At 63.0% G+C, this 199,295-nt stretch carries 189 protein-coding genes, 2 tRNA genes, 1 other RNA gene and 8 pseudogenes; 124 read left to right on the forward strand and 76 right to left on the reverse strand.

What is annotated here, in order from left to right; genetic code table 11:
• The 3 genes from exbB to X735_RS149135 form a co-directional block, all read left to right on the forward strand.
• Positions 1 to 483, forward strand: a 483-nt coding sequence (gene exbB / locus X735_RS149145) for a tonB-system energizer ExbB (protein ID WP_023811694.1), incomplete at its 5' end; no start/stop codon positions are given.
• Between the two features lie 4 nt (positions 484 to 487).
• Complete coding sequence (gene exbD / locus X735_RS149140) at positions 488 to 955, forward strand: TonB system transport protein ExbD (protein WP_023811695.1); 468 nt, start codon at positions 488 to 490, stop codon at positions 953 to 955.
• Positions 952 to 1,896: an energy transducer TonB gene (locus X735_RS149135; RefSeq protein WP_023811696.1), complete on the forward strand. Its 945-nt coding sequence runs from the start codon at positions 952 to 954 to the stop codon at positions 1,894 to 1,896. Before exbD ends, X735_RS149135 begins: the two co-directional genes overlap by 4 nt.
• Positions 1,897 to 2,046: 150 nt before the next feature.
• On the opposite strand, the gene X735_RS149130 is transcribed toward X735_RS149135, so the two are convergent.
• The 6 genes from X735_RS149130 to X735_RS149105 all read right to left on the reverse strand — a co-directional run bounded on the left by X735_RS149130 (position 2,047) and on the right by X735_RS149105 (position 5,716).
• Positions 2,047 to 2,367 carry a hypothetical protein gene (locus X735_RS149130; protein WP_031213427.1) on the reverse strand — a complete coding sequence of 107 codons (321 nt, stop codon included), beginning with the start codon at positions 2,365 to 2,367 and terminating at the stop codon, positions 2,047 to 2,049.
• A 121-nt stretch (positions 2,368 to 2,488) separates the two neighbouring features.
• Positions 2,489 to 2,746, reverse strand: coding sequence for a hypothetical protein (locus X735_RS149125; RefSeq protein WP_081734866.1), 258 nt, complete (start codon positions 2,744 to 2,746; stop codon positions 2,489 to 2,491).
• Between the two features lie 4 nt (positions 2,747 to 2,750).
• Positions 2,751 to 3,005 carry a hypothetical protein gene (locus tag X735_RS149120; protein WP_023811699.1) on the reverse strand — a complete coding sequence of 85 codons (255 nt, stop codon included), beginning with the start codon at positions 3,003 to 3,005 and terminating at the stop codon, positions 2,751 to 2,753.
• Positions 3,006 to 3,072: 67 nt separating this feature from the next.
• A complete protein-coding gene (locus X735_RS149115) occupies positions 3,073 to 4,137 on the reverse strand; it encodes a SagB/ThcOx family dehydrogenase (protein ID WP_023811700.1) in 1,065 nt (354 codons plus the stop codon).
• Between the two features lie 427 nt (positions 4,138 to 4,564).
• Positions 4,565 to 5,314: a helix-turn-helix transcriptional regulator gene (locus X735_RS149110; protein ID WP_023811702.1), complete on the reverse strand. Its 750-nt coding sequence runs from the start codon at positions 5,312 to 5,314 to the stop codon at positions 4,565 to 4,567.
• 326 nt (positions 5,315 to 5,640) lie between these two features.
• Positions 5,641 to 5,716 (reverse strand) — tRNA-Ala (locus X735_RS149105).
• Positions 5,717 to 5,975: 259 nt separating this feature from the next.
• Between X735_RS149105 and X735_RS149100 the strand changes: the two genes are divergently transcribed.
• On the forward strand, positions 5,976 to 6,266 hold the full coding sequence (locus tag X735_RS149100) for a YggT family protein (RefSeq protein WP_023811703.1): 291 nt from the start codon (positions 5,976 to 5,978) through the stop codon (positions 6,264 to 6,266).
• A 13-nt stretch (positions 6,267 to 6,279) separates the two neighbouring features.
• Positions 6,280 to 6,597 carry a DUF167 family protein gene (locus X735_RS149095; protein ID WP_023811704.1) on the forward strand — a complete coding sequence of 106 codons (318 nt, stop codon included), beginning with the start codon at positions 6,280 to 6,282 and terminating at the stop codon, positions 6,595 to 6,597.
• 17 nt (positions 6,598 to 6,614) lie between these two features.
• Here the strand turns inward: X735_RS149095 and X735_RS149090 are convergent, their stop codons facing one another.
• From X735_RS149090 to X735_RS149080, 3 genes are read right to left on the reverse strand one after another with little or no spacing between them, the layout of a single operon-like run.
• Positions 6,615 to 7,496: a MurR/RpiR family transcriptional regulator gene (locus tag X735_RS149090; protein WP_013528979.1), complete on the reverse strand. Its 882-nt coding sequence runs from the start codon at positions 7,494 to 7,496 to the stop codon at positions 6,615 to 6,617.
• A 10-nt stretch (positions 7,497 to 7,506) separates the two neighbouring features.
• The gene (ugpC, locus tag X735_RS149085) at positions 7,507 to 8,574 is read right to left on the reverse strand and encodes a sn-glycerol-3-phosphate ABC transporter ATP-binding protein UgpC (protein ID WP_023811705.1); all 1,068 of its coding nucleotides are present in this window, start codon (positions 8,572 to 8,574) and stop codon (positions 7,507 to 7,509) included.
• Between the two features lie 2 nt (positions 8,575 to 8,576).
• Complete coding sequence (locus tag X735_RS149080; RefSeq protein WP_032909304.1) at positions 8,577 to 9,311, reverse strand: SDR family oxidoreductase; 735 nt, start codon at positions 9,309 to 9,311, stop codon at positions 8,577 to 8,579.
• Positions 9,312 to 9,582: 271 nt separating this feature from the next.
• On the opposite strand from X735_RS149080, the gene X735_RS149075 reads away from it, so the two are divergent.
• The 4 genes from X735_RS149075 to X735_RS149060 all read left to right on the forward strand — a co-directional run bounded on the left by X735_RS149075 (position 9,583) and on the right by X735_RS149060 (position 14,149).
• A complete protein-coding gene (locus X735_RS149075) occupies positions 9,583 to 10,815 on the forward strand; it encodes a sugar ABC transporter substrate-binding protein (protein ID WP_023811707.1) in 1,233 nt (410 codons plus the stop codon).
• A gap of 137 nt (positions 10,816 to 10,952) precedes the next feature.
• Positions 10,953 to 11,822 carry a sugar ABC transporter permease gene (locus X735_RS149070; RefSeq protein ID WP_023811708.1) on the forward strand — a complete coding sequence of 290 codons (870 nt, stop codon included), beginning with the start codon at positions 10,953 to 10,955 and terminating at the stop codon, positions 11,820 to 11,822.
• Complete coding sequence (locus X735_RS149065; RefSeq protein WP_013528984.1) at positions 11,819 to 12,643, forward strand: carbohydrate ABC transporter permease; 825 nt, start codon at positions 11,819 to 11,821, stop codon at positions 12,641 to 12,643. The genes X735_RS149070 and X735_RS149065 overlap by 4 nt, the downstream gene beginning before the upstream one ends.
• A gap of 24 nt (positions 12,644 to 12,667) precedes the next feature.
• Complete coding sequence (locus X735_RS149060) at positions 12,668 to 14,149, forward strand: M81 family metallopeptidase (RefSeq protein WP_023811709.1); 1,482 nt, start codon at positions 12,668 to 12,670, stop codon at positions 14,147 to 14,149.
• 114 nt (positions 14,150 to 14,263) lie between these two features.
• Here the strand turns inward: X735_RS149060 and X735_RS149055 are convergent, their stop codons facing one another.
• The 6 genes from X735_RS149055 to X735_RS149030 form a co-directional block, all read right to left on the reverse strand.
• Entirely contained in the window at positions 14,264 to 16,318 is a 2,055-nt protein-coding gene (locus X735_RS149055) for a M3 family metallopeptidase (protein ID WP_023811710.1), read from the reverse strand.
• Positions 16,319 to 16,415: 97 nt separating this feature from the next.
• Positions 16,416 to 16,850, reverse strand: a complete 435-nt coding sequence (locus tag X735_RS149050) for a hypothetical protein (RefSeq protein ID WP_023811711.1) — start codon at positions 16,848 to 16,850, stop codon at positions 16,416 to 16,418.
• The gene (locus X735_RS149045) at positions 16,847 to 17,491 is read right to left on the reverse strand and encodes a carbonic anhydrase (protein ID WP_023811712.1); all 645 of its coding nucleotides are present in this window, start codon (positions 17,489 to 17,491) and stop codon (positions 16,847 to 16,849) included. The genes X735_RS149050 and X735_RS149045 overlap by 4 nt, the downstream gene beginning before the upstream one ends.
• A 148-nt stretch (positions 17,492 to 17,639) precedes the next feature.
• The gene (locus tag X735_RS149040) at positions 17,640 to 18,410 is read right to left on the reverse strand and encodes a DUF429 domain-containing protein (RefSeq protein ID WP_023811713.1); all 771 of its coding nucleotides are present in this window, start codon (positions 18,408 to 18,410) and stop codon (positions 17,640 to 17,642) included.
• A complete protein-coding gene (pdxY, locus tag X735_RS149035; RefSeq protein ID WP_023811714.1) occupies positions 18,407 to 19,291 on the reverse strand; it encodes a pyridoxal kinase PdxY in 885 nt (294 codons plus the stop codon). The genes X735_RS149040 and pdxY overlap by 4 nt, the downstream gene beginning before the upstream one ends.
• A gap of 13 nt (positions 19,292 to 19,304) precedes the next feature.
• Positions 19,305 to 19,556, reverse strand: coding sequence for a hypothetical protein (locus tag X735_RS149030; protein WP_023811715.1), 252 nt, complete (start codon positions 19,554 to 19,556; stop codon positions 19,305 to 19,307).
• 162 nt (positions 19,557 to 19,718) lie between these two features.
• Between X735_RS149030 and X735_RS149025 the strand changes: the two genes are divergently transcribed.
• The 6 genes from X735_RS149025 to ppa all read left to right on the forward strand — a co-directional run bounded on the left by X735_RS149025 (position 19,719) and on the right by ppa (position 24,177).
• Positions 19,719 to 20,357, forward strand: a complete 639-nt coding sequence (locus X735_RS149025; RefSeq protein ID WP_023811716.1) for a LemA family protein — start codon at positions 19,719 to 19,721, stop codon at positions 20,355 to 20,357.
• Between the two features lie 200 nt (positions 20,358 to 20,557).
• The gene (locus X735_RS149020; RefSeq protein ID WP_031213429.1) at positions 20,558 to 21,373 is read left to right on the forward strand and encodes a YgcG family protein; all 816 of its coding nucleotides are present in this window, start codon (positions 20,558 to 20,560) and stop codon (positions 21,371 to 21,373) included.
• A gap of 4 nt (positions 21,374 to 21,377) precedes the next feature.
• Complete coding sequence (locus X735_RS149015; protein ID WP_023811718.1) at positions 21,378 to 22,259, forward strand: YgcG family protein; 882 nt, start codon at positions 21,378 to 21,380, stop codon at positions 22,257 to 22,259.
• A gap of 8 nt (positions 22,260 to 22,267) precedes the next feature.
• On the forward strand, positions 22,268 to 22,906 hold the full coding sequence (locus X735_RS149010; protein WP_023811719.1) for a TPM domain-containing protein: 639 nt from the start codon (positions 22,268 to 22,270) through the stop codon (positions 22,904 to 22,906).
• A gap of 117 nt (positions 22,907 to 23,023) precedes the next feature.
• Complete coding sequence (locus X735_RS149005; RefSeq protein ID WP_023811720.1) at positions 23,024 to 23,530, forward strand: GNAT family N-acetyltransferase; 507 nt, start codon at positions 23,024 to 23,026, stop codon at positions 23,528 to 23,530.
• A 113-nt stretch (positions 23,531 to 23,643) separates the two neighbouring features.
• A complete protein-coding gene (ppa, locus tag X735_RS149000; protein WP_013528997.1) occupies positions 23,644 to 24,177 on the forward strand; it encodes an inorganic diphosphatase in 534 nt (177 codons plus the stop codon).
• Positions 24,178 to 24,497: 320 nt separating this feature from the next.
• Here ppa and X735_RS148995 read toward each other — a convergent pair whose 3' ends face one another.
• Together X735_RS148995 and X735_RS148990 are read right to left on the reverse strand one after the other, a co-directional pair.
• On the reverse strand, positions 24,498 to 25,091 hold the full coding sequence (locus X735_RS148995; protein WP_023811721.1) for a hypothetical protein: 594 nt from the start codon (positions 25,089 to 25,091) through the stop codon (positions 24,498 to 24,500).
• 45 nt (positions 25,092 to 25,136) lie between these two features.
• Entirely contained in the window at positions 25,137 to 25,754 is a 618-nt protein-coding gene (locus tag X735_RS148990; protein WP_023811722.1) for a TetR/AcrR family transcriptional regulator, read from the reverse strand.
• Positions 25,755 to 25,826: 72 nt separating this feature from the next.
• On the opposite strand from X735_RS148990, the gene X735_RS148985 reads away from it, so the two are divergent.
• Both X735_RS148985 and X735_RS148980 read left to right on the forward strand, forming a co-directional pair.
• A complete protein-coding gene (locus X735_RS148985) occupies positions 25,827 to 27,110 on the forward strand; it encodes an MFS transporter (RefSeq protein WP_031213431.1) in 1,284 nt (427 codons plus the stop codon).
• A 270-nt stretch (positions 27,111 to 27,380) separates the two neighbouring features.
• Positions 27,381 to 28,955, forward strand: a complete 1,575-nt coding sequence (locus X735_RS148980; RefSeq protein ID WP_023811724.1) for an alkaline phosphatase — start codon at positions 27,381 to 27,383, stop codon at positions 28,953 to 28,955.
• 91 nt (positions 28,956 to 29,046) lie between these two features.
• Here the strand turns inward: X735_RS148980 and X735_RS148975 are convergent, their stop codons facing one another.
• Positions 29,047 to 29,328 (reverse strand): hypothetical protein, encoded by a 282-nt coding sequence (locus X735_RS148975; RefSeq protein ID WP_245273231.1) that lies wholly within the window; start codon positions 29,326 to 29,328, stop codon positions 29,047 to 29,049.
• 197 nt (positions 29,329 to 29,525) lie between these two features.
• Here X735_RS148975 and typA point away from each other — a divergent pair, with 197 nt between their 5' ends.
• Positions 29,526 to 31,355 carry a translational GTPase TypA gene (typA, locus tag X735_RS148970; protein ID WP_023811726.1) on the forward strand — a complete coding sequence of 610 codons (1,830 nt, stop codon included), beginning with the start codon at positions 29,526 to 29,528 and terminating at the stop codon, positions 31,353 to 31,355.
• A 59-nt stretch (positions 31,356 to 31,414) separates the two neighbouring features.
• Here typA and X735_RS148965 read toward each other — a convergent pair whose 3' ends face one another.
• On the reverse strand, positions 31,415 to 32,041 hold the full coding sequence (locus X735_RS148965; RefSeq protein ID WP_023811727.1) for a DUF1062 domain-containing protein: 627 nt from the start codon (positions 32,039 to 32,041) through the stop codon (positions 31,415 to 31,417).
• 678 nt (positions 32,042 to 32,719) lie between these two features.
• On the opposite strand from X735_RS148965, the gene X735_RS148960 reads away from it, so the two are divergent.
• The gene (locus tag X735_RS148960) at positions 32,720 to 33,334 is read left to right on the forward strand and encodes a LysE family translocator (RefSeq protein WP_023811728.1); all 615 of its coding nucleotides are present in this window, start codon (positions 32,720 to 32,722) and stop codon (positions 33,332 to 33,334) included.
• Between the two features lie 4 nt (positions 33,335 to 33,338).
• Here the strand turns inward: X735_RS148960 and X735_RS148955 are convergent, their stop codons facing one another.
• Positions 33,339 to 33,662 carry a YciI family protein gene (locus X735_RS148955; RefSeq protein WP_023811729.1) on the reverse strand — a complete coding sequence of 108 codons (324 nt, stop codon included), beginning with the start codon at positions 33,660 to 33,662 and terminating at the stop codon, positions 33,339 to 33,341.
• Between the two features lie 136 nt (positions 33,663 to 33,798).
• A complete protein-coding gene (locus X735_RS148950; RefSeq protein WP_023811730.1) occupies positions 33,799 to 34,362 on the reverse strand; it encodes a peroxidase-related enzyme in 564 nt (187 codons plus the stop codon).
• A 136-nt stretch (positions 34,363 to 34,498) separates the two neighbouring features.
• Between X735_RS148950 and X735_RS1000000169815 the strand changes: the two are divergent.
• Positions 34,499 to 37,276: pseudogene (locus X735_RS1000000169815) on the forward strand (NAD-glutamate dehydrogenase domain-containing protein); the annotation flags it as partial.
• On the forward strand, positions 37,197 to 39,443 hold the full coding sequence (locus X735_RS0134325) for an NAD-glutamate dehydrogenase domain-containing protein (RefSeq protein ID WP_031213435.1): 2,247 nt from the start codon (positions 37,197 to 37,199) through the stop codon (positions 39,441 to 39,443). The pseudogene X735_RS1000000169815 and the gene X735_RS0134325, both read left to right, overlap by 80 nt.
• An 84-nt stretch (positions 39,444 to 39,527) precedes the next feature.
• Here the strand turns inward: X735_RS0134325 and X735_RS148945 are convergent, their stop codons facing one another.
• The gene (locus tag X735_RS148945) at positions 39,528 to 41,672 is read right to left on the reverse strand and encodes a TonB-dependent siderophore receptor (RefSeq protein WP_023811731.1); all 2,145 of its coding nucleotides are present in this window, start codon (positions 41,670 to 41,672) and stop codon (positions 39,528 to 39,530) included.
• A 354-nt stretch (positions 41,673 to 42,026) separates the two neighbouring features.
• Here X735_RS148945 and X735_RS148940 point away from each other — a divergent pair, with 354 nt between their 5' ends.
• Positions 42,027 to 43,403, forward strand: coding sequence for an MFS transporter (locus X735_RS148940; protein ID WP_023811732.1), 1,377 nt, complete (start codon positions 42,027 to 42,029; stop codon positions 43,401 to 43,403).
• A 255-nt stretch (positions 43,404 to 43,658) separates the two neighbouring features.
• Here the strand turns inward: X735_RS148940 and purH are convergent, their stop codons facing one another.
• The 4 genes and pseudogenes from purH to X735_RS01000000165920 all read right to left on the reverse strand — a co-directional run bounded on the left by purH (position 43,659) and on the right by X735_RS01000000165920 (position 49,825).
• On the reverse strand, positions 43,659 to 45,275 hold the full coding sequence (gene purH, locus X735_RS148935; protein WP_023811733.1) for a bifunctional phosphoribosylaminoimidazolecarboxamide formyltransferase/IMP cyclohydrolase: 1,617 nt from the start codon (positions 45,273 to 45,275) through the stop codon (positions 43,659 to 43,661).
• Positions 45,276 to 45,625: 350 nt separating this feature from the next.
• Positions 45,626 to 47,350 carry a heparinase II/III family protein gene (locus X735_RS148930; RefSeq protein WP_023811734.1) on the reverse strand — a complete coding sequence of 575 codons (1,725 nt, stop codon included), beginning with the start codon at positions 47,348 to 47,350 and terminating at the stop codon, positions 45,626 to 45,628.
• 147 nt (positions 47,351 to 47,497) lie between these two features.
• Positions 47,498 to 48,880, reverse strand: a complete 1,383-nt coding sequence (locus X735_RS148925) for an RsmB/NOP family class I SAM-dependent RNA methyltransferase (protein WP_050592702.1) — start codon at positions 48,878 to 48,880, stop codon at positions 47,498 to 47,500.
• A pseudogene (locus tag X735_RS01000000165920) lies at positions 48,877 to 49,825 on the reverse strand (zinc metalloprotease HtpX). The gene X735_RS148925 and the pseudogene X735_RS01000000165920 overlap by 4 nt, the downstream one beginning before the upstream one ends.
• A gap of 137 nt (positions 49,826 to 49,962) precedes the next feature.
• On the opposite strand from X735_RS01000000165920, the gene X735_RS148920 reads away from it, so the two are divergent.
• Positions 49,963 to 50,184, forward strand: coding sequence for a DUF1674 domain-containing protein (locus X735_RS148920; protein ID WP_023811736.1), 222 nt, complete (start codon positions 49,963 to 49,965; stop codon positions 50,182 to 50,184).
• Positions 50,185 to 50,192: 8 nt separating this feature from the next.
• Here the strand turns inward: X735_RS148920 and X735_RS148915 are convergent, their stop codons facing one another.
• Complete coding sequence (locus tag X735_RS148915) at positions 50,193 to 50,858, reverse strand: HAD-IA family hydrolase (RefSeq protein WP_023811737.1); 666 nt, start codon at positions 50,856 to 50,858, stop codon at positions 50,193 to 50,195.
• Positions 50,859 to 51,026: 168 nt separating this feature from the next.
• Between X735_RS148915 and X735_RS148910 the strand changes: the two genes are divergently transcribed.
• The 3 genes from X735_RS148910 (at position 51,027) to X735_RS148900 (ending at position 55,375) form a co-directional block, all read left to right on the forward strand.
• Entirely contained in the window at positions 51,027 to 51,896 is an 870-nt protein-coding gene (locus tag X735_RS148910; protein WP_023811738.1) for a transglutaminase family protein, read from the forward strand.
• Positions 51,897 to 52,243: 347 nt separating this feature from the next.
• Positions 52,244 to 53,719, forward strand: coding sequence for a pilus assembly protein (locus tag X735_RS148905; RefSeq protein ID WP_023811739.1), 1,476 nt, complete (start codon positions 52,244 to 52,246; stop codon positions 53,717 to 53,719).
• 387 nt (positions 53,720 to 54,106) lie between these two features.
• The gene (locus X735_RS148900; RefSeq protein ID WP_023811740.1) at positions 54,107 to 55,375 is read left to right on the forward strand and encodes a cyclopropane-fatty-acyl-phospholipid synthase family protein; all 1,269 of its coding nucleotides are present in this window, start codon (positions 54,107 to 54,109) and stop codon (positions 55,373 to 55,375) included.
• A gap of 1 nt (position 55,376) precedes the next feature.
• Here the strand turns inward: X735_RS148900 and X735_RS148895 are convergent, their stop codons facing one another.
• On the reverse strand, positions 55,377 to 56,123 hold the full coding sequence (locus X735_RS148895; RefSeq protein ID WP_023811741.1) for an MOSC domain-containing protein: 747 nt from the start codon (positions 56,121 to 56,123) through the stop codon (positions 55,377 to 55,379).
• The gene (gene acs / locus X735_RS148890; protein ID WP_023811742.1) at positions 56,123 to 58,078 is read right to left on the reverse strand and encodes an acetate--CoA ligase; all 1,956 of its coding nucleotides are present in this window, start codon (positions 58,076 to 58,078) and stop codon (positions 56,123 to 56,125) included. Before acs ends, X735_RS148895 begins: the two co-directional genes overlap by 1 nt.
• A 302-nt stretch (positions 58,079 to 58,380) precedes the next feature.
• Between acs and X735_RS148885 the strand changes: the two genes are divergently transcribed.
• A complete protein-coding gene (locus tag X735_RS148885) occupies positions 58,381 to 58,653 on the forward strand; it encodes an usg protein (RefSeq protein WP_013529022.1) in 273 nt (90 codons plus the stop codon).
• Between the two features lie 123 nt (positions 58,654 to 58,776).
• On the opposite strand, the gene X735_RS148880 is transcribed toward X735_RS148885, so the two are convergent.
• Together X735_RS148880 and X735_RS148875 are read right to left on the reverse strand one after the other, a co-directional pair.
• A complete protein-coding gene (locus tag X735_RS148880) occupies positions 58,777 to 59,811 on the reverse strand; it encodes an aldo/keto reductase (RefSeq protein WP_023811743.1) in 1,035 nt (344 codons plus the stop codon).
• Positions 59,812 to 59,863: 52 nt separating this feature from the next.
• Positions 59,864 to 61,012 carry an MFS transporter gene (locus X735_RS148875; protein ID WP_023811744.1) on the reverse strand — a complete coding sequence of 383 codons (1,149 nt, stop codon included), beginning with the start codon at positions 61,010 to 61,012 and terminating at the stop codon, positions 59,864 to 59,866.
• Positions 61,013 to 61,131: 119 nt separating this feature from the next.
• On the opposite strand from X735_RS148875, the gene X735_RS148870 reads away from it, so the two are divergent.
• Positions 61,132 to 62,040, forward strand: a complete 909-nt coding sequence (locus X735_RS148870; RefSeq protein ID WP_023811745.1) for a LysR substrate-binding domain-containing protein — start codon at positions 61,132 to 61,134, stop codon at positions 62,038 to 62,040.
• A gap of 44 nt (positions 62,041 to 62,084) precedes the next feature.
• On the opposite strand, the gene X735_RS148865 is transcribed toward X735_RS148870, so the two are convergent.
• The 3 genes and pseudogenes from X735_RS148865 to X735_RS01000000165925 all read right to left on the reverse strand — a co-directional run bounded on the left by X735_RS148865 (position 62,085) and on the right by X735_RS01000000165925 (position 64,665).
• Complete coding sequence (locus X735_RS148865) at positions 62,085 to 63,134, reverse strand: aldo/keto reductase (protein ID WP_023811746.1); 1,050 nt, start codon at positions 63,132 to 63,134, stop codon at positions 62,085 to 62,087.
• A 176-nt stretch (positions 63,135 to 63,310) separates the two neighbouring features.
• On the reverse strand, positions 63,311 to 63,565 hold the full coding sequence (locus X735_RS148860; RefSeq protein ID WP_023811747.1) for a type II toxin-antitoxin system Phd/YefM family antitoxin: 255 nt from the start codon (positions 63,563 to 63,565) through the stop codon (positions 63,311 to 63,313).
• Positions 63,566 to 63,998: 433 nt separating this feature from the next.
• Positions 63,999 to 64,665, reverse strand: a pseudogene (locus X735_RS01000000165925) (YggS family pyridoxal phosphate-dependent enzyme).
• Between the two features lie 155 nt (positions 64,666 to 64,820).
• Here X735_RS01000000165925 and leuS point away from each other — a divergent pair.
• The 3 genes from leuS (at position 64,821) to X735_RS148845 (ending at position 70,984) form a co-directional block, all read left to right on the forward strand.
• Complete coding sequence (leuS, locus tag X735_RS148855) at positions 64,821 to 67,445, forward strand: leucine--tRNA ligase (protein WP_023811748.1); 2,625 nt, start codon at positions 64,821 to 64,823, stop codon at positions 67,443 to 67,445.
• Positions 67,432 to 68,010: an LPS assembly lipoprotein LptE gene (lptE, locus tag X735_RS148850; RefSeq protein WP_023811749.1), complete on the forward strand. Its 579-nt coding sequence runs from the start codon at positions 67,432 to 67,434 to the stop codon at positions 68,008 to 68,010. Before leuS ends, lptE begins: the two co-directional genes overlap by 14 nt.
• 289 nt (positions 68,011 to 68,299) lie before the next feature.
• Positions 68,300 to 70,984 carry a DNA translocase FtsK gene (locus X735_RS148845; protein WP_023811750.1) on the forward strand — a complete coding sequence of 895 codons (2,685 nt, stop codon included), beginning with the start codon at positions 68,300 to 68,302 and terminating at the stop codon, positions 70,982 to 70,984.
• Between the two features lie 87 nt (positions 70,985 to 71,071).
• On the opposite strand, the gene fsa is transcribed toward X735_RS148845, so the two are convergent.
• Positions 71,072 to 71,728 carry a fructose-6-phosphate aldolase gene (gene fsa, locus X735_RS148840; protein WP_023811751.1) on the reverse strand — a complete coding sequence of 219 codons (657 nt, stop codon included), beginning with the start codon at positions 71,726 to 71,728 and terminating at the stop codon, positions 71,072 to 71,074.
• Positions 71,729 to 71,818: 90 nt separating this feature from the next.
• On the opposite strand from fsa, the gene X735_RS148835 reads away from it, so the two are divergent.
• Positions 71,819 to 74,002 (forward strand): primosomal protein N', encoded by a 2,184-nt coding sequence (locus X735_RS148835; protein ID WP_023811752.1) that lies wholly within the window; start codon positions 71,819 to 71,821, stop codon positions 74,000 to 74,002.
• A 48-nt stretch (positions 74,003 to 74,050) separates the two neighbouring features.
• Here X735_RS148835 and X735_RS148830 read toward each other — a convergent pair whose 3' ends face one another.
• Entirely contained in the window at positions 74,051 to 74,296 is a 246-nt protein-coding gene (locus X735_RS148830; protein ID WP_023811753.1) for a type II toxin-antitoxin system Phd/YefM family antitoxin, read from the reverse strand.
• A 66-nt stretch (positions 74,297 to 74,362) separates the two neighbouring features.
• Here X735_RS148830 and X735_RS148825 point away from each other — a divergent pair, with 66 nt between their 5' ends.
• The 7 genes from X735_RS148825 to X735_RS148795 all read left to right on the forward strand — a co-directional run bounded on the left by X735_RS148825 (position 74,363) and on the right by X735_RS148795 (position 80,999).
• Positions 74,363 to 75,058, forward strand: a complete 696-nt coding sequence (locus tag X735_RS148825) for an aspartate/glutamate racemase family protein (RefSeq protein WP_023811754.1) — start codon at positions 74,363 to 74,365, stop codon at positions 75,056 to 75,058.
• A 94-nt stretch (positions 75,059 to 75,152) separates the two neighbouring features.
• Positions 75,153 to 75,548 (forward strand): DUF4345 family protein, encoded by a 396-nt coding sequence (locus tag X735_RS148820; protein WP_013529034.1) that lies wholly within the window; start codon positions 75,153 to 75,155, stop codon positions 75,546 to 75,548.
• 246 nt (positions 75,549 to 75,794) lie between these two features.
• Positions 75,795 to 76,355 carry a F0F1 ATP synthase subunit delta gene (locus tag X735_RS148815; protein ID WP_023811755.1) on the forward strand — a complete coding sequence of 187 codons (561 nt, stop codon included), beginning with the start codon at positions 75,795 to 75,797 and terminating at the stop codon, positions 76,353 to 76,355.
• Entirely contained in the window at positions 76,355 to 77,884 is a 1,530-nt protein-coding gene (gene atpA / locus X735_RS148810; protein WP_023811756.1) for a F0F1 ATP synthase subunit alpha, read from the forward strand. The genes X735_RS148815 and atpA overlap by 1 nt, the downstream gene beginning before the upstream one ends.
• Before the next feature lie 31 nt (positions 77,885 to 77,915).
• The gene (locus X735_RS148805; RefSeq protein WP_023811757.1) at positions 77,916 to 78,800 is read left to right on the forward strand and encodes a F0F1 ATP synthase subunit gamma; all 885 of its coding nucleotides are present in this window, start codon (positions 77,916 to 77,918) and stop codon (positions 78,798 to 78,800) included.
• Positions 78,801 to 78,870: 70 nt separating this feature from the next.
• Positions 78,871 to 80,478 carry a F0F1 ATP synthase subunit beta gene (atpD, locus tag X735_RS148800; protein ID WP_023811758.1) on the forward strand — a complete coding sequence of 536 codons (1,608 nt, stop codon included), beginning with the start codon at positions 78,871 to 78,873 and terminating at the stop codon, positions 80,476 to 80,478.
• A 113-nt stretch (positions 80,479 to 80,591) separates the two neighbouring features.
• The gene (locus tag X735_RS148795) at positions 80,592 to 80,999 is read left to right on the forward strand and encodes a F0F1 ATP synthase subunit epsilon (protein WP_023811759.1); all 408 of its coding nucleotides are present in this window, start codon (positions 80,592 to 80,594) and stop codon (positions 80,997 to 80,999) included.
• 118 nt (positions 81,000 to 81,117) lie between these two features.
• Here the strand turns inward: X735_RS148795 and X735_RS148790 are convergent, their stop codons facing one another.
• Positions 81,118 to 82,653, reverse strand: a complete 1,536-nt coding sequence (locus X735_RS148790; RefSeq protein WP_023811760.1) for a mannitol dehydrogenase family protein — start codon at positions 82,651 to 82,653, stop codon at positions 81,118 to 81,120.
• A gap of 143 nt (positions 82,654 to 82,796) precedes the next feature.
• Here X735_RS148790 and uxaC point away from each other — a divergent pair, with 143 nt between their 5' ends.
• From uxaC to X735_RS148750, 8 genes are all read left to right on the forward strand, one after another.
• Positions 82,797 to 84,209 carry a glucuronate isomerase gene (gene uxaC, locus X735_RS148785; RefSeq protein WP_031213440.1) on the forward strand — a complete coding sequence of 471 codons (1,413 nt, stop codon included), beginning with the start codon at positions 82,797 to 82,799 and terminating at the stop codon, positions 84,207 to 84,209.
• Between the two features lie 36 nt (positions 84,210 to 84,245).
• A complete protein-coding gene (locus X735_RS148780) occupies positions 84,246 to 85,223 on the forward strand; it encodes a TRAP transporter substrate-binding protein (protein ID WP_023811762.1) in 978 nt (325 codons plus the stop codon).
• Positions 85,224 to 85,324: 101 nt separating this feature from the next.
• Positions 85,325 to 85,855 carry a TRAP transporter small permease gene (locus tag X735_RS148775; RefSeq protein WP_031213442.1) on the forward strand — a complete coding sequence of 177 codons (531 nt, stop codon included), beginning with the start codon at positions 85,325 to 85,327 and terminating at the stop codon, positions 85,853 to 85,855.
• Positions 85,856 to 85,859: 4 nt separating this feature from the next.
• On the forward strand, positions 85,860 to 87,140 hold the full coding sequence (locus X735_RS148770) for a TRAP transporter large permease (protein WP_023811764.1): 1,281 nt from the start codon (positions 85,860 to 85,862) through the stop codon (positions 87,138 to 87,140).
• A gap of 8 nt (positions 87,141 to 87,148) precedes the next feature.
• A complete protein-coding gene (locus tag X735_RS148765; RefSeq protein ID WP_023811765.1) occupies positions 87,149 to 87,925 on the forward strand; it encodes a FadR/GntR family transcriptional regulator in 777 nt (258 codons plus the stop codon).
• A 23-nt stretch (positions 87,926 to 87,948) separates the two neighbouring features.
• Positions 87,949 to 88,800 (forward strand): 5-dehydro-4-deoxy-D-glucuronate isomerase, encoded by an 852-nt coding sequence (gene kduI, locus X735_RS148760; RefSeq protein WP_023811766.1) that lies wholly within the window; start codon positions 87,949 to 87,951, stop codon positions 88,798 to 88,800.
• Complete coding sequence (kduD, locus tag X735_RS148755) at positions 88,797 to 89,555, forward strand: 2-dehydro-3-deoxy-D-gluconate 5-dehydrogenase KduD (protein ID WP_023811767.1); 759 nt, start codon at positions 88,797 to 88,799, stop codon at positions 89,553 to 89,555. The genes kduI and kduD overlap by 4 nt, the downstream gene beginning before the upstream one ends.
• A gap of 10 nt (positions 89,556 to 89,565) precedes the next feature.
• Positions 89,566 to 89,901 carry a cupin domain-containing protein gene (locus X735_RS148750; RefSeq protein WP_023811768.1) on the forward strand — a complete coding sequence of 112 codons (336 nt, stop codon included), beginning with the start codon at positions 89,566 to 89,568 and terminating at the stop codon, positions 89,899 to 89,901.
• A 160-nt stretch (positions 89,902 to 90,061) separates the two neighbouring features.
• Here the strand turns inward: X735_RS148750 and X735_RS148745 are convergent, their stop codons facing one another.
• On the reverse strand, positions 90,062 to 91,483 hold the full coding sequence (locus X735_RS148745; protein WP_023811769.1) for a coniferyl aldehyde dehydrogenase: 1,422 nt from the start codon (positions 91,481 to 91,483) through the stop codon (positions 90,062 to 90,064).
• 380 nt (positions 91,484 to 91,863) lie between these two features.
• Here X735_RS148745 and X735_RS148740 point away from each other — a divergent pair, with 380 nt between their 5' ends.
• Together X735_RS148740 and recQ are read left to right on the forward strand one after the other, a co-directional pair.
• Positions 91,864 to 92,625, forward strand: coding sequence for a sulfotransferase (locus X735_RS148740; protein ID WP_023811770.1), 762 nt, complete (start codon positions 91,864 to 91,866; stop codon positions 92,623 to 92,625).
• The gene (gene recQ, locus X735_RS148735) at positions 92,625 to 94,472 is read left to right on the forward strand and encodes a DNA helicase RecQ (protein WP_023811771.1); all 1,848 of its coding nucleotides are present in this window, start codon (positions 92,625 to 92,627) and stop codon (positions 94,470 to 94,472) included. The genes X735_RS148740 and recQ overlap by 1 nt, the downstream gene beginning before the upstream one ends.
• 7 nt (positions 94,473 to 94,479) lie before the next feature.
• Here recQ and X735_RS01000000165930 read toward each other — a convergent pair whose 3' ends face one another.
• The 4 genes from X735_RS01000000165930 to X735_RS148720 all read right to left on the reverse strand — a co-directional run bounded on the left by X735_RS01000000165930 (position 94,480) and on the right by X735_RS148720 (position 98,600).
• Positions 94,480 to 96,174: an ADP-ribosylglycohydrolase family protein gene (locus X735_RS01000000165930; protein ID WP_023811772.1), complete on the reverse strand. Its 1,695-nt coding sequence runs from the start codon at positions 96,172 to 96,174 to the stop codon at positions 94,480 to 94,482.
• A gap of 2 nt (positions 96,175 to 96,176) precedes the next feature.
• The gene (locus X735_RS148730; protein ID WP_023811773.1) at positions 96,177 to 96,851 is read right to left on the reverse strand and encodes a DarT ssDNA thymidine ADP-ribosyltransferase family protein; all 675 of its coding nucleotides are present in this window, start codon (positions 96,849 to 96,851) and stop codon (positions 96,177 to 96,179) included.
• Positions 96,848 to 98,248, reverse strand: coding sequence for a 3'-5' exonuclease (locus X735_RS148725; RefSeq protein WP_023811774.1), 1,401 nt, complete (start codon positions 98,246 to 98,248; stop codon positions 96,848 to 96,850). The genes X735_RS148730 and X735_RS148725 overlap by 4 nt, the downstream gene beginning before the upstream one ends.
• Positions 98,249 to 98,510: 262 nt before the next feature.
• A tRNA-Ser gene (locus X735_RS148720) sits at positions 98,511 to 98,600 on the reverse strand.
• A gap of 408 nt (positions 98,601 to 99,008) precedes the next feature.
• On the opposite strand from X735_RS148720, the gene X735_RS148715 reads away from it, so the two are divergent.
• The 4 genes from X735_RS148715 to X735_RS148700 all read left to right on the forward strand — a co-directional run bounded on the left by X735_RS148715 (position 99,009) and on the right by X735_RS148700 (position 101,301).
• Complete coding sequence (locus X735_RS148715) at positions 99,009 to 99,674, forward strand: 50S ribosomal protein L21 (RefSeq protein ID WP_023811775.1); 666 nt, start codon at positions 99,009 to 99,011, stop codon at positions 99,672 to 99,674.
• A gap of 97 nt (positions 99,675 to 99,771) precedes the next feature.
• Positions 99,772 to 100,041 (forward strand): 50S ribosomal protein L27, encoded by a 270-nt coding sequence (rpmA, locus tag X735_RS148710; protein ID WP_013529063.1) that lies wholly within the window; start codon positions 99,772 to 99,774, stop codon positions 100,039 to 100,041.
• A gap of 120 nt (positions 100,042 to 100,161) precedes the next feature.
• Positions 100,162 to 100,749 carry a GNAT family protein gene (locus tag X735_RS148705; RefSeq protein ID WP_023811776.1) on the forward strand — a complete coding sequence of 196 codons (588 nt, stop codon included), beginning with the start codon at positions 100,162 to 100,164 and terminating at the stop codon, positions 100,747 to 100,749.
• Positions 100,750 to 100,770: 21 nt separating this feature from the next.
• Entirely contained in the window at positions 100,771 to 101,301 is a 531-nt protein-coding gene (locus tag X735_RS148700) for a GNAT family protein (RefSeq protein WP_023811777.1), read from the forward strand.
• Positions 101,302 to 101,308: 7 nt separating this feature from the next.
• Here X735_RS148700 and X735_RS148695 read toward each other — a convergent pair whose 3' ends face one another.
• A complete protein-coding gene (locus tag X735_RS148695) occupies positions 101,309 to 102,178 on the reverse strand; it encodes an endonuclease/exonuclease/phosphatase family protein (protein ID WP_023811778.1) in 870 nt (289 codons plus the stop codon).
• A 134-nt stretch (positions 102,179 to 102,312) separates the two neighbouring features.
• Between X735_RS148695 and obgE the strand changes: the two genes are divergently transcribed.
• The 5 genes and pseudogenes from obgE (at position 102,313) to X735_RS148675 (ending at position 108,005) form a co-directional block, all read left to right on the forward strand.
• A complete protein-coding gene (obgE, locus tag X735_RS148690) occupies positions 102,313 to 103,344 on the forward strand; it encodes a GTPase ObgE (RefSeq protein WP_023811779.1) in 1,032 nt (343 codons plus the stop codon).
• A 3-nt stretch (positions 103,345 to 103,347) separates the two neighbouring features.
• A complete protein-coding gene (gene proB, locus X735_RS148685) occupies positions 103,348 to 104,520 on the forward strand; it encodes a glutamate 5-kinase (protein ID WP_023811780.1) in 1,173 nt (390 codons plus the stop codon).
• A gap of 2 nt (positions 104,521 to 104,522) precedes the next feature.
• A pseudogene (locus X735_RS01000000165935) lies at positions 104,523 to 105,816 on the forward strand (glutamate-5-semialdehyde dehydrogenase).
• A 204-nt stretch (positions 105,817 to 106,020) separates the two neighbouring features.
• On the forward strand, positions 106,021 to 106,653 hold the full coding sequence (locus tag X735_RS148680; protein ID WP_023811781.1) for a nicotinate-nucleotide adenylyltransferase: 633 nt from the start codon (positions 106,021 to 106,023) through the stop codon (positions 106,651 to 106,653).
• Positions 106,654 to 106,721: 68 nt separating this feature from the next.
• Positions 106,722 to 108,005, forward strand: coding sequence for an MFS transporter (locus X735_RS148675; RefSeq protein WP_023811782.1), 1,284 nt, complete (start codon positions 106,722 to 106,724; stop codon positions 108,003 to 108,005).
• A 9-nt stretch (positions 108,006 to 108,014) separates the two neighbouring features.
• Here the strand turns inward: X735_RS148675 and X735_RS148670 are convergent, their stop codons facing one another.
• Positions 108,015 to 108,866: a mechanosensitive ion channel domain-containing protein gene (locus tag X735_RS148670; protein WP_023811783.1), complete on the reverse strand. Its 852-nt coding sequence runs from the start codon at positions 108,864 to 108,866 to the stop codon at positions 108,015 to 108,017.
• A gap of 242 nt (positions 108,867 to 109,108) precedes the next feature.
• Here X735_RS148670 and rsfS point away from each other — a divergent pair, with 242 nt between their 5' ends.
• The 10 genes and pseudogenes from rsfS (at position 109,109) to X735_RS148625 (ending at position 118,760) form a co-directional block, all read left to right on the forward strand.
• Positions 109,109 to 109,486 carry a ribosome silencing factor gene (rsfS, locus tag X735_RS148665; RefSeq protein ID WP_013529073.1) on the forward strand — a complete coding sequence of 126 codons (378 nt, stop codon included), beginning with the start codon at positions 109,109 to 109,111 and terminating at the stop codon, positions 109,484 to 109,486.
• Between the two features lie 27 nt (positions 109,487 to 109,513).
• On the forward strand, positions 109,514 to 109,996 hold the full coding sequence (gene rlmH, locus X735_RS148660) for a 23S rRNA (pseudouridine(1915)-N(3))-methyltransferase RlmH (RefSeq protein WP_023811784.1): 483 nt from the start codon (positions 109,514 to 109,516) through the stop codon (positions 109,994 to 109,996).
• A gap of 124 nt (positions 109,997 to 110,120) precedes the next feature.
• Entirely contained in the window at positions 110,121 to 111,458 is a 1,338-nt protein-coding gene (locus tag X735_RS148655) for a murein hydrolase activator EnvC (protein ID WP_023811785.1), read from the forward strand.
• Positions 111,459 to 112,790, forward strand: a complete 1,332-nt coding sequence (locus X735_RS148650; protein ID WP_023811786.1) for a S41 family peptidase — start codon at positions 111,459 to 111,461, stop codon at positions 112,788 to 112,790.
• Positions 112,791 to 113,002: 212 nt separating this feature from the next.
• Positions 113,003 to 114,181, forward strand: a complete 1,179-nt coding sequence (locus X735_RS148645; RefSeq protein WP_023811787.1) for a divergent polysaccharide deacetylase family protein — start codon at positions 113,003 to 113,005, stop codon at positions 114,179 to 114,181.
• Between the two features lie 156 nt (positions 114,182 to 114,337).
• Positions 114,338 to 114,853: an RNA pyrophosphohydrolase gene (locus X735_RS148640; protein ID WP_023811788.1), complete on the forward strand. Its 516-nt coding sequence runs from the start codon at positions 114,338 to 114,340 to the stop codon at positions 114,851 to 114,853.
• Positions 114,854 to 114,929: 76 nt separating this feature from the next.
• A pseudogene (gene alr / locus X735_RS01000000165940) lies at positions 114,930 to 116,133 on the forward strand (alanine racemase).
• A gap of 273 nt (positions 116,134 to 116,406) precedes the next feature.
• On the forward strand, positions 116,407 to 116,823 hold the full coding sequence (gene rnk, locus X735_RS148635; RefSeq protein ID WP_023811790.1) for a nucleoside diphosphate kinase regulator: 417 nt from the start codon (positions 116,407 to 116,409) through the stop codon (positions 116,821 to 116,823).
• 2 nt (positions 116,824 to 116,825) lie between these two features.
• Positions 116,826 to 117,380, forward strand: a complete 555-nt coding sequence (locus X735_RS148630; RefSeq protein WP_081734873.1) for a nucleoside-diphosphate kinase — start codon at positions 116,826 to 116,828, stop codon at positions 117,378 to 117,380.
• 123 nt (positions 117,381 to 117,503) lie between these two features.
• On the forward strand, positions 117,504 to 118,760 hold the full coding sequence (locus X735_RS148625) for a D-amino acid dehydrogenase (RefSeq protein WP_023811792.1): 1,257 nt from the start codon (positions 117,504 to 117,506) through the stop codon (positions 118,758 to 118,760).
• A gap of 4 nt (positions 118,761 to 118,764) precedes the next feature.
• Here X735_RS148625 and X735_RS148620 read toward each other — a convergent pair whose 3' ends face one another.
• The 3 genes from X735_RS148620 to X735_RS148610 form a co-directional block, all read right to left on the reverse strand.
• The gene (locus tag X735_RS148620; protein ID WP_023811793.1) at positions 118,765 to 120,924 is read right to left on the reverse strand and encodes a phospholipase D-like domain-containing protein; all 2,160 of its coding nucleotides are present in this window, start codon (positions 120,922 to 120,924) and stop codon (positions 118,765 to 118,767) included.
• A complete protein-coding gene (locus X735_RS148615; protein ID WP_023811794.1) occupies positions 120,921 to 121,364 on the reverse strand; it encodes a hypothetical protein in 444 nt (147 codons plus the stop codon). Before X735_RS148615 ends, X735_RS148620 begins: the two co-directional genes overlap by 4 nt.
• Positions 121,365 to 121,562: 198 nt before the next feature.
• Positions 121,563 to 122,444, reverse strand: coding sequence for a LysR family transcriptional regulator (locus X735_RS148610; RefSeq protein ID WP_023811795.1), 882 nt, complete (start codon positions 122,442 to 122,444; stop codon positions 121,563 to 121,565).
• 375 nt (positions 122,445 to 122,819) lie between these two features.
• Between X735_RS148610 and X735_RS148605 the strand changes: the two genes are divergently transcribed.
• Together X735_RS148605 and X735_RS148600 are read left to right on the forward strand one after the other, a co-directional pair.
• On the forward strand, positions 122,820 to 124,316 hold the full coding sequence (locus X735_RS148605) for a CoA-acylating methylmalonate-semialdehyde dehydrogenase (RefSeq protein WP_023811796.1): 1,497 nt from the start codon (positions 122,820 to 122,822) through the stop codon (positions 124,314 to 124,316).
• A 315-nt stretch (positions 124,317 to 124,631) separates the two neighbouring features.
• Positions 124,632 to 124,931 (forward strand): hypothetical protein, encoded by a 300-nt coding sequence (locus X735_RS148600; protein ID WP_023811797.1) that lies wholly within the window; start codon positions 124,632 to 124,634, stop codon positions 124,929 to 124,931.
• A gap of 54 nt (positions 124,932 to 124,985) precedes the next feature.
• Here the strand turns inward: X735_RS148600 and X735_RS148595 are convergent, their stop codons facing one another.
• Complete coding sequence (locus X735_RS148595) at positions 124,986 to 125,678, reverse strand: GntR family transcriptional regulator (RefSeq protein ID WP_050592699.1); 693 nt, start codon at positions 125,676 to 125,678, stop codon at positions 124,986 to 124,988.
• Positions 125,679 to 125,747: 69 nt separating this feature from the next.
• Between X735_RS148595 and X735_RS148590 the strand changes: the two genes are divergently transcribed.
• From X735_RS148590 to X735_RS148530, 13 genes are all read left to right on the forward strand, one after another.
• Positions 125,748 to 126,641 carry a dihydrodipicolinate synthase family protein gene (locus X735_RS148590; protein WP_023811799.1) on the forward strand — a complete coding sequence of 298 codons (894 nt, stop codon included), beginning with the start codon at positions 125,748 to 125,750 and terminating at the stop codon, positions 126,639 to 126,641.
• Between the two features lie 59 nt (positions 126,642 to 126,700).
• A complete protein-coding gene (locus X735_RS148585) occupies positions 126,701 to 127,951 on the forward strand; it encodes an FAD-binding oxidoreductase (RefSeq protein WP_023811800.1) in 1,251 nt (416 codons plus the stop codon).
• 31 nt (positions 127,952 to 127,982) lie between these two features.
• Positions 127,983 to 128,984 (forward strand): 4-hydroxyproline epimerase, encoded by a 1,002-nt coding sequence (locus tag X735_RS148580; protein ID WP_023811801.1) that lies wholly within the window; start codon positions 127,983 to 127,985, stop codon positions 128,982 to 128,984.
• Between the two features lie 334 nt (positions 128,985 to 129,318).
• Entirely contained in the window at positions 129,319 to 130,221 is a 903-nt protein-coding gene (locus X735_RS148575) for a branched-chain amino acid ABC transporter permease (protein ID WP_013529092.1), read from the forward strand.
• A gap of 4 nt (positions 130,222 to 130,225) precedes the next feature.
• A complete protein-coding gene (livM, locus tag X735_RS148570) occupies positions 130,226 to 131,821 on the forward strand; it encodes a high-affinity branched-chain amino acid ABC transporter permease LivM (RefSeq protein WP_023811802.1) in 1,596 nt (531 codons plus the stop codon).
• Complete coding sequence (locus tag X735_RS148565) at positions 131,821 to 133,389, forward strand: ATP-binding cassette domain-containing protein (protein ID WP_023811803.1); 1,569 nt, start codon at positions 131,821 to 131,823, stop codon at positions 133,387 to 133,389. The genes livM and X735_RS148565 overlap by 1 nt, the downstream gene beginning before the upstream one ends.
• Positions 133,389 to 134,117, forward strand: coding sequence for an ABC transporter ATP-binding protein (locus X735_RS148560; protein WP_013529095.1), 729 nt, complete (start codon positions 133,389 to 133,391; stop codon positions 134,115 to 134,117). The genes X735_RS148565 and X735_RS148560 overlap by 1 nt, the downstream gene beginning before the upstream one ends.
• Before the next feature lie 111 nt (positions 134,118 to 134,228).
• Positions 134,229 to 134,576, forward strand: coding sequence for a DUF6867 family protein (locus tag X735_RS148555; RefSeq protein ID WP_023811804.1), 348 nt, complete (start codon positions 134,229 to 134,231; stop codon positions 134,574 to 134,576).
• 137 nt (positions 134,577 to 134,713) lie between these two features.
• Positions 134,714 to 135,832: a branched-chain amino acid ABC transporter substrate-binding protein gene (locus tag X735_RS148550; RefSeq protein ID WP_023811805.1), complete on the forward strand. Its 1,119-nt coding sequence runs from the start codon at positions 134,714 to 134,716 to the stop codon at positions 135,830 to 135,832.
• A gap of 285 nt (positions 135,833 to 136,117) precedes the next feature.
• Positions 136,118 to 139,576, forward strand: a complete 3,459-nt coding sequence (pyc, locus tag X735_RS148545; RefSeq protein ID WP_023811806.1) for a pyruvate carboxylase — start codon at positions 136,118 to 136,120, stop codon at positions 139,574 to 139,576.
• Positions 139,577 to 139,731: 155 nt separating this feature from the next.
• Positions 139,732 to 139,992, forward strand: a complete 261-nt coding sequence (locus X735_RS148540; RefSeq protein ID WP_013529099.1) for a DUF2312 domain-containing protein — start codon at positions 139,732 to 139,734, stop codon at positions 139,990 to 139,992.
• Between the two features lie 50 nt (positions 139,993 to 140,042).
• A complete protein-coding gene (locus tag X735_RS148535; protein WP_023811807.1) occupies positions 140,043 to 140,483 on the forward strand; it encodes a hypothetical protein in 441 nt (146 codons plus the stop codon).
• A 7-nt stretch (positions 140,484 to 140,490) separates the two neighbouring features.
• Complete coding sequence (locus tag X735_RS148530) at positions 140,491 to 140,802, forward strand: hypothetical protein (protein ID WP_031213448.1); 312 nt, start codon at positions 140,491 to 140,493, stop codon at positions 140,800 to 140,802.
• Between the two features lie 82 nt (positions 140,803 to 140,884).
• Here X735_RS148530 and msrB read toward each other — a convergent pair whose 3' ends face one another.
• The 5 genes from msrB to X735_RS148505 form a co-directional block, all read right to left on the reverse strand.
• On the reverse strand, positions 140,885 to 141,307 hold the full coding sequence (msrB, locus tag X735_RS148525; RefSeq protein WP_023811809.1) for a peptide-methionine (R)-S-oxide reductase MsrB: 423 nt from the start codon (positions 141,305 to 141,307) through the stop codon (positions 140,885 to 140,887).
• 197 nt (positions 141,308 to 141,504) lie between these two features.
• Complete coding sequence (locus X735_RS148520) at positions 141,505 to 142,302, reverse strand: hypothetical protein (RefSeq protein ID WP_023811810.1); 798 nt, start codon at positions 142,300 to 142,302, stop codon at positions 141,505 to 141,507.
• Positions 142,303 to 142,321: 19 nt separating this feature from the next.
• On the reverse strand, positions 142,322 to 143,512 hold the full coding sequence (locus X735_RS148515) for a VWA domain-containing protein (RefSeq protein ID WP_023811811.1): 1,191 nt from the start codon (positions 143,510 to 143,512) through the stop codon (positions 142,322 to 142,324).
• A 7-nt stretch (positions 143,513 to 143,519) separates the two neighbouring features.
• Positions 143,520 to 143,966 (reverse strand): GNAT family N-acetyltransferase, encoded by a 447-nt coding sequence (locus X735_RS148510; protein WP_023811812.1) that lies wholly within the window; start codon positions 143,964 to 143,966, stop codon positions 143,520 to 143,522.
• Positions 143,967 to 144,052: 86 nt separating this feature from the next.
• A complete protein-coding gene (locus tag X735_RS148505) occupies positions 144,053 to 144,892 on the reverse strand; it encodes a MoxR family ATPase (protein ID WP_023811813.1) in 840 nt (279 codons plus the stop codon).
• A 148-nt stretch (positions 144,893 to 145,040) separates the two neighbouring features.
• Here X735_RS148505 and ssrS point away from each other — a divergent pair.
• From ssrS to X735_RS148485, 6 genes are all read left to right on the forward strand, one after another.
• Positions 145,041 to 145,196: non-coding RNA, 6S RNA (ssrS, locus tag X735_RS1000000167615), on the forward strand.
• Between the two features lie 96 nt (positions 145,197 to 145,292).
• A complete protein-coding gene (locus tag X735_RS148500) occupies positions 145,293 to 145,880 on the forward strand; it encodes a 5-formyltetrahydrofolate cyclo-ligase (RefSeq protein ID WP_023811814.1) in 588 nt (195 codons plus the stop codon).
• 69 nt (positions 145,881 to 145,949) lie between these two features.
• A complete protein-coding gene (locus X735_RS148495) occupies positions 145,950 to 146,774 on the forward strand; it encodes a YmdB family metallophosphoesterase (protein WP_023811815.1) in 825 nt (274 codons plus the stop codon).
• Between the two features lie 74 nt (positions 146,775 to 146,848).
• Positions 146,849 to 147,616 (forward strand): TerC family protein, encoded by a 768-nt coding sequence (locus tag X735_RS148490; protein ID WP_031213449.1) that lies wholly within the window; start codon positions 146,849 to 146,851, stop codon positions 147,614 to 147,616.
• Positions 147,617 to 147,695: 79 nt separating this feature from the next.
• On the forward strand, positions 147,696 to 147,983 hold the full coding sequence (locus X735_RS1000000167620; RefSeq protein WP_081734874.1) for a BrnT family toxin: 288 nt from the start codon (positions 147,696 to 147,698) through the stop codon (positions 147,981 to 147,983).
• Positions 147,964 to 148,251, forward strand: coding sequence for a BrnA antitoxin family protein (locus X735_RS148485; RefSeq protein ID WP_023811818.1), 288 nt, complete (start codon positions 147,964 to 147,966; stop codon positions 148,249 to 148,251). Before X735_RS1000000167620 ends, X735_RS148485 begins: the two co-directional genes overlap by 20 nt.
• A 6-nt stretch (positions 148,252 to 148,257) precedes the next feature.
• Here X735_RS148485 and X735_RS148480 read toward each other — a convergent pair whose 3' ends face one another.
• The 4 genes from X735_RS148480 to X735_RS148465 are packed head-to-tail and all read right to left on the reverse strand — an operon-like array spanning position 148,258 to position 150,088.
• Entirely contained in the window at positions 148,258 to 148,725 is a 468-nt protein-coding gene (locus X735_RS148480) for an SRPBCC family protein (protein WP_023811819.1), read from the reverse strand.
• A gap of 26 nt (positions 148,726 to 148,751) precedes the next feature.
• Positions 148,752 to 149,114, reverse strand: coding sequence for a glyoxalase/bleomycin resistance/dioxygenase family protein (locus tag X735_RS148475; RefSeq protein WP_023811820.1), 363 nt, complete (start codon positions 149,112 to 149,114; stop codon positions 148,752 to 148,754).
• Positions 149,115 to 149,167: 53 nt separating this feature from the next.
• On the reverse strand, positions 149,168 to 149,560 hold the full coding sequence (locus X735_RS148470; RefSeq protein WP_023811821.1) for a VOC family protein: 393 nt from the start codon (positions 149,558 to 149,560) through the stop codon (positions 149,168 to 149,170).
• Positions 149,561 to 149,605: 45 nt separating this feature from the next.
• Positions 149,606 to 150,088: an SRPBCC domain-containing protein gene (locus tag X735_RS148465; RefSeq protein WP_023811822.1), complete on the reverse strand. Its 483-nt coding sequence runs from the start codon at positions 150,086 to 150,088 to the stop codon at positions 149,606 to 149,608.
• Positions 150,089 to 150,140: 52 nt separating this feature from the next.
• On the opposite strand from X735_RS148465, the gene X735_RS148460 reads away from it, so the two are divergent.
• From X735_RS148460 to X735_RS148445, 4 genes are all read left to right on the forward strand, one after another.
• Entirely contained in the window at positions 150,141 to 150,464 is a 324-nt protein-coding gene (locus X735_RS148460; RefSeq protein ID WP_023811823.1) for a helix-turn-helix domain-containing protein, read from the forward strand.
• A gap of 207 nt (positions 150,465 to 150,671) precedes the next feature.
• Entirely contained in the window at positions 150,672 to 151,421 is a 750-nt protein-coding gene (locus X735_RS148455; protein ID WP_023811824.1) for a YebC/PmpR family DNA-binding transcriptional regulator, read from the forward strand.
• A 104-nt stretch (positions 151,422 to 151,525) separates the two neighbouring features.
• Positions 151,526 to 152,311, forward strand: a complete 786-nt coding sequence (locus X735_RS148450) for an RDD family protein (RefSeq protein WP_031213452.1) — start codon at positions 151,526 to 151,528, stop codon at positions 152,309 to 152,311.
• A complete protein-coding gene (locus tag X735_RS148445) occupies positions 152,308 to 152,604 on the forward strand; it encodes a SelT/SelW/SelH family protein (protein ID WP_023811826.1) in 297 nt (98 codons plus the stop codon). The genes X735_RS148450 and X735_RS148445 overlap by 4 nt, the downstream gene beginning before the upstream one ends.
• 18 nt (positions 152,605 to 152,622) lie before the next feature.
• Here the strand turns inward: X735_RS148445 and X735_RS1000000167625 are convergent, their stop codons facing one another.
• Together X735_RS1000000167625 and X735_RS148440 are read right to left on the reverse strand one after the other, a co-directional pair.
• On the reverse strand, positions 152,623 to 152,772 hold the full coding sequence (locus tag X735_RS1000000167625; protein ID WP_023811827.1) for a hypothetical protein: 150 nt from the start codon (positions 152,770 to 152,772) through the stop codon (positions 152,623 to 152,625).
• A 21-nt stretch (positions 152,773 to 152,793) separates the two neighbouring features.
• Positions 152,794 to 153,273 carry an anthrone oxygenase family protein gene (locus X735_RS148440; protein WP_023811828.1) on the reverse strand — a complete coding sequence of 160 codons (480 nt, stop codon included), beginning with the start codon at positions 153,271 to 153,273 and terminating at the stop codon, positions 152,794 to 152,796.
• Between the two features lie 129 nt (positions 153,274 to 153,402).
• On the opposite strand from X735_RS148440, the gene X735_RS148435 reads away from it, so the two are divergent.
• Positions 153,403 to 154,044: a TetR/AcrR family transcriptional regulator gene (locus X735_RS148435; protein ID WP_023811829.1), complete on the forward strand. Its 642-nt coding sequence runs from the start codon at positions 153,403 to 153,405 to the stop codon at positions 154,042 to 154,044.
• 65 nt (positions 154,045 to 154,109) lie between these two features.
• Here the strand turns inward: X735_RS148435 and rpmE are convergent, their stop codons facing one another.
• Positions 154,110 to 154,331 carry a 50S ribosomal protein L31 gene (gene rpmE / locus X735_RS148430; protein ID WP_023811830.1) on the reverse strand — a complete coding sequence of 74 codons (222 nt, stop codon included), beginning with the start codon at positions 154,329 to 154,331 and terminating at the stop codon, positions 154,110 to 154,112.
• 206 nt (positions 154,332 to 154,537) lie between these two features.
• Between rpmE and X735_RS148425 the strand changes: the two genes are divergently transcribed.
• Positions 154,538 to 156,337 carry an ABC transporter transmembrane domain-containing protein gene (locus X735_RS148425; protein WP_023811831.1) on the forward strand — a complete coding sequence of 600 codons (1,800 nt, stop codon included), beginning with the start codon at positions 154,538 to 154,540 and terminating at the stop codon, positions 156,335 to 156,337.
• Between the two features lie 31 nt (positions 156,338 to 156,368).
• Here X735_RS148425 and X735_RS01000000165945 read toward each other — a convergent pair.
• Positions 156,369 to 157,924 (reverse strand): annotated as a pseudogene (locus X735_RS01000000165945) (carboxypeptidase M32).
• A gap of 140 nt (positions 157,925 to 158,064) precedes the next feature.
• On the opposite strand from X735_RS01000000165945, the gene X735_RS148420 reads away from it, so the two are divergent.
• The gene (locus tag X735_RS148420; RefSeq protein ID WP_023811832.1) at positions 158,065 to 158,418 is read left to right on the forward strand and encodes a DUF1304 domain-containing protein; all 354 of its coding nucleotides are present in this window, start codon (positions 158,065 to 158,067) and stop codon (positions 158,416 to 158,418) included.
• An 80-nt stretch (positions 158,419 to 158,498) separates the two neighbouring features.
• Here X735_RS148420 and X735_RS148415 read toward each other — a convergent pair whose 3' ends face one another.
• From X735_RS148415 to X735_RS148375, 9 genes are all read right to left on the reverse strand, one after another.
• Positions 158,499 to 158,927, reverse strand: a complete 429-nt coding sequence (locus tag X735_RS148415; protein WP_023811833.1) for a hypothetical protein — start codon at positions 158,925 to 158,927, stop codon at positions 158,499 to 158,501.
• Between the two features lie 249 nt (positions 158,928 to 159,176).
• Positions 159,177 to 160,208, reverse strand: coding sequence for a peptidoglycan -binding protein (locus X735_RS148410; RefSeq protein WP_023811834.1), 1,032 nt, complete (start codon positions 160,206 to 160,208; stop codon positions 159,177 to 159,179).
• Between the two features lies 1 nt (position 160,209).
• The gene (locus X735_RS148405) at positions 160,210 to 161,235 is read right to left on the reverse strand and encodes a MotA/TolQ/ExbB proton channel family protein (protein WP_013529124.1); all 1,026 of its coding nucleotides are present in this window, start codon (positions 161,233 to 161,235) and stop codon (positions 160,210 to 160,212) included.
• 104 nt (positions 161,236 to 161,339) lie between these two features.
• On the reverse strand, positions 161,340 to 162,026 hold the full coding sequence (locus X735_RS148400) for a hemolysin III family protein (protein WP_031213453.1): 687 nt from the start codon (positions 162,024 to 162,026) through the stop codon (positions 161,340 to 161,342).
• A gap of 106 nt (positions 162,027 to 162,132) precedes the next feature.
• Positions 162,133 to 162,933, reverse strand: a complete 801-nt coding sequence (locus X735_RS148395) for an inositol monophosphatase family protein (RefSeq protein WP_023811836.1) — start codon at positions 162,931 to 162,933, stop codon at positions 162,133 to 162,135.
• Positions 162,934 to 163,019: 86 nt separating this feature from the next.
• The gene (gene efp / locus X735_RS148390; RefSeq protein ID WP_013529127.1) at positions 163,020 to 163,586 is read right to left on the reverse strand and encodes an elongation factor P; all 567 of its coding nucleotides are present in this window, start codon (positions 163,584 to 163,586) and stop codon (positions 163,020 to 163,022) included.
• Between the two features lie 174 nt (positions 163,587 to 163,760).
• Complete coding sequence (locus X735_RS148385; RefSeq protein WP_023811837.1) at positions 163,761 to 164,801, reverse strand: tetratricopeptide repeat protein; 1,041 nt, start codon at positions 164,799 to 164,801, stop codon at positions 163,761 to 163,763.
• Between the two features lies 1 nt (position 164,802).
• Complete coding sequence (locus tag X735_RS148380; RefSeq protein ID WP_023811838.1) at positions 164,803 to 165,450, reverse strand: thiamine phosphate synthase; 648 nt, start codon at positions 165,448 to 165,450, stop codon at positions 164,803 to 164,805.
• Between the two features lie 132 nt (positions 165,451 to 165,582).
• Positions 165,583 to 166,488: a DMT family transporter gene (locus X735_RS148375; protein WP_023811839.1), complete on the reverse strand. Its 906-nt coding sequence runs from the start codon at positions 166,486 to 166,488 to the stop codon at positions 165,583 to 165,585.
• A gap of 132 nt (positions 166,489 to 166,620) precedes the next feature.
• Here X735_RS148375 and X735_RS148370 point away from each other — a divergent pair, with 132 nt between their 5' ends.
• From X735_RS148370 to X735_RS148365, 3 genes and pseudogenes are all read left to right on the forward strand, one after another.
• Positions 166,621 to 167,100 carry an Lrp/AsnC family transcriptional regulator gene (locus X735_RS148370; protein ID WP_023811840.1) on the forward strand — a complete coding sequence of 160 codons (480 nt, stop codon included), beginning with the start codon at positions 166,621 to 166,623 and terminating at the stop codon, positions 167,098 to 167,100.
• A gap of 99 nt (positions 167,101 to 167,199) precedes the next feature.
• Positions 167,200 to 167,927: pseudogene (locus X735_RS01000000165950) on the forward strand (class I SAM-dependent methyltransferase).
• 118 nt (positions 167,928 to 168,045) lie between these two features.
• Positions 168,046 to 168,816, forward strand: a complete 771-nt coding sequence (locus X735_RS148365) for a sulfite exporter TauE/SafE family protein (protein ID WP_023811841.1) — start codon at positions 168,046 to 168,048, stop codon at positions 168,814 to 168,816.
• A 33-nt stretch (positions 168,817 to 168,849) separates the two neighbouring features.
• On the opposite strand, the gene X735_RS148360 is transcribed toward X735_RS148365, so the two are convergent.
• Entirely contained in the window at positions 168,850 to 169,401 is a 552-nt protein-coding gene (locus X735_RS148360) for a DUF2269 family protein (RefSeq protein WP_023811842.1), read from the reverse strand.
• Positions 169,402 to 169,733: 332 nt separating this feature from the next.
• Between X735_RS148360 and X735_RS148355 the strand changes: the two genes are divergently transcribed.
• The 9 genes from X735_RS148355 (at position 169,734) to ruvB (ending at position 174,791) form a co-directional block, all read left to right on the forward strand.
• Positions 169,734 to 170,114 carry a hypothetical protein gene (locus X735_RS148355; RefSeq protein ID WP_023811843.1) on the forward strand — a complete coding sequence of 127 codons (381 nt, stop codon included), beginning with the start codon at positions 169,734 to 169,736 and terminating at the stop codon, positions 170,112 to 170,114.
• Between the two features lie 398 nt (positions 170,115 to 170,512).
• A complete protein-coding gene (locus X735_RS148350; RefSeq protein ID WP_023811844.1) occupies positions 170,513 to 171,046 on the forward strand; it encodes a DUF1465 family protein in 534 nt (177 codons plus the stop codon).
• Between the two features lie 76 nt (positions 171,047 to 171,122).
• On the forward strand, positions 171,123 to 171,632 hold the full coding sequence (gene ruvC / locus X735_RS148345) for a crossover junction endodeoxyribonuclease RuvC (RefSeq protein ID WP_023811845.1): 510 nt from the start codon (positions 171,123 to 171,125) through the stop codon (positions 171,630 to 171,632).
• A 56-nt stretch (positions 171,633 to 171,688) separates the two neighbouring features.
• Positions 171,689 to 171,958 carry an AbrB/MazE/SpoVT family DNA-binding domain-containing protein gene (locus X735_RS148340; RefSeq protein WP_023811846.1) on the forward strand — a complete coding sequence of 90 codons (270 nt, stop codon included), beginning with the start codon at positions 171,689 to 171,691 and terminating at the stop codon, positions 171,956 to 171,958.
• A complete protein-coding gene (locus X735_RS148335) occupies positions 171,936 to 172,355 on the forward strand; it encodes a type II toxin-antitoxin system VapC family toxin (RefSeq protein WP_023811847.1) in 420 nt (139 codons plus the stop codon). The genes X735_RS148340 and X735_RS148335 overlap by 23 nt, the downstream gene beginning before the upstream one ends.
• A gap of 27 nt (positions 172,356 to 172,382) precedes the next feature.
• A complete protein-coding gene (ruvA, locus tag X735_RS148330; protein ID WP_023811848.1) occupies positions 172,383 to 173,003 on the forward strand; it encodes a Holliday junction branch migration protein RuvA in 621 nt (206 codons plus the stop codon).
• Between the two features lie 68 nt (positions 173,004 to 173,071).
• The gene (locus X735_RS148325; protein ID WP_023811849.1) at positions 173,072 to 173,356 is read left to right on the forward strand and encodes an AbrB/MazE/SpoVT family DNA-binding domain-containing protein; all 285 of its coding nucleotides are present in this window, start codon (positions 173,072 to 173,074) and stop codon (positions 173,354 to 173,356) included.
• A complete protein-coding gene (locus X735_RS148320) occupies positions 173,353 to 173,757 on the forward strand; it encodes a type II toxin-antitoxin system VapC family toxin (protein WP_155930581.1) in 405 nt (134 codons plus the stop codon). Before X735_RS148325 ends, X735_RS148320 begins: the two co-directional genes overlap by 4 nt.
• Entirely contained in the window at positions 173,754 to 174,791 is a 1,038-nt protein-coding gene (gene ruvB, locus X735_RS148315; RefSeq protein ID WP_023811851.1) for a Holliday junction branch migration DNA helicase RuvB, read from the forward strand. The genes X735_RS148320 and ruvB overlap by 4 nt, the downstream gene beginning before the upstream one ends.
• Positions 174,792 to 174,817: 26 nt before the next feature.
• Here the strand turns inward: ruvB and X735_RS148310 are convergent, their stop codons facing one another.
• Positions 174,818 to 176,068 carry a cellulase family glycosylhydrolase gene (locus X735_RS148310; RefSeq protein WP_023811852.1) on the reverse strand — a complete coding sequence of 417 codons (1,251 nt, stop codon included), beginning with the start codon at positions 176,066 to 176,068 and terminating at the stop codon, positions 174,818 to 174,820.
• A 57-nt stretch (positions 176,069 to 176,125) separates the two neighbouring features.
• Here X735_RS148310 and ybgC point away from each other — a divergent pair, with 57 nt between their 5' ends.
• From ybgC to ftsH, 9 genes are all read left to right on the forward strand, one after another.
• Positions 176,126 to 176,596, forward strand: coding sequence for a tol-pal system-associated acyl-CoA thioesterase (ybgC, locus tag X735_RS148305; protein ID WP_023811853.1), 471 nt, complete (start codon positions 176,126 to 176,128; stop codon positions 176,594 to 176,596).
• 397 nt (positions 176,597 to 176,993) lie between these two features.
• Complete coding sequence (tolQ, locus tag X735_RS148300; protein WP_023811854.1) at positions 176,994 to 177,704, forward strand: protein TolQ; 711 nt, start codon at positions 176,994 to 176,996, stop codon at positions 177,702 to 177,704.
• Between the two features lie 10 nt (positions 177,705 to 177,714).
• Complete coding sequence (tolR, locus tag X735_RS148295; RefSeq protein WP_023811855.1) at positions 177,715 to 178,167, forward strand: protein TolR; 453 nt, start codon at positions 177,715 to 177,717, stop codon at positions 178,165 to 178,167.
• A 968-nt stretch (positions 178,168 to 179,135) separates the two neighbouring features.
• Entirely contained in the window at positions 179,136 to 179,420 is a 285-nt protein-coding gene (locus tag X735_RS1000000169820; protein ID WP_245273232.1) for an energy transducer TonB, read from the forward strand.
• Between the two features lie 43 nt (positions 179,421 to 179,463).
• Entirely contained in the window at positions 179,464 to 180,774 is a 1,311-nt protein-coding gene (gene tolB / locus X735_RS148290; protein ID WP_013529148.1) for a Tol-Pal system beta propeller repeat protein TolB, read from the forward strand.
• A 247-nt stretch (positions 180,775 to 181,021) separates the two neighbouring features.
• The gene (gene pal / locus X735_RS148285) at positions 181,022 to 181,528 is read left to right on the forward strand and encodes a peptidoglycan-associated lipoprotein Pal (protein ID WP_023811856.1); all 507 of its coding nucleotides are present in this window, start codon (positions 181,022 to 181,024) and stop codon (positions 181,526 to 181,528) included.
• A 327-nt stretch (positions 181,529 to 181,855) separates the two neighbouring features.
• Positions 181,856 to 182,965 carry a tol-pal system protein YbgF gene (gene ybgF / locus X735_RS148280; RefSeq protein ID WP_023811857.1) on the forward strand — a complete coding sequence of 370 codons (1,110 nt, stop codon included), beginning with the start codon at positions 181,856 to 181,858 and terminating at the stop codon, positions 182,963 to 182,965.
• Positions 182,966 to 183,022: 57 nt separating this feature from the next.
• Positions 183,023 to 184,417, forward strand: a complete 1,395-nt coding sequence (tilS, locus tag X735_RS148275; protein WP_023811858.1) for a tRNA lysidine(34) synthetase TilS — start codon at positions 183,023 to 183,025, stop codon at positions 184,415 to 184,417.
• A 125-nt stretch (positions 184,418 to 184,542) separates the two neighbouring features.
• Positions 184,543 to 186,471 carry an ATP-dependent zinc metalloprotease FtsH gene (gene ftsH / locus X735_RS148270; protein WP_023811859.1) on the forward strand — a complete coding sequence of 643 codons (1,929 nt, stop codon included), beginning with the start codon at positions 184,543 to 184,545 and terminating at the stop codon, positions 186,469 to 186,471.
• A gap of 248 nt (positions 186,472 to 186,719) precedes the next feature.
• Here the strand turns inward: ftsH and X735_RS148265 are convergent, their stop codons facing one another.
• Together X735_RS148265 and X735_RS148255 are read right to left on the reverse strand one after the other, a co-directional pair.
• Positions 186,720 to 187,172: a hypothetical protein gene (locus X735_RS148265; RefSeq protein ID WP_023811860.1), complete on the reverse strand. Its 453-nt coding sequence runs from the start codon at positions 187,170 to 187,172 to the stop codon at positions 186,720 to 186,722.
• Positions 187,173 to 187,413: 241 nt separating this feature from the next.
• Complete coding sequence (locus tag X735_RS148255) at positions 187,414 to 188,250, reverse strand: hypothetical protein (protein ID WP_023811862.1); 837 nt, start codon at positions 188,248 to 188,250, stop codon at positions 187,414 to 187,416.
• A 367-nt stretch (positions 188,251 to 188,617) separates the two neighbouring features.
• Here X735_RS148255 and glmM point away from each other — a divergent pair, with 367 nt between their 5' ends.
• From glmM to serA, 5 genes are all read left to right on the forward strand, one after another.
• On the forward strand, positions 188,618 to 189,970 hold the full coding sequence (glmM, locus tag X735_RS148250) for a phosphoglucosamine mutase (RefSeq protein WP_023811863.1): 1,353 nt from the start codon (positions 188,618 to 188,620) through the stop codon (positions 189,968 to 189,970).
• Between the two features lie 270 nt (positions 189,971 to 190,240).
• Positions 190,241 to 191,077, forward strand: coding sequence for an outer membrane protein (locus X735_RS148245; RefSeq protein ID WP_023811864.1), 837 nt, complete (start codon positions 190,241 to 190,243; stop codon positions 191,075 to 191,077).
• Between the two features lie 210 nt (positions 191,078 to 191,287).
• On the forward strand, positions 191,288 to 192,061 hold the full coding sequence (locus X735_RS148240) for an outer membrane protein (protein ID WP_023811865.1): 774 nt from the start codon (positions 191,288 to 191,290) through the stop codon (positions 192,059 to 192,061).
• 201 nt (positions 192,062 to 192,262) lie between these two features.
• Complete coding sequence (locus X735_RS148235; RefSeq protein ID WP_023811866.1) at positions 192,263 to 193,438, forward strand: phosphoserine transaminase; 1,176 nt, start codon at positions 192,263 to 192,265, stop codon at positions 193,436 to 193,438.
• Between the two features lie 67 nt (positions 193,439 to 193,505).
• A complete protein-coding gene (serA, locus tag X735_RS148230; RefSeq protein ID WP_023811867.1) occupies positions 193,506 to 195,107 on the forward strand; it encodes a phosphoglycerate dehydrogenase in 1,602 nt (533 codons plus the stop codon).
• A gap of 49 nt (positions 195,108 to 195,156) precedes the next feature.
• Here the strand turns inward: serA and X735_RS148225 are convergent, their stop codons facing one another.
• Positions 195,157 to 195,621, reverse strand: a complete 465-nt coding sequence (locus X735_RS148225; RefSeq protein WP_023811868.1) for a DUF2231 domain-containing protein — start codon at positions 195,619 to 195,621, stop codon at positions 195,157 to 195,159.
• Between the two features lie 152 nt (positions 195,622 to 195,773).
• Complete coding sequence (locus X735_RS148220) at positions 195,774 to 196,679, reverse strand: DMT family transporter (RefSeq protein WP_023811869.1); 906 nt, start codon at positions 196,677 to 196,679, stop codon at positions 195,774 to 195,776.
• 208 nt (positions 196,680 to 196,887) lie between these two features.
• On the opposite strand from X735_RS148220, the gene X735_RS148215 reads away from it, so the two are divergent.
• Complete coding sequence (locus X735_RS148215; RefSeq protein WP_023811870.1) at positions 196,888 to 198,186, forward strand: adenylosuccinate synthase; 1,299 nt, start codon at positions 196,888 to 196,890, stop codon at positions 198,184 to 198,186.
• A gap of 798 nt (positions 198,187 to 198,984) precedes the next feature.
• Positions 198,985 to 199,295: pseudogene (locus X735_RS1000000169825) on the forward strand (hypothetical protein); the annotation flags it as partial.

Here is a 199,295-nt window from a genome sequence, read left to right on the forward strand (position 1 = left end):
GGCCCCGGCGCGCTGCTGGTGCGGGCGGCCGAGGAGGAGACCGCACTCTCGGCCGGCGCGCTCGATCATGTCTCGGGCGACGGCCTCAAGGAACGGGTCACGTCGCGCCTGTCGCGCATCGAGGCGGCGGCGGCGCGGCGCATGTCGCGCGGCACTGGCGTGCTGGCGACGATCGGCTCGACAGCGCCCTTCGTCGGCCTGTTCGGTACGGTCTGGGGCATCATGAACGCCTTCATCGGCATCTCGCAGGCGCAGACCACCAATCTCGCAGTGGTCGCGCCGGGCATCGCCGAGGCGCTGCTGGCCACCGCGATGGGTTTGGTCGCGGCAATACCGGCCGTCGTCATCTACAACGTCTTTGCCCGCTCGATAGCCGGCTATCGGCAGGTCCTCGCCGATGCCTCGGCCGGGGTCGAACGGCTGGTCAGCCGCGACCTCGACTTCCGTACCGTCGCGCCGGCAACGCCACTGGCGGCGGAGTAGCGCCATGGGAAGCAGAATCCGACAGACCATGGATGACGATCTCGAGGAAAGCCACGAGATCAACGTCACCCCGTTCATCGATGTCATCCTGGTGCTGTTGATCATCTTCATGGTCGCGGCACCGCTGGCCACGGTGGATGTCAATGTCGACCTGCCTGGTTCGACCGCAACGCCCGCGCCGAGGCCCGAGACACCGCTGTTCCTGACGCTGAAGGACGATCTGACGCTGGCGATCGGTAATGACAGCGTGCCGCGCCCGGCTTTCGCCACGACGCTGGACGCCAAGACCAAGGGCGACAAGCAGACACGCATCTTCCTGCGCGCCGACAAGGCGGTCGCCTATGGCGACCTGATGGAGGCGATGAACCTATTGCGCGGCGCCGGTTATCTGAAGATCGCGCTGGTCGGCCTGGAGACGGCTCCCGCGTCCAATTCTCCGGCGCCCGCAGCCACGGGTGCGCCGACGCCATGACGCAGGCGGTCGCTGTGCCCTCGGTCCAGTTGTCGCGCTTCGGTTGGCGCGACCTTGGCTTGTGGGCCGGTGCTGCCGCGCTGGTCCTTGGAGCCCATGTCGCGGTCGCCTATGCAGTGCAGAACCTCACAATGGTCACCGAAGCGGATGGCGGTCCCCCCCCCGCGCAGATGATCGAGATGGCACCGATGGTGGTGATGCCGGCCGTGGAAGAACAGGTCGCCGCGCTGGATGCGGTGACGCCAGATCAGACCGAACCGACACCGACGACCGAGCCGACACCTGAAGAACCGGTCGAAAAGGCGGAGCCGGTTGTCGAGCCGCCGGAAGCGGTCGCGCCAGACGAGACCCAACCCACCCAGACCGAAACGGCTGAAGAGGTCGATCAGCCGCCGCCGGACGAGGTCGTCCCGGATGTTGTCGAGGCTGTCACGCCAGACGTCGTCATTCCCTTGCCGCAGCCGAAACCGGTCGAAGCTGTCAAAGACAAGAAACCGGTCGCGGCCAAGGCGAAAAAGCCTGTCGAGAAGCCCAAGCCGCGGCCTAAGAAGGAGAAGGCGCCCCCGCCGAAGACGGCAACCGCCGCCAGCGCCGACGCACGGCCTGCGGCCAGGACCGCCGCGCCGAAGTCGGCGGAATCGACGTCTCGCTCCGGCGACTCCAGCAAATGGGACTCCCGTCTGGGCGCCTGGATCAAGCGGCACACGCGCTATCCCAGCTCTGCCAAGGCCCGACGCGTCGAAGGCAGGCCGTATGTCGCCTTCACGGTCGACTCGTCCGGCCGGGTCCTGTCCGCCAGGCTCTCTCGTTCCTCGGGGGATGCGGATCTGGACCGTGCGGCGCTCGCCGTGCTGCAAGGCGCCACGGTGCCGGCACCGCCACCGGAACTTGGTTCGCGTCTGAGCCGTACAGCGCCGTTCGTGTTCAGCCTGCGCAACTAGAGCATTCACCGTTTCACGGAAACGGCGAGCTGCTCTAACTCTTTGTTTTGACGCAATTCTCTACGGAAAGCGCTACGCGCTTTTCCCGGGAAAACCGCTTCACACTTTTCCTAGAATTGCTCTAGAGCCGAACTTGATCGGGCCGGCCTGTCAATAGGCCAGTGACAGGCTCAGGGCCTCGACCTGTTCGAGATAGAATCGGCATTTCGTGCGCAAGGGCCCGAGGCCCGGGTCATCGGCGCCGTTGATCTCGACGGTCTGCATCATGAAGTCGAAATGGGCGTGGAAAGCGTCCACTGTACCCCAGAGACTGTCGGCCTGGCAGCTGTCGGCAATCGCCATCGAGACGAGTTGGCGGGCCTCGACCCGCGCGGCGTCAGGCGACGGCGGCCGCCTGGCGATCAAGACGTCGAGCCGGCTGAAAATGCTTTCCCTGGCATCGACGCTTCTGATGTTGGCTATCATGTTCATGTGCAGGTCCCCCTTGGCATTCCAGACGCGCAATAGGTTCCGGTCCGAAATTGAAAAACTGGTGATCAGAGCATTTTCAGCGGCGCCAATGAACGCGTCGCGTTTGGGCGGGCGACATGCATCAAGCTTGAGCGACCGACCGCCGGTCCTGCGGGCAGGATGCAATCAGGGCCGGGATGGCGGTTGCATCGGAGGGGTGGCCCCTGATGATGTTGGCGACCTCGGCATCGGCCTGCTCGAACCAGTAGACCATGTCGGCGCGGCGCAGGTCCGTCGCGGCCTTCTTCAGCAAGGGCAGCAGGCTTTGCAACGCGCACAGTGTCTCCCACCGGTTTGGGGAGGTCGAGCCGGCCACCGCGCATGCGGCTGACGATTGCATGTCGCTACGCTCTCCGTGGCTGGACGGCCCGAGTGTCTTTTGCCTGCGCCTTGGGGTGCAGCGGGTTGCCGCTGAGCTGCGCATGCCTGGCCGGCCGTGCGCCGCGAAGAACGTCGAAGGCCTCTGCATAGGCCATGCCGAGCAGATAGGAGATCATCGGAAAACGGCTGGCTTCGGCCATTTGCACGAGCTCATTGGTCATCGACGAAATATATTGAAGACTATCGATTTCCGACTGGCGTAAGGATTGATTTGGCACGTGCTGCTCCTGTCTCTGGTTATACCTAGGGAACGCGTTACTGGCCGCGATGCACATAGTTGGTCGACTAATTGATGGATTGGCCCGCCGTCGAGGGATCTCTTTCCGGGGTCGAGAGGGTCAAGGCATAGATCGGTGCGTCGGTGAAACTGTCGAGACCAAGCAGCCGCTTGATCGCGGAATGACTGAGCGCGGCTGTCGGACACGCCGACAGGCCATGGTTGGTCGCCGCCAGCATGATGTTCTGGCCGATATGGCCGGCCTCGATCAGCACGACACGATAGGCGTTGGCGTCCTCATATTTCCACATCGTGCGATCGAGCCTGGCGCAAAGCAGGACCAGGCACGGCATGGCGTCGGCCCACTCCTGTCCGCCGACCAGTTCGGAGATCTTCGGCAGATGGTTTGCAGAAATCCTGCCAAGGTCGTGATCCGCGGCGGAATAGTGATAGACACCGGGTTCGAGGCCATCGACGCCGAGCGCGACCACATAGGCCTCATAGGGATTTCGCGCGCCGCCTGAAGGGGTCATGCCGAGCGGCAGGGTGCCAACGCAATTGGCGGTCTCGCCGATGATGCCGAGCCCTGCGAACAGGCAATCGGAAAGCTGTTTGGCCGTGATGGTGGGCTGAGCCGCCGTGCGGTTGGTGCGGCGCCGCGCCATCAAGCTGAGAAGTTCATTGTCTTCCAGTGCATTCGGCAGCTGGATGGCGCCCGCGGAATTCTTGAGCATGAGGTTCGGCTGCGGCGTATGGCCGGCGCGTTCTATCTGCCGCTCTTCCGCTTGCTCGATGGTCATGTATTCGCTGTCCTGGACGCAGAAATGCATCAGCGCCGTCGGAAGCCCCCAACTCCATTGTCCTGAAAACTGTTCCTCCTGCTCGGCGAGAGGCGATCCGGCTGTGACCAGCGCGGAGAAATCGAGCAACTGGGGAACGACAGCCTTCAACTCGGACTTCGACCATCCATGGGCGCGGGCAATGTCCGCCGTCGATGCCCATTTGTCCCACGATGCGAGAAGGCCGACCATCTCGGGGCTGCATTCAAACACGCTTCTGGTCAGGAAGTTGCATGCCGTGACCTTGTTCGGTCCGGGGTAGAAAACAAGCGTTTTCGAAGAGCGCATTTTCATGAAGCTGGTTGCCATCTGCGGAGCCGAGGCGCCGACAAGCAAGACGCTCGTCGGCGCAGAACGGCTTCAGCGCTTGTTGTAGTGCATGCCCTGCGAAAAGAAGACGGTCTGCGTGCCGGCGGCAATCGTCAGCTTCGGAGCATTGGTCACTTTCTTGGCCATTTTCATCCCTTTCCTGACCCCGATTGGGATCCGTTGAAAGACCCCCAGAACGGGATCCGCGTGAAGAAAGGTAAGGTCGGAAGAGTTAATGGTTTGTTAAAATTATAGTAAAACCACGAGCCTAAGACGGACCCGTGGATTATCTTTCCTGGCATTAAAGTGTAAAATATCGATTTTATTCAGATACAGAGTAGACAATCGTTGGCATACGCTTTATCGGCGTACGCTTATTCTTATTCGGCGTAAGACACGGCGATCCGAGGGGTTAGCCCAACCCATCCCGGGTGAGGCTGACAACCAGTTGATCGACGCCCGGATCGTCGAGATTGATGACATGCGCCATGCTGATGGCATCCCTTGGGTGGATGTTGGCGATGTCGCGCCGCATGATGACGGACACGAATGCCGGGCCGGCCTCCGTCAGTAGCATGGCCTTGCCCATCAGCACCGGTTCGGAGATGGGAGCCCATTGCACGGAGATCAGCGACGGCTCTCCGGTCTGGCGGCGATTGATGCCGCTGAAATAAATCCAGTTCAGCCGCGAGATCGCCACGCCATAGTGATTGCCGCGCGCCCGTGCCCAGGTCGATCCCCGGCGCTCCGACCATCCGGTGACCCTTCGGAAGGTGACCAGTTCGGCTTCGCGCCTCACGAAGGTCACCGAGCGCATCAGGAGGTCGAGGCGGCCTGGGATCGAGAAATAGGTGAAATAGGTGCCGCCCGCGATCGAAGGACTGGGAGGGCGGATCATCTGGTTGAACAGGCTCTCGGAAACCGGCGGCAGGCCACGCATCGCTGGCTCGGGTGCGCCGGGATCCTGGTACAGTTCGGCCTCGTCGATCCGAAAGTAATCGCATATCAGCTTGGCGGTGGCCTTGTTGGGAACGGTCTGCCCTTGCAGGTAGCGTTCGAACTGCGTGCGGTTGATGTGCAGCTCACGGCACACCGCACTTACGGAGGCATGTTCCTTGCATAGCCGTCTAAGGTTTACAGCGAGATTCTCGCGAATTGACACGTCTTTGCTTCCGCAGGCGGATTTTTCATTTCGACTCGAAATCGATATAGCGCCTCCGGTCGCCCCCGCCGAAACGCCCTGGTCACAACGCACAGAAAAACTGATTTGGTAACGTCAATTTAGTGGGGTGGTTTCCAAAAAAAACGGAAACAATCGGTGAGCGCTTCCGCCATAAGTCCAATTGACAAAAATTTTGCCGGATATTGCGAAATAGGCGATGTAGCGCGGCCTTTTAAGGTGCGCTGGGCATAGCAATGCTAACGCGGGGCAAGCCGGGACGAGCGTCGCGGACCGCATCTGGCGCGGAGAGTGGAGAATTATTCCACTGGTGGAGCTGAGGAGGATCGAACTCCTGACCTCGTCATTGCGAACGACGCGCTCTCCCAGCTGAGCTACAGCCCCGTCCAGCGGATGGGCGCATTTATCGGGCGCCGCGGTTTCCTGTCAAGGCGGAGGTTTGCCGAAATCCAGTGCCGTCAAGCGTCGAGCTGGCGCCGGCGGAAAGCGGCCCTTGCCGGTTTTGTGTAGTCGTGCCTTCGTTGGGGTGTCGCGACATGCAGCCCTACAGGTCCGACCGAGCCGGCATTGGCGCCCCACAGAAAGGCGGCCCTTGCCGGTTTCGCGTGCAATGGCTACATGTCGGCAACAATTGGAGACCGGCATGCTCGCCCTCATTCAAACAATCGTCATGGCGCTTGACCTCTACTGGTGGATCATCATCGCCTCGGCGATCTTTTCCTGGCTCTACGCCTTCAACGTCGTCAATTCGAAGAACCAGTTCGTCGGCAGCATCGGGAACATGCTCTACCGGCTGACCGAGCCGGCGTTGCGGCCGATCCGCCGCTTCATGCCGGACCTTGGCGGCATCGACATCTCGCCGATCATCCTGCTTCTGATCCTGTTCTTCCTGCGGCAGTTTCTGCTCACCACGGTGGCGCCTCTGATCCTGTGAGCAGGATGACCTTATGAGCACGCCGTTTCGCCTGCGCGAAAACGGCGCCGAGCTGTTTGTCCGGCTGACGCCAAAAGCTGCGCTGGACAGGCTCGAAGGCTTCGAGGCCACGGCGGACGGGCGAAGCCATCTGAAAGCGCGCGTCCGCGCCGTACCGGAAAACGGCAACGCCAATCATGCGCTCGAAAAGCTGCTGGCCAAGGCTCTGGGCGTGCCCGGGTCCGCTGTCTCGGTTGTCGCTGGCGGCACCGCGCGGCTGAAGACCGTGCGCATTGAAGGCGATCCGGCGACGTTGGCGAATAGCATCGAGGCGCTCGGCCATCAGTCCTGATGTCCTTGTCGGAGGGTTCAATCGCCCAATGGCAAACGCGGATCGTCGACTTTCAACGTGTTCACGCTCTGCTTGATGCGGCGCAGATTCTCCAGAACCCTTGGTCCGCGCGTCTCGGCGACCGAGGTGACGATCATGTCGACGATCGACAGCAGCGCATAGCGCGACGATGTCGGCTTGTAGATATTGCCGTCCTCGAGCGACTGGAAATGGATGACCGTGTCGGCGACCTTGGCGAGTGCGGAGTCCGGCGGGGTGATGGCGATCGTGGTGGCGCCATATTGCTGGGCGACCTGCACCGCATCGATGACCGATCGCGCATAGCCGGAGACAGAGAAGGCGATCAGCGTGGTGTCAGGGGTGGCGACGGCGGCGTACATGCGTTGCAACTGTCCGTCGATCTGCGCCAGCACCGACACGCCAAGCCTGAACAGCCGGTTCTGCATTTCGGTCGCCATCATGGACGAAATGCCACCGGAGCCGATGCACAGCACATTACCGGAAACAGCGATGCGTGCGGCGACGGCGACCAGCGTCGTCATGTCGAGGTTTTCGCTGGCGCGCTGGATGGCCGATATCGCCGCTTCGGTGATGGCGGAAGCGATGCGCTGTTCGCGGGCATCGCGGCTCAACGGTTCCGGCGACAGATACTGGCCGCCGATGGCGATGGCCTGCGCCAGATAGAACTTGAAGTCGCGCAGGCCCTCGCAGCCGAGATTGCGGCAGAACCGCGTCACCGTTGGCTCACTGACGCCGACGCGGGCGGCAATTTCCGAGATCGCTGCCTTGGAGACGAAATCGAGGTCTGCCAAGACGAAGCCGGCCAGCTTGCGATCCGACTTCGTTCCGTCCTGCGACATCAGCTGCAGGCGCGTGATGATGTCGGCCGGCGTCTTCATGCTGCTATTTTCATAGAGGCAGCCCCGTCGCCTTGTCGAACAGATGGATGTTGCCGGGATCGACCGAGACCGGGAGCAGGTCTCCCGGCCTGACCGGCACCCTGTCACGGAACACGGCACGTACCGTATCAGCACCGATAGCGCCGTAGACATGGGTTTCGGAGCCGGTGGGCTCGACGACATCCACCCTGATCGCCATCGCGTCGACAGCCTCGCCGATGACAAAATGCTCGGGCCGGATGCCAGCCTCCACCGCGCTGTCCGCCGGCACCTGTTTGCCGGCAAGCGCAAGCCGCCCGCCACCGGCCGATTCGAACCAGGTTTTCTGAGCTGCCGCCTTGAGCGAACCGGACACAAAGCTCATCGACGGGGAGCCGAGGAAACTAGCCACGAACTTGTTGGCCGGCCTGTCATAGAGCTCCAGCGGCGCCCCCACCTGCTGGATCCTGCCGCGGTCCATCACGACGATGCGGTCGGCCATCGTCATGGCCTCGATCTGGTCGTGGGTGACGTAGACGATCGTCGATTTCAGCCGCTGGTGCAGCGCCTTGATCTCGACGCGCATCTGCACGCGCAATTGTGCGTCGAGGTTGGACAGCGGCTCGTCGAACAGGAACACAGACGGTTCGCGTACGATGGCGCGGCCCATGGCGACGCGCTGGCGCTGGCCGCCCGACAGCTGGCGGGGATAGCGGTCGAGATAGGAGAAGAGATTAAGGACGCCGGACGCCTTCTTGACCTTCTCGTCGACCACCGTGCGCGTCTCACCGCGTATCTTCGGGCCAAAGCCGATATTGTCAGATGCCTTCAGATGCGGAAACAGTGCATAGGACTGGAACACCATGGCGATGTTGCGCTGCTGCGGCGGCAGCGCGTTGGCGCGCACGCCGCCGATCAACAGGTCGCCGGAGGTGATCGTCTCTAGGCCGGCCAGCATGCGCAGCAAGGTCGACTTGCCGCAGCCGGACGGGCCGACCAGCACGACGAACTCGCCGCTCTTGATATCGAGGCTGATGTTCTCGAGGATATTGTGCTGCCCGAAGGATTTCGACAGGTCGCGAAATTCGACGTCGGTCATGGTCACGCTCCCAGAATGTCGTCGATGAATGGCAGGCAACCGGCGGTCAGCCCCGCGTCCACGGGCATCACCACGCCTGTTATTCCAGATGCACGATCGGACGCAAGGAAAGCGACGGCTTCCGCGACTTCCGAAGCGTTGACGATGCGGCCGAGCGGATAGAGCCGCTGCAGCTTGCCGAGGATTTCGGGATCCTTGGCAAGGCGGTGGTCCCAGGCGGCGGTGCGGATCGATCCGGGGCAGACGACATTGGCGCGCAGGCCGCTGCGGCCGAGTTCGACGGCGATCGCCTTGGCGTAAGCGTTGATGCCGGCCTTGGCCGCGGCATAGGCGGGATTGCCGAAATGCGCGATGGCATTGACCGACGAGATGAAGACGACACTGCCGGAGCCGCGGCCGGCCATCGCCTTGACCAGCGGGTCGGCGAAGTTCATCACGCCGGTCAGGTTGAGGTCGAGTTCCTGCTCTATTCTGTCGGGATCGAGCGCCGAAATCGTCTCTGCGCGTGTCCAGCCGGCATTGTTGACGAGAATGTCGGGCACGCCATCGCGGTCGAGGATCGCAGCGATCGCCGTGGTTATCGACGCCTTGTCGAGAAGATCGAAGACGTGGCGGGAGGCAAAATGCGGGCTCTTCAACGCCTCGCTCGACTGGTCGCAGCCTATGACCCTGGCGCCCCTTTGCGCCATCAGCGCCACGATCGCCGTGCCGAGGCCGCCGCCAGCACCCGTCACCACGACAGTCTTGCCCTCGAACTCGGTCCTGCCTTCGAACTTGGCCCTGCCTTCGAACTCGGCCCTGCCTTCGAACTCGGATTGCGAAACCACCGTGCGTCATCCTCCGGGAGTTCTGACAGATCGTGCAAGGCCTAGGCCCGTAAATGTAATTAAGCAACAAAATAATCCGCTTGCAAGCCTTCAAATCATCGATAATGTAGGAAAGTCACATAATCTTCTGCTCCGGCAACGAAGAGGCGCGCAGGCGCAAAATCAAAATGGGAGAGATCAAATGAGCCTTGCAAAATGGACTGTCGGCCTGATGGCCGGAATGAGCACGCTGGCAATTGCGGCGCAGGCGGATGCGGGCGAGGTGCGGGTCACCGTGGCCGAGTACAGCGCCAAGACTGCTCCCTATTTCGCCGACGTCAAGAAGGAATTCGAGGCGGCGAACCCCGGCATCACCGTCAAGTTCGAAGTGGTGCCGTGGGATGTGCTGCTGCAGAAGCTGACCACCGACATCACCGCCGGCACCAATGCCGATCTGTCGATCATCGGCACGCGCTGGCTGATCGACTTCGTCCAGCAGGATGTCGCCGAGCCGCTCGACGGCTACATCAAACCCGACTTCAAGGACCGCTTCATCGATACCTTCCTGTCGCCCTCGATCATGGACGGCAAGACCTACGGCCTGCCGATCGCGGCCTCGGCGCGCGCCATGTACTACAACAAGGAGCTGTTCGAGAAAGCCGACATCGCCAAGCCGCCGGCAACCTGGACCGAGCTGCAGGACGATGCGCGCAAGATCAAGGCGTTGGGGTCCGGCACGTTCGGCTTCGGCCTGCAGGGCAAGGAGATCGAGACCGACGTCTATTACTATTATGCGATGTGGTCGCAGGGTACCGAAATCCTCAACAAGGACGGCACTTCGGGCCTGAGCACGCCAGGTGCGCTTGAGGCCGCCAAGCTCTATAAGTCGATGATCGACGAAGGCCTGACCGAACCCGGCGTCACCTCCAACAACCGCGAGGATGTGCAGAACCTGTTCAAGCAGGGCAAGGTCGGCATGATGATCACCGCACCCTTCCTGTCCAACCAGATCAAGGACGAGGCGCCCAACCTGAAATACGGCGTGGCGGCCATTCCGGCTGGTCCGACCGGCGCGCGCGGTACCTATGGCGTCACCGATTCCATCATCATGTTCAAGAACTCCAAGAACAAGGACGAGGCCTGGAAGCTGCTCGACTTCCTGTTCACCACGGAGCAGCGCGCCAAGTTCACACAGGGCGAAGGCTTCCTGCCGGTGAACAAGGAAGAAGCCAAGATGGACTATTACGTCAACAATGCCGATCTGGCGGCGTTCACCGCGCTCTTGCCCGACGCCCGCTTCGCGCCGGTCATTCCGGGCTGGGAAGAAGTCGCCCAGATCACGTCGGACGCCATGCAGAAGATCTATCTCGGCGGCGACCCCGAGGCAGGATTGAAAGACGCAGCAGCCAAGGCCAATGCAGTGCTGAAGAAGTAGGGCGTATCTCCCTGCGCCCGTGGCGCGCTCCACTCAGGCGGGGCGCGCCACCCCTTGGTTCCCGGCCCGGTGCGGCGGATCCGAAATTCGCATAAGCAGACCTTCTGATCCAGCGCACCGAGGTTGCAGGCCAGCAGATGCAAAATCGTTTCTTGCCCTATCTCCTGACCTTGCCCAGCCTGTTTCTGGCGGCGGTGGTCATCTTCTGGCCGGTCTGGGACCTGATCCAGATCTCGACGCATGAGGTCAGCCGCTTCGGCCAGCTTCGCGACTTCAACGACTTCGCCAATTTCGCGGCACTCGCTGCCGATCCCGATTTCACGGCCGCGCTCTGGCGCACCGGCCAATGGACGGTGATGGTGGTCGGCGGTGCGCTTCTCTTGTCGATCCCGGTGGCGATGATCCTCAACACCGATTTCTATGGCCGCGGCATCGCCCGCGTCATCATCATGCTGCCCTGGGCGGTGTCGCTGACCATGACCGCGGTGGTCTGGCGCTGGGCGCTGAGCGGCGAAAGCGGCATGCTCAATTCGGCGCTGATCGGCCTCGGGCTCATCGATCACAACATCCAATGGCTGGCGAGCGCCGAGACCGCTTTCCCGATGCAGGTGCTGATCGGTATCCTGGTGACGGTGCCGTTCACGACCACGATCTTTCTCGGCGGGCTGTCGTCGATTCCGGACGATCTCTACGAGGCGGCGGCGCTCGAAGGGGCGACGCCGCTGCAGCAGTTCCGCGAAATCACCTTTCCGCTCCTGAAACCGTTCATCAACATCGCCATCGTGCTCAACACCATCTACGTCTTCAATTCCTTCCCGATCATCTGGGTGATGACGCAGGGCGGCCCGGCCAACTCGACCGATATCCTGGTCACCCATCTCTACAAGCTGGCCTTCCGCATCGGCAAGCTGGGCGAAGCGTCGGCGGTGTCGCTGGTGATGTTCGCCATATTGCTGGTCTTCACCATGATCTATGTGCGGCTGGCGATGCGGGAGCAACGCACATGACGAGCAAGCTGAAGCGCTCCATCATCGCCTGGCTGCTGCTGGCGCCGCTGATCGTGGTGACGCTCTTTCCCTTCGCGGTGATGTTCCTGACCGCGGTCAAGCCGAGGCAGGAAGTGCTGTCGCCGACCTGGTGGCCGAGCGAATTCCGCTGGTCGAATTTTTCCGACATGTGGGTGGCGACCGGCTTCGGCCAGGCGCTGCTCAATTCGCTCTACGTGTCTGTGATCGCCACAGTCGGCGCCATCCTGATCTCGGTTCCGGCGGCCTATGCGATGTCGCGCTTCCGCTTTGCCGGCTACGGCGCCTTGCGCCAGTTCCTGCTGATTTCGCAGATGATCTCGCCGATCGTGCTGGTGCTTGGCCTGTTCCGGCTGATGGCGGCCTGGGGCCTGGTCGAGAGCACGACGGCGCTCGGCTTCATCTACATGGCCTTCAACGTCGCCTTCACGGTGTGGATGCTGCAGAGCTATTTCGACACCATTCCGCGCGATCTCGAGGAGGCGGCCTGGATGGAAGGCGCCGGCCGCTGGCTGACCTTGCGCAAGGTGTTCCTGCCGCTCTGCCTGCCGGCGATCGCGGTGACGGCGATCTTCACCTTCATCAATGCCTGGAACGAATTCGTCGTGGCGCTCACCATGTTGCGCAGCCAGGAAAGCTACACGCTGCCGATCCAGGTGTTCTCGCTGGTCGCCGGCCGCTACACCATCGAATGGCATCACGTCATGGCCGCCACGCTGCTGGCGACCTTGCCGGTGGCCATCCTGTTCATCTGGCTACAGCGTTATCTCGTTCGCGGGCTGGCGCTCGGAGCGGTCAAGTAGCCGCTATCTTTCTACGGAGCTTTCATGCGCATCTTCACCGCCTCGCTGGCGACGGAAACCAACACCTTCTCGCCGGTGCCGACCGATAGGGCCTCGTTCGAGATGGCCTTCTATGCCGGGCCCGGCAAACATCCGGACACGCCGACGCTGTGCTCCTCGCCGATGGTGGCGCTGCGCCGGCGGGCAGCGGCCGAAGGCCTCGATGTCATCGAGGGCACCGCAACCTGGGCGGAGCCGGGCGGCCTGGTGCAGCGGCAGACCTATGAGGTTCTGCGCGACGAGATCCTTGGCCAGCTCGAGGCCGCGCTGCCGGTCGATGCTGTCATCCTCGGCCTGCATGGCGCCATGGTGGCGCAAGGCTATGACGACTGCGAAGGCGACCTGCTCGAACGGGTTCGCGCAATGGTCGGGCCGGAGGTGGTGATCGCAGTGGAACTCGATCCGCACAGCCATCTGACACCGAAGCGCGTGGCGGCCTCCGACATCCTCGCCTACTTCCTCGAATTTCCGCACACCGATTTCTACGAGCGCGGCGAACACGTCGTCGAGCTTGGGCTTGCGGCGGCGAGGGGCGAGATCAAGCCGGTCATTTCGACCTTCGATTGCCGCATGATCCAGGTCCTGCCGACCAGCCGCGAGCCGATGCGCTCTTTCGTCGACCGGATCAAGGCGCTGCACGGCAAGGACGGCGTGCTGTCGGTCTCCGTCATCCACGGCTTCATGGCGGCCGACGTGGCCGAGATGGGCACGCGCATCCTGGCCGTCACCGACAATGACAAGGCCAAGGGCGACGCGCTGGCGGAACGGCTCGGGCGGGAACTCTACGCGCTGCGCGAAAAGACGGCGATGACGATGCTGAGCGCCGCCGACGGCATCGATCGGGCGCTGGCCGTGCGCGCCGAGAATCCGGGCAAGCCGGTGGTCATCGCCGATATCTGGGACAATCCCGGCGGCGGTGTGCCCGGCGACGGCACCTTCGTGCTGCGCCAGATGCTGGCGCGTAGCCTGGACAAATTCGCCGTGGCGACGATCTGGGATCCGATCGCCGTCACCTTCTGCCTGGCGGCCGGCGAGGGCGCGGTCATCAACCTGCGCTTCGGCGGCAAGGCCGGGCCGCAGGCCGGCGAGCCGATCGATGCGCGCGTGCGCGTGCTGAAGGCGGTTCCGGAGGGTTGGCAGAGTTTCGGGCCAAGCCGGGTGACGCTCGGGCCGACGGCGCTGGTCCGCCTCGAAGGCACCGAGGTAGACATCATCCTCAACACCAATCGCACGCAGACCTTCGAGCCGGATATCTTTTCCAACATCGGCGTCGATCCGCTGGCCAAGGACGTGCTGCTGATCAAGTCGACCAACCATTTCTACGCCGGCTTCGAGCCGATCGCCGCCGAGATCATCTATGTCTCGGCGCCAAGTTCATATCCCAGCAATCCGGCGGTGACCGATTACAAGAAGCTGACGCGGCCGGTGTGGCCAAGGATTGCGGATCCGTGGAAGGTGGCTGGGTAATCTCCCCCCTTGCGGGGGAGATGTCGCCGAAGGCGACAGAGGGGGTCGTCGCGCGTGAAGCGCCAACCTTCTTCTGCCGCAGCAGGTCGAGTCCGGTCGAACCGACCCCCAGCGCTACACCAGCCCGCGCTTCACCATCATTGCTTCCGGCGACGGCATCTTGCCGCGAAATGCCGTATAGAGCTCTTCCGGGTCCTTCGAGCCGCCAGCGGCATAGATGTGCTTCCTCAGCCGTTCGGCCAGCGCCGGGTTGAAGGGGTCGCCGGTCTCCTCGAAGGCGGCGAAGGCGTCGGCATCGAGCACCTCCGACCACATGTAGGAGTAATAGCCGGCCGAATAGCCGTCACCGGAAAACACATGGCCGAAATGCGGGGTGCGGTGGCGCATGGCGATGGTGTCAGGCATGTGCAGCTTCGCAAGCGTTTCGGCCTCGAAACGAAGTGGCTCCTGCGGGGCATCAGGCCGTGCATGGTAGGCCATGTCCATCAAGGCGGAGGCGGTGAATTCTACCGTTGCGAAGCCGGCGCCAAACGTGCGCGCGGCCAGCATCTTGTCGAGCAGCGCCTTGGGCATCGGCTTGCCGGTCTTCACATGCAGCGCGTGCTTTTCCAGCACCGCCGGCACGGTCAGCCAATGTTCGTAGAGCTGCGAGGGCAGTTCGACGAAATCGCGGCTGACGGAGGTGCCCGAAACCGAGGGCCAGGTGACGTCGGTCAGCATGCCGTGCAGAGCATGACCGAATTCGTGGAACAGCGTTTTCGCCTCGTCCACCGACAGCAGCGCCGGCTCGCCGGCCGGCGGCTTGGCGAAGTTCATGATGTTGTAGATGACCGGGCTCGCACCGTGGCCGAGCCTGTAGCCGGATTGCAACGCGCTCATCCAGGCGCCAGAGCGCTTTGACGGCCGGGCGAAATAGTCGGCCAGGAACAGGCCGTGCTCGCTGCCATCGGCATTCTTCACCACGAAGACGCGGGCATCCGGATGCCAGGCCGCGATGCCCTTTTTCTCTTCGAAGGTGATGCCGAACAACCGTGTCGCCACATCGAAGCAAGCGTCGATGATGCGGTCGAGCTGCAAATAGGGCTTCAGTTCCGCCTCGTCGAAGGCGAATTTTTCCGCGCGCAGTTTCTCCTGGTAGAAACGCCAGTCCCAGGCAGCGAATTTTTCGTTGCTGCCGGCCTCCGTCGCCAACCGTTGCAATTCGATCTGGTCGCTTGCTGCCTTCTCCAGCGCCTTCTCCCACACCGGATCGAGCAGCGCGTGTACCGCCTTCGGCGTCTTGGCCATGGTGTCATCGAGCTTCAGCGCGGCGAAGGAGGCATAGCCGAGCAGCTTTGCCTTTTCGGCCCGCAGGCGCAGCATGTCGCGCACCACGTTCGTGTTGTCGGTGGTGTCGCCATTCTGCCCGCGCATGGTGAAGGCGCGGAAGGCGATCTCGCGCAGGTCGCGGCGTTCGGAGAAGGTCGAGAACGGCTCATAAATCGAGCGCGACAGAGTGACGGCATAGCGGCCCTTCTGGCCACGCATTTCGGCGGCCTCGGCCATGGAGCTTTTCACGAAATCCGGCAGGCCGGCAAGGTCGGCGTCATCGAGGAACAGCGCCCAGTCGCGCTCGTCGGCCAGCACATTCTGGCCGAAAGCCGTGCCGAGCGAGGACAATTCCTCGCTGATGCGTGCCAACCGTTTCTTGCCGTCGGCGTCGAGCTTGGCGCCGGAACGGACGAAGCCCTTCCAGGTCTTTTCCAGCACCCGCAGGGTCTCTGCGTCGAGCTTCAGGCTCTCGCGGCGCTGGTAGAGATCGTCGATGCGGGCAAACAGCCGCTCATTCATCGAAATCGCCGAGAAATGCCTGGACATTTTCGGCGAGATGTCGCGCTCCAGCGCCTGGATCGTCTCGTTGGTGTAGGCGCCGGCGCGGCACCAGAAGATCGACGAGACGCGGTCGAGCGCTTCGCCGCCGAGTTCCAGCGCGGCAAGCGTGTTCTCGATGGTCGGCGCATCCTTGCAGCCGGCGATCGCCTCGATCTCGGCCTCGTGCGCCTTCAGCGCCGCGTCGAAGACCGGGGAGAAGTCGCCGTCACCAATGCGCGTGAAATCGGGCAGGCCGAGCGGCCCTTGCCACGCGGTCAGCGGATGGGCGGCGAGGTCGACGGCTTTCGTGGAAGGCATGGACAGTCTTTCGCTGGTGAGGGCAGGCAGGTGGATGGTACCCGATGTAGGGCGCGGCTGGCGGACCCGCAATATGCGGATTTGGCCGATATCGGCCTCAGAAGCCGTCGCAGTTCTCGGCGATCGTGGCTTGCGAACTGGCGGTGATGCGGTTGTCGCTTACCGCGAAGGTTTCGTGCATCAGCATGTCGTTGTTGGGGAAATCGTAGCAGGCGACCACCGTGGTGACGCCGCCTTCGCTTTTCTCGACCCTGTGCCGGATTGCCGCACCGGCAACCGCACCTTTCCACTCGTCGATCGAAGCGATGAATTCCTGCTTGCTTTGCACGATGCCGAGGTCGTCCAGCTTGATGCGGACATCGTCGGCGAGCAGGTCGGACAGTTCGGTGCGGTCGGCGACCAGCAGCGCCGAATACCAGCGGCTGATGAGGGCACGATCATCGGCGCGGGCGGCAATAATCGCTACCAGCAGCGCGGCCGCCGTCAAAACGATCGACCTGATGTTCACCACCTTGCGCGCCGCTGTGTTCATCCCAGCTCCGGCCGTTCGAAATCGCCGGTCTCCTTGTTCATCGTCCAGAGTTCGCCGGTCGAGATGTCGAACCAGGCCCCATGCAGCGACAGTCGCCCCTTGCCCTCGAGAATCGAGACGCAGGGAAAGGTTCTGAGGTTGGCGATGGAATAGCGGATCGAGATGCGCTCCAGCGCGGTCTGGCGCTCCGACGCGGTCATGAAGGTGCTGGAGGAGACGGTTTCGGCCGCCGGCGCGATCAGGCTCATCCACTTGCCGATGAAGTCGCCCGGCGACAGCGGCGCGGAGTTGGTGTCGAGCGCTGCACGGATGCCGCCGCAGCGGCCATGGCCCATGACGACGATGTTCTTGACCTTGAGGCTCTGCACGGCGAATTCAAGCGCCGCCGAGGTCGAATGGAACTCGCCGTCGGGAGCATAGGGCGGCACCAGATTGCCGACATTGCGCAGCACGAAGAGTTCGCCGGGCCCGGCGTCGAAGATCGCCTCGGGCGCCGAACGCGAATCGCAGCACGCGACGATCATCGTCTCCGGCGCCTGGCCTTCCCGAGCGAGATCGCGATAGCGCCCGCTCTCTGTGAGATAGCGGCCATTCATGAAATTGCGGTAGCCGGCGAGAAGATGTTCAGGGAGATGGGACATGGGCGGCGTCTGGAGCCTTTCCGGGTTGGATGCGGCAGCTCGTTGCGGTCTAGAGAGGCTCTAGCGGCAAAAGCCGGTCGCGAGCAATGCAGAATTATGAGGGCTGGCTAGAAATGCCATGCATCGAGCGCAACCTTGGCCAACAGCGTTACGCCCAGATGGCGACAGGAATGCCAAAGCTGTCGCGGCCCGGCGGGTCGGGCAGCGGCCGTGCCTCACCGCTGGCGATGCGACCGGCGATCAGCATCATTGCGGCCGCGTCGAGGAAATCATCGGCTGCTGCGCCGCGCGGTGGCGGCTGGTCGAGAAAGCCCGTCTCATAGCCATGCCGGCAAAGCAGAGCCTTGCGTTCCGCCATGCCGGCCGGATTGATGCTGCCCTTGATCTTCTTCGGCAGTTGCATGGCCTGATCGCCGTTCAAGCGGCAGAAAGCGACTTCCGGATGCGATTCGTAGACGCGGCCGCGCAGATCGGGTCGCGCGATCAGCAGGGCGTCGATCTCGCGAATCTTGGCAAAAATGCCGAAGGCCTGGATCGAGACGCCACGCGGCGGGTCGGATGTGGTCATGGCCACTTCGCTTGCGCGGATGTGAGCGGCATACCAGGCTTCAATGGTGGTGAAGTCGCCGGTATCGGCATAGAGCGCGGCGCGGGAGGGGATCGAGAAGACGCTGGATTGGCGTGCCCCGAGCAGCGGCCGCACCAGCGCTTCGGGGCCGCGACCGCCCTTGCCCGACAACTCGGGCAGGCCGATCGGCATGTCGACAGCGATGACAGTATCTGTGGGAAGCGATGCGAGCAGGGCAGTGAAGGTTGCAAAGACACCGACCGACGGTGCCATGCCAGAAGCGCGCCGGACGGCGATCCAGCCGGCCTTGCAGCCGTCGACGCCGACAAGCACGGCCTCAGTCGACGTCACGCCCGGCGGCCCCGCCCCGGATGCGTGAGGTGGCGAAGCTGGACCATCGCCATCGGATGCGACAGGCTCTGCGCATCGGTTTCGAGCTGCAGTTCGTCGCCGCCGCGCTTGGCGGTGCGCGCCAGGATCTCGTAGACCGCCGCCGTCGTCGATTGCAGCGCCTTGATCGGCGGCTGGCCGGACAGGATGCGTGCCAGATAGACGGCCGCCGTCAGGTCGCCCAGGCCATTCGGCGGCTTGTCGATCAGGCGATGTTCGGCGAGCAGCGCCTGGCTGCTATCGAGCAGCAGATTGCCGGTGCCGCCCATCATCATCGACGGCGCCGAGGTGACCAGCATGGTCGATGGTCCGGCGTGGAGCGCTGCCGCGATCGCCGATTTCAGGTCGGGCAACGCGGCGCCGGCCATCCATTCCAGTTCGTAGCGGTTGGGGGTGGCTATGTCGGCGATCGGCATCAGCCGGTCGCGCATGGCGATGGCGGTGGGCTCGGGCACGTAGAGGCCGCCCGAATCACCCATCACCGGATCGCAGATATAGACGGCGCCGGGCGTCCTTGCTTTCACCGCGGCGACCAGCGAGGCGACGGCCTCGGCCTGGCCGGCCTCGCCGAGATAGCCGGACAACACGGCGCCGACCTCACCCAGCCATGGTGCCCGCTCGAGATCGGCCATCAGCGCCTTGAACTGGTCGAGCGGCGGCACGATGCGCGTTGCCCGTCCATGGCCGGGATGCCAGGGCAGGATGACGGTCGGCACCGCCCAGACAGGGAAACCCAGGGTCTCCAGCGCAAAGACGGCGGCACGGTTGCCGACCGAGCCGCGCGCGACATGGCTGGAAATGACGATGACCGCACGCGGCGCGTCGGTTTGTTCGGCGCTCATTGTCGTTTGATTCCTAACTGCCCCGGATGACGTAAAGCACGAGCCAGACCATCAGGCCCAGCGCCAGCAGCAGGCCGAGCGTGCGGCCAAAGCGGGTGCCCCAGACCTCGATCGGATCGGCACGATCGGCATCGGCCGCCGTGACGTGATCGTGCATGCCTTTCGCGGCCCGCGATACAAACGAGTTGCCGGCCGGATCCGTCTCGTGCGCAATGCGCTCGAGGATACGGCGCGATTCCTTCTCGCTGTCCTGGCGCTCCGCCATGATGATGTCCCGTTTTGCAGGACCTTATCGCGTTCGTACGGCCAATCACAGAGCCTTGCAGCGGCATTGGGCATGCCAGGCGAGGGCTGCCGGCCCGGGCGGTTTTCTTGCGCGCTGATTGTGGTAATGCTTCGCGTGCAACTTCTACCGAGGGACCCCATCATGTTTGCCCAGCGCCTTGCCTCGCCGTCCACGTTCCGCACGCTGCCCGCCTTCCTGATGATGGCGATCGTGCTGCCGCTGCTTGCCGGCTGCGGCTACAACACCATCCCCACAGCGGAAGAAAACGCCAGGGCGGCATGGAGCGAGGTGCTGAACCAGTATCAGCGCCGCGCCGACCTCATCCCCAACCTGGTCGAGACGGTGAAGGGTTATGCCTCGCACGAAAAGGATACGCTCGACGCGGTGGTCGAGGCACGCGCCAAGGCAACGCAGATCACGGTAACACCGGAAACGCTGAAGGATCCCGAAGCCCTCAAGAAGTTTCAGGATGCCCAGGCGGGGCTGACCAGCGCGCTGTCGCGGCTGATCGCGGTCTCGGAGGCCTATCCCGACCTCAAGGCCAATCAGAATTTCCTGGCGCTGCAAGCCCAGCTCGAAGGCACCGAGAACCGCATCGCGGTGTCGCGGCGCGACTACATCCAGGCGGTCAGGGACTACAATCTGACGCTGAGGACCTTTCCCTCGGTGCTGTGGGCGACCTTCTGGTTCCGCGGCAACGAGCCCTTTGCCAATTTCACCGTCGCCGAAGACAAGATGCAGCCGCCGAAGGTCGATTTCGGCACGAAGCAGGGCGGGTGAAGGACGCATGGTGAGCTTGGTCATTGTCGACCTTGTGTTCCTTCACACCCCCCTCTGTCCTGCCGGACATCTCCCCCGCAAGGGGGGAGATCGGCTGCTTTGGCGGATTGGCCAATTTTCAACATCACAGGAAAAGAGCCGTCAGTGAAGACAGCCAATCTCCCCCCTTGCGGGGGAGATGTCCGGCAGGACAGAGGGGGGTGCCAAGAAACGCCAGCCTGACATTCTTGGCTGTCATTCTCAGCTTCCTCTTCCTGCCACTCGCCATCGCCGCCGATCTCCCCGTCCTGACCGGCCGTGTCGTCGACAATGCCGGCATCCTCGATGCCGCGACCAAGGCGGCGCTGACGCGGAAGCTCGCCGACTTCGAGACAAAAGGCTCCGACCAGATCGTCGTCGCGACGATCCCGAGCCTCGACGGCGAGGAGATCGAGCCTTACGCCAACCGGCTGTTCCGCTTCTGGAAGCTCGGCCAGGCGAAGGAAAACAACGGCGTGCTGCTGCTGGTGGCCCCGAACGACCGCAAGATGCGCATCGAAGTCGGTTATGGGCTGGAAGGTACGCTGACCGACCTGCATACCAAGCTGATCATCGAAAACGACATGGTGCCGGCCTTCCGCGCCGGCGATTTCTCCGGCGGTATCAGCAAGGCCGTCGATGATATGGTTATGGTGCTGGAAGGCAATCCGGAGGAGTTGGAGGCGCGCGGCGAACGCAACCAGCAGGCGCCTTTCGAGTCCGACGACCTGTTCTTCGCCGTCTTCATCAGCATCTGGGCGATCATCTTCTTCGGCAGCATCGCGGTTTCCGTGCTGCCGCCGATCTTCGGCCAGAAGCTCGGTCCCGGCCGCTACCGCTGGCTCGGCATGACCTTCGAGCCAAGCCGGCGATCCTCCCGTGGTGGCTGGTCGTCGGGAAGTTCCAGCGGCGGCTGGTCTTCGGGGTCAAGCAGCGGTGGAGGCTTTTCCGGCGGCGGCGGTTCGTCCGGCGGCGGCGGCTCGTCGGGAAGCTGGTGATGGCATGACGATACCCAGCATCGGCCTGTCGAAACGCGACCGCCTCGCCTCGGCCGTCCTGATTGCCGCGGTCGTGCTGTTCTCCTGTGTCATGGCCCACGCGGCCGACCTGCCGGCGCTGACCGGCCGTGTCGTCGACAATGCCGGCATCATCGATGCCGCGACCAAGGCGGCGCTGACGCGGAAGCTTGCCGACTTCGAGACAAAAGGTTCCGATCAGATCGTCGTCGCGACGATCCCCAGCCTCGATGGCGAGGAGATCGAGCCCTACGCCAACCGCCTGTTCCGCTTCTGGAAACTTGGCCAGGCGGGCGAGAACAATGGCGTGCTCCTGCTGGTTGCCCCGAACGACCGCAAGATGCGCATCGAGGTCGGTTATGGGCTGGAAGGTACGCTGACCGACCTGCACACCAAGCTGATCATCGAAAACGACATGGTGCCGGCCTTCCGCGCCGGGGACTTCTCCGGCGGCATCAGCAAAGCCGTCGATGACATGGTCATGGTACTGGAGGGCAATCCCGAAGAACTGGAAGCGCGAGGCAAGCGCAATCCCGCCGATGGCGGCACGCCCATCGATCCGATCGTTGCCGTGTTCCTGATCCTGTGGGCAACGATGTTTTTCGGCGGGTTGGCGATGGCGTTCCTGCCGCCGATGTTCGGCACGAAGCTGTCGCCGGGCGTGTACAGATGGCTGGGCATGACGTTTCGTTACGGCCGTGGGCCGAGCGGGTACTCGGGCAGCAGCGGCTGGACAACGGGTTCGTCTTCGGGCGGCTGGTCGTCGGGCAGCTCCGGTGGTGGTTGGTCTTCGGGATCAAGCGGCGGTGGCGGGTTTTCCGGTGGCGGCGGCTCATCGGGTGGTGGCGGTTCTTCAGGAAGCTGGTGAGACATATCATGGCAACACGACCAATCAGCCCGCAGGATCATGAGCGCATCGCAACCGCGATCCGCGGCGCCGAGGAGGAAACCGACGGCGAGATCTACTGCGTCGTGGCCCATGCCAGCGACGGCTATTTCTTCCCGGCCGCCTTCATGGCGACCGTGTGCATGCTGATCGTCAGCCTGGCGGTCGGCTACGGTCTGGAGGCCTGGTGGCTGTCGATCCGGCTGCCGCATTTCGTCCTCGCCCAGCTCCTGGCGCTTGCCTGCGTGCTGGCCTTGTTGTGGGCGCTGCCCGGCCTGCGCATCCATCTGGTGCCGAGGCGGCTGCGCTACCAGGCGGCGCACGCCAACGCGGTCAAGCAGTTCCTTGCCCGCAACGTCCACCGCACCACGGCGCGCACCGGCGTGCTGGTCTTCGTCTCGATCGCCGAGCGCTATGCCGAAGTGGTCGCCGATTCGGGCATCGACGCCAAGGTCGGCCAGCATGTCTGGGACGGTGTCGTGCGCGACTTGACCGCGCATGCCGGCGACGACCGGCTTGCCGACGGCTTCGTCAAGGCGATCGAGCAGGTGGGTGCGGTACTGGCCGAGCATTTCCCGGTCACAGTGGGCGACAGCAACGAACTCGACGACCATTTGGTCGAAATCTGAGTCCTTCCAGTGAAGCTTCGAGGGCCCTGTCTTAGGTGGTGACCGCCTGTGAGAAAGCAGCCGGCGGGCCGCCGGGACTCTTGCAATCGGGCGATGCGGGTTTATGGTTAACAAATCATGAATACGCTGACGATCGACATCCGGAAAGCCGACCCGCGCGATGCCAGTGCCATCGCCGAGGTGCATCTGGAGGCCTGGCGCGGCGCCTATTCCGGCATCATTCCGCACCGTACCCTGACATCGATGATCAACCGCCGCGGCACCGACTGGTGGGCGAATGCGATTCGCCGCGCCGCCACCGTCCTGGTGGTCGAGATCGGCGGCAAGATCGCCGGCTATGCGACGATCGGCAAGAACCGCGCCCGCGAATTGCGCCAGCAAGGCGAAATCTACGAATTGTACCTGCGCCCGGAATATCAGGGCATCGGGCTCGGCAGCCGCCTGTTCGCGGCAGCCAGGGCGCGTCTGGCCGATCACGGGTTGAAAGGCATGGTGGTGTGGGCGCTGGAGGACAACCAGAACGCGCTTGCCTTCTATGCCGGCGCCGGCGGCCGCGACGTTGCGGAAGGCGTCGAGATATTCGAGCAGAAGGCGCTCAAGAAGGTCGCTTTCGTCTGGGAATGACAGCCCGGCTTTTCGGCCGCCCGCCTCTTCCGATCGCACCCAGCACCATTCGCCGCATTGCACCATGGCGCGCCGCCCGCTATCGATCGTCCATCGAGAGAGGGATTTAAGCCATGCGCATCGAAGCCATAGCCAGCGGAAAGAACCCGCCTGAGGACGTCAACGTCATCATCGAGGTGCCGATCGGCGGCGAGCCGATCAAGTATGAGATGGACAAGGAAGCCGGCACGCTGTTCGTCGACCGCTTCCTGCACACCTCGATGCGCTACCCCGGCAATTACGGCTTCGTGCCGCACACGCTGTCGGGCGACGGCGATCCGATCGACGTGCTGGTCTGCAACACGCGCGCCCTGGTGCCGGGCTGCGTCATCAACGTCAGGCCTATCGGCGTGCTGATCATGGAAGACAATGCCGGCCAGGATGAGAAGATCATCGCCGTGCCGTCGCCGAAACTGACGCTGCGCTACGAGAACGTTACCGAATACACCCAGCTGCCCGACATCACGCGCCAGCAGGTGCAGCACTTCTTCGAGCACTACAAGGATCTCGAGCCCGGCAAATGGGTCAAGATCGAAGGCTGGCACGATTCCAAATATGCCAAGAAGATGATCGTCGACGCGATCGAGCGGGCCAAGGCGAGCAAGTAGCTGGGCTTAGGCTCTGCGGAGCATCAACCTCGCAGGGCCTAGGCCTCGCGAGGCCCCGCGACTTCGTCATACCAGGGCGGAGCAGCCGCGAAGCGGCGTCGCGGAGACCCTGGTATCCATGCCGTGACGCTCGGTGACGTGAGCGGCGGGACAAAATTCTGCGCCGCTGCGGCGGTGTTGATGTCGCGGCATGGACCCTCGGGTCTGCGCTGCGTCGCTACGCTCCTTGCTGCGCCCGTGGATGACGAAGTCAAAGGCGTTCGGTCAATCCCAACGTGTGCGACCTGCATGTGGCAGAAGTTCCGTGCTAAGCAACTGATCTAGTTATCCACCCGGCCGAAAGCCGGCACGTTGCCGATGACAGTGCGCCTGTCCTTGCCACAGGCGAAGGTCCGTGCCTTGCCGTCGGCAAGCTTGCGCGCCTGATCGTTGGCGGTGGGATTGCCCGTGGCCAGCACCAGGCCGACGGTGCAGCCGTCGCGGGCGTCCATCTGGCCGACCTTGGCGACGAGCAGCACCTCGGTCGGCTTTTTCTCGTCCTCGGGATTGCTGATCGAGCGGCGATGGATGGCGGCATAGGGCACTGCCGTGTCGCCCTTGGTTTCGATGCGCCATTCGATCTTGGCTCCGGACGAATTGAAGCCGGAAAAGCTTTCCCAGACCGTCGTCATGTCGCCGCCGGGCGGAAAGCCGTAGAACAGCGATTCACGCGCGTCGTCATAGGCGATCAGTACGGGATAGCCGCGATAGCCCGAACAGGCAAGTTCGGCCCAGTCGCCGTCGCCTTCTTCTGCCTGCGCGTAGGTCACGCAGTCCGTTTTCGAATCCAGATCGGTGTAGGCGCTGGAAATGCCGTCGGCTTGCGCCGCCTGACCGAGACCGACCAGAACAAGCGGGATCAGAATGGCACGCATGGCGGTCAATCTCCGTTGCAAGCCGCTGCAGCGTAGCGTCAAACGCTATTTCTTCAAGCTCGCTTCAATCAGCAGGTCGGCATTGCGGGCAACCGCCTGGGCCGGGCCGCCGAGCCCGAACAGCTGGCCGCTGATATAGGCGCCCTCGATCAGCAGCAGCAGGCCGTCGCCGAGCGTGTCAGGGTCTTGCGCGCCCATCGCGGCCGCCATGGCGCGCAGCCGGCGGCGCAGTTCCTGCTTGTTGGCCTCGCTGACCACGCGGGCCGGATGGCTGTGGTCGGGATATTCGACCGCCGCATTGGTCATGCCGCAGCCGCGATAATCCGCCACTTGCGTGCGCTTGCCGATGCGGGTCAGAAAAGCCTTGATCTGTGCGCGCGGCTCGCCGGGATGAGCGGCGACCGCCTCGTCGAAACGCTCCCAATATTCAAGATCGTACTGCCTGAGATAGGAGGCGGCCAGTTCATCCTTGGACGGAAAGCTGCGATAGAGGCTGGGCTTGGTGACGCCGGCACGTTTGACGATCTCGTCGACGCCTATCGCCCTGATGCCGCGCCGGTAGAACAGGTCATAGGCCACATCGAGGATCTTCTTGGCTGCTTTCGGCGGCGCCGACGCATGACCGTCGCTGATGGTCAGATCAATATTTTTGTCCGTTGGCATCGTGTGGCTCGATTGACAATGTTACCGATCGGTACGTATACATACTCCACCTGCAACGTACCGGTCAGTAACATGATAGCTCAATCCCGCCCATTTGGCCAGCGCTACGCTTTCGTCGTGGTCGGCGTCATCTTCCTTAGCCTGCTGGTCGCGGCCGGTCTGCGGTCCGCTCCCTCTGTCATGATGCTGCCGCTGGAGACCAGTTTCGGCTGGCGGCGCGACATCATCTCGCTGGCCGCAGGTGTCGGCATCCTGCTTTACGGCCTGACGGGGCCATTTGCTGCGGCCCTGATGGAGCGCATCGGGCTGCGCCGCACATTGCTGGCCTCGCTGGTGGTGATGTCGGGCTCCACGGCGCTCAGCTTGCTGATGACCAAGCCGTGGCATTTGTTCATCACTTGGGGCGTGTTCTCGGGCATTGGTTCCGGCGCTGTCGCCAGCGTGCTCGGCGCGACCATCGTCAACCGCTGGTTCAAGACCAATCGCGGCCTTGTCATGGGATTGATGTCGGCTTCCAGCGCCTCGGGCATGCTGGTGTTCCTGCCGCTGATCGCCGCTCTGGCGCAGTCGGGCGGCTGGCAGCCGGTTGTCATCGCGGTCGCGATCGCGACCGCTGCCCTGATACCGCTGGTCTGGCTGCTGGTGCCGGAGCGGCCGGCATCGATCGGCATGGTGCGCTACGGCGCCGAGGCTGACGACGTGCCGCCCACTCCGCCTGCGTCACAGGGCAATTTTCTGGCGCACACGCTGAACACCCTGCGCCGCGCCGCCGGCACCCGCGTCTTCTGGTATCTGTTCGCCACCTTCTTCGTCTGCGGCTTCACCACCAACGGGCTGGTCGGCACGCATCTGATCGCGTTCTGTGGCGACATGGGCATCGGCGAGGTGCAGGCCGCCGGCCTGCTGTCGATGATGGGTATCTTCGACCTGATCGGCACGACACTGTCCGGCTGGCTCACCGACCGCTACGACCCGCGCAAGCTGCTCGGCGTCTATTACGGCATTCGCGGCCTGTCGCTGATCTACCTGCCCTATTCCGGCTTCTCGGCGACCAGCCTGATCATCTTCGCCGTGCTCTACGGCCTCGACTGGATCGCCACCGTGCCGCCGACGCTGCGGCTCGCCAATGAGGCGTTCGGCGACCGCAGCGGGCCGATCGTGTTCGGCTGGATCGTCGCCGGACACCAGATCGGTGCGGCGACAGCCGCCGCCTTCGGCGGCACCATGCGCGAGTTGCAGGGCAATTACGAACTGGCGTTCCTGATCGCCGGCATGACGGCAATCGCCGCCGCCTGTATCTCGCTGCTGATCAACACCAGCAAGCCAGCTTTCGAGCCAGAGCCGCAGGCGGCTTGAAGCTCGGCGACGGAGCAAATCTCCCCCTCGAGGGGAGATGGCCGCGAAGCGGCCAGAGGGGGCGGTCCGACCGGGCTCGGCCTCCTGGTGCAGATGGAGGCTGGCGCTCCATGCGCGGCGACCCCCTCTGTCGCCTTCGGCGACATCTCCCCCTCGAGGGGGGAGATCACCCGCCTGTTGATCGTCAGAAAAACTTCATCATTTCGAGATGTCCCTGAAACATTGACGCTGGATTTTGGTGGCACCGTTCAAGCCATCCAGGAGACAGCCGTGAACAAGCTTTCGATGACCCGCCGCGCTTTCGTCACTTCCGCCGGCGCCGTTGGCCTGGCCGGCGTTTCGGGTCTGGCGCTGCCCTACTATTCGCGCGCCAATCAGCGGCCGGCCTTCACCCATGGCGTCCAGTCCGGCGATGTCGACGCAATCAGCGGCATGGTGTGGACGCGCACCGATCGCCCGTCGCGCGTCATGTTCGAGGTGTCGTCGACGGAAAGTTTCGCCAATGCGACCCGCCTGGCGCCGCTCGATACGTCGCCGGCCAGCGATTACACGGTCAAGCGGCTGCTCACCGACCTCGCTTCCGATCAGGATATCTTCTACCGCATGACATCGGCCGACCTCGCCGACATCAACGCCGTTTCGGAGCCGATCACCGGCCGTTTCAGGACGGCGCCAGCCTCGAAGCGCGACATCCGCTTTGCCTGGTCCGGCGACACCGCCGGCCAGGGCTGGGGCATCGATGAGACCGGCATGAAGACCTACGCCACGATCGGCAAGCACACGCCCGACTTCTTCCTGCATTCGGGCGACACCATCTATGCCGACGGCGCCATGAAGGACGAGGTCGACCTGCCCGGCGGCGGCAAGTGGAAGAACGTCGTGCTGATCGACGGCAAGCGCAAGGTCGCCGAGACGCTGGAAGAATACCGGGACCAGTGGAAATACAACATGATGGACAGGAACGTGCTCGGCCTGAGCGCCATCTGCCCGACTTTCTACCAGTGGGACGACCATGAAGTGCTGAACAACTGGTCGGATTCCAAGGATCTCAGCGCCGACAACCGCTACACGGAAAAATCCATCCACGTGCTGGCGGCCCGCGCGGCGCGGGCTTTCCACGAGATGACGACGATCCGCCACGAACCGTCCGAGCCCGGCCGCGTCTATCGCAAGATCGCTTATGGGCCGCTGCTCGACGTGTTCTTCCTCGACATGCGCTCCTATCGCGGCCCCAATGGTCCGGACATGCAAGATGAGATGACGCCGCAATCACGCATGCTGGGCGAACAGCAGACGAAATGGCTGAAGCGCGAACTGGCGAATTCGAAGGCCACCTGGAAAATCATCGCCGCCGACATGCCGCTCGGCCTCGTCGTCTGGGACGACGGCACCAACAAGGTTGGCGCCGAAGCGGTCAGCAATGGCGACAATGGCTTGCCAAAAGGGCGCGAGCTCGAGATCGCCGACCTGCTGCGCTTCATAAAGAATGCCGGCATCAGCAACACCGTCTGGCTGACCGCCGACGTGCATTACACGGCCGCGCATTATTACAACCCGGACAAGGCACAGTTCCAGGAGTTCAATCCGTTCTGGGAATTCGTCTCGGGTCCGATCCATGCCGGCACGTTCGGTCCCAACGATTTCGACATGACGTTCGGTCCGGAGTTGAAGTTCATCAAGGCGCCGACCGCCGAACAGGGACAGAACCTGCCGCCCTCGGCCGGTCTGCAATTCTTCGGGCTGGTCGATATTTCAGGCGCCAGCGAGCAGATGACGGTGCGGCTGATGGATCGCGACGACAACGAGCTCTACAAGGTGACGCTCGACCCGGTGCGGTCGGCGTAAGCGCGCTTTCTACCCTCCCCCTTGTGGGGAGGGTCGGCGCGGCGGCTTCGCAAAGCGAAGCTGGCGAGACGGGGCGGGGGTGAAGCGCTGACTAGTCCGGGTAGCAGACCATGGGGATATTCGGCCAGACGGCACTGTCGCAGTTGGCGGCGTCCTGGCGCTGCTTGAAGGCGGCGCTCACCGGGCCGGTCACCATCGGGTCGACGCCGTCGGGCGCGTCGGCGAAAATCTGCTCGGCCGACTGTGCCTCTGATGGCAAGGCAGGCCGTGATTCCTTCATCGTGGCGGCCGACTGCGCGGCGTTGGCCGCCAGCAGGATGGCGAAGGCAACTGAGGCGATGAGCGGCCAAAATCGGTTGAGTTTATCGGTCATGACGTTCGAACTGTCTGGGCCCCGAAGGGTTCCCGCCTTGGTTAACAAAATCATCTCACACGCAGATGCTTAAGATTTGATGAGTATTTGGTGACGCGCCTCCTCTTTCGCAACTGCGAAAAACCCTGTATGAGCCGCGCAACCGAAAGAGGCAGCGCCTTTTGGCCTGCTGCCTGCAACGCTTCCGAGACCAGAACATGAAAATCCGTAATATCGCGATCATCGCGCACGTCGACCATGGAAAGACCACCCTGGTCGACCAGCTTTTGAAGCAGTCCGGCTCCTTCCGAGATAATCAGCGCGTCGCCGAGCGCGCCATGGATTCCAACGACCTCGAAAAGGAACGCGGCATCACCATCCTGGCCAAGGCGACTTCGGTCGACTGGAAGGATACCCGCATCAACATCGTCGACACCCCCGGCCACGCCGATTTTGGCGGCGAGGTCGAACGCATCCTGTCGATGGTGGACTCAGCCATCGTGCTGGTCGACGCAGCCGAAGGACCGATGCCGCAAACCAAGTTCGTCGTCGGCAAGGCGCTCAAGGTCGGCCTGAAGCCGATCGTCGTCATCAACAAGATCGACCGTCCGGACGCCCGTCATGTCGAGGTGGTCAACGAGGTGTTCGACCTTTTCGCGGCGCTCGACGCAACCGACGAGCAGCTCGACTTCCCGATTCTGTACGGTTCAGGCCGCGATGGCTGGGTTTCGGAAAATCCGGAAGGGCCCAAGGACCAGCAGCTGGGGCCGCTGTTCGACCTCGTCATCAAGCATGTGCCGGAGCCGACCGTTCATCCCGGCCCGTTCCGCATGATCGGCACCATCCTGGAAGCCAATCCGTTCCTCGGCCGCATCATCACCGGCCGCATCGAGAGCGGCACGCTGAAGGCCAACCAGCCGGTCAAGGTGCTGCACCATGACGGCACCCAGATCGAAACCGGCCGTATTTCGAAGATACTGGCCTTCCGCGGCCTTGAGCGCCAGCCGATCGAAGAAGCGCAGGCGGGCGACATCGTCGCCATTGCCGGCCTGTCGAAGGGCACCGTCGCCGACACGTTCTGCGACCCGAGCGTGAGCGAACCGCTGCATGCGCAGCCGATCGATCCGCCGACCGTGACGATGTCGTTTCTGGTGAACGACAGTCCGCTGGCCGGCACCGAAGGCGACAAGGTGACCAGCCGCGTCATCCGCGACCGCCTGCTGCGCGAAGCCGAAGGCAATGTCGCGCTGAAGATCGAGGAATCGCCTGACAAGGATTCGTTCTTCGTCTCCGGCCGCGGCGAATTGCAGCTGGCCGTGCTGATCGAGACGATGCGCCGCGAAGGCTTTGAAATCGCCGTGTCGCGTCCGCGCGTCGTCATGCAGAAGGGCGAGAACGGCGAATTGCTGGAGCCGGTCGAAGAAGTCGTCATCGACGTCGATGAGGAGCATGCCGGCGTCGTCGTGCAGAAGATGTCCGAGCGCAAGGCCGAGATGGTCGAACTGCGCCCATCCGGCGGTAACCGCCAGCGCATCGTCTTCCACGCTCCGACCCGCGGCCTGATCGGCTACCAGTCGGAGCTTTTGACCGACACGCGCGGCACCGCCGTGATGAACCGGCTTTTCCATGCCTATGAGCCCTACAAGGGCGAGCTGCCGGGCCGCACCAATGGCGTGCTGATTTCCAACGAACAGGGCGAATCGGTCGCCTACGCCATGTGGAACCTGGAAGATCGCGGCCCGATGGTCATCGATCCGGGCGTCAAGGTGTATCAGGGCATGATCATCGGCATCCATAGCCGCGACAATGATCTTGAAGTGAACGTGCTCAAGGGCAAGAAGCTGACCAACATCCGTGCCGCCGGCAAGGACGAGGCGGTCAAGCTGACCCCGCCGATCCGCATGACGCTGGAACGCGCCCTGGCTTGGATTCAGGACGACGAATTGGTCGAAGTGACGCCGAAGACCATTCGGCTGCGCAAGCTCTATCTCGATCCGAACGAGCGCAAGCGGTTTGAAAAGTCGTCCAAGGTGGTCGGCGCAGCGTAAGCTCTCTATTTTCCAACAACCGAGAGGGGCGGAGCAACCAGTGTTCCGCCCTTTTTCGTTCATCCACCGGCAGCCGAGATGATGGCCTGCCGATCGGTCTCGCCGGCCAGATCGATGCGGATCGTGATGCCCGCGCGGGCCGGCTTGCGCAGGGCCTTTGCTCCATCCGGGTCAACGATGAGCAGCCGCTTCTCCTCCAGCGCCTGAAGCCGTGATCGCGAGATGCCGAGTTCGCCGGCGAGCAGCCGATCGAGTCGCAGCGATGTCGGCATTTCGAGCCCAAGCTGGAGTTCCAGAGCGGTCGCGGCTTCCCTGGTGTCGCCGAGCCTGCGCTTGTGAACGCTGACATCGGGGAACTCCTCGACGCGCCCGATCCGGTTGCGCAACGCGATTACATCGAAGGCATGACGATGAGCGAGTGCAGGATCGTTGCTTTCGAGTGCCGCCAGCAGCGCCGGGTCGATGTCGCGGCGGTTGCAGCGCTCGAAAATGCCGAAATTCCAGGAGTTGTCGCAGTCGATGCAGCGATAGATCAGCCACACGTCGATGCGTTTGCCATTGGCGTTGACGCGGAATTTCCCGCTGCTGCAATAGGCCTTCACAGTGCCGCAGCGATTGCAGTTGATGAGCGGCCGAGGTGCGGTCTTGGGCGCGATCACCCAGTGGATACGCAGAAGTCCAGACATGCCGATAAGCCCTTCCCGTCGGGAAGTTCATCAGGTCGGCAATGTCGAGATGCCCATGCGGGCACGGCGTGGCGGTAGCTTGTTATGATCGGAAATCAGATGTCACGGGCGGCAGCGCGCGACAACGGTTCAGCAGTGCCAAACCGGTCTCGAACCGCCGCCCAGAAGAACACATGGAAATGAAAACAGACACCGCGAATGCGGCGCCATGCAGTGTGTCGGGGGAGTTGACGAGACCGGCGGTTACGTAGGCAAAGTGAAGCTCAAAATTGTTTCGCGGTGGCCTTTCTAGCCGCGAGATGCTGGAGGTGCAAGGGACCTCGCAAGCCTTGGGTTCCTCGCTCCCGCGGGAGTGGGGAGAGGTGGCTCGGCGAAGCCGAGACGGAGAGGGGGCAGGCTCGGCGTTCCAAGCATTCGGAGCAAACTCACCAGCGCCGCAGGCCCCCTCTCCGACCGCTTCGCGGCCACCTCTCCCCCGCTTTGCGGGGGCGAGGAACCCAAGCCTTGGTATGTCANGGCCTCTCTCCGACCGCTTCGCGGCCACCTCTCCCCCGCTTTGCGGGGGCGAGGAACCCAAGCCTTGGTATGTCAGCGCAAGGCCCGTATCGGGTTGCCTTTGCCAGAGCCGCAGCTGTCGAGTATTTGTGGTTGATCGAGCCCCAACCAGGGACCCTGGCCATGCACCTCACCTCGCTGCTCATCTTCGCCGCCGCTTTGTTCGTTGCCGCCGGCTCGCCCGGGCCATCGATCGCGGCGCTTGTCGCGCGCGTCATCTCGAAGGGCTTTCGCGACGTGTTCCCGTTCCTGCTCGCCATGTGGATCGGCGAGGGCATCTGGCTGTCGCTGGCGGTGTTCGGGCTGGCTGTCGTGGCGCAGACCTTCCATTTCGCCTTCGTCGTGGTGAAGTGGGCCGGCGTTGCCTATCTCGCTTATCTCGCCTGGAAGATGTGGACCGCCCCTGTCGACGCGAAAGAGGGCGAGATGCCGCGCGAGGATTCTCCGGCAAAGCTGTTCTTTGCCGGCATGGCGGTGACGCTCGGCAATCCCAAGATCATGATGTTCTACCTGGCGCTGCTGCCGACCATCATCGACCTCGCTTCGGTCAGCATCGTCGGCTGGGTCGAACTGACGGCGACCATGGCCGTGGTGCTGGTCGCCATCGATCTCGCCTGGGTGCTCGCCGCTTCGCAGGCGCGCAAGCTTTTGAAGAGCAAGCGCGCCATGAAGATCGCCAACCGTGTCAGCGCGACGACGATGGCCGGCGCGGCGGCCGCGATCGCGGCGCGGTCCTAACCCGTCACATCATTTCAATGATCGGCGCGATTTCGACGCTGAAACCCGGATCCATCAGGATCGGGCAATCCTTGGCCTTGGCGACGGCTTCGTCGATGTCTTTCGCTTCGACGATCGTGTAGCCCGCGGTCGGATTGCTGCCGCCATTGTTCTCGACCTTGCCGCCGGGCAGCACCATCTTCGACATGCCGACCGGATTGCCGCCGTCGACCACGGCCGAGCCGAGCTTGCCGTACCAGCCGTTCCAGGCGTCCATTGCGGCTTTCCGCTCGGCCTCGTCGGTCGGCATCTTGCCCGAGCCATGATAGACGTAGAGATACTTCGCCATGTTCTCCTCCCTTGGTGAGCGGCATCGAACCGGCATGCGGTCATGCCGCCTGCCGATCATCGGACCAAACCGGCAAACAAGCAACGAGAATGCGAAACTGCTAATATAACGCTCGACCTGGCCCAGCTGCCGCGCCTCACCGCGCCATGGCGTGGTATTCGTCGTTCGGCCGCATATCGATTGCCGCGGCCACCCGGTTCGACATGTTGAAGAAGGCTGATGTCGAGGCGATGTCCCAGATGTCACGGTCGGTGAAGCCGGCCTTGCGAAGGGTGGCCCGATCGGCCTCGACGATCTTAGCCGGTTCTTCCGTCAGCTTGACGGCGAATTCGAGCATTGCGGTCTGCTTGGGCGAAAGATCGGCGGCGCGGAAATTCATCACCATCATTTCGCCGAGCGCCGGGTCGCCGGACAGCTGACGTACCGCCGCGCCATGCGCGGTCAGGCAATAGTAGCAATGATTGATCGAGGAGACGACGACCGCGATCATCTCGCGCTCCAGCTTCGAGAGGCCGGAATCACCCAGCATCAAATCGTTGTACATGTCGGTGAAAGCGCGCAGCTTCTTGTCGTCGAAGGCGTAGGCCTTGAGCACGTTGGGGACGAGGCCGAGCTTCTCCTCGCATTTGGCGAAATAGGCTTTTGTCGCGTCGCTCAGCTCTGCCTGGCCAAGGTCAAGCGCGGTGATTTTGCCGGTCATGGGTCATTTCTCCTCGTTGCGCGGCATCTTGTCGCCAAATTCCGATAATTCTTGGCAAGCCGTCAAACCTTTGTCGCCAAACAGCGGTCATCTGCTACCATAGTCGTAAAAGCATTCGACGGGAGGGACGTGCGTCATGGCCAGCGTGAAATCCGCGAGCAAGCCGAAGAAAAAAGCCACGGCAGCGACAAAAGCGGAGGAAAGGCCAGCCAGGCTTGCCGACTATCTGCTCGCCCGCGCGCCGGCTGAAGACATCGCCACCTATGAGGTGGCCGACCTCGAACGCGCTGCCGATCTCGCCGGCCAGGCAGTCGCCACTCACAGGAAAGGCGAGTGCGTCGTCGCCGTCGATGCCGATTCGGGTGTTGTGCGAGACGGCCGCCCGATGACGGTTGTCACAGTCGTCAACGACAACATGCCGTTCCTGTTCGATTCCATCCTCGGCGAGATCACCGAGACATCGGGCGAACCGACCCTGGTCACTCATCCGGTTATCGTCGTGCGCCACGGCAAGGGCGGCGTGGAAGAAATCCTCGGCGACGGCAATTTCGCCAAGGACGATGGCAGCCACGACAGGCTGAGCGTCATCCATGTCCACATCCCACGGCTGACATCCGAGCAGGCGAGCGGATTGAGCGAGCGGCTGCGCAAGATCCTTGGCCAGGTTCATGCCGCCGTTCACGACTGGAGGCCAATGCTGGCCCGCCTCGATCAGGCGATCTCGGAATTCCGCTATACGGCCGTGCCGCTCGACAAGAAGAGCGTTGCCGAGGCCCTCGCCTTCCTGGAGTGGCTGCGCGACGACAATTTCACCTTCCTTGGCATGCGCGAGTTCAAATACACCGGCGGCGAGGAAAGCGGCACGCTGGAGCGCGCCGAAAAGCCCGGCCTCGGCATCCTGTCCGACCCCGACGTGCTGGTGCTCAGGCGCGGCACCGAAGCGGTGACGACGACGCCGGAGATCCGCGCCTTCCTGCATGGGCCGGAGCCCCTGATCGTCACCAAGGCCAATGCCAAGTCTTCCGTGCACCGCCGCATCTATCTCGACTATATCGGCGTCAAGACCTACACCGCCAAGGGCACGCTCGCGGGCGAATTGCGCATCGTCGGCCTGTTCACCTCGACCGCCTACACGCGCTCGGTGATGAAGATCCCATATCTCAGGTCCAAGGCCGAAACCATCATCGCCAAGTCCGGCTTCGACCGGCACGATCATTCCGGCAAGGCGCTGATCAATGTCCTGGAAAGCTATCCGCGCGACGAACTGTTCCAGGTGCCGGTGCCGGTGCTGAGGAAGCATGCAGCGGCCATTCTCGGCCTGGTCGAGCGGCCGCGGGTGCGGGCGCTGGTGCGCGCCGACCAGTTCGACCGTTTCGTCTCGATCCTCGTCTTCGTGCCGCGCGACCGTTACGACAGCGTCGTGCGCGAGAAGATCGGCTCGTATCTGAAGACCGTATTCGAAGGCCGGCTGTCGGCGTACTACCCGGCCTTCCCCGAGGGCGGGCTGGCGCGCGTGCACTTCATCATCGGCCGCTCCGGCGGCAAGACGCCGAAGGTCGAGCAAGCGACGATCGAGGCGGCGATCCGCGACATCGTGCGCACCTGGGAAGATGCGCTTTCCGATGCGGCGGAGGCCAATGGCGCCGACCAGGCGTTGAAGAGCATCGCCGCGCGGCTGCCGGAAAGCTACCGCGATTCGTTCAGCGCGGCGGTGGCGCTGGCCGACGCCGGGCGTATCGCCAGGATCAGCGCCGGCAATCCGATCGCCATCGACTATTATCGCCACGCCGAGCAGAAGCCGCACCAGGCGGCGCTGAAGATCTATCACCACGGCAGTCCTGTGGCGCTGTCGCGCCGGGTGCCGGTGCTGGAAAACATCGGCTTCCGCGTCATCAGCGAGCGCACTTTCGAGGTTGGCGATGACCAGTCCAGCCTGGTCTTCATCCACGACATGGAGCTTGAGAACAGCTACGGCAAGCCGATCGATCTGACCGATGGCGGCGCGCTGTTCGAGGACGCATTCCTCTCCGTCTGGCGCGGCGACGTCGACAATGACGGCTATAACGGCCTCGCCCAGACCGCCGGCCTGTGGTCTGGCGAGATCACCATCCTGCGCGCCTATGGCCGCTATCTGCAGCAGGTGGGTATTCCGCAAAGCCAGGATTTCATCGCCGCCGCGCTCAACCGCTATCCCGACATCGCGCGCGGCCTGCATGCGCTGTTCATCGCCCGGCTTGGCCCGACAGCCGAGGCCGAAGGCATGGTGGCGGCAAAGCACCTCAAGGCCAAGATCAAGGATGCGCTGGAAGACGTTCCCAACATCGACGACGACACCATCATTCGGCGCTATCTCAATCTGATCGAAGCCTCGCTGCGCACCAATCATTTCGTTGCCGATACGAAAGAAAAGGGCCAGTCGCTGGCGATCAAGCTCGATTCGCACGCGGTCGAGGGCTTGCCGGCGCCGCGACCGTGGCGGGAGATCTTCGTCTACGGTTCCGAGGTCGAAGGCCTGCATCTGCGCTTCGGTCCGGTGGCGCGCGGCGGTCTGCGCTGGTCGGACCGCGCCCAGGACTATCGCACCGAGGTGCTTGGCCTGGTCAAGGCACAGCAGGTCAAGAATGCCGTCATCGTGCCGGTCGGCGCCAAGGGCGGCTTTTATCCGAAGAAGCTCCCGATGAGCGCCGGCCGCGACGCGATCTTCGAGGCCGGCACCTCGGCCTACAAGAACTTCGTCTCCAGCCTGCTGTCGATCACCGACAATATCGGCCTCGACGGTGTCATCCCGCCGGCCGGCGTTATCAGGCGCGACCCGGACGATCCGTATTTCGTCGTTGCCGCCGACAAGGGCACGGCGACCTTCTCCGACACCGCCAACGCGATCTCGGAGAAGCACGGCTTCTGGCTCGACGACNAATATCGGCCTCAATGGCGTCATACCCCCAGCCGGCGTCGTCAGGCGCGATCCTGACGACCCCTACTTTGTCGTCGCCGCCGACAAGGGCACGGCAACCTTCTCCGACACCGCCAATGCCATTTCGGAGAAACACGGTTTCTGGCTCGACGATGCCTTCGCCAGCGGCGGCTCGGCCGGTTACGACCACAAGAAGATGGGCATCACCGCCAAGGGAGCCTGGGAAGCGGTCAAGCGGCATTTTCGCGAGATCAACCGCGACATCCAGACCTCGTCCTTCAGCGTCGTCGGTGTCGGCGACATGTCGGGCGATGTGTTCGGCAACGGCATGCTGTTGTCACCGAAGACCAGGCTGATCGCCGCCTTCGACCATCGCGACATCTTCATCGACCCCGATCCCGATATGGCAGCCTCGATGGCCGAGCGCGAGCGCATGTTCGCGCTGCCGCGTTCGAGCTGGCAGGACTATGACAAGACGAAACTGTCGGAAGGCGGCATCATCGTCTCGCGCAACCAGAAGTCGATCACCTTGCCGTCGGCGGCGGCGGCGGCGATCGGCCTGGCCAAGATCACCGCCACGCCGGTCGAGATCATGACCGCCATCCTCAAGGCGCCGGTCGATCTTCTGTGGTTCGGCGGCATCGGCACCTATTTGCGGGCATCGACCGAGACCAATGCCGAGGTCGGCGACCGCGCCAACGATGCCATTCGCATCACCGCGCTCGACGTGCGCGCCAAGGTGATCGGCGAGGGCGCCAATCTCGGCGTCACGCAGCGGGCGCGCATCGAGTTCGGCCTAAATGGCGGCCGCTGCAATTCCGACGCCATCGACAATTCGGGCGGCGTCAACTGTTCCGATGTCGAGGTCAACATCAAGATCGCGCTGGCGTCCGCCATGCGCAAGGGGTCGTTGACGCGCCCGGCACGCAACAAGCTGCTGGCCGAGATGACCGACGAGGTGGGTTCGCTGGTGCTGTCCAACAACTACCAGCAGACGCTGGCGCTTTCGATCGCCCGCAAGCGCGGCCTCGCCGATATCGCGCATCAGAGCCGTTTCATGACGGCGCTGGAGGCGCGCGGCCTGCTTGACCGCACTGTGGAGACGCTGCCGTCGCCGGCATCGCTTGCCGAGCGCGAGGCGCGTGGCGAACCGCTGACCAGGGCCGAACTTGGCGTGCTGCTCGCCTATGCCAAGATCGTGCTGTTTTCCGACATCGTCGCCAGCGACGTGCCTGATGACGCGCATTTCGATCGCGACCTGATGGGCTACTTCCCGGACCGGATGGCGAAGAAATACGCCACTGAGATCCATGGCCACCGGCTGCGCCGCGAGATCATCACGCGCGTCGTCGCCAACGATCTGGTCAATCGCGGCGGCCCATCCTTCGTCAACCGGCTGCAGGAAGCCACGGGGCGCACCGCCGCCGACGTGGTGCGGACCTTCGCCTTGGTGCGCGACGGTTTTGCGCTGCCGGCGCTCTATCGCGAGATCGATGCGCTCGACAACCAGATCGACGGCCAGGTGCAGCTCGATCTCTATCAGATGGTCAGCCGGCTGATCTATGTGACCAGCGGCTGGTATCTGAAGAACGATGCCGGCACGGCACCCCTCAGCCAGCGCATCGCCGAGCTGCAGGAAGCACGCAAGGCGCTGGAACCCAAGCTCGTTTCGCTGCTGCCGGCTTTCTCGCGCGAGCGCATCGAGGAGAAGCGGCACGGGCTGTTCAAGAGCGGCGTGCCGGAAGGGCTGGCCGGGCAACTGGCGCTCAGCGAGGTGGCGGAACTTATCCCCGACATCGCGCTGACGGCGCGCACCGCCGGCGCCGATATCGTCGCCGCGGCCAAGGCGTTCTTCGCCGTCAGCGATGCCTTCCGCATCCCGCGTGTCGAGGACGCCGCACGCTCGATCACGCCTTCGGACTACTATGATCAACTGGCGCTGTCGCGCGCCACCGACACGATCGGCGCGGCACGGCGCGGCATCGCGGTGGCGGCACTCACCGGCCACGCCAAGACGGCCGATCCGGTGGTTGCCTGGCTGGACGCCGGCGGCGAGCGGGTGGCGCGCATCCGCGAGCGGCTGCAGGCACTGACCGAGGGCGGCGACATCACCGTGTCGCGGCTGTCGGTGGCGTCGGGGCTGATGAGCGATCTGACGGGGATGTGAACCGTCGACGATCACCACACGCATCACCGGATGCGTGTGGCTCTTTTCGAATGCCATCCGCTTCGAAACTAGCGTTCAAAAAGCTCACCAGGAATGTTTGAGCGTGCCGACGATTTTCAGCCGGTCGCCGTAGAATTCGGTTCCGTAATAGCTGGTTGTCAAATACTTCCGGTCGAACAGGTTCGTTGCGTTCAGGGCCAATGTCACGTCCTTGGTCATCTTGTAGCTGATCGCCGCATCCACCAGTGCGTAGCCGCCAATCGAAGTCGTGTTCGCGTCATCCCCGTAGGTTTGCCCGATATAGCGCACGCCTCCGCCGATGGTCAGGTCGCCACGCCGTCCTTCCTCGGGAAGCGTATAATCAACCCAGGCCGAAGCCAGGTGGCGAGGGACACGTTGCGGCCGATTGCCGGCATTTCCGCCAATGCCGTCTTCCAGGATCTCGGCATCCCAGTAGGAATAGGCAAGTGTCAGGTTCAGGTTTTCCGCAATGGCGGCCTTGCCCTCGAGTTCGATGCCGCGGACGCCGACCTTGCCGATCTGCTGCTGGACAACAGGCGTGACATAGGTCGGAACATTGGTTTGGGTAAGGTCGAAGACCGCGGCCGTGAACAGGCCGTCGAAGCCGTCGGGCTTGTACTTGATGCCTGCCTCATACTGCTTGCCCTCTTGAGGCTTCAGCGAACCCGAGACCGCATATCCGTTGGCACTTGGCGCCACGAGCGGCTGGAAGCTTTCCGAATAGTTGGCGTAGACCGCGAGGTTCGGGGTGAATTTGTAGGTCAGGCCGGCGCGCTTGGTGAAGGCGGATGCCGTGTCATCGTCCTGCGTTCCCGAGTCGAGATAGTCCGCCGTCGTATGCACGCGGTCCCAGCGCCCGCCCAGGGTGACGATCCAGCGGTCGTCAAACGTCAATTGCTCCTGGGCATAGACACCGACCGCCTGTTGCTTGACCCGCCAGTTCACGTAGGGGCCGAGATTGATGCAGGACAGACCGCAATAGGTCGGATTGTTGATGTCGATGGGGCCGGCGGTGCCGAAGAGGATGTTTTCGCGGGTGTTGTCGTTGGCGTAGTCGACGCCGACAAGCGTCTTGCTGTCGATCCCGTTCCAGCCCGTATCGTATTGCAACTGATTGTCGAAGGCATAGCGGTTGGACACGCCATCGACGGAAAATGCCGTGCGGTCGGCCGTGGGGTCAAGCGACGCGCCGTAGACCTCGGCGTAGTCGAGGCTCAAATGCGTGTAGCGGGCATTGGAGCGGAGGGTGAGGTTCTCGTTGAACTCGTGCTCGAACTGGTAGCCGATATCGACCTGCTCCGTGTTGAAGCGGTTGAAATCCGGCTCGCCCAGGAATGTGCCGATGTCGATATTGCCGCCAGCCGGGGTGCCGCGTGCGCCTGTCCCATCTCGCTTGTAATAGTCAGTCAGGATGGTGAGCGACGTTCCTTCCTCGGGCTTGATGGTCAACGCGGGCGCGATGTAAAGCCGATCGTCGTTGGAATAATCCCATCCTTGATCGCCATCCTTGGCCAGCCCGGTGAGCCGATAGGTCCACACGCCATCGGGGTCGATCGGTCCGCCAAAATCAACGCCAACCTCCTTGGTACCGTCGCCATGGGACGTGTAAATCTCCCCCTGCTTCTGGTCCAGCGGCCGCTTGGTGATGGCATTGACCAGTCCGCCAGGGCCGTTGAGACCAAAAAGCGTCGATGTCGATCCCTTCAGGACCTCCACGCGCTGAAGTCCGTAAGGCTCGAGACGGCTGGCCGTGAACCAAGCGGGGATGCGCGCCGTGAGACCATCGCGATAAGTACCGAGCGATGTCTGGTCGAAACCGCGGATACGAATATAGTCGTATCGGTCATCATTGCCGAACTCGTCGGTGAGGACGCTGGATGTGTAGGCCACGGCCTGCTGGAGGCTTTCGACATGGCGTGCCTCCAGCTCCTTCTGGGTTACAACTGAAACCGAGGCGGGGACGTCGACGATGGGCGTATCGGTCTTCGTGCCGGTCGCCGTATCCTCGGCGACGATCGTTTGATCGGGCCCGACAACGCGGTCCGACTTGCCGGTGACGACGATCGTTTCCAGTTGGGTTGCATCGTCCGGCGAAACGTCCTGGGCCCGGCCGGCTCCCATCGCTCCAAAAGATGCCGCTATCAAGGCACTGCTCGCAATCAATCGCCTTGCCTGAGTGCGCAACAACGCCTGTCGACCAATCGTCATCTCTTATTCCCTGTCAGACCAATATCGAGCCGTTCGACCGGTGACTTTCCGGCCCTGCGCGAGCGCAATTAGTCAAACCGGACAAAAAGAGTCAACTTAATAATCAAGAAATTCGCGCCGGCGGCAATCGCTGCGAAGCAGGGGGTGGAGGACGGTGCCGGACCTTCGGGCCGACTTCCCCCACGAGAAAAAATAAGGGCTTGGCCCGCGCCGCGGACGAAAGCCAATTGCTGGGTTTTCGAACAATGAACCCCCGGCAGGGGCAAGGGACGGCGCCAAGCTTCGTTCATTGCATGAGCGCATGAAACATGCAGACATGGCGCCCGACACGGAACCGGTGCCGGGGGGATCATCATGACGGTAGAGACAGTGCAGCGTGCGTCCGGGCGCGGCATCTGGGGATGGATGTTGTTCGACTGGGCGGCGCAGCCGTTCTTCACCGTCGTCACCACCTTCATCTTCGGGCCTTATTTCGTGTCGCGGATGGCGAGCGACCCGGAAACCGGGCAGGCGGCCTGGGGCTATGGCATCGCCGCGGCAGGTCTTGTCATCGCCGTGCTGTCGCCCATCCTCGGCTCGATCGCCGACCAGACCGGACCGCGCAAGCCTTGGATCGCATTCTTTGCCGCGGTCAAGGTCACCTGCCTTTGCATGCTTTGGTTCGCGGCCCCCGGTTCGAACCTTTTCCTGGTCGTGCTGTTCTTTTCGCTGGCGTCGGTGGCGGCGGAGTTTTCGACCGTGTTCAACGATTCGATGATGCCGCGCCTGGTGCCGAAGAGCGAGATCGGCAGGATCTCCAACATGGCCTGGGGGCTTGGCTATCTCGGCGGCATGATCGCGCTGATCTTTGTCGTCGCTTGCCTGGCCGGTTCGCCGGAGACCGGCAAGACGATCATCGGCATCGACCCGCTGTTCGGGCTCGACCCGAAGCTCGGCGAGGACGCGCGCGCAACCGGGCCTTTGTCAGCCGGCTGGTACTTCCTGTTCATCCTGCCGATGTTCTTTTTCACCCCCGACGCCATCAAGGGCCTGCCGATCGGTCCGGCTGTCCGAGAGGGGTTGGCGGAGCTGAAAGTGACATTGGGCGAGGTGCGTAAGCGCAGCGGTATCTTCCGCTTTCTGGTCGCCCGCATGATCTATCAGGACGGCGTCAACGCGCTGCTGGCGTTGGGTGGCACTTTCGCCGCTGCGATGTTCCACTGGTCGATCACCGAAATTGGTATTTTCGGCATCATTCTCAATGTCGTCGCCATCTTCGGCTGTCTGGTTGCAGCCCGTCTCGACACGGCGCTTGGCTCAAAAACCATCGTCATGATCTCGCTGGTCCTGCTCAGCATCGCCACGATCGGCATCGTCTCGACCGGGCCGGGCTATACTTTGTTCGGCCTCTGGATGATGCCTGGACCGGACAGCGGCGGCCTGTTCGGCACGGCAGCGGAAAAGGCCTACATCTTCTTCGGCCTGTTGATCGGTGTGGCTTTCGGGCCGGTGCAGGCGTCGTCGCGGTCCTATATGGCGCGCAGCGTCACGGCGGCAGAATCCGGCCGCTATTTCGGCATTTATGCGCTGGCCGGGCGGGCGACCAGTTTCCTGGCGCCGTTCATGGTCGCGTCGGTCACCCTGGCCAGCGGCTCGGCGCGGCTCGGCATGGCGGTGATCGTGCTGTTCCTGGGCATCGGCATGGCGATCCTGGTCAAGACGCCCTATCCGGCGGACCGGCCGGTGGATTGACTTTACCCTCCCCCTTGTGGGGGTGAGCAGCCGGTTCGCGAAGCGAATTCATCGTGCCAGTGGCACGATGAAAGGCCGGTGAACGCCGGGACGCTGCGAAGCAGCGGGGACCCGGCCCGGCGACTGGTCATTCAGAATTCAGCCCCGAGCCCTTCGCAGGCTTAGGGCGTTCGAAGCTCGAAAAGCCAAGCAATTGGCTTTTCGTTCGCTGCGCGAACCGCTTCTCACCCCCACAAAGGGGGAGGGTAAAAGCAGCTAATGGCGGAAATGCCTGACGCCCGTAAACACCATGGCGATGCCGTGCTCGTCGGCGGCGGCGATGACGTCCCTGTCGTTCATCGAGCCACCCGGCTGGATGACGGCGGTGGCGCCGGCGGCGATTGCCGACAGTAAGCCATCGGCGAAGGGGAAGAAGGCGTCGGAGGCGACCACCGAGCCCTTGGTCAGCGGTTCGGCGAGGCCGGCGGCCTCGGCGGCGTCGAGTGCCTTGCGGGCGGCGATGCGTGAGGAATCGACCCGGCTCATCTGGCCGGCGCCGATGCCGACGGTGGCGCCGTCCCTGACGTAGACGATGGCGTTCGACTTGACATGCTTGGCGATGCGGAAAGCGAATTTGAGGTCGGCCATTTCGGCCGCTGTCGGCGCGCGCTTCGTCACCACCTTCAGCTCGAGGTCGTCGACCACGGCATTGTCCCGGCCCTGGATGAGCAAGCCCCCGGCGACGGATTTGACCGTTGTGCCAGGCGTGCGCGGATCCGGCAGGCCGCCGGTGACCAGCAGGCGCAGGTTCTTCTTTGCCGCAACGATTGCCGCGGCCTCGCCGGTCGCGCCGGGTGCGATGATCACTTCGGTGAAGGTCTTGACGATCTCTTCCGCCGCCTCGGCGTCGAGGGTGCGGTTGACGGCGATGATGCCGCCGAAGGCCGAGACCGGGTCGCAGGCCAGCGCCTTGGCGTAGGCGGCTTTCAGCGAGGCGCCTTCGGCAACGCCGCACGGATTGGCGTGCTTGATGATGGCGACGGCGGCGGAAAGGTCGGGGTCGAACTCGCCGACCAATTCGAAAGCGGCGTCGGTGTCGTTGATGTTGTTGTAGGATAGCTGCTTGCCCTGCAGCTGGCGCGCCGTGGCGACGCCCGGGCGCTTGTCGCCGTCGACGTAGAAGCCGGCGCTCTGATGCGGGTTCTCGCCATAGCGCATCACCTCGACCAGCCTGCCGCCAAAGGCGCGCCATGTCGGATGTTCGATCTCGAGCGCCTCGGCGAACCAGCCGGAGATCGCCGCGTCATAGCTGGCGGTGCGGGCAAAGGCCTTGGCCGCCAGCTTCTTGCGGAAATCCAGCGACAGCGAGCCGATGTTCATCTCCAGCGCATTCAGCACCGAAGCGTAATCGCCGGGATCGGTGACGATGGCGACATAGGCGTGGTTCTTGGCCGAGGCGCGGATCATCGCCGGGCCGCCAATGTCGATGTTTTCGACGATCGACGCGTAATCGGCGCCGGAGCGGCGGACCTCCTCGAACGGATAGAGATTGGAGACGACGAGATCGATCGGCTCGATGCCGTATTTGCGCATTGCCGCGGAATGCTCCGGATCGTCGCGCACGCCAAGCAGCGCGCCATGCACGCCGGGATGCAAGGTCTTGACGCGGCCGTCCATGATCTCGGGGAAACCGGTGAGCTCGGAGACGTCGCGCACCGCCAGGCCCGCCTCGGTGATCGCTTTTGCCGTGCCGCCGGTCGAGACCAGTTCGACACCGGCCGCTGCCAGCGCTTTGGCGAAATCGATGAGGCCCGTCTTGTCGAAAACGGAGAGCAGGGCGCGACGCACGGGAACAAGGTCTGGTGCGGGAATGTTCTTGGCGGCGACGGCCATGGGCTGGCGGCCTTTCACGACTGGTGTGGTGGATGCCCGCGCCCGTAGCACATGCCGCCCGGAAATCAAACCGGCGGTCAGGTGGAGCAAGGCAACGAATCCGTGTTAACGGGTTTCTTCGGAGACTTCGCAGGCGCGTTGGCTGACGGAGCACCAACGAAAAAATCCGCCTATGCGGCGGGCCACTGGCGCAAACCGGCACCATAGGCAAAAATGTACCATAGCTGAGGGCACGGAGTCAAGAAAAAATTCCTATCTTGGGAAAGCTGCCGGCACAAAAGCTACCGATGCCCCGAGCTGGTTGTCGTCAGGCCTTTTGTTAACCTGAGTTTGAAGCCCTGTCAGGAGGATCAGTTGTTTTCCGGGTGGCCGGCGATGCTGGTGCGGGTCAGCTGCCAGTGGACTTCGGCGATTTCCGAAGCCTTGAAGGCAAGCACGATCTGGCGGCTGCGGCGCGGGCCGCCAAGGCCGGCGAAATAGATCGATTCCTCGACCTCCGGCACCACTTCGGCTGCTGTGAACACCCAGGTGTCGGCCTGATCGGCGGCCAGCACCAGGCGGTCATGCTCGTCCTGCAAAAGGTTGACGTCGGGATGAACGTGGAAGCGGACGGTGACGAAGTCGCGCCCATTGTTGCGGATCGCCGTATTGCCGGGGCGCTGGAAGCGGTCGCGGCCAGCCAGCACATTGCCGTTCGACGACAGTTTCAGCTCGCGCTCATGCAGGAAGCCGAAGCGCGGGACATAGCCGTCATGGCGGGCGATGAAGCCCTGAACGCCCTTCTGGTCGGTGCGCTTGCACTGCACATGCTGCGGGCCGCCGATCAGCGGCGAACCGAGCAGGTCGTTGACGCGCAACGAATGGCTGAAGCGCGCCGACGAGGTGTCGTTGATGGTGGCGGTCGAGTGCGCGGCGGTGGCGCGCGCCAGCGGCCGGAATTCAGCCGCGCCATAGGTGTCAATGCCGGCATTGACGATGTAGTGCTGGCGGCCGGACGACAGTTCGAAGGCGAGGCAGCTGGCGTGTGCGGCGTTGGACACATCGACCGGCGGCGGCGGGCCGGTGTCGGCGATGACCGTGGTGCCGCCCATCGACAGGCGCTCATAGCCGGAATGCGGCGCATGCAGCAGCGGCGCGCCAGCGGTGTCGTCGTGGCGCAGAATGGTGGCGATGCGGTCGTGGATGGTGGCGCCCATGCCGTTGAAGCGGGCGAGGCTGCCATCCTGATGGCGAAAGAAGCGCAGCGCCGGCAGCATGCGGTCGATGGCGCCGATCAGCGCCTGCGGCGGCGTTTCCGCCTGGTTGGCATAAGTCTGGCGCAGCGGCAGAAGGTCGGCGAGGATTTCCAGGACGACCATCGGATTGCGCGAAATGTGCCCGCCATCGGCGAGGATCTGGCGGTCGAGTTCCTCGGCAAGATTGCGGGTCGCGCCCCGCAGGGCCGATGCCGGTGCCGGCAGGGACAAGGCAGCGAAGGCGAGCGCGATGCGGGCCCGCAGCCTGTCCTTGCCGTCGGGCATTTCGCGCGCCATCGACCTGAGGTAGCGGATCTGGATGGCAACCGATTTCAGGAAGGCGCGGTAGAAAGGGAACTCGGCGCCCTGCAATACGACCGAGGAGTGCTGCAACCAGGCGATGATGCGCTTGGCCGTCGTGCCCGGCTCCCAGGCGATGCCGGAGATATGGCTGCCATGCATGGTGATCCAGTCGGAGACCAGGGCGCGGGCATTGGCGGCGGCAAGCTCGGTGCCGGCGGCGCGCATATGGCGCAGCCAGCGAAAGCCGTGCAGCGTCTTCTGCCAGCCGTGATTGGGCACGTGGATCTGGAAAGGCGACTTGCCGCCGGTCTCGACCACGTGCCCCGACAGGGGATAGCGGCCGTAATAGATCTCGAGTGCGATCTGCGGGTCGGCGAGGCGCAGGTCCGGCGGTGCGATCAGCACACGTTCCGGCGTGCGGCCGGAATAGCGCCAGCGATAGACAGGCCCGGCGCGCAGGCGCCGGCGCGTTTTGCGCCAGAACTCCTTCGCGACAAGCGTCCATAGACGCGTCGTGCTGCTGGCAGCAAGTGCCAAAACCCCTCCTGATCGTCCTCTACCCCGGCGCCGAGTCTACATGATTGCACGATTCGTGCGAAGGCGAATTCCACGAGCCCACGCCGGTTCACCTGGTTTTGCCCCCGATCCTACCCAAAAAAGTCAGTAATCCGGGCAGGTCAATCCCTAGCCGGCTCGCCGCATGCGAGCGGCGAAGAAACCATCGAGGCCCGAGCGTTCCGGCGCGCCGAGCTCCAGGTCGGCGGGCGTGGTGCGCAGCGTGCCTTGCGGCGTCAGGAATGGATCGATGCCGGCGATCTCGCCTTGCTGCAACGGATCGTTGGTGATTTCAGGCGTGCCGGCCAGAAAGACGCGATAGAGATCCTCGCCTTCGAGCGGATCGAGCGAACAGTTGGAAAAGACGATCGTGCCGCCGGGCTTCACCAGCGTGACGGCGCGGGCGAGCAGCCTGCGTTGCAGGTCGGCCAGTTTTTCGACATCGGCCGAAGTCTTGGTCCATGGCACGTCGGGGTGCCGCCGCACCGTGCCGGTCGACGAGCAGGGCGCGTCGAGGAGGATCGCGTCGAAGAGTTCTTCCGGCTCATATTTGAGCAGGTCGGCCTGGACGATTTCGGCAGACAGGCCGAGACGGTCGAGATTCTGCGTCAGCCGCACGAGCCGGTTTTTTGACGTGTCGACAGCGGTGACCTTCGCGCCGGCAACGATCAGCTGCGCGGTCTTGCCGCCGGGCGCGGCGCAGAGATCGGCAACCCGCAATCCCGTGACATCGCCGAACAGCCGGGCGGGCAGGCTGGCCGCGGCGTCCTGGACCCACCAGGCGCCCTCGGCAAAGCCGGGCAATTCAGTGACAGGACCGACAAGATTCTCGACCCGCACCGTGCCTGTCTGCAGGACGATGCCGCCGAGTTTTTCAGCCCAGAGTCCGGGATCGGCCTTGACCGAGAAGTCGACCGGCGCCTCAACGCGATGCGCTTCGAGGATCTGTCTGGCCTTCTCGTTGCCGTAGGTGGTCTTCAGCCGGTCGGAAAACCATTTGGGCGCTTCGTCGGTGGCGGCAAGGGCGGCAGGCAGTTCCGTTTCCTTGGCCCGTGCCAGTGTGCGCAGCACGCCATTGACGAGGCCGGAGAAACGCACCGTGCGCGGATCGGACTTGGCATGGGTCACCGCAATGTCGACGGCGGCGCTGTCGGGAATATCGAGGAACAGGATCTGTGCCGCTGCCACATGCAATATGTGCGACAAAGCGGTGGCATTGGGCGGCAGCGGTTTTTCCAGGCGCCGCGCCAGCAGCCCTGATATGGTCATGCGATAGCGCAGCGCGGTGACCAGGATGGCGCGGACAAGGCCGCGATCGCGCAAGTCGAGGGCCTTGTATTGCGGGTGGCCGTTTTCGTGATCGGTCAGCCCGTCAAGCGGGGTCCTGGCATCGATGACGGCGGCAAGCAGGCGCGCCGCCGCCTTGCGGGCGGCGAGGCCAGCAACGAAGTCGCCGCCGTCCCTGTGTTCCTGATCACCTGAAACTGTGCGTCCTCTGTCCGCCACGCTCACGACCACCGGCCCTTGGGCCCGGTCGGATTGCGACCCCACGGGTTGGATTTGGGCTTGGCGGGCTCCGCCGGCTGCTCGGGCCGCGCTGCCTGATCCCATGGGCCGGATGGCCGTAGTTCGTCCGCCTGGCGTGGCGTTGGGGCCTGGCGCTGGGCGGCCTGGGTTTGGCTGCCGGCCATGTCGCGCGCCATCGCTTGCAAGGCTGCGATGCGGTTCTCAGTGGCGGGGTGGGTGGAGAACAGGCTGTCCATGCGCTCGCCGTGAAGAGGATTGATGATGAAGAGATGCCCGGTCGCGGGATTTCGCTCGGCATCGGGGTTGCGGATGCGTTCGGCGCCGCGGGCGATCTTGTCAAGCGCCGATGCCAGCCAGAGCGGGTGTCCACAGATTTCGGCGCCACGCCGGTCGGCCTCGTATTCGCGGGTCCGGCTGACCGCCATCTGCACGACCATCGCTGCAAACGGAGCCACGATCATCGCAACCAGCACGCCGACAAAGCCGAACGGGTTGTTGTCGCGGTTGCCGCTGAAAAAGAAGGCAAAATTGCCGAGCATTGAAATGGCGCCGGCAAAGGTGGCGACGATCGTCATGGTGAGCGTGTCGCGATGCTGCACATGGGCGAGCTCGTGCGCCATGACCGCCGCGACCTCTTCAGGCGTCAGCGCCTGCAACAGGCCGGTGGAGGCAGCCACCGCCGCATTCTGCGGATTGCGGCCGGTGGCAAAGGCGTTCGGCNTAATATTCGGGCGCGTTCCTTTCATCGACCTCGACGGCACGGTTCATCGACAGCACCATCTTGTCGGCATTCCAGTAGCTGAACAGGTTGGTGCCGGCGGCGATCAGCAGCGCGATCATCATGCCGCCGGTTCCGCCGATCAAAAAGCCGACGCCCATGAACAGCGCGGTCATCGCGGCAAGAAGCATGGCGGTGCGGATGGTGTTCATCGTCTGCTCCTGTCCGGGGGATAGCGAAAAGGGGTCGATCGTCGTGGGTTCATGGCTATATGATGGGAAACGCCAGTTCCTGTTTCAATTGACTGGACTCAATCTGCTGACTGGACTCAATCTACCGAGATTATCGCATGACCGACGAAATCAGTAAAACAGGCGCCGCTCCTGCCGAAGCGGCATCGCAAAGAGAGCTAGCGCCGGCCGCACGCCGTGCGTTGGCCGAGGCCGCAGCGCGGCGGGAAGACTACCGCGAAAAGGAGGTCGCGCTGCCGAAGGAGATCGGCGGCCGCGGCGGCAAGGAGCCAGGGCGCTACGGCGACTGGGAAGTAAAGGGCCTGACCAGCGACTTCTAGATGCCTCCCTACGCAGCGTTGCGCTGCGGCTCGAGCGCGATCCAGCCACGCTCGTCGACCGTGATGCCGACCATGTCGTAGCCTGCGATCGCGGCATGTTGCGTTGGCAAGGGGTGCTTGTGCGTGGCGCTGATGACCATGACCGCCGCGCCCGCCGCTTCGGCTGCCGCGATGCCAGCTGGAGCATCCTCGAAGACGAGGCAATCGCGCGCGTCGACGCCGAGTCGTTCCGCGCCAAGCCGGAAGCAATCGGGCGCCGGCTTGCCGCGGGAGACATCTTCCGCCGCGACGATGACGCCCGGCACGGGGATGCCGGCGGCCTTCATGCGCAACAGCGCCAGCTCACGCGGGGCGGAGGTTACGATCGCCCAGCGTTCGGGCGGCAGCGAATCGAGAAATGCCACGGCGCCGGCGATCTGGAGAATGCCATCGAGATCGGCCGCCTCGGCCTTCAGCAGCAGATCAGCCTCGTGTGCCGGATCGACGCCCGGCAGCGCCAGGCCGGTGATGGTCTCGATCGCGCGCACGCCATGGATCGTCGGCAGGAAGGCGGCGACGTCGAGGCCCTGGCGGCGTGCCCAATCGCTCCACACCCGTTCCGCCGAGGCGATGGAATTGATGAGCGTGCCGTCCATGTCGAAGAGGAAGGCCGCGAAGTTTCTGCCTGAATACATGATTGTCCTTGAGTTCGGGGAGCGCTGGTGGGGTTGCCGAACCTAACCCCTCGACCGCGGCAGGGGAAGACACGGGGTGGGCTTTTCGATCGGCCCAGGGAACCGCGGTATCCTCCGGGCGTTTGGGAAGGACTGCTTCTCACAACAACGATCGAAGGGGGACCAACGATGCTGATCCGGCTCGGCTACGAAATCGCCATCGAATGCGTAGCCGCCACGCCGGTGATTTCAGTGCTCGAGATCCATCGGGACAGGCAGGCCGACATCAAGCGGCAGACGCGGGTGCTGACCTCGCCCGCGGTGCCGACAAGGCTGTACCATGACCTGCATGGCAATGCCTGCCGGCGCTTCACAGCACCCGCCGGTGGTTTTCGCATCCTGTATGACGCGGTCGTCGAGGACAGCGGCGAGACGGACGAGGTCAACACGCTGGCCAGGGAAGTGCCGGTGGCGGACCTGCCCGACGAAGTTCTCGGTTATCTCCTGGGCAGCCGCTATTGCGAGACGGATCATCTGAGCAGCCTGGCCTGGGAGCTCTTCGGCGACATCCCGTCCGGCTGGGCGCGCGTGCAGGCGATCGTCGATTATGTCCACAACCGGCTGTCGTTCGGCTATGGCTATGCGCGCTCGACCCGCACCGCGGCGCAGGCGCATGAGGAGCGCGTCGGGGTCTGCCGTGACTTCGCCCATCTGGCGATCACGCTTTGCCGCTGCATGAACATTCCGGCACGCTACGTGAACGGCTATCTCGGCGATATCGGCGTGCCAGCCGATCCGGCGCCGATGGACTTCTCGGCGTGGCTGGAAGTGTTCCTCGACGGCAAATGGTACACGTTCGATCCTCGCCACAACACGCCGAGAACCGGCCGTATCGTCATCGCCCGCGGCCGCGACGCCACCGACGTGCCGCTGCTGCACAGTTTCGGCCCCCACCGGCTCAGCCTGTTCAAGGTGTGGACCTACGAACAGGAAGGCAATCTGTTCAACCCGCCCTACCACGGCATCGACAGGACCGTCAGCGCACAGATGCTGGCGTAGTCGCGAGGCCTACCGTTGCAACTGCTCCAGGGTGGTCAGGAGGTTTTCTCCGGGCCGCAACTTTCGGGACACATGGTCCGCTTCGGCACAGTGAGCTTGTGCCGCAACAGGACGCCGTCGACGGCGTCGCGGTGCCTCGGGCCAGATCATGGTAAGCGGCTGGTAAACGCCAGCGCCATGGTGCGTTCCCGTTTACCAGCCGTTCACCTTTGTTGGTTCCAAAGTTTAACAAAAACAGCGACTTGCTACTGGAAAGCCAGCTCTCCGCCCAGCTAGGGCGTCATCCGGCGGGAATCCTGCATTGCCCTTTCCGCGGCGACGAGGCCGAGGCGAGTGGAGGCTGTAGGATGCGAAATTACGGGGGTCTTGTTCACGCGGTTGGCGGGTTCGCCAGGGATCGCGGTGGAAATTTCGCAGTCCTGTTCGGCCTTAGCGCCTCGGTCTTGGCGCTGGCCGTGGGCTTTTCGGTCAACGTATCGCAGCTCTACAATGCGAAAACGAGCCTTCAGGGCGTGGTCGACGCCGCGGTCACGTCGACGGCACGCGACCTGACGACCGGTGTCATCAAGGAAGCCGATGCCAACAAATCGGTGCAGGCCTTTCTCGACGCCAACAGCCAGGCAGGCATTCTGCAGGCCGACCAGATCGTACTCGACAAGCTGATCGTCAACAGGACTGCCAAGACGGTCCAGGCCGACGCCCATGTCGATGTCGGGCTGTATTTCCCGATTTTTGGCACGGGCGACATGAAACGCGTCGCCGCCTCCACGACGGCGCTCTATTCGGACAAGACCGTAGAAGTGGCGATGATGCTCGATGTGACCGGATCGATGAGGAAGCGCGGCAAGGTCGACAAAATCGGCGATCTGAAAGCTGCTGCAAAAAACGCCGTCCGGACGATGCTGCAGAACCAGGATCCGAAGAACCCCCGCATCCGCGTCGCGATTGTGCCTTACGCATCAGGTGTGAACGCCGGCAAGCTGGCGGAAAACGTCTATGCCGAGAAGCAAGGGAGCTCTGAACTGCCACCCGTCGCCGGCAGTCCGCTTCTCGTCGCCAAGACGGGCAAAAATCTGCTGCCCTCCTTCAGCGACTACATCTCCATCGTCGGCGCGGCGATGCCACATCCCGACAACTGCGCCACGGAGCGCAAGGACAAGAACGGCAACGCGGATATGAGCGCCGACGGCCCAGACACGGTTCGCACCGACAAGGAAGGCAAGAAATATTATGCCCTGGTCAATCGGGACGATCATCTCGGCGGGGACATGAACAGGTGCCCTGATGCGGAAGTGATCCCGCTGACCGCCGATTCCGATGCATTGCTTGAATCGATCGAGGACTTCCAGGCCGATGGCTACACGGCCGGCGCGATCGCCATTCAGTGGACCTACTATATGCTGTCGCCGCAATGGCGCACTGCGATCAGAAATGCCGGTCTCGGCAAAGGCGCCTCGGACGCCGATCCGAAGAAGATCGCCAAGGTCGCGATCCTGATGACCGATGGCCAGTTCAATACCGCCTTCGCCGGCGCTGGGGACAGGTACAACAGCCAGGGCAACCTTGCGCGCGGCAACGCCGAAACGCTGTGCGACAACATGAAAAATGATGGCATCGAGATTTTCACCATCGGCTTCGATCTGGACGACAAGGACATGTCGGTAACCGAGCGGGACCAGGCAAAGGCGGTGCTCAGGGACTGTTCGTCGAAGGATACCTCCGCCGCCAAGAGGCATTTCTTCGACGTGTCCACCGGAGCCGAATTGGACGACGCCTTTCAGGAAATCATTCGCAACACCGAAAAGGTCGCGTTGACCCAGTAGTCTAGTCCGCAAACGGAAAAGGCCGCCGCTTCTTTCGAAGCCGGCGGCCTTCCGTGTTTCCGTCCGTGGCGCGGCCCTATGGCGATGACCTATGAGGTCAGCCGCCGCGCATTTCGCGCCTTAACGGGAAGACTGCTTCCCGAAAGTGCAATCCGCTGAGGCCACGTTCTGGAAAACGAAATCACTCGACATCGGATCACCTCCTTTCGATTTGTTGAACACATACTCATGATGGGGTGCGTTGCAGCAAAAGACAAGGCGCAGGTTTGAAAAAGTGGGGAAGGTGCTTTTGGCACGACACTGGGTTGCGGGCTGTCGGCAGGGCAGGCAAGATCATGGCATAGAGCCGAGCCGGCAACCCGGGGTCGGCCCCTGTGGGAGGAATGCATGGAAGCAGCCGAGAGAGCGGCGCGGATCGTGCGGACGGTTGTCGAGACGCTGAAACCGGGCTTTGCCGTCAAGCTGTGGACCGGGGAGCGGATCGGCCCCGCCACAGGTCCGGTGCTCACCATCAACGACCAGGACATCGTCTGGCAGATCGTGAAGCGACCGTCCCTGTCGACGCTGATCGAGATGTGGATTTCCAAGACGATCGACATCGAAGACGGGACGATCTTCGACTTCTACGCCCTGCCGTCGCAAGGCAAGCTCAGAACCAAGCTCAAATCGCTGCCGAAAATGGCGATCCTGCGCGACCTGCCTTCCGTGCTTTTGGCACGCAAGCAGATGACGGCGCGGACCGATCTTTCGGGGCGCAATCCTTATGTCAGCGGTTCGAGCCAGGAGGCGATCCAGCATCACTATGACATTTCGAACGCCTTCTACCGGCTCTTCCTCGACGAACGCATGGTCTACAGTTGCGGCTACTTCAAGGATTTCGCCAACAGCATCGATCAAGCGCAGATCGACAAGCTCGACCATATCTGCCGCAAGCTCCGGCTGAAACCGGGCGAACGGCTGCTCGACATCGGCTGTGGCTGGGGAGCGATGCTGATCCATGCCGCGAAGAACTATGGCGTCATCGGCCACGGTGTCTCGCTGTCGCAGGCCCAGACCAATCTTGCCCGTGAACGCATCCGCGCCGAGGGGCTGGAGGACCGCATCACCATCGAGATCAAATCCTATGCCGAACTCACCGGCTCGTTCGACAAGATCTCGTCGATCGGCATGTTCGAGCATCTCGGGCTCGCCAACCACGCGACCTATTTCTCAACTGTCCACCGCCTGCTGAAGCCCGGCGGCATCTATCTGCACCACGCCATCACCCGGCGCAGCAAGGGCGACATGAAGAAGACCCTGCGCAAGGGGCCGGAGTACAAGGCGCTGCTCAAATACATTTTCCCCGGTGGCGAGCTCGACACGATCGGCATGACAACAGGCAATCTCGAGGCGCACGGCTTCCTGGTCTACGACGTCGAGAATCTGCGCGAGCATTACGCCCGCACCTGTCGCCTGTGGGCCGAGCGCCTGCACGCGCGTTTCGACGAGGCTATCGCCGAGGTGGGCGAGGCCAGGGCGCGGCTATGGCTGCTCTACCTGACCGGCTGTTCGATCACCTTCGAACGTGCCTCGGCACAGATTTTCCAGACCGTCGTCACCAAGCGCGCGCGCGGCCCAAGCGGCCTGCCGCCGACGCGGGCAGATCTGTATCGATAGCTTACACGAAGCGCATCGCGTCGCCGACTTCGACGCGCGCCGGCCGGTCGATCGTGCAGTAGACGCCGAGATTGTGGGCGTTGTGGCGGACCAGGTTGCGCAGGATCGCCGGATCATGGTCGAAGCCATCCTGGGCGACGATGGTGAAACCGCAGCGGCGGCAGGGTTCGGAGACAGTCAGCAGGAGATCGCCGATGGCAAGCTTGCGGCCGATCCATTCCGTTTCCGGAAACGACCCTTCGATTGCCGTCATGTCGACGACGATGTTGGGGCGGAAGCGGCGTGGGTCGGCGACCCCTTCCGGATGCAACGCTTTGAGCCGTGCCAGCGAGGCGGTGGTCAACAGATGGATGGGCGCCTTGCGGTAGCGCTCCGCGGTCAGCGGGCCGGAATAGTCAGGTCCGGCATTCTCGCGGCGAAACGGTCGGATCGAGGCCTCGAAGCCGAGATAGGCCGACACCGCGCGGTCGCTCTCGATACTTGGCGCAGCCAGCCAGTTGTCCCCGGGAACGGCAATCTCGAGTTCCAGGGTCGGCGACAGCCGGGTGCGGATGCGCGGCACCTTGTGCCATTTCGGGTCGCAGTCCGGTCGCGCGATCTCATTGTCGGACGCGTCGACGAGGCCGAACATGCGGTCGCCCTCGATGCTCTCGATATCGACCGAGATTGTTTCCCGACGCTCGCCGGCAAGCGAACTCGCCGGATAGCGCCAGAGTTCACTGACAGTGCCGAGCGCGGCCTGCATCATCAGCTCTTCTTGTTTTGCCGGTTGGCGACCAAATCATCGACGACGGCCGGATCCGCGAGCGTCGAGGTATCGCCGAGCGCTGAAAAATCGTCCTCGGCAATCTTGCGCAGGATGCGGCGCATGATCTTGCCGGAGCGCGTCTTCGGCAGGCCGGGCGCGAACTGGAGCTTGTCGGGCGAAGCGATGGCCCCGATCTCCTTGCGGACATGGGCGATCAGCTCCTTGCGCAGATCCTCGCTCGGCTGCTCGCCGGCCATCAGCGTGACGTAGCAGTAGATGCCCTGGCCCTTGATGTCGTGCGGATAGCCGACGACGGCGGCTTCCGAAACCTTGTCGTGGCTGACCAGTGCGGATTCGACCTCGGCCGTGCCCATACGATGGCCGGAGACGTTGATGACGTCGTCGACGCGGCCGGTGATCCAGTAATAGCCATCGGCGTCGCGGCGACAGCCGTCACCGGTGAAGTACTTGCCCTTGTAGGTCGAGAAATAGGTCTGGATGAAGCGATCATGATCGCCATAGACGGTGCGCATCTGGCCGGGCCAGGAATCGCTGATGCACAGATTGCCGTCGGCAGCCCCTTCCAGCACCTTGCCCTCGCCGTCGACCAGCTGCGGCTTGACGCCGAAGAAGGGCCGTGTCGCCGAACCCGCCTTGAGGTCGGTGGCGCCCGGCAGCGGCGTGATCAGGATGCCGCCGGTCTCGGTCTGCCACCAGGTGTCGACGATCGGCACCTTGCCGTTGCCGACGATGTTGAAATACCACTCCCAAGCTTCCGGATTGATCGGCTCGCCGACCGAACCCAGCACGCGCAGCGACTTGCGCGACGTCTTCTTTACGTGCGCATCGCCGGCGCCTATCAGCGCGCGCAATGCCGTCGGCGCGGTGTAGAAGATATTGACCTTGTGCTTGTCGATGACTTCCCAGAAGCGCGACTGCGACGGATAGTTCGGCACGCCTTCGAACATCAGCGTGGTGGCGCCGTTGGCGAGCGGGCCATAGACGATGTAGCTGTGGCCGGTGACCCAGCCGACATCGGCGGTGCACCAGTAGATGTCGCCGTCATGGTAGTCGAAGACATATTGGTGCGTCATCGAGACGTAGACGAGATAGCCGGCGGTGGTGTGCAGCACGCCCTTCGGCTTGCCGGTCGAGCCCGATGTGTAAAGGATGAACAGCGGGTCCTCGGCCTTCATCTTCTCGGGCTTGCATTCGGCTTTCACCGTCGCGATCTCGTCGTGGTACCAGACGTCGCGGCCGGGAACCCAGCCGGTCTTGCCGCCGGTGCGACGCACGACCACCACCTTTTCGACTTTCGTCCCGGCCTTCGCGGCGATCTCGATCGCCTTGTCGGTGTTTTCCTTCAACGGGATCGGCTTGCCGCCGCGCAGGCCTTCATCTGATGTGATGACGAAGGTCGACTTGCAGTCGTCGATGCGGCCGGCCAGCGCATCCGGCGAGAAACCGCCGAAGACGATCGAATGGACGGCGCCGATACGCGTGCAGGCCAGCATCGCATAGGCGGCTTCCGGGATCATCGGCATGTAGATGGTGACGCGGTCGCCTTTCTTGACGCCGTGTTTCTTCATCACATTGGCGAGCCGGCAGACATGCTCGTAGAGCTCGTTATAGGTGATCTTCTTGTCGTCGTAGGGATTGTCACCTTCCCAGATGATGGCGGTCTGGTTGCCGCGCTTCTTCAGGTGCCGGTCGATGCAGTTGTAGGAGACATTGGTCAGTCCGTCCTCGAACCATTTGATCGAGACCTTGCCGTCGAAGGAGGCGTTCTTGACCTTGCTGAAGGGCTTGAACCAGTCGATGCGCTTGCCGTGCTTGCCCCAGAATTTGTCCGGGTTCTTGAGGCTGTCGGCATACCATTTCAGGTAGGTGTCATTGTCGATCAGCGCGTTTTTCTTCCACGCCGGCTGGACGCGATGGACATGAACCTCGGACATTCCTGACTTTCCTCCCGAACCAATCGCCGGCTTGAAATGCCGGCGGGATCGCGGCGACACGGCCGCGAATTCGGCGGCATTATTACCAGTTCCGCCGTTACGGCAACATTAGACGTTGGATTCGCGCGGCGGGATGCCGCAGGGGGCTTCTCCAAGGCTGTCAGCACTCGAATAGGTGCGCTGCTAACTGCATGTTTTCGCATGCTAAAGCCGGTTCAGATGAAGAAAAAATCAATAGACGGTTAATCAGCGGCGCGCACAATCAGCCGTGGGAGGACAGGCGAATCAACCTGGGGACCGTCATGCGCGACCATGCCGAAATGGACCTGATGCTCAAAGGCTATGGCTTGACCACGGCCAAGATTCTTTATCACTTTCCCGATCACCCGCATCTGCTGCAGAGTTTCATCTGGCAGGACTACGATCTGGCGCCGAAGTTTCCGGTGCTGATCAAGTTCATCGAATTCTGGAAGGCCAAGCTGGACGGGCCGCTGCATTCGATCAGCTACACCCACCAGAAGCTGATCGCGCCGAACGAATGGCGCAAGGTGGATGGGGAGTTCGTGCTGCACTGAAGGCGGTACAGCCGATCTCCCCCCTTGCGGGGGAGATGCCCGGCAGGGCAGAGGGGGGNCCCCCTCTGTCCTGCCGGACATCTCCCCCGCAAGGGGAGAGATTGGCAGCTTCAACGCCTGTGCTCACACCGCCGGCGGGCTCAGCCGAGCAAAGCCTTCCTGCCGCCGATACGGGAAGTACGGGTAGGGCGCGGTGACTTCGCTTGCCGCGTCGAGTTTCCCGATCTGTTCCGGCGTCAACGTCCAGCCGACGGCGCCGAGGTTCTGGCGCAGCTGTTCTTCGTTGCGAGCGCCGATAATGACGGAGGAAACGGTCGGGCGCTGCAGCAGCCAGTTGATGGCGATCTGCGGCACGGTCTTGCCGGTCTCCAGCGCCACCGCATCAAGCGCATCCATAACCCGGTAGAGATGCTCGTCCTCGACCGGCGGTCCGAAGCTTGCCGTGTCGTGCAGCCGGCTCTTTTCCGGCAAGGACTGGCCACGGCGGATCTTGCCGGTCAGGCGGCCCCAGCCAAGCGGGCTCCACACCAGCGCGCCAACGCCCTGGTCGAGGCCGAGCGGCATCAGTTCCCACTCATAGTCGCGGCCGACCAGCGAATAGTAGACCTGATGCGCGACATAGCGCGGATCGCCTTGGCTGTCGGCCTGCGCCAACGACTTCATCACCTGCCAGCCGGAGAAATTGGAGACGCCGACATAGCGCAGCTTGCCGGCGCGAACCAACTCGCCCAGCGTCGACAGAACCTCCTCGATCGGTGTGCCGGCATCGAAGGCGTGCAGCTGCAGCAGGTCGATGTAATCGGTGCCGAGGCGCCTCAGCGCATCATCCACGGATCTGATCAGCCGCGACCGAGACGAGCCATAGTCGGCCGGCCCGTTGCCCATCGGCAGCGCGGTCTTGGTCGAGATCAGCACGGCGTCGCGGCGGCCTTTTATGGCTTCGCCCAGCACCTGTTCAGAAGCGCCGTTCGAATAGACGTCGGCGGTGTCGAACAGGTTGACGCCGGCCTCCAGGCAAATGTCGATCAGCCGCCGCGCTTCCCTGGCATCGCTGTTGCCCCAGGCGCCGAACAGCGGGCCGGAACCGCCAAAGGTTCCCGCGCCAAATGAGAGTGCGGGCACTTTCAGGCCCGATGCACCGAGACGTCGGTAGTCCATCTTTTTACTCCTGTGGAACGAAGGGTGTGGAAAGCGGGTTTGCAGAGGACGGTCACGACCGGATGGAGGCAGGCTCGCCGAGCGTGACGTTGCGATCGAGACGCAGCGCCAGTCCCGCCACGGCGAGTGCCGCGAGCGGCAGCAGGGCGGCGACCCAGGTGAGGGAACCCAGACCAAGACCATGGGCAATCACCGCACCACCAAGCCAGGCGCCTGCGGCGTTGCCGAGATTGAAGGCGGCGATGTTGAAGGACGAGGCGAGGCTCTGACCGGCACCTTGTGCCTTTTCCAGCACCCACATCTGCAGCGGCGCAACTGTGGCGAAGGCGGCAGCACCGAGCAGGCCGACATAGATGACGGCCATGACCTGGCTGTGGATGGCGAAGGTCATGGTTGCAAGCACCAGGGCCAGCACCACGAGACTGCCCAGCACGGCCGGCACCAGCCAGCGGTCGGCGACCTTGCCGCCAAGCAAATTGCCGGCAATGAGGCCGCCACCGAAGACGAGNCTGATCTCGGTCAGCAGCGGCGCGATATAGGTGAAGACGGCGAAGACACCGGCATAGCCGAGCACGGTGGTGGCAAGACCGAGCAGGACGGGGGTGCGGCGCAAAACGGCGAGATCGGCGCGCAGATCGCTCTTTTCGGGAGCCGTCTGGCTGCGCGGCACCAGAACCAGGATGACGGCGAAGGCCGCCAGACCGACCAATGTCACCGCCCAGAAGGTCGCCCGCCAGCCGAAGGCCTGGCCGAGCCAGGTGCCGAAGGGCACGCCGAGGATGTTGGCGATGGTCAGGCCGGTGAACATCAGCGCGATCGCCGAAGCCTTCTTGTTGGGTGCGACCAGTCCGGTGGCGACGACAGAGCCGACGCCGAAGAATGTGCCGTGGGCAAAGGCGGTGATGATGCGGGCGCCCATCAGCGTCCAGTAGTCGGGCGCCAGTGCACAGGCGAGATTGCCAAGCGTGAAGATCGCCATCAGCGCCAGAAGCACGGTCTTGCGTGGCCAGTTGCCGGTGGCGATGGTCAGCAGGGGCGCGCCGATGACGACGCCGAGCGCATAGCCCGAAATGAGCTGGCCGGCGGCCGTGATCGAAACGCCGAGATCCTTGCTGACATCGAGCAGCAGACCCATGATGACAAATTCGGTGACGCCGATGCCGAAGGCACCGGCGGCAAGGGCGTAAAGAGCAAGAGGCATGGCGATTTCCACTTCGATGAGGAAGAGCGCCGTCCCGCGCCCCGACCCGTGAGATCGTGCTGCGACGCATTGTGAACCAGACTTGCCTTGGGCACATTTTCTGTGAAATAGATTCACAAATGGCCAGACCCGACATCAATCGCTCCGGTGAGATCGAAGTGTTCGTGCGCGTTGTCGAGGAAGGCAGTTTTTCCTCTGCCGCACGCGCCTTGCGCATGACGCCATCGGCGGTGAGCAAGCTGATCGCGCGGCTGGAGGCCCGGCTTGGCGCGCGGCTGGTCAGCCGTTCGACGCGAAAGCTGCAACTGACGCCGGAAGGCACAGCCTTCTACGACAGCGGCCTGCGCATCCTCGCCGACATGGCGGCGGCCGAGCAGGAGGCAGCGGCGGGTGCTTCACCGCGCGGACGTTTGCGCGTCAACAGCTACGTGCCCTTCGGAGTGCACCGGCTGATCCCGCTTCTGCCTCGGTTCCTCGAACGCTACCCCGAAATCTCAGTCGATCTGGTGCTGACCGACAGCGTCATCGACCTGATGGCGGAACGGGCCGATGTCGCCATCCGTGCCGGGCCGCTGAGTGAGTCACGGCTGGTGGCGCGCAAGCTCGGGCAAAGCCCGGTGGTCGTCGTTGCAGCACCTTCCTATCTGGAGGCGCACGGCACGCCGCTGACGCCAGCGGATCTCGACAGGCACAACCGCATGGGCTTCGGGTTCGTCAGGCATATCGATGGCTGGCCGTTCCTCGACGCGGACGGCCGCGCCATCATGGTTCCCATCACCGGCAACACGCTGGTCAGCGATGGCGAGGCGATGCGGCTGATGGCGCTGGCGGGCGCGGGCGTCGCCCGGCTGGCCCACTGGCATGTGGCGGCCGATATCGCCGCCGGTCGGCTGGTGTCGCTGCTGGAGGCATTCAATCCCGGTGACGAGGAGCCCACCCACGCCGTCTATGTCGGCCAGGGCCGGCATCTGCCGGCGCGGGTGCGTGCCTTTCTCGATTTTCTGGGTGAGAGCGTCCGGCTGACCTGACATCCCGGGAGCCACGGCTCCCGGGATGTCAGCGTGGGCTGTATTTATGCTTTCGGCGTGAACGGCGCCGGGCGGCGGCCCGCTGCCTGGCGCTCCAGCATCCAGCCGGGATATTCGGACGGCAGGGCGCTGACCTCGTCGAGACGAAACAGATCGTCGCTGTCGAGCTTCACTTCCGTCGCGGCAAGGTTCTGCTCCAGCTGCTCCATGCGGCTGGCGCCGATGATGACGCTCATCACGAAGGGCTTGGCCAGGACATAGCCGAGCGCCACCGTGGCGACGCTGACATCATGCTTTTTGGCGATTTCGCGCATGACGGTAACGGTCGCCCAGGCACGGTCCTCATTGACCGGCGGGAAGTTGAAGGACGCGCGGCGGCCTTCGCCATTGCCGGGCGCGCCGGGGCCGTACTTGCCGGAGAGCAGGCCACCGGCCATCGGCGACCACACCATCAGGCCGAGCTTCTCCTCGTTGAGCAGCGGCACGATCTCGCGCTCGAGGTCGCGGCCGGCGATCGAATAGTAGGACTGCACGGTCTCGAAACGGGCAAAGCCCTTGCGCTCGGCGATGCCGAGCGCCTTGGCGATGCGCCATGCCGCCCAGTTGGAGACGCCGACATAGCGAACCTTGCCGCTGGCAACGAGATCGTCGAGCGCCCGCAGCGTTTCGTCGATCGGCGTCACGGTGTCGGTGCCGTGCAGCTGGTAAAGATCGATATGGTCGAGTTGCAGCCGCTTCAGGCTGGCATCGACCGAATCCATGATGTGGCCGCGTGAAGAGCCGCGCTGGTTCGGACCGTCGCCCATGGCGCCCTGGGCTTTGGTGGCGATGACCACATTCTGCCTGTTCACGCCGAGATCCCTGAGCGACTGGCCGAGCAGCCGTTCGGATTCGCCAAAGGAGTAGACGTCGGCCGTATCGAAGAAATTGACGCCGGCGGCGAGCGAATGGGCAACGATCTCGTTGACGCCCCTCTGGTCGAGACTGGCGATCAGGCCCCATTGGGCATTTTCACCGGCAGCACCGAAGGTCATGGTGCCGAGGCAGATTTCGGAGACGAACATCCCCGTATTTCCAAGCTGATTGTAACGCATGGTGGCGGCTCCAGAGAGTTTATGATGACGCAAAGCAAATAGGAACGGTACGTTTCGTTTCCAATTGCTGGCTCAACGAGCCCGCCGAGTTGGCCTATAACCCCTCACCGCATCTAATGCCGCCATCAGAAAGCGCCCGCTGCATTCACCGAACGAGGTTCGCATGAGTATGCGGATTATAAGTCTATAACTCGGATCTTCGTCTTCGGGCGGCGATTGACCTCCTCGACGAAGTCGTCATCCCACACGGGACCTGAGAGAAGATATTCCGCAAGCGAAGGTGTTGCGCCGACCAGTCGGTCGTAGTTCTCGGGGGAGAGTACGACAGCAGTTGGCTTTCCGCGCACCGTGATGGTTTGTGGCCCTTGTTCCCGCGCCTGCCGTACGAATTTCGACAGATTGTTCTTCGCGTCCTTAAGATGCCAGTTCAAGGGCACTACTCGCTAGATGGCTTCGCTAGTCATATACCAGATGCCGTTGAAGCATGGCAGGGTTTCCGCTCGAACAGATGTGTTGCTAGTCCCTCGACATGGGTTGGAAGCTATTGGCAGCGAGAATCTATAAGCCTCTTTCGGCGGCAGATCGCAAACCTCGGGATAAACATCTCTCTCGTCGTCATCCACGGGCGGAGCAAGGAGCGCAGCGACGCAGCGCAGACCCGAGGATCCATCCCGCGACATCTGCCGAAGAATGCAGCGGAACAGAATTCTGCACCGCTGCATTTTCCTTGGTCGTCACGGCATGGATCCTAGGGTCTGCGCTCCGCTTCGCGTCGCTCCGCCCTAGGATGACGAAGGTGTGGTGGCCTGCAGCCAATCGAATATGTTGGAATTTAGCGACTAGAGACCGGTCTGTGCATCGGAACTATCGGCTGCCGAAGATCGCCGAACCGACGCGGACGCTGGTGGCGCCGAAGGCGATCGCCGTCNGTCTCGTAGTCGCCAGACATGCCCATCGAGAGTTTGGCGACGCCGGCTTCCTTGCCGAGCTTTTCCAACAGCGCGAAGTGCGGGCCGGGGTTCTCATCGGCCGGCGGGATGCACATCAGGCCCTCGATGGCGAGGCCATGCACGTCGCGGCAGCGGGCGACAAAGGCCACGGCGTCGCGGGGCTCGATGCCTGCCTTCTGCGGCTCGGAGCCGGTGTTGACCTGGACGTAGAGCTTCGGTGCGCGGCCCTGCCTGGCGATCTCCTTGGCCAGTTCGGCGGCGATCTTCTCGCGATCGATCGTCTCGATGACGTCGAACAGCGCCACAGCCTCCTTGGCCTTGTTGGATTGCAGCGGGCCGATCAGATGCAGTTCGATGTCGGGAAATGCGTCCTTCAGATCAGGCCATTTGCCTTGCGCCTCCTGCACGCGGTTCTCGCCGAAGACGCGCTGGCCGGCCTCGATGACCGGGCCGATGTCGGCAGCGTCGAAGGTCTTTGAGACCGCGACCAGCGTCACGACGCCGGCTTCGCGGCCGGCCTCGCGCTCGGCGGCGGCGATCTTCGCCTTGACCGCGAAAAATTGCTGAACGGCGTCACCCATATGCAAATCCTGCTGTTTTGACCGGCGTTTTTGTCAGACGCGATACCCATATGGTTGACGGGTTTGCCAAACCATGGTGAACACCCGGACCACATTCCCTGAACTGCCGAGCCATCGCCCGCAGTTCGCGCCTGCTTTTAAGTGAAAAACGTCCCATGGCAACCGAACGATACAATCCGCGCGCGTCAGAGCCCAAATGGCAGAAGGCCTGGGACGCCAAGAAGCTGTTCGAAGCGCACAATGACGATCCGCGCCCGAAATACTATGTGCTGGAGATGTTCCCCTATCCGTCGGGGCGCATCCATATCGGTCATACCCGCAATTACACGATGGGCGACGTGGTGGCGCGCTACAAACGGGCCAAGGGCTTCAACGTGCTGCATCCGATGGGCTGGGACGCCTTCGGCATGCCGGCCGAAAACGCGGCGATGCAGAACAAGGTCCATCCCAAGGAGTGGACCTACCAGAACATCGCCACCATGCGCGAGCAGCTCAAGGTCATGGGCCTGTCGCTGGACTGGGCGCGCGAATTCGCCACCTGTGACGTCGACTATTACCACCGCCAGCAGATGCTGTTCCTCGATTTTGTCGAGAAGGGGCTGGTGACGCGCAAATCCTCCAAGGTCAACTGGGATCCGGAGGACATGACCGTGCTCGCCAACGAGCAGGTCATCGATGGACGCGGCTGGCGCTCGGGCGCGCTGGTCGAACAGCGCGAACTGACGCAGTGGTTCTTCAAGATCACCGACTTCGCCCAGGATCTGCTGGATTCGCTCGACGGCCTCGACGAATGGCCGGAAAAAGTGAAGCTGATGCAGCAGAACTGGATCGGCCGCTCGGAAGGCCTGCTGATCCGCTGGCCTCTGGCCGACGCCTCTGATGGCGAGCATGAGCTGGAAGTCTATACGACAAGGCCCGACACCATCTTCGGCGCTTCCTTCATGGCTGTCGCCGCCGATCATCCGTTGGCCAGGAAGGCCGCTGCGCACAATCCGGCGCTGGCGAAGTTCATCGAGGATATCGGCCATATGGGCACCTCGGTGGCGGCGCTGGAGACAGCTGAGAAGAAGGGTTTCGACACCGGCATCCGCGTCGTCCATCCGTTTGACGACAACTGGATGCTGCCTGTCTATGTCGCCAATTTCGTGCTGATGGAATACGGCACCGGCGCCATTTTCGGCTGTCCGTCCGGCGACCAGCGCGACCTCGACTTCGCCAACAAATACGGCCTGCCGGTGATTCCGGTGGTGATGCCGGAAGGCGAGAATCCGGCGACGTTCCAGATCATCGATGAAGCCTATGTCGATGACGGCGTGATGATCAATTCGCGCTTTCTCGACGGCATGAAGCCGGATCAGGCTTTCGACGAGGTCGCCAAACTGCTGGAGCAGAAGACGATCGGCAACCGGCCGATGGCCGAGCGCAAGGTGAATTTCCGCCTGCGTGACTGGGGCATTTCGCGCCAGCGCTACTGGGGATGCCCGATCCCGATGATTCATTGCGAGGCTTGCGGCGTGGTGCCGGTGCCGAAGGCGGACCTGCCGGTGAAGCTGCCCGACGATGTCGATTTCGATCGCCCGGGCAATCCGCTCGACCGGCATCCGACATGGCGCCATGTGAAATGTCCGCAATGCGGCAGGGATGCGCGGCGCGAAACCGACACGATGGACACGTTCGTCGATTCGTCGTGGTACTTCGCCCGCTTCACCGCGCCGTGGGCGCATGAACCGACCGATCCCAGGGCGGCCAACGAATGGCTGCCGGTCGACCAGTATATTGGCGGGATCGAGCACGCGATCCTGCATCTGCTCTATTCGCGCTTCTTCACCCGCGCCATGCGCGAGGCCGGCCAGGTCGATCTGGCCGAGCCGTTCAAGGGCCTGTTCACGCAAGGCATGGTGGTGCACGAAACCTATCGCGTCGGCTCGGCATCGAATGGCCGCTGGCTGGCGCCCACCGAAGTTCGGTTGGAGGATGTCGACGGCAAGCGCAGCGCCATCGACATCGCCACCGGCGAGGCCGTCACCATCGGTCCGCTGGAAAAGATGTCGAAATCGAAGAAGAACACGGTGAGCCCGGAAGACATCACCGATGGCTACGGCGCCGATACGGCGCGCTGGTTCATGCTGTCGGATTCTCCTCCCGAGCGCGATGTCGAGTGGACCGACGATGGCGCTGCCGGTGCGCATCGCTTCATCCAGCGCATCTGGCGACTGGTGTCGACGGCGGCCGAAACACTGGCCGGCATCAAGCCCGTGGCGGCCAGCAGCGGTGAGGCCGCGGTGGTTTCCAAGGCCGCGCACAAGATACTGAAGGCGGTCGGAGAGGATATCGAGAAGCTCGCCTTCAACCGCGCTATCGCCCGCATCTACGAACTGGCCAACGCGCTGACCACGCCGCTCAACGAGGTGGCCGAAGGCAAGGCCGATGCAGCGCTGAAAGGCGCCTGCCGGCAGGCGGTGGAGATTCTCGTGCATCTGATAGCGCCGGTCATGCCGCATCTGGCCGAGGAGTGCTGGGCAGCGCTTGGCGGCACCGATCTCGTTGCCGAACGGCCTTGGCCGGTCTTCGATCCGGCGCTGGTCGTCGACAACGAAGTCACCTATCCGGTACAGGTCAACGGCAAGAAGCGGGGGGATTTGACAATTGCCCGCGACGCGGACCAAGGTGCGGTCGAAAAAGCGGTATTGGCTCTCGACTTCGTGCAGAAAGCACTCGAAGGGAAGGCTCCGCGCAAGGTGATCATCGTGCCGCAGAGGATCGTCAATGTCGTTGCCTGATCGGGAAAAGACAGAGTTGAGCCATTTGCTGCGCCGCATAGCGCTTGCCGGCCTGATAGGTTCGCTCGCGCTTGTCTCGGCCTGCACGGTGCGGCCGCTCTATTCGAGCGCGCCACTGTCGGGTTCGCAGGCCAGTGCCAGTGCCGAACTGGCGTTGATCGGCATCAAGCCGGTCAATACGCGTTACGGCCAACAGGTGCGCAACAATCTGATTTTCGGGTTTGGACGAGGCGCCGGCGAGCCGGCCTCGCCGGCATATTCGCTCAATCTCGGCGTGACCGAAGCGGTCGAGTCCGCGGCACTCGTGCAGGTCGGAACGGATGAAGACGAACCGACCGCTGGTTCCGTGACGCTGACTGGCAGCTATACGCTGGCCGATGCGAAGACCGGCGTGGTGATCGCATCCGGCAAACGTTCGATCACCTCGTCCTTCGACAGGCCGCGTCAGGAATTCGCCGCATACCGGGCGCAGATCGACGCCGAGAATCGCGCTGCGCGAGAGTTGGCGGAAGCGCTGCAGCTGTCCATTGCCCAGGACCTTGTCCGGCACGGCAAGACCGGCTAGCGCACCTCATCGCTTCACGGAAACGGTCTGGCTCCAGGCACGATGGGGTGATCGTGGGATCATGACCAGATTCTCGAACAGAGATTGTCCGAAGACCCATCGAGCTGCTGCGGCACGGCGAGTAGATCGCGCCACCAGCGTGGATGCGGCGAGACGACGATCGTGCCGTGTCGCTCGCAGACCACCACGAAGATTTTGGTGCCCAGGATGGTCGGCGATCCATCCGGGAAGCAACTGTTAACCAATCGCTCCCTATTGCTCGGCAGACATTTCAAAGTGAGTCTTGAGAATGGAAGCCAAGCGTTTTTCCCGGGTCAATTTATCGACGGCTGCATTGCCTGATGGCCCCGAGGGGAAGCGCTTGGAGAGCATCGGCGACAGGGGTGGTCAGCGAAGTTCTTCCGCGGCAGGCGACCTTGATCGTCCGGCTCGCAAGGAGCCGGACGGCCGGCAGCCCACCACACGCCGGGCCGGCTATTCCGCACCGGTGGTCGATCTCGGCGGCAACAAGCGGCCCTATATGGAGCCGCGGGGTGGCTCGGACGATACGCCTTCGAAAATCGGCGATATCGAGAGCCCTGCCTGGCAGGAATATTTCTTCCTTGCACCCAACGTGCGTTTTACACGCACGCCGGACTATGAGGCCAGGAAGCATCGTCCGCCGCACGAGCGTGTTGTCGAACACGCCGCGACGCGCCCAGCAGAGCAAGCCGTTGCTCAATCCATGATCAACGGGGCGTCTTCCGCGCCTTCGCTACTGGCATTGCCGGCTTCGGTGAAAAGCCCTGCTTCCCAGCCGCTGGCCGGCCACGCCTCGCAAGGGTCATCACCGCCGGCTGCTGCTTTTGTTGCCCCGGGGCGCGCCAGGGAGAAGGTGCCAGCCGTTGCGCCGGTGCCGCCGAGGTCGGTCGCTACGGCACGGGCATCCGCGCGTGCGTCCGTTGCTCCGGGCGCCAAAACGACCACTTCCGAAAGGCTGCGCTGGCCATATCTTTCGGATCATGCCTTCTTCGAGGCCATGGCACCCTATCTGGTCGACGTTTCGTCGCCGGCCCGGCAGACCGGTCCAGCGTCGCCTGCACCGGTCGCCGTGGCGCCAGTGACCACTATGCCGATCGACATTCGCCCGACGACAGGGACCGATGCCACCGCATTGTTTCGTGTCATCGACTGCCTTCCGGGCCAGGTCTTGAAGCCGTTGCCGGATGTTTGGCCGGCCAATTCGAACCGGACCGTCGCCCAACCTGGCGTGCCGGCGAGCAATGCGCCGTCGCCGGTCCAGGCTGTCGCAATCCCAGCCGCCAAAAGCGATGCCGTTTCCGTGTCGGCCGCGCCAAGTGTGAACGTCCCTGCCAGGGCCGTTGGCGCCCGCTCCGCGCGCTTGCCTGGGGCTGGAAAGGTCGTGCTGTCAACCGCAGGCGATCCCTATGAGCTTCCCTCGGAAGAGCTGTTGCAGCAGCCACCGGAGGGACAAGGCTTCTACATGTCGCAGGAGCGGCTCGAGCAGAACGCCGATCTGCTGGAAAGCGTGCTCGAGGACTTCGGCGTGCGTGGCGAGATCATTCATGTTCGCCCAGGCCCGGTCGTCACGCTCTATGAGTTCGAGCCGGCGCCGGGCGTCAAATCTTCTCGCGTCATCGGGCTTGCAGACGATATCGCCCGCTCCATGTCGGCGATTTCGGCGCGCGTCGCCGTCGTGCCTGGCCGCAACGTCATCGGCATCGAGCTCCCGAACGAAACGCGCGAAACCGTCTATTTCCGGGAGTTGATCGAATCGGAAGGCTTTCGCAAGACCAGCTGCAAGCTGGCGCTTTGTCTCGGCAAGACGATCGGCGGCGAGCCGGTCATCGCCGAGCTGGCGAAGATGCCGCATTTGCTGGTGGCCGGAACCACCGGCTCCGGCAAGTCGGTTGCCATCAACACCATGATCCTGTCATTGCTCTACCGGCTGAAGCCGGAAGAATGCCGGCTGATCATGGTCGATCCCAAGATGCTTGAACTCTCCGTCTATGACGGCATCCCGCATCTGCTGACGCCCGTCGTCACGGATCCCAAGAAAGCCGTGACGGCGCTCAAATGGGCGGTGCGCGAGATGGAGGACCGGTATCGCAAGATGGCGCGGCTCGGTGTGCGCAACATCGACGGCTACAACGAGCGTGCCGCCGCTGCCCGCGACAAGGGCGAGACGGTCGTCATGACCGTGCAGACCGGCTTCGAAAAGGGCACCGGCGAACCGCTTTTCGAACAGCAGGAAATCGACCTTGCGCCGATGCCCTACATTGTCGTCATCGTCGACGAGATGGCCGACCTGATGATGGTCGCCGGCAAGGAGATCGAAGGCGCGATCCAGCGACTGGCGCAGATGGCGCGCGCTGCCGGCATTCACCTGATCATGGCAACGCAGCGCCCCTCGGTCGATGTCATCACGGGCACGATCAAGGCCAACTTTCCAACCCGGATTTCCTTCCAGGTGACATCGAAGATCGACAGCCGCACAATCCTGGGCGAGCAAGGCGCCGAACAATTGCTTGGCCAGGGCGACATGCTGCACATGATGGGCGGCGGGCGCATTTCCCGCGTGCATGGGCCGTTTGTTTCCGACGCGGAGGTCGAGCATGTCGTCGCGCATCTCAAGGCGCAAGGGCGCCCTGAATATCTGGAAACCGTGACGGCCGATGAGGACGAGGAAGAAATCGAAGACGATCAGGGCACGGTCTTCGACAAGGGATCCGTTGCAGCCGAAGACAGCGACGCGATCTACGACGAGGCGGTGAAGGTGGTGGTGCGCGACAAGAAATGCTCGACGTCCTACATCCAGCGGCGCCTCGGCATCGGCTACAACCGCGCTGCGTCCCTGGTCGAGCGTATGGAAAAGGAAGGCCTGGTCGGCACACCCAACCATGTCGGCAAGCGCGAAATCATCATGGGCCGGCGCCAGCCGGCGAGCGCGCCCGAGGGTGACGGCGCGGATTGAGCGGCAGTCTGCTTGGAGCGCACATGAAAAAGGCCGGTTGCCCGGCCTTTTCATCACAAGCGAATTGGCTTTAGCCGATCGCCATTCTCAGCCGATCTTCTGGCCGGTTTTTGCCCAGTCGGCAAGGAACTGTTCCAGGCCCTTGTCGGTCAGCGGGTGCTTGACCAGTGCCTTCAGGGTCGCCGGCGGCGCGGTCACGACATCGGCGCCGATGAGTGCCGCCTGCTTGACATGGTTCACGGTGCGCACCGAAGCGACCAGGATCTCGGTCTGGAAATCGTAATTGTCGTAGATCTGCCTGATCTCCTGGATCAGCTCCATGCCGTCGATGCCGATGTCGTCGACGCGGCCGACGAAGGGCGAGATGAACGAGGCACCGGCCTTGGCCGCCAGCAGCGCCTGGTTGGCCGAAAAGCACAGCGTGACGTTGACCAGGCGGTTCATCTCGGTGCGGATCGTCTTGCAGGCCTTGAGCCCGTCCAGCGTCAGCGGCACCTTGATGCAGACATTGTCGGCGATCTTGGCCAGAACCTTGGCCTGCTGCATCATCTCGGAATATTCGGTGGCGGTGACTTCAGCCGAGACCGGACCCTTGACGATGTCGCAAATCTCTTTGGTGACCTCGGCGATCTTGCCGCCGGATTTGAGGATCAGCGACGGATTGGTGGTGACGCCGTCGAGCAGCCCCAGATCGTTCAGCTCACGGATATCCTTGACGTCGGCGGTGTCGACAAAAAATTTCATGGCGGGTCTCCTGAAGATTTTCATGTGCATGTCATGCACATTCGGGGTCGGCCTTTGATCTAGACCAAAGTCAGGGCAAGGTCACGCCTCATGATCGAAGATTCGCCCTTTGTCGCAGCCGCACCGGTGCTGGTGCCGATGCCCGCCGAACGCCCCTACACCTATGCCGTGCCGGCCGGCATGCGCGTGGTGCCGGGCTCGATCGTGCGCGTGCCGCTCGGTCCGCGCCAGGTCGCCGGCATCGTCTGGGATGGCGCGGTCGAGAAGGTCGACGCGAAAAAGCTGCGCCCCATCGAACAGGTTTTCGACTGCCCGCCGATCGACCGCGCGATGCGCCGCTTCGTCGACTGGGTGGCGCAGTACACGCTGTCGCCGCCGGGCATGGTGGCGCGCATGCTGCTCAGGGCGCCGGAGGCTTTCGACCCCGAACCGTGGATCGAGGGATTGCAGCGCACGCTTCTCGCACCCGACCGGATGACGAGCGCCAGGCAGCGCGTGCTGGAGACGGCCGAAGGCGGCCTTGCCTGGACGCGCTCCGGCCTCGCTCACGCCGCCGGCGTGTCGTCGACGGTGATCGACGGCCTGAGGGCGCAAGGCGTGTTCGAGACCGTGATGATCCCGCCGCGCCCGGTGGTGGCCGCGCCCGATCCCGCCTACGCCACACCGGAACTGATGCCGGACCAGAGCGCCGCGGCGCAGATGCTGCGCGCCAATGTCGCAGCCGGCGTGTTCAACGTCGCGCTGCTCGACGGCGTCACCGGATCAGGTAAGACGGAGGTTTATTTCGAAGCGGTGGCGGCTGCGCTCGACCAGGGCAGGCAGGTGCTGATCCTGCTGCCGGAAATCGCGCTGACGCATGCCTTTCTCGAGCGCTTCCAGCAGCGCTTCGGCGCCAAGCCGGGTGAATGGCATTCCGACCTGCCGCCGCGGATGCGCGAGCGGGTTTGGCGGCAAGTGGCGGAAGGCGGCGTGCGGGTCGTCGCCGGTGCGCGTTCGGCGCTGTTCCTGCCGTTCAAGGAGCTTGGCCTGATCGTCGTCGACGAGGAGCACGACCCTGCCTACAAGCAGGAGGACCGCGTCTTCTACAATGCGCGCGATATGGCGGTGGTGCGCGGCCATATCGGCAGCTTTCCGGTCGTGCTGGCGTCGGCGACGCCATCGGTTGAAAGCCGGGTCAATGCCAGCCAAGGTAAATACAACAGAGCGGTGCTTTCCGCTCGCTTCGCCGAGGCGGCGCTTCCGCATCTGAAGGCGGTCGACATGCGGCGCGCGCCGCCGGCGCGTGGCGGTTTCCTGTCGCCGGTGCTGCTCGACCAGATGCGCCAGACGCTGGAGAGGCAGGAGCAGTCGCTGCTGTTCCTCAACCGGCGCGGCTATGCGCCGCTGACGCTGTGCCGGGTCTGCGGCCACCGCTTCGGCTGCCCGGTCTGCTCGGCCTGGCTGGTCGAGCATCGTTTTCGCGGCCAGCTGGTCTGCCATCATTGCGGGCACAATGAGCGCCGCCCCGAAGCCTGCCCGGAATGCGGCACGCTCGATCATCTGGTCGCCTGCGGGCCAGGTGTCGAGCGGATCGCCGAAGAGGTCGTTACGCATTTTCCCGACGCGCGCACCATCGTCTTGTCGTCGGACCTGATGGGCGGCGTAAGGCGGCTGCGGCTGGAGCTGGAGGCGATCGCCGATGGCGAGGCCGACATCGTCATCGGCACGCAGCTCGTCGCCAAGGGCCACAACTTTCCCAACATGACCCTGGTCGGCGTCGTCGATGCCGATCTTGGCCTTGCCAATGGCGATCCGCGCGCCGCCGAGCGCACATTTCAGCTGCTCAGCCAGGTCACCGGCCGCGCCGGCCGCACCGGCAAGAAGAGCCTTGGCCTGCTGCAGACTTTTCAGCCCGACCACCCGGTGATGCGGGCGATCGTCTCGGGCGACGCCGAGGCGTTTTACGAACGTGAGATCGCCGAGCGCGAACGGGCCGCACTGCCGCCCTTCGGCCGGCTCGCAGGCGTCATCGTTAGTGCGGTGACGCGGGCTGAAGCCGAAGGCCATGCACGTGGCCTGCGCCGCGCCGCGCCCGAGGCGACGGATTTGTTCGTGCTCGGCCCGGCGGAGGCGCCGCTGTCACTGCTCGGCGGCCGCCATCGCTTCCGCCTGCTGATCCAGGGCGAGCGGCGCGCCGATATGCAAGGTTTTATCAGGGCCATGCTGGCCAACGGGCCAAAACAGCGCGGTTCGGTCAGGGTGCAGGTCGATATTGATCCGCAGAGCTTTTTGTGAGTTGAACGCCGCCGGCCACTCTCGGTAAATGAGCTTATAGAGAGCGGATCAAAATTCGACGTCCCTCAATGGCGATTCATTTCGCTCAAGTTCGATGCCGCCCGGATACCGAAGCAAAAAGTCCCCGAAGTTTTTCTGGCTGTCTTGCGGATAAAGCTTTCGCCCCTCAGCAACCGGAATGACCATGGCGGTCGGCTTGCCGTTTCTCGTGATAATGGTTGGCTCGCCGTTTCCTGCGGCCCCGACGATTGCCGAGAGCCCCACCTTGGCCTGCCGAAGCTCAACAGTTTTCACTGCGACCTCCTTATGCTCTCATGTGTTTATAGTATCGGGGATCGCCCAGGAAAAGGAACAGCCCTTATGAAAACCCTCGGCCTTCTGGGCGGCATGAGCTGGGAATCGACCGCCATCTACTATCGCCTGCTCAACGAGATCGTGCGCGAGCGGCTGGGCGGCTTGCATTCTGCCAAACTCCTGCTGTGGTCCTTCGATTTTGCAGAGATCGCCGAGCGGCAGCATCACGGCGACTGGGACGGCGCCGGCGTGCTTCTCGTCGAAGCAGCGCGCAAACTCGAGGCCGGCGGCGCGGAAGGTCTGCTTTTGTGCACCAACACCATGCACAGGCTGGCCGATGAGGTGCAGGCGTCGGTGTCGATCCCGCTGATCCACATCGCCGACGCCACGGCGGTGGCGGTCAAGCGCGCCGGCATGCAGCGGCCGGCGCTGCTGGCGACGCGCTTCACCATGGAGCAGGACTTCTACAAGGGCCGGCTCGCCGACAGATTTGGATTGAGCCCTGTGGTGCCGGATGCGGCCGGGCGCGACATGGTCCATCGTGTCATCTATGAGGAACTGTGCCAAGGCATCGTCAAGGAGACTTCAAAGGCGGCTTACATAGCCGAGACCGAGCGCCTGCGCCGCGAAGAGGCGGCCGACAGCGTCATCATGGGCTGCACCGAGATCACCATGCTCATCGGCCAGCAGGACTTCGACGTTCCGGTCTTCGACACAACGCGCATCCATGCCGAGGCGGCGGTCGAATTCACGCTGGGCTGACAGGCTTCCGCAAATTGCCGGACTCCATCTGGCGTCCTTTCTTTCCTTCGCTAGAATGCCCGGAATTTCAAAACAGGCATTTCGAGGGGACGAGATGGATTTTGCGCTTCCATGGCCGACGAGCCAGGGCGAATGGCTGGCCTGGTCGAGCGCCGTCTTCACCGTGCTGCTCGGTCTTTTGTTTTTTCTGGCACCTGGTCTCGCCTTCCGTGCCCTGCGCTTGCAGGTCAAGCCAGAGAAGGCTGCCGCGATCGCCGAGGGGCGCGGCAGGATGTCGGGCTTTTATCTCGGTGTCGGCCTGTGCTGTATCCTGCTGGCGCAGCCGCTGATCTACATGGCGCTCGGCTTTTCCTGGTTGTTCACCGCCTTCGGCCGGCTGCTGTCGATGATGTCTGATGGCGCCAACACGCCTTTCAATTGGGTTTCCATTGTGCTGGAATTGGTCCTGGCGGCGTTGCCGCTCGCCTTTGCCTTCGGCTTTCTGCCTTGAATCGTTGGGTATTCCGCGATGGAAGACGGGTGACTTTCCCCGGATGCGACAATAGTGCCTGAAAACCATGCGGAACGACGCATTGCGGTCTTAAAATGCCTGTGCTAGACGGCAATCGACTTTCGGCCGGGGATAGCGGAAGCCGCGCCTCCGTGCTCGAAAAAATGCAGTAAGGTCAAAGATTTAGCCAGAGTTTTTGCTCGCGCCAACAATCTACGGCCTGTCAGACAAGAGAAAAGACGGTCCGTGGCTCAATCGTCATCGCCAATCTCAGGTGTCGCAGAACGCTATGCGGGTTCGCTGTTCGAACTCGCCCTGCAGGCAAATTCCGTGGCCAAGGTCGAAGCCGACCTCAACAGTTTCGAAGCCATGCTCGCGGGCAGCGCTGATCTCAGCCGGCTGATCAATAGCCCGGTGTTCTCCAGCGAGGACCAGGCGAAGGCCATTGCGGCGATTGCCGACAAGGCGGGGATTGCCGGCCTCACTGGCAATTTCCTGCGCGTCGTCGCCCGCAACCGCCGGCTGTTCGCCATTCCCGGCATGATCAGGGCGTTCCGCCAGATATCAGCCGAACATCGTGGCGAGACCGCTGCTGAAGTGACGTCGGCGCACGAGCTGACGGCTGCCCAGCAGACCGAACTCAAGGCGGCGCTGAAGAGCGTTGCCGGCAAGGACGTGGCCATCTCCGTCACCGTCGATCCGTCGCTGCTCGGCGGGCTGGTGGTCAAGATGGGCTCGCGCCAGATCGATACGTCGCTCAAAACCAAACTCAATTCGCTCAAGCTTGCACTGAAAGAGGTCGGCTGATGGACATCCGCGCCGCGGAAATTTCCGCAATTCTGAAAGACCAGATCAAGAATTTCGGCAAGGAGGCCGAGGTCTCCGAAGTCGGACAGGTGCTGTCCGTCGGTGACGGTATCGCCCGTGTCTACGGCCTCGACAATGTCCAGGCCGGCGAAATGGTCGAATTCCCCGGCGGCATCCGCGGCATGGCGCTCAACCTCGAAGCCGACAATGTCGGCGTCGTCATCTTCGGCGCCGACCGCGACATCAAGGAAGGCGATATCGTCAAGCGCACCGGCGCGATCGTCGACGTCCCCGTCGGCCCCGGCCTGCTCGGCCGCGTTGTCGATGCGCTCGGCAATCCGATCGACGGCAAGGGTCCGATCAAGGCAGTCGAGCGCAAGCGCGTCGACGTCAAGGCGCCCGGCATCATCCCGCGCAAGTCGGTGAACGAGCCGATGTCGACCGGCCTCAAGGCCATCGATGCGTTGATCCCGGTCGGTCGCGGCCAGCGCGAGCTGGTCATCGGCGATCGCCAGACCGGCAAGACCGCCATCATCCTCGACACGATGCTCAACCAGAAGTCGGTGCACGACAACGGCCCCGAGAAGGAAAAGCTCTACTGCGTCTATGTCGCCGTCGGCCAGAAGCGCTCGACCGTCGCGCAGTTCGTCAAGGTGCTGGAAGAGCGCGGCGCGCTCGAATACTCGATCATCGTCGCCGCCACCGCTTCCGATCCGGCACCGATGCAGTTCCTGGCGCCGTTCGCTGGCGCCACCATGGGCGAATATTTCCGCGACAATGGCATGCACGCGCTGATCAGCTATGACGATCTGTCGAAGCAGGCCGTCGCCTATCGCCAGATGTCGCTGCTGCTGCGCCGCCCGCCGGGCCGCGAAGCCTATCCGGGCGACGTCTTCTACCTGCACTCGCGCCTGCTCGAGCGCGCCGCCAAGCTCAACGACGATCTGGGCGGTGGTTCGCTGACCGCGCTGCCGATCATCGAGACGCAGGCCAACGACGTGTCGGCCTACATCCCGACCAACGTGATCTCGATCACCGACGGCCAGATATTCCTCGAAACCAACCTGTTCTTCCAGGGCATCCGTCCTGCGGTGAACGTCGGCCTGTCGGTCAGCCGCGTCGGCTCGGCCGCGCAGATCAAGGCGATGAAGCAGGTTGCCGGCTCGATCAAGGGCGAGCTCGCGCAGTACCGCGAAATGGCGGCCTTCGCGCAGTTCGGCTCCGATCTCGACGCCGCCACGCAGCGCCTGCTCAACCGCGGATCGCGCCTGACCGAACTCCTGAAGCAGCCGCAGTTCTCGCCGCTGAAGACGGAAGAGCAGGTCGCGGTGATCTTCGCCGGCGTCAACGGCTATCTCGACAAGCTGCCGGTCAACCAGGTCGGCAAGTTCGAGCATGGCCTGCTCAGCCACATGCGTTCGGCCGGCAAGGACGTCCTCGATGCCATCCGCAAGGAAAAGGCGCTGTCGGACGATCTGCGCGCCAAGCTGAAGGCCGAGATCGACGCTTTCGCCAAGACCTTCGCCTGAGCGAATTGCAAGACGGGATCAGGTTTGAAGCATGCCTTCATTAAAAGACCTTCGTAACCGTATCGCCTCGGTCAAGGCGACGCAGAAGATCACCAAGGCGATGCAGATGGTCGCCGCGGCGAAGCTGCGCCGTGCGCAAGAGGCTGCGGAAGCGGCGCGCCCCTATTCGGAGCGCATGGGTTCCGTGCTGGCCAACATCACCCAGGCCATCGGCGGCGGCGGCGATGCCCCGGCGCTGATGACCGGCACCGGCAAGGATGACGTGCATCTGCTCGTCGTCTGCACCGCCGAGCGCGGCCTGTGCGGCGGCTTCAATTCGCAGATCGCCCGCCTTGCCCGCGACCATATCCGCAAGCTTTTGGCGGACGGCAAGCAGGTCAAGATCATCTGCGTCGGCAAGAAGGGTTTCGACATCCTGCGCCGCGACTATGCGTCGATGATCATCGACCGCGTCGATCTGCGCGAGGTCAAGACACTCGGCTTCGTCAATGCCGATGCGATCGCCAAGAAGGTCATCCACCTCTTCAATGAGGGCGGCTTCGACATCTGCACGCTGTTCTATTCGCAGTTCAAGTCGGTGATCAGCCAAATCCCGACCGCGCAGCAGATCATTCCGGCCGGCGTTGCTTCGGCTCCTGCCGAGGCGACGGATGGCGGCAACGCCGTCTACGAATATGAACCGGAGCCGGGCGAAATCCTCTCCGACCTCATTCCGCGCAACATCTCCGTGCAGGTTTTCCGGGCGCTGCTCGAAAATGTGGCCGGCGAAATGGGCGCCAAGATGAGCGCCATGGACAATGCGACGCGCAACGCCGGCGACATGATCAACAAGCTGTCGATCACCTATAACCGCCAGCGGCAGGCGCAGATCACCAAGGAACTGATCGAAATCATTTCGGGCGCCGAGGCGCTCTAGGCGCGGTTCGCGGGTCATCGACCCGCGATCGGACCGCGTGAGAAACAAAGGACGAAAAAGGGTAAAGACGATGGCGAAAGCAGCGACCCCCCAGAAGGCGACATCCAAGACGGCAGCCCCCAAGGCCGCAGCCGCGAAAACCGCAGCCCCCGTGAAGGCGGCAAAGGCTCCAGCAGCAGCCGCGAAGGCTGCCCCGGCCAAGGCAGCAGCGCCGGCGAAGGCCGCCGCTGCCAAGACATCGGCAGTGGCCAGCAAGGCAACCGGCGTTGCCGGCAAGGTCCGCCAGGTCATCGGCGCCGTTGTCGACGTGCAGTTCGGCGATCACCTGCCGGCGATCCTGAACGCGCTCGAGACGACCAATGTCGGTAACCGACTGGTGCTCGAAGTCGCCCAGCACCTGGGTGAAAACACCGTGCGCTGCATCGCCATGGACTCGACCGAAGGTCTGGTTCGCGGCCAGGAAGTGCGTGACACCGGCGCGCCGATCACCGTGCCGGTCGGCCCGGGCATGCTCGGCCGCATCATCAACGTCATCGGCGAGCCGGTCGACGAAGAAGGCCCGGTCGACGCGACCGAAATGCGCTCCATCCACCAGCCGGCTCCGACCTATGTCGAGCAGTCGACGGAAGCGCAGATCCTGATCACCGGCATTAAGGTGCTCGACCTGCTGGCGCCCTACGCCAAGGGCGGCAAGATCGGCCTGTTCGGCGGCGCCGGCGTCGGCAAGACCGTGCTGATCCAGGAACTGATCAACAACATCGCCAAGGCGCATGGCGGTTACTCGGTGTTCGCTGGCGTCGGCGAGCGCACCCGCGAAGGCAACGATCTCTATCACGAGTTCATCGAATCCGGCGTCAACAAGAAGGGCGGCGGCGAAGGCTCCAAGGCGGCACTCGTCTACGGCCAGATGAACGAGCCGCCGGGCGCGCGCGCCCGCGTCGGCCTGACCGGCCTGACGGTTGCGGAATATTTCCGCGACCAGGGCCAGGACGTGCTGTTCTTCGTCGACAACATCTTCCGCTTCACCCAGGCTGGCTCGGAAGTGTCGGCTCTGCTTGGCCGTATTCCTTCGGCCGTGGGCTATCAGCCGACGCTCGCCACCGACATGGGCGCGCTGCAGGAACGCATCACCACCACCACCAAGGGCTCGATCACGTCCGTGCAGGCCATCTACGTGCCCGCCGACGACTTGACCGATCCGGCGCCGGCGACCTCGTTCGCCCACCTTGACGCGACGACGACGCTCAACCGCGCCATCGCCGAAAAGGGCATCTATCCGGCCGTCGATCCGCTGGATTCGACCTCGCGCATGCTCGACCCGCTGGTCGTCGGCGACGAGCATTATGGCGTCGCGCGCCAGGTGCAGTCGATCCTCCAGCGCTACAAGTCGCTGCAGGACATCATCGCCATCCTGGGCATGGACGAGCTGTCGGAAGAGGACAAGCAAACCGTGGCCCGCGCCCGCAAGATCGAGCGCTTCCTGTCGCAGCCGTTCTTCGTCGCCGAAGTGTTCACCGGCGCGCCGGGCAAGCTGGTCGACCTCGCCGACACCATCAAGGGCTTCAAGGGCCTCTGCAACGGCGACTACGATCACCTTCCGGAAGCTGCCTTCTACATGGTCGGCGGCATCGAGGAAGCGGTCGAGAAGGCACAGCGCCTCGCGGCTGAAGCGGCTTAATTTAGGGAATAGGGAGTAGTCAGTAGTGAGTGGGGAATAGCAGCTGCGTAATGTGGACCGGTTAGGGCCACTTACTACTGCCTAGTTCCTATTCCCTACTCACTAAATTGATCATGCCTGAAGCTTTCAAGTTCGAACTGGTCTCGCCGGAGCGTCTGCTCGTTTCCGAGCAGGTCGAATCCGTCGTCATTCCCGGCGCCGAAGGCGAGATGACCGTCATGGCGCATCACGCTCCGGTCATGACCACGATCAAGCCGGGCGTCGTCACGGTGAAGACCGCGGCGGGCGGCGAAGAGCGCTATGTGGTGTTCGGCGGCTTCGCCGACATCGTTCCGGCCGGCTGCACGCTGCTGGCGGAATCGGCTGTCGCGGTGAAGGATGTCGACCGCGCCGATCTCGCGCGCCGCATCCAGGAAGCCAAGGAAGACGCCACTGATGCCAAGGACGACGAGGCTCGCAGCAAGGCGGAACAGTTCCTTAGCCAGCTCACCACGCTGGAAGGCGCCATCCTGCCGGCGTAAGGCCTGAGCGCAGACTCTGGAATTCATGCCATTGGTAGCGCGCAGGACGGGCGTTCTGTCGCGATCCTTCGCGCCTAGGGGCGCTGTCCCGCCGACATCATAACCGCGAGGCCGTAGCTCAGGCCTGCTCGCTCTGTATGCCGAGCGCGGCGAAGGCCAGAACCGGACCATCGCGCCGCAGGTGGACGAGATGGACAGCCACGAGTTCGATCAACGTCTGCCGCTCGGCATGATCCCCAGCGAAGCCGGCCAGGTCGAACACCGCGGTCACGGTTTCGTTGGCCGGCAGCTGCTCGCTCAAAAGTGCCGTCAGCGCCGCGTCGAGCGGATCGGTGAAATGTCCCGCCGGCAAGGTTTTTCCTCGCGCGGCGCAAGCGGCGATCCAGGCAGCCACCACCAGGGTTAGATGGACCAATTCAGTACCGGCTTCGAGGCATTCGATGGCGGAGGCGACGATGCGCTGCGGCAGTTTCTGGCTGCCGTCATTGGCGATCTGCGCCGTGCGATGGGCAAGTGCAGTGTTGGAAAAACGCTCCGCGAGCTCCGCAGTATAGGCGCTCGTGTCCAATCCGGCATCCTCGGGCAGGGTCGGGATGGCTTCGGCCCACAATGCATCAACGAATTGCCGGATCGCCGGGTCGGCGAAGGCGCGGTCGACGGTGGCATGACCGCTGAGCAGGCCAAGATAGGCGATGGCCGAATGCGAGCCGTTGAGCAGCCTGAGCTTCATGTCCTCGAACGGGCCGACATCGCGAACCATGGTGACGCCGAATTGTTCCCACGCGGGCCGGCCAGTCGGGAACTTATCTTCGACCACCCACTGACAAAACGGCTCGGTCATCACGGGCCAGGCATCCTCGACGCCGAGTTCTTCAGCGATCCGCACCCGATCGGCGTCAGTGGTTGCGGGCACGATGCGATCGACCATGCTGGAGGGAAACGCGACTTGTTGTGCGATGTGGTCGGCAATTCCGACATCGCTCGATTGCGCGAGCCCGGCATCTCGCAACTGGGCGAATTCGACCAACAGCCGGTGCAGCGTGGCGCCGTTGGCCGGCAAATTGTCGCAACACAGGACAGTGAAGGGCGGCGTGCCGGCGGCGCGTCGCCGGGCAAGCGCCTCGGTCAGAAAACCATGCGCTGTCTTCGGCATCCGGGGATTGGCCAGATCATGGGCGATATCGGGATGTGCGGCGTCCAATCCGCCGCCTGCCGCCCTCAGATAGGCCTTTTCAGTGATCGTCAGCGTGACGATGCGGGTGCGCGGATCGGTCAGCGCGACCAGCACCGCCCTGGGATCCTCCGGCGCCACCAGCATCACACCGATCGAACCGATGACCTGAAGCCTTTCGGTTCCACTGCTTCTGATCGCCAGCGTGTAGAGCCCGTCCTGCGGCGTGAGAGCGTCGCGCGTGTCGGTGCTGCGCAGCGAAACGCCTGTTATGCCCCAATCCGCGTCGCCTGCCGCCAGGCAATCGTCGACATAGGCTGCCTGATGGGCGCGGTGGAAGGCGCCGACACCAAGGTGCACGATGCCCGGGACGACGCGGCTGCGATCATACGCAGGTGTCGCGATCGAAGCCGGCAGCGCGCGCACCGTCTTCGTGGAAAGGCGTTCGGTCGTCGTGGTGCGACTGGTCTGGTCGGATGACATGAGTGGCCTCGGCAGGGATCGGCAAAGCGGCGTAACATTCGATTTCCTGCCACACAATGGGTCGAAAAGTCATCATACAACAATCGGATTTTTGTATGTTGACATTATTTCTTGCCGCCCCTACCGATAGTGGCCTTGGGAGGATGACCGTGACACTGACCCATGCGGATCTGCTGTTTCCCGCCGAGGCGCATTCGCGCGCGATTGCCCGTGATCTCTATGCCGGGATCAAGGACCTGCCCCTTGTCAGCCCGCATGGCCACACCGATCCGCGCTGGTATGCGCTGAACGAGCCATTCCCGGATCCGGCGCAACTGCTCATCGTCCCGGATCACTACATCTTCCGCATGCTGTTCAGCCAGGGCGTCCGCCTCGAGGATCTCGGCGTCGCGACGCTGGACGGCGCGCCTGTCGAAACCGACGGCCGGACGATCTGGCGGCGCTTTGCCGAGCACTATTATCTGTTTCGGGGCACACCGACCCGGCTGTGGTTCGACCACGTACTTGCCGATCTGTTCGGCATCGACGAACCGCTGACCGCCGCGACGGCCGACCGCCACTACGACACGATTGCAACGCTGCTGCAGTGGGAGAATTTTCGCCCGCGCGCGCTGTTCGAGCGTTTCAACATCGAGGTCATCGCGACCACGGAAGGCGCGCTCGACGATCTCAAATGGCACCAGATGATCCGCGACAGCGGCTGGCAGGGCCGTGTGGTCACCGCCTACCGGCCGGATGCCGTCGTCGATCCTGATTTCGAGGGGTTTTCACCCAATCTCGATCGGCTCGGCGAGATCACCGGCTGCGACACCGGCAGCTGGGCCGGATATCTCGACGCGCATCGCCAGCGGCGCGCCTTCTTCAAAAGCTTCGGCGCGACTTCGTCAGATCATGGCCATCCGACGGCCGAGACCGCCAATCTTTCGGATGCGGCGGCGCAAGAGCTGTTCAATCGGGTTCGCCGTGGTTCCGACGATGAGCGCGAGCGAAAACTGTTCCGCGCCCAGATGCTGACCGAGATGGCCAAGATGAGCCTCGACGATGGGCTGGTCCTGCAGATCCATCCCGGCTCCTGGCGCAACCATTCGCCCGCAATCTTCCAAAAATTCGGCCGCGACAAGGGCTTCGATATCCCGACCCGGACCGACTATGTGACGGCGCTGAAGCCGCTGCTCGACTGCGTCGGGCTGGAGCGCGACCTCACCGTCATCCTCTTCACGCTCGACGAAACCAGCTATGCGCGCGAGCTGGCTCCGCTGGCCGGCGTCTACCCGGCGCTGAAGCTCGGGCCGGCCTGGTGGTTCCACGACAGCCCGGAAGGCATGCAGCGGTTCCGCGAGATGACCACCGAGACGGCCGGCTTCTACAACACCGTCGGCTTCAATGACGATACCCGCGCCTTTCCATCGATCCCGGCACGTCACGATGTGGCGCGGCGGGTCGACTGCGCGTTCCTGGCGCGTCTCGTCGCCGAGCACAGGCTGCGCGAGGACGAGGCGCATGAGCTGGCGCGGGAACTGACCTATACGCTGGCGAAAAAGGCGTATCGGCTCTGAAGGGGCAACTCGCCCGCAATGCAAAGGGAGGAAACCATGTTGCATTTTTCAAGACTGACGGGAGCTGCGCTGCTCGCCGCCGCACTGATGGCCGGAACGGCAAGTGCCCAGACGGTTCTGCGCTCGTCCGACACCCACCCGGACGGCTATCCGACGGTCGAGGCAGTCAAATATTTCGGCGAGCTTGTAAAGGAGCGTACGGCCGGCCGCTATGCGGTCGAGCTCTATCATTCCGCGCAGCTAGGCGAAGAAAAGGACACGATCGAGCAGGTTCGCACCGGCGTGATCGACCTCAACCGCATCTCGATGGCGCCGTTCAACGGGCTCATTCCCGAAACCACTGTGCCCTCGCTGCCCTACATCTTCCGCTCGGAAGACCATATGCACAAGGTCATGGACGGGGCGGTCGGCGACCAGATCGCGGCGGCGTTCGAACAGGTCGGGCTGGTGCTGCTCGCCTTTTATGACAGTGGCGCGCGCTCCTTCTACAATTCGAAGAAACCGATCAACTCATTAGCCGATCTGGCCGGCATGAAGTTCCGCGTCATCCAGTCCGACATCTTCGTCGACATGGTGGCGGCACTCGGCGCCAACGCGACGCCGATGCCGTATGGCGAGGTGTATTCGGCGATCGAGACCGGGGTCATTGACGGCGCGGAAAACAATTTTCCGAGCTACGACACCGCCAAGCATGCGGAAGTCGCCAAGTTCTATTCGCTCGACGAGCACACTATGGTGCCGGAAGCCTTCGTCATGGCGAAGTCGAGCTGGGACAAGCTGACGCCAGAGGATCAGGCGATCTTCAAGGCGGCCGCCAAGGAGAGCGTCGCCAGGCAGCGCGAGCTGTGGACCGCCAAGGTCAAGGAATCGCGCGCCAAAGTCGAAGCGGCCGGTTCGCAGATCACGACGCCGGACAAGCAGCCCTTCATCGACGCCATGGGTCCGGTCTACGAGAAGCACGTCAAGGACGACAAGCTGAAGGCCATGGTCGAAGCCATTAAGGCCGTGCAGTGATCAAGCGGCGGCGCGGGCATTCCGCGCCGCCATCCCCCTTGCGGAGAGAACCGGTGACCTCCAGCCCAGAACATAGACTGCCCCTGTCCGGCGTCGCGCGCATGATGTCGCGCGTCAGCACAGCGGCGCTATGGGTCGCAGGCATCGGGCTGGTGCTGATGACCGCCTTCGTCGCCTGGCAGGTGTTCGGTCGTTATGTCCTGAACCGCTCGCCAAGCTGGACCGAGCAGGGCTCGGTGATGCTGATGAGCTGGTTCATTTTCCTCGGCGCTGCCGTCGGGGTGCGCGAGAACTATCACCTCGGCTTCGACGTCCTGCTCTACGTGCTGCCCAAAGGCGGCAAGCGTTGGCTGCGGATGATCTCGGACCTCGTCGCGCTCGCCTTCGGCATCGGTATGATCTGGTATGGCAGCCAACTGGTCGCATTGACCTGGGGCGCTACCTTGCCGTCGCTCGGCATATCGGGGGGCTGGGACTACGTCCCGCTGGTCGCGGGAGGCGTGCTCGTCGCGCTCTTCACGCTGGAGCGCATCGTGCTTCGTCTCTCCGGTGCGCCGATCGACGATGTGCTCGATGAACTGCCGCCGGCGGAAGTCGCAACCGAACTCGACACGGCGAACGTGAAGGTCTGACGCCATGGAACTCTGGATCCTCTTCGGCGTCTTCACCCTTCTGATGCTTATAGGCACGCCGATCGCTTTCTGCCTCGGCGTCGCAAGCTTTGCCACCGTCCTCTACATGGGCCTGCCGCCGCTCATCGTGTTCCAGCGCCTGAATTCCGGCATGAGCGTCTTTTCGCTGCTGGCCATTCCCTTCTTCATCTATGCCGGCGACTTGATGGTGCGCGGCGGCATCGCCAGCAAGATCGTTGCCTTCGCCGGCTCGCTCGTTGGCCATTTGCGCGGCGGCCTCGGGCAGGTCAACATTGCGACCGCTACACTGTTCGGCGGCATTTCGGGCTCCGCGGTGGCCGAGGCAGCGGCGGTCGGCGGCTTGATGATCCCGCAGATGAAGGCGCGTGGATATGGAGCGGATTACGCAGTCAACGTCACGTCGATGGCGGCGCTGATCGCGCTGCTCCTGCCGCCGTCGCACAACATGATCATCTACTCGATCTCGGCAGGTGGAAAGATCTCCATCGCCGACCTGTTCACGGCCGGCATCATTCCGGGCCTGCTGTTGGCCCTGTCGCTGATGATCACCGCCTATTTCGTGGCGCGCTCCCGCGGCTATCCGACCGAGCCGTTTCCGGGCTTCACCGCCGTCGCGCATCTCTTCGCTGTCGCGGTGCCCGGCCTGCTGCTGATCGCGATCATCTTCGGTGGCGTACGATCGGGCGTTTTCACGGCGACCGAGAGTTCCTGCGTCGCGGTCATCTATGCGTTGCTCGTTACTGTCTTCGTTTACCGGCAGATGACTTGGGAAGGTTTCGTTCATGCTACCCATGGTGCCGTGCGCACCACGGCCATGGTGCTGCTCATCATCGGCATGGCGGCGGCGTTCTCGTGGTTGATGGCCTTCCTGAAAGTGCCGGCAGCGCTCATAGCCTCCATGAACGCGATCTCGGAGGATCCGCTGGTCGTGCTTCTCCTGCTCAACGTCTTGATGCTGTTCCTCGGCACCTTCATGGATATGGGGCCGACGATTATCATCTGCACGCCGATCTTCCTGCCCGTGGCGCAAGCCTACGGCGTCGACCCGGTGCATTTTGGCGTCATCATGATCCTCAACTTCGGCATCGGGCTGAATACGCCGCCGGTGGGCGCTGTGCAGTTCGTGGCGTGCGCAGTGGGCAAGATATCCGTCTGGGAAGCGATGCGCTCGATCTGGCCGTTCTATGGGGCCGGGCTCGTGGTACTGGGGCTCGTCACTTACATTCCGGCCATTTCGCTCTGGTTGCCGAGCGTGTTCAAATAGGGGGCGACATGGCATCGGACACCGCAACCGACCTCAGGGTCGAGAGAAAACCCAAGCTGTCGGAGACCGTCGTCGCGGCGATCCGCAAGCAGCTGCAGGCGGGCGAGATCCTGCCCGGCCATAAATTGCCGACCGAAGGCCAACTGACCGAAACCTTCGGCGTCAGCCGCACCGTCATCCGCGAGGCGCTGGCCAAGCTTGCCGCCGACGGGCTGGTCGAACCGCGCCAGGGCGCCGGCGTCTTCGTCACAGAGCACATCTCGACAATGTTCGGCGCGCTGGCCGCCGACATGGGCAGCAAGGATTCGATCGCACTCAACGTGCTCGAAGTGCGGCTGGCGATCGAGATCGAATCGGCCGGGCTCGCCGCCATCCGTCGCAACGCCGCGCAGGAGGCGGCGATCCAGGAAGCCTTCTTCGAATTCGAGCGGCTGCTGCTTGCCAGCGAGCCGACCGGTCCGGCCGACCTCGCCTTCCATCGCGCCATCGCCAGCGCAACCAGCAACCCCTTCTATGTCGAGATGCTCGACGTGCTCGGCCGGCGCGCCATCCCGTGCGACGTGACTTCGCCCTGGTCGACCGAACTGGCGCAATCCGACAGCTATCAGCGCGGGCTCCAGCGCGAGCATCTGGTGATCCTCAACGCCATTACCTCTGGCGATGCCGAGGCCGCGCGCGAGGCGATGCGCGCGCACCTCACCGCCAGCCAGCAGCGTTACCGCGAGCGGCTGCATGCACGTCAGGCTTTTTATTCCAGTTCGGTCAAGGCCGCCGCCGGCAAATGACCCGTTTCAAGTCAGGACCGACAATGAACCAGAGCCATACCGACTACACCTCGCGATTTGCCATTGACCCGGCTGCCGCCGCGGCAATGGGCACCGATGAGCTGCGTCACAACTTCCACATTGACGGCCTGTTCCAGCCTGGCCGCATCAGCCTGACCTACACTCACTACGACCGCATGATCGTCGGCGGCGCCGTGCCGACTGGCGCACCGCTTCAACTGGAAGCGATCAAGCCGACCGGCACCAAGAACTTCCTCGACCGTCGCGAGCTGATCGCCGTCAACATCGGCGGCACGGGCGTCATCACGGCCGGCGGCCAGTCCTTCGAATTGCAGGCGCGCGACATGCTCTATCTCGGCATGGGCACCACCGACGTGTCCTTCGCCTCGGTGGACAAGACCGCGCCGGCTAAATTCTATCTGCTCAGCGCGCCTGCGCATCAGGCCTGGCCCAGCCGGCTGATCCGCATCGGCGACGCCAAGCGCCTCGATCTCGGCAGCAAGGACACCTGCAACGAGCGTTCGATCTTCCAGTTCATCCATGCCGAGGGCGTGAAGACCTGCCAGCTGGTGGTCGGCATGACTCAGTTGGCTCCAGGATCGGTGTGGAACACCATGCCATGCCATGTGCATGACCGGCGCATGGAGGCCTATCTCTATTTCGACCTGGCCGAGACGGCGCGCGTCTTCCATTTCATGGGCGAGCCTGACGAGACGCGCCATATCGTCATGAGCAATGAGGAGGCGGTGCTGTCGCCGGGATGGTCGATCCACTCCGGTGCCGGCACTTCCAATTATGCTTTCATCTGGGCGATGGCCGGCGACAATGTCGACTATACCGATGTCGACCCGGTGGCGTTGGGGGATCTGCGGTGAGCGACCCCTTCAGCCTTACCGGAAAACGTATCCTGGTCACCGGCGCCAACACTGGCATCGGCCAAGGCATCGCCGTGTGCGTCGCACGCGCCGGGGGCGCGGTGGTCGGCGTCGGCCGCTCGTCGATGGACGATACGGCAGACAAGATTGCGGCGGTGGGCGGGCAATTCGAAGCGGTGAGCGCCGACCTTGCCGACACTTCGGCCGCCGGCCTGTTGCTCGACCGGATCTGGGACGAAAGCGGTCCGCTCGACGGGCTGGTCAACAATGCCGGCATCATCCGCCGCGCCGATGCCGTCGATCTCAGAGAGGCCGATTGGGACGACGTCATGGACGTCAACCTGAAGACGGTTTTCTTGCTCTGCCAAAGCTTTGCAAGGCGTGCCTTGGCCGCTGAGCGGAAAGGCAAGATCGTCAACATCGCCTCGGTGCTGGGCTTTCAGGGCGGCATCCGTGTCGCGTCTTACACGGCCTCGAAGCATGGCGTGCTCGGCATCACCCGGCTGCTCGCCTGCGAATGGGCGCAAAAAGGCATCAACGTCAACGCCATCGCGCCGGGCTATATCGAGACCAACAACACGCAGGCGCTGCGCGCCGATCCCGACCGCAGCGCCGCCATCCTGGCGCGGATCCCGGCCGGTCGCTGGGGGGAAGCGGGCGACATTGGCGATGCCGCCGTGTTCCTGCTGGCGCCGGCGTCGAACTACATGCATGGAGCGGTGGTGCCTGTGGATGGCGGCTGGCTTGCGCGATGAGGAGACGACGATGACCACAAAGATTTTCGCGCATGCCGGCGAGGGCGCCTGGACGCCGACCCCGGACGGCAACAGGCGACGCGTTCTCCTGCATACCGACGAGTTGATGCTGGTCGAATTCGGCTTCGACAAGGGTGGCGTCGGCGCCCTGCATTCGCACCCACACGTCCAGGCTAGCTATGTCGCCGAGGGCCGCTTCGAGGTGACCATCGACGGTAGGACCGAAACCATCGAGACCGGCGGCAGCTTCATTGTGCCGTCCGGTCTGGTGCACGGCGTCAAGGCGCTGGAAGCAGGGCGGCTGGTCGACAGCTTCACGCCGCACCGGGCCGATTTCCTCGGCTAGCCAGGGAAGACCCGCACCTCAAAAGAGGCGCGGGTTGTTGCCTGGGCGCTTGTGGCGCCGCGGTACTCAAGACATCACCGCAGGATGCGAACCTGCCGCATGATGGTGAACATAGGCTTAACGCGCCGGGTGTTCGTGATGGCCGGGTATCTGCGTTCGGTCAGGTGATGTGCCGGAGCAGGCTGAAAAGCCGTTCGAACGTCTTGCCGTAGGGCGGGCGCAGCAGGCTTCCCGCGCTCAGCCGCGACTGGGTGAAAACCGGTTTCTCCTTGCTGAAGGTCCGAAATCCCCATTCGCCGTGATAGGCGCCCATGCCGCTGGCGCCGACCCCGCCGAAGGGCTGGTTTTCCTGTACCAGATGCAGCATGCAGTCGTTGATGGTGACGCCGCCGGCTATTGTCTCGTGCAGGATGCGTTGACGGTTGCCGCTGTCGCGGCCGAACCAGTAGAGCGCCAGCGGGCGGTCCGCCCCATTCACATGCGCGATTGCCTCGTCGATCCCGGTATATTCTACGATGGGCAGCACCGGCCCAAAAATCTCTTCGCGCATCAGCCGCAGGTGCGCGCCGGCATTGCGGACCAGGGTCGGCAGCAATTTCCGGCTGGTACCGCCAAGCTCCTCACTGGCCGGGTTGATTTCGGTGACATCGGCGCCGGCGTCACGCGCTTCAGTGATCATGTCGCGCAGGCGCTGGTGGTGCCGATCGCTGATGATGGCGGTATAATCGGGGTTGTCGCGCAGGGTCGGGTAGAGCTTCGCGATCGCAGTTGCGAGCTTCGCGGCGACCGCGTCTGCTCGCCCCTTCGGGACCAGAAGATAATCCGGCGCGATGCAGGTCTGCCCGGCATTCAACAGCTTGCCGTAGGCAATGCTGGATACTGCCGCGTCGAGGTCGCATGACGGATCGAAGATTGCCGGCGACTTGCCGCCGAGTTCGAGCGTGACCGGGGTCAGGTTGGCTGCCGCGGCTATCGCGACCTGGCGTCCGACCGCGGTCGAGCCGGTGAACAGCAAATGATCGAAAGGCATCGACACGAAGGCCTTTCCCATCTCCGCGTCGCCGCTGATGACGCTGAGCTCATCGGGTGCGAAATGCTCGGCAACGAGTTTGGCCAGCAGCGTTGAAAATGTCGGCGTCAGTTCGGAAGGTTTTATGAGTACGCGGTTGCCGGCGGCAAGGGCCGCGGTGACCGGCGCGACAGCGAGCTGGAAAGGATAATTCCAGGGCGACACGATGCCGACGACACCCAGTGGCTGCGGAAGGAGGCGATTTCTGCCCGGCAGGAACGGCATAGTGGTGGCGACGCGGCGTTCGCGCATCCAGCCCCTGAGGTGCGACAGCGCGTGGCGGATACCGGCGCGCACGACGAACAGTTCCGCAAGACGCGTCTCATGCGCGGAACGGCCGCCAAAGTCGGTGTCGATGGCGGTGCAGATGTCGGCTTCATGCCGCTCGGTCAACGCCAACAGGCGTTTCAGGCGATCCTTGCGGATGCCAAAGTTGGGGAAAGGCTGCGCCTCGAAGGCAGCACGCTGCAACCGAAACCGCTCGCCGAGAGCATCCTGAATGGCCTGCAGCATCGCGCCCTCCCTGACTTGTCGGGCCGAGCTTACATCGTGGTGCGTGGCGGAATCCAGCGGGGGTGCAGGTCTCGCAAGGGAAGGTGCTGCGGCGAGCCTTGGATCAATCGGTCAGCTTCCGCGTTCGCGCCGCAGGCTTTCCTTGTGCCGGCTTGTTCTGGTTGTGGTCCGGTGTCAGCTGCGCTAAGGCAAGGTGCCCATGCGGAGAGTCGTTTTGACCGGTTTCCACATCCTCTCCAATCCACGAAATTGCAGCCCGGTGTCTGCCTGATGCAGGCATCGGCGATGAGCATCTTGGCCGTGGCCCGCAGGCGGCGCGTTTCGTCCCGGGTGGCCCTGATGCAAGATCGGGTTACCGCATTGCGCCAGCGGAATTGCGGATGAAGGGCGCGCGCAGGCTTGAGGCTGCGTTTGGAGCGGCCGCGCGAAGGGTTATGCGGGAGTTTCTGCGATTCGTGCCGCTGTCTCTGAAACAGCGCATGCAAAGACGCACATACGCACGCGCAACGCCCGCCAACAGAATTTTCATTTCGGGCTGCGCGCGCAGCGGGACGACGCTGACACAGCGGCTGATGAGGTGTTTCGGGGATATTTTCGTCCATCCGCCCGAAGCGCGATACACAATGCTGGACATGCTGGATCGGCCGGAATCGAACCTCGTCGTCAAGCGCGATGCGCGCGGTTTTGCGCATCTGGCGAAGCTACCTCCCTCCATCGGCTTGATCTATTGTGTGCGCCATCCATTCGACACGCTGACAAGTTCGCATCCGCAAACACGCCACGAGCGTCGGTTCCACGTCACGCCGCATCGCTGGCTGGCCGAATACGACGCGCTGACCCGGCTGAAGAAGGCACAACCGCACCGGCAGATACTCTTTGTCCGCTACGAAGACATGATCGGCGCGCCCGATGCGCAGCAGGACAGAATCGCGCAGTCGTTCGGACTGACACCGCGCATTCGTTTCAGCGAGGATCCGGACAATCCGATCCGGGTGGCTTCGTTGAGAAAATGGGAACGGAATGAAGAATTCAGGACCTATCTCGGCGGTCTGCCCCCGGCATTTCTCGTCGGCGTCCGGCGTTTCTGCGCCGAGTTCGGCTATGACATGCCAATAAGCACGCCGACCGTGGACGCGCGGTGATGCAGGCACCGGCGGCCGTCGCGACAGAAGAGCGAGATCCCAAGCGGCGCGTCCTGAAGGACGTGTTCGGCTTTGATGATTTTCGCCCCGGCCAGGCCGATGTCATGGATGCGCTGCTGGCCGGGCGGCATGTGCTGGCCGTCATGCCGACAGGTGCGGGCAAATCGCTCTGCTACCAAGTGCCGGCACTGGTCCTGGGTGGGCTCACCATTGTCGTTTCGCCGCTGGTGGCGCTGATGCAGGATCAGGTCGCCGCCTTGCGGCTTGCCGGCGTGGCGGCCGACACGATCAATTCCTCGATCGACCGCGATGCCAATATCGCCGCATGGCGTCGCGTCGCCTCGGGCCAGACGCGCCTGCTCTATCTCGCGCCGGAGCGGCTGATGACCGAGCGCATGCTCGACGCGCTGGCCAGGCTCGATGTCAGCCTGATCGCCGTCGACGAGGCGCATTGCATCTCGCAATGGGGGCCGGCGTTCCGGCGCGAATACGAGGACCTGTCGCGTCTGCGCGGCATCTTTCCCAACGTGCCGATCATCGCGCTGACGGCAACGGCGGACGAAGGCACGCGCACCGACATCGAATCCCGGCTGTTTGCCGAGCGCGTCGAGACCCTGGTGCTGGGCTTCGACCGGCCGAACATCAAGCTTGCCATCGAGGCCAAGCAGGACAGCAAGCGACAGCTGCTGCGCTTCGTCGAGCGTCATCCCGGCCGCAGCGGCATCGTCTACTGCCTGTCGCGCAAGAAGACGGAAGAAATGGCGGCCTTCCTCGAGAAGAACGGCGTCACCGCGCTCGCCTATCATGCTGGCATGAGCAAGGAGGCGCGTGATGCGAATCAAAACGCTTTCATGACCTTGTCCGGCGTCGTCATGGTGGCGACCATCGCCTTCGGCATGGGCATCGACAAGCCTGATGTGGCCTATGTCTTCCACACCGACATGCCGGGCAGCCTCGAGGCCTACTACCAGGAAATCGGCCGCGCCGGCCGCGACGGGCGGGATGCGGAAGCGCATATGCTGTTCGGCCTTGGCGATATCCGCATGCGCAGGCTTTTTATCGACGATGAGGACGCTGCGGTGGAGCACAAACGGCGCTCGCATCGCCGGCTCGATACGCTGATCGGCTATTGCGAGACGGCGCAGTGCCGCCGCCAGGTGCTGCTTGGCTATTTCGGGGAAGAGGCTCAGCCTTGCGGCAATTGCGACACCTGCCTCGACCAGGCACCGCGCGCGGATGGCGGAGACGAGGCGCGGATCATCCTGTCGGCGATCGCCCAGAGTGGCGAACGCTTCGGTGCCGGCCATGTCATCGACATTCTGCTCGGCCATGAAACCGAGAAGGTGCTGGCCAGGAACCACCAGAGACTTGCCAGCTTCGGCAGCGGGCTGGCGCACAAGAAGGATTTTTGGCTGTCGCTGATCCGGCAACTCGTCGCCGGCGGGTTCCTGATCCCGGATCCGGCCGGCCATGGCGGGCTCGCCATCGCCGAAAAGGGCCAGGCGCTTGGCCGTGGCGAGGTGCCGTTCCATTATCGTGTCGAGGTGCGCAGCCGCGCCTTGCGCGGCAAGACGCGCTCCGGGCAGGATTTCGGGCAATCGGATGTGGACACCGGGCTGCTGGCCGCGCTGAAGACCTTGCGACTGCGGCTCGCCAAGGAGCGCCAGGTGCCGGCCTATGTGGTGTTTTCCGATCGCACCCTGATCGACATGGCAGAGCGCCGCCCAAACGACCTCGACGCCTTCGCTGAAGTGAATGGGGTTGGGGCGGCAAAGCTGAAGGAGTTTGGTGAGGTTTTTCTGAGCGCGATTGCGGATGCTCTGAATCTACGCGAAGGGGCTACCTAACAAGATACTATCGGCGGCGCATTCGAGCGAGTCTGGCTTTCGCAATGATGGCAGACAAACTTACCGTCAGGTCGATACTTCCTGTTTCATCGATGCACTGTTTAATTAGCCTTCCCAGCGTGGCGTCGTCAAAACCTGACGCGATTACCATGTCGGTCGCCTCATCGATGCCAGGGAAACCTTTGCTCGGCGCGGAAGTGCTGGCGCTCAAAAGGCGCCCCCGGCTATCCGGAGCGTTTCTATGGTCGAAAGTAAAACTATCCTGCCGCGTGTCCATGTCGCTGCGAGCGGCAGGACGGGTGCTCATGCGTGACTGGCCAGGCATTTGATCTCCTCCTACCAAAGTAGTGTTCTCTACACGCCGCTTTGCGAGAATGGTCTGGCCAAACGGTAGTTCGAACCATTGCCAGACCGCGTTTCCAGCCTGATATTCGCGGCTGCGTGGGGTCAGTGGGCCTAATCCTACAAGCGCCAAACCGCCATTATAGCGCACCACTGCGTCGGACTGGCTAGCTGGCGGTTCCCACAAGGAAACGTCCGGGTACAAGAAAGTACTTTGATCCTGCCCCAGCCTGATACGCGCCAACCTTCGGGCTTCCTTTTCGAGATAGCCGCGATCCTGGATTTCCCACGCTGGCGGCCGATCTGTTACAGCCCCCATCAGTGCGCCGGCCATAGTGGCGATCGTATCGGTGTCACTTTCCAACTCGTTCGCGGATACGGCAAGGGCGTCTTCAACGGGGCGATCTGCATAGAGCGCCGAGAGAGCGAGAGCGGCTAGAGCGGTCTTGAAGCCGGACCCCCTGAATTTATCGGACAGGCAGCCGATCCGATCAAGAAGCATGGGGTAGGCTTGGGCAGTTCGACTGGCAGCGATATCGTCGGCGATCCGCATATCCGCCAGAGCATCCTTTTGAAAATCCCTGATGGCAATTGGAAACGACTTGTTGGCTTCTCGTTCCCATGAGGGAAGCCAGAACTGGCCCAGCTCCGCGTCTTGCTCGACAATCCCAGAAAGATCGTCGAGAAGCGATATTAAGTCTCGAGCGCGTTTTATGGACGGGACAGAGCGCGATGCAAGGGTGTCCCAAAGGCACAGAGCATGAAACACAGCACCACAAAAACCATGCGGGTGCCCATGGGTCACGATGGCGTCACGAAAAACCTGTCGGATCATTTCAGGCTGTGCGCCTGCGGCTCCCCACACATGCGGCTGGATACGCATCGCGGCCCCGTTGCCGCCTCCGTTGGTATATGATTGCCGTTCGCTTCTAAAGAAGTTCGAGAACCAGTTTATACCTCTCTTCGACAGGTTCGCTGCAGCCGCCTTCGAGCCAAGTCCGGCACCCAAACTATAGCCCTGCCAAGCTGTCACTTCGATCTTGGCGAACGTCTCGACATCGAATGTCCCATTTCCCCTAATCGAACGTGACACGCTAAGCCGTAGTTGCGTATCGTCGGAGTAGGTTCCCGCAGGCAAATCAACCCGTACGCCTCCACGTCCCCCGATCGTCCGTTGCCATGCTACTGGCGCAGTCACGTGCTTTTTCCCTGTCCGATAGCGGACCCCCTCCTGGCCGCGCGACAGCTCCGTAATCCAGCCAAGCGCATCGCCGGCCGCTGCCCAGAGCGAAGAATTTATGATTGCCCGCTCATATTCGTCGTTGCGATAGGAGGCTTGCAGATTTGCTTCTTTGACCATGTTTAATTCAGCCTTCCAACGAACTTCTGTTGGCCAACAACGACCTTCACGTCATCGTAGCCGTAATCGGAAAGCCATCCTACAACCGTGTCATGGTGCTCGCCTTCTTCCACATATACCGTGCGCAGATGGTCAAGGCTAAGCTTCTCCGGATAAAGGACCTCGGCCTGCTCACAGGTCGGCAAATGGCTCGGCCGACTTCCCCGCCAGGCACTCCAAGGACGACCATTAATGCCCGATCGCTTGCGTGCGATTTTCTGCGCGAACAGAGCATCGAAACCAGCGGGGCCTTGGGCGCGAGCGCAGCTGTCATAGCCGTTGTTCGTCGTCGCGAACCACACGCCCTGGTGGGCTATGATCTCCGGATCAAAGGATAGAATGCACCACCAGATATCTTTTGGGTGCCACCTCCGAGAAGCGTCTAGGAAGCGACGATTTATCTCAGATATCGTTAGATTAACGAAGCGAAGCCAATCTTGCGACTTATCGAAGAGGGCTGATTCCTCTGGCCTAACCGCAGCGTTGAGCTGCAGAACGTGACGTAGGTAATCGTCTTTGTTGAGCAGTGGCCTCGACAATAAGTGTTTGCTGTGGAGGCTACCGAGCAGCCCGCGGTTTGTCGTAAAATGGATTACTTCTGAAATTTCACGTTCCGAGACACGTTGAGCGAGCGTCACAGGCGGATCTCCTCGAAAGTTCCTCGTCGGAAGAATTCCGTTAGACGCGATTGCTCGCCTGGTTTGTAGCCAACGACGACCCGCTTTCTTGCACGAGCAACCGCGACGGCGAGAAGCCTTCGCAGAACGCGAACTTGGTCGCTTGTCTCTTCGTCTCCGTAGGCTGTGTTCTCTTGGTTGAAGCCGAGGATGATCACGTGGTCGAATTCAAGTCCCTTCGCCGAATGAAAGGTGCAGATGGCGACGTTCTCCGGTCCTGTCGGCCAGTCTGGCCTGCGCTGCATGTCGACGAAGCCAATTTGCGCGCCAGTCAATTCTTGTTTGATTGTATCAAACCATTGCCCCCCCTGCGGTTTGAGAAATGCGACAGACTCGTTCTGAAGGTCGACGTTTCTCCGAATGTAGTCGATCGCCCATGAAATCTGCTGTGAGTATTTTCCGGCAATAACCTGCGGGAGAGGACCATTCGTTGTCGCAGCTGAGAGGTCGGGAAGGACACCGTCGCTGTCAATGGACAGACCCTGTAATAACCCGGCCGCGAAGGCCGCGATTTGCTTGGTGTTTCGATGGTTCTCTTGCAACCGATGCGAACGGTTAGGAGCTATCGTCACTCCCGCCTCCGTCCATGTGAAGCCACGGGCGTAGATTCTTTGTGCGGTATCGATCACAAATGTCACGGCATGATCGCGAGCTAAATGATGATTGATTGCGCGTATCTCATTTGCCGAGAAATCCTGGCTCTCGTCGATGATTGCGACATCGTATTCCAGGCTAGGAATTTCGCGCCGCATCTTGAGGGCGAGAGCATTCCAGTCGAGCCATTTGTTTCGCGTCAATAGCGCGAGATAGGGGTATACGACTTCGTCAAGTATTCGACGACGCAGCGCTCCATCCACCCTAGGAAGGGTCCCGCGCCCGCTTCGCTCGCGGGTCACATACTCCTCGAGGTCCTCGGGCTCGAACCTGCCAAGCAGATAGTCAACTTCCTGAGTGACATACGCGGTATCTAAACCTTGGAATGCCCGTGCGAGGCGCGCGAGCTGCGCCTTTGCAAGACTCTCATGGACTGCCGGATCATCTAGCTTGTCCAATGCCCATTTGGCGAAAGTGCGAATTTCAATGTCGTGCAGTTTCCCTTTCAACTGCGCTTTCGCGAGCGCACGGACATATCCGGCAAGAGTTCGATTAAACGTCAGTAGCAGAATGCGAACAGGGGCATCATCGTCCAATCGATCCTTTCGAGCTCGCATCATGCTCGCAAGCGACGACAGTCGAAGCAGCGCCGTCGTTGTCTTCCCGCTACCTGCTGCGCCGCGGATCAGCTCGGCCCCAGTTCTATTTGTGCTTATGATCGCCAGCTGTTCTGGAGAAGGTGTGATGCGACTTAGGTGTTTCATTGTTGTCTCCCCGATCGACCCCGAAGTATTTCTTCCTACTACTACGCGAATTATCGCTCGAAAAGAAACACGAAATCCTTCGGCTAGTAACCAGAATGCAGCCGTTGCCGCGATGTGAATGGCGCTTCGGTTGTACCCGGGTGAGAGGCACCTGAAGTTCTGTATGCTGCGGAGCATGAGCTCATGGTGTTTTGGCAGCGATAGGAGAGGGGCCGTAAGCCCTTTGCGCTTTATCAATGATTACAGTTGCTAGGTAGTTTACTGGCGGAGAGGGAGGGATTCGAACCCCCGATGGGCTTGCACCCATGCCGCATTTCGAGTGCGGTGCATTCGACCACTCTGCCACCTCTCCGCGGTCATGGTCGGCCGTTGCCGGCGCGGCGCACTAGATAACGGCTGAACGGGCAGGTTACAAGGCCAATCCGTCAGTTATTTGGCTTGCTTGGCAAGCGGCGGATTCACGGCTGGTGGGGTACAGCGAGACCCGAGGCAGATTGCCGACCAGTCACCCATCCTCAGCCCAGGCGGGGCAACGCCGTGGGCATGTCGGCACAGCCGGTCCGTGCCCGCCAATGACAATCTCGGAAACGGCGCGGCTGGTTTGCCTTGACTCGCCCCCAACCTTCGGTTAGGGACAGCGCGCAATCGGCGTGGAGGGTTCTTCCGCGCCGCTTGTTTTTTGAACCCGCAGACTGACAAAAAGACGGCTGAACTGCCAGAGGCGGTTCATCAAGGCCGACCGAACAGCGAAAGGCAAAAAATGTTCGCAGTCATTAAAACGGGTGGCAAGCAGTATCGCGTTGCCGCCAACGATCTCCTGAAGATCGAAAAAGTTGAAGCCAATGTCGGCGATATGGTCGAAATCGGCCACGTTCTGGCGCATGGCGAAGGCGAGAATGTCACGTTTGGCGCGCCGTTCGTCGACGGCGCGGTGGTCACCGCCGAAGTCGTCGAACAGGGCAAGAACCGCACCGTCATCGCCTTCAAGAAGCGCCGCCGGCAGAATTCGCGCCGCAAGATCGGCCATCGCCAGCTTTTGACCACCGTGCGGATCTCCGAGATCCTGCTGGGTGGCGCCAAGCCGACCAAGACGGCAGCGGCCAAGGCGCCGAAGAAGGTGAAGGCCGAGGCCGCCACCGAGGTGCAGGCGGAAGCCGCGCCGAAGAAGGAGCCCAAGGCCAAGGCAGCCGAGACCGCCGCAGCGCCACTGTTCAAGGCACCGAAGGGTGAGCCGGACGATCTGACCGTGATCAAGGGCATCGGCCCGGTCGCAGCCAAGGATCTTAACGAGCAGGGCATCATCACCTTCGCCCAGCTTGCCAAGCTGACCGAGAAGGATGTCGCCAAGATCGACGAGCACATGCCCTTCAGCGCCGACCAGATCAAGGACTGGCGCGAGCAGGCCAAGGAATTGGCTGCGAAGTAATTTTCTGGCGATTGAGTCGCCGGATCGGACTTGAAACGGAACGCGAACGCGTTCATAAGGCCTTTTAGGCGCCTTGCGGCGCAACGGAGTTAGTTAGATGGCACACAAGAAAGCTGGCGGCTCGTCGCGCAACGGTCGCGACTCGCATTCCAAGCGTCTGGGCGTGAAGAAGTTCGGCGGCGAAGCCGTCATCCCGGGCAACATCATCATTCGTCAACGCGGCACCACGTGGCATCCCGGCGTCAATGTCGGCATGGGCACGGATCATACGCTTTTTGCGCTCGAGACCGGCGCCGTGACGTTCAACAAAAAAGCCAACGGCCGAACCTACGTATCGGTCAACCCGATTGCCAAAGCCGCGGAGTAGCCGGTTCCGCACTAGAACACCGGCGCCCATCTCGGGAACCGGTGTCTGGCAAAGCCAGGAAAAGGATCAGGGGAGATGGGTTTCCATCTCCCCTTTTTCTTGTGCCTGGAGGACTTTCAAATGGTTGCCGAAGCGGAAGACTCAGAAGACGGAAGTTACGCGATAGACTGCCCGGTGCTGGTCACCGAGCGGCTGGTGATGCGGGCGCCCCATGAAGGCGATGTCGCGCAACTGGTCGAACTTGCCGACAACCGTCATGTCGCCGAAATGCTGGCACGCATGCCGCACCCCTATGGCGAGGCCGAGGCGCGCTCCTTCCTCGCCATGACCAGGTCGCGCCGGGCCGGCATCGCCTATGCCCTGACGCTGGCCGGAACCGACACGTTCGTCGGCTGTGCCGGTCTCAACACCACCGAACGCGGGCTGGAACTCGGCTACTGGATCGGCGAGCCTTACTGGAAGAAGGGCTATGCGACGGAAGCAGCCCATGCGCTGGTCGATCTCGCCTTCCAGAGGACGTCGATCCAGGTGCTGCAGGCCTCGACGCGGGTCATCAATCCGGCCTCGCGCCGCGTCATCCACAAATGCGGGTTCCAATATGCCGGCCAGGGCATGCTGAATTCGATCGTCGCCGGCCAGGTTCCCGTCGAGCGCTACCGGCTCGATCGCAAGACCTGGACCAGCCTGCGGAACTGGGTACATTTTTGATGTGTGACGACGGTCAAGCCAATGGTCGACAGCAGCGATATTGAAACGGTCGCGATCGCGCCGATGACGCCCGGGGATATCGAAAGCTTTCATCGCGCGCTCGATGTCGTAGCGCGTGAGCAAAAGTACCTGTCCTTCCTAGAGGCGCCACCGCTGGATCAAGTCAGAAGTTTCGCAATGGACCGTATCGGGAGAGGCGATCCGGGGTTCGTGGCCGTTGTTCGTGGCGAGGTCGTCGGCTGGTGCGACATCTCACGCCACGATCGGCTCATCCATGCGCATCGCGGCTCCCTCGGAATGGGGATCATTCCTTCCTATCGGGAGCGTGGCCTGGGACTGCGGCTCATCAATGCGACCTTGGCACAGGCGCGCAAGACCGGCTTTATCCGCGTCGAGCTTTCCGTGCATTCCGACAATGCTCGCGCCATCTCTCTTTACGACAAGGTCGGGTTTGTCAGGGAGGGCGTGCAGCGCGACGCCGTCCATATCGACGGGGAATACCGCGATACGATCATGATGGCGATCGTCGAACGTGAAAACACTGCCGGATGAAAGGCCATCAGCCCAGTTCGACCCACACCGGCAGGTGGTCCGAACCGTCAGCTTTCCGGTCGACCCACAGGCGCTGCAGGGATCCGGCAAGCGAAGCGCTTGTGAAGATATAGTCGATGCGCTTGTGGCGGCTGGGGTCGGTGGGTTGTTTCGGGTCGACCCAGCTGATGAGATCGTCGCCGGTGGCGTTCAGGCGCAAGGCGGCATCGACGGCAAAGTCGGCGGTCAGCGGCATGCCGAATTCATGGTCCGGCCGGCCGGCGAGTTCGACATATTCGGGTGAACCGGCCAGCATGTTGAAATCGCCCATGCCGACAAAGGCTTCGGGATGCGGCAGTTCCGGCAGGCCGATCTCGGCGACGCCGGACAGCGCGCCGCCTTCGAGCGCGTAGTTCAGCATGCGTTGGCGCAAGAACTGGATCTGGCTGGCGCGTTCGACGGGGCTGCGGTGATCGAGATGGATGGAATAGAAGCGGATGAAACCAAGCGGCGTCTCGATCAGCGCTTCCAGCGCGCCACGCTGGAAGTTCATCATCTCGAAGCTGCGGCTGCGCGGCAAAAGCAGGTTGCGCGACAGATGAATAGGCGTTTTCGACAGCACCATGTTGCCGAGCTGGAAGGTTTTCGTGATGGCGCGGCCATTGTCGATGTGCGAACCGATATTGGCCTCGAAATTGCTGCCATAGACGGCGAAGTAGTCGGGCAGCGCCTCGCCGATCTCGGCGACCATGTCGCGGCCGCTATTCCTGGGATTGTTGCGGGTCACCTCCTGCAAAGCGATCACGTCGGCGCCGCGCACGGCATCAGCGATGCGCCCGACATCGTATTGCCCGTCGAGGCCGATGCCGTACTGGATGTTGTAAGTTACAAGCTTCATTCCGGCATCTCTCCGGCCGATCCCACGCGGCCATTGTCACAAAACGGCCTCGCCCTTCGCCGCGCCTTGGTTTAGAGCAAGGGCCAAGGTTTAGAGCAATGCCGCAAGGCCACTAGTAGAAACTATACAATCCCATGAAATTTCTCGATCAAGCCAAGGTCTACATCCGCTCCGGTGACGGTGGCGCCGGTTCGGTGTCGTTCCGGCGCGAAAAGTTCATCGAGTTCGGCGGGCCGGATGGCGGTGATGGCGGTCGTGGCGGCGATGTCTGGCTGGAGGCGGTCAACGGGCTGAACACGCTGATCGATTACCGCTACCAGCAGCATTTCAAGGCCAAGACCGGCGTCCACGGCATGGGCCGCAACATGACCGGTGCCAAGGGCGCCGATGTCACGCTGAAGGTGCCGGCGGGAACGCAGGTGTTCGAAGAGGACAACGAGACGCTGATCTGCGATCTGACCGTGGTCGGCCAGCGCTTTCTGCTGGCCAAGGGCGGAAATGGCGGTTTCGGCAACCAGCATTTCAAGACCTCGACCAACCAGGCGCCGCGCCGCGCCAATCCCGGCCTGCCGGGGCAGGAGCTCAACATCTGGCTGCGGCTGAAGCTGATCGCCGATGCCGGGCTGGTCGGGCTGCCCAATGCCGGCAAGTCGACATTCCTGGCGGCGGTCACCGCGGCCAAGCCGAAGATCGCCGACTATCCGTTCACGACGCTGCATCCCGGCCTCGGCGTCGCCCGGATCGACGCGCGCGAGTTCGTCATCGCCGACATTCCGGGTCTCATCGAAGGCGCGCATGAGGGCGTCGGCATTGGCGATCGCTTTCTTGGCCATGTCGAGCGCACGCGCGTGCTGCTGCATCTGGTTTCGGCGCAGGAGGAAAATCCGGGCAAAGCCTACAAGACCGTGCGCGCGGAACTTGAGGCCTATGGCAACGGCCTGACCGACAAGGTCGAGATTGTGGCACTTTCCCAGGTCGACACGCTCGACGCCGATGCGCGCAAGAAGAAAGTCGCCTCGCTGAAGCGTGCCGCCGGCCGAGCACCGATGCTGTTGTCGGCGGTCACCGGCGAAGGCGTCGAGGCGGTGCTGCGGGCGCTGATGTCGGTGGTGGGCGAGGCGCGTGCGCGGACGGCTACCCCGGTCGAGACGCGCTGGGACAAGTAGGCCATGCAGTCGCTGAAAAAATATCGGCGCATCACCGTCAAGATCGGCTCGGCGCTGCTCGTCGACCGAACGTCAGGCCTGAAGCGCGACTGGCTGGCCTCGCTTGCCGACGATATTGCGGTGCTTGCGCAGGGCGGCGCTGAAATCCTCGTGGTCTCCTCCGGCGCCATCGCGCTTGGCCGCACCATCCTTGGCCTCGGCAAGCGAGCCCTGAAACTGGAGGAGAGCCAGGCGGCGGCAGCCGTGGGACAGATCGCATTGGCCGGCGCCTGGTCGGACGCGCTCGGCAAGGGCAGCCTGAAATCGGGCCAGATCCTGCTGACGCTCGGCGACACCGAGGAGCGCCGCCGTTATCTCAATGCGCGGGCGACGATCTCGACACTCTTGAAGATGAAGGCAGTGCCGGTCATCAACGAGAACGACACGGTGGCGACTTCCGAAATCCGCTACGGCGATAATGACCGGCTGGCGGCTCGCGTCGCCACCATGATGGGCGCCGACCTCCTGGTGCTGCTCTCAGACATCGACGGGCTCTATACGGCGCCGCCGGCGCGTGACCCCCATGCCAAATTCATTCCGGTGGTCGACCGGATCACGCCCGATATCGAGGCGATGGCGGGTGCGGCCGCTTCCGAACTGTCGCGCGGCGGCATGCGCACGAAGCTCGATGCCGGCAAGATCGCCACCGCCGCCGGCACCGCGATGATCATCACGTCGGGCACGCGGCTGTCGCCGCTGATGGCGATCGAACGCGGCGAACGCGCCACCTTCTTCCGGCCGAGTTCCAATCCGGTCAAGGGTTACAAGACCTGGATCGCCGGCCAACTCGAGCCGGCCGGCCGGCTGACAGTCGATGCCGGCGCCATCGGCGCGCTGCTGTCGGGCAAGTCGCTGCTGCCGGCGGGCGTCAAGCTGGTCAGCGGCAATTTCTCGCGCGGCGACACGGTGGCGATCCTGTCGCCCGAGGGCCGCGAGATCGCGCGCGGGCTGGTTGCCTACGATGCCGCCGATGCCGTAAGGATCGCTGGCCTGAAGACGGCCGAGATCGAAACCGTGCTCGGCTACGAGGCGCGTTCGGCGATGATCCACCGCGACGACCTTGTGGTGAGTCATTCTGGTGCCCAAGTAGGGGCTAGCGACCAAGTACTGGCCGGTGGCGCCATAAGCGGAGGATGAGCATGCTGAAGCAGCATGAAAAATCCGGAGAAGACACAGTGGCGCTGATGGCCGATATCGGCCGCCGCGCCCGCGCTGCTGCCCGGCCGCTGGCCATTGCCACGACCGCCGCCAAGAATGCTGCACTTGCCGCCATGGCCGAAGCGATCGTCGCCAGGCAGCAAGACATTCTCGACGCCAACGCCATCGATGTCTCGAATGGCCAGGAATCCGGGCTTTCCGCCTCCTTCATGGACCGGCTGAAGCTCGATCCGGCGCGCATTCGCGCCATGGCCGACGGCATCAGGGAGATCGCCGAATTGCGCGACCCGGTTGGCGACGTGATCGCACAATGGGATCGGCCGAACGGTCTGCATATCGAGCGCGTGCGCACGCCGCTCGGCGTCGTCGGCGTCATCTATGAGAGCCGCCCGAACGTCACCGCCGATGCCGGCGCGCTGTGCCTCAAGGCCGGCAATCCGGTAATCCTGCGCGGCGGCTCGGATTCGCTCAATTCGTCGGCCGCCATCCATGCCTGCCTGGTCGAAGGGCTGAAGGAAGCCGGCCTGCCGGAAGACGCCATCCAGCTGGTGCCGACCACCGACCGCGCCGCCGTTGGCGAGATGCTGAAGGGTTTGAGCGGTACGCTGGACGTCATCATTCCGCGCGGCGGAAAAAGCCTCGTCGGGCGGGTGCAGACCGAGGCCCGGGTGCCGGTCTTCGCCCATCTCGAAGGCATCTGTCATCTCTACATCGACCGCTCGGCCGATCTCGACATGGCGGTGCGGATTGCGGTCAACGCCAAGATGCGGCGCACCGGCGTCTGCGGCGCCGCCGAGACGCTGCTGGTCGACCGCGCGGTTGCCTCCACCCATCTGGTGCCGATCCTCGACGCACTGCGCGCCGCCGGTTGCGAAATTCATGCCGATGCCGAAGTGCTGAAAGTGTTTTTCGACGCCAGGCTGGCGATCGATGCCGACTGGGTGACCGAATATCTCGACGCCATCATCGCGGTGAAGCTGGTCGATGGCGTTGCCGGTGCCATCGAGCATATCGAGACGTTTTCCTCGCATCACACCGAGGCCATCGTCGCCGAGGACGCGCAAGCGGTCGACCGGTTCTTCAACGAGATCGATTCGGCGATCCTGCTGCACAACGCCTCGACGCAGTTCGCCGATGGCGGCGNGCGGCGAGTTCGGCATGGGTGCCGAGATCGGCATCGCCACCGGCAAGATGCACGCGCGCGGACCGGTCGGCGTCGAGCAGCTGACTTCGTTCAAATACCGCGTGCGCGGGTCCGGACAGGTGAGGCCTTGACGTATTTCGCCCGAAGGGCCTGAAGCTTGCGCCCAGCCACCCCCCTCTGTCCTGCCGGACATCTCCCCCGCAAGGGGGGAGATTGGCTGGCATTTCGGGTTTCGCCGATCTCCAACGCGGCAAGATTTACGCCTTCGCCGAAACTGCTGATCTCCCCCCTTGCGGGGGAGATGGCCGGCAGGGCAGAGGGGGGTGCCTAGCGCGATGCTATCCCCTTCCCACCCCCCCGTTCCCTCCCATTATCTCAAAATGCCGCATGCCGAGAAAGGCCTCGCCGTCGGCCTGTTCGGCGGCTCGTTCAATCCGCCGCATGCCGGCCACGCGCTGGTCGCCGAGATTGCACTGCGGCGCCTGGCGCTCGACCAGCTGTGGTGGATGGTGACGCCGGGCAATCCGCTGAAGAACACCAGGGAGTTGGCGCCGCTGGGCGAACGACTGCAGCTGTCGGAGCAGATCGCCAAGAACCCGAAGATCAAGGTCACCGCTTTTGAAGCCGCCCATCATGTCCGCTACACCGCCGACACGCTGGCGCTGGTCAAGGCGCGCAATCCCGGGGTCGAGTTCGTCTGGATCATGGGTGCGGATAGTTTGCGCGATTTCCATCGCTGGCAGCGCTGGCGCGAGATCGTCATGACCTTCCCGATCGCCGTCATCGACCGCCCGGGCGCGACGCTGTCGTTCCTGTCCTCGGTCGTCGCCAAGACCTTCGACTATGCCCGCGTCGACGAGGGCGATGCGCCGCGGCTTGCCCGCATGAAGGCACCGGCCTGGACCTTCATCCACGGCCCGCGCTCGTCGCTGTCATCGAGCGCGATCCGCAAGCTGGCGAAGGGGTGAGCCCGCCCGTCCGCCTATGTCGCTTTTATCGCTCCCTTTGCCAGTTTCATGGGCAATCCTGAGCAGGCATGTCGACTCCCAGGAAAATCCGCAGCGAAGCCGAGCAGGGCGCCGAGCCCACACCGCTGATCGCGATTGCCAGCGTCATCGTGTCGATGGCACTGATTGCCGTCGGCAACGGGCTGATGTTTGCCTATATCCCGGTTCGGCTCGGCGCCGAGGGTTTCGATCCGACCTGGGCCGGGCTGATCATCACCGGACTTTCGGCCGGCGGGCTGGCGGGCTGCATCCTGACCGGGCCGCTGGTGCGAAGGGTCGGACATGCCCGTGCCTTCATGGTGCTGTCGGCGCTGATCGCGCTGGCCAACGCCGCTGTCGGCGCGGGGGTCCATCCGCTGCTGTGGATTGCCGCCCGCGCGCTCTACGGCTTTGCCATCTGCGGCCTGTTCATCGTCGCGCAGAGCTGGCTGAACGATGCCGTTGCCAACGCCATCCGCGGCCGGGTGATGGCTTTCTTCTACGTCGCCTATGTCGCCGGGCTCGGCGTCGGCTACGCGACGCTGGCGCTGGTCGATATCAGGACAGCGGATGCGCCGCTGATCGGCATCGTCTTCACGGCGCTATCGATCCTTCCCGTCGGGATGACCAGACTTGCCCAGCCGCCGGCACCGCAGGCGGCCTCGGTGGCGCTGCGCCGCGCCTGGCGGGTTTCACCGGTCGGCGTCGCCGGCATGCTTGCGGTTGGCGGCCTGTCGATGTCGATTGCGGGCTTCGCGCCGATCCACGCCACGGCCAAGGGCTACAGCCAGGCCGATGTGGCGCTGCTGCTTTCGGCAATGCCTCTCGGCACGCTGATCCTGCAGATCCCGCTTGGCTGGATTTCCGACCGAACCGACCGCCGCTATGTGCTGATCGCCGCATCCGCGCTCGCCATGGTCGCCGGCCTGTTTGCGCTCGGGTTCGATGGCGGCGCGTTGGCCGCGTTGGTTGTGATCTATATCGTGTGGGACGGCGCCTCGGAATCGATCTATTCGCTGGCCAGCGCACATGCCGCCGACCGCGCCGGCAAGGACGACATGGTGGCGCTGTCCAGTTCGCTTTTGTTTGCCTGGTCGCTGTCGGGTTTCGTCGTGCCCGGCATCGTGACGGCGCTTTCAGCCGTCTTCGGAACGCAGGCTTTCATCTATGTGGCTGTTCTCATCGCCGCAGCCTTCTGCCTGTTCGTGCTTTTGCGCGTGTTTACGACGCGTGCGGTCCCGGCCGGTGAAACCGGCAGTTTCGCACCGATGACGGCGCAGGCGCCGTTGCCGGTTGAACTTGCCTTCGCACCGGACGATGAGGGCCGACACTGAGCCAACCGCCTATTGTCGACGGGCTTCGGGTTGGGGCGCTTCCGGTGGCGGCAGCGGGATCGATATGCCTTCGCTATCGAATTCCTGTTTGGCGCGCTTGGTGAGATCGGTCTGGGTGGCGAAGAAGTCCGCCGACGAAGTCCAATAGCGCAGGGCAATCGAAACAGTGCTGTCGCCCAATGTCGAGACGAAAGCGATCGGTGCCGGCTCACGTTTCACTCGCCGTTCGGCCGCGGCAATGGCAAGCAAGGCTTTCTGCGCCCTGTCGATGTCGTTCCAGGAGCCGATGCTGAGTATGATGTCGCTGCGGCGTACGCCGTTGCGCGAAAAGTTGCGCACCGGCTGGTTCCACAGCGTCGAGTTCGGCGCCAATATGTAGACCCCGTCGGCCGTCCTGAGCTTGGTCGCGAACAGGCCGATCTCCTCGATCGTACCGGCGATCGAACCGACCTCGACGGATTCGCCGATGCGGAACGGCCGCAGCGCCAGAAGCATGATGCCGGCGGCGATGTTTTGCAGCGTGCCCTGCAACGCCAGGCCGATGGCGAGGCCAATGGCACCGATCGCGGCAATGATCGAGGCCGTCTGCACGCCGAACTGGCCGAGCACCATGATGGTGACGAGGATCAGGATGGCGTAGCGGACGATCTTCGAGAAGAAATGCCGCAACGTCGCGTCGAAACCATGGATATGGCCGAGACCAGCGACGATCGAACGTTCGGCAAGACCGGCGACGATGTAGCCGACAATCAAGAGGATGACGGCACCGATGGCCGAGAAGGAGTACGAAACAATCAGCGTGCTCAGTTGGGCGAGGCCAGCCTGGACGCTGAGAAAAGCGTTTTGCGGGTCGATCGGCATGGGGGAAATCCGGTTGGTCGGTGAGCCGATAACCCATGCGGGCGGTGAGGGTTCCGATCTTTTCCGGCGTGCGGCGGAACCACAAGAGCGACAATACGTTCGTGCGAGGCAGGGTCCCGTCTTGAAACTGTCAGGGAACTCTGCCTATCTAAGTGGTGTCACCTGCTTCAAGGGGTGATTTGGTTGTTCTTGCTGCGAAAGGAAATACACTGAGAACAGCACTGCGGAAGAAGGCCGATATCATGCCTTCGCCGGCCAGGATCAGCGTAGACGACGCCGTGTCCCGCGCCATCAAGACAGTCCTTGCCAGTCTGGAAGACTCCAAGGCCGAAAACATTGTCTCCATCGACATCCAGGGGAAATCGAGCCTCGGCGACTACATGGTCGTCGCTTCGGGCCGATCGCACCGTCATGTCGCGGCTGTCGCCGATCATCTTCTCAAAGCGATCAAGGATGCCGGTCTCGGCACCGCGCGCGTCGAGGGGCTATCCGGCGCCGACTGGGTCCTGATCGATTCTGGCGACATCATCGTCCATGTCTTCCGCCCCGAAGTCCGCGAATTCTACAATCTCGAAAAGATGTGGCAGGCGCCGGACCTCGAGGAAGAAACGCTCCACTAAGTCGTTCGCGCGGCTTACAAGGCGAGGATGAAGATATCAGTTCATGCCGTGGGCCGGATGAAAGCCGGCCCCGAAAAGCTGCTGGCCGACCGCTATTTCGAGCGTTTCGCCAAGAGCGGCCCGGTAGTGGGGCTTGAATTTGGCGGCATTGCCGAGATTGCCGAGGGGCGCGGCCAGACCGCCAACGAGCGGCGGCGTGAGGAAGGCCAGAAACTGCAGACGCAGTTGCAGCCCGGAACCGCTTTGATCCTCCTTGACGAACGCGGCAAAAGCTTTTCCTCGGAAGATTTCGCCGGGCGCCTCGGCCTGTTGCGTGACGGTGGCCGCAAGGCGTTGGTCATCGCCATCGGCGGCGCCGACGGCCACGATCAGTCGCTGCGCGACCAGGCCGAACTAGTGATGTCGTTCGGATTGCTGACATGGCCGCATCAACTGGTGCGCGTGATGCTGGGAGAGCAGCTTTATCGTGTGGCCACCATCCTTTCGGGACATCCCTACCATCGCTCGTAAACCGGTGAATTGGTGCGACACACCCGGATTTCCGCCCCAATGCCGAGGCAAGATTGCATCGAGTGGGCGGTTTCGAACATGGTTGATTGTTCGTTAACGACGCCACGCATAGAGTCGGGCTTCAATGTCTGAAGACAGCAAATCAAGAACGGGCTCCTGGCGCGCGCGCTGCGGCATCGCGGCGGCGGTACTTGTGCTGTCGCTGCATGCGGGGCGGGCGGAAAACACGCTCGACATGGCTCCCGATCCGGATCAGAGCCGGGCCGAATATGAACGGGTCTCGAAGGAGATCACGCTGTCGTCGGAACGATTGGCCAAACTCTCCGCCGATATCGCGACGATCAAGAGGGATCACGCCTCGATCACCGCCGCATTGATCCAGTCGGCGATGACCGAGCAGAAGCTCGGCCAGGACATCGAGGACATCGGCGCCCGGCTGGAAGGATTGAAGGGCCAGGAACAGAAGATCCGCGCCTCGCTGATGGCGCGGCGCGACGTTTTGGCCGAAGTGCTGGGCGCGTTGCAGCGCATGGGCCTCAACCCGCCGCCGGCGATCCTGGTTAAGCCTGAGGACGCGCTGTCGTCGGTGCGCAGCGCCATCCTCCTCGGCGCGGTGGTGCCCGAACTGCGCCAACAGACCGATAGCCTGCTTGCCGATCTCAAGGAACAAACCAGGATTACGGCGTCGATCGAGGCCGAACGGGCGCGGCTGACGGCGGCGGTCGGCGACCAGACGGCGGAAAAGAAGCGGCTCGGCATGCTGCTGGAGGCCAAGCAGAAGCTCGAAGCCGACACGCAAACGCAAATGGCCGCGGAAAAGCAGCGATCCGAAGCGCTGGCGGCCAAGGCCGGCAGCCTGAAAGAGTTGATCGCCTCGCTCGAAGCGCAGGCCGACAAGAGCCGCAAGGCCGCCGATTCGGCCAAGGCCGCCGAGCAGAAGACGGCGGATGGCGACAACGCATCTGCGCCGGCGGAATTGGCGTCGCTGCCGGTGCCGGAAGGCAACCAACTTGCCGCCGCGGCACCCTTTTCAGCCTTGCAAGGACAGATCGCGCTGCCGGTGACCGGCCGCATCAAACGGCGATACGGCGCCGATGACGGTAACGGCGCGGTGATGCTTGGCGACATGGTTGCGACACAATCGGGAGCCATCGTCACCGCGCCGGCGGATGGAAATGTGCTTTATGCGGGGCCGTTTCGGTCTTATGGTCAACTCTTGATCCTGAACGCAGGCGACGGCTATCATGTCGTTTTGGCGGGGATGAGCAGAATCAGCGTCGCGACCGGTCAATCAGTGCTTGCAGGAGAGCCGATCGGTGCGATGGGAGAGGCCCGGGTGGCGAGCACCTCGGTTTCGAAGAATGGAAATGCCACGCCGGAACTCTATGTCGAGTTCCGCAAGGATGGAAAACCCGTCGATCCGGCCCCATGGTGGGCGGACCGTTTTTCTGGAAGGACGTGAATAATGCGGAAACTGTCGCTTCTGTTTGCCGGTGCGCTGATGGGCGCGTCCGCCATGAGCCTGGTCTATGGCGCACCCGGCTCGGCGGCGAACGCTGCAGGGTCGGAGACCTACAAGCAACTGGCGATCTTCGGCGATATCTTCGAGCGGGTGCGGGCACAGTATGTGACACCGCCCGACGACAAGTCGCTGGTCGAGAACGCCATCAACGGCATGCTGGCCTCGCTTGACCCGCACTCCTCCTACATGAATGCCGAGCAGGCGCAGGATATGCGCGTCCAGACCAAGGGCGAGTTTGGCGGCCTCGGCATCGAAGTCACCATGGAGAATGATCTGGTCAAGGTGATCACGCCGATCGACGACACGCCGGCCGCCAAGGCAGGCGTGCTGGCCGGCGACTACATTGCCAAGATCGATGGCGAAGAGGTTCGCGGCCTGACCCTCAACGATGCGGTCGACAAGATGCGCGGCCTGGTCAACACGCCGATCAAGCTTACCATCCTGCGCCAGGGCGCCGACAAGCCGATTGAACTGACGGTCGTACGCGACATCATCAAGGTCAAGGCGGTCAAGTTCCGGGTCGAGAACGACATCGGCTACATGAAGATCACCTCCTTCACCGAAAAGACCTATGACGACCTCGAGAACGCCATCGACACCATCAAGAAGCAGATTCCCGACGACAAGCTGAAGGGCTACGTTCTGGATCTCCGCCTCAATCCGGGTGGCCTGCTCGACCAGGCGGTGAGCGTGTCCGATGCCTTCCTCAACCGCGGCGAGATCGTTTCGACGCGTGGCCGCGACCCCAAGGACGTCACCCGCTTCGACGCCAAGCCCAAGCAGGTCGACGACATCAACGGCAAGCCGATGATCGTCCTGGTCAATGGCGGTTCGGCCAGTGCATCGGAAATCGTCGCCGGCGCGCTGCAGGATCTGCGCCGCGTCACGGTGGTCGGCACGCAGTCCTTCGGCAAGGGTTCGGTGCAGACCATCATTCCGCTCGGCGAGAATGGTGCGCTCAGGCTGACGACAGCGCTCTATTACACGCCGTCCGGCAAGTCGATCCAGGGCAAGGGCATCACGCCCGACATCAAGGTCGACCAGCCGCTGCCGCCGGAACTGCAGGGCAGGGACCTGACGCGCGGCGAATCCGACCTCAAGGGCCATATCAAGGGCGCCGATGAGAGCACGACCGGTTCGGGCTCGGCAGCTTATGTGCCGCCGGATCCGAAAGACGATCTGCAGCTCATCTATGCCGAGCAGCTGCTGCGCGGCCAGAAGACCGATCCGGCCTTCCCGCCCAATCCGCAAAAGGCGGTTCTCAACCAGTAAGGATCTGGAGCGGCCACGCGCCGCTCCATCTTTCTGTTTGAGCCTGATGGAAGCAATGCGATGCTGCCGGGGCCGAAAGGTTCCGGCAGTTTGATTCGGGGGGGCGAGGCAATGCTCCCGAGACACGGCGCGGGGTGCGCCGGGATTGATGAATTCGCGCATGTCTTTTCGAAGCGGCTTCGCCTTCGGAGCCATGCGCCCGGGGATTAGGCTTGGCTGACATCGGCAAGGACATCGAACGCCCGCTCGGACAGGCAGTCCGGCCGCCGCGCGCCGCCCGCAAGCTCAGCGGCGGTGCGATCATGGCGACCGTGGCCGTGCTGGCGGTGGCAGGCGTCTCCGGCGCGATCGCGCTCAGGGAAAAGCCGTTTCGAAAGCCGCAAGAGGTTGCAGTTTCAACGCCGAAAGTGACCGCGGCGGCCGAACCTGCCCCTGCGCCGCCTGCATTGGCCCCGGCGGCACCGAAGCCGGAGGCGCCGGTCAAATCAGGCGGGCCGCAGATCATCCATGTGCAGACGGAGGAGGGCGATGGGCCGCCCAAGGCAGCGATCGTCATTCGCGATCCGTCGACCATCGGCCAGAACCTGAAGATCGCGCATATTCCCGACAAGGCGCTGATCGAGACCAGCGAGACTGGGCCGTTGCCGGTGCGCGCCACCGATGGCAGACGGCCGTTCGACGTCTATGCGCGGCCCTGGTCGGGCGGGCGCGGCGCACGGGTGGCGATCGTCATCGGCGGGCTTTCGGTTTCGCAGACCGGCACCCAGGCGGCCATCGCCAAGCTGCCGGCGGAAGTGACGCTGGCCTTCGCGCCGCAAGGCAACAGCATCGGCCGGTGGATGCAGGCAGCCAGGCAGAGCGGCCACGAGATCGTCATGCAGGTGCCGCTCGAACCGTTCGACTATCCGAAGGTAAATCCGGGCCGCAACACGCTGACGGTGGCGGCGAGCGCGGATGAGAACCTGAAAAGCCTGCACTGGGCACTGTCGCGGACGACCAACTATACCGGCGTCATGAACTATATGGGCGCCCGTTTTTCCGCCGACGCGGCGGCGATGGAGCCGTTCATCGCCGAGCTCGGCAAACGCGGCCTTGCCTATATCGATGACGGCTCGTCGGCGCGCAGCCTGGCGCCGGACCTGGCGCTGAAGGACGGCGTGCCCTTCGTCGCCGGCGACATGGCGATCGATGCCGTGCAGGATCGCGGCGAAATCCTGAAGAAGCTCGACAGTCTGGAGGCGACCGCGCGGGCCAAAGGCACCGCCGTCGGCATCGGTTCGGCCTTCGACCTGACGGTCGATACGGTGTCGTCCTGGGTGGTCGAGGCCAAGAAGCGCGGCATCGAGATCGTGCCGATTTCAGCGGTGGCCATTGACCCGCAAAAAGGCTAACAGCCGTCTTGATAATTCTACTCCGGCGGGCATCTGTCGACGTTTTCTGCGCTTCCGGTGCTCACGTACTTTAGGTACGCTCCGCTCCGGTTCTCGAAAACGCTCGCCACCTGCCTCACCGGAGCGAATTCTCAAAACGGCTGGACCCCATCACGCATGGCTAAAAAGATTGATCGCGAAACGCTGCCTTATCGTCCCTGTGTCGGGCTGATGATCCTCAATGCCGAGGGCCTTGTCTGGGTCGGGCACCGGATTGCCGAACCGGACAGCGAATTTGCCGGCACGACGCAGCTCTGGCAGATGCCGCAAGGCGGTATCGACAAGGGCGAGGAGCCGCTGCAGGCGGCCGAGCGCGAACTCTATGAGGAGACCGGCATGCGAGGCGTCTCGCTGCTGGCCGAGGCGCCGGACTGGATCAACTATGATTTGCCGGACCATCTCGTCGGCATCGCCTTCAAGGGCCGGTATCGCGGCCAGACGCAGAAATGGTTCGCCTTTCGCTTCCACGGCGACACCAGCGAGATCCAGATCAACCCGCCGCCGGGCGGCCACACCGCAGAGTTCGACGAATGGGCATGGCGGCCTATGCAGGATTTGCCCGACCTGATCGTGCCGTTCAAGCGCCATGTCTATGAGGATGTGGTGGCGGCGTTCCGGCATCTGGTGCAATAGCCGCTATACAACAACCGCGGTTGCCGCGCCGGCCCGGCGGTCCTATTGATGTATCCACTCCACGCGAAGGGTCGCCATGAACGACGCCCCCCAAAAGCCGCCGCCAGAAGAGGTCACCGCCACAAGCGAAGTGGCGGCTGGGGCCATCCTCACCATCGATCTCGGTGCAATCCGTGAAAACTACCGGCGGCTGAAAGCGCGGTTGGGCGATGTTGCCTGCGCTGGTGTGCTCAAGGCGGACGGCTACGGCGTTGGCGCCGGCCAGGTCGGGGCGGCGCTGCTGCGCGAAGGCTGCGATGTCTTCTTCGTTGCGCTTCTGGGCGAAGGCGTCGCCCTGCGCCGCTCGCTTGGTCCGGGCCCTGCCATTTTCGTGTTGAACGGCGTTCCGTCCGGTGCCGAGACGGACGCCGTGGCAGCGGACGTTTGCGCTGTCATTAACAGCCCCGAGCAACTGGTGGCCTGGCGTGTGGCGGCTCGCCGCGCCGGCCGAAAACTGCCGGCCGCGATCCAGGTCGACAGCGGCATGTCGCGGCTCGGCATGGCGCCCCGGGATGTGGAGCGCGTTGCCGCCGATCCGCAGGCCTTCGACGGCATCGACATCCGGTTCGTGATGAGTCATCTGGCTTGCGCCGACGAGCCGGAGCATCCGGCCAATGAACGGCAGCGGCTGGCGTTCGAGCGGCTGNGGCTATGACGCGGTGTCGGGCAGGGGACCCAATTTCGCGGTGCGGCTGGCGTTCGAGCGGCTGCGCGCAATGCTGCCGGCGACGCCAGCCTCGCTCGCCAATTCGTCCGGCATCTTTCTCGGGCCATCCTTTCACTACGATCTCGCCCGCCCCGGTGCCGCCCTCTACGGCATCAATCCGACGCCGGCAAAGCCCAATCCGATGCTGCCGGTGGTGCGGCTGCAGGCAAAGGTGGCACAGACGCGCAGCGTCGAAAAGGGCGCGGGCGTCGGCTATGGCCATACCTATCAAGCGCAAGGCCCGCTCAGGCTGGCGACGATTTCGTTCGGCTACGCGGATGGCTGGCAGCGCCGCGCCGCGTCCGCCGCCTGGTTCGAGGGCGTGCGCCTGCCTTTCCTCGGGCGAGTGTCGATGGACTCGATCATTCTCGACATTTCCGCCCTGCCGGCCGGCAGGCTGCGCGAGGGTGATCTCGTCGAACTGCTCGGTCCCTCGCAAAGTGTCGACGACGCTGCCGGCCATGCCGGCACCATCGGCTACGAGATTCTGACCAGCCTCGGCTCGCGCTTCCATCGGCGCTATGTCGGCGGTTGAGCGGTTTGGCCACGCTTGACAAGCGGACGCCTGTCGGCAAGGCTCCTTGCATGAGCAACCCAGCTTATATCAGAACCTTGTTCAGGGTCTGCCCGATCGCGGGATCGTAGCCCCGGCGCGGCCGCCTTTTGGCGTCCGTCCGAACCGGGGCATTTCTACCTGATCATCATTCCCGAGCCAGACAGCTTCGCGGCTGCCGGCTTTTCATCAAGCCACCGTTTGTGCGGCGGCAGGCGCGCGTCTGTTCGATGCGCCAACTCATCGAGGTTTGCCATGCAACATGCAACAGGATTGCGTCCACCGAGCCGGCCTCTGGTCAGCGATGCCGACCACCACAGGCTGACCGGCCTGGCGCGGGCGTCGCTCGACCGCGTGCCCGAGACGGCCGAAGAACTGCTTTCGGAAATGGACCGCGCCATCGTCACGGCAGCGGCTTCCATGCCGGCCAACGTGGTGCGGATGGGTTCGACGGTGACAATCCGCAACGATGGCGGGGAGCGCATCACACTGGTCTATCCCGGCGATGCCGACATCAGTGAAAACAGGATCTCGGTGCTGACGCCGTTGGGGACGGCGCTCATCGGCGCCACCATCGGGCAGACAGTGCGCTGGAGCAGTCGTGGCGGCCGGGAACTGTCGGCGACCATCGAAGTGGTCGATGCGCCGGCCTGCGGGCGGGAAGGGTCCTGATCATGGAGACGGCGATGACAGGCGCGAATTTCCGGCTGACGACAAAGGACTTCGCCGTCCTCGAGATCATGTTGGAGCGTCGGCGGGCTTTCGCGGATCCGATTGTTCCAATGCTTGAAGACAAGCTTTCCAAAGCCGAGGTCGTCGCGATCGATTCGGTCGGATCCGATATCGTGACGCTGAACAGCAGGCTGGTGTTTCGTGTCGATGCCGGCCCTGCCCAGACCCGGACCCTGGTGCAGAACGAGGTGCGCGGTCCGGTCGGCTCCAGCCTGTCGATCATGACAAGGCGGGGGCTTTGCATGCTCGGCATGGCAGAGGGTCAGACTGCATGGATCGAACAGGCCGACGGCAGGCGGGAGTCGGTCCTGATCGCGACCGTGCTCTACCAGCCGGAGGCCGCGCGGCGTGCCGTCAGGGAGAAATCCCAGGCCGAGGCGCGACGGCCGCATGGGCTCACCCTCGTCTACAGCGCCGCAGCCGATTGGCGGCCCCTTGGCGAAAGGGCCGGAATGCGGCAGACAGGGGATGACGACCCCGGTCCCACGGCGGCGTGAACAGGCAACACTGCACGATCCCGAAAGTCAGCATCGATTTTCGCCGGGGATCGTGCGCAAATCGGAAATGCGGCCGCGTCCAGGCGTCCCCAAGGACGTGCTGCGCGCCGCAAGGAGTGAACGATGAAGATCATGGTGCTGGGCGGCGGCGTCATCGGAGTGACCACGGCGTACTTCCTTGCCGAGGCCGGCCACGAGGTGACGGTTCTCGACCGCCAGAAAGGCCCGGCGCTGGAAACCAGCTTCGCCAATGCCGGCGAGATTTCGCCCGGCTACGCCTCGCCCTGGGCCGGACCCGGCATTCCGCTGAAGGCGATCAAATGGCTGCTGATGAAGCATGGCCCGCTGGTGGTGCGGCCGGCCTTCGACCCGCATATGTGGACATGGCTGATCAAGATGCTGCGCAACTGCACGGCCGAGCGCTATGCGATCAACAAGGCGCGCATGGTGCCGCTCGCCGAATACAGCCGCGACACGCTGAAGGCGCTGCGCGAAGCGACCGGCATCGCCTATGACGAGCGTACCCAGGGCACGCTGCAGCTGTTCCGTACGCAAAAGCAGCTCGACGGCACCGGCGGCGATGTCGAGGTGCTGAAGAAGTACGGCGTGCCTTACGAGATCCTCGACCAGGACGGCTGCATCGCGGCTGAGCCTGGCCTTGCCGGGGTGCGCGAAAAGTTCGTCGGCGGCCTCAGGCTGCCGCACGACGAGACCGGCGACTGCAAGATGTTCACCGACAGGCTGGCCGAGCTTTGCGTGGCGCGCGGCGTCAAGTTCGAATACGACGTGACGATCTGGCGGGTCATCCGCAGCCGTAACCGCATTGCCAATCTCAGCACCAGCAAGGGCTGGAAGGCCGCCGACGCCTATGTGATGGCGCTGGGCAGTTATTCGGCAGGTTTCATGCGCCGGGTGAAGCGGCCGATCCCGGTCTATCCGGTAAAGGGTTATTCGATCACCGTGCCGATCAAGGACGCTGCCGCGGCGCCGGTGTCGACGGTGATGGACGAGACCTACAAGGTGGCGATCACCCGGCTCGGCGACCGCATCCGGGTTGGCGGTACGGCCGAGATTTCCGGCTTCGACCTCAGGCTGCACGAATCGCGGCGGCGCACGCTGGAACACTCGGTCGGCGATCTCTTTCCGGGCGCCGGCGCGATGCGGGACGCGACGTTCTGGTGCGGGCTGCGGCCGATGACGCCGGACGGTCCGCCGCTGATCGGCCGCACCGAGCTCTCCAATCTCTATCTCAACACCGGCCACGGCACGCTCGGCTGGACCATGGCTTGCGGCTCGGGCAAGGTGCTGGCCGACATCATCTCCAGCCGGGTGCCCGACATCGACGTCCGCGACCTCGCGCAGGAGCGCTATCTGCGGTAGAAGGTCAGAACGCCTGTCGGACCCAGTCCTCGTCGAACAGCAGCCGGTAGGCCCACGGTATCGTCACATTGGTGGCGACCGGGTTCGAGTGGGCGACATAGTCGTCATAGATCGGCTTCATCCTGGTGTAGAAGGCCGGATCGAGCACCATCATGCCGTTCTCCGAGTCGTGAAAGAAGCTGCGGTTGTTGAGATTGACCGACGAGATGGCGACCAGCCTTTCGTCGATCATCATGATCTTGGAATGCAGCACCACGTCAGGCGACTTGAACTCGCGGATGTTGATGCGGTCGCCATATTTCTCGACGAACAGCTTGTTGAGCGCGGTGAGAAACTTGCCGCCGATATCGCCCTTGAGATCGATGCGGCCGACAATGTCGATCCTGACGCCGCGGGCGAGCGCCCGGTCAACAGCCTGGGCAAGCTTGGGCGTTAGGTTGAGGTAGGGGTTGACGATCTGGATATGGTGCCGGGCGGCGTCGACCAGCTCGACGAAATAGTCCTCCAGCGCATGACCATCCTCGTAAGGCACCGAAATGAAGTGTCGTGCCGTGCCTGACGGGCGGGCGCCGTCGGACCGGACCGGAATGGAGAAGGGGCGCGCCAGATTGGTGTCGGCGTCGCGCAGCCACATTGTCGAAAGATGCGCAGCCAGCGTTTCGACCGTGGCCGGATCGGCGAACTCGATGTCGAAGTCGCTCCAGTTCGAATAGTAGTTCAGCGAAAACCCGTCGGTCTTGTCGTATTGCTCAAGGTCTGGATAGCGCGACAGATCGATCGGCTGGTGGAACAGGAAGCCGTCATGGATGTTGCGGCCACCGATGATGGCGCGTGAGCGCCCGGGATCGTCGGCAAGCGTTGCCAGCATCTTGACGTGATGGACCTTGTGCAGTTGTGAGGTCTGCTCGTCGATCGGCGCGCCATGGTCCGCCCGCCAGCGATATTCTTGCAATTCGACATTGGGGAATTCGGCGGCCAGCCGGTGCAGCAGGGCGTCGTCCTTGTCGCGCTCCAGAACGTCGGTGACGATGATGCGGACCTTGGTGCCTAGTGCTGCATGATGGCGGATCAACCGCTCGATGATGCGACCGGAGAAGTCGGCCTTGAACTCCAGCGACGACAGATAGATCAGCTTCAGCCTTGGCGCCCTGGAGAAATCGAGCGGCAGTTCCGGGTCGCCCTTGTCGATGGCGCTGTCGGACAGTGGTGCTCCCATCAGCGCCTCGACCTTGGCGTTGAAGCCGTCGCGCGATTTGCGCAGCAGGCGCGGCTTTCCGATCGGCAAGGCACAGGTCTGCGAGAGCCAGCGGCTGGCATAGAAGGCGCGGCTGAGCGGATCGAGGCCGGTTGGGTCTGGCGTCGGGCAACGCTCGTAGCGGCTGTCGAAGGCGGCGAGAGCCGGATCGGCGGTCTCTTCGCGCTGGATGGTGAGCGGCGCGCCGGCCGGGGCAAGGCTGGAGCGGATCCTTGCCGTGCAGCGGTTCAGGCCGTCACTCGGGAACAGGCTGACCGTGTCGTCCTCGCCGGACAGGCGAAAGCGGAATGCGGTGCCCGTGGCGATTGTGCGTGAACCGCCGCCGGCACGGATCGCCAGCGAGCCGTCGCAGGTGCCCTCGATGTCGGCCGGTTGCTTTCCAGCCTGGCGCAGCACGATCTCGACGCTGCGCGCCTGCAGACCGGAGAAATCGAAGATCCTGGGCGTCGAAGGCTGCGCTGCCGCATCGATGTAGAGCGTCTGCCGCGACACCCGCCAGCGTCCGTCGAAATGGCCGTCGCCGCTGCTGCCGCCGGCTGGCGGCAGATGCGTTTCGGCAACCGGCCCGGCCAGTTGCTGCAGTGTCCGGTAAGTCGCCTGGAAATCGCCATTGCGGATCTCATAGCGGTCGTGACCGAAAGGGCCGGTGCCGTTGGCGCGGTCCATCGCGCCGAGCTGGTGGTGGGCGAGCAGCGCCAGGAACCGCTTTTCGTAGTCGCTTGTGCCGGCGTCGCCGAAAAACTGCGCGGCGGCGATCTGCGGCCCGGGTGTCCTGGCCGATAGCGAGGGTCGAGCGCAGGCCGTCTGGCCTTGCAGGAGATCGCAGGCACTGCGACCAGCGCCGCCGGCACAGCCGCCAAGGGCGGCCAGCCCGAATAGAACGAGGGCGACAGATGCGCGGCCCTTCACCCGGCCGCTCCGGCATTCAGGACGCTCAGTTGCGCCGGGTCACGCGGCGGCATGAAGCCCTGCGGGAAGACCTTGCAGACGGGGATGGCGAAGGTGGCGATCAGTAATTCGGCCTCGCCGCGCATTTTGCGCGGCGCTGTCTTGTCGTCGCGTATCGCTTTCGCGGAGGTGACGAGGGCGCCATCGCAGTCACAATGGTTGTGGCGGGCGATGTAACAGGCGTCATGCGTCCGGCAGGCCGTGTCGAGGCGGTTGACCGGCCGGAACGACAGATCGCCGGTGCGGGTGCCGGGGCCGCAATAATTGCCGAAGACGAAAGGCGAAGGCCGCGCCATGGCGTTGCGGATCGGTTTGGGCAGTTCGGCCTCCGGGACCTTCGTCCACGGATTGGCGCAAGCGGAAACGAAAAGCAGCGGCAGGATGGCAAGAACGGCTCGCATGTCTATCCGCGCCAGCTTTCTGAAAGATGTCCCTACGCGGCGACCGCGCGCCTGATGCCACACTCGCCGGTTTTGTGGCAAGGAAAAGGCGCACGGCTAAAGCGCAGCGCGTTTGAAAGGATTCATGCGATGCGCTTTAGCGTCTTTGTTTATGCATGTCGTTCTCCCAAAACCGAGATCACTTTTGGGCGACATGCATCAGACAAACAGGTTTCGCTCCCGCTCCACTGCCTTGGTGATGAAGCTGGCAACGATCTGGACGCGGCGCAGCGGCCTGACCGATTCGTGATAGACCAGCCAGTAGGCACGGCGGATGGGCGCGACAGCATCGACGGACACAAGTTCCGGCATCGAGCGGGCGACGAATGTGTGCAGGATGCCGATGCCGGCGCCCGAGCGCACCGCTTCGGCCTGGCCGAGCGCCGAGGAGATGGCGAAGCTGGTGCGCCAGTCGGCGCTGAATTCGGCCGCGTAGTCGAGCGAGGGACTGACGATGAGGTCCGGCACATAGCCGATCAATGTGTGCTGGCCAAGCTCGGCGGCGGTTTGGGGCAAACCATGCACGTCAGCATAGGCGCGGGAGGCAAACAGGCCGAGCGAGTAGTCGACCAGCTTTCCCGCCACCAGCCGACCCTCCGTCGGCCGCTCGACGGTGATGGCGATGTCGGCCTCGCGCCGCGACAGAGAGAAGGAGCGCGGCACCGGCACCAACTGGATCGTCAGCTCGCGGTGCAGGGCGGTCAGCGCGCCAAGGCGCTTGGCCAGGAAGGCGACACCAAACCCGTCCGGCGCGCCGATGCGCACCGTGCCGGAGACATCGTCGCCTTCGCCGGCAACGGTCGAACGTGCGGCGATCATGTCGCCTTCCATGCGCTCGGCAATGTCGAGAAAGCGCTCGCCGGCAGGCGTCAGCTCGCTGCCGGTGGTCAACCGGCGAAACAGCTTTGTCCGCAGCGCATCCTCGAGTGCGGCGATGCGGCGCGAGACAGTGGCGTGGTTGAGCTCCAGCCGTTTGGCCGCGCCAAGGATCTGGCCGGCGCGCGCCACGGCGAGGAAGATGCGGACGTCATCCCAGTTCATGGGGATGGTCCGATCTAACGACGAGCGTCGCGTTCCCGCCCACCCCCCTCTGTCCTGCCGGACATCTCCCCCGCAAGGGGGGAGATTGGCAGCTCCGCTGACAGAGCCTCTTTTGCGGAGCTGAAGATTTGCGAAAGCGACCGCTGCATCCGATCTCCCCCCTTGCGGGGGAGATGTCCGGCAGGACAGAGGGGGGTGTGACGAAGCTCAACCTTGAGAAATCCTGTAAAGACGGGCGCACCCTATCATTTGCGGCAATTGATGCACAGGTGCCTCTCGCTATCTACTTTTCGCACAACGGTTGCGTTCTCACTCGCGTTGCCATCCGCCGGCCAAAGGCGGACAATGCAGCATCACAAACAAGGGAGAGAAATCATGATCGACTATGGTCATTTCATCGGCGGCAAGCATGTCGCCGGGACCAGCGGCCGCAAGCAGGATGTCATGCAGCCGATGGACGGCTCCGTGCGCGGCACGGTGGCGCTGGCCTCGCAGGCGGAACTGCGCGCGGCGGTCGAGAATGCCAAGGCAGCGCAGCCGAAATGGGCCGCGACCAACCCGCAGCGCCGCGTGCGCGTGCTGATGAAGTTTCTCGAACTGGTCGCCCGCGACTATGACGAACTGGCCGACATCCTGGCGCGTGAGCATGGCAAGACGATCGCCGACGCCAAGGGCGACATCCAGCGCGGCCTCGAAGTGGTCGAAGTCTGCATCGGCGCGCCGCATATGATGAAGGGCGAATTCACCGACGGCGCCGGCCCCGGCATCGACGTCTATTCGATGCGCCAGCCGCTCGGCGTCGTCGCCGGCATCACGCCGTTCAACTTCCCGGCAATGATCCCGCTGTGGAAGATCGCGCCGGCCATCGCCTGCGGCAACGCCTTCATCCTGAAGCCTTCGGAGCGCGATCCCGGCGTGCCGATGCGCATTGCCGAACTGTTCCTCGAAGCCGGCCTGCCGGCAGGCATCCTCAACGTCGTCAACGGCGACAAGGACGTGGTCGACGCCATCCTCGACGATCCCGACATCAAGGCCATCGGCTTTGTCGGCTCGACGCCGATCGCCCATTACATCTATTCGCGCGGCACGGCCGCCGGCAAGCGCGTGCAGTGCTTCGGCGGCGCCAAGAACCACATGATCATCATGCCCGATGCCGACATGGACCAGACCGTCGATGCGTTGATCGGCGCCGGCTACGGCTCGGCCGGCGAGCGGTGCATGGCGATCTCGGTCGCCGTCCCGGTCGGCAACGATACCGCCAACCGGCTGATGGAAAAACTGATCCCGCGCGTTGAAAGCCTGAAGGTCGGTCCTTCGACGGACTCTTCCGCCGATTTCGGCCCGCTGGTGACGGCGCAGGCATTGGAACGCGTTAAGGGCTATGTTGACACCGGCGTCAAGGAAGGCGCCAAGCTGGTCGTCGACGGCCGCGGCTTCTCGATGCAGGGTTATGAAGACGGCTACTATATGGGTGGCTGCCTGTTCGACAACGTGACCGCCGATATGCGCATCTACAAGGAAGAGATCTTTGGGCCGGTGCTCTCTGTTGTGCGCGCGCCGACCTATGAGAGCGCGATCAAGCTCGCCAACGATCACGAGATGGGCAATGGCGTCGCCATCTTCACCCGTGACGGCGATGCCGCGCGCGACTTTGCAAGCCGTGTCCAGGTCGGCATGGTCGGCATCAACGTGCCGATCCCGGTGCCGATCGCCTACTACACCTTCGGCGGCTGGAAGGCATCTTCCTTCGGCGACCTCAACCAGCATGGCCCGGACGCGTTCCGCTTCTACACCAAGACCAAGACCGTGACCTCGCGCTGGCCGTCCGGCATCAAGGACGGTGCCGAATTCGTCATCCCGACGATGAACTGAGCCGGACGACTTCTTGGTTGCGCGTCCTCGCCTTCGGCTGCGGTCGCGCGGGCGGGCATCAAGGACGGTGCTGAATTCGTCATCCCGACGATGAACTGAGCCGGACAACAAATTGGTTTGGATTCAACGCTCGGGCGCTCGCGCCCGGGCGTTTTTTTGCAATCGGTGGCGACCCTATCCGTTGAACGCTAATGTGATGGAACCAAGTAGCATCTGCCGTCTTGGTTTGCAGTCCTGCCGCAAGGAGGTACGGCAGATCAAGCAACGGCGCTGGCGACAGCTTCGGGGACATCGTTTGGCGCAAGGAGGTGTCAGATGACCCGTCTTGTGGCAACGCTATTTTTCGCGGCGGTTTCCGCGTTTCCGGCCGCCCCGGCGATGGCAGAGCAATGCGCGGCCCGTGCGGATATGATCAAAGCGCTCGGGGAAAAATTCCACGAAAGCGAAGCGGCGCGGGGCCTGGTCAACCCGAGCCTGATTCTTGAGATATTCGTCTCCGACCAGGGCACCTGGACAATTCTTGCCACCGACACGCATGGTCAGAGCTGCGTCATCACGGCAGGCGAAGGCTGGGACGGTCCGTTGATGGCGGCGGCTGCCTTGCCCGGGACTTAACCCGAGCTTCGAGGAAGCGCCAACGACGAGAGCGCAGCGGATATAAAAGGACGTTCAGCGCGTGGCGGCCGTCTCGGCGTGGCCGCGCAACAGCGCCATCAGGCGTTTGGCGTCCTTGGCCGCGGCCTCCTCGTCGCCGGCAAGGATTGAGCGGATCAGCGCGACATGGTGCTCGGCGGATTCGGCAAGACCGGTTTCGGCCTTGTAGCGGAACCAGAAGCGGCGGCTGTGGGTCTGCAAGGGGGCGGCCAAACGGGCGGCGAAGGGATTGTCGGCAGCCAGCGCCAGCGCTTCGTCGAGAGCCTTGTCGGCCTGGATGAAGGCAAGCACATTGCCCGAGATCACCGCTTTCTGCATGGCGAGCGCTGCTTCGTGAAACAAGTCGGCGGCTTCGCGGGTGACGAAGCGGGCGGCCGAGCGGGCGAGCACCACCTCGACGCCGCGACGTGCATCGAGGACGCGCAGCCAGTCGCCGGCATGGAGCGGGGCGATGGCGATCCCGGCGCGCGGCCTGATGTCAAGCAGCCCTTCCCAGGCCAACCGCTGGATCGCCTCGCGCACTGGTGTCCTGCCAAGCCCGAGCCTGTCGATCAGAGCGCCCTCGGTGACGAAGCTTGCCGGGGCCAGTTCGAGCGTGACGATCATGTGCTCGAGCACATGGTAGGCCCTGGTCGCGGCCGGCTCCGTCGCGGTGCTTGCTGCCGTGGATATCAAATGCGCTCTCCTGATATATCTTGCATATATCATAACAGAATCCGCATTGACAGCGGGTTTGTTAATAGATATACCACTGATATATCAGATGGAGAGATGATCATGTGGACCGGAGTTTTTCCTGCCGTCACGACCAAATTCACCGCGGATGATCGTCTCGATCATGCCGAGATGGAGCGCTGCTTCAGCCTGCAGATGGAGGCCGGCTGCGACGGCATCATCGTCTGCGGATCGCTCGGCGAAGGGCCGATGCTGTCGCCCGACGAGAAGATCGAGGTGCTGAAGACCGCACAGAAGGTCGCCGGCAAGAAGCCGGTGCTGCTGACCGTCAACGAGGCCGGCACACGCGAGGCGGCCAGCATCGCCAAGCGCGCGAGCCGGGAAGGCGCCAACGGCCTCATGGTCGTGCCGAGCCCGATCTACCACACCAATGCGGAAGAGACGGTTGCAGCGCTTCGTGCGGTCGCCGAGGCGGGCGACCTGCCGGTCATGATCTACTCGAACCGGCTCGCCTACCGTGTCGACGTCACCGTCGACCAGATGGAGGAGCTGGCGTCGGACAAGCGCTTTGTCGCGATCAAGGAATCCTCCGACGACATCCGTCGTTCGACCGAGATCATCAATCGCCTGGGCACCCGCTACGACCTGTTCACCGGCGTCGACAATCTGGCCTTCGAGGCGCTGTCGGTCGGCGCCATCGGCTGGGTCGCGGGACTGGTCACAGCCTTCCCGCGCGAGACCGTCGCCATATTCCAGCTGATGAAGCAGGGCCGCCGCGAGGAGGCGCTCGCCATCTACCGCTGGTTCCGGCCGCTGCTCGATCTCGATGTCTCGACTTACCTGGTCCAAAACATCAAGCTTGCCGAAGTGTTCGCGATCAACACAAATGACCGCGTTCGCATGCCGCGCCAGCCGCTGTCTGGAGAGCGCCGCAAGGCTGTCGAGAAGATCGTCAAGGATGCGCTCGCCGTGCGGCCGACACTGCCGCAGTTCTGAGCTGGTATGAAGCGAGCGGGGCGGAGACTGGGACATGCATGCAGGGGTGACGTACAAAGATGAATAGCGATGTTCCAATCGACATCGCCATCATCGGTGGCGGCATCATCGGCATCTGTGCCGCTGCGTCTCTCGCCGAGGCCGGACGCAGGGCCACCGTCTTCGACCGCACCGGCATTTGCGAGGAGACGAGCTCCGGCAATGCCGCCGCCTTCGCGTTCTCCGACGTGCTGCCGCTGGCCCACAAGGGCATGATCCGGCAGCTGCCGAAATGGCTGGCCGATCCGCTTGGCCCGCTCAGCATTCCGCCCGCCCATCTGCCGAGGCTTCTGCCCTGGCTAATCCGCTTCTGGCGCGCCGGGGCGCCCGGGAAATACGAGGCGAGCCTTGCCGCTCAGGCGGGCATGATGAAGCTCGCCGAGGCGGAGTGGATGGGCTTGCTCGATCGCTCCGGTACGCGGTCGATGCTGCGCGAGGACGGTTCACTGGAGCTCTATGAAAGCGAAGCCGAATTTCAGGCCGGGCTGCCTGGCTGGGCGGCGCGTGAGCGTTTCGGCATCGGTTTCCGCCATGTCGAGGGCGAGGAACTGGCCGCCTTGCAGCCGGGGCTGTCGCCGCGCTTCATCAAAGGCACGTTCGTGCCGGGATGGAAGACGGTCGCCGACCCGAAACTGCTGGGCAAGGCGGTGTGGGCCTATGCGCAGGCCAAGGGCGCCCGCTTTGAGCTGGCCCGGATCAGCCAAGTCGCGGCGGATCAGGATGGTGCGACGCTGACGTTGGCAGACGGCACCACAAGGCAGGCGCGACAACTTGTCGTCGCCGCCGGCGCATGGTCGCATCTGCTGGCGCGGCAGCTCGGCGATCGCATTCCGCTGGAGACCGAGCGCGGCTACAACACCACGTTGCCGACGAGTGCCTTCGACGTGAAGCGGATGCTGATCTTCTCCGGCCATGGTTTCGTCGTCACGCCGCTCGAAACGGGCCTGCGTGTCGGTGGCGCCGTTGAACTCGGCGGCATCGAGCGGCCGCCCAATTATGCCAGGTCGAAAGCGCTGCTGCGGAAGGCACAGAAATTCTTGCCGGGGCTCGATCCCTCGGGTGGGCGCGAATGGATGGGGTTCCGCCCCTCGCTGCCGGATTCAGTGCCCGTCATCGGCGGCGCGCCGGGAAAGCGGTCGGTGGTCTATGCCTTCGGCCATGGCCATCTCGGCCTGACCCAGGCGGCGGCCACCGGACGGTTGATCAGGGATCTTGTCCTGGGGCAGACTCCACCGATCGATCTGGCCCCCTTCAGTCCGCAACGATTTTGATTTTTCGGGTTTTTGATTTTCGAGGAGCGTCATGGCCAAGAAATCCTTCTTCTGCATAGACGGCCACACCTGCGGCAATCCGGTGCGGCTGGTCGCTGGCGGCGGCCCGCTGCTGCAGGGCGCGACTATGATGGAGCGGCGTGCGCATTTTCTGGCCGAGTATGACTGGATCCGCACCGGACTGATGTTCGAGCCGCGCGGCCACGACGTGATGTCCGGCTCGATCCTCTATCCGCCGACGCGCGAGGATTGCGATATCGCCATCCTGTTCATCGAAACCTCCGGCTGCCTGCCGATGTGTGGGCATGGCACCATTGGTACGGTGACGATGGCCATCGAACACGGACTGATCAAGCCGAAGACGCCGGGCGTGCTTCGGCTCGACACGCCGGCCGGCCTTGTCATCGCCGAATACAAACAGGTCGGCGACTATGTCGAGGAGGTGCGCATCACCAATGTGCCGTCCTTCCTCCATGCCGAGGGGCTGACGGTCGAATGCCCTGGGCTCGGCGAAATCACCGTCGATGTCGCCTATGGCGGCAACTTCTACGCCATCGTCGAGCCGCAGGAGAACTATCGCGACATGGCCGATTATTCGGCGGGCGACTTCATCGCCTGGAGCCCGGTGGTGCGCCAGCGGCTCAACGAGAAATATTCCTTCGTCCATCCCGAGAACCCTGGCATCAACCGGCTGTCGCACATGCTGTGGACCGGTGCGCCGACGGTGGATGGCGCGGATGCCCGCAATGCCGTGTTCTACGGCGACAAGGCGATCGACCGCTCGCCCTGCGGCACCGGCACCTCGGCGCGCATGGCGCAGCTTCATGCCAAGGGCAAACTCAAGGCCGGCGACAGCTTCGTCCATGAATCGATCATCGGTTCGCTGTTCAAGGGCAAGGTCGAAAAGGATGTCAGCGTGGCCGGCAAGCCGGCCATCATTCCCTCGATCGGCGGCTGGGCGCGGATGACCGGACTGAACACCATCTTCATCGACGACCGCGACCCGTTCGCTCACGGATTTGTTGTCAAGTGATGGGGATCCTGACCTTGCGGAAAGCAACGGCTTGAAAAATGGATCGTGCCAAAAACGCAAGGATTCCTTTCATCACCTAATTTTGACGGCGATTTCTTCGAAACGGAGCGCATGATGCGGTCGAATCGTCAAAGACATTGCGTTATGCCAATGGTAGGGTCCGCGATAGTCCAGGGGCTGGATGATGGAAAACGGGCAATCGGACAGCGTGCTTCGAAAACACGCATGACGATTGAAAAATGACGTTGCAATCCGGGCTCGAAACTTTACGACTAGGGGAAATACGAAAAGGAATGCGTCTGCATGGGCGACATTCCAGGGGAGCCATGTACACATGCAGTATTTTGTCCAGCAGCTTATCAACGGGCTGACGCTGGGATCGATCTATGGGCTGATCGCGATCGGCTACACGATGGTCTACGGCATCATCGGCATGATCAATTTCGCCCATGGCGACATCTTCATGGTGGGTGCCTTCACGGCACTGATCGTCTTCCTCGCCCTTGGCGCGCTGTTCTATTCGGTGCCGGTTGTGCTGGCGCTGCTGATCATGATGATCGTGGCGATGCTGCTCACCAGCCTCTATAACTGGACGATCGAAAAGGTCGCCTACCGGCCGTTGCGCGGTTCGTTCCGACTGGCCCCGCTGATCACTGCCATCGGCATGTCGATCGCGCTGTCGAACTTCGTCCAGGTGACGCAGGGTCCACGCAACAAGCCGATCCCGCCGATGGTCAGCCAGGTTTACAACATCAACGGCATCAGCGTGTCGCTGAAGCAGATCATCATCGTCGTCGTCACGGCGCTGCTGCTGGCGCTGTTCTGGTATCTGGTCAACAAGACCTCGCTCGGGCGAGCGCAACGGGCCTGTGAGCAGGACCGCAAGATGGCGGCGCTGCTCGGCATCGATGTCGACCGTACCATCTCGATCACCTTCATCATGGGTGCGGCCCTTGCCGCGGTCGCCGGCACTTTGTTCCTGATGTATTACGGCGTCATTGCCTTCTCGGATGGCTTCACGCCGGGCGTGAAGGCCTTCACGGCGGCGGTGCTGGGCGGCATTGGTTCGCTGCCTGGGGCGGTGGTCGGCGGGCTGATGATCGGCTTCATCGAGAGCATGTGGTCGGCCTATTTCTCGATCGACTACAAGGACGTCGCGGCGTTCTCGATCCTGGCCATCGTGCTGATCTTCCTGCCTTCCGGCATATTGGGCCGGCCAGAAGTCGAAAAGGTCTGAGACTATGGCCGTCACCGTATCTCCGGAGCGCGACACCGTCGCCACCCCCATGCAGCGCGCGTTGCGCGAGGCACTTTATGCCGCTGCCATATCGTTCGGCCTGTTCGTGCTGTTCATCGGCCTGAAGACCGGCCAGAACATTTCCAATGAACTGGTCCTGACGACACGCTGGGGCCTGCTTGCCGCCGTGGTGATCGCCACGGCTGTCGGGCGCTTCCTCTATGTCGCTTATGGCCAGCCCTTCCTCGCCAACCAGAAGATCACCGACGTCGCCACCGGCCTGCTGCCGGCCAGCGTGGCGTCACGCTTCTTCCAGTTGCCGGCCTTCATCGTGGCCTTGGTCGCGGCGGTGGTGTTGTTTGCGGTCAACAGCTCTCTCGTCGGATGGGTGGGAGCCGAGCCGGCGGGCTATCTGCAGTTCCTGCGCGCCCTGGCAGTCATCTATGTGCTGGCCTGCGTGATCTATTATTTCCGGGGCTTCATCCATGCTAACTTCACCAAACTCGGCATTGCCGCGCTGATCCTCTATCCGATCCTGGTAGTGGCGATCCTGTCGCTGATGTCCTGGTCGTTCGTCGGCGGTCTGCAAGGTTCGCTGAAATGGGTCGACAATTTCGGCATCCAGATCCTGATCTATGTGATGCTGGCCTGGGGCCTGAACATTGTCGTCGGCCTCGCCGGCCTGCTCGACCTCGGTTATGTCGCTTTCTACGCGGTCGGCGCCTATGCCTATGCGCTGCTCGGCACGCAATATGGCCTGTCGTTCTGGATCCTTTTGCCGGCCGCCGGCGCCATGGCCGCCTTCTGGGGCGTGCTGCTCGGTTTTCCGGTGCTGCGCCTGCGTGGCGACTATCTGGCGATCGTCACCTTGGCTTTCGGTGAGATCATCCGCCTGGTCCTGATCAACTGGCGTGAGGTCACCAACGGTTCGGCCGGTATTTCCGGCATTCCGAAGGTCACCTTCTTCGGCCTGATGACCTTCAACGTGTCGGACCCCAATTACATCGCCAAGGTGCTGCATCTCGCGACATCGAGCGCCTACTACAAGATCTTCCTCTATTACCTGATCCTGGCGCTGGCGCTGCTGACAGCCTTCGTTACCATCCGGCTGCGGCGCATGCCGGTCGGCCGTGCCTGGGAAGCGTTGCGGGAGGACGAGATCGCCTGCCGTTCGCTCGGCATCAACACCACCACTACGAAGCTTACAGCCTTTGCCACGGGTGCGATGTTCGGCGGCTTCGCCGGCGCGTTCTTCGCCGCACGGCAGGGCTTCGTCAGCCCGGAATCCTTCGTCTTCCTGGAATCGGCCATCATCCTGGCCATCGTCGTTCTCGGTGGCATGGGCTCGCTGGTCGGCATCGCGGTCGCCGCAATGGTGATGATCGGCGGTACCGAGGCGTTGCGCGAACTCGACTTCCTCAAGCAGGTCTTCGGACCGGACTTCACACCGGAACTCTACCGCATGCTTCTGTTCGGCATGGCCATGGTCATCGTCATGCTGTGGAAGCCGCGCGGCTTCGTCGGCAGTCGTGAACCAACCGCCTTCCTCAAGGAGCGAAAGGCTGTCTCAAGCTCCTTCACCAAGGAAGGACACGGCTGATGAATGCGAACCCTGTTCAGAAGGCCAATTCCGGCGTGAACGACGCTATCCTGCAGGTCGATCATCTGTCGATGAAGTTCGGCGGCCTGGTGGCCATCGGCGATCTGTCTTTCGCCGCCAAGCGCGGCGAGATCACCGCGCTGATCGGCCCCAACGGCGCCGGCAAGACCACGGTGTTCAACTGCATCACCGGCTTTTACAAGCCCTCGGAAGGCATGATCACGCTCAACCGGAACGATGGTTCGACCTTCCTGCTCGAGCGGCTGCCCAACCATGAGATCCCGGCGCGCGCCAAGGTGGCGCGCACCTTCCAGAACATCCGCCTGTTCTCCGGCATGACCCTGCTGGAGAACCTGCTGGTCGCCCAGCACAACAAACTGATGAAGGCATCGGGCTACACGGTGCTTGGCCTGTTCGGCTTCAGCGGCTATCGCAAGGCCTCGGCCGAATCGGTGGAGCTCGCCAAGCATTGGCTGGAAAAGGCCGATCTTGTCGACCGTGCCGACGACCCGGCCGGCGACCTGCCCTATGGCGCGCAGCGCCGTCTCGAAATCGCTCGCGCCATGTGCACGGGACCCGAGCTTCTGTGCCTCGATGAACCGGCGGCCGGCCTCAATCCGAAGGAATCGGCGGCGCTCAACGAGCTGCTGATCGACATCAAGAACACATCTGGCACCTCGATCCTGTTGATCGAGCACGACATGTCGGTGGTCATGCAAATCTCCGACCATGTCGTGGTGCTGGAGTATGGCCGCAAGATTTCCGACGGCAGCCCGCAGTCCGTGCGCACAGATCCGCGCGTCATCGCCGCCTATCTCGGCGTCGACGACGAAGAAGTCGAAGCCGTCCTTACCGAAGTCGGCGACGAAGATGTCATTGAACAGCTGGATACAGGGCCGGATACCGCGCATGGTCCGGGAACATCGTCGTCCTATCTCGCCGGGCCGGTGACCGACACGGTCGGCCACAGTTCGGGCGAGCGGGTTACGGTGGCCAAGGGAGCGTCAAAGGCCGGTCAGGTCGACGCCAGGTCGCTCGCCGCGGCAAACAAGGCAGCCTCGCTGGCAGCCGTACCGGCGGCGAAGGCAAAGCCTGCTCCGAAAGCGGCTTCAAAGGCGGCAACCGGCACGGCGGCGAAGTCGACCGCGTCGGCCAAGCCGGCAGTCAAGGCCACGGCGAAGGCTGGAGAGATCTCCAATCGGCTGGCGGCGCCTCGCGGCGGCAAGGCCGATAATTTGACCCGCATCAAGGGCATCGGTACGGTCAACGAGAAGAAGCTCAACGATCACGGCATCTTCCACTTCGACCAGATCGGCGCCTGGAAAAAGGCCGACGTCGAGGCCGCCGAAGCCTATCTCGCCTTTGACGGACGTATCGCGCGCGAGGAATGGGTCAAACAGGCCAGGCTGCTCGGCCAGGGCAAGGACACGGAATTCTCGCGCCGCGTCGACGCGGGCAAGGTGGCGACAAGCCATGCTTCCGCAAAGACTGCAAAGGCAGCCTCCGGAAAGACCGCGAGCAAGACCGCTGCCAAGCCCGTGGCGGGCAAGCGTGGAGGGGGCAAGTGATGGCCGCGACAACGCTGCTCGATATCAAGGGCGTGCAGACCTATTACGGCAACATCCGGGCGCTGAACGGCGTCGATGTCACCGTCAAGCAGGGTGAGATCGTGGCGCTGATCGGTGCCAATGGCGCCGGCAAGTCGACGCTGATGATGACCATTTTCGGCGCGCCGCGGGCTCGCGCCGGCACCATCACCTTTGCCGGCACCGACATCACCCAGATGCCGACGCACGAGATCGCGCGCATGCGCATTGCCCAGTCGCCCGAGGGCCGGCGGATCTTTCCGCGCATGACGGTGATGGAAAACCTGCAGATGGGCGCCAGCCTCGACAACCTCAAGCACTATGACGAGGACGTCGAGAAGGTGTTCACGCTGTTCCCGCGTTTGAAAGAGCGCATCACCCAGCGCGGCGGCACGCTGTCGGGCGGTGAGCAGCAGATGCTGTCGATCGGACGCGCGCTGATGGCACGACCGAAGCTGCTTTTGCTCGACGAGCCGTCGCTGGGTCTCGCGCCGCTGATCGTCAAGCAGATCTTCGACGCCATCCGCGAACTGAACCGCACCCAGGGGCTGACCGTATTCCTGGTCGAGCAGAACGCCTTCGGCGCGCTCAAGCTCGCCACGCGCGGCTACGTCATGGTCAACGGCAATGTGACGATGAGCGGCACCGGCAAGGAGCTGCTCGCCAATCCGGAAGTGCGCGCCGCCTATCTCGAAGGCGGACACCACTGAGTTCGGAGCGGAATGCGTGCATTCGCCATTCCGCTCCAGATTGTTTGTTTGTCGCATGATCTTGTCCGGAAAGTCCGCAACTTTTCGGGATCATGCTAAGGAGACTTCACCATGCAGGGCATTCTTTACGAGGAACCCTCGATCTGGCAGTTCTTCTTCGTCACCTGTCTGCTCGGCGGCTGGGCGGCGTGGATGACCGGCAAGGCCAGTGCCCAGACATGGCGCAGCTTCATCCAGCTGTTCGCCTATATGCTGGGCCTCGGCATCGCCATCCGCTTCATCCATCACGCGCTGTTCGGCGGCACCATGTTCTCGCTGCACTATTATGTCGTCGACACCATCGTGCTGATGATCCTCGGCTTCGTCGGCTATCAATACACGCGCACCAACCAGATGGTGACACAGTATAATTGGCTCTACGAAAGAGCTTCACTCTTGAGCTGGAAACCGAAAGGTTGACGTTCATCATTAACGCCGTCTCGAAATTGAATCGGCGTGACAAGTGCCTGAAAATCGGCAAACTATGCTTTCTGCGATAAGGGTGGGCATCGCATGAAAGCTTCATCCACGCCCACTCCGTAAATGGGAGCGTTTAAATGAAAAAGTCACTTTTGTCCGCCGTCGCCCTGACCGCGCTGGTCGCGTTCGGCGGCAACGCGTGGGCTGACGTCATGTTCGGCGTCGCCGGTCCGATCACCGGTCCGAACGCCGCCTTCGGCGCACAGCTTCAGAAGGGTGCGGAAGCGGCCGTCGCCGACATCAATGCCAAGGGCGGCATCAATGGCGAGCAGATCAAGCTCGAAGTCGGCGACGACGTCTCCGATCCGAAGCAGGGCATCTCGGTTGCGAACAAGTTCGTCGGCGACGGCGTCAAGTTCGTGGTCGGCCACTTCAACTCGGGCGTTTCGATTCCGGCTTCGGAAGTCTATGCGGAAAACGGCATTGTCGAAGTGACGCCGGCCGCGACCAACCCGCAGTTCACCGAGCGCGGCCTGTGGAATGTGTTCCGCACCTGCGGACGCGATGACCAGCAGGGTAGCATTGCCGGTGCTTATCTCGCCGCGAACTTCAAGGACGCCAAGATCGCCGTCATCCACGACAAGACCACCTATGGCCAGGGTCTTGCCGACGAAACCAAGAAGGCAATGAATGCCAAGGGCCTGACGGAAGTCATGTATGAAGGCATCAATGTCGGCGACAAGGACTTCTCGGCGCTGATCGCCAAGATGAAGGAAGCCGGCGTTTCGATCATCTACTGGGGCGGCCTGCACACCGAAGCAGGCCTGATCATCCGCCAGGCGGCCGACCAGGGCCTCAAGGCGACACTGATTTCCGGCGACGGCATCGTGTCGAACGAACTGGCTTCGATCGCGGGCGACGCTGTTGCGGGCACGCTCAACACGTTCGGTCCGGATCCGCGCCTGATCCCCGCCAACAAGGAACTCGTCGAGAAGTTCCGCGCGCAGGGTTTCGAACCGGAAGCCTATACGCTCTACTCCTACGCCGCAGTACAGGCTATCGCCGAGGCAGCGACCGCTGCCAAGTCGAACGACCCGCAGGCAGTTGCCAAGGCGCTGCATGAAAACGGCCCGTTCAAGACCGTGCTCGGCGATCTGTCCTATGACGCCAAGGGCGACCCGACGCTGCCCGGCTACGTGATGTACGAATGGAAGAAGGGCGACGACGGCAAGTACACCTACATCCAGAAGATGTAAGACTCGTCAGTCTCCAGACCGTTTACGGATGCCCGGCGCCTCGCGCCGGGCATTTTCTTTTGCCATTCAGGGGGCGACCGATGGAGCCGGGTCCCTTAGCCGGGAATGATCGTGCGTCACGGCAGAGCCGGCCCTTTTTCTGGCTGTTTGGATGAATGCGATGGCCTCTGGCGCAATGATTCCATTTCAATCGGTTTAAATGCGCGTCAAATTTGTTTGCACTGCAGCATTTTCACGCTAATCATTGCGCCGATTTCTCTTCCTTCCGTTGCTGGAGCCCAGTCCTTGGCCATCACGAAGATCCTCGTCGCCAACCGGTCCGAAATCGCCATTCGCGTCTTTCGCGCGGCCAACGAACTCGGCCTCAAAACCGTGGCGATCTGGGCCGAAGAAGACAAATACTCCCTGCATCGCTTCAAGGCCGACGAGAGCTACCAGGTCGGACGCGGGCCGCATCTGACCCGGGACATGGGGCCGATCGAAAGCTATCTGTCGATCGAGGAGGTGATCCGCGTCGCCAGGCTGTCGGGTGCCGATGCTATTCATCCCGGCTACGGATTGTTGTCGGAAAGTCCCGAATTCGCCGACGCCTGTGCCGAAGCCGGCATTACCTTCATCGGGCCGAAGCCGGACACAATGCGACGGCTCGGCAACAAGGTCGCGGCGCGCAATCTCGCCATCGAGGTCGGGGTGCCGGTGATCCCCGCCACCGATCCGTTGCCGAATGACATGGAGGCGGTCAAGAAACTGGCCAAGGGAATCGGTTATCCCGTGATGCTGAAGGCATCATGGGGTGGCGGCGGCCGCGGCATGCGCGCCATCCGCGCCGAAGCCGACCTTGCCCGTGAAGTCACCGAAGGCAAGCGTGAGGCGAAAGCCGCCTTCGGCAAGGACGAGGTCTATCTCGAAAAGCTGATCGAACGCGCGCGCCATGTCGAGGTGCAGGTGCTGGGCGACACCCATGGCAATGCGGTGCACCTGTTCGAGCGCGACTGTTCGATCCAGCGCCGCAACCAGAAGGTCGTCGAGCGGGCGCCGGCGCCCTATCTCGAAATGTCGCAGCGCGAGGAGCTTTGCGGCCATGCGCTGAAGATCGCCCGCGAGACCAGCTATATCGGCGCCGGCACGGTCGAGTTCCTGCAGGATGCCGACACCGGCAAATTCTATTTCATCGAGGTCAACCCGCGCATCCAGGTCGAGCACACCGTCACCGAGCAGGTGACCGGCATCGATATCGTCAAGGCGCAGATCCATATCCTCGACGGCTTTGCCATCGGCACACCGGAATCAGGCGTGCCGGCGCAGAAGGACATAAGGCTGAACGGCCACGCGCTGCAGTGCCGCATCACCACGGAAGACCCCGAGCACAATTTCATCCCCGATTACGGCCGCATCACCGCCTATCGCGGCGCAACAGGCTTCGGCATCCGCCTCGATGGCGGCACCGCCTATTCGGGCGCTGTCATCACCCGCTTCTACGATCCGCTGCTGGAGAAGGTGACGGCGTGGGCGCCGACGCCGGCCGAGACGATCGCCCGCATGAACCGGGCGCTGCGCGAGTTCCGCATCCGCGGCGTCGCCACCAATCTGACCTTCCTCGAAGCGATCATCAACCATCCGAGCTTCGCCGACAATTCCTACACGACCAAGTTCATCGACACGACGCCGGAACTGTTCCAGCAGGTCAAGCGTCAGGACCGCGCCACCAAGCTCATCAACTATCTCGCCGACGTCAGCGTCAACGGCCATCCCGAGACGCGCGGCCGGCCGCAGCCGAAGGCCGATGCGGCCGCACCCGTGGTGCCTTACCTCAACGGCAATGTGCCCGGCGGCAGCAAGCAGAAGCTGGATGTGCTCGGGCCGGAGAAGTTCGCCGCCTGGATGCGCGATCAGAGGCAAGTCCTGGTCACCGACACGACGATGCGCGATGGCCACCAGTCGTTGCTCGCCACCCGTGTGCGAACGCATGACATTGCCGGCATCGCCGGTACCTATGCGCGTGCCTTGCCGCAGCTTCTATCGCTGGAATGCTGGGGCGGCGCCACCTTCGACGTCGCCATGCGCTTCCTCACCGAGGATCCGTGGGAGCGGCTGTCGCTGGTGCGCGAGGCGGCGCCCAATCTGCTGTTGCAGATGCTGCTGCGCGGCGCCAATGGCGTCGGCTACACCAACTATCCCGACAATGTCGTGCAGCATTTCGTCAAGCAGGCAGCAAGCGGTGGCATCGACCTGTTCCGGGTCTTCGATTGCCTGAACTGGGTCGACAACATGCGCGTCGCCATGGATGCGGTCGGCGCCGAGGGTAAGCTGATCGAAGCGGCGATCTGCTATACCGGCGACATCCTCGATCCGGCGCGGGCGAAATACGACCTCAAATACTATGTCGGCCTAGCCAGGGAATTGCAGGCGGCCGGCGCCCACATCATTGCCGTCAAGGACATGGCCGGACTGCTGAAGCCGGCGGCGGCACGCGTGCTGTTCAAGGCGCTGCGCGAGGCGACCGACCTGCCGATCCATTTCCACACCCACGACACGTCGGGCCTGTCGGCGGCGACGGTGCTGGCGGCGGTGGAAAGCGGCGTCGACGCCATAGACGCGGCCATGGATGCTTTCTCCGGCAACACCTCGCAGCCATGCCTTGGCTCGCTCGTCGAGGCGCTGAAGGGCACCGAACGCGACCCCGGTCTCGACCCGCAATGGATCAGGAAAATCTCGTTCTACTGGGAAGCGGTGCGCAACCAGTACGCCGCCTTTGAAAGCGACCTCAAGGGGCCGGCCTCGGAAGTCTATCTGCACGAGATGCCGGGCGGGCAGTTCACCAATCTGAAGGAACAGGCGCGCTCGCTCGGACTGGAGACGCGCTGGCACGAGGTGGCGCAGACCTATCACGACGTCAATCTGATGTTCGGCGACATCGTCAAGGTGACGCCGTCCTCCAAGGTCGTCGGCGACATGGCATTGATGATGGTCAGCCAGGACCTGACTGTTGCCGATGTCGAAAACCCGGACAAGGATATCGCCTTCCCGGATTCCGTCGTCTCGATGCTGCGCGGCGACCTTGGCCAGTCGCCAGGCGGGTGGCCGGCGGCGCTGCAGGGGAAAGCGCTGAAGGGCGACAAGCCGATCACGGTGCGGCCCGGCTCGCTGCTCAAGCCAGCCGACCTCAAGGCCAACCGCAAGGAAATCGAGGAAAAGCTCGAGCGCAAGCTGTCGGAGTTCGAATTCGCCTCGTGGCTGATGTATCCGAAGGTGTTCACGGATTTCGCCGGCGCGCAGGAAACCTATGGGCCGGTCAGCGTCCTGCCGACGCCGACCTATTTCTACGGCATGAAGCCGGAAGACGAGATCTTCGTCGACATCGAGAAGGGCAAGACGCTGGTGGTGCGCTGCCTTGCCATCGGCGATGTCGACGAGAAGGGCATGGTCACCGTGTTCTTCGAGCTCAACGGCCAGCCGCGTCGTGTCAAGGTGCCCGACCGGGCGCATGGCGCGTCCGCCGCCAAGGCCCGCCGCAAGGCCGAACCCGGCAACGAGGCGCATGTCGGCGCGCCGATGCCAGGCGTCGTTTCGGCGCTTTCGGTGGCTGCCGGCCAGGCTGTGAAGGCCGGTGACGTGCTGCTTTCCATCGAAGCGATGAAGATGGAGACGGCGCTGCACGCCGAGCGCGACGGGACGGTCGCCGAGGTGCTGGTCAAGGCGGGCGACCAGATCGATGCCAAGGATCTGCTGATCGCTTTCAATTAGAGTTCGCAAAACGGACCGGTTGTCGGCTTCTGGCGGCAGCCCGCGTGGCTTGGTCGATAACGGCTTGACCCGCCGCCGCCGGTCGGGCATCGAACCGGCTCAAATTTTGCCGCAGTCGTCCGCGAGTCGCGGAGCCGATGCTTTTGGAGAAAAATATGGCCGACGATATCACCGATACCAGCCAGACTGTTGCCGCCGGCCAGCTGCGGGCCTTCATCGAGCGCATAGAGCGGCTCGAGGAAGAGAAGAAAACCATTTCCGACGATATCAAGGAAGTGTTCGCCGAGGCCAAGGGCACTGGGTTCGACACCAAGGCGATGCGCACGATCATCCGGCTGCGCAAGAAGGACCAGGCCGAGCGGCAGGAAGAGGAAACCATCCTCGATCTGTACAAGGCCGCGCTCGGCATGGTGTAAGATCAGCCGGCCCCGGCACCGACCCGGTTGCCGGAGATACGGTTTAAGCCATGAGCGAATTCGACTTCGGCGCCCGCCGCGCCTCTGAATTCCGCCAGCGCGGCTTCTGGACGCTGTTCGCTGAGCGGCATCCGGAAGAAAGGGCTCTGATGGCGCGGCGCGGACCCTGGTTCTGGCAGCGCGGGCTGCCCGACTTCGCCTTGGTCGTTTCCATGTATGTCGCGCCGGCGCAGAGCCAGGTCGGCGTCTTCTTCGGTCGCAACGAGAAGTTCGGCGCCACGCAAGCCTGGTCGCGGCTGAAGCCGTTTCAGCGTGAAATCGAAGACAGGCTGAAGCTCAGGCCGGAACAGAGTTGCGAGGGCCTCGGCATCAATTCGATGTGGCGGGTGAACTGCTATGCCGAGGACAACTGGCCAGCCATGGCCGACTGGCTGGTGACCGAATGTTCGCGCTTCGAGCGTGCGGTAACCGAAGTCCTGGGGCAGGGATAGACATCCGGTGTTGCCAGAAGGTATCGGCGCCTTTTTCCGTTCACGCTGGCAAGGCCAGGTGCCGCTCGACCGGCTGTTCTGGCGCGACCTTGTCCTCGTCGGCACCGCGGTCAGCATCGCCGCATCGGTGCTGGCGCTCGTCTTGCTCGGATTGAAGTTGCCGCTCGGGCTTGTGCTGGCAGTGCATTTCGCGTCGGTGCCCTACAGCCTGTTCCTGACCTTGGCGGTGTGGCGGACCACCGAAAAGATACCCGGTGCCAAGGCCTGGATGATGACGCTGGGCGCTACGCTGTGGCTGGTGGCGATGATCGTGGTCTGATCGTCTGCCCAGAGGGGGGCAACGGATACTTAAACGAAAAGGCGACAGATGCCGCCCTTTCATAGTGTCGAACCCGGATGGCTCAGGCCGAGGGCTCGAATTTCAGCGCCACGCCGTTGATGCAATAGCGCAGGCCGGTCGGCGGCGGGCCGTCCTCGAAGACATGGCCGAGATGGCTGCCGCAGCGGGCGCAATGGCATTCGGTGCGAACCATGCCGTAGCTGCGGTCGACGGTGTTTTCGACCGAGCCCGGCACCGGGTCGTTGAAGCTCGGCCAGCCGGTGCCGCTCTCGAACTTCAGCTTGGATTCGAACAAAGGCTGGTCGCAGCCGGCGCAAGAAAAGGTGCCGGCGCGCTTCTCGTAGAGCAAAGCGCAGCTTCCCGGCCGCTCGGTGCCGTGACCGCGCATGACGGCATACTGCTCGGGCGTCAGCCGGGCGCGCCATTCGGCGTCGGTGCGAGTTACAGGGTAGGTGCGAGTTACAGGGTAGGTGTGGGTGTCCATGTGATCTCCTCAGCCTTGCCGGCTCGCTCCTACAGCGCCGCGCGTCCATCGGACGCGCAAGGGACGCTATAGCACTTTGGTTTTGCGCATGATCCTTTCCGAACCGGAGGTTCGGGGTCATGCGCGGATTGCAACCTCATATTCGCACCAAGATAGGCATTTGTTACGGCATTTTCCCGCATTTTCGATCGTGATCTTCATGCGATCGCCGCCAGATAGCGATCCACCGAAGCAGCCAACGCCGCTTTTGCGCCTCCGATGACATTCTGGTTCCACCACGCGCCGTAGATATGGTCGAACGCGAATGGCTCCATCGCCGCCGCGATGCGGCGCACGGCCGCTGCATTGAGCGGAATGTAGTTCGGATAGCTGTACATGAAGCTGACATGGCGGCGCGTCGGCGTCACCTGCAGGATATCGCCGGCCAGCAAGACGTCGCCGCCATCGCGTTTCCAGTGCAGCACCTGACCGCCGGCAAAGTGGCCACCGCAGCGGATGAGCGTCAGCGAAGGGTTTATGGCCAGCGTCTCGCCTTCCCAGCTGACGATCGCCTTGTGCGGCCGCATGATCCACTGGCGGTCATCGGCGTGGAGATAGATCGGCACGCCGCCAAACGCCTCGCTCCAACAGACCATCACCGAATAATAATGGCAGTGCGAGATGGCGATCGCCGCCAGGCCGCCGCGGCGGTTGATCTCGGCCACCGCCTCGTCGCTGACCATCGAAACGCAGTCCCACAGCACGTTGCCGTGTGGCGTCTGTGCCAGCAGCGCCCGCTGGCCGATGGCGAAGCGCGGCTCGATGCCGAAGGCGAGAACGCCGGCATCATCCTTCATCACAAGCCGATGCCCTTCAGCAAGTTCCTCCGGCGTGATCCACGCCTGCCCTTCCCAGCGCACATATTGGCGCTCGTCCTCGCAGATCGGGCAATGTTTTGGAGGCGTCTCTGTCGCCGCGAACTGGACGCCGCATTGCAGGCAGAGAAAGCAGGTCATCGGATCTCCTGTCAGTCTTTCAGTGTTTTCTTGAAAGCTGCCTGGTCGCGCCCTCAAGCCCGGCCAAAGTCAGCGGGAACATGCGGCCGCCGAAGATGTCGCGGATCATCGCAATCGAATGGGTGTAGCCCCAGTTCTTGGGGTCTTCGGGGTTCAGCCATACCGCGTTCGGCCATTGCTGCAGCAGACGGCCGAGCCAGACACTGCCTGCCTCCGGATTCCAGTGCTCGACCGAACCGCCGGGATGAGCGATCTCGTAAGGGCTCATCGAGGCGTCACCGACGACGATCACCTTGTAGTCCGGGCCATATTTGTGGAGGAGGTCGAAGGTCGGAATCACCTCGGCATGCCTGCGGCGATTATCCTTCCACACACCCTCATAGAGGCAGTTGTGGAAATAGAAATATTCGAGCTGGCGGAATTCGGCGCGGGCGGCCGAGAACAGCTCCTCGACGCTCTTGATGTGGTCGTCCATCGAGCCGCCGACATCGAAGAACATCAAAAGCTTCACCGCGTTGCGCCGCTCGGGCCGCGTCTGCACGTCGAGATAGCCATGTTCGGCGGTGGCGTGGATGGTGCCGGGCAGGTCGAATTCCTCCTCGGCGCCTTCGCGCACCCAGCGACGCAAGCGCTTCAGCGCGATCTTGATGTTGCGGGTGCCGAGCTCGACCGCATCGTCGAAATTCCTGAACTCACGTCTGTCCCACACCTTCACCGCGCGGCGGTTGCGGCTTTCATGCTGGCCGATACGCACACCTTCGGGATTGTAGCCATAGGCGCCGAAGGGCGAGGTGCCGCCGGTGCCGATCCATTTCGAGCCGCCCTGGTGGCGGCCTTTTTGCTCCTGCAGCCGCTGTTTCAACGTCTCCATCAGTTTCTCGAAACCGCCGAGCGCCTCGACCAGCTTTTTCTCCTCGTCGGTCAGGTGCTTTTCGGCGAGGCGGCGCAACCATTCCTCGGGAATGTCAGCGACATCGACGGCATCCGGCCCGCCCAGTGCTTCAACGCCCTTGAAGACATGGGCGAACACCTGGTCGAAGCGGTCGATATGGCGCTCGTCCTTCACCAGCACCGCACGGGCGAGGTAATAAAAACCTTCGACGTCGTAGTCGACCAGCCCGGCTTCCAGTCCCTCCAGCAGCGACAGATATTCCCTGAGCGAAACGGGAACACGCGCGGCCTTCAGTTCGAGGAAGAAGGGGATGAACATTGTCTATCTACAGCAGATCATACTCGATGAAGCCGGTGCGGCGCGCGACATGGTCGTAGAGTTTGCGCGCGGTGGTGTTGGTTTCGTGCGTCATCCAGTAAACGTTCTTGACGCCGATTTTCGCGGCTTCTTGTCTTACTGCCTCGATTAGCGCCGCGCCTATGCCCTTGCCGCGCATGTCAGGGTCGGCGAACAGGTCCTGCAGATAGCAGTTGTTTTTTTCCGACCAGCCTGAGCGGTGGTAGAGATAGTGGGTGAGCCCTACCGCCTTGCCGTCCAGCGTGGCGATGAAGCCTTTCGGCTCGAACTCACCCTCGGTGAACAGCCGCTTCCAGGTGATGGCGTAGACCTCTTCCGGCAGCTTCGTCTCATAGAAGGTGAGGTAGTCGGTCCACAGCCGCCGCCAATCGGCGCGGTCGGACTGCGCGAGCGGGCGGACGATAATCTCAGACATGTCATCTCCTCTGAAGGTTTGGCCGAGGCTGCCTGCCTGTTCGGCTGCGGGCAACGGTCCACAGAAGGGAAAGCGCTGCTGCTGACCTATTGCTGCCTTCGTGCCATGAACGCCAGCCGCTCGAACAAATGCACGTCCTGCTCGTTCTTCAGCAATGCGCCATGCAACTTGGGCAGGGCGTTCTTCGGATCGGCGCGCAGATCTTCCGGCGCGATATCGTCGGCGACCAGCAGCCTTATCCAGTCGAGCGCTTCGGAGGTCGACGGCTTCTTCTTCAAGCCGGGCACGTCGCGGATTTCGTAGAACTGGGTCAGCGCCGCGCGCACCAGGTTCTGCTTGATGCCGGGATAGTGGACATCGACGATTCTGTGCAGCGTATCGACGTCGGGAAAGCGGATGTAGTGGAAGAAGCAGCGGCGCAGGAACGCGTCCGGCAACTCCTTCTCGTTGTTGGAGGTGATGATGACGATCGGCCTGACGGCGGCGCGGATGGTTTCGCCGGTCTCGTAGACGAAGAACTCCATCCGATCGAGTTCCTGCAGGAGGTCGTTGGGGAATTCGATGTCGGCCTTGTCGATCTCGTCGATCAAAAGCACGACCTTCCTGCCGGCGGCGAACGCCTCCCAGAGCTTGCCGCGCTTGATGTAGTTCCTGATGTCGTTGAAGCGCTCGTCACCAAGCTGGCTGTCGCGCAGGCGCGAGACGGCGTCATATTCGTAAAGGCCCTGCTGCGCCCTGGTGGTCGACTTGACGTGCCATTCGATGAGGTCGAGGCCAAGTGCTGACGCCACCTGGCGGGCCAGCTCCGTCTTGCCGGTGCCTGGCTCGCCCTTGACCAGCAAGGGCCGCTCCAGCGCGATCGCCGCGTTGACGGCCACCATCAGATCCTTGTCGGCGACATAGGCCGCCGTGCCTTCGAAACGCATTCTTGCTCCTCGGTTGATCATGGCAACCGTAAGGACGCGGCTCACCCTGTGCAAGGGTGCGCCGGCCGCGACGAATGGGCTTGAACCCTGATGGAAACATATGCCCGTCTCACTGGCGCTTAGCCGGCCGGCAGCCTATATTGGGCGGGACGGTCTGTGCTTCCCGGCAGGAGAACATTTTCCCCGGGGCCTTAACGATCCTTAGGGAGCTGTCCCTGGGAAGACCCGTGGGTTTTCTCACACGGCGCCCACCTACTTTGTAGGTTCCCGGGATCGCTCTCTCCACCGGTTGTGTGGATCGTCACTTATTGCCACGCGTCCCGCATTTCGGTGGATGATTGCGGTGGAAAACGTCGCTCCCAAAACTCCATCCAGATCTGACCTTTTCTAGCCTGGCTGAATGACCTCTCTCAAAGACCTGAAAAAGCAGCTTCGCCGTGAGGCCCTCGGACGCCGCGATGCGCTCGATGAATTCTGGCGGGTGGAGGTCGCGCTTGAAATGGCCGAGACGGCACGCGATCTCCTCCACGTCGAGCCGGGCCAGATCGTTTCCGGCTTCTGGCCGATGCGTTCCGAAGTCGACGTTCGGCCGTTGATGTTTGCCTTGCGTGAAAAGGGCGCGCGGCTTTGCCTGCCGGCCATTCTCGACAAGACCACCATCGTCTTTCGCGAACTGGTGCGCGGCGCGCCGATGGTCGAGATGGGTTTCGGCACGGTCGGCCCTCACGAGGAAGCCGAGGTGCTCGACCCCTCTGTGATGCTGGTGCCGCTCGCCGCTTTCGATGCGCGCGGCCATCGCATCGGCTATGGTGCCGGCTATTACGACCGCGCCATCGCCAAGCTGATCGACAAGGGACAGCCGCCGCGGCTGGTCGGCATCGCCTTCGACTGCCAGGAGGTGGCAATGGTGCCGGATGAGGAACATGACGTCGTCATTCCGGAAATACTGACCGAGAGCGGGTTGCGCCGCTTCGCGCCAAAATTGTAGATAAGTACAAGGGACGCATGATCTTCACTGGCGTCATGCAGCTTTCGCTGACCTTCGGTGCGGGATCATATGAGACTTCTCTTCCTCGGTGACATGGTTGGAAAGACAGGACGGACGGCGGTGTGGGAACAACTGCCCGGCCTGATCTCCGACTTCAAACTCGATTTCGTCATCGTCAATGGCGAGAACGCCGCGGGCGGCTTCGGCATCACCGAAGATATCTTTCGCGAGACGATCGCCGCTGGTGCTGATGTCGTCACCACCGGCAACCATGTCTGGGACCAACGCGACGCGCTCGCCTTCGCGCCGCGCGAAGAGCGCTTCCTGCGTCCCTCCAACTTTCCCAAGGGCACGCCCGGGCGCGGCTCCGGTGTCTATATCGCCAGGAGCGGCGCGCGCGTGCTGGTCGCCAACATCATGGGCCGGGTGTTCATGCATCCCGAGCTCGACGATCCGTTCCAGGCCGGCGAACGCGAGCTTGCCGCCTGTCCGCTCGGCGAGCAGGCGGATGCCGTGATTATCGACTTCCACGCCGAGGCGACCTCGGAAAAGATGTGCTTCGCGCATTTCGTCGACGGCCGCGCCAGCCTCGTCGTCGGCACCCACACCCACCAGCCGACCGGCGATCACCAGGTCCTCAACGGCGGCACCGGTTATATGTCCGACGCCGGCATGTGCGGGGACTACGATTCCTCGCTCGGCATGGACAAGGAGGAGCCGCTCAACCGGTTCCTGTCGAAGGTGCCGAAAGGCCGCTTCGAGGCGGCGACCGGACCGGCGACCTTGTGCGGCGTTGGCGTCGATATTTCCGACCGCACAGGGCTGACCGAGCGGATCGCGCCGTTTCGTCGCGGGCCACGGCTGGAAGAAACCGCACCGTCCTTCTGGTCCTGACATTGATATAGGCACGCTTAGTACCTAACTGCCGGCGACACTGCTCTAGATCGTTAAAAGAGGGGACGACCTCCATGCAGCTCATCGAATTCCTGGCGCCGCATTTCCAATTCGTGTCCGACCCGACCGCCTGGGTCGCGCTGCTGACGCTGATTGTGCTCGAGGTCGTGCTCGGCATCGACAACCTGATCTTCATCTCGATCCTGACCAACAAGCTGCCGGAAGCACAACGGGCCCGTGCCCGCCGGCTCGGCATCTCGGCGGCGCTGATCATGCGGCTGGTGCTGCTGGCCACCATTTCGATCATCGTCCAGCTGACCACGCCGGTGTTCACGGCCTTCGGCCACGGTTTTTCCTGGCGCGACCTGATCCTGATTGCCGGCGGCCTGTTCCTGGTCTGGAAGGCGACCAAGGAGATCCATCACACGGTCGATCCCGACGACCACAAGGATACGATGATGGGCGAGACGCTGCAGATCAGCCTTGCCGGCGCGATCTTCCAGATCCTGCTGCTCGACCTGGTCTTCTCGATCGATTCGATCATCACCGCCGTCGGCATGACCGACGAGATCGCCATCATGTACATCGCCGTGATCGTGGCGGTGAGCGTGATGATGCTGGCGGCCGGGCCGCTGGCCAACTTCATCGCCAAGAACCCGAGCATTGTCATGCTGGCGCTGGGCTTCCTTCTGATGATCGGCATGACACTGATCGCAGACGGCATGGGCTACCATGTGCCCAAGGGCTACATCTATGCGGCGATGGGCTTTTCGGCATTGGTCGAGGGACTCAACATGCTGGCGCGGCGACGTAGGAAGGCGAAATCGGGTGGCGGGCACTGAGCTTGGGCTTGGGCGCATGCCGCGTTTGGATTGACTTTTACGGATTTGTACATACAATACTGTAGTCGATGGTGCTACTTTGCAGTTTGAATGGGATCCTGAAAAAGCGAGGCGCAATCTTGCCAAGCACGGCATCGCCTTTGATCTTGCACGAAAGGTGTTCGATGATCCGCTCCATCTCATCGTGCCTGACCGGTTTGAAGATGGTGAGCAACGATGGCACGCGATCGGGATGATTGAGGCTGTCGCGGTATTGCTGGTTGTGCATACCTACCCCGGTCGCGAAGATGAAGAACGGGTTCGGATCGTTGGTGCTCGGAAAGCGACAACGCATGAAAGGAAGCGCTATGAACAGGAAGGACCTTAGCCAGGATCTGCGCAATCAACTTGCCAAGCTGGCCGATTTGCCCGACAGCGAGATTGATACCTCGGACATTCCAGAAGCTCCGGCCGAGAACTGGATTCATGCTCGCCGTGGACATCTTTACCGACCACTCAAGCAGCCGGTCACCATTAGGCTCGATGCCGATGTGCTATCCTGGTTTAAGGAACATGTCGGAGGCGGTGGCTATCAAACCGAAATCAATCGCGTACTTCGCCATCATGTGACCGAACAGGAAAAGCGGCGAGGTTGATCCGATTTAGTTAGCCGGCACGCCCTTCGGGTGGCGGTCGCCGATCAGGCCGAGCGTCAGGCCCTGCTCAAGCCAGACCTTGGCGCCGGCCAGCACGAGCGTGAAGCCGCCGGTTGAGTCGATGGCTTCTTTTACCTGCTCGTCGCCATTGCCGGCAAAGCCGAAGTTGCGAACCTCGAGAAAGGTCGTACCGCCTGGCATTTCGGTGAAGCTCCAGACCACGGTGGTTGGCGGATCGCTCCATTGCATGACGATCTTTTCATTCGCGACGATCTCGCTGACGTCGATGGTCGTCGAGACACCGTACATGCGCCACTCCCAGAGGACTTGCTTGCCGCTGTCCAGCCGGCCGCTGCCATGGGTGAACCAGAATTTCGTGGTTGTGGCCGGATCGACGATGGCCTCGAATACATCGGCGACAGGCCGCCGGATCAGCATGCCGGCCGCGGCGGTTGGCTTTTCGCGGATGTCCATCGGATGCTCCTTTCGAGGCTTGGCGTTCACCAGGCGTCCGGTTCGCGCAGCATGTGGATGATGTTGGCGGGGTTGGTGATCCAGCCGCCGCGGAAGCCCTCGCCCAGTGGCTCGATGGCATCGCAACGCACAACGCCAGCCTTGGCTAAATGATCCGCAGCCATGGGGAAATCCTTGGTGAACAGCTCCAGCCACACTTCGGCGTGGCTCATCATCGGCGCCTTATCGATCCACAGGCGGTTGGGGCCAAGCTCGAAGCCGATGGCCGGTGCCTTGTCTGTAAAGGGCTTCAGGCCGACGACGTCGCGGTAGAAGGCGATCGTCGCCTCATACTGGTGCGGCGGCACCTTCATGGCGATGTTGATGCCGCCGGTGATTGTCGCGGTCATTGCTGGCTCCCTTGTCGTGTTCAGCTGTTGTTGGTCGCCCTTGCCCAGGCTGGTTATGCGAGATTGACCTGCCAGGAGACCCCGAACCTGTCGTTGAGCCATGCGAAACGGAAGCTGAAGCCGTAATTGTCGGGCGGCATCAGAAATCCACCGTCCTTGGCCAGTGTCTCGACAATCCGGTCCAGTTCGTCCTCGGCGGAACAGTCCACATACAGCGAGACCGACGGCGTGAAGGTGAAAGCGTGGTTGACGGGGGTATTGAAGATCATGACTTCCAGGCCGGCGATCGACACGCGCGCAAGCTTGACCGTGCCGTCCGGGCCGTCTTCGCCGGGGCCGTAGCGTGTGACGTCAAGGACGCTGCTGCCGGGAATGGTCTCGCAATAGAGGGTCATTGCCTCTTCGGCCTTGCCCTCGAACATCAGGAATGGCGTTACTTTCTTCATCGTTGACCTCCGTCTTGCTCCCTGGCGCTCAGATATGGGGGCCGCTCAGATATTGGTCTCGTTGGCGGGTTCGCCCTTCATCTCGCTGCGGTAGTAGCCGTCGCGCAAATTGATGCCGTACTCGACATAGGCCTTCATGCAGGCCAGCATCTGCGACCAGCCCTCGCAATTGAGGTAGGACTTCTTCAGGCCGACCGCGCCTTCCTGCCAACCGCTCTCGGCGATGGTGACGAAGGTGCCGCCATCGTCCAGCGGCTCGAAATTCATCTCGATGCGGGTCTTGTAGGCGGGTTTGCCGTCGGCGTCGGTGGCATCCCAGCGCAGCACGATGCGGCGGTCCTTGACCACTTCGTCGACCTCGACCGGCACCTTACCCCACCAGACAACGCCGGCGCCTGCCACCAGAGGCGCACTGGCGCCGCCGATCATGGTGAAATAGCCGCTCAGTTTCTTCGGATTGACGACCGCGTCGAATACGTCGGCGACCGGTTTGCCGATGCGTCCGGAAACACTGAATCCAAGTGACATATCCACAACTCCTTCCCTTGATCGGTTCGACAATATGTTATATAAACATAACATGTCAAGCCGATCGCAAGACGACAATGTTTTCAAGGCGCTGGCGCACCCGCGCCGGCGTGAAATACTGGACCAGCTGAAGGACGCGCCGAAGACGACCGGCATGCTGTGCGAGGCCTTTCCCGATATAGATCGCTGCACCGTCATGCTGCATCTCAAGGTGCTGGAGGAGGCCGACCTGATCGTTGCGCGGCGCGACGGCCGCGAGCGCTGGAACCATCTCAACGCGCTGCCGATCAAGCAGATCCACGACCGCTGGATCAGCCAGTATGCCGGGCATGCCCTCAGCATCATCGAGCGGCTGAAATCCGATCTGGAGGCGTGAACGCTTGCAGCAGCCCATGTCGCGCGTCCTGTGCACGGTGCGGCTGGACGAATTGTGCCGATTTATCTATAAGCCGGCCATTCCGACAGAGAACGCCGTGCTTCCACGGGGTGCACCTGGGACGCTCTGAAATTTTGAATTCGGGCATTGCGCAAGACGAGGTGAGATCACTTCGCTTCGGGATGCTCTAGCCGAGAAGACGACACCATGGCTGGCCATTCACAGTTCAAGAACATCATGCACCGCAAGGGCCGCCAGGATGCGGTGCGGTCTAAAATGTTTTCCAAGCTGGCGCGCGAAATCACCGTCGCCGCCAAAAGCGGGACGCCCGATCCGTCGATGAACCCGCGCTTGCGGCTGGCGATCCAGAACGCCAAGGCGGTGTCGATGCCGAAGGACAACATCCAACGCGCCGTCAACAAGGCCTCGATGGGCGATGCCGAGAACTACGAAGCCGTGCGCTATGAGGGCTATGGCCCGGGCGGCGTCGCCGTCATTGTCGAGGCGCTGACCGACAACCGCAACCGTTCGGCGTCCAATGTGCGCGCCGCCTTCACCAAGGCCGGCGGCGCGATGGGCGAAACGGGCTCGGTTTCCTTCATGTGGGATCGTGCCGGCGAGATCTATTATCCGGCATCGGCCGGCAGCGCCGACAAGATCATGGATGCGGCGATCGAAGCCGGTGCCGACGATGTCGAGTCCGACGAGGAAGGCCACACCATCTATTGCGGCTTCGAGAACATGGGCGAAGTGTCGAAGGCGCTGGAAGGCGCGCTCGGCGAGGCTGAATCGGTGAAGCCGATCTGGCGGCCGCAAAACAACGTTCCGGTCGACGAGGAGCGGGCACAGTCGCTGATGAAGCTGGTCGCCACGCTTGAGGACGACGACGACGTGCAGAGCGTCTACGCCAACTTCGAAGTCGACGACGAGACCATGGCCAAGCTCAGCGCGGCATGAGACTGCAAGGTGGTGGCCAACGGCGCTACAGGCGGGTAGCATGGCCTCGCTGCTTGAGACTTCCGCCAAAGGTGTAGCGCAGTCAGTTGTCGGCGAGAGGGAAGATGACTGACGAAGGCGTTGAACTTGCAGTGACCTGGCCTCGTCCAGGCGGCCTTTGGCGACGGCTTTTCGCTTCGCTTATCGACTACCTTGTCATCTTCGTCGCTCTTTATGCACTGGTTGCGGCCTTGTTTCTGATGACCAACGGCGGAGTGAAGGGCAGCTTCTGGCTGAACTGGAAAACCTGCCAGTCCGCCAGTCTGAAAGGAACAGACGATCCTATACTTTCCCGCTACGATTGGCAGGTTTGTGCAACATCCTTCTTCGGTTTTCCGGTGGCCAGATGGGCAGCCGGTACGAGCACGGACGCTCAATCGAAGGCAGTATCGACCCTTTCGATAGACCTAGATTCAAACGGAAATTTTCGAACTGCGGCACTGGATCTAGGCTTCCTCCAGGTGCTGGTCCTGGCGACCTATCTTCTTGTGATGGAGGGGGCCTTCAGCCGGTCGCTTGGCAAAGGGGTCTTGGCCCTCTTCGTCCATGACGAGCTGAATTGGCATAGGGAAGGCCTCGCTTTGCAAAAAACTGTTTGTCGGCAGGTGGTAAAATTCCTGGGCTATCTGCCCGCCACGCTGGTCGGAGCTTTCTTTGCTTTCCAGACCTGGAAAACCGTTCCGGCGCCCGTGCTGAACTATTCCCGACTGGAAATCGTAATCGCCTTTACGGCGTCTGCCCTAGCTTTTCTCTGGCCATGTTGGATCGCGCTGACCGTCGCACTCGGCAACGAGCCAATACATGACCGAGTTGCAGGCACGACCGTGCGCGTTCTGGAGGCGGACCAATGAACGCGTCAGGGAAGCATTGCGTCGTCATCACCTACTGCACGCAGTGCCAGTGGCTGCTGCGTGCCGGCTGGATGGCGCAGGAACTGCTGTCGACCTTCGGCACCGATCTGGGCGAGGTGACGCTGGTGCCCGGCACCGGCGGCATCTTCACCATTTCCTGCAATGATGTGCTTGTCTGGGATCGCAAGCGCGACGGCGGTTTTCCAGACGCGGCCAAACTGAAGCAACTCGTCCGTGATGTCATCGACCCGGACCGCGATCTCGGCCATTCCGACCGGAAGACAAAGGCGTAGAGGCCGCCGGCGCTGCCGTCACTTGCGTCGCCACGCTCCGAAGGCGGCGCCAATCGCAATACCCACGGCGACGCCCATCGGAAGGTCATCCAGAGCGGTGCCGATCGCGGCACCGACACCAACTCCGATGGCCATGCCGAAGGCCATATTTGCGTATTGATCCTTCATCGGTCGCTCCATCCATCGTCGTCAACGCGTGGCGAACCAGAAGGATGCCAGCGCGGCTATGCCGCTGATGGTGCGGACATGGTTCCACATCACCCATTCATGGAGGTAGCGTGGCCACAGGCCTGCGCCATTGCTGCTGGCCAGATCGACGGCGGCGAGCGCATCGTTGAGCGGGACGTTGAAGATCATCGTGACCACCACGATGCCGATGAGATAGAGCAGGCTGCCGGCAATCAGCCAGAGCGAACCCGGCTGGCTCCAGCCAATCACCGCACCGATGGCGACAAGGACGCAGACGAGCGCCGTGCCGAACAGCGCTGTCATGAACAGCGGGGTCACAGCTGTGACATTGATCGAATTCATCGCGGCAATGCCGCTTGTGGCTGGCATGCGGGCGAGGCCCGGCATGACGAAGCTGGAGAAAGCAAAGAAGACGCCGCCGACGACGCCTGAGCCGAGTGCGGCAATGAAGATGAGGGTGGGAAGAAGTTTCGCGATCATGTCATTTGCTCCATATGCCCGTTGTGTTTTCCTTTGCGTCAAAATATGAACAATCCTCACATTTGCAAAACGTGATAAACCCTCGTATTTTGCGAGTCAAGCGATTTTGATTGCATTTGGAGTCAGTCATTGGAAGACACGGCAGCCCCCGTTTCCGCACAGGAGCAGGTTGCTTCACCGCGCCGGGCGCCGAGCCAGCAGCGTAGCCGCGAGCGGGTCGAGCGCATGCTGGCCGCTGCCTCGGCGCTGATCGCCGAGCAAGGCAGCGATGCCATGCGCATGGGAGAAGTGGCGGAACGGGCCGGTGTGTCGATCGGCTCGCTCTACCAGTTCTTTCCCGACAAGCGGGCGATCGTCTGGGCGCTGGCCGAGCGCTACACCGCCGAAAGCCAAGCCTGCATCTCGGCGGCACTCGCCGGCGTCAGCGACGCCGAAGGCCTGCAGTCCGCGTTTTCAGAGTTAGTCGACATCTATTACCGGCTGTTCCTGGCCGAGCCGGTGATGCGCGACATCTGGTCGGGCACGCAGGCCGACAAGGCGCTGCGCCAACTCGAACTCGCCGACAGCCGCGCCAACGCCGAATTCCTCACCGCGGTGCTGAAACGGCTGCGGCCGGCGGTCGATCCGGCGACACTGGAAACCACGGCGTTTCTGGTCTGGCAGATGGGCGAGGCCGCCATGCGGCTGGCGATCTCGGTTGAGCGCCAGGAGGGCGACAGGCTGGTCGCCGCCTACAAGCGCATGGCGCTAAGGGAATTGCTGGCCGAGTAGCGCCGCGCCGCAACAAAAAACCCGCCACGGAGGCGGGTTTTTTGTTCCGTGAAAGCTCGTTGAGCTTAGATGCCGAAACCTTCGAAACGCTTCTTGAACTTCGACAGGCGGCCGCCGCGGTCGAGCAGGGTCTGCTGGCCGCCGGTCCAGGCCGGGTGGGTGGTCGGGTCGATATCGAGGTTCATCGTATCGCCTTCCTTGCCCCAGGTCGAACGGGTCGTGTATTCGGTGCCATCGGTCATGACGACCTTGATGGTGTGGTAGTCGGGATGAATAGCGCTCTTCATGGCTCGGTTCCTGGCTTGCCGGCGCTGCCGACGGGCATAAGCCTGCGTCGATGCGCCTCTTTTTAAAACTCGAAGCCGCAGCTATTGAGGAGCCACGGCTTCTAAAACGGTCGGCGAGCCTATACATCAGCCGGAATTGAATCACAAGGCCGCGGCAAGCGCATATTGAGGCGTAGACCCCAAGGGCGGCTGGAGGAAACATCGGGATGGCGCAAATCACCAGCGCAGACGAGCGCCGGCGTTCGCTCAAGCCGCTCCGGCGCCTGTTCCCGTACATCACGCACTATCGCACACTGGTCGTCGGCGCCATTATCTCGCTGGTCATCGCGGCGGCAACCACGCTGGCGCTGCCGCTGGCGGTGCGACGCATGATCGATCATGGCTTCTCGTCGGCCAGCACCACCTTCATCGCCGAATATTTCGCCGCTCTGGTGGCGATGGCCGCCGTGTTGGCGGCAGCATCGGCCGGCCGCTACTATTTCGTCATCACGCTGGGCGAGCGCGTCGTCGCCGATATCCGGCGCGATGTGTTTGCCCATGTGACGACGCTGTCGCCTGCCTTCTTCGACACCGCCCAGTCGGGCGAGATCGTGTCGCGGCTTGCCGCCGACACGACGCAGGTCAAGTCGGCGGTCGGAGCGACGGCCTCGGTGGCGCTGCGCAACGTAATCCTCGGTCTTGGCGCGGTGGGGATGATGGTCATCACCAGTCCGAAACTATCAGGCCTCGTCATATCAGCCATTCCTGTCATCGTGCTGCCGCTGGTCGCTTTCGGCCGTTCGGTGCGGCGCAAATCACGCCAGGCGCAAGATACGCTTGCCGATGCCACCGCCTATGCCAGCGAACAGATCGGCGCGGTGCGCACGCTGCAGGCCTTCACCAATGAAAAGCTGGTCACCGGGCATTTCTCGGCCGCGGTGGAAGCTGCTTTCGAGGCGGCACGCTCCTCGATCTTCGCGCGCTCCTTCCTTACCTTCTTCGCCATTTTCACCATCTTCTCGTCCGTCGTGGCGGTGCTGTGGTTCGGCTCGCGCGACGTGCTCGAAGGCTCGATATCGCCGGGTACGCTCGGTCAGTTCCTGCTCTATTCGGTGTTCGCCGCCGGCGCGCTGGGCGCGTTGTCGGAAGTCTGGGGCGAGCTTGCGCAAGCGGCGGGTGCCGCCGAACGGCTGACCGAGATCCTGGCCGAGAAGCCGGCGATCCAGGCTCCCGCCGATCCGAAGCCGCTGCCGGCCGTCGCCAAGGGCGCGATCGCCTTCGACAATGTCTCCTTCTCCTACCCGGCAAGGCCCGACCGCGCCGCCGTGCACGGCTTGAGCTTTCAGGTCATGCCGGGCGAGACGGTGGCGATCGTCGGGCCGTCAGGGGCCGGCAAGAGCACGGTGTTTTCACTGATCCTGCGCTTCTACGATCCCGAAACAGGCAAGATCCTGATCGACGGTGTCGACGTGCGCGAGGCCGATCCCGTTTCGGTCCGCCAGCGCATCGCAATCGTGCCGCAGGACGTCACCATTTTCGCGGCAAGCGCGCGTGACAATATCGGTTTCGGCCGGCCGGGAGCCAGCAAGGCCGAAATCGAGACGGCGGCGAAGGATGCACTTGCCGATGAATTCATCCTCAAGCTGGAAAAAGGCTATGACAGCCAGGTCGGTGAGCGCGGCGTGACGCTGTCAGGCGGCCAGCGCCAGCGGGTTGCGATCGCCCGCGCCATCCTGCGTGACGCCCCGATCCTGCTGCTCGACGAGGCCACCTCCGCCCTCGACGCCGAAAGCGAGACGCTGGTGCAGACGGCGCTGGAACGGCTGATGCAGGGCCGCACCACGATCGTCATCGCCCACCGCTTGGCAACGGTGCTGAAGGCCGACAGGATCCTGGTCATGGATGGCGGCTCGATCGTCGAGGAAGGCACGCATCAAAGCCTTGTCGCCAAGGGCGGCATCTATGCGCGGCTGGCCAAGCTGCAGTTCGAAACCGGCGCCAGTGCTTTCAGGGGCGCGGCGGAGTAGGCAGAACCAACTACGTTCCTGATGTGCCGCTCTACGCGGTTCCGTAGCGCTGCTTCAGATGGTTCACGAAATAGGTGGCGTTGAGCTTTTCGCCGGTGGCGCGTTCGAGCAGATCCGGCGTCGACCAGCGTGATCCCTGCGACCAGATTTTTTTGCGGCGCCACTCGTTGATCGCCTCGAAATTGCCTTTGGCGAGATCGTCATCGGCGGCAGGATGATCCCGCGTCAGCGCCGCCCATTGCTGCGCCGCCATCATCGCGCCCAGCGTATAGGAGGGGAAATAGCCGAAGGCGGCCCCTGGCCAATGCACGTCCTGCATCGGTCCGTCGGCCGGATTGTCGATGGTGGAAAGACCGAGGTAATCGCGCATCTTGGCGTCCCAGGCTTCGGGCAGGTCGGCGACCTCCAGCCGGCCCGCGACGAGCTCCTGCTCCAGTTCGTAGCGCAGGATGACATGCAGGGGGTAGGTCACCTCGTCGGCATCGACACGGATCAGGCCGCGCTCGACGCGATGCACATGCGGCAGGATATCGTCGAGCGACCAGGCTTCGCCGAGATGCTTTTCGACCACCGGCAGGGCCCAGCGCCAGAAGGCCGGGTTGCGGCCTAACTGCTTCTCGACGAACAGGCTCTGGCTTTCATGCACGGCCATGCCGCGCGCTTTGCCGAGCGGCCAGTGCGACCATGCCTTGGGCAGGTTCTGTTCGTAGAGCGCATGGCCGGTCTCGTGCAGCACGCCCATCAGCGCCGACAGGAAGTCGGACGTCTTGTAGCGGGTGGTAATGCGCACGTCGCTCGGCACGCCGCCGCAGAAGGGATGGTGCGATACGGACAGAGAACCGTGGGTGAGGTCGAAGCCGACCGAAGCCATCATGGCGAGACCAAGCTCGCGCTGCCGGTCGATCGCATAGCTGCCGGAGAGCGGCTTCACGGGATGCTTGGCCAGGCGCGCTTCCTGCGCGGCCAGGGCTTCCGGCACGAAGCCCTTCAGGAATNCAGCGGGCGCTTGCGCAGCCGCGCGTCCTGGACCGCCAGCGCCTCCGGCACGAAGCTTTTCAGGAAAGCCTTCAGGTCGGTGAAGACTGGCGTGATGTCGGCGGTGCGGTTGCCGGGGTCGTATTGCTCCATCAGCGCGTCATAGGGGGCTAGGTCGAGCACATCGGCACGCAGCGCCGCTTCCTCGCGCACCAGCGCCACGACGCCCTCCAGCGCCGGCTGGAAGCCCGCCCAGTCGTTCTTGGCGCGCAGGCCGCGCCACAGCTGCTCGCAACGCATGCGCGCGGTCGTCTGGCGTTCGACGAATTCGACCGGCAGGCAGGTCAGGTTGGTGTATTGCCGCCGCAGTTCCGCGACAGCAGCCCGCTGCTCTTCACCAAGCGCCTCGCCTTCGGCCGCGGCGATCCAGTCCGCTATCTCCGGCGCTGTTGCCCTGGTGTGATACATGCCGGCCAGTGCCGCCATCGCCTCGGCACGCTTCTCGCCGCCGCCGACGGCCATGTGGGTGGCTTCGTCGGCACCGAGGATGGCCAGCGCATGCTCGAGCGCTTCGAGCTTGTGACCGAGGTCATCGAGTTTCTGAAAGGACATGGCGGCTTCCGTGATTGGGGACGGCGCGAAAAGACACCAACGCAAATGCGTTGGCAACCCTCAGGCACCGCGCAACGGACGCATCTTGCGTGGGGGCGGTCATGCGTGAAATGCTGCCGGCAACAATTGGGGGAAACAACATGATCGGCAACATCCTGGTCGGGCTGGTGGCCTTGATCCATGCCTACATCGTCTATCTGGAGATGGTGTTGTGGGACACGCCGCGTGGGCACAAGGTATTCAATCTGACGCCCGAATTCGCCAGTGCCTCGAAGGTGCTCGCCGCCAATCAGGGGCTCTACAACGGGTTCCTCGCCGCCGGCCTGATCTGGGGGCTTTACCTCGGTGCGGCCGGTTTTCAGGTCAAATTGTTCTTCCTGTCGTGCGTGGCCATTGCCGGCCTCTATGGCGCGGCAACGGTTGGCCGCAAGATCCTGTTCATCCAGACCGTGCCGGCGGCGGTTGCCCTGATTGCGGTGTGGCTCGGCTGGTAAAAAGGACGCCCGCGGGAGCCCCCCGAAGGCGTCAGGCGGTCCCTTCCTCTTGGACCGTTTCAGCCGTCCTCTTGGACCGTTTAGCCGTTCGGGTAATTGCCGCCGTCGGCGCCGTCGCCTATCAAAAAACCACTGCCGGTATCGACCATCAACCGCTGGTCGATATTGTCGAGACGACGCAACAGGTCATGGTATTGCGCGGCCGGTATCCTGCCATGATAGGACGCGGCGACTTTCTCGGCCGTTTGACCGATGTAGGCCGTGCGCATTTCCAGGCGTTCCGCCACGGCTGGGGTGATGTTGTTGGCCTGTCTCGCGTCCACGATGCCCTGATGCACGCCCTGCACCTGTTGGATGAGCGCCTCGACACGCGGGCCAGTCATGTCGGTCGGATCGGTCGCGTCGAGAGCGCCTTTGTGATGGCCCGCGGCATAGGCGCCGGCAAGCGGAACGGCGATGAGGAACGCCGTGAGTGTCGCAGTTCTAAGCGAGGTCTTGAAAGAGCGCATCACGCGTCTCCTCTTGTAGAGGAAAGCGGCGGTTGTCCGCCCGCCTTCCGGCCTTGGGCCGTCCGGTTCCGTCGCGTCGCGATGAGCGGGGATTCATCGCCGGCGGTTCTCGGCCCAGGCGGCAAGCTAGGACCGCCCCGCGACAATGTGTAATTAAAAAAAGATAATCTTTTCAGGCCTTGCCGGCCTCGATATGCGCCCTAGAGTTGAGCCGACGAACAAGTTCGCGTGAGTTCGCGTGATGATGGATCAACGTTCGGTGAGCTTCAGTTCAATACGGCGGTTCTTGTTGCGCGCCTCTTCGGTGTCGGCGGGATCGAGCGGCTGGAACTCACCGAAACCGGCGGCGACGAGCCGGTTGGCAGGCACGCCGTTTTCGATCAGGAATTTCACCACCGAGGTCGAACGGGCCGTCGACAGTTCCCAATTGTCACGGTAGCGGCCGGCGCCGGAGAGCGGCTTGTTGTCGGTGTGGCCGTCGACGCGCAGCACCCAGTTGATCTCGGGCGGGATTTCCTTCTGCAACTCGATGATGGCGTCGGCGAGCTTCTTCATCTCGACCTTGCCGGCATCGTTGATCACCTCGGAGCCGGTCGGGAACAGCACTTCCGACTGGAAGACGAAGCGGTCGCCGACGATGCGGATGTTCTCGCGGTCGGCGAGGATTTCGCGCAAGCGGCCGAAGAAGTCGGAGCGGTAGCGGTTCAATTCCTGCACGCGCTGCGCCAGTGCGACGTTGAGGCGACGGCCGAGGTCGGCGATCTTGGTGTTTGAATCGCGGTCGCGGATTTCGGAGACGTTGAGCGCATCCTCGAGCGCGCCGATCTGCTTGCGCAGTGCCGCGATCTGCTGGTTGAGGATCTCGACCTGGCTCAGTGCCTGCTGGCTGATCTGGCGCTGGCTGTCGAGTTCGCCGCCGAGCGCCGCGGCGCGCTGGTTGGCGGCGTCGCCGGCGCCCGCACCTTGCGCCAGCAATTGCTGGAGCCGGCTCCTTTCCGCTTCCGCCGCCGACAGCGATGCCTGCAGATTGGCCAGCGAGTCATCCTTGTCCTGCGCCGTCGAGCGCTCCAGCGCCAGCAGCTGCGTCAGTTCGTTGATCTGGGAGTTGAGGCGCGAGAGTGCCGTATCCTTGCCGGAGATTTCGCGTCCCAGCAGGAACTGCGCCAGCACGAAGACCGTGAGCAGGAACATGATGGCCAGCAGCAGCGTCGACAGCGCGTCGACGAAGCCCGGCCAGTAGTCGATGCGGCGATCGGTGCGCCGGCCCCTGGCGAGTGCCACTTCAGTGCACTCCGGGCTTCTTCAGGGCATCGGCGATCTTTTCCAGCGTGTTGCGCATCGCCTTCTGCTCGTCGGACTGGGCCTCGACCCAGTCGCGCATGATCTGCTGTTCCGAGCGCATGTTCTTGACCAGGCCGGAAATGCCGTCGGCGAGATTGGCCATGGCGGTGGCGACGCGCGGGTTGGAGCCGCCGCCATTCTCCTGCATGCTGCGCAGCCGTTCCGACAGCACCCGGATCTCGTCGGAGGATTCGGTCTTGGCTGGGTCGGCGACGACGATGTCCGACGACAGGTCGGTCACCGAGGAAAGCCAGTTTTCCAGTTCGGTGTAGAAGCGCGTCTGGGCGCGGCCGGCCTGTAGGTCGAGGAAGCCGAGCACCAGCGAGCCGGAGAGGCCGAACAGCGAGGACGAGAAGGCCGTGCCCATGCCGGCCAGCGGCGCGGAAAGCCCCTGCTTCAGGGAATCGAGCACCGCGGCGGCGTCACCGGTGCCGGGATCGAGCGATTCGATGGTCTCGCGGATCGAGCCGATGGTGTTCAACAGGCCCCAGAAGGTGCCGAGCAGGCCGAGGAACACCAGCAGGCCGACGAGATAGCGCGAGGTGTCGCGGCTTTCGTCGAGGCGGGTGGCGATGGAATCGAGCATGGTGCGCATCGAACTGGTCGAGAAGGCCATCGCCGAGGAACGGCCGATCATCGCCTTCATCGGCGCCAGCAGCACCGGTTCGGTCGTCTCCGAGCCGGCACGGAAGGAGTTGACCCAGCGCACTTCGCGAAACAGTCGTCCGACCTGGGCGAAGGCCAAAAGGATGCCGACCACCAGCACGCCGACGATCAGGCCATTGAGGCCGGGATTGCTGCCAAAGGCGGTCGAGATTTGTCGGGTCAGAATGGCGGCGATGAAGGCGACGATGACCAGGAAGATCACCATGGTCAGCAAAAAGACCTGCGGGCTCGATAGTTTATGCGGGTCGTAGATCAGGACATCAGAACGTCTGCCCATGCCGAAGGATCTGAGAAAAGCCATCCGTGCCCCGTTTCCGATGCCGCCGCCGATCACGTAAACCGCGACTCTAAACGGAATTGTGACTAAATTGAATGGCGCTTGGCAATATTGCCGCGTCGATAGTGTCAGAGGCGATTGATGACCAGACAGTCGACCATGGCGGCCAGATGCAGGCCGGCGCCGGTGATGACGAAACCGTGCCACAGCGCGTTGTGGAAGCGCAGCCCCTTCCAGGCGAAGAAGATGACGCCGCAGGAATAGACAATGCCGCCGGCGACGATCAGCGCTATCGATGTCGTCGGCAGCGTCTGGACAAGCGGCTTGACCAGGATGATGCCGCTCCAGCCGATGGCAAGATAGAAGCCGATCGCCAGCCGGTCGAAACGGCCGGGAAAGAACACCTTGATGGCAATGCCCAGCACTGCCGCGGTCCAGACCAGCACGATCATCCAGCGCGCCAGCGGCGAGCCTTCGAGCTGCGCCAGAAAAGGCGTATAGGTCGCGGCGATCAGCAGATAGATCGCGGCGTGGTCGAAACGCCGCAACACCCATTTTGCCGGAGACGACACCGGCCACAGATTGTAGGTCATCGACACCGAGAGCACGGTGAGCAGCGAAACCACGTAGAAGGCGGCGGCGATATATTCGCCCGGTCCGACACGAAACGCCGCCAGCGCCAGCAGTGCCGAACCGGCCGATATCGCCAGCACGATGCCGACCGCGTGGACGATACCGTCTGCGATCATCTCGGCACGCGAATAGTGCCAGCGTCCGATGAACGGGATATCGGGGTAGGGTTCGTTGTCTCTCACTAAGCCGGGTTCCTGCACCGCGCCCTCCAATTTGGGCGCATGCCGGGCAGTATTTCAAGCTTTCGTTGCGGTTTTGCGACTGCGGCGCATCAGCGCGGCGTGCCTGTCAGCGGGAGGAGAGCGGCTTCTTGACGACCTTCAGCAAAGCGCGCTGGATGACCTCGTTGCCGGCGACGACCGAACCGTTGTCGAGCATGTCCTGGCCGCCGTCCATGTCGGAGACGAAGCCGCCTGCCTCGCGGATCAAAAGCAGCCCGGCGGCGATGTCCCAGGCCGACAGGCCGGTTTCCCAGAAGCCATCCATGCGGCCGGCGGCGACATAGGCGAGATCGAGCGAGGCGGAGCCGAGGCGGCGGACGCCGGAAACCTCGGCCATGACGTTGCGCAGTTCGACCAGGAAATTGCCGTGGTGGCCGCGGCCGAGATGCGGCATGCCGCAGCCGATCACGGTGTCGACCAGCTTGATGCGGCCAGCGACGCGCAAGCGGCGGTCGTTCATGAAGGCGCCGCCGCCGCGTTCGCAGGTGTAGAGTTCGTCCATCGCCGGATTGTAGATGACGCCGGCGACGATCTGGCCCTGGCGCTCCAGCGCGATCGAAACGGCAAAGAGCGGAATGCCGTGCAGGAAATTGGTGGTGCCGTCGAGCGGGTCGACGATCCAGCGATGCTGGCCGTCGTCGCCTTCGACCACGCCGCGCTCTTCCATCAGGAAGGAATAGCCGGGCCGAGCCTTGGACAGTTCGGCAAAGACGATGTCCTCTGCCTTGCGGTCGGCCTGGCTGACATAGTCGCCGGGGCCTTTCATCGAGACCTGCAGGTTCTGCACCTCGCCGAAGTCGCGCGACAGCGAGCGGCCGGCCTTCATTGCGGCCTGGACCATGACGTTGAGAAGGGCTGAGCGTGCCATAGTGCTTTTTCCCGGTGCTGCGCTTTAAACTCCGCCTCGATGCATGTCGGTGACCCAGAACCGAGGCCACTTTTGGGCGACATGCGTCAGTCGGCGCGGCGCACGTAAGTGATTTCGTTGGTGTCGACGATGATGCGCTCGCCGGCGCCGATGAAGGGCGGCACCAGGACGCGGATGCCGTTCTCCAGGATCGCCGGCTTGTAGGACGATGCCGCCGTCTGGCCCTTCACCACCGGGTCGGCCTCGGTGATGGTCAGCGTCACATAGTCGGGCAGCGAAATGCCGATCGGCCGCTCTTCGTAAAGCTGGACCGTCACCATCATGCCGTCCTGCAGGAAGGCGGCGCGATCGCCGACGAAGTCCTTGTTCAATTCGAGCTGCTCGTAGCTCTGGGTGTCCATGAACACCAGTGCGTCTTCCTGCGCGTAGAGGAAGGAAAAATCCTTCAGGTCGAGCCGGATCTGTTCGACGGTCTCGGCCGAGCGGAAGCGCTCGTTGAGCTTGGTGCCGTTGATGAGGTTCTTCAGTTCGACCTGATTGTAGGCGCCGCCCTTGCCGGGCTTGACGGTGTTGGTCCTGACCGCCACCCAAAGGCCGCCATCATGCTCGATGACATAGCCGGGACGGATTTCGTTGCCATTGATCTTGGCCATGATGAGATGATCCGGAATGATGCCAACGGCCACGCCGTTGGTATGGGATGTTCGCTGGGAAAGCGATTTCGGGCTCCCAAGACCACAAATCGCCAGAAGAGGCAAGGGAGCGGGCAGGTCGGTGCCAGGCGAGGGGAGCCGAGGTTACACTTGCAATGACCGCGAGAACCGCCGTCAAGGCAGCCGGTTGGCCTTCTGCAGCGCCTGCTTGGTCTGGTCGTCGTCCAGCCCCTGCAGGAAGTCGTCCATCTGGGGGTCGATGAGGCCGGCACGACGGGCGACGACGTACCAGGCGCCGGCAAGCACAAGGTCCGGATCGGTGCCGATGCCTTGCATGTAGAGCTTGGCCAAGCGGTTCTGGGCGGCGACATTGCCGCCTTCCGCCGCCTGCTTCATCCAGCCGAAGGCGGATTTCAGGTCGCGCGCACCGCCGCGGCCTTCGATCATCCAGGCGGCGAGATCGATCTGCGCGGTGTCGTAGTTCTGCCTGGCTGCCTGCGCCAGTAGGCGCCTTGCCTGGGCGTCGTCGCGTGGCTTGCCGCCGACGCCATTGGCGTAGATCTGCGACATCGCATATTGCGCGTCCGCGAGGCCGGTCGCGGCGGCGCGCTCATAGTAGGAGACCGCCTTGGCCATGCCGGCATCGCCGGGGTCCTGCTGGACCAGCATCTGCGCGAAATTGAATTGCGCCAGCCGGTTGCCGGCTTCGGCGGCGGCCTGCATCAGGGCATAGGCTTCTTTTCCATCCTTTTTGACATAGCGGCCGTCGAGCAGCATCAGCGCATACTGGAACTGCGATTCCGGCACACCCTGTTCGGCGGCCAGCGCGTACCATTTCGCCGCCTGCGCCGAATTGACCGGTACACCGAGCCCCCGCGACAGGATCTCGGCCACCAAGGTCTGCGCCGCCGGATCGCCGTTTTGCGCCCGGACCAATGCCAGATTGTAAGCTGTCTTGTAGAGACCGCGCTGGAAAGCGCCATAGGCCGCGTCGGCGGGTTTTGCACCGAAGCGGTCGGGATTGACCGTGTCGGCCGACGGCAGCGGCGCCGGTTCTGCCGTGGTGGCGGGCTGCAGCAGCGGCTTGTCGATCGGCTTGTCGGTGTGCACGCCGATTTCCGGCTTGGGCTGCGGCAGCGGGATGGTCTCCGCGGCCGCTGCCTGGACCATCAGCATCGCAAGCAGGGCCTGGAGGGGAAGCCTCGCCGAGGGCACGTCAGTCCTCGAAGCGTGGCGCGGTTTCGTCGAGCAGCGCGTTGGCGCTGGCGACCGCTGTCCTAGGATCGGTGCCGTCGGCGAACACGGCGCTCGACAGCGCCACGAATTCGGCACCGGTGGCGCCCACGGCTTCGACCGAGGCGATGTCGGATCCGGCCATGACGATGCACGGGATTTGGATCATATCCGCCCACCATCTGCCGAGCGACAGGTTGCGCGGGTGTGGTTCGGGCTTGTTGTCGTAGCCGAAGCGGCCGAAGAAGATGTAGTCGGGCCGTGTCTCGCCAAGCTCGAGCGCGTCGTCACGCGTCTTGGCGCCGCCGGTGCCGACCATCATCTTTGCCTGGAAGTGTTCGATCGTCTCGGCCAGCTCGGCCTTGGAGACCTCGACATGGATGCCGTCGGCCTGGACGCGGCCGGCTATGCGGGTGTCGCCGGCGATAATAACGGCCGCACCGGCGGCTTGCGCTGCCGGCACGATCTGTTCGGCGAAAGCCTGGAAGGAGGCCTCATCCATGCCGTTCTCGGGCAGGATCAGCGAAGCGACGTCGCCGCCTTCGAATGCCGCGGCGATTCGGGCCGCCGGCACGCCGGGCGGCGCGATCAGCACAATGCGACAGCGGTTGGGGGGCGTTGCGTCATTCATGGTTCTTCGGGTCCCGCGTTTCGCCTATGCCGGGCGAAGATGGTTGGATTGCGGCATAGAGCAAAGTGCCCGCTTTGAACAGGCGGGCAGCCGGGATCGCGATGTTGGCCCGCCAGACGCCGGCGGACCGCTTTACTTGATCGGGTGCGGGCTTGCGATGGGCGGTTTGCCCTTCCACAGCGTCCAGCCGAGATTCATGCCGGCGGCGGCGATCAGGATGGCGGTGGCGCCGACGATCTGGCTCAGATGCAGCCGATGGCCGAACGCGACGACATCGACCAGGATGGCGACGACGGGGTAGATGAAGGACAGCGACCCCTGCAGATGCGTCGGCAGCTTCTGGATGGCGCCGTACATCAATATGTACATGAGGCCGGTGTGGACGATGCCGAGCGTCGCCAGCATGGTCCAGCTCCACGCATCGGCCGGAAGCTGGGAAAAATTGGCGAACGGCGCCAGCATGACCACGCCGACGCAGACCTGGATCAGCGCGATCAGGTGCGGCGGCGTGCCCTTGAGCTTCTTGGTGACGATAGCGGCGACGGCCCAGAAGAAAGCCGCGCCTAATGCCATGACGATGCCGGTAAAGTAATCCGTCCCGACATCACCGGCGTCGGGAGCGGCCTCAACGATCAGCACCATGCCGGCGAAGGCGATGGCCAGCCAGGTCAGCTTGGTCAAGGTCAGCCGCTCGGCGAAGAAGAGCGCGCCGAAGCCGACCAGCATGAAGGGCTGCGTGTTGTAGACGGCGGTGGCGATCGAGATCGACGCGCGGGAGAAGGCGCTGAACAGCAAAAGCCAGTTGACGACGATGGCGACGCCACCGAGCGCGGCGATGCCGATGATGCGCAACGACAGTCGGTTGCGCAGCAGCCCCAGGGCGGTGCCGATGATGAGCAGCGTCAGCGCGCCGAACGCGCAGCGCCAGAACACCACATCCATGATCGGCTGGCCGGACAGGACGACGAACCATCCGATCGTTCCCAGGATCGCCATTGCGGCGGACATTTCGACCGTGCCACGCACTGTATCGTTCACAACAAACCTCCGTATCAGTTGAACCGTCATAATCTCATGCGGAAACGCGGCTTTCCATCCGATCAGAAAGGATGTATGAATAAGTTACCTAATTATATTAGGCGGTGGTTCCAAATCAGCGAGAAATGTAAAATGCTTGATGATCTCGACCGAAATCTCCTTGAAATCCTGGTCAAGGATGCGCGGACCTCGCTGAAGGAGCTGGCCAGCCAGGTCGGGCTGTCGTCGCCAAGCGTTTCGGAGCGGCTTCGACGGCTCGAGGAGCGCGGCGTCATCCGGGCGTTCACTGTCGAGATCGATCCGCTGGCGCTCGGCTATACCTTGCAGGCGATCGTGCGCATCCGGCCTCTGCCGGGCAAGCTGCACATCGTCCAGAAGCTGATCGAGGAAATCCCCGAATTCGGCGAATGCGACAAGGTGACGGGCGATGACTGTTTCGTCGCCCGGCTGTTCGTGCGCTCGATCGGTGATCTCGACGGGATTCTCGACCGCATCGCCGACAAGGCCGAGACCAGCACCGCCATCATCAAGGCGCAGCCGATCCGGCGGCGGCCGCCGCCGCTCGATGCAACCGCGCCTCGTGACAGGGTAAAGGCCTTGCAGGCTTCCTGAGCCAGGCTGGGCTCGGCCATGTTTTCAGAGGGCCGATCGAAGCCGGGTGGAAAGCCGGGCCGGTTGGTTAGGGTGCCGGCCAAACGAATCGAGACCGTCATGGCGCAGAATATATACGACCGGGAGGATTTCTTCGCAGGCTACAGCCAGCTCGGCCGTACGTCGAAGGTCTGGATGGCGCCGCCGAGTGGCCGGCGCTGCGCGCGATGCTGCCTGATGTCAGCGGCTCGAGAGTCGCCGATCTCGGCTGCGGATTCGGCTGGTTCTGCCGCTGGGCGCACGAGCACGGGGCGGTGCATGTGCTTGGCCTGGACCTGTCGGAAAAGATGCTTGCCCGGGCGAGAGCGGCCGGCCCGGACGCCGGCATCACCTATGAGACGGCCGACCTCGATCAGCTCAGCCTGCGGCAAGCCAGCTTCGATTTCGTCTACAGTTCGCTCGCCTTGCACTATGTCGAGGACGTGATGCGTCTGTTCAGGACCGTGCATCAGGCGCTGGCGCCCGGCGGGCATTTCGTCTTCTCGACCGAGCATCCGATTTTCATGGCGCCGACCAATCCCGGCTGGGCAATCGATGCCGAGGGCCGCAAGACATGGCCTGTCGACCAGTACCTGGTTGAAGGACCGCGCCGGACGGACTGGCTGGCCAAGGGTGTGGTGAAACATCACCGCACGATCGGCACCACGCTCAACGCTCTGATCCGGTCCGGCTTCACCATCGACCATGTCGAGGAATTCCGCCCGACCGACGCACAGATTGCGGCCAAACCCGAACTGGCTGAGGAGCTAGAGCGGCCGATGTTCCTGCTGGTCTCGGCCCGCCGATAGGCAAAGGCGCCGACAGCCAAGGGATGGGGCGGCCCTGCCGATATTTGTTGTCGCCCCGCTCGGGATTCTGGGCTATTCAAGCGTCGATACGCTTTCCCTCCAGACCAGTCCCCCTCCCATGTCCGGCCTGCTTCTCGATCCGTGGTTCTACGCGGCTGCCCTTCCGGCGGTCATTCTGGTCGGCCTGTCCAAGGGCGGCTTCGGCGGCGCCGTCGGTTTCGTCGGCGTGCCGCTGATGGCGCTGACCATGCCACCGGTGCAGGCAGCCGCCATCCTGTTGCCGATCCTGTGCTTGATGGACATCGTCTCGGTGTGGACATGGTGGGGGGTCTATGACCGCAAGATGCTGATCGACATGATGCCGGGCGCCGTCATCGGCATCGGCCTTGGCTGGCTGACGGCGGCACTGGTCACCGAAGAAGCGGTGCGGCTGATCGTCGGCGCCGTCGCCATCATTTTCGTCCTGCGCTGGCTCTATCTGCAGTTTCGCCATGGCGCCAACCACGCGGCCAAGCCCAACCGTGTCGCCGCCGCCGTCTGGGGCACGGTCGCGGGTTTCACCAGCTTCGTCGCCCATGTCGGCGGGCCGCCCTTCCAGGTCTATGCCTTGCCGATCCGGCTCGATCCGAAGGTTCTGTCGGGCACCGCCGCGATCTTCTTTGCCGCCACCAATGCGCTGAAGCTTGTGCCTTATTTCGCGCTCGGCCAGTTCGACACCGCCAATCTGACGGCATCGGCGGTGCTGATGCCGCTCGCGCCGCTGTCGACCATTGCCGGGGCCTGGCTGGTGCGCCGGATGCGGCCGGAAACCTTCTATCCCTTCACCTACGCAACCGTCGCGGTCGTGGCGCTGAAGCTGCTGTGGGATGGCATCGCAGGTCTTATGTAGATAGGCGGCTGCGCCGCCGCCCGTCATCAGGGGTCAGGCAGCGCTCGGAACCAGGCGATGGTTGCCGCCAAAGGCCAGTGTGGCGCCGATCAAGACGACCAGCACCATGCCGGCGAGGATACCGATGTCATGCACGGTCGGCTTGAGCACCATGTCGGCAATGATGACCAGCATCACCGCATAGTCGAAGCGCGCCGCGCTCATCATACGCTGGCCGATGGCAAGAACCTCTGGTGTGACGCCCTCCTTGGCGATCATTGCGCCCATGCGCTCGCCGGTCGGCTTGAAGATGAACATGCCGATCGAAAAGGTCGTGGCGTAGCCGGCCAGGCCGATGAGGATCCATAGGTCGGAGAAGCCGACCCAGAACCAGCACATGATGAGGCCGAAAATCAGCGTCAGCATCGACATCGGCGCAAAGAACCTGCCGCCCAGCTGACCGCTGGCGCGCATTGCCTGCAGTTTTTCCTCTATGTTGCCCGCCCGCTCGGCAAGCATGCCCAGCAGGAACAGCACGAAGCCGCCACCGACCCACAGAATGGCGGTAGTGACGTGGAGGAATTTGACGATCGAGTACCAGTCCATGGGTTGCTCCTGCAGTGTCCGGTCAGGTTTGCGGCAGCGCTGATTTGCGCCGGCCGTCAGAGGAGCGGGCGTTTAGCGTGGCGCCTGTTTCGGAACGATGTCGCGAAAAATCCGGCTCTGTTTCAGCCTTCCCTCAACGTACGAAGTCGCCGAGATTGTGAATGCACTATCTGATTTTCTGCTAATATACGGATGTCGGGAGGGGTTGGCGCGACATCGTCCGGATACGCTGCCGATGCTAGTGCGCCAGTGCCGGGAGCCCGGTGGCGACAACAATCGCCTGACGATCAACCCATTCCCGCAAACGGGAAAAGGCAATTCGGGGGACCATTATGCAAGGGATAGCACGGAATTTCTTCACGCTGGCCATCATCTATTCGCTGTGCGGCATGGCGCTCGGCCTGTACATGGCGATCAGCCAGGATCACGGACAGATGCCGACCCACGCCCACACGATGGTGGCCGGATGGCTGATGTCGGCGGTCTTCGCCTTCTTCTACCATTTGTTTCCGGCAATCGGGCAGAAGACGCTCGCTACCGTTCATTTCTGGCTGACCGCAATCAGCGGTATCGGCCTGCTGATCGGCCTCTATTTCCTGCTTGCCGGCAATGCCGCGATCGAACCGCTGGTGGCGGCCTCCTCGATGGGCTTCTACGCGGCCATGCTGTTGTTTGCCTTCATCGCCTTGCCCGCCGTCTGGAGGACAGCCTGAGCTAGCCTGACGTAGGAGATGCTGTGCTGTTACGGCACAGTATGGCGGCGTTCGGTCAAAAAACATCCGCGCCGTTAAGGCTTCATTAAGCTTTACAGGTGTTTACTATGTTCATCCAGTGATCTGGATTCTTACCGAGTGGTTGGAGCCACTTTGTTTGACGCCTCCCTGTTAAACTCCTGAGAGCCGCCTTATCCGCGGCTCTTTTTTTGTCTTCATTTCCCTTTTTGTCCGCATCTCGAAGGGGGCCGCCCAATGGCGGCTCGCCGTTAACCTTCTGTTAAACATGTGCTTGCCTTCGCCAGTGACGAAGCGCATTTTCAAGCTTCAGTCAGATAGGGTTCCGGGTGTATCGGCAGGGAGCCGAATCGGCCGGTTGCAAGTGCAGGGGCGTATCAATGAACGAGCCTTCGAAGGGCAGTGCGAAAACCGTCAAGCTGGCGGAGCGCCGGGTTTTCTCGCAATCCTTCAAGCCGCTTTACCAGGAAGGCATGGGCCTGGTCGAACAGGCCGCCGAATATCTCGACGGCAAGGGCCGGGCCGAGGCAAAGAAACTGTCGCGGCTGGGCGCCACGCTCTATGCGGCCGAATCGATGCGGCTGACCACCAGGCTGATGCAGGTTGCGTCCTGGCTGCTTTTGCAGCGCGCCGCCAATTCCGGCGAGATGACCCGCGACCAGGTCGCGTCGGAAAAGTCCAAGGTGCGCCTCGACACCGCTTCCGCCCATGACGAAGCCACCGGCTGGGCCGAGCTGCCCGAGGATTTCCTCGACCTCGTCACCCGCTCGCTGCGCCTGCAAGCACTGGTGCGCCGCATGGACGAGGAGATCTATGGCTCGGGCGCCTTGGTCGACATGCAACCGATGGCGCGCCGCCTCAATCCGGTTTCCGACCAGATCAGCCTGCTCAACACGGCTTTCGCTCGGGGTTAGACCTCGGTCTGTCTTCCTGTTTCCGGTTTGTTCACATTTCGCTGGCATCGCTGTGGGCCGGAGGTAAAGTCGGCAAATGGCGGAAGCGATTCGCATCATCGGTATCGATCCGGGGCTTCGGCGCACCGGCTGGGGCATCGTCGAAAGCCTCGGCAATTCGCTGCGCTTTATTGCTTCAGGCACTGTGAAGTCCGACGACAAGGCGGCGCTGGCAACGCGGCTGTGCCAGCTGCATGACGGGCTGGCGAATATCCTGCACAGCGCGATGCCGCACGAGGCGGCGGTCGAACAGACCTTCGTCAACAAGGACGCCGTGGCGACGCTGAAGCTCGGCCAGGCACGTGGCATCGCCATGCTGGTGCCGGCGCGTGCCGGTCTCGTCGTTGCCGAATATGCGCCCAACGCCGTCAAGAAGGCGGTGATCGGCGTTGGTCATGGCGACAAGAAGCAGATCCACATGATGGTGAAGGTGCTGTTGCCAAAAGCCGTCTTCGACACCGAACATGCCGCCGACGCGCTGGCCATCGCCATCTGCCACGCGCATCATCGGCAAAGCGTGGCCTACAGGATGGCGCTGGCCGGCTAGCTATGTTCTTGACTTGTTCACGTTGCAGGGATAAGTAATACCGCAGAGGTATTACCATGCGCGTGACCACCAAGGGGCAAGTTACAATCCCCAAGCCGATAAGGGACCGTCTGGGCATCGCCCCGGGCTCCGAGGTGGAGTTTGTGGCCACCGACGAGGGCGTTCGGCTGGTTGCCGTCAACGAGAACCTCTCCCAGGAAGACAAATTGCGCAGGTTCAGCGATGTCCTCGACCGGATGGAGGGGACGTTGGATCTGGGAGGCATGACCACCGATCAGTACATGGAGTGGTTGAGGGGGCCGCGTGAAGATCTCGACGTTGATTGACACAAATGTCCTGATCGACGTCTGGGGACCGGCCGGACCGCTGACAACATGGTCGGCGTCGGCGATTGCTTCCTGCCGCCGTGATGGAGCCTTGGTGGTCAACACCATCATTTGGTCCGAACTCGCGCCACTGATAGCGACGGAAACGGCGCTTCGAAAAGCAGTCGACATGCTTGAGATGGATCGCGAACTTGTACCTTGGGACGCGGCATTCCTTGCCGGCGTCACGCATTCCCGCTATCGCCGGGCCGGTGGCATCAGGGAAAGAACCTTGCCCGATTTCTTTATCGGCGCTCACGCGACCGTCGCTGGACATCGTCTTTTGACCCGCGACGCCGCGCGTTACCGCAGTTACTTCCCGGAGCTCGACATCATCTCTCCTGAGACGCACCCATGAGAGCCCATCTTCCATGAAAGGTCTGGCATGATCGGCAAGCTCAAGGGTACGCTCGACGAGGTCGACGAGGACCATTGTCTCGTCGATATCCATGGCGTCGGCTATGTCGCCTATTGCTCGGCGCGCACGCTGGCCGCGCTGCCTTCGCCCGGCGAAGCGGTGGTGCTGTTCATCGAGACCTATGTGCGCGAGGACATGCTGCGCCTCTACGGCTTCCAGTCGCAGCTCGAGCGCGAGTGGTTCCGGTTGCTGATGAACAATGTGCCGGGCGTCGGCGCCAAGGTGGCGCTGGCCATCCTGTCGACGCTGGCGCCGGCGGATCTCGCCAACGCCATTGCGCTGCGCGACATCGCCATGGTTTCGCGCGCGCCCGGCGTCGGCAAGAAAGTGGCCGAGCGCATCGTCACCGAATTGAAGAACAAGGCGCCGGCCTATGCCGGCACCGCCTCGGGCACCATCGGCCTGAAACAGGAGCTCGGCGACGGCGTGGCATCCGCGCCGATAACCGACGCGGTCTCGGCGCTGGTCAATCTTGGCTATTCGCGCGACACCGCCGCCAATGCTGTGGCGGCGGCGCTGAAGACGGCGGGCGAGGATGCCGATGCGCCGAAGCTGATCCGCTTCGGGCTGAAGGAACTGGCGCAGTGATATGGTTGTTGGAAAAGAAAATTCCAACTATCATATGATTGGTAGGAAATTTCTTAGAAAGTAAGAAAATGGGTGCTTACGCCAGTCTGACCTCGAAGGGTCAGCTTACAATTCCAAAAGATGTCCGGGATGCGCTGTCACTCAAAACGGGTGACATGATCGCCTGGACGGTCATGGATGGCTACCTGATTGGAACACCGCGCAATCTCGACTTTGCGGACCTCGCCGGATTTCTGGGCGATCCGCCCGGCGGTCCGGCGTCACTGGAGGAAATCGACCTCGCGGTGCGGGATGCAGTTGGTAGGCATGTTGTCGGAGACGGATCGCAAGGCGGACGAGAGGGCGACGAGTGACGTCGATCGGCATTGATACGAACGTTCTGCTTCGAATGGTGCTGAACGACGATGCAGAGCAACGGGCGAAAGCCCTCGCATTCGGCGAAGGCCTCAGCGACGATGCTCCCGGCTTCGTCAGCTTGATCGTGCTGGTGGAATTCAGCTGGTCGTTGATTTCGCGCTACAGACTACCGAAAGAGCAGATGCAGGCGGCAATCCAGAGACTGTTGAAGGTCAAGACACTGTTGTTCGAAGATTTCGATGCCATCGTGATTGCGCTCGAAAGATCAAATTTGCCGCAGGTAGATTTTGCCGATGCGCTGATCACCGAGCACAATCGAAATCTGGGTTGCTCGCATACAGTCACGTTCGATCAGCGGGCCGCCAAGTCCATTGCCAGTATGGAACTGCTCGCATGAGCCTGTCGCCCCGCCTGATTGCGCCGGAAAAACGCGGCGAGGATGCCGAGCAGACCTTGCGGCCGCAGACGCTCGACGATTTCGTCGGCCAGGCGGCGGTGCGGGCCAATCTCAAAGTGTTCATCGAGGCCGCCAAAGGCCGCAACGAGGCACTCGACCACGTACTGTTCGTCGGGCCACCCGGTCTGGGCAAGACGACGCTGGCGCAGATCATGGCGCGTGAGCTCGGCGTCAATTTCCGCTCGACCTCCGGCCCGGTCATCGCCAAGGCCGGCGATCTTGCCGCGCTGCTGACCAATCTCGAGGAAGGCGACGTGCTGTTCATCGACGAGATCCATCGGCTGAGCCCGGCGGTGGAGGAGATCCTCTATCCGGCGATGGAGGATTTCCAGCTCGACCTGATCATCGGCGAAGGACCGGCGGCGCGTTCGGTCAAGATCGACCTTGCCCGCTTCACGCTCGTCGCCGCCACCACGCGGCTTGGCCTGCTCACCAATCCGCTGCGCGACCGTTTCGGCATTCCGGTACGGCTCAATTTCTACACGGTCGAGGAGCTGGAGCAGATCGTGCGGCGCGGCGCGCGCATCCTGCAAATGCCGCTTGGCGACGACGGTGCGCTGGAGATCGCGCGGCGTGCGCGCGGCACGCCACGCATCGCCGGCCGGCTCTTGCGCCGTGTGCGCGATTTCGCCTCGGTGGCCGGCGACGGCCATGTCGACCGCAAGATCGCCGACGAGGCGCTCACTCGGCTGGAGGTCGATGCGCTCGGCCTCGACGCGCTCGACCGGCGGTACCTCAGCATGATCGCGCGCAATTTCGGCGGCGGGCCGGTCGGCATCGAGACGATCGCCGCCGGCCTATCCGAGCCGCGCGACGCCATCGAAGACATCATCGAGCCCTACCTGATCCAGCAGGGCTTCATCCAGCGCACGCCGCGCGGCCGCATGCTGACGGCCAATGCCTGGCGCCATCTCGGCCTCGACGCGCCGAAGGATCTGGCGCAGCAGCAGATCAACCTGTTCCAGGAAGAGTAATTTTCCAGCGCGCCGTCCGTGAGCGATCAACGCAGCCCACGGATCACGTCCAACACATCCGGTTCGGCCTTTTCGCCATTGAAGGCGTCGACGATGCCGAAGGCGCCGCCATAGCTCCACACCGACCATGAGAAGCCATGCGCTTCGGCGCGCGCGATCATGTCCCCGACATAGGCGGCCCGGTACTCGGCGGGCATCACATAGGAATTGCCATATTCCTGGCGGATCATGCCAAACTCGCCCAGCGTGATGTTTTCCGGCTTGACGCCGTTGGCCTTCGCCCATGCCTCGACTTTTTTGAACGGCGCATCCATCAAGCCGAGCAGTTTGTCGGGGCTGTCCATGCTGGCGACCTGTTCGTCGAGATAGGCAAGCAGACCGCTCTGCCGTGTCCATGGCGCCTCGGCCTTGATCCTGGCGCGGATGGTGTCGAGCGTCACCCCAAGCTGCGCCTTGGGCACCGCGGTCAACGGATAGGGCAGGCCGGTCACGTAAGGAATGAAGTCGCCGGCCCAGGTCGCGCCCTGATGGGTGAGCAGGAACGGATCATAGGAATGAAAGGTCCAGATGACGTTGTCGTCGGGGATCATCTTCGGGTCGATCTTGTCCAGCGAGCTCGCGGCGGAATAGCAGGCGCCGGTCAGCACCAGGGTCAGTTTGGTTGCCGAGGATCGCGCAGCCGCGAACAGTTTACGCTGGCGGTCCGGCCACAGGCTGGTGCCATCGCTGTCGCAATCGACGATCGGTTCATTCATAGGCTCGAAAGCCACCTGCGCGGGATCTTCGCCGGCCAGCGTGCGGGCCATCTTGCGGACCATCTCGAGATAGGCGTCGAAGGTCCGCGGGTCTTCCATCACTTGCGCCATGCCGATCTTGCGGCTGCCGCCGGCCGGGATCAGGTGCATGTCGACGACGACTTTCAGTCCGGCGCGGTTGATCATGCGCACGGAGTCCAGCACGCTGGCATAGAGGTCGTCACGCAAGGCCCCGGTCTTGTCGGACATGAAAGGCGAAGGGTCGACCGGCATGCGCAGGAAATCAAGGCCGGCATCCTTCAGTGCCTTGAGATCGTTCTCCCCAAGGAATTTGCGCCACTCCGGATAGGGCAGGATGGCCTTGGCGTCGCCCCATTGGTCTTCGCCGGGCCATGTGACCCATTGGTCGAGATTGAGGCCGCGCTTCATCGAAAAGCTCGCCGCCTGGCTGGGCCACGCCAAGGCCGCGAGCACAAGCAGCGCCGCCATCAAGGTCTTGATCATCGCCGTCAACAGTGCCATCCGATGCTGTGCCACGCGGGAAACAGGTGCCTCGTCGGGGCTGAAAAAGGAAGCGCAATGGGCGATCATGGTGAATCGGCGACGCTGCTGGCTGGGCTTTCCGGTGCGCTGACGGCGTTCGGCCACCGGCTGATGGCGCGGGTCTATTATGCCGACACGGATTTCTCCGGCGTCGTCTACCATGCGCGCTATCTCGAATTCTTCGAACGCGGCCGCTCCGACTATCTCAGGCTGACCGGCGTGCACCACACAGAGCTTGCCGACGGCAAGCATGGCGAAAGAATAGTCTGGGTGGTGCGCCGCATGGAGATCGACTTTCGCGGCCCCGCCCGTATCGACGACATCCTGACGGTCGACACCCGCACCGAGGAGATTTCCGGCGCGCGCATCTTCATGGCGCAGCAGCTCAAGCGCGGCGACGAGGTGCTGGTCGAGGCCAAGGTCGAGGCGGCGATCATCGGCGAGAATGGCCGCCCAAGGCGTTTTCCCAAGGAATGGGTGGCGGCGTTCATGCCGAGGGTGCGCTGATATTCAGGTGATGCCGGCCTGCAAACAGCAGCTTCCTGCGCTTCCGGTGCTCGCGTACGAAAAGTACGCTCCGCTCCGGTTCTCGGAATCTACCGTTTTCGGCTCGGCCTGACCTGAATCTCAGCACACCCTAGGCGCAGCCATTGAATTGATGGCCTTGCCGCGGGGCGTGGCAATGCGCCGCGCCTTATATACTAACCCATCCTTAACCATAACGGTTCATGAAGAGATTGGCGAAGATTGGCGTTATCGAACGCCTTCCTTTCACCAATATTTGCCCCGAAAAGGCCGATAACGGCACAGTTTGGGGTTGTTCCGGTAGCTTCGTGCGAACCGACCACAAGGGATGCCAGGGGCCAGCCGCCAGCTTCGCCCGGAAAATCTTAAGGACGTAACGATGGAAAATATCGCACTCGCCGATCCGGGCGCGCAATTGTCGGTTTGGTCGCTGTTCGTTTCGGCCAGTTGGGTGGTCAAGCTGGTCATGATCGGCCTGCTCTGCGCCTCGGTCTGGACCTGGGCGATCATCGTCGACAAGCTGGTTTCCTATGCCCGCATGCGGCTGGCGCTCAATCGGTTCGAACAGGTGTTCTGGTCGGGGCAGTCGCTGGAGGAGCTCTACCGCACGCTCGCCGACCGCAAGACCACCGGCATGGGCGCCATTTTCGTCGCCGCCATGCGCGAGTGGAAGAAGAGTTTCGAGAAGGGCGCCAAAACGCCGCTCGGCCTGCAGACCCGCATCGACAAGGCGATGGACCTGGCGCTGACCCGCGAGATGGAAAAGCTGGAAGGCCGCCTCGGTTTCCTCGCCACCACCGGCTCGGCGGCACCCTTCATCGGCCTGTTCGGCACCGTCATCGGCATCATGACCTCGTTCCAGGCGATCGCCGGCTCCAAGAACACCAGTCTCGCGGTGGTTGCGCCCGGCATTGCCGAAGCGTTGCTGGCGACGGCCATCGGCCTGCTCGCCGCCATTCCGGCCGTCATCGCCTACAACAAGCTGTCGTCCGACGCGAGCAAGATAGCCGTGCGCATGGAAGGGTTCTCCGACGAGTTCTCCGCCATACTCTCGCGCCAAATCGATGAAAAAGTGGCCCCCAAGGCCTGAGGAGTAGCAGATGGGTATGTCCATGGGCATGGGAGGACGCGGCGGACGCGGCCACAGGCGGCGCGGCCGTCACCATGCACTGATGTCCGAGATCAACGTCACGCCGATGGTCGACGTGATGCTGGTGCTGCTGATCATCTTCATGGTCGCCGCACCAATGCTGACGGTCGGCGTGCCGATCGACCTGCCGGATACGCAGGCCAAGGCGATGAATGCCGACACGCAGCCGATCACCGTCTCGATCAACGCCGCCGGCCAGATCTATCTCCAGGAAACCGAGATCCCGATCGAGGAGCTGGTAGCCAAGCTGCAGGCGATCTCGAAGACCGGCTATGAGGAGCGCATCTTCATCCGCGGCGACAAGTCCACCGACTATGGCACGGCGATGAAGGTGATGGCCCGCATTTCGGCCGCTGGCTACAAGAACATCGGGCTGGTTTCACTGCAGGAACAGGACCAATAGACGCGCGATGAAGACCGGCCTCACCACATCGGTGATCTTGCATACGGCGGCGCTGACCTTCGGCCTGTTCACGCTGACGGCGCCGGCCGCGCTTCCGTCGTCCGACGTCGAGTCGGTCGCGGTCGATATCGTGCCGATGGAAGCCATCGCGCAGACGTTGCAGGGCGACAAGAAGGCCGTGATGCATGAAAAGCCGGCACCCGTGCCGACGCAGCGCCCGGACATCGTTCCGGATGCGCAGAAGGTGGGCGAGAACAGCGTCGACACGGACAAGCCGATAACGCCGGAAGCCAAGCCCAAGCCCGTCGACATGACCTCGGCTCCGCCGCCCGCGCCGACCCCGATCGAAAAGCCGAAGCCCGAGGACGTGCCGAAGCCGCAGGAGAAGCCCAAGCCAGATCGGAAGAGCACACGTCTGAACTCCNACCCCGATCGAAAAGCCGAAGCCCGAGGACGTGCCGAAGCCGCAGGAGAAGCCCAAGCCCACCCCGGCAACGGAAGTGGCGCCGGCGCCGACGCCCAAGGAAGAGGTCAAGCCCGAGCCGGTCAAGCAGCCCGACCCCAAGCCGACACCGGCCAAGCCGGCGCCAACCCCGCCGCCGCAGGACAAGACCGCCGCCATCGATCCGACACCCGAGGTCAAGCCCGACGCCGTCGCTGAAGCCATAGCGCAGGAGCCCCCCGCCGAGGCGACGCAGCTGCCCGACTCGGCGCCCGCGCCGGAGGCACGGCCGAAGCCGCAGCCGGCGCAGGCCGAAAGCGCCAAGGCGCCGGAGCGCAAGAACGCCGACAAGCCGGTCAAGGAAGCGTCGTCGAAGCCGAAGTCCGATGACAAGCAATTCAACGCCGACGAGATCTCCGCGCTGCTCGACAAGCAGAAGCCATCCGGCGGCGGCGCCAAGCGCTCGACCCAGCAGGCATCGCTCGGCGGCGACAAGGATCAGGGCCAGAAGCTTTCCAGGTCCGAAATGGGCGCCCTGGAAAGCCAGCTTGGCGGCTGCTGGACCCTTCCCGCGGGCCTGGAAGGTTCCGAGAACTTCGTCGTCGTGGTGCGGTTCAACCTGGATGGTTCCGGCAAGCTGGACGGGCGCCCGGCGGTCGAAAAGTCGAGCGGAAATCGCCAGTTCGACGAAAGTGCCGTTCGTGCGGTGCAAAAATGCGATGTCACCGGCCTGCAAGTTCCCGCCGGCAAGCAGGACATCTGGGCCGACGTCCGCGTCACCTTCGATCCAAGGGAGATGCTGGGCCTCTAAGGCGGCCCGCGTATCCGAAAATCAGTACGAGAAGCGAGAAGACATGAAATCAATCCTCAAGCCGCTCCTGATGGTCGCAGCAATGGCGATGGGCATGACCGCGGCAGGCACGTTGCCGGCGCTGGCGCTCGTCGAGCTCAACGTCAACAAGGGCAATGTCGAGCCGCTGCCGATCGCCATCACGGATTTCCAGGGCGGCGACGCGCTTGGGGCGCAGATTTCGCAGATCGTCACCGCCGATTTGAAGCGTTCGGGTCTGTTCGCTCCGATCGACAAGAGCGCCTTTATCGAGAAGATCACCAACCCCGATGCAGCCCCGCGCTTCGACGACTGGAAGGTGATCAACGCGCAGGCGCTGGTCACCGGCAGCGTCAGCAAGGAAGCCGACGGCCGCATCCGCGCCCAGTACCGGTTGTGGGATACCTTTGCCGGCCAGCAGATGGCCGGCGAGCAGTTCTTCGCCAACGACGCCAATCAGCGGCGGGTCGCACACATCATCGCCGACGCCATCTATGAGCGGCTGACCGGCGAAAAAGGCTATTTCGACACCCGCGTCGTCTTCATCGACGAATCGGGCGCCAAGAATGCGCGCAAGAAGCGCCTTGCGATCATGGACCAGGACGGCGCCAATGTGCGCTATCTCTCGGACGGCAGGTCGATCGTGCTGACGCCGCGTTTCTCGCCGAACCGGCAGGAAATCACCTACATGTCCTATGAAAGCGGCCAGCCGCGGGTCTACCTGCTGCAGATCGAGACCGGCCAGCGCGAACTGGTCGGCAATTTCCCCGGCATGACCTTTGCGCCGCGCTTTTCGCCCGACGGCCAGAAGGTGATCATGAGCTTGCTGCGCGACGACGGCAATTCCAACATCTTCGCCATGGACCTGCGCAGCCGCTCGACGACGAGGCTGACCAACTCGACCGCCATCGACACCTCGCCGTCCTATTCGCCCGACGGCAGCAAGGTGGTGTTCACCTCCGACCGTGGCGGCCGCGCGCAGATCTACGTGATGGGCGCCGACGGCTCGGGCCAGACCCGCATTTCCTTTGGCGACGGCGTCTATTCGACACCGGTCTGGTCGCCGCGCGGCGACCTGATCGCCTTCACCAAGCAGACCGGCGGCGAATTCCAGATCGGCGTCATGAAGACCGACGGTTCGGGCGAGCGCATCCTGTCCTCCGGCTTCCAGCAGGAGGGACCGACCTGGGCGCCGAATGGCCGCGTGCTGATGTTCTTCCGCGATTCCGCCGGTGGCCCCAAACTGGTTTCGGTCGATCTTACCGGACGCAACGAGCAATCGATCCCGACGGCGAACTTCGCTTCGGACCCGGCCTGGTCGCCGCTGCTGGAGTAAGTTCGGCTGAATTGCCACAGATGCTGAAAAGGGGCCGTTTCGGCCCCTTTCCATGCCTTGGTCGCGTTTTGGCCGCATTTCCGCCTAGGGTCCGCGCCAACTGTGGCTCATGGCCAAACGGCTGCGGACGGGCAGCTTAAACCAAAATTAACCGTGTTTCTTGAATGCCGGTTAACCCAAACGTGGTTACTGGGTGATCAACGAAATCACTCAAATTAGATCACTCGAAATACGAAGGAGAGGCGGCATGGGCCGTATCGCAGCACTTACCAGAAACCCGGTCATGATCGCGCTGGTGGCGATGCTCGCCATCGCAGGTTGCGCCTCGAAGAAGACGCCGAACAGCGCTCAGGATCTTGGCCTTAACGGCGCCGGCGCGGCGACACCCGGATCGGCGCAGGACTTCACCGTCAACATCGGCGACCGCATCTTCTTCGATACGGACTCGACCTCGATCCGTGCCGACGCGCAGACGACGCTCTCGCGCCAGGCGCAGTGGCTGAACCAGTACAAGCAGTATGCCATCGTCGTCGAAGGTCATGCCGACGAACGCGGAACGCGCGAATACAATCTGGCGCTCGGCGCCCGCCGCGCCGCCGCCACCCGCGACTTCCTCGTTGCCAAGGGCGTTTCGGCCAGCCGTCTCAAGACCATTTCCTACGGCAAGGAACGTCCGGTCGCGGTGTGCGACGACATCTCCTGCTGGTCGCAGAATCGCCGCGCCGTCACCACGCTCTCCGGCGCCGGCTCCTGATGAGTAAGACGGCGGCGCGCCTTCTTCTTCCGCAATTCCGGACGGAAAACCGTTTCACACTTTTCCTGGAATTGCNTTCAGACGTGTGCTCTTCCGATCTTAGGCATCACGCAGCCGACCGGCGCGTCAAAGAACGCGCGGCCGTCTAGCGGTAAAAATGCAACATACCTGTGCGAAAGGCGGCCCTGGGGCCGCCTTTTTCATATCCGGATGCTCGAAACAAAATTTGGCCGAAGTCTCGGCTCCTGCTATGAGCCGAGGGCGCTTGGCCGGTCCCATTCTGATTGGAAGGCGCGAACAAGCTAACGAAATCACTGCGAGAGGCACATGCATTTGAGATCGGTTCTGAGCGGCACGCTTGCGCTACTGCTCCTATCAGGCGTCACCGCCTTGGCTAGCGGCACCGGGGCGAGCGGCACAGGGCAATCAACCGACAGCGGCTTTACCTTCCATCTTCCCAGTATCGAATTGCCGGGCTTTTTTGGTCAAAAGAAGAAACCGGACCAGGTTCAGCTGGTGCAGTCCGATCCTGCCGCTGTCACCAGCCTGGAAGAGCAGCTGCGGCAGATGAACGGCAAGATCGAGGAACTCAATTTCCAGGTCCTGCAGATGCAGGAGCAGATTCGCAAGCAGCAGGAAGATAATGAATTCCGCTTCCAGCAGCTGGAAGGTGGCGGCACGCAAGGCGGGCAGCCGCCGGCGCAGAAGAAATCGGACGCCACCACCGGCACCGACAACGACGTGGCGGCGGCCCCGGCAATCCGGGCGCCGGCTGGAGCCGGCGCCGCGCCCGCCAACGATCAATCGGCAGGCGGCAAGACGGTCGAGGACGTCATCGTCGAATCTCCCGACGGCGACCCCGGCAAGGTTATTCCCGGTACGGGAGCGCCGGAAAAGAATTTCGGCACCATCACCGTCGACAAGAATGGCAATGTCATCGATGCCGGCGGCAACACACAATCGACCGCGCCGGCGCAGGACACCGCGCCAGTCGCCGGGGCGGCGCCCAAGGCCGGCAAGTCCGACACGGTAGTCGCGGCGTTGCCCGCCACCAACAACCCGGAGGAGCTTTACCGCAACTCATACCAGTTCATCCTCTCGGGCGACTACGGCACCGCCGAGCAGGGTTTTCGCGACCACATCGCCCGCTTCCCCAGGGATGCGAAGGCGGCGGACGCGCATTACTGGTTGGGCGAGTCATTGCTCGGCCAGCAGAAATACCGCGACGCGGCCGAGACGTTCCTTGCCGCCAGCAAGGACTACCCCAAGGCCAAGAAAGCTCCCGACATGTTGCTGAAGCTCGGCGTGTCGCTGGTCGGCCTCAAGCAGCACGACGTTGCCTGCGCCACTTTCAGCGAGGTCGGCAAGCGCTACCCCGATATTTCCAGCGCGCTCAAGGAACGCGTCAAGCAGGAGAAGGCTCTGGCTGCCTGCTGATCCTTGTCCTACATGTCGTTGTCCTGAAACCGGGATCACTTTTGGGCGACATGCATTATGCTCGACACCGAGCCGGACCTTTCGTCTAACCCTTTTTCGCATATCGATTTTACCAGCGGCGCTGTTGCGGCCGTGTCCGGCGGCAGCGACTCGACCGCCCTGCTCCTTCTTCTCAGACACCATCTCGACCGTACGGCGCCGGCAACCAAGCTGCTGGCGGTGACGATCGACCACGGTTTGCGGTCCGGTTCGGCTGCGGAAGCGCAAGCAGTGGCGAAGCTGTGCGCCAGACTCGGAATTTCACACCGCTTCCTGACATGGTCGGGCCCCAAGCCATCGACCGGCCTGCCCGCCGCCGCTCGCGAGGCGCGCTACCGGCTGCTGTCCGAAGCGGCACAAGCCGAAGGCGTCGGCATGATCCTCACCGGCCATACCGCCGATGACCAGGCGGAGACGGTGCTGATGCGGCAAGCGCGCGCAGAAGGATTGGCGCGGGACGAGGGCCAAGGCCATGCCGAAATGGCAGGCCGGGGACTTGCCGGCATGGCGCCGGCCACCTTGTATGACTGGCGCGAGTGGATCGTTCGGCCACTTCTCGGGTTGCGGCGCGCGGCGCTGCGAGATGTCCTGCGGCGTGAGAATGTCGGCTGGGCCGACGACCCGACCAATGCCGACGAGGCTTTCGAGCGGCCGCGCATGCGGGCAGCCCTTGCCGACGGCAACGGTGCACAGCGCATCGGCGATGCACTGGCGTTGGCCGCGCATGAGGGCCGCGCGCGCAGTCAACTCGGCCTCGCCGCCGCAAGTTTGATCGGCGATTTCGCGACCCGGCTGTCCTGCGGGCTCATTCGTCTTGATCCGCTTTTGCTGAACACAGGTGACGAGCGAGCGGCCGTCTATGCGTTGCGTATCCTGCTGGCCATGACCGGCGGAATTGCCTTCCTGCCGGATCAGGCCCGCAGCGAGGCTCTGTTCGGTCGGCTGAGGGCTGGACTTCTTTGCGCCACATTGTCGCGGACGGTTGTCGATTCCCGGCGCTCCGGCATCTTCCTGCGCCGCGAGGCGCGCGGCCTGCCCGCCGCCGCAACCGCCACCGGCAGCACCCTGTGGGATGGCCGCCGGCGCATCACATTGAGCGACAGCAGCAGCGCATTGTTGATTGCCCCGTTAGGCACGGCAGCGGCGAAGCGGCTGGCGACGGGCCAAGGAAAAGCCCCGCCGAGCCTGATGCGCGCCGCGCTCGCGGCCGAACCGGCGTTGTGGCACGCCGGGGAATGCCTTGGTTTGCCTGGATATGGGCTGAAGTCGGCGATGATGGAAGTGCGGCCGGTCGTTACCCCCTTTGCCCGCTTCCTGCCGTCCTTCGACCTGGCGCCGGCGCAGGCCATCGCCGGGCTGATTGGCGCGGCCCCGGTGCCGCCCTTGCCTTTCAGCGGCCACAGTGCCGGCTGATGGTTGCGCGAAAGCTTAACCCAGACGTGCTGTTCTGCTTGGCAAGGGGGGACGCTCTCCCTATGTTAGGCGCAAGTTTCCTCTCATGACGCGTGTCCGCCCCGCGGACGCCAACGGGACAATTGATGAATCCGAACTATCGCAACCTCGCGCTCTGGGCGATCATAGCGGTCCTGCTCATAGCCCTGTTCAATCTGTTCCAGACGCCGCAGACGCGAGGGGCCTCCAGCGATGTGCCTTATTCGCAGTTCCTGCAGGATGTCGCGGCGGGCCGGGTCAAGACGGTGACCATCGCGGGCGCCCGTATCAGCGGCACCTACACCGACAATGCCAGCGGCTTCCAGACCTATTCGCCCGGCGATCCTTCGCTGGTCTCGCGGCTGCAGGACAAGAACGTCACCATCAATGCGCGGCCTGAAACAGACGGTTCCAATTCGCTGTTCGGCTATCTGATCTCGTGGCTGCCGATGATCCTCATCCTCGGCGTCTGGATATTCTTCATGCGCCAGATGCAGTCCGGCTCCGGTCGCGCCATGGGCTTCGGCAAGTCGAAGGCCAAGCTGCTCACCGAAGCGCATGGCCGCGTCACCTTCCAGGACGTTGCCGGCGTCGACGAAGCCAAGGAAGATCTGGAAGAGATCGTCGAGTTCCTGCGCGATCCGCAGAAATTCCAGCGGCTCGGCGGCAAGATTCCGCGCGGCGTGCTGCTCGTCGGCCCTCCGGGAACCGGCAAGACGCTGCTTGCGCGCTCGGTTGCCGGCGAAGCCAATGTGCCGTTCTTCACCATTTCCGGTTCCGACTTCGTCGAGATGTTCGTCGGCGTCGGTGCAAGCCGCGTCCGCGACATGTTCGACCAGGCCAAGAAGAACGCGCCCTGCATCATCTTCATCGACGAAATCGACGCTGTCGGCCGTCATCGCGGCGCCGGCCTCGGCGGCGGCAATGACGAACGCGAGCAGACGCTGAACCAGCTGCTGGTCGAGATGGACGGTTTCGAATCCAACGAAAGCATCATCCTGATCGCCGCCACCAACCGGCCCGACGTGCTCGATCCGGCACTGCTGAGGCCAGGCCGCTTCGACCGCCAGGTCGTGGTGCCGAACCCTGACATCGTCGGCCGCGAGAAGATCCTCAAGGTGCATGTGCGCAACGTGCCGCTGGCGCCCAATGTCGATCTCAAGGTGATCGCGCGCGGTACGCCGGGCTTTTCCGGCGCCGACCTGATGAACCTTGTCAACGAATCCGCGCTGATGGCGGCACGGCGCAACAAGCGCCTCGTCACCATGGCCGAATTCGAGGACGCCAAGGACAAGATCATGATGGGCGCCGAGCGCCGCTCGTCGGCCATGACGCAGGCCGAGAAGGAGCTGACCGCCTACCACGAGGCAGGCCACGCCATTCTCGCGCTGAACGTGCCATCGGCCGATCCGCTGCACAAGGCCACGATCATCCCACGCGGTCGCGCGCTCGGCATGGTCATGCAGTTGCCCGAAGGCGACCGTTATTCGATGAGCTACAAATACATGATCTCGCGGCTCGCCATCATGATGGGCGGCCGTGTCGCCGAGGAGTTCAAGTTCGGCAAGGAAAACATCACCTCGGGTGCCTCTTCGGATATCGAGCAGGCGACCAAACTGGCGCGCGCCATGGTCACGCGCTGGGGCTTTTCCGACAAGCTCGGCCATGTCGCCTATGGCGACAACCAGGAAGAAGTGTTCCTCGGCCATTCGGTGGCACGCACGCAGAACGTCTCGGAAGAGACAGCGCAGATCATCGATGCCGAAGTACGCCGCCTGATCGACGAGGCCTACTCATCGGCGAAGTCCATCCTGACCAAGAAGAAGAAGGAATGGATCGCGCTGGCGCAGGGCCTGCTGGAATACGAGACGCTGTCCGGCGAGGAGATCAAGCAGTTGATCGCCGGCCACAAGCCAGCGCGCGACCTTGGCGACGACACGCCGCCGAGCCGTGGCTCTGCCGTGCCGAAGTCCGGCGGCCGGCGCAAGAAGGGGCCGGAGCCCGAAGGCGGCATGGAACCGCAGCCATCGAGCTGAGCTTGACCACTGATTTCATCGAACGCCGCGGCTTGCTCCGCGGCGTTTTTTGTTTTTGGCGTTGGGGAGGAGTTGTCCGCGACCTCGCATCTGCGACGATGACGATTGGCGAAAGCCTAGGTGATAGCCAATCTCCCCCCTTGCGGGGGAGATTGGCAACGTCGCCGCGGGCGTGCCCTCGAAGGCAACAAAGAAGGCCCGCGAACCCTGCGGTTCGCAGGCCTTCTCTTCTTCAGATGTCTTGTCGCTCAGCTCTTCAGCTTGGCATTGCACAGGCTGTAATAACCGCCGCCCTTCTGGATCCAGCGAAGGCCGTTCAACGTGCCCGCGTCCTTGTTGCCATGGTAGCCCTGGAGACAGGTCTTCATGCGCGCCTTCGCGGGCTTTTCGGTCTTGAACTCGGCGGCCAGCGTGGTTGGGAATGTCACGCCCGCGGGCGCTACAGTGGGGGCGACCGCCGCGCTGGTTTCCTTTTTCGTCTGCGGCTCGGTTTTGACCGTATCCTCGCTGACACTGTCCGCTGCTGATGTCGCGCACTTCTCCTTGCGAAAAGCCGTCCAGTCCATGCCGTTCAGAGTGCCGCCTTCCTTGGCTGTTCGATAGGTCTCGCCGCATTCCTTCATCGTCAGTGCGCTTGCGGGGGCGACGCTCCAAGCGACAAATGCGGTCGCAGCCAATACCGCCAATTTCAAACTGTGCATAAGACCCTCCTGGTTGATAATAAGTTTGACGTCTTTTTGTATATGGTTTGTTCTTTATATGTTCAACAGAATCTTTTCGGACTACCGATGAGCTTGGCGGTGGGCAGTGTAGGCGAATTGATGATGCCGGCAGCCCGGCGACATGCAGATGCGAGCAAGGCAGTGTGCGTCTTCGCGCAACAAAAAAGGCCCGCGCATCTTGCGATGCGCGGGCCTTTGTTTGGAGACTATGGCTAAGCGATCAGCTCTTGAGCTTGGCGTTGCACAGGCTGTAGAAGCCGCCGCCCTTCTGGATCCACTTCAGGCCGCCAAGCGCATTGGCGTCCTTGAGGGCATAGTACTGGTCGAGGCAAGTGTGCATGCGGCCTTTTCCGGGGGTCTCGCTGGCATATTTCGCCGAGATCGCGGACGGGAAAGCGACGCCCTTGGGCGCAGCCGTCGTCGGCTTCGCCGGCTCCTTGGTGTAGCTCGCCTCGTCGGCGGCCGGCACGCTGTCGTCATCCGAGGCGCCGGTACCGCATTCGGCCTTGCGGAAGTCGTTCCACTTCATGCCTTTCAGCGTGTTGGCCGTCTTGGCAGCCTGGTACTTGGTGCTGCATTCGGCCATGCTCAGACCCTTGCCGTCGGCGGGAGCCGCGGCAGCCTTGGTGGTTGCCGGCTTGGCGGCGGCAGCGGCGGATGCACCGGCGACGCATTCGGACTTGCGGAAGTCGTTCCACTTCATGCCGTTCAGCGTGCCGGCAGCCTTCGCCGCCTGGTATTTCGTGCTGCATTCCTTCGCCGTCAGGCCCTTGGCTGTGCTGTCGTCCGTCGCGGCGGCAGCCTTGGCAGCCTTGGCCGGCTTCGTTTCCGCGGCCTTCTTGGTATCGGCCGGCTTGGCGTCGGTGGTTGCCGCGGCATCGGTGCCGCATTGAGCCTTGCGGAACTGATTCCAGGTCGCTCCGGCGAGTGTCCCCGCATCCTTGGCGGCGTTATACTTCGTGCTGCACTCGGCCATCGTCAGTGCGTTGGCTGGCGCGGCCAGGAACAAGGTCGCGACGGCGAGGCCGGTCAAAGTGGCAAGTCGGTGGATGAGCATAGCGTTTCTCCGTTGCAGCAGCCCATGATACGTCCCTGCAAATCAATAACGCTCAACGGCCGGTTGCGCCAGATGCTAAGTGGCGTATATATCGACGAAAACCGGCTTCTCCCGATAAGGTGATGAAATCGTTGTCCGTTGCCTGGTTGAGAGCAAGATTTCCTGATGCATCCGCGCTGAAAGGCTCGAATGACTTGTATATTGCAGCATGGCAGTCTGGGCATGTCAGGTTGCAGCCACGTTGTGTGCAGTGCACAACAATGGTTTTCTAAGAATTGGTAACGTATAATCACACAATGTGATCATAGCGCGCCGGCCAATTGTGGCATGACGTGCCGGGGAAGAAACTTCGAGGAAGCTGACTAGCATGGCAGGGAATTATTTCGGCACGGACGGCATTCGCGGACGCGCCAACAAGTTTCCGATGACCGCTGAAATCGCGATGCGGGTCGGCATGGCCGCCGGCCTTTCCTTCCAGCGCGGCAGCCATCGTCATCGTGTCGTGCTCGGCAAGGACACCAGGCTTTCCGGCTATATGATCGAGAATGCCATGGTTGCCGGTCTTTGTGCCGCCGGTATGGACGTGTTCCTGCTCGGCCCGATCCCGACGCCGGCTGTCGCCATGCTGGTGCGTTCGCTGCGCGCCGATATCGGCGTCATGATCTCGGCCTCGCACAACCCCTATTACGACAACGGCATCAAGCTGTTCGGACCCGACGGCTACAAGCTCTCCGACGAAATCGAGGAGCGCATCGAGAGCATGCTCGACAAGGATATCGAACTGGCGCTCGCCGATTCCGACGGGCTTGGCCGCGCCAAGCGCGTCGACGGCGTGCATGACCGCTACATCGAATTCGCCAAGCGCACCTTGCCGCGCTCGATGTCGCTCGCGGGCTTGAGGATCGTCGTCGATTGCGCCAATGGCGCGGCCTACAAGGTGGCGCCCGAGGCGCTGTGGGAACTGGGCGCCGAAGTCGTCGCCATCAATGTCGAGCCCAACGGCTTCAACATCAACAAGGAATGCGGCTCGACCCATCCGGCCGGCCTGCAAAAGAAGGTGCACGAAGTGCGCGCCGACATCGGCATCGCGCTCGACGGCGACGCCGATCGCGTCGTCATCGTCGATGAAAACGGCGCGATCGTCGATGGCGACCAGATCATGGCGCTGATCGCCGAATCCTGGCACCAGAGCGGGCGGCTTGCGGGCGGCGGCGTCGTTTCGACGGTGATGTCCAATCTCGGCCTCGAGCGCTTCCTCGGCGGCATGAAGCTGCAATTGCACCGCACCAAGGTTGGCGACCGTTATGTCGTCGAGCATATGCGCGCGCATGGCTTGAATGTCGGCGGCGAACAGTCAGGTCATATCGTGCTGTCCGACTTTTCGACGACCGGCGACGGCCTGGTCTCGGCGCTGCAGGTGCTGGCCTGCATCAAGCGGCAGGGGCGGCCGGTCAGCGAACTGTCGAAAAAGTTCGAACCGGTGCCGCAGCTTCTGAAGAACGTCCATATTTCCGGCGGCAAGCCGCTCGAGGAGGCGCCGGTCAAGGCCGCCATCGAAGACGCCCGTAACCGCCTCGGCAAGACCGGACGGCTGGTTATCCGGCCATCAGGGACAGAACCGCTGATCCGCGTGATGGCCGAAGGCGACGACCCGCAACTGGTCGAGTCCGTCGTCAACGGCATCGTTGAAGTCATCTCGGAAACGCGCAGCGCCGCCTGACCCCAGCGCGTCCAGCAGGACGTGGATCGGACAACCAGGCGCGCCGCGCTCCCTTAACCGGTCCAAGGCCCGCCCCTCGGCGGGCTTTTTCTTGTCAGCCGCCACTTTTTTCGGTGCCCGTAAATCTCGCGCCAATCCCTAGAGTTTCGAGATTCGTGGTTAAGCAACAGGGTTAAACGCCTTTTAACCTTTGCAATTCATTATCCACGACTGAAAGCCAATCGCATTTCGGACGGATTCGCCGTTCCGAGCTTCTCAGGGGTGACAAGCATGTTCAAGACAGCAAGAAAGGTCCTGCTCGCCTTCCTGTTCGCAGGCCTGGCAGGACCGCTGTTCGCAGCCGACCTGCCGGAACCGATGGTCGAAGAGGCTCCGCCTCAGGCTGTCTACGAGCAGCCGGTCGAGGTCGGCGGCTGGTACATCCGCGGCGACATCGACTATCACAAGTCGACCGTGCGCGGCATCGACTATATGACCTACACCGTCGATCCCTGTAACTGTACGGTTACGCCCGGCACCAGAAGCTTCGATTTCGGCAAACTCAAGGGCGGTTTCTCGCTCGGCGCCGGCGTCGGCTACAAGATCAACGATCACTTCCGGACCGATTTGACCGCCGACTACTGGTTCAAGTCGAACTTCAACGGGGGCACCTCGGACATCAACGGTACTTCGACCGAAGTATCGAAGATGAGCGCCCTGTTGCTGCTGGCGAATGCCTATGTCGATCTCGGCACCTACCATGGCATCACGCCTTACGTTGGCGCCGGCATCGGCGGCGCCCGCGTCAAGTGGGATGATGTCTACGACCCGAACACCACCGAGTTCAATCCCGGCAGATCAAGCTGGCGTTTCGCCTACGGTCTGATGGCCGGCGCTTCGTACTGCCTGACCGACAAGATCATTCTCGATGCCGGCTACCGCTTCTCCCATATTCAGGGCGGCCGCATGTTCGACTGGAACATCACCAGCTCCGGTCCCGGCTTCGACCGTGGCATCAACACGCACGAAGTGCGCGGTGGCCTGCGCTACCAGTTCGGTGGCAGCAATGGTTGCGCCGCGCCGGTCGTGGCCTACCAGCCCGAACCCGAGCCGATCTACACCAAGTAACGCCATCTACATCACTTGAATTCTTCGAAAACCGTCCGGCCTCAAGCCGGGCGGTTTTTCGTTTGGGCCGCCTGGAATCGACAGCGGAAATGAATTCGCTAACGCTCTGTTAGCCTTAACCGGCACTTAACCACTATGGTTAACAATGCTCCTTGAAACGATGGCTGCCGCTGCGATTGCGGGCTGCGCCAAATTCGGGAGTCGGGGACCATGAAACTTACATCGCGTATGGCGCTGGCGCTCGGTGCACTAGCCCTCCTGCCGCTGACGCCGGTGCACGCGGCCGATTATGACCCGCCGATCTATGTCGACCAGGCGCCCGACTATGTCCCGGTCGAGGTCGGTTCCGGCTGGTACCTGCGCGGCGACGTCTCCTATCTGGCGCAGAAGAGCTTCAAAAATGAGGATTTCGCCTTCACACCTTCGCCACCTGCAAGCTTCAGCGACAAAGAAGATCCGATCTTTGCCAGCATCGGCTTCGGCTACCATTTCAACGACTATCTGCGCGCCGACCTCAATCTCGGCTATCTGCCTGGCAACGAGATCGGCGTCGGCTATGACGATTCAGCGACTGCGGCAGAGCCGACCGTGGCGTCGGCATCCCTGAAGAACTACGCCTTGTCGGGCATACTCAACGGCTATGTCGATCTTGGCACCTATGTCGGCATCACACCCTATCTCGGCGCCGGTATCGGGGTCGTCCGCAGCAAGCGCAGCCTGTCGGCAAGCTATTTCACCGACAATGGCGACGACACGGACGATTTCGCCGTAAGTGACAGCAAGACCCAGTACTCGCTGGCCTACACGCTGAATGCGGGCCTCGCCTATCAGGTATCGAAGAACGTTTCCGTCGACCTGGGCTATCAGTATTTCTCCGCTCCGGACGCTGAATATGTGACGGCTGAGAGCCTGACCTCCTATCCGGTCAAAAAAGGTATCAGCAACCATCAGGTCAAGCTCGGGCTGCGCTACGATCTCTGGTAGGCGCGGCGAGCACGAGGTTCAGGACGGCGGATCTTCGGGGTCCGCCGTTTGCGTTTGAAGTCACGACATCCCGATCAGGGATCGCCGGTATCCCGGCAGCGACAAAAACTTTCCTCTTGACGCCCGAAGCCTGAACGCATATCGCCGTCCGTGGGCCACCCCTCCCCAACGAGGGGCCACTATCTGGAAGGATAGACCACGATGACGACGCATACGAAGCCCGGACTCCGTCCGGCAAACCCCAATTTTTCCTCAGGTCCCTGTGCAAAACGTCCCGGCTGGTCGGTCGAGGCGCTGAACAATGCCGCGCTCGGCCGTTCCCACCGCGCCAAGATCGGCAAGACCAAGCTCGAACAGGCGATCGAGCTGACGCGGGAGATTCTCCAGGTCCCGGCGGGTTATCGCATCGGCATTGTGCCGGCGTCGGACACCGGTGCGGTCGAGATGGCGCTGTGGTCGCTGCTCGGCGAGCGCGGCGTCGACATGGTCGCCTGGGAGAGCTTTGGCTCCGGCTGGGTCACCGACGTGATCAAGCAATTGAAGCTCGCCGATGTGCGCAAGATCGAAGCCGGCTACGGCGAACTGCCTGATCTTACCAGGATCGATTTCGACCGCGATGTGGTCTTCACCTGGAACGGCACCACGTCGGGCGTGCGCGTGCCGAACGGCGATTTCATTCCCGCGGACCGCAAGGGCCTGACCGTCTGCGATGCGACTTCCGCCGCATTCGCGCAGAGGCTCGACTTCGAAAAGCTCGATGTCGTCACGTTCTCCTGGCAGAAGGTGCTGGGCGGCGAGGGCGCTCACGGCATGCTGATCCTGTCGCCTCGTGCCGTCGAGCGGCTGGAGACCTACAAGCCTTCATGGCCGCTGCCGAAAATCTTCCGCCTGACTTCGGGCGGCAAGCTGATCGAAGGCATCTTCAAGGGCGAGACCATCAACACCCCCTCGATGCTGTGCGTCGAGGATTACCTCGATGCGCTCAACTGGGCGAAGTCGACCGGCGGCCTCGACGCGCTGATCGCCAGGGCGGATGCCAATGCGGCCGTCCTCGATCGCTTTGTCGGCAAATCCTCCTGGCTCGGTCATCTCGCCGTCCAGCCGGCGACACGGTCGAACACGTCCGTCTGCCTGTCCTTCACCGATCCGGACGTGTCCGAGCTCGACGCCGACGGGCAGGCGGCTTTCGCCAAGGGGCTGGTGTCGGTGCTCGACAAGGAAGGCGTCGCCTACGATATCGGTGCCTATCGCGACGCACCGCCCGGCCTGCGCATCTGGTGCGGCGCGACGGTCGAGACGTCGGATCTGGAAGCGCTGCTGCCCTGGCTCGACTGGGCCTTCGCCGCACAGAAGGCGTCGCTCAAAGCGGCGGCCTGAGATCATTCGCGGCGGCCTCCGGGCCGCCCATTCCCATCAGGATCAAATCCATTTCAAGGAGGTCGCCATGGCGCCCCGCGTTCTCGTCTCAGACAAACTCTCCCCCACCGCCGTGCAGATATTCAAGGATCGTGGCGTCGAGGTCGACTATCTGCCCGATCTCGGCAAGGACAAGGAAAAGCTCGCCGAAGTGATCGGCCAGTATGATGGCCTCGCCATCCGCTCGGCGACCAAGGTCACCGAAAAGCTGATCAACGCCGCTACCAATCTCAAAGTCATCGGCCGCGCCGGCATCGGCGTCGACAATGTCGATATCCCGGCGGCAAGCCGCAAGGGCATCATCGTGATGAACACGCCCTTCGGCAACTCGATCACCACAGCCGAACATGCGGTGGCGATGATCTTTGCGCTGGCGCGCCAGATCCCTGAAGCCAACGCCTCGACCCATGCCGGCAAATGGGAAAAGAACCGCTTCATGGGCGTTGAGATCACCGGCAAGACGCTGGGCGTCATCGGCTGCGGCAACATCGGTTCGATCGTCGCGACACGCGGCGTTGGCCTCAAGATGCACGTCATCGCCTTCGATCCGTTCCTGTCGGACAGCCGTGCCGAGGAGCTTGGCGTCGACAAGGTCGAACTCGACGAACTGTTCGCCCGCGCCGATTTCATCACCCTGCACACGCCGCTGACCGACAAGACGCGCAACATCATCGATGCCGCGGCGATCGCCAAGATGAAGAAGGGCGTGCGCATCATCAATTGCGCACGCGGCGGTCTGATCGTCGAGGCCGACCTGATCGCGGCGCTGAAGAGCGGCAAGGTGGCCGGCGCCGGCGTCGACGTCTTCGAGGTCGAACCCGCCGAGAACAACGAACTGTTCGGCATGGAGAATGTGGTGGCGACGCCGCATCTCGGCGCCTCGACGACGGAGGCCCAGGAGAATGTCGCGTTGCAGGTTGCCGAACAGATGGCCGACTATCTGATCAAGGGCGCCGTCTCCAACGCCATCAACATGCCGTCGATCACCGCCGAGGAGGCGCCGCGGCTGAAGCCGTTCGTCAAGCTTGCCGAGGTGCTCGGCGCCTTCGTCGGCCAGGTCACCGAGGATCCGATCAAGGAGGTCGAGATCCTGTTCGACGGCTCCACCGCGACGATGAACACGCGCGCGCTGATCAGCGCCGCACTTGCCGGGCTGATCCGGCCTCAGGTCTCGGACGTCAACATGGTGTCGGCGCCGATCATGGTGAAGGAGCGCGGCATCATTGTCGCCGAGGTCAAGCGCGACAAATCGGGCGTGTTCGACGGCTATATCAAGCTGACCGTGAAGACCGAGCACATGACGCGCTCGATCGCCGGCACATGCTTCTCGGATGGCAAGCCACGCTTCATCCAGATCAAGGGCATCAACCTCGATGCCGAGGTCGGCCAGCACATGCTCTACACCACCAATGCCGACGCGCCGGGCATTATCGGGCTGCTCGGCACTGTCTGCGGCGAGAATGGCGTCAACATCGCCAACTTCCAGCTCGGCCGCAACCGGCCGGGCGGCGATGCCATAGCGCTGCTCTATCTCGACGCGCCGTTCCCGGAAGCCGTGCTGGAAAAGGTCAAAGCGCATAAGTCGATCGACTCGGCCAAGCGGCTGCAGTTCGACGTCAACGCGATGTGATCGAGGACAGGGGTCGCCCTCGTTGATGCCGGCCGCCGCGGCGGCCGGTTCAGGTCAACTCGTCCGAGCCATCGGAGACAGCCACCCGATGTCGGTAGACCAGTTCCCAACCCTTCCAGCCCGTAAACAGCAGGATGAGAACCACGATCAGCGATAGGACGAAGCCGGTTGGCATCACGGCCGCCGCTCCGCCGGTATACCGCAAGTACCAGTTGTAAAGCTCGATCAACACGACGAGTACATTGCCGCCGGCATGGAGCCATGCCGTCGTGAGATTGCGGATCTGAACATCGCCGAGAACATCCGTCAGGCCAGCAAGCGCAGCCAGGGCAGCCATGATCAGGCCGGCGCCGAGAAGCCAGAGCGATCCGGTGACCCATCCGGGATCGGCTGTTCGCCAGAAGATAAGATCGCAAACGAAGGTGCCGACGAAAAAAGCAATCGGAAACGGAATCAGCATGGGATGGATAGGGTGACCAGCGATGCTTGCCGTGCTGCGAGGGTTCTGGCTCATCATGTCGCCTCCCTGCCGTTCAAACTCCGCTGGAGGTGAAATGTTCCAAGTGGGGACGCGGCAGGGTTTATGCCGCCGTTCCGCGGCCATTGGCGAAGTCCAGGCCGTTCGCGTGAATTGCCGCGACGGCGGAGGGCGTCAGCCGCCACATGTCATCCGCGGTGGTCCGCCAACGCCATCTTGCGCCCGCTGTATTCGGCAAGCCCGATGCCGCCCAGCACGAGCACCAAAGCCAGTGCCTGATAGAGGTGGAACGTCTCGCCGACGATCAGCACCGACAGCAGCGTGCCGAAGATCGGCACCAGATTGATGAACAGGCCGGCGCGGTTGGCGCCGATCAGTTCGTTGCCTCTGATGTAGAAGATCTGCGAAACGACGGAGGCGCCGATCGCCGTATAGACGATGACGGTCCAGCCGCGCGCGTCGGGCATGATGACCTTGCCGGCGACGACCTCCCACAGGAAGAACGGCAGCGAAGTGACGAGTGCCGCAACCGACAGGGCCAGCATCAGGCTTTGCCAATGCATCACCGGTTTCAACCGCAGTCCGACCGAATAGCCGCTGTAGAGAAACACGGCGACCAGCATGATGGCATCGCCGAAATTGAGTTCCAGCGTCAACAGCCGGCGCGGATCGCCATGGCAGGCGGTGAGGATCACGCCGGCGATGGTCAGCACGACGCCGACAATCTGCGCCCAGTTCACGCGCAGGCGGAAGAAGACGAAATTGGCAGTCATGATCAGGATCGGCATCGCCGCCTGTTCGATCGAGACATTGATCGCTGTCGTGTAGTTGAGCGCCGTGTAGAAGATGGTGTTGAACAGGGTGAAGCCGCTGGCGCCGAGGGCGACCAGCACGAACCAGTGCTTGCGGACGACCGGCCAGTCCTTCTGGATGGTCTTCCAGCCGATGGGCAGCATGATCGCCACGGCCAGAACCCAGCGCAGGAAGACCAGCGTCATCGGCGAGACGTGATCGACCGCCAGCTTACCGGCCACCGAATTTCCGCCCCAGAGCAAGGTGGTGAGCAGCAGGAATATGTAGGCGCTTCGATGCATCGCGGGATTCCAGTCGCCGGAGCTGCGGTGTTTGCCGGCCTATTGCCCTCGCTCGCCCAAGTAAATGATGTCAAAGCCGAAAATTGTTGTGCCTCAGGGCATTTTCGACGGCAAAGAAAGGTCGCGCTCGCGAGGTCTTGACGTTATAGAGGCCTGTCGTTTCGAACCATATTCAAGCCGCTTGGCGGCGTCTCAAGGGAAAAGAAACATGGCCAATGTGGTGGTCGTCGGCTCGCAGTGGGGTGACGAAGGCAAGGGCAAGATCGTCGACTGGCTGTCGGAGCGCGCCGATGTCGTGGTGCGTTTCCAGGGCGGCCACAATGCCGGCCATACGTTGGTCGTCGACGGCAAGGTCTACAAGCTGTCGTTGCTTCCGTCGGGCGTCGTGCGCCAGGGCAAGCTGTCCATCATCGGCAATGGCGTCGTGTTCGACCCGCACGCTTTCGTCGCCGAGGTGGCCAAGCTCAAGGCGCAAGGTGTCGAAGTGGCGCCGGATCGCCTGAAAATAGCCGAAAACACAGCGCTTATCCTGTCCCTGCATCGGGAGCTGGACGGATTCCGTGAGGACGCCGCATCCAATTCCGGGACGAAGATTGGCACGACCCGTCGTGGCATCGGCCCCGCCTACGAGGACAAGGTGGGCCGGCGCGCGGTCAGGGTGATGGACTTGGCGGATTTGGAAACACTGCCCGTGAAGGTTGACAGGCTGCTGACGCACCACAATGCGCTGCGTCGGGGGCTTGGCCATGCGGAAGTCACGCATGACGCGATCATGCAGGAATTGACCTCGGTCGCCGACGACATCCTGCCCTATATGGACCGGGTCTGGAAAATCCTCGACGACAAGCGCCGGGCTGGCGAGCGTATCCTGTTCGAGGGCGCGCAGGGCACGCTGCTTGACATAGACCACGGCACCTATCCATTCGTGACCTCGTCGAACACGGTTGCAGGACAGGCTGCCGCCGGCTCCGGCGTCGGCCCAGGCGCCATCGGCTATGTGCTCGGCATCACCAAAGCCTATACGACACGCGTCGGCGAGGGTCCGTTCCCGACCGAGCAGAAGAACGAGGTCGGCGAATTCCTCGGCACGCGCGGCCATGAATTCGGCGTCGTCACCGGCCGCAAGCGCCGCTGCGGCTGGTTCGACGCGGTGCTGGTACGCCAGGCCGTCGCTGTCAACGGCATCAAGGGCATCGCGCTGACCAAGCTCGACGTGCTTGACGGGCTGGACGAGATCAAGGTCTGCACAGGTTATCATCTCGACGGCGAGATGATCGATTATCTGCCGGCAAGCCAAGGTGCGCAGGCGCGTGTCGAACCGGTCTACGAGACGCTCGAGGGCTGGAAAGGCACCACTGCCGGCGCGCGCAGCTGGAACGATCTGCCGGCCCAGGCCGTCAAATACGTCCGCTACATCGAAGAGCTGATCGGCGCCCCGGTCGCACTCCTTTCCACCAGCCCGGAACGGGACGACACGATACTTGTGACCGATCCGTTTCAAGACTAGTTTCTGAAGCCTTTCCGGGCATCGCGGCCGATTTGCGGGGGCCGGCGCGGAAACAAAATACAGGTCGACTGAAGCATGGCAGATTACGTTGCTATTCTGAAAAAGGCGCTCGGCAAGCATGGCGACGAGACGCCGGAAAAGCGTACGCGCATCTATGCCAGCGTTCGGACCATGCTGGCGAAGAAGCTTGAGGAATATTCGCCGCCGCCGGCCGCCGAAGCCATAGCCACGCAGATGCGTTCGCTGGAAGACGCGATCGCGAGTGTCGAGCGGGACTATGCCAAGAGCCTGCCGGAGACCNCCGGAGACCGATCCGCTGGCGGAGCTGGAACACATCTTTTCGTCGATCGATCGCAACAAGAATCAGCCGAGCCATACACGGCAGCCGGCCAAGGCCGAATCGGCCTGGCCGGCACCGCCCGCTGCAAAGCCTGAATCTTATCAGCCCGCGCCACCACCTGCCGCCAAGGTCGAGCCGAGCTGGCAAAGGGCGACGCCGGCGCCTTCCCAGCTGGCTCGCGCCGACACGCCTCTTCCAGGTATGGATGCCGACGGGGAGGAGGACGAGGCCGATGTCTTTTCCAGCGACGGAGAGCCGGTGTCGGACACCTTCCAGCGCCTGCGTCCCGCCGAGCGCAAGCGCAGCTATGGTGGGCTGATCACGGCCGTCGTCGCTCTTCTGGTCGTAGCCGGCGGCGGCTACGGAATCTGGCTGAACAAGGATGCCTTCGGCAAAATGCTTGGGCTTGGCGGCAAGGTCTGGTGCTGGGTTTTTCGGGGTTTTCGGACNCGGAGCCGGTGAAACCAGCGCCTGCCAAGCCGGCAACCGATGCCGCGGCAGCGCCTCCGGCGCCCGCGGCTGGCGGCACGGAAGCCGAAAGCACGAAATTCACGCAGCGGCTGACGCCGCAGGGCAGTGAAGTCGACCCGGGTCCGGCCGGTGGCCAAAGCGGCATCGGCGAAGGCGAATCGGTCGCCGCGCTGACCACGCCGCCCTCGGCGACGAACCCACCGGCGATTTCCGCTCCGGCCGCAGGCACACCTGCCGCGGCAGCGCCCCCCGCTACAGGTGCCGCCCCCGCAACACCGCCTGCCAACGGAGCTGCCCC

The sequence above is a fragment of the Mesorhizobium sp. L2C084A000 genome (genome assembly GCF_000502875.1).
In the GTDB taxonomy this organism is placed as follows: domain Bacteria; phylum Pseudomonadota; class Alphaproteobacteria; order Rhizobiales; family Rhizobiaceae; genus Mesorhizobium.

Coding starts and splice junctions, on each gene's coding strand:
- ybgC (WP_023811853.1), top strand. CDS start 176,126: ATGGGCGATCATGGTGAATCGGCGACGCTGCTGGCTGGGCTTTCCGGT.
- X735_RS149095 (WP_023811704.1), top strand. CDS start 6,280: ATGAGCACGCCGTTTCGCCTGCGCGAAAACGGCGCCGAGCTGTTTGTC.
- X735_RS148975 (WP_245273231.1), bottom strand. CDS start 29,328: ATGACCGATAAACTCAACCGATTTTGGCCGCTCATCGCCTCAGTTGCC.
- X735_RS148540 (WP_013529099.1), top strand. CDS start 139,732: ATGGCCGACGATATCACCGATACCAGCCAGACTGTTGCCGCCGGCCAG.
- X735_RS148470 (WP_023811821.1), bottom strand. CDS start 149,560: ATGAAGAAAGTAACGCCATTCCTGATGTTCGAGGGCAAGGCCGAAGAG.
- X735_RS148575 (WP_013529092.1), top strand. CDS start 129,319: ATGCAGTATTTTGTCCAGCAGCTTATCAACGGGCTGACGCTGGGATCG.
- X735_RS148750 (WP_023811768.1), top strand. CDS start 89,566: ATGACCACAAAGATTTTCGCGCATGCCGGCGAGGGCGCCTGGACGCCG.
- X735_RS148900 (WP_023811740.1), top strand. CDS start 54,107: ATGGAAGCAGCCGAGAGAGCGGCGCGGATCGTGCGGACGGTTGTCGAG.
- X735_RS148255 (WP_023811862.1), bottom strand. CDS start 188,250: ATGCTCATCCACCGACTTGCCACTTTGACCGGCCTCGCCGTCGCGACC.
- X735_RS148560 (WP_013529095.1), top strand. CDS start 133,389: ATGGCCGCGACAACGCTGCTCGATATCAAGGGCGTGCAGACCTATTAC.
- leuS (WP_023811748.1), top strand. CDS start 64,821: ATGGCAACCGAACGATACAATCCGCGCGCGTCAGAGCCCAAATGGCAG.
- X735_RS148370 (WP_023811840.1), top strand. CDS start 166,621: ATGCTTGATGATCTCGACCGAAATCTCCTTGAAATCCTGGTCAAGGAT.
- fsa (WP_023811751.1), bottom strand. CDS start 71,728: ATGAAATTTTTTGTCGACACCGCCGACGTCAAGGATATCCGTGAGCTG.
- X735_RS148365 (WP_023811841.1), top strand. CDS start 168,046: ATGTCCGGCCTGCTTCTCGATCCGTGGTTCTACGCGGCTGCCCTTCCG.
- X735_RS148215 (WP_023811870.1), top strand. CDS start 196,888: ATGGCCAATGTGGTGGTCGTCGGCTCGCAGTGGGGTGACGAAGGCAAG.
- msrB (WP_023811809.1), bottom strand. CDS start 141,307: ATGGACACCCACACCTACCCTGTAACTCGCACCTACCCTGTAACTCGC.
- X735_RS149070 (WP_023811708.1), top strand. CDS start 10,953: ATGCAAAATCGTTTCTTGCCCTATCTCCTGACCTTGCCCAGCCTGTTT.
- efp (WP_013529127.1), bottom strand. CDS start 163,586: ATGGCCAAGATCAATGGCAACGAAATCCGTCCCGGCTATGTCATCGAG.
- pal (WP_023811856.1), top strand. CDS start 181,022: ATGGGCCGTATCGCAGCACTTACCAGAAACCCGGTCATGATCGCGCTG.
- X735_RS148500 (WP_023811814.1), top strand. CDS start 145,293: ATGACCTCTCTCAAAGACCTGAAAAAGCAGCTTCGCCGTGAGGCCCTC.
- atpD (WP_023811758.1), top strand. CDS start 78,871: ATGGCGAAAGCAGCGACCCCCCAGAAGGCGACATCCAAGACGGCAGCC.
- X735_RS149065 (WP_013528984.1), top strand. CDS start 11,819: ATGACGAGCAAGCTGAAGCGCTCCATCATCGCCTGGCTGCTGCTGGCG.
- X735_RS148695 (WP_023811778.1), bottom strand. CDS start 102,178: ATGAAGCTTGTAACTTACAACATCCAGTACGGCATCGGCCTCGACGGG.
- X735_RS148630 (WP_081734873.1), top strand. CDS start 116,826: ATGGAGACGGCGATGACAGGCGCGAATTTCCGGCTGACGACAAAGGAC.
- X735_RS1000000167625 (WP_023811827.1), bottom strand. CDS start 152,772: ATGAAGGATCAATACGCAAATATGGCCTTCGGCATGGCCATCGGAGTT.
- X735_RS148805 (WP_023811757.1), top strand. CDS start 77,916: ATGCCTTCATTAAAAGACCTTCGTAACCGTATCGCCTCGGTCAAGGCG.
- ybgF (WP_023811857.1), top strand. CDS start 181,856: ATGCATTTGAGATCGGTTCTGAGCGGCACGCTTGCGCTACTGCTCCTA.
- X735_RS148870 (WP_023811745.1), top strand. CDS start 61,132: ATGGCCAGACCCGACATCAATCGCTCCGGTGAGATCGAAGTGTTCGTG.
- X735_RS1000000169820 (WP_245273232.1), top strand. CDS start 179,136: ATGGGCGCCCTGGAAAGCCAGCTTGGCGGCTGCTGGACCCTTCCCGCG.
- X735_RS148480 (WP_023811819.1), bottom strand. CDS start 148,725: ATGGACATCCGCGAAAAGCCAACCGCCGCGGCCGGCATGCTGATCCGG.
- X735_RS148515 (WP_023811811.1), bottom strand. CDS start 143,512: ATGTTCATCCCCTTCTTCCTCGAACTGAAGGCCGCGCGTGTTCCCGTT.
- X735_RS148950 (WP_023811730.1), bottom strand. CDS start 34,362: ATGACCGGCAAAATCACCGCGCTTGACCTTGGCCAGGCAGAGCTGAGC.
- rpmA (WP_013529063.1), top strand. CDS start 99,772: ATGGCACACAAGAAAGCTGGCGGCTCGTCGCGCAACGGTCGCGACTCG.
- X735_RS148625 (WP_023811792.1), top strand. CDS start 117,504: ATGAAGATCATGGTGCTGGGCGGCGGCGTCATCGGAGTGACCACGGCG.
- X735_RS148475 (WP_023811820.1), bottom strand. CDS start 149,114: ATGACCGCGACAATCACCGGCGGCATCAACATCGCCATGAAGGTGCCG.
- X735_RS149010 (WP_023811719.1), top strand. CDS start 22,268: ATGGCAACACGACCAATCAGCCCGCAGGATCATGAGCGCATCGCAACC.
- X735_RS148940 (WP_023811732.1), top strand. CDS start 42,027: ATGACGGTAGAGACAGTGCAGCGTGCGTCCGGGCGCGGCATCTGGGGA.
- X735_RS148520 (WP_023811810.1), bottom strand. CDS start 142,302: ATGACCTGCTTTCTCTGCCTGCAATGCGGCGTCCAGTTCGCGGCGACA.
- X735_RS148715 (WP_023811775.1), top strand. CDS start 99,009: ATGTTCGCAGTCATTAAAACGGGTGGCAAGCAGTATCGCGTTGCCGCC.
- X735_RS148825 (WP_023811754.1), top strand. CDS start 74,363: ATGAAAACCCTCGGCCTTCTGGGCGGCATGAGCTGGGAATCGACCGCC.
- X735_RS148235 (WP_023811866.1), top strand. CDS start 192,263: ATGACGACGCATACGAAGCCCGGACTCCGTCCGGCAAACCCCAATTTT.
- X735_RS148745 (WP_023811769.1), bottom strand. CDS start 91,483: ATGCTGCAGGCCATTCAGGATGCTCTCGGCGAGCGGTTTCGGTTGCAG.
- X735_RS01000000165930 (WP_023811772.1), bottom strand. CDS start 96,174: ATGGTCAAAGAAGCAAATCTGCAAGCCTCCTATCGCAACGACGAATAT.
- X735_RS148465 (WP_023811822.1), bottom strand. CDS start 150,088: ATGTCACTTGGATTCAGTGTTTCCGGACGCATCGGCAAACCGGTCGCC.
- X735_RS148990 (WP_023811722.1), bottom strand. CDS start 25,754: ATGCCAACGGACAAAAATATTGATCTGACCATCAGCGACGGTCATGCG.
- rsfS (WP_013529073.1), top strand. CDS start 109,109: ATGCCTTCGCCGGCCAGGATCAGCGTAGACGACGCCGTGTCCCGCGCC.
- proB (WP_023811780.1), top strand. CDS start 103,348: ATGCAGTCGCTGAAAAAATATCGGCGCATCACCGTCAAGATCGGCTCG.
- X735_RS148725 (WP_023811774.1), bottom strand. CDS start 98,248: ATGAAACACCTAAGTCGCATCACACCTTCTCCAGAACAGCTGGCGATC.
- X735_RS148910 (WP_023811738.1), top strand. CDS start 51,027: ATGCTGATCCGGCTCGGCTACGAAATCGCCATCGAATGCGTAGCCGCC.
- X735_RS148605 (WP_023811796.1), top strand. CDS start 122,820: ATGATCGACTATGGTCATTTCATCGGCGGCAAGCATGTCGCCGGGACC.
- X735_RS148780 (WP_023811762.1), top strand. CDS start 84,246: ATGTTGCATTTTTCAAGACTGACGGGAGCTGCGCTGCTCGCCGCCGCA.
- X735_RS148445 (WP_023811826.1), top strand. CDS start 152,308: ATGAACGCGTCAGGGAAGCATTGCGTCGTCATCACCTACTGCACGCAG.
- exbD (WP_023811695.1), top strand. CDS start 488: ATGGGAAGCAGAATCCGACAGACCATGGATGACGATCTCGAGGAAAGC.
- X735_RS148775 (WP_031213442.1), top strand. CDS start 85,325: ATGATGTCGCGCGTCAGCACAGCGGCGCTATGGGTCGCAGGCATCGGG.
- X735_RS148355 (WP_023811843.1), top strand. CDS start 169,734: ATGCAAGGGATAGCACGGAATTTCTTCACGCTGGCCATCATCTATTCG.
- X735_RS148945 (WP_023811731.1), bottom strand. CDS start 41,672: ATGACGATTGGTCGACAGGCGTTGTTGCGCACTCAGGCAAGGCGATTG.
- X735_RS148905 (WP_023811739.1), top strand. CDS start 52,244: ATGCGAAATTACGGGGGTCTTGTTCACGCGGTTGGCGGGTTCGCCAGG.
- X735_RS148505 (WP_023811813.1), bottom strand. CDS start 144,892: ATGCGTTTCGAAGGCACGGCGGCCTATGTCGCCGACAAGGATCTGATG.
- X735_RS149045 (WP_023811712.1), bottom strand. CDS start 17,491: ATGTCCCATCTCCCTGAACATCTTCTCGCCGGCTACCGCAATTTCATG.
- X735_RS149135 (WP_023811696.1), top strand. CDS start 952: ATGACGCAGGCGGTCGCTGTGCCCTCGGTCCAGTTGTCGCGCTTCGGT.
- recQ (WP_023811771.1), top strand. CDS start 92,625: ATGCAGGCACCGGCGGCCGTCGCGACAGAAGAGCGAGATCCCAAGCGG.
- X735_RS148485 (WP_023811818.1), top strand. CDS start 147,964: ATGAACAGGAAGGACCTTAGCCAGGATCTGCGCAATCAACTTGCCAAG.
- X735_RS148310 (WP_023811852.1), bottom strand. CDS start 176,068: ATGGCACTGTTGACGGCGATGATCAAGACCTTGATGGCGGCGCTGCTT.
- uxaC (WP_031213440.1), top strand. CDS start 82,797: ATGACCGTGACACTGACCCATGCGGATCTGCTGTTTCCCGCCGAGGCG.
- X735_RS148795 (WP_023811759.1), top strand. CDS start 80,592: ATGCCTGAAGCTTTCAAGTTCGAACTGGTCTCGCCGGAGCGTCTGCTC.
- ruvA (WP_023811848.1), top strand. CDS start 172,383: ATGATCGGCAAGCTCAAGGGTACGCTCGACGAGGTCGACGAGGACCAT.
- X735_RS149060 (WP_023811709.1), top strand. CDS start 12,668: ATGCGCATCTTCACCGCCTCGCTGGCGACGGAAACCAACACCTTCTCG.
- X735_RS148535 (WP_023811807.1), top strand. CDS start 140,043: ATGAGCGAATTCGACTTCGGCGCCCGCCGCGCCTCTGAATTCCGCCAG.
- X735_RS148585 (WP_023811800.1), top strand. CDS start 126,701: ATGAATAGCGATGTTCCAATCGACATCGCCATCATCGGTGGCGGCATC.
- X735_RS149075 (WP_023811707.1), top strand. CDS start 9,583: ATGAGCCTTGCAAAATGGACTGTCGGCCTGATGGCCGGAATGAGCACG.
- X735_RS148350 (WP_023811844.1), top strand. CDS start 170,513: ATGAACGAGCCTTCGAAGGGCAGTGCGAAAACCGTCAAGCTGGCGGAG.
- X735_RS148225 (WP_023811868.1), bottom strand. CDS start 195,621: ATGAGCCAGAACCCTCGCAGCACGGCAAGCATCGCTGGTCACCCTATC.
- typA (WP_023811726.1), top strand. CDS start 29,526: ATGAAAATCCGTAATATCGCGATCATCGCGCACGTCGACCATGGAAAG.
- X735_RS148675 (WP_023811782.1), top strand. CDS start 106,722: ATGTCGACTCCCAGGAAAATCCGCAGCGAAGCCGAGCAGGGCGCCGAG.
- X735_RS148510 (WP_023811812.1), bottom strand. CDS start 143,966: ATGTCTGAGATTATCGTCCGCCCGCTCGCGCAGTCCGACCGCGCCGAT.
- tolQ (WP_023811854.1), top strand. CDS start 176,994: ATGGAAAATATCGCACTCGCCGATCCGGGCGCGCAATTGTCGGTTTGG.
- X735_RS149015 (WP_023811718.1), top strand. CDS start 21,378: ATGACGATACCCAGCATCGGCCTGTCGAAACGCGACCGCCTCGCCTCG.
- X735_RS148985 (WP_031213431.1), top strand. CDS start 25,827: ATGATAGCTCAATCCCGCCCATTTGGCCAGCGCTACGCTTTCGTCGTG.
- X735_RS149130 (WP_031213427.1), bottom strand. CDS start 2,367: ATGAACATGATAGCCAACATCAGAAGCGTCGATGCCAGGGAAAGCATT.
- X735_RS148565 (WP_023811803.1), top strand. CDS start 131,821: ATGAATGCGAACCCTGTTCAGAAGGCCAATTCCGGCGTGAACGACGCT.
- X735_RS148960 (WP_023811728.1), top strand. CDS start 32,720: ATGCACCTCACCTCGCTGCTCATCTTCGCCGCCGCTTTGTTCGTTGCC.
- X735_RS148220 (WP_023811869.1), bottom strand. CDS start 196,679: ATGCATCGAAGCGCCTACATATTCCTGCTGCTCACCACCTTGCTCTGG.
- X735_RS148450 (WP_031213452.1), top strand. CDS start 151,526: ATGACTGACGAAGGCGTTGAACTTGCAGTGACCTGGCCTCGTCCAGGC.
- X735_RS148740 (WP_023811770.1), top strand. CDS start 91,864: ATGAAGGGCGCGCGCAGGCTTGAGGCTGCGTTTGGAGCGGCCGCGCGA.
- X735_RS148420 (WP_023811832.1), top strand. CDS start 158,065: ATGATCGGCAACATCCTGGTCGGGCTGGTGGCCTTGATCCATGCCTAC.
- X735_RS148820 (WP_013529034.1), top strand. CDS start 75,153: ATGGATTTTGCGCTTCCATGGCCGACGAGCCAGGGCGAATGGCTGGCC.
- tilS (WP_023811858.1), top strand. CDS start 183,023: ATGCTCGACACCGAGCCGGACCTTTCGTCTAACCCTTTTTCGCATATC.
- X735_RS148555 (WP_023811804.1), top strand. CDS start 134,229: ATGCAGGGCATTCTTTACGAGGAACCCTCGATCTGGCAGTTCTTCTTC.
- livM (WP_023811802.1), top strand. CDS start 130,226: ATGGCCGTCACCGTATCTCCGGAGCGCGACACCGTCGCCACCCCCATG.
- X735_RS149055 (WP_023811710.1), bottom strand. CDS start 16,318: ATGCCTTCCACGAAAGCCGTCGACCTCGCCGCCCATCCGCTGACCGCG.
- X735_RS148325 (WP_023811849.1), top strand. CDS start 173,072: ATGGGTGCTTACGCCAGTCTGACCTCGAAGGGTCAGCTTACAATTCCA.
- X735_RS148655 (WP_023811785.1), top strand. CDS start 110,121: ATGTCTGAAGACAGCAAATCAAGAACGGGCTCCTGGCGCGCGCGCTGC.
- X735_RS148995 (WP_023811721.1), bottom strand. CDS start 25,091: ATGCGTGCCATTCTGATCCCGCTTGTTCTGGTCGGTCTCGGTCAGGCG.
- X735_RS148380 (WP_023811838.1), bottom strand. CDS start 165,450: ATGAATGACGCAACGCCCCCCAACCGCTGTCGCATTGTGCTGATCGCG.
- X735_RS148615 (WP_023811794.1), bottom strand. CDS start 121,364: ATGCGAGCCGTTCTTGCCATCCTGCCGCTGCTTTTCGTTTCCGCTTGC.
- acs (WP_023811742.1), bottom strand. CDS start 58,078: ATGTCCGAGGTTCATGTCCATCGCGTCCAGCCGGCGTGGAAGAAAAAC.
- X735_RS148415 (WP_023811833.1), bottom strand. CDS start 158,927: ATGCGCTCTTTCAAGACCTCGCTTAGAACTGCGACACTCACGGCGTTC.
- X735_RS148405 (WP_013529124.1), bottom strand. CDS start 161,235: ATGGCTTTTCTCAGATCCTTCGGCATGGGCAGACGTTCTGATGTCCTG.
- ftsH (WP_023811859.1), top strand. CDS start 184,543: ATGAATCCGAACTATCGCAACCTCGCGCTCTGGGCGATCATAGCGGTC.
- rlmH (WP_023811784.1), top strand. CDS start 109,514: ATGAAGATATCAGTTCATGCCGTGGGCCGGATGAAAGCCGGCCCCGAA.
- rpmE (WP_023811830.1), bottom strand. CDS start 154,331: ATGAAGAGCGCTATTCATCCCGACTACCACACCATCAAGGTCGTCATG.
- tolR (WP_023811855.1), top strand. CDS start 177,715: ATGGGTATGTCCATGGGCATGGGAGGACGCGGCGGACGCGGCCACAGG.
- X735_RS148490 (WP_031213449.1), top strand. CDS start 146,849: ATGCAGCTCATCGAATTCCTGGCGCCGCATTTCCAATTCGTGTCCGAC.
- X735_RS149125 (WP_081734866.1), bottom strand. CDS start 2,746: ATGCAATCGTCAGCCGCATGCGCGGTGGCCGGCTCGACCTCCCCAAAC.
- purH (WP_023811733.1), bottom strand. CDS start 45,275: ATGGCCGTCGCCGCCAAGAACATTCCCGCACCAGACCTTGTTCCCGTG.
- X735_RS148600 (WP_023811797.1), top strand. CDS start 124,632: ATGACCCGTCTTGTGGCAACGCTATTTTTCGCGGCGGTTTCCGCGTTT.
- X735_RS148425 (WP_023811831.1), top strand. CDS start 154,538: ATGGCGCAAATCACCAGCGCAGACGAGCGCCGGCGTTCGCTCAAGCCG.
- X735_RS149100 (WP_023811703.1), top strand. CDS start 5,976: ATGCTCGCCCTCATTCAAACAATCGTCATGGCGCTTGACCTCTACTGG.
- kduI (WP_023811766.1), top strand. CDS start 87,949: ATGAACCAGAGCCATACCGACTACACCTCGCGATTTGCCATTGACCCG.
- X735_RS148965 (WP_023811727.1), bottom strand. CDS start 32,041: ATGTCTGGACTTCTGCGTATCCACTGGGTGATCGCGCCCAAGACCGCA.
- X735_RS148835 (WP_023811752.1), top strand. CDS start 71,819: ATGATCGAAGATTCGCCCTTTGTCGCAGCCGCACCGGTGCTGGTGCCG.
- X735_RS148770 (WP_023811764.1), top strand. CDS start 85,860: ATGGAACTCTGGATCCTCTTCGGCGTCTTCACCCTTCTGATGCTTATA.
- X735_RS148765 (WP_023811765.1), top strand. CDS start 87,149: ATGGCATCGGACACCGCAACCGACCTCAGGGTCGAGAGAAAACCCAAG.
- X735_RS148595 (WP_050592699.1), bottom strand. CDS start 125,678: ATGATATATGCAAGATATATCAGGAGAGCGCATTTGATATCCACGGCA.
- X735_RS148915 (WP_023811737.1), bottom strand. CDS start 50,858: ATGTATTCAGGCAGAAACTTCGCGGCCTTCCTCTTCGACATGGACGGC.
- ugpC (WP_023811705.1), bottom strand. CDS start 8,574: ATGACCGACGTCGAATTTCGCGACCTGTCGAAATCCTTCGGGCAGCAC.
- X735_RS148460 (WP_023811823.1), top strand. CDS start 150,141: ATGTCAAGCCGATCGCAAGACGACAATGTTTTCAAGGCGCTGGCGCAC.
- X735_RS148790 (WP_023811760.1), bottom strand. CDS start 82,653: ATGTCATCCGACCAGACCAGTCGCACCACGACGACCGAACGCCTTTCC.
- X735_RS148920 (WP_023811736.1), top strand. CDS start 49,963: ATGACCGACGAAATCAGTAAAACAGGCGCCGCTCCTGCCGAAGCGGCA.
- ruvB (WP_023811851.1), top strand. CDS start 173,754: ATGAGCCTGTCGCCCCGCCTGATTGCGCCGGAAAAACGCGGCGAGGAT.
- X735_RS148580 (WP_023811801.1), top strand. CDS start 127,983: ATGGCCAAGAAATCCTTCTTCTGCATAGACGGCCACACCTGCGGCAAT.
- X735_RS148885 (WP_013529022.1), top strand. CDS start 58,381: ATGCGCGACCATGCCGAAATGGACCTGATGCTCAAAGGCTATGGCTTG.
- X735_RS148240 (WP_023811865.1), top strand. CDS start 191,288: ATGAAACTTACATCGCGTATGGCGCTGGCGCTCGGTGCACTAGCCCTC.
- X735_RS149030 (WP_023811715.1), bottom strand. CDS start 19,556: ATGGCGGAGCGCCAGGACAGCGAGAAGGAATCGCGCCGTATCCTCGAG.
- X735_RS148610 (WP_023811795.1), bottom strand. CDS start 122,444: ATGAACTGGGATGACGTCCGCATCTTCCTCGCCGTGGCGCGCGCCGGC.
- X735_RS148550 (WP_023811805.1), top strand. CDS start 134,714: ATGAAAAAGTCACTTTTGTCCGCCGTCGCCCTGACCGCGCTGGTCGCG.
- X735_RS148395 (WP_023811836.1), bottom strand. CDS start 162,933: ATGGCACGCTCAGCCCTTCTCAACGTCATGGTCCAGGCCGCAATGAAG.
- X735_RS148880 (WP_023811743.1), bottom strand. CDS start 59,811: ATGGACTACCGACGTCTCGGTGCATCGGGCCTGAAAGTGCCCGCACTC.
- X735_RS148245 (WP_023811864.1), top strand. CDS start 190,241: ATGTTCAAGACAGCAAGAAAGGTCCTGCTCGCCTTCCTGTTCGCAGGC.
- X735_RS148265 (WP_023811860.1), bottom strand. CDS start 187,172: ATGCACAGTTTGAAATTGGCGGTATTGGCTGCGACCGCATTTGTCGCT.
- X735_RS148590 (WP_023811799.1), top strand. CDS start 125,748: ATGTGGACCGGAGTTTTTCCTGCCGTCACGACCAAATTCACCGCGGAT.
- X735_RS148865 (WP_023811746.1), bottom strand. CDS start 63,134: ATGCGTTACAATCAGCTTGGAAATACGGGGATGTTCGTCTCCGAAATC.
- pdxY (WP_023811714.1), bottom strand. CDS start 19,291: ATGAGCGCCGAACAAACCGACGCGCCGCGTGCGGTCATCGTCATTTCC.
- X735_RS149090 (WP_013528979.1), bottom strand. CDS start 7,496: ATGAAGACGCCGGCCGACATCATCACGCGCCTGCAGCTGATGTCGCAG.
- glmM (WP_023811863.1), top strand. CDS start 188,618: ATGGCAGGGAATTATTTCGGCACGGACGGCATTCGCGGACGCGCCAAC.
- X735_RS149005 (WP_023811720.1), top strand. CDS start 23,024: ATGAATACGCTGACGATCGACATCCGGAAAGCCGACCCGCGCGATGCC.
- X735_RS148360 (WP_023811842.1), bottom strand. CDS start 169,401: ATGGACTGGTACTCGATCGTCAAATTCCTCCACGTCACTACCGCCATT.
- ruvC (WP_023811845.1), top strand. CDS start 171,123: ATGGCGGAAGCGATTCGCATCATCGGTATCGATCCGGGGCTTCGGCGC.
- tolB (WP_013529148.1), top strand. CDS start 179,464: ATGAAATCAATCCTCAAGCCGCTCCTGATGGTCGCAGCAATGGCGATG.
- X735_RS149050 (WP_023811711.1), bottom strand. CDS start 16,850: ATGAACACAGCGGCGCGCAAGGTGGTGAACATCAGGTCGATCGTTTTG.
- obgE (WP_023811779.1), top strand. CDS start 102,313: ATGAAATTTCTCGATCAAGCCAAGGTCTACATCCGCTCCGGTGACGGT.
- X735_RS148700 (WP_023811777.1), top strand. CDS start 100,771: ATGGTCGACAGCAGCGATATTGAAACGGTCGCGATCGCGCCGATGACG.
- X735_RS148440 (WP_023811828.1), bottom strand. CDS start 153,273: ATGATCGCGAAACTTCTTCCCACCCTCATCTTCATTGCCGCACTCGGC.
- serA (WP_023811867.1), top strand. CDS start 193,506: ATGGCGCCCCGCGTTCTCGTCTCAGACAAACTCTCCCCCACCGCCGTG.
- X735_RS148895 (WP_023811741.1), bottom strand. CDS start 56,123: ATGATGCAGGCCGCGCTCGGCACTGTCAGTGAACTCTGGCGCTATCCG.
- X735_RS148640 (WP_023811788.1), top strand. CDS start 114,338: ATGGCTAAAAAGATTGATCGCGAAACGCTGCCTTATCGTCCCTGTGTC.
- X735_RS149115 (WP_023811700.1), bottom strand. CDS start 4,137: ATGAAAATGCGCTCTTCGAAAACGCTTGTTTTCTACCCCGGACCGAAC.
- X735_RS148455 (WP_023811824.1), top strand. CDS start 150,672: ATGGCTGGCCATTCACAGTTCAAGAACATCATGCACCGCAAGGGCCGC.
- X735_RS148495 (WP_023811815.1), top strand. CDS start 145,950: ATGAGACTTCTCTTCCTCGGTGACATGGTTGGAAAGACAGGACGGACG.
- lptE (WP_023811749.1), top strand. CDS start 67,432: ATGTCGTTGCCTGATCGGGAAAAGACAGAGTTGAGCCATTTGCTGCGC.
- X735_RS149025 (WP_023811716.1), top strand. CDS start 19,719: ATGTTTGCCCAGCGCCTTGCCTCGCCGTCCACGTTCCGCACGCTGCCC.
- X735_RS148845 (WP_023811750.1), top strand. CDS start 68,300: ATGGAAGCCAAGCGTTTTTCCCGGGTCAATTTATCGACGGCTGCATTG.
- X735_RS148705 (WP_023811776.1), top strand. CDS start 100,162: ATGGTTGCCGAAGCGGAAGACTCAGAAGACGGAAGTTACGCGATAGAC.
- X735_RS148340 (WP_023811846.1), top strand. CDS start 171,689: ATGCGCGTGACCACCAAGGGGCAAGTTACAATCCCCAAGCCGATAAGG.
- atpA (WP_023811756.1), top strand. CDS start 76,355: ATGGACATCCGCGCCGCGGAAATTTCCGCAATTCTGAAAGACCAGATC.
- rnk (WP_023811790.1), top strand. CDS start 116,407: ATGCAACATGCAACAGGATTGCGTCCACCGAGCCGGCCTCTGGTCAGC.
- X735_RS148955 (WP_023811729.1), bottom strand. CDS start 33,662: ATGGCGAAGTATCTCTACGTCTATCATGGCTCGGGCAAGATGCCGACC.
- ppa (WP_013528997.1), top strand. CDS start 23,644: ATGCGCATCGAAGCCATAGCCAGCGGAAAGAACCCGCCTGAGGACGTC.
- X735_RS148680 (WP_023811781.1), top strand. CDS start 106,021: ATGCTATCCCCTTCCCACCCCCCCGTTCCCTCCCATTATCTCAAAATG.
- X735_RS148670 (WP_023811783.1), bottom strand. CDS start 108,866: ATGCCGATCGACCCGCAAAACGCTTTTCTCAGCGTCCAGGCTGGCCTC.